The following is a 166,999-nucleotide window of genomic DNA, read 5'->3' as shown; positions in this document are numbered from 1 at the left end:
ACCAGCTATTGACGCGAAATTTGCCTTGAATTAAGAAAAACTATCAAGCTAGAGATATATTATAAAAAATTTTATCGATATTTCAATTTGTTAGCTATCTCTTAAACCGAGTTCAGGTTAAGTAAGTAGAACACAAAAAAGCTACGAATTACTTTTAAAGGTAATGTCATAGCTTTTCAATTTTTAAGCTTTTGCTTTATCGCTTATGATAAGACTTATGCTAAATTCATTTCTTGTACTTTTTCATGCGCAATTTCTGGCGCTGTACTTTGAGGTTTTTCATGTAAGTTGGCTTTCAGTTGCCCTTTTCGATGTTTTAGTGCCGCATCGAGTTTTTTTATACCGCTAGCAATCGCTGGGTACATTACGTCATCCATACCTTTAACTGATACTCGTGCGCCTTCATAATTCGTTACTACTTCAACTTGATATTTGTTGTGTTCTTTGGAGATGATAACGTCTAAGGCTATCAACGTTGGAAAGTGGTTTGCTATTTTTGAGAATTTTTCATCTATATCCTCTTTAACTGAAGGGGTTATTTCAACGTGGTGACCAGAAAGATTAATTTTCATAGGTATTCCTTTTAACATTTACTTTAAACATTTACTTTTAAAAAAGTACGGCTAACTAAAGTTGCGATTTAAAACGTTGCTATATAAATAACGTCCTATTAAATAGCTGAGGGCATAAAAATAAAAAACAAGCGTTAGACGTTTTTATTTATGCTCTATTTAAAAATAGCGCATAAATATAAGAATTACTATAGTGTTATGTAAAGAAATATTTCTTTATTTAGACTGTGTAGTTTAAAAAACCAACTGCATGATAATTAAAGAAAAAATACCAGCTAAAATATCATCTAGCATGATGCCTAAGCCCCCTGATATTTTTTTATCAATAAAAGAAATAGGCCACGGCTTTAAAATATCAAAAATGCGAAATAATACAAAACCCACAACAATACTTTGCCAACTAATTGGCGCCATAATCATGGTAATAAAGTAACCAGCAAACTCATCCCAAACTATCGCGGGGTGGTCGTGAACACCAACATCGTCTGCCGCTTTACCGCAAATATAAATACCAACAATACTTACAATGACAACCGCCAACACGTAAACGATTGGAGTAAGCATTGATAACAACAAAAACAGTGGAATGGCAGCTAACGTGCCAAATGTTCCTGGTGCTTTTGGGGCTAAACCACTACCAAACCCTAATGCTAAAAATTGAATAGGTTGCTTGAGATCAAATTTAACCTTTGCCTGTGTATGTTTCATATTATTTTTTAGACGCTATTTGTCCGTTTTAAACAGACGTTAGGTATTGTTTGGTGATGAGAAGTGCTCAAAACATGAATTTTTAATAGGCACAGGTTTATTATTTAACGTGGTAGAGATGGTTTGTGATGCATTAATTTGGCCGATACAAGTGATAACAACACTTGTATGAGATAAGGCGGTTTCTAAGCCTACTTTCTTATCTTCAGACACTGTAAATAACAATTCATAATCATCGCCACCATTCAATGCAAGGTCGATTGCGTCATCAAATAATAATGATTTTTTCATGGCATCAGACAAAGGAATAGCGTCTAAAACTACATTAGCCCCTACATTAGACGCTTGGCAGAGATGGCCTAAATCAGCAAGTAAGCCATCTGAAATATCAATAGCTGCAGAGGCGTATTCACGTAATGCTTGCCCTGCAAGCACACGAGGTCTGGGAAAATCTAATTTTCGTTGAACATGATCAATTGTATCTTGTTCAGTTAATATATTTTCTTTTAGGTGTTGTAAAGCTAACGCCGCATCACCAAGATCACCCGTAACATAAAGCCAGTCACCCGGTTTTGCACCTGCACGTGATAAATAATCCCCTTCGGGAGTAAATCCTTGTGCTGTAATAGTAATACTTAATGGGCCTTGTGTTGTGTCACCACCAATCAACTGTACATTATAAAATTCACATAATTCAAAAACACCAGCACCAAACTCACTTAACCATTCGTCGTTAACATCAGGTAAGGTAATAGCCAACGAAATCCAACTTGGTTTCGCTCCCATTGCTGCTATGTCAGATAAATTTACGGCAACGGCTTTGTGGCCAATCGCTCTAGGAGAGGTTCCTAAAGGAAAATGTACACCCGCCACTAACGTATCAGTAGTGACGACAAGGTTTTGTTTATCTGCACTTGAAACAACGGCGCAATCATCGCCTATGCCAAGCAATACATCTTTTCGTTTAACGGCTTGCTTGGTAAAAAATTGTTTTATTAGTTCAAATTCTTTCATAGACTTAACGATTTATTCTCTGCTGTTTATTTGTTGCATTAAGTTTGAGGACGAATTAGCTTTACGGCTTTATCTAAAACGCCATTGATAAATTTATGACTGTCGTCTGCAGCAAATATTTTAGCTAATTCAATCGCTTCATTAATAACCACGCGATAAGGAACGTCTTGACAATCACTCAACTCATAAATAGCAACACGTAAAATAGCTTTTTCAACTTGATCAATGTCTTCAAGCGGACGATCAACATGAGGTGTAATAGCAAGGTCAATTTCAGTTACATTTGCTGTGACACCACGCAATAATTGCTGAAAATATTCAATGTCAAAACGACGTTTACTATTATCAGTAATAAAACCAACTTCAACGTCAGTAACTGAATTTTGACTAATTTGCCACGAATAAACAGCTTGCACTGCCAGCTCACGTGCTTTTCTTCTAGGAGAAGGTTTCACTATAATTTTCCTAAATTTGAGAGAGAACGTTAACCATTTCTAATGCACCAAGAGCCGCTTCTGCACCCTTATTACCTGCTTTAGTTCCTGCTCGCTCAATGGCTTGTTCAATAGAGTCTGTGGTGATAACACCAAAAGAAACGGGGATTTCTGATTCTAAACAAACTTGCGCTAAGCCTTTATTGCACTCACCAGCAACAAAATCAAAATGTGGTGTACCACCACGGATAACAGCCCCTATGGCAATAATTGCATCAAAGTCACCTTTGTTAGCAAGTTTTTTAGCTGCTAAAGGTAATTCATATGCGCCTGGTACACGAACAACAGTAATGTCATCATCATTAACACTGCCATGACGTTTAAGTGCATCAATGGCGCCTTCTAATAAGCTGTCAACAATAAAGTGGTTAAAGCGTGATACGACGATAGCAAATTTTTTGCCTTTTGCTTGAAATGAACCTTCAATAATATTCATCTAATTGTTTCCAATAATATTTATATCTAGTTAATAACGCTGTTTTGGAGTAAACAAGCGTTAATCAAATTGATATCAGTAAAAAATTGCCGCAATTCTAACAAATTACGGCTAACTTCGGTATAGGTTTATAGCTTTTAATATGAATATTTAAATGAAGAGGAATTATTCATTCAATTTATGCATTAATTTTCAAGTTGCTCTAATAATGCTTCTATTTCAGCTTCTTTATCTTCATCAATGACAATCGGGGGGTTACCATCATATAAGCGATAGTTCATATTTTGGAAATACGCATTTTTGATAAATTCATAAGAGTCTGTTGATTCTGATATTAATTGCTCTTGATCACGCACTGAGGCACGTCCTTCTAAAGCAAGTATGCTTAAACGTAACACATTTGGCCAAAAGTCTATAACAGCTAACGGCCAATATAACTTATCTACATAGTCCCCTACTTCTTCTCTTACTGAACTAGGGCCAAGCGCAGGTATTACGATATAGGGACCATCACCAACGCCATAACTTCCTAATACTTCACCAAACTCTTCTTGATCGCCAGACCATCCAAAATCACTTGCGGGATCATAAAAGCCAAACAACCCAATGGTTGAATTTAACAGAAAACGCCCTGTACTTTTTGATGCATTAACAAACTTTAACTGTAATAAATTGTTAATGATGTTAGAGGGTTCATTTAAGTTTAAGGCCATATTATGAAGACCTGTTCTTAAAAAAGACGGAGTGTAACTGGTGTAAAACTCTGAAACAGGTTTAGCAACATACTTATCCGCATAGTCCCATGTGAACGTCCAAAAAGGCCTGTTAATTGCCTCAATAGGGTCACGTGGATCACTATAATCATCATGGTTATCTGGAGTGCTTGAGCAACCAGAAAGAATGAAAAGAAATGATATAAATACAAGTCGAAAGTATTGTTTTACAGAATGCTTCACTGAAAATGGTTCCTTGCCATGTTTATACAAAATAATTTAATTGAAAATATGTATGGAATGATAAAATGCATATTCTAACGTGCTTCCCTGATAAAACGCTATATGCCTTTAAGTTTTATTTTGATAAACAGAGATTAGCATTTCAACCTCTGCATAAGGTAATTCGCATTCAGTCACGATTTCTTCAATATCCGCGCCTGTTTTTGCTAACTTAATTGCCCGAGAATAAAATTTGTCTTCACCCTGATCGGTTTGTAATTGAGAGATAAGATCTTGCTGAGACGTTATTTGAGATTGCAGTGTTTTTATTCTATGTTCGAGTTGTTTTGAAATAAGTGCATTTTCATTGATTGTTTGCTCTTGCTTAATGGATAACTCATGCATTGTTTTATTTAGGTTTTCATTGGTTAGTTGTAAATTATTTATAACTAATTCAAGCGCTTGATATTGTGATTCATAAACAGCAAATTTAACCTTATATTTCTTTGCTAGAACAAAGAAGCAAATAAAGCTAAAAATGCTGAATACAAGTGCAAACACAGCAATAATAGGTACTGCTAGCAAGGACATAAATCGGTGAACTTAAGCGTAAGTATAATAAACATAACCATAGTATTAATGGCAAACTATTCTAAACTGATCTCATCAAGGCATCATAAAGCCATTAGAATTGTTTTAACTCATCCCATTCGTCGTCGGATAATAACTTATCTAAATCAACTAAAATCAGTAGTTCGCCTTCTCGGTTAGAAACACCTTGTATAAACTGAGCACTTTCTTCGTTACCAACATTTGGCGCATCATCAATTTCAGACGCTTTTAAATAAACCACTTCAGCGACACTGTCTACCAATATACCAATCACTTGCTTTTCAGACTCAATAACAACCACTCGCGTGTTATCGGTCACTTCACGCGGTGCTAAACCAAATCGAGCACGCGTATCAATAACCGTGACTACATTGCCTCGTAAATTAATAATACCAAGCACATAAACTGGTGCACCAGGCACTGGGGCTATTTCGCTATAACGTAAAACTTCTTGAACTTGCATTACGTTAATACCGTAGACTTCATTTTCTAACTTAAACGTTACCCATTGAAGTACTTCATCCTTTTCGCCTGTCTTACCGTTGGAAATTCGTCTTTCATCAGACATACCACTTGCCCCTCAATTATTTAAGAACTTACAATATTGCAATTATATAAAAATCAGTGTTATTAAAGCTAATACTTTATAGTATTAATCATCTTGATAGATTCCGCTACCATCATTAAGCAATTGCACTAATGAATCTACATCAAGTAAGGCACACATTTTATCTTTCACCAATCCTGCTAACCATGGGCGCTTACTTGGCGAGTCTAACCACTTTACTTCATCTTCGTTCAATACAACCGTATCTACTAGGTTTTCTGCCGTTAATCCCCAACCGCTATCTTTAAGCATAATAACATATTGATAATTTAGCGAACTTTTCATTTCTTCGTTACATTTTTCTGGCATTACCCACATTGCTGTGTCTACTACATTAATTTTTTCATCTCGGTAAAGCATAACGCCTTTAAACCAGCTAGGTTTTCCCATTAACGTTGTTGTTTTGTCAATTTTATGTATGCCACCTAACTCAATTAATGGCACTGCCACAGTTAAACCAGCGACATTAAAAAACAGCGCTTGAAACCCACCCTTTCGATAAGCCTTAGTTTCTTGAAGTGGTAGTGCACCGGTACTTTTACGGGTAACTAAAGGGTCTGGTATATCTTCTGCAATGTTTTCTGCGATATTTTCTGCAACAATAGTGTCAACACGCGTTTTTTGAATCTCATGTTGTTTAGACGAGTTTTTATGCGTGCTAATAACATCTTCTTTAACTTTTAGATCTACACTGACATTTTTTAGTAGGGCTTCTAAACGTTCCGTTTCAGCAAGCTTAGTATTGGTACTATTTTTTGAGGAATCTTGAATATTTTCTTGCATAACGGGATCATCTGTCAATAATTCAGACAGATAATTTGTCATTACTTTTTTACTTGCTGATAATGGTTTTGACATTTAGTTTATGCTCTGTGTGAGATTTTTAGTAAATATTCTAATAAGTTTTTATATGCTAAAACTCCTCGGGTATTTTCTGCAAAATGCGATGGTACTTGTTGTGCTAAACTGGCATTTCTAAAGTTGGTGTCAATAGGTATGACACCTGACCATACCTTTTCCTGATAAGTTTCTTGCAATTGTTTATACGCTAAAAGGGATGCTTTGGTGCGTTTGTCAAACATGGTTGGAATAATGGTATATTCAAATGGTTTATCTTGTTCTAGTTGCATCATATCCATTGTTTTTATCATGCGATATAAACCTTTTAATGCTAAGAATTCTGTTTGCACTGGTACTAATATTCGGTCTGCGGCAGCTAATGCATTTACCATTAATACACCTAAAATGGGGGGACAATCAATTAACACAAAATCATAACATTGTGCTATTTTAAACATGGCTTTTTTTAATACTAAACCCATACCACCTTTTGCTCCTAATGAGCGATCGAGCGTTGCTAGCCCCATGGTTGCAGGCAAAATATCTATATTTTCATATTGTGTTGGGCATAAGCTTTGTAATATTTGTTCTTTTGATGCAACTTGAGTAAATAAATCATAAACACTTAAGTCTAAATCTTCCGATTCGACACCAAAATAATAAGTCAAAGAAGCGTGCGGATCAGTATCAACTAGCAATACTTTTTTGCCAAGCTCTGCTAATACGCCTGCTAAAGCAATTGTAGTCGTGGTTTTACCAACACCACCCTTTTGATTTGCTACCGTCCACACTTCCAATTGTTTTTCCTACCATTCAATTAATTAGTGAAATCATTTTACTGCTTAGATTGTCTTTAACCATTTTTAATTATTATTTTCTGAAATACGCTCATCATCTTTTCTAGTAGAGATTCTAATACCCCCATTAGGTAAACGAATGACTTGAATTTCATTTGCAGTTTCTTCTGGTACAACATCGGTTGTTATCGCTTCAACCTTTTTAATCTCAGTGGTTGGTGTATTAAGTAAATTTGCTTCTTCTAGCCCATATTTTGAAATTGCCACGACAACTTTTCTATTTTTTGCGCGTCCTTGAGCCGTTGTATTGTCTGCCGTAGGATAATATTGCCCATAACCTTCTATCGCCATGCGTGCTGGAGTGACACCTTGTTTTTCTAATACTCTTAAAATAGCGGTAGCTCGGGCAACAGATAATTCCCAGTTAGATGAAAAAATTTCATTGTTGATCATTTGATCATCTGTGTAGCCTCTTACTCGCACAAAGTTGTTTGCTTCACCAATAACATCATAAATAACGCCTAATATATTAACAGCCGAATTAGTTACCGATGCAGAGCCGCTTGGGAATAATAAAGCACTATTTAATTCTATTTCTAACCAATCACCATCAATTTGCAATTGCGCAAAACCAGATTCAATTAATTCATAAAGGGCCGTATGCAGTTCGTTTTCTAAAGACGTTAAATGACTGCCTATTTTAGAATCTGAAATATTAGAAAGTGTTTCTTCTCCTTCAAGTAGTTCAGCGCCTGCGTCTTCAAGAATACCGTTTCCAAATAACCTTTTATCCGTTTTACTGCTATTAACGTTGAGGATATCATCACCATGCCCTCTATTTTTAAGTTTTTCATCGTCAGCCTGAAAAACACGACCAACTGATTCAGTAATTGATTCAAATGGCTTTTCATTAACCATAGCCATAGCATATAACACTACAAACAAAGCGAAAAGAAGTGTCATGTAGTCAGCATAAGACACTAACCAGCGATGTACATTATCATGCTCTACATGATGTCTTCTTTGGCTTTGGCGAAAATTTCTCACGTATTTAACCTAAAAGCCGATAACTTATTCTCAATGGCATGTGGGTTATCTCCACGAGCAATAGCCACTAGGCCTTCCATAATCATTTCTCTGTACATGGTTTGTTGGTGTATGATCTCTTTTATTTTATTTGCTACAGGTAAATATAATAAGTTAGCAAAACCAACCCCATAAATAGTTGCAATAAATGCGGTGGCAATACCTTGTCCAAGAAGTGCGGGTTCAGTTAAGTTATTCATCGCGTGAATTAAACCTAGAACCGCTCCTAAAATACCAATGGTTGGGCTGTATCCTCCCATTGATTCAAAAACGGTAGCCGAACGTAAATGATGTTCTCGATAAACATCTAAATCTAACTCAAGTGATACTTGCAAATTTTCTAATTCAACGCCATCTACGAGTAAATTTAGCCCTTTTTGAGTATAACTATCGTATTCATCCAAGGCTTCGTTTTCAAGCGCTAAATATCCTAATTCTCTTGACTTAACCGCCCAAAGAACAATTTTTTCAATGCCTTTTTCTATGTCATAATTGGGTGGCGTAAAAACCCATTTCAATAATGTCAGGGCATGGTAAAACTGTGCACTTGACGATTGCAACATAACAGCACCTAATGTGCCGCCTACAACAATGATAAAGGCTGGCAATTCAAATAAGGCGAGAATTGAGCCACCATCTAAAATAAAGCCCAAATAAATAGCAAATAAAGCAACAACAAGACCAGTAATACTGAGCTTATCCATGCTTAACTTCCTTAATTATAGCACTAGATATTTCATCTAAGGGTAAGGACAATTGTGAAATACCCGCTACGGCAACGGCTTGCGGCATACCATAAACGACACAACTTTGTTCGTCCTGTGCCCATATTGTGGCACCTTTTGTTTTTAACATGCGTGATCCTTCTCTGCCATCTGATCCCATGCCAGTTAAAATAACGCCAAGAACCTTTCCACCAAATATTTTAGCCGCAGAACCAAAACTAACATCAACACTCGGTTTAAAAGCTATTTTTAATGAATCGTCTTCAATTATTTTAATTTTTGCGGCACTTTCCGAACCTGTAATAATCATTTGTCGCCCGCCAGGAGCAAGGTAGGCACAACCTGGCTTAAGAATATCGCCATTACTCGCTTCTTTCACATTAATTTTACACAAAGAGTTTAATCTTGTAGCAAAAGCATTGGTAAATGTTGCAGGCATATGTTGCACCATAATAATAGGCAATGGGAAATCTTGGGGGAATTCAGTTAATATTTTTTGTAGCGCAACGGGACCGCCTGTTGACGTTCCAATAGCTAACAAAGCATATTTTTTACCTGAAGATGCTTTCTTCATATTCGCAGAAGAGACTTGTTCTCCTGCAGGTTGTCTTGTTCTAATAGTAGGTCTTGAGCTTTGAGCAGGATCTTGAATAGAATGATTAGAAGTTCTATCGCGTGCTATATTAGCCTTACTAACTCTGCTTTTTGTGGCTAGCTGAATGACACGTTGTCGTAACAAACTACCCGCCATTTCACTGTTTTGAGCAATTTCGTTAAATTTTTTAGGTAAAAAATCTAATGCGCCAGCTTCTAAGGCATCCAGTGTCGATTTTGCTCCTTGATGTGTTAACGAAGAAAACATCAGTATAGCCGTTGGCGACTGCGCCATTATTCTTTGTACTGCGACAATGCCATTTAAAACGGGCATTTCAACATCCATGGTGATTACATCAGGCTTTAGCGATAACGCTTTGTCTACTGCTTCTTGTCCATTTACAGCAACATCGATAACTTCAAGCAGTGGATCCCTATTTAAAATATCAGTGACTCGTCGTCTAAAAAAACTCGAATCATCAACAACGAGCACTTTGTAGGTCATTTATTTCCTCTACTGTTTTATATATGCGACTTTTATGAACGCAGTTTTTTATTCACGGGTGATTTTTTCGCATAAAACTTTAACATGTTAGGTATATCTATAATGAGTGCAATACCACCATCACTAGTGATAGTTGCTCCTGCCATACCTGGAGTACCATGTAATAATCTATCAAGTGGCTTAATCACCACTTCTTCTTGACCAATTAATCGGTCAACTACGAAAGCAACTTGCTGATTACCTAATTGCACAATAACCACATGCCCTTTATCACGAGGTTTATCTTCATAGTTTCTGACAAGCCACTGATCTAAGTAAAATAGTGGGATCGCTTTTTCACGAACAATAATGGTTAACTGCCCATCCACACGGTTTGTATTGGTTAAATCTAAATGAAATATTTCATTTACTGCTGCTAGTGGCAAAGCAAAGGTCTGCTCACCAACAACGACCATTAAGGTTGGTAAAATAGCTAATGTTAGAGGCACTTTTATTTCTAAAATAGTACCAACACCCATTTCTGAGTCAATATTAACAGTACCATTGAGTTGGGTAATTTTTGTTTTAACAACATCCATACCAACACCACGGCCTGACACCTCTGATATTTCAGTTTTAGTAGAAAACCCAGGTGCAAAAATCAAACTGAAGGCTTCGGTATCAGACATTCTTGCTGCTGCATCTACATCAAGCACACCACGGTCAATCGCTATTCCTTTCAGTTTTTCAGCATCCATACCTGCACCATCATCTTTAATGGTTAACAGGATATGGTCTCCTTCTTGTGATGCTGATAAAGTAACAGTACCTTGACGAGGTTTGCCTTTTTCTTCACGGATACTCGGTTCTTCAATACCATGGTCAACAGAATTACGTACCAAATGCACTAATGGATCCGCTAATGCTTCAACTAAGTTTTTATCTAAATCTGTGTCTTCTCCCACCAGTACTAGTTGAATATCTTTATTCAGACTACGTGCTAAATCACGTACAACCCGAGGAAAACGACCAAATACTTTTTTAATTGGCTGCATTCGGGTTTTCATTACCGCACCTTGCAGATCGGTAGTGACTGCATCTAAATTTGATACCGCTTTGGTTAAGTCTTCATCGTCAGAAGTTAACCCTAAACTGGTTAGGCGATTTCTAACTAAAACTAATTCGCCAACCATATTCATGATTTTATCTAGCCGTTTAGTATCAACACGTACCGTTGTTTCTCCTTGAGGAGTTGCGGGTTGTGCTGCTTTTTTGGGCGCAGGTGCTGGCGTAGGTTTGTTAGCTTGTGGTGCAGGACTAGAAGATGCAGGCTGTGCAATAGGAGTCGCAGATGACGCTGGCACATCACTAGGTCGAGTACTTGATGCAGCTATTTCTTCAGATGACTTGGCTTCACTGGGTTTTGGTGCATTACCTTTGCCATGTAACTCGTCAAGCAAACTTTCAAATTCGTCATCATTAATTTCATCATCCGAACTAGCTGTAGAGGTTGTAGAATTGTTTATATCTGACGAAAAGGCGCCTTGTCCGTGTAGTTCATCTAATAAAGATTCAAATTCATCATCAGAAATATCACCACTCGTATCAGTACTCGCTGAGTTATCATCCGAAGGTATAGTGTTTGCTGAAGGGCTACCACCACCATGCAATTCATCAAGCAAACGTTCAAACTCGTCTTCACTCATATCATCGCTAGCATCTGATATTTCTTCTTGATGTGTAGCTTCTGGTGGAGCAACAACAGGTTCAGGAATTGGTGTTTCAACCACGGGCGCAGCGTCTTCAGGTTGACTTAAGCGGCGTAATTCTGCAAGTAATGCAGCATCGGCCGTGGTCAATGGTTCTCTGCTTTTGACTAAGTCAAACATATCATTAATCGTGTCAAGTGCAGATAATATAGTATCCATTAAATCAGCATTAACGGTACGTTTTCCTGTTCGCAGTAAATCGAATATATTTTCTGCGCCATGACAAACGTCAACAAGCTCATTTAAAGCCAGAAAGCCTGCGCCACCTTTTACGGTGTGGAAGCCTCGAAAAATAGCATTGAGTAAATCAGCATTATCAACATCATTTTCAAGCTCAACTAATTGCTCAGAGAGCAATTCAAGTATCTCACCTGCTTCGACTAAAAAGTCCTGTAGAATTTCTTCATCTGCTTCAAATGACATTCACTAACTCCTGTTAAAAACCTAAACTTGATAAAAGATCATCAACATCATCTTGATCTTCTACAACATCATCTCTTTCTTCCGCATTAACAATTGGCCCTTCAACTAAGTTTTCACCCACTTTAGGTGCAGACTTTTCTCGTTCACTGTCTGCTGTCATACCAAATGCAGTTAACATATTGATTAAACTTTCTTCAACTTCTCTAACTAAGTCAATAACTTTTCTAATAACTTGTCCCGTTAGATCTTGAAAGTCTTGCGCCATTAATACGTCGGTCATTAAACTATGGATATGCGTGGTTTCTTTGCCTGTTGTCGCTAATAAACAATCAAGATCCACACATAATGCTTTAAACTCTTTAAGCTCAATCTCATTATTCATTAATTTAGTCCATGCGGGGTTAACAGCACGGACTTGATCAGCAATGTTATCAAGCACTGGAAAAATAGATTCTACTGCATCCATTGTTTTGTTTGCGGCTTCTTCGGTGCTGGTAATAACATAATTTAAACGTTCTTTTGCATCAGGAATATCCGCTGTTGCTAAATCACTTAATCGTGAATCAATGTTGAAATTTGTTAAAGAGTCATGCAGTTGACGAGTTAATTTACCGATTTCAGCAAATAAATCAGAATTAATTGGATTTTGAATCTTAGAAATAAGCTCATCGGCTTTTTCTTGCTGATCATTTTCTAAAAATTCAACTAGAGACCTAGCCTGTTCTAATGAAATTCGTCCCACCATTGCCATATTCATGCAATATCCTCAACACTTAATCAAAGCACTAACAAATGTTTTTTGTGGACTGTAAGCAGCCCACCTAAATAAAAACTAACCTAAACGTTCGAAGATTTTATCTAATTTCGTTTTTAAGGTAGCAGCAGTAAATGGTTTAACAATATAACCATTTACACCTGCTTGAGCTGCCATTACTATTTGCTCTTTCTTTGCTTCAGCTGTAATTAATAATACGGGGATGTGAGCTAAATTTGCATCTGCGCGAATAGCTTTTAACAAGTCAATACCTTGCATTCCCGGCATGTTCCAATCAGTGACAACAAAATCAAAATCGCCATTCTGAAGCATAGGTAAAGCTGTACTACCGTCATCCGCTTCTTGAATGTTTGTAAAGCCTAAATCACGTAACAAATTTTTCACTATTCGTCTCATAGTTGAAAAATCATCAACAACAAGCACTTTCATATTTTTATCCAAGACACCCTCCGGCTAAACATTCATATTTCTAAAGGTTAACATAATTATTATTGTACTTAACTTTGCCAAGATTGCATACGAGCTTTTAACCTGTGCATTGCTTGACTATGAATTTGGCTGACGCGCGATTCACTCACATCCAGTATTTGTCCAATTTCACGTAAATTCAATTCTTCATCGTAATATAGAGACAGTACTAGAGCTTCACGTTCTGGTAAAGTACTAATACACTCACTTAAACCTTTTTTAAAGGCTTTGTGCTCAATACTTTGATATGGGTCATCACTTTGGCACGTGCTATCAAGCATCAGTGCATCTTCATTCACGCCTAAGTCATTAATACCAAGTATTTTACCAGTACTCACTTCACTTAATATATGATGATACTCATTTAATGAAATTTCAAGCTTTTCAGCAACTTCTATATCTGTTACATCCCGCCCTAAACTGGCTTCTAGTTGCTTAATAGCTTCCGTAACCATACGGCTATTTTTATGCACTGACCTAGGAGTCCAATCTCCACGGCGCATTTCATCAAGCATCGCTCCGCGAATGCGAATACCTGCAAACGTTTCGAAACTAGCACCTTTGGTGTTGTCGAAATTATTCGCTGCTTCAAATAAGCCGATCATACCCGATTGAATTAAATCATCAACCATGACACTCGCAGGCAAACGTGCTAGCAAGTGATAGGCTATTCGTTTAACCAATACAGTATATTGTTCAAGTAACACTGTTTTGTCAATTGGGTTGATATAGGCATTAGTTTTTACCACTTTTTACTATTCCCACCAAAATTATTTTAAAATGCTTGTTGGGTCTTTAATGTTCAACAAACGAGTGATATTAATTAAAAGTTAGTAATCGAGTAATTGTTCAATAAAAAATTCCAAGTGACCTGATGCTTGATGCGGTACTGGCCAACGACTAAGATTTTTAGCCAAATCCTTAAATGCAATGGCTGCTGGGGAGTCTGGAAAGGCTTCAACAATCACTTGCTGCTTGCGCACTGATTTTCGAATATTTTCATCAAAAGGGATCACGGCAACTAATTCAAGTGCCACATCTAAAAACCTATCCGTAACTTTTGTCAATTTTGCAAATAATTGTTGCCCTTCTTTAGGACTGCGCACCATATTGGCAACCACTTTAAATTTGAAAACATTGTGATCTCGACTAAGTAATTTCATTAGTGCATAGCAATCGGTAATCGAGGTAGGTTCATCACATACAACTAACATGACATCTTGTGCTGCGCGAGTGAAGCTCAATACCATATCAGAGATACCAGCCGCCGTATCAACAATGAGTACATCAAACTGAGTTTTCATTTCGCTAAAAGCACGTATCAACCCTGCATGTTCTGCATGGGTTAGATCAACCATAGATTGAGATCCAGAAGTCGCTGGAATAATTTTTATGTTACTAGGGCCAGTGATAATAATATCATCTAGTTCACATTCACCTGATAACACATGGGAAAGATTACGTTGTACTCGTAAGCCTAACATAACATCAACATTAGCTAACCCCAAATCGGCATCTAAGACTAATACTCGTTTACCTTGTTGACCAAGAGCAACAGCTGTGTTTAATGAGACGTTGGTTTTACCAACCCCTCCCTTGCCACCTGAAACTGCTACTACTTTAACTTTTTTTAAGTCCTGCATTTTTCTTAAGCCACTCGCTTGATCTGACATTTATTACTTCTTATATTTCTCTTATATTATTGCTAGTAGTTAATGCATAGTTCACTAAAATACGTCAATTTAAACGCTGCTATACAGCTACGGCTTGCGTTCTTGGCATCGGCCTAACTGTTCGTTGAGCATAAGTGACATTGTTCTTTGCTGCCATTTTATCGGCAAGCGTAACTAATTTTTCAACATTTGCAACTTTAATATCTTCTGGCACTCTCTGCCCATCCGTAAGATAACCTATTGGCAAGCCATTTTGAATTGAAGTTGTAATTATTTCACCAATACTTACGCTTTCATCAAGTTTAGTATAAATAGAACCCGACAACGGTACTTTTTTAAACCTATCTACATTTTCTTGCATAACCTGTTGCTGGCTGTTAGCTGCAAGCACTAAATAATTTCTTATTCTAACGCGAGTATTAGCTACTAGGTTAGCTAAATTTTCAGCTAAACGAATATCTCTTTGTCCCATACCTGCCGTATCGATTAGAATTAATTTCTTGTTAGAAAACTGTTCAAGTAATAAATCTAATGCTTGGCTGTCTTTTGCCAACTTTACTTGGCAACCAATAATTTTTCCATAGGTTGCAAGTTGTTCAAAACCCGCTATTCGGTATGTATCTGTTGAAATCAGTGCAACATGCTCATGACCATGTACTTGTGCAAAACGTGCGGCAAGTTTAGCAATAGTTGTTGTTTTTCCTACACCTGTAGGACCAACTAACGCAACAACACCACCACGATGAATAATATCGTTTTGAGTTGTATTAAGTTGCTCACCAATTAGCTTAGTTGCTTGCTGCCATGCTTCAGTGTCATTATATTGACTAGGTACATAACCCGCTATTTGATCGGCAATTTGGTCATTTAAACCTAAACCTAAAAGGCGATTAACTAAGACCGCTCTCTGTGGTTCTTTTTGGGCCATCTCTTGCCACATCAAGCCCGATACTTGATGCTCTAATAACTTTCTAATAGAGGCCATTTCTTGCTGCATTTTATCAAAATTTTCTTGGGTAGCATAGCCATTTTGATCTGCCTGTTGCCCCGTAGACTGCTTTGTTTGTATTTTGCTTGCCATATGCTCAGCTTCTAAAGAAATATGATTTTCATCTTGTCCATTACTTTGTGTATTAACGGCTTCTGGCGAAAGAATAGTACCGTCAGGCTTAGAGTGGCGTAATCGCTCGGTAAAGCTACGTAGTTGATCTTCAATATTTTCATCTTGGCTAGGTATTTGAGGTTCTGCCCCTAAATTAATATGTTCGGTGCTGATTGGTAATGTGTTATTAGTATTGTTTACTGCCTCATTTATTTTTGGTTGATGCTGAACCTGTCTATTCAATAATGCAGATAGGCTATCTACAGGCATTTGTGTGTTTGTTGCAGTATTTGATTTGGTCTCTGATGCCCCTACCTCAGTTGATAGTGGTGATGATTGAGTAAGACTAACCGTATCATTTGATACTTCACGACTATTCTGCTCATCTTGACTGTGCGTACTACTTGTATGAGAAGTTTCTTGCGGTGTTGGTTGATTATAATCAACCGCTGCCATTAACTCGACGCCTTCAGGAATTTTTTTATTAGACATAATAACTGCATCTACACCTAATTCTTCTTTTATTTGGGCTAATGCGCTACGCATATCTTTGCCTACAAAACGTCTTATTTTCACAGTGAACTCCTCATTTAGTGCAATTTTCAAGTGTCGACTTGTGAAATAACCGACCGAATTTCGGCAATTTCATTACTCGCACTATTTTTCTCGTTACTTTTATTTATTGTCCAATGGCACTAACAATTTTAATTTGCTTGTCATCAGGTATTTCTTGATAAGAAATAACCCTTAAACTTGGTATAGTGTATTTTACAAATTTAGCCAGCACTGATCGTAGAATTCCAGAAGTTAACAATATTGGTGTATCGCCTGCCAATTCCTGCTGTTGAGCCCCCTCTGTTAAAGATTTCTGCAACCGTTCTGCTAATCCAGGTTCAATACCTGCGCCATCATCTCCTGCCATTTGCATAGACTGGTGCAACATCTGTTCCAACTCAGGCGCCAAGGTTATGACAGGTACTTCATGGGCTGGGCCAACAAGATCTTGGATAATAAATTTTCGTAAGCTAATTCTCACTGCCGCCGTTAGTACTTCGGCATCTTGGCTCTTAGGCCCATACTCAACCAAGGTTTGAATAATCGAACGCATATCACGAACAGCCACACCTTCATTCATTAAACTTTGTAGTACCTTAACAACAGTACCCAACGAAAGTGTATCTGGAATAAAACCTTCAACAAGTTTAGGATACGTTTTCGCTAGCATATCCAACAAGTTTTGTACTTCTTCATGTCCTAACAATTGAGAAGCATTATTCGTTAATATTTGGCTTAAATGGGTTGCTAATACAGTTGCTGAGTCAACCACGGTATAACCTAATGTTTGTGCTTGCTCGCGTTGATTTTGGTTAATCCAAACCGCATCTAAACCAAAAGCCGGATCTTTTGTGACAACCCCTTCAAGTTTACCAAACACTTGTCCTGGGTTAATCGCTAATGCTTGATCATGACGTATTTCTGCTTTACCAATTGTGACACCCATTAAAGATATTTGATAACTATTAGGGTCTAAGTCTAAGTTGTCACGAATGTGTACTGGCGGCACTAAAAAGCCAAACTCTTGCGACAACTTCTTACGTACACCTTTGATTCTGCTAAGTAATTCTCCACCTTGCGCTTTATCAACTAAAGGAATCAAACGATAGCCAATTTCTAAACCAATAACATCTACATGATGCACATCATCCCAATTCAATTCCTTAACTTCTTCTTCTTTTTGCTGCGTTTGCACTTGCTCTTCTTCTGCTATTTTTTCTAGCTCAATTGCCTTGGTAATTTTATGTCTGCTACCTACATAAGCCATGGCACCAATACCGACTGCAAACAGTAAAAAAGCAAAATGAGGCATGCCTGGTATAACACCCATGACAAACATAACCCCAGCTGCAATATAAAGTGATTTTGCTTGCCCTAACTGGCTACTTACTTGATCTCCCATATCTTGAGAGGTATTTTGACGTGTAACAACAATGGCTGTGGCAACAGATAATAATAAACCTGGTATTTGCGCCACTAAACCGTCACCGATAGTAAGTAATGTATAAATTTCAACCGCACTATCAAAGCTAAGTTCGTGCTGTACCATGCCAATAACTAAGCCACCAATGATATTAATGAATAAAATCAAAATACCGGCAATCGCATCACCTTTAACAAATTTACTGGCACCATCCATAGAACCATAAAAATCAGCTTCACTTGTTACTTCAATACGGCGTTCTCTTGCTTGTTCAGCGTTAATAAACCCCGCATTTAAATCAGCATCTATTGCCATTTGTTTGCCAGGCATAGCATCTAGCGTGAAACGTGCTGTTACTTCAGCAATACGCCCTGCCCCTTTAGTAACTACAACAAAATTGATAATAATGAGAATCAAAAAAACCACTAAACCAACAGCATAGTTACCACCAATAACTACTGAGCCAAAAGCTTCAATCACTTTACCTGCCGCATCAGTGCCGTCATGACCTTCAAGTAAAACAACCCGGGTACTCGCTACGTTTAGTGCTAAGCGCAAAATAGTTGCGATAAGAATAACAGAAGGGAATGAACCAAACTCTAGTGGTTTCAGGGTATAAACCGTAATTAATAGCACTACTAATGATAAAGCGATATTGAAAGAAAAAAGTACATCAAGCAGCCACGCTGGCATTGGTAAAATAACCATACCTAAAGCAGCCATAACTAATAGCGGTGTACCAAGCCCCGATATTTGGGATAAGTTTTTCTTATTAATTTGATTAAAATAGGTGGTTAATTGCATTGGATACAGCTTGCTCTTAATGATAAATTTTTGACGCTAATTAAGAATTAGCAAAAGCTATACCAACTAGGAGGATTATTTTAAGGGCTGTGCCGCAGTATCTTTATGGCTATAAATGCTCTTATTGTTTTAACAAATAAAACAATAAGAGCATCATTTGTAATATTCACCTATGATACACAGCATGGCGAAGGTAATCTTTAGTTAAGTGAATCAACTCAATAGTTAAAAAATCAATTTGATATTTTAACTATCTTACAACATCAAAGCTAACTATCTTGTCGCTAACATTGCATTATTGTGTTATTTGAATTGGCTCACTTTCTTTCGCTTTACCTTGATTAATTGAAATCTCAACACGGCGGTTTCGTCGACGATTTAACGCATTAGTATTAGGTACTAGTGGTCGGGTGTCTGCATGTCCAGCCACAATTAAACGTGTTTGGTCAAAACCTGGCACTTTAATCATTTCATGTGCAATAGCAACGGCTCGCTTACTTGATAAATCCCAATTTGAATCAAATAACTCTGAATCAACGCCACGGTTATCTGTATTCCCTGAAATCATCACTTCGCCTGGCATAGTATTGAGTAACTCACCAATTTGTCTGATAATAGGTTTGAACTTAGGTTGTAAAAATGCAGATCCGGAAGGAAATGAACCATTTTCTCGAATTCTAATAATAATTTGCTGTCCTAATGACTCAACTTCAATGGCACCATCTAAAATTTGTTGTTCAAGCTGTTCAGCCACTTTTTTCACTAAATCATTCACTTGCTCTTGTGCTGCTTTTTCCATTTGCTCTTGCGCTTGTCGCAAAGCCTGTGCAGATAATGAGTCTTCGGTATTTTGTGCGTTACCGCCACGTTCTTCCCCACGCTGCTCTTGACGCCCACCAGCAGAAGTTTCTTCACCTGCTTGAAATTCCAACATTTGTTGGGTCATTTCCATGGTTTGTTGCTGTAACAGCTCGATAGGCGTTGGATCAGGTTTTCCGGGCCTAAATTCCTGCGCAATAATACTTGTGCCTTTGGGGATGTCTTTTACTTCTATTTTATTTTGTACACCAAACGCAAACTTCATAGAACCTGCTATTTGTTTAAACTTCATCACGTCCATTTCAGAAAAAGACAATAGCAAAACAAAGAAGCACATCAATAATGACATGAGATCAGCGAAAGTTCCCATCCAAGCAGGTAACCCTGGAGGTGGGCATTTGCATTCTTGTTCAGCCATACAACCTCCCGTAGATTAATTCAGCGCTACTCGTCATCAGCAGTTCCAGCTTTACGCTTACCTTCAGCTAAATAATTTTTCAGTAATCCTTCAATAACACGCGGGTTTTGGCCATCTTGTATGCCTAGTACCGCATCAAGCACTAATTCTTGATTCATTTTTTCTTCAGCCATGCGCAACTTTAATTTAGACGCTAGGGGAATAGCGATAACATTTGCTAAAAAAGCACCATAAAGCGTTGTTAACAAGGCAACTGCCATAGCGGGGCCAATAGATTTAGGATCATCCATGTTAGATAACATGGCAACTAATCCAATTAAGGTGCCTATCATGCCCATTGCAGGAGCAACATCAGCCAAAGCCATCATCATATTAGAGCCTGATTCATGCCGCTCAGTAGTGAGGTTTATATCTTTTTGTAACGTAGCTCGAACGACATCGGCATCATGACCATCAACGAGCATGTCGATACCTTTTTGCATAAAAGGATTAGTTATTTCAGCTTCTTCAAGTGCTAAAAATCCCCCTTTACGTGCTGCATCAGCCATGTCTACTGCTTTCTCAATTAAATCTTCAGGCTTTTCTAACTTAAACATAAATGCTTTAGCGACTATTTTACCAATTCCGAAGAATTGCCCTAAACTGTAATTGGATAAAACAATAAAAATAGACCCCCCAAAAACAATTAAAACGGACTGTGTATCCGCAAACATCATAATGTCGCCTGACAACACCATCGCCATCACGAGTAAACAAATGGCACCAAGGATACCAATTAAGGTTGCTAAATCCACAAAACTCTCCTAAAACTGCAAAACTCATAATGTACTAATAAAATAATAGTACATTATGAGAAAACTATTCGCCATTACTTATCGCGTTATATGTTTATTATCGTCCATATAGTCAATAACTTAATACCTGATTTAGAATAATATTAACTAAAATTAGCACCAAGCTACGTTGACCATTGCACATAGCTAATGGTAAGTTTGCGCCTAGCGTTTAAAGAGTCTAGTGTATAAGCAAGCTGTTGTTTAAAAAGAAGGTCAAAAATGGCGAAAAAGAAATTAGAAAATTTGAGTTTTGAAGAGTCTCTTAATGAGTTAGATAGTATTGTTCAAAGTTTAGAGCATGGCGACCTAGATTTAGAAGAGTCAATGGCATTATTTGAAAAAGGTTTAACCTTAAGTAAATTAAGTCAAAACAAACTTCAATCTGCGGAACAAAAAGTAAAAATACTGCTTGAGAAAAATGGTGAGCAGCAGCTTCAAGAATTCGATTTACCTGAAAATAGTATTTCTTCAGGTGAACGTTCGTGAGTATATTAACTAACCATGAGCTTTTACAGGAACGTATTAACCAATTTTTAGCACAGCAACTTGAGCAACTACCTATCAATGATAAAAGACTCCATCAAGCGATGAGTTACGGACTATTAATTGGTGGTAAACGCATTCGTCCTTATTTAGCCTATATAACAGGCGAAGCACTCGGTGTTAGCTTACATGATATTGACGGTATAGCTGCGGCTATAGAATGTATACATGCCTACTCGCTATTACATGATGACTTACCCGCCATGGACGATGATGATTTAAGACGTGGAAAACCAACTTGTCATAAAGCGTTTGATGAAGCCACTGCAATTCTTGCTGGTGATAGTTTACAAACGCTTGCATTTGATATTCTAGCCAACCATAATTTTTCTGAGGCAATAAAGTCTAAGCAGCTTAAATTAATTCAACAACTCGTTTCTGCCGCTGGTTACCAAGGCATGTGTGGTGGACAAGCGTTAGATTTAGCCGCAACAGATGAACAAATTAATTTAGAACAACTAGAAACCTTGCATTCATTGAAAACAGGCGCATTACTTGAGGCTTCAGTACTAATGGCTACTGAGTGTGCCCCACATATTTCAACACAAGAGAAGCAAGCATTTAAACAGTACGCCCAACTTATTGGATTAGCTTATCAAGTTCAAGATGATATTATTGATATAACATCAACCCAAGAGCAACTCGGAAAGCCCACTGGTTCTGATCTTGCCTCCAATAAAAGTACTTACCCTGCACTGCTTGGTTTACAAGGAGCACAACAAAAAGCTGAAAACTTATTTCAACAAGCACTTCAAGCTTTGGCGAGTTTGCCTTACAATACACAATCCTTAGCTGATTTTGCTACATTCATTGTTAAACGTAGCTATTAAATAAAAGTATTAAAATAATAAATCAGTTAACACATAATTTAACTATAGAAAAACTATGACAAATCTTGCTGACTACCCATTGCTTGCCCAAATTAATTCGCCTAAAGACTTGCGTAACATCCCACAAGATCAGTTGCCGCGAGTCAGTAATGAGTTACGCAGGTTTTTATTAAATTCAGTCAGTAAGAGTAGTGGTCACTTTGCTTCGGGCCTTGGTACTATAGAGCTAACCGTCGCTTTGCATTACGTATATAACACACCTTTTGATCATCTAATATGGGATGTTGGTCATCAAGCTTATCCCCATAAAATTTTAACAGGACGCCGTGATCAACTTCATACGATAAGACAAAAAGATGGTTTACACCCTTTTCCTTGGCGTGAAGAAAGCGAATACGATACGTTAAGTGTAGGTCACTCAAGTACTTCCATTTCTGCTGCGCTTGGTTTATCAGTAGCAGCAGAAAAAGAAGGGCTAAATAGAAGAACAGTCGCCGTTATTGGTGATGGGGCAATGACAGCGGGCATGGCTTTTGAAGCGCTTAATCACGCAGGTGATATTAAAAAAGACATGCTAATTATCCTGAACGATAACGAGATGTCTATATCAGAAAATGTGGGCGCATTAAACAATCACTTTGCCAGAATGCTTTCAGGTAGCCTTTATACGGGAATTAGAGAAAGCGGTAAACGTTTACTGAACAACATTCCTCCTATCAAAGAATTAGCAAGCCGTGCAGAAGAACATTTAAAAGGCATGGTAGTGCCCAGTACATTTTTTGAAGAGCTCGGTTTCAATTATATTGGCCCTATTGATGGTCATGATGTTAATGGGCTCGTTGATACAATAAAGAACATGCGAGGCTTAAAAGGGCCACAGCTTTTGCATATAGCCACCAAAAAAGGTAAGGGTTACCAAGCCGCAGAGCAAGATCCCATTAAATATCATGCTGTACCTAAGTTTAATCCAAGTGATGATAATTTACCTAAAGCAAAAGCTTCTTTACCAACTTACTCACAAATTTTTGGTGATTGGTTATGTAAAACGGCTGAGATTGACAAGAAACTCGTCGCTATTACACCCGCCATGCGTGAGGGCTCTGGTATGGTTGAGTTCAGCCAACGTTTTCCTGACCAATACTACGATGTTGCTATTGCAGAGCAACACGCTGTAACCTATGCCGCTGGATTAGCTATTGGTGGTCAACGCCCTGTTGTTGCAATTTACTCAAGTTTTCTACAACGCGGTTATGACCAATTAATTCATGATGTTGCTATTCAAAACTTACCTGTGATGTTTGCAGTAGACAGAGCTGGCGTTGTCGGTGCTGATGGCGCAACACATCAAGGATTATTCGATTTAAGCTTTTTACGCTGTATTCCAAACCTAACAATTATGGCACCCGCCAATGAGCGTGAATGCCAATTAATGCTTAATACTGGGCACAAAGCAAGCACCCCAACGGTAGTACGTTATCCGCGAGGAAATGGTACGGGTGAAACCTTGCCAACGGTTAATGAGGTTATTGAAATAGGTAAAGGTAGAATAATTAATAAAACTCAAGCTGAGCAGAATAAAATAGCTATTTTAAGCTTTGGCACTATGTTGGCGGAAGCACACAAAGCTGCTATGGCATTTAGTGCAACACTGGTTGACATGCGCTTTGTTAAACCACTTGATGTACAGCTTATTAATGAACTTCATCAAACCCATGACGTTATTGTAACCATTGAAGACAATGCCATCGCAGGCGGTGCTGGCTCTGCTGTCAATGAATATATTCTATCGCAAGGTGAAGCGATTAGAATCCTAAATATAGGCATTCCTGATCACTTTGTTAAACATGGTACGCAAGAAGAGATTCATCAGGAGTTAGGACTAGATAGTGTAGGAATAATCACTAAAATAAATAACTTTATGGCTTAGTATTGTTCTCAATAGCAATTTAATGAATAGTAGTTTATTTAAAATCCTAGCATCACGAAAAAGGATCGTTATTTTACGATCCTTTTTTTAATTAGCTTCTTAAAGATTTTCAACTTCTATTCTATTTTGAAAGTTCTGTTGTTCTTTATTAGTATTTAACTCTGCTATACGCTCGCGCTCTTGTCGTTTTTCACACGGATTATCGCAATTACATTCTTTTTCAATACCAACGCTAGCTAAGCCACCACAGCTTCCTGCTAAGGTTTTCTTTTGAAAGATATAACCAACTGCCATCGCTGCGCCAACGACCAAGAAAAAACCAAAAGTGATTAAAAAAATCATCATAATATATACACGCCTATAAATAATTCGTGAAATTGTTAGATTGAAATTAAGTGACAATTATTTCAAATATTGTTTAAATTTTACCGTAAATTGCTCAGTAAAGCCATTTTCAGATTTAGAAACAAACAATGCCGCTAAATCATTTTTAATGGCAAAGGCTAAACCTTCCTCTGCTCCCATCACCATTAAAGTTGTCGACAAACCATCTGCTGTCATTGACGATGGTGCTATCACAGTAACTGATACTAGGTTATGGTTTATAGGTTTACCTGTGACGGGATCAATAATATGTGAAAAACGCTGCCCATTACTTTCAAAATAATTTCGGTAATCGCCTGATGTAGCAACTGCATTATCTTTAGGAATAATAACCTGTTGAACTGCCCTATGTTCACCTGAAGGATCAAAAATAGGTTTCTCAATAGCGATAGCCCAAAGTTCACCAGTATGCTTAAATCCTCTTAAACGCATCTCACCACCTATTTCTACCAAATAGTTAGTAATACCATTGGCTTCAATCAATTCCGCCACAACATCAACACCATAGCCTTTAGCAGTAGTCGATAAATCAATATACAGGTTAGGAATATCCTTAGACAATTGAGTACCGTTTAAATGAAGTCTTTTTAATCCAACACGAGCGCGAGTACTCGCTATCAATTCATCACTTGGCGCAGTTTCAGGACGTAAATCGGGACCAAACCCCCAAAGATTAACTAACGGTCCAACGGTAATATCTAGTTTACCACCACTTAGTTCACCTAAACGAATAGATTCACTTAAAACACGAGCAAAACCGTCAGACACTTCGACTGGTTCAAGAGACGTAGACTTATTAAAACGTGATATTTCTGAATCAGGTATGTAAGTTGACATGACTTGATTGACTTGTTTTAGTCGAGCATCAATTTGTGAATGCAATTGCAGCGCTTCTACTTCTTCAGGTGTCGAAACCACCTTAATGTTATAAGTAGTCCCCATTGTACGACCTTGCAGGTGTACTTCTGTTTTTCCTGAATTATTACTAGGAAAGCAAGCCGATAAATTGACAGCTAACAGCACTATAAGTATTTGTTTGATTTTATTCATTTGAAATTTCCAAATTTATTATTTAAGTAAACACACTTTCACAATACGTTTATTTAAATAATAAAGACGACCTAAGTCGTCTTTAATTAGCTTAAAAATGCCAGCATCTGTAGCTTTTCAGCTCAAAGCTAGTTCGTTCTAGAGCAAAGAGAAGGCGCGGAGTTGACGATAGTCAATGAGCACCTTCGATGCGGCTATTGAGCGAAATAGCAAAGAGATAAAAGTTACAATATATTAGCCGCCAAAATCATCGAGAAGTATATTCTCTTCTTCTACGCCAAGATCTTTCAACATGTGAATAACCGCAGCATTCATCATTGGTGGCCCACACATGTAGTATTCACAATCTTCTGGCGCTTCATGATCTTTCAAGTAGTTTTCATAAAGAACGTTGTGAATAAAACCAGTCATGCCATCCCAGTTATCTTCTGGTTGAGGATCACTCAACGCTACATGCCATTCAAAGTTATCATTATCAGCCGCTAAGCCGTTATAATCATCTTCGTAGAACATTTCACGTAATGAACGTGCACCGTACCAGAAACTCATTTTACGTTTTGATTTAAGACGTTTAAGTTGGTCAAAAATGTGTGATCGCATTGGTGCCATACCAGCACCACCACCAATAAATACCATTTCTGCATCAGTCTCTTTGGCAAAGAATTCACCAAACGGACCAGAAATAGTTACTTTATCCCCAGGCTTTAAGCTAAAAATAAATGATGACATCTTACCTGCTGGCAAATGTAATTTTCCTGGAGGCGGCGTAGCAATACGCACATTCAGCATAATAATGCCTTCCTCTTCAGGATAGTTTGCCATTGAATAAGCACGTAAAGTTGGCTCATCTACTTTTGACTCTACGTCGAAGAAACCAAAATGTTCCCAGTCACCACGGTATTGTTCATCGATATCAAAATCGCTGTATTTAACATGATAAGCAGGTGCTTCAATTTGGATATAACCACCCGCTTTAAACGGTACTGATTCACCATTAGGAATTTTAAGTTTTAGCTCTTTAATGAACGTTGCTTTGTTATCGTTAGAGATAACTTCACATTCCCATTGTTGAACACCAAAAATTTCGTCTTCTACTTCAATTTCCATGTCTTGCTTAACAGCAACCTGACATGAAAGACGACAACCTTCTTTTGCTTCACGTTTGGTAATATGCCCTTCTTCAGTTGGTAATATATCACCGCCACCTGAATGTACATGTACACGACATTGGCCACAAGTACCACCGCCACCACAAGCTGAAGGTATAAAAATACCTTTATCAGCTAACGCACCTAATAATTTGCCACCCGCAGCAGTTGTTACTGACTTGTCTTTATCGCCATTTATACTAATCGTTACGTCACCGCTTGATACTAACTTAGATTTAGCAAATAAAATTACTAATACTAAGGCAAGCACTATCGCTGTGAACATCGATACGCCGAGAATAATTTCCATCGACCTTCCTTATTTATTTATCTAAATCGTTACAGTGAAATACCACCGAAAGATAGAAACCCGAAGGCCATCAATCCAGCTGTGATAAATGTAATGCCTAAACCTTTAAGGCCATTAGGTACGTCAGAATATTTCATTTTCTCACGAATACCCGCCATCAATACAATCGCTAACATCCAACCTACACCTGAGCCAATGCCGTAAACAACACTTTCACCAAGGTTAAGGTTTTTAGCAACCATAAATGAAACCGCACCAAAAATTGCACAGTTAACCGTAATTAAAGGTAGGAAAATACCAAGTGCTTGGTACAAAGCGGGGAAATATTTATCTAAAATCATTTCCAAAATTTGTACTAAAGCGGCAATCACACCAATAAAGGTAATAAAAGATAAGAAGCTTAAATCAATCGACTCTTTCGGGTCAGTTATACCCATCACTGAATCTAACGCACCTGGCGCCAAAATGGCTTGGTATATAATTTGGTTAGCAGGAACAGCTAAACCTAATACCACCACAACGGCAACACCTAAGCCAATAGCGGTACTAACCTTTTTAGACACAGCTAAAAAGGTACACATACCTAAGAAAAAGCTTAATGCCATATTCTCAATGAAAATGGTTTTAACAAAAATACTTAAATAATGTTCCATGATCAATCCTTCTCAACTTGTTCTGGTTTCCATTGGCGAATTGCCCAGATGGTTAAACCAATAATGAAGAATGAACTAAAAGGTAATACTAATAAGCCGTTACCTTGATACCAACCACCGTTTTGCGTTAATTGTAAAATTTCGATGCCAAAAAGCGTACCAAAACCTAATAACTCACGGAAGAAAGCAACAATCATCAAAACAGCACCATAGCCTAAACCATTACCAATACCATCTAAAAAGCTCACACCAGGCTTTTCTTTCATAGCAAAAGCTTCAGCACGCCCCATAACGATACAGTTGGTAATGATCAAACCAATGTAAACTGATAACTCTTTCGATAATTGATACGAAAAAGCTTTCAAAACTTGGTCAACCACGATTACAAGCGAGGCTATAATTGCCATTTGTACAATAATACGCACACTTGATGGTATTTGATTACGAATAATTGAGATAAACAAGTTTGAAAATGCAGTTACTAACATTACCGCAACAGTCATAACTAAAGCATTTGCCATAGAGCTAGTTACTGCCAATGCAGAACAGACCCCTAATACTTGTAGTGCAATTGGATTGTTATCTACAACAGGTCCAAATAGAACTTTTTTATTATCTGAAGACATTAGTTAAGCCCTCCCTCTTTGAACCTAGTAACGAACGGACCATAGCCTTCGTCACCTAACCAAAATTGTAAAGTTCGAGTAACACCATTACTGGTTAATGTGGCACCTGACAACGCATCAACACCATTAACATCACCTGGTTTAGCGCCGCCTTTAACTAAGTGAATAGCGGCTTCACCTTGTTCGTTATACATTTTTTTACCTGGCCATAAGGCTTTCCACTTAGGATTAAGTACTTCTGCCCCCAATCCAGGAGTTTCCTTAAGATCCGAGTAAACAACACTACGAACGGTATTTAAATCTGGTGCCAAACCAATAAAGCCGTACATTAAATCCCATAAACCTGAGCCTACAATCGGTAATACAATAGTATCTAATTGTTGTTGGTCGTTTTTAACAAGATAAATTACAGCACGATCGGCGCGGCGACTAAGACCCGCTATATCATTTTCAGGTTTAGTACTTTTGCTAACATCACGAGCATCTGAACGCTCGTCAAATATGTCTGTATCACCTTCAATGATTTTACCCGTTTTTAGGTCAATCATTTTCGCTTCAACAAATTTAGCATAAGTGCCAACAATGTCTGAACCCGCTTTTTCAAGCAGACCAGAAGCTTCAAGAATTTTTGTTTGCTTATCAAGCAATTTGTTAGCTTGTTGTAATGGTTTCAAACCAACCGCAGAGATAGATACCAATGCAGCACACACTAAACAAATAATAAATACAAACACTAGCGTTGAGCCAAATGTTTCTTTCTTTTTTGTATCGGAATTAGACATTACGAGCAAGCCTCCGTTTGATATTGCCTTGCACTACAAAGTAGTCAAACAATGGCGCGAACAAGTTAGCAAATAAAATAGCTAACATCATGCCTTCAGGGAATGCAGGGTTTACAACACGAACTAACACAACCATGACACCAACTAAAGCACCAAACCAGTATTTACCTGTATTGGTGAAAGAAGCTGAAACGGGATCCGTTGCCATAAACATCATACCAAAGGCAAAACCACCAACAACTAAATGCCAGTACCATGGCATTGCAAACATGGCATTAGTATCGCTACCAATCGCATTAAAGATAAATGCCGTTGCGACCATACCACCGAACACACCTAACACAATGCGCCATGAAGCGATGCCTTTATAAAGGATATAAGCACCACCTAACAAAATAGCAAATGTTGACACTTCTCCAACAGAACCTGGGATGAAACCCCAGAAAGCATTCCACCAATCAGCATTCAATGAATAATCATTTAAGCCTTGGCTAGCAGTACTGAGTGCCGTAGCACCAGAGAAACCATCAGCAGCAACCCAAACAGCATCACCTGAAATTTGAGCAGGATAAGCAAAGAATAAAAATGCACGGCCTGCTAATGCTGGGTTTAAGAAGTTTTTACCTGTGCCACCAAAGACTTCTTTAGCTATAACGATACCAAAAGTTATACCAATAGCGACTTGCCATAAAGGAATTGTGGCAGGAACAATAAGCGCAAATAAGATTGAAGAAACAAAGAAACCTTCGTTCACTTCATGGCCTCGTACTGCCGCAAATAATATTTCCCAAAAGCCACCAACAATAAAAGTAACGGCATAAATAGGTAAAAAGAACATGGCTCCGTAGAACATCATGCTAAACCAACCAGAGTCGGCATTAAGCGTTCCACCTAGTGCTGCAAATAAAGCAGTTTGCCAAGTATCAGGCAGTGTATAACCAGCAACTAAAGCGTCAACCGCTTGGAAGCCAATGTTATACATACCAAAGAACATAGCTGGGAAAACAGCTAGCCATACTGTGATCATAATGCGTTTTAAATCGATGCTATCACGTACGTGAGTTTTACCTTTGTTTACTTGCCCGGGGGTAAATAAACCAGTAGCAACGGCTTCATATAATGCAAACCACTTCTCATGTTTGCCGCCTTTTTCAAATTGCGGCTCAATATCTTCAATAAACTTTTTCAAGCCCATGACTAACCTTCCTTCTCTATTGTGGTTAGGCAATCACGAAGATATACGCTGTAATCTGTTTTGCCAGGGCAAACAAATGTACAAAGCGCTAAATCTTCTTCGTCTAGCTCCAAAACACCAAGTTTCTGCGCTGTATCAGTATCACCCGCAACTAAATCACGCAACAACATGGTAGGTAAAATATCTAATGGCATAACACGTTCAAAGTTACCAATAGGTACCATGGCACGTTCACTACCATTGGTAGTGGTTGTCATATTGAATAATTTCTTAGGGAAGAAATGAGACATATAAGCGCGCGTTACTGAGAATTTATTAGGACCAGGATACATATACCCCATAAATTCTTTATCACGACCTTCTAGAATCAGACAGATTTGAACATGATAACGCCCTAAATAACCGTGTACGGCTGCTGCAGTTGACCCCATTAACAATGAGCCAGAAACCACACGTAATTCACCGTCAATCGCTTCACCAGCAGTTAACTCAGCGGTACTTGCACCTAAAACAGTGCGTACTAAGCGTGGATTTTTTGCGGCAGGACCAGCAAGAGAAATAACACGCGTGTTATCTAATTCTCCCGAGGTGAAAAATTTACCATAGGCAATAACATCTTGATAACCAATATGCCAAACAAATTTTTCTGCACTAACAGGCTTTAAAAAGTGAATGTGAGTGCCAACTAAACCTGCAGGATGCTTACCTGCAAATTCATTTACTTGCGCAGTACTCGTAACAGGAATATTTGCACCTGGCGCTTTATTCACGAATATTTCACCGTCAGTTAAACGAGATAAAATAGTCAAACCATTTTTAAACGCTTCAGCTTGCTCACCAATAACAACTTCGGGATCAGCAGCAAGCGGATTAGTATCCATTGCGCTAATAAAAATTGCCATTGGTGTTGAGTCTACCGCAGGTATTTTACTAAATGGTCGAGTTCTTAATGCAGTCCACAAACCAGAGTCAATCAAGTTATTTACCACAATTTCACGTGATACCGTTGCTAACTGGTCGGCAGGGAAATGGGAAAATGTGACTTGCTCATTACTGTCTTTATCAACATCAATAACAACAGATTGCAAAACACGCTTTTCACCACGGTTAATTTCTTTAACAACACCGGCAGCTTGAGCTGTGAATTTAACGCCAGGATTCTTTTTATCTTCAAAAATCACCTGACCTTTTTTAACACGATCACCCACTTTAACAAACATGGTTGGTCGCATACCCACAAACTCTTCACCTAATGTTGCAACAGTTTTGATGGAAGGACCATCTTGGATTACCTGCTGTGGTATTCCTTTAACTGGAACATCTAAGCCTTCTTTTATTGTAATCATAAACACTTGCACTACTTTTGATGGGAGTAAAAAACCAATGACTTATCATCTTTAATAATTGGCATAACCCAAATAACAAAAATATTTAAGTAATTGATTTCAGTGTATTTCAGCAAAGAACTTATTTTTTCAAATGAAAAAATAAGACCCACTGATTCTAAGTTAAATTTTCTGGCGCGAATATTACCACAAACAACCATACTGATTCTACGTTGATTAACAAATTTTCATGACAAATTATACTATAGTTGTAGTTCATACCCTAAAATGGTGCAAAAGCTTGTTTTTAATGATTTATCAATTAAAAAAATGACACATTATGTGACAAATATCACCTAAAACACATATAAGCTTTTGTTTATATTAAAAAATAAACTTCAAGTAAGCTTTGCACCTAAAAAGATATTTCCACACATTTTATAAGGTTATTTTCTCTTAATGGAAAATAACTTAACCAATTTGCTACTATTCTCAACCTGTTAAATATAAAAAACCGACATAACATCGGTTTTAATAAGTACATAAGTTTTTAATACGTTAACTTAAGTTATTAATTGCAACTTCAGGACTAACATCAGCATCATAATCAACACCTTCAACGCCAAATCCAAACAATTTTAAAAACTCATTATGGTAGCCAACATAGTCAGTCAATTCGTCAATTGTGTCTGTTTCTACCGTATTCCAAATATCTGTTACACGTTGCTGTACACTATCTTCTAATTCTTTATAGTTTTGACGGAAACGTCCTTGTTCATCTAGACGAGGAGTATCACTATAAATATTTTCTTTAAACAAATTAGCAATTTGCTCAATGCAGCCTTCATAGGTACCATCAGCTTTCATCACTTTAAACATGGCTGAAATATAAAGCGGCATAATAGGAATAGCCGAACTTGCTTGTGTTACTACGGCATTGAGTGAAGTAACGCGTGCTTGACCATTAATGCTAGCAGTTGCACTATTAATAGCAGAGGCTGCTCGGTCTAAATCTTCTTTTGCTTTACCTATAGTCGCTTTTCCATAAATTGGCCATGTTAGTTCTTTACCTATGTAGGTATAAGCAACCGTTTTAACACCTTGCGCTAAAACATCAGCTTCTTTTAGCGCATTTAGCCATAATTCCCAGTCAGCACCACCCATAACATCAATAGTACCTTGAATTTCGGCTTCATTGGCCGCCTCAACAGAAACAGAATCAATTATACGTTTAGAGGTATTCAAATTTCTTGTAGTTACACTTTCACCAATGGGTTTTAACGTAGAAGAATAAACTTCCCCCGTGTCAGGATCCGTTCTACGTGGAGAGGCTAGCGAATAGATAACCAAATCTATTTTTCCCATATCTGTTTTTATAGTTTCAATTGCTTGCGCTTTAATTGCATGTGAAAAAGCATCACCATTGATATTTTTTGAATAAATACCTGCTTCATCTGCCGCTTTTTGAAAAGCGGCCGTATTATACCAACCAGCTGAGGCTGTTTTCTTGTCAGTAGGTGGTTTTTCAAAGAAAATACCTAATGTACTCGCACTATGACCAAAGGCTGCCGTTATACGTGAAGCTAAGCCATAACCAGTAGAAGCACCAATAACTAATACGTTTTTTGGCCCTTTTTTACTGGCCCCTTGTGCTTTTACATAAGCAATTTGTTCATTTACATGGGCTTCACAACCTACAGGATGAGCATTAGTACATATAAAACCACGAATTTTTGGCTTGATTACCATAAGAAAACCTTTTGAATAACTTTATAAATAATATAAATTTTCGCTATTGTACCTTGCTAACAAATTAAAGAGGTACGAGCAGTTAAGAAATAAATGAGCGTGTAGTTTGCGTAACTATTTTCCGCCACCAGCACATTTGGGAGATTCAGGAGTGTTATTTGCGTAAAATTCGTGCCACTCTTTTTCGGTATATGTGTGCATGGCTAAGGCATGAATTTTTCCAGACAACTCTTCTGAAAGTACTGAATTTACTGCGCGATGACGTTTGATCAAACGCTCACCCTCAAAGTTTTTTGATACAATTGTTACTTTAAAATGTGATTCGCTACCTGGCGGCACATTATGATTATTACTTTCGTTAATAACATCCAGATGCAACGGGGAAAAGGCAGCACGTAATTTTTTTTCTATGACAGTAGCTATAGACATTATTTTCTCAGTAATAAGGGTTATTAACAGTTCATTTTAATAACTTTTATGGGGCCGAAGCAATAGTTAAACAAGTATAATTTTGAAGTCACACAGGGATATGGCACAATAACGCATCTTTACCCACTGCCCCTAGACTATTTTTATAATGTTAAGCCCCTTTTTTATAGATGAAAAACAGTTAACCCTTGTTCGCTTCCCTATAGCACAAGTTAACCGAAGTTTGCAGGCTTGGGATGCTGCAGACGAATACTTACTTAATCATATAAAAACTGAACAGTTAGTTTCAAAGCAAACTCGAATCGCTATTTTCAATGATGCCTTTGGTGCACTAACCACCCATTTTTGTCTTCCTGAAGTATTGAACAATGCAGTTGACGCATCAAAAAAGAAACCAACTGTTTATTGCATAAATGATTCATACATTAGCAGCCAGGGTATTGCTTATAATATTACGCATAATCAACTTGCTCATGACAATATCACCCAATTAAATTGCTTAGATAGTTTTCCAGAAAATATTAACCTTATCCTTTATAAAATTCCAAAAAGTAAGTCATTACTTATAGAGCAATTAATACAAATTCAAAAGAATACAAAAGAAAACACTGTTTTTATTGCCGCTGATCGAGCAAAAGAAATTCATAGTTCAACGCTTAAACTATTTGAAAAATATTTAGGCACCACCACCACGTCATTAGCCGTAAAAAAAGCCCGTTTAGTTTTTTGCCGGCTTAATCCTCAACTGTGCCATCAGTCACCTTTTCCTACGGTTTGGTCATTGCCAAATAAAGCATTAAAGCGTGACTTTTCTATAAGTAACCATGCAAATGTTTATTCCCGAGAGAAGCTAGATATTGGCGCTCGGTATTTTATTGATAACTTACCTGATATTAAAGATGATTGCGAAGTAATTGACTTAGGCTGCGGTAATGGCGTTGTCGGTTTAAGTATATTAGCTAAACAACCAACAGCGCACGTACAATTTTTTGATGAATCACATATGGCAATTACCTCAGCACAAATGAATATTAGCGCTAATTTGCCCGATTTAATCGCACAGTGTCAGTTTCATTTAAATGACTGTTTAACGGGTGTAGGAAGTAACAGTGTTGATTTAATCTTATGTAACCCCCCTTTTCATCAACAAACGGCGACAACTGATCATATTGCTTGGCAAATGTTTAAAGATAGTCATAGAGTATTGAAAAAAGGTGGGGAATTGCGCATTATTGGCAACAGGCAATTAGCGTACCACATCAAGTTAAAACGTATTTTTGGCAACGAAAGACTTATTGCCAGCAATGATAAATTTGTTACGCAATCGGCAATTAAATAATAGCCAGTTCACCGTTAATGATAACTAGCAGTATTAACATTTGTTAAAATATACTAAAGCGATTTTACTTATGAAATTCAATTCTTTTTATCTAAAAACCATCGTATTTACTACAGTGTTTATGGCAATGATGACACTAAACGGCTGTGCCAATATACCAAATCATGTCATTATAGCGCCAGACATAGCCACTCCCCGCTCTGTTGCATTCAACAAAGAAACTCAATTCAATGTGGTTGATATGCGCACAGCGCATCATATTGTGCAAATAATGCGTAAAGGTGAAGCAGCAACTCTTATTTCAGCTCAAAACAGGCTAGAAGACACAATAAAAAATAGCTTAAGAAAACACTGGCAAGCACAAGGTTTAGTCATTAACGACAATGCGATTAACGCAATTGATATATCAATAGAAAAAGCAATTATCAGTGTTAATCAAGAAATGATGAAATATACCGCACAAACAGAAATTGTAATAAAAGTTACCGTTTATAACGGCACACAAACACTAGTCAATACTTTTACAAATAGAGGTAATAGTGATGGGCCTTTACAAGCTGATGTTGCTGTATTAGAACGTAACTTTAACCAACGTTTAACCAATTTACTGCAACAAATTTTAGCGAACAAAAAAATAAGTCATGCGCTAAAGTAAGCTTCATTTCATAAAAAATTGTGAGACAAATTCAATGAAAAATTTATTCAACATAATAGTCACTGGCATACTATTGCTAAAACTAACACTTATAAGTGCTTCAGCATTCGCTAACAATATTGCTATTGATCCAACTAATATTTACCCTAAAGTAAAATTAGAAACATCACTCGGTATCATTATTGTTGAACTTGATCGCGTTAAAGCCCCTATTACAGTTGATAATTTTTTAACCTATGTAGTCACAGGTGAATACAACAATACTATTTTTCATCGCATTGTTGAAGATTTTATTGTGCAAGGCGGTGGCTATGATGTCGATTTTGTACCTAAAAAAACCAATGGAGATATTGTAAACGAATCAGGAAATGGATTAAAAAATGAAATAGGCACTATTGCTATGGCCAAAGAAAATCGGCCTCACACAGCAAATAGGCAATTCTTTTTTAATATCAATGACAATACCAATTTAGATCCAGGAAAACGTTGGGGTTATACCGTGTTTGGCTCAATTGTTGAGGGGGATGACGTACTTGAAGCCATCGCAAATATTAAAACAGACTACAATGAAGCGCTAGGGTGGGAAAATGTTCCGCTGGAGCCTGTAATACTAATTAAAGCAACCCTTTTACCAGCACAGTAAGCCATCATGAAACAAAATTTAAACATGAAAAACCAACACATTCTAATGCTTGTGCTAAATATTTTAGTTATAAAATAAAAATGATATATAGTCATTTCTTACAGTTTCATTACAAAATATGTGGTTATTATTTTGACAAAAAGGTATTTATCAACGATACCTATAGTATACGTAGTATGCGTTAATCATTAAGGCTTGTAATTTTTTACATAAATAATAAAGTTGATTAAGCACACAAGTACAAAATCACTCTAAACGTATCAATTTATTTTTCATTACATTATTTAAAGGCAAGGAGGCTGACGGGGAGCCTGCATGGTAGTTGAGCAGTTTATCGATAATAAAGTAGTACAGATGGCAGCTTATGTTAACGCGGTTATTGACGAAACACTTCATTACACTGAATTAGATAGTTTTATTTCAGATACTATGAGCGAATGGACTTTACTGAAAGTGATGGATGAAACCCCCAGTAGTGCCCAAGAACGTGTTTTTTGGCATTTAATTCATGAGGTCAGTTTACATGGTGCTCAAGCATTAAAGAACGATTTGTTTTTTAAAAGTGAGATGACCACATGCCTTGATTTTTTCAACGGTGTTGGAAGTTACCCTATTGATTGTATAGGTTGGCGTCCCATTCCTTAAACTGGCTGGTGCGTTATATTCAAAACTAATAAATAGACTTCTGCTTAGCTCAACTCTCTGATAAGCTTATTAAATCATTTAATACCAACGTAATTCTATTATTGTCCAATTAATGGACAAAATTTGATGAAACAGGTATACGTACCGTAATAATTAATGTCAACACCTTCGTTTAAACAAGCCATTTTGAACAAGCGCATGCTAATTTGTATTTTTACAGGTTTTAGCTCGGGCTTACCCTTATTTGTTCTTTACCAATTGGTGCCTGGTTGGCTGCGTGATCAAGGGGTCAGCTTGGCAGAAATTGGCTTGTTTTCATTAATTGGCATACCTTATGTTTGGAAATTCATATGGTCTCCTTTGATGGACAGATATTCGTTGGGTGGGTTAGGTAGAAGACGTAGCTGGATGCTAGCCACTCAAGTATTACTACTTTTTTCAATTGCGGCTTTTGGCTGGGTTAACCCTGTTGCAAATATTTGGTCTGTTGCTTACTTAGCCGCAGCTGTTGCTTTTTTTAGTGCTAGTCAAGACATTGTATTAGACGCCTATAGGCGTGAATTACTACCTGACAATGAACTTGGGCTTGGTAATTCGATACACGTACAAGCATACCGTTTGTCGGGTTTGGTACCAGGATCGTTAGCTTTTATTCTTGCTGACCACATTAGTTGGCAATCTGTCTTTATGGTAGTAGCTGCCTTTATGATATGTGGGGTTTTATTAACATTGTTTATAAAAGAGCTAGATACTGAGCAGCATGCTCCTAAGTCATTAAGAGAAGCTGTTATACTCCCCTTTAAAGATTTTGTTCAAAGTAATGGCTTAAAATCGGCCTGTTACACTCTTGCTTTTTTAATACTCTATAAGTTGGGAGATAACATGGCTACGGCCCTACAAACTCCCTTTTTTATTGATATGGGGTTTAGTAAAACGGAAATAGGCGTCATTGCAAAAACAGCATCTTTAGTCGCCATGACTATTGGCATTATTGTTGGTGGTATTGTAATGATTAAGCTAAGTATAAACAGGGCGCTATGGCTGTTTGGCTTTGTGCAAATTGCCAGTATTCTTGGTTTTGCTGCGCTTGCTGAAATTGGCCATAATAACGTTGCTTTAGCCATGGCAATGGGGTTTGAATATTTAGGTGTGGGTTTAGGTACGGCTGCTTTTACTGCTTTTATAGCAAGAACAACAAACCCTGCATTTGCCGCAACACAAATAGCACTTTTTACAGCATTAGCGGTATTACCTAGAACATTTGCAAATGCTACTACAGGCTTTATTGTTGAACAAATAGGTTGGACACAATTTTACTTTTTATGCACGGGGTTAGCTATTCCGGGTATGCTAATGTTATTTAAAGTGGCTCCTTGGCATGATGCCACAACAAATACAAACGCGAATACACCTTCGCCTGAAAATGAGCGAGAATAGACTTTCACCTACACAGGACAATACTATGATCAAACTTTTCTTTTTACTTCCCATTCTTATGTGCTCTGTTTGGTGGTGGTACCTTAATAATCATGGCTATAGCGTAAAAGAAGGAATAAAAGGGTTCATTTATATTTTAATATTTAATGCTATCATTATACTTTTTTTCACCGTAATGATTTATGTTACTCGATGATCTCTAACCTAAGTATTCATACGCTGAACAAAAGCCGTTGCAAAACGCCGTGCTGCTTTCTCATCCATATTAAAATATAACGAAGGCTCGATCAGTTCAGCTTCCATTAAAGCAAACGTTTCACGACTGTCTTCAAACATTGCTTCATTATTAAAACGAACAAAATCAAGGCGAGCATACAAAGGCATTTCTCCTGTTAAACGGGTAATAGCAGACAAGGTAGCCTCGGCTTGTGCTAATAAGTCTTTTGCAGGTGTAATCGTTTGTAAACGCCCACCATGCTCTTCTTGTACCCTAAAGTCACCTTGTTTAGGGGTTTTCAAAATTGCATGACTATAGCCACCATCAAAGTAAAACAATGAAAACTCGCCTTCATCAATAACACTGCTTATAAATGGTTGAACCATAAATTCAGTTGTTGAAAATACGGCCTCTAACTGACTAGAAAACTGCTCAGCTGTGTCTTTTCTCAACCAAAAGGTGTTATCAGCATTAGCACTTATTCTTGGCTTAATAACCAATTGTTGGCATTTAAAATAGTCAAAAAATTCATTAATTTTGTTACTTGAAAAATTTTTATGCCATAAGGTAGGTACAATATCTACAGCTTGTTCAGCAAGCGACTTTAAGTATATTTTATCGATGTTCCAACGTACTGATGTCAACGAGTTTTGCAATCTTGCACCTGAATCGTCAATTTCTTTCAGCACAGAAAGAAACGCATTAGCATCGTCTTGATAATCCCAAGGGCTTCGAATAATTACAGCATCAAATTGTTGCCAATTTACCTTTTCACGATGCCACGATACAAGTTGTGTTTTCCAACCTAATTGCGCTAATGGTTCATCAAGTAAATGATCATAACATTCAAAATCAGACAAGTTATTCATGGTTAAAATAGCGCAATTTTTCATTACTAATTATTCTCGTATACAATATAATTAAAATTATTTTAGCAAATAGTTTTAATTATATTAAGTAATTATCATTAAGATGTTTTATGATTTAGCCATTCTGTTTATTAAGTGATACTTTTTATGCTTGTTGTTGATGAAAATGTTTTAAACGATATTAGCAAAGGTTTTGCAGTTCCAGCGCAACCTAAACTGCTGTTAGACCTATTAAAGTTAATGGCTGAGCCATACCCTGATATTAATGCTATTGCCGATTGCATTAGTAAAGATATTGCCGTTAGTGCTGCCATATTAAAAGCAGTCAACTCACCTTTATATGGCTTAGACAGAACCATAACCGACATTAAAATGTCTGTAAATTACATTGGCCTTTATGGTGTAGTGATGTTGGTAACAGGAAGCCTGATCAAAAAAAGTTTTGATCCTAAAACTTGCAGTATTGACCTTGAACTATTTTGGGCTGTAACAACCGATGTGTCAAACGCGGTTATTGCTATTGGTAAACAATTTAAGCAAAATATTGCAATGGATATGCTATCTAGTCTAGGCTTATTTCATGGTTGTGGTATTCCAGTAATGGCAATGAAGTATAGCAATTACCAAGACGTTATTGACCAACTAAGACTAACCCCTGATTTATCATTAATAGAGTTAGAAGAACAACACTACCATGCAAACCATGCTATTGTCGGTTATTATGTTGCAAGTTCATGGCGTTTGCCTAAAGATGTTTGCCAAATAATATTGCAACATCATGAAAGAGATTATTTAAATAAACTTGATGGTTCGCTAGAGCAAGATTTGTTTTCCATATTAAAACTAGCAGAACATATTATTTCATTAAAGTACCTAGAAGCGCCTTCTCCTGATTGGGCATATATTGAAGAACAAGCACTGTCTGTTTTAGCTATAAAAAAAGAAGATCTCAACGACATTATTAATCAAATTACTGCGTCATTATAATTTAAAAAACTATTGATATTAAAGTTTATTATTAATTATTAATAAACCGAGCCCATGAAAGTAGTAATATTCTGAAATCCTCAAGACCACAAGCCGTACATTCATTTTCATCATAATGAATGTGATCTGTTGTTAACATTTCAGACAAAGGCTCAACACTAGTTAAGCTTGCATTGGTTAGTATTTCAACATCATCTCGACTTATAACTACAGAATATTCATGCCCAGGAATAACAACTTCATTTTGCTGACCTTTATCAACACTATCTATCGCAGTTAATAACTCGGTCAATTTAACACTGTTATTACCAAGCTCAACCTCAAGCCATGGCCCCATGACTTCATGTTCAAGAGAAAAACGTGCTTTTGCCTCACCTGTTGTTGCATCATGTATAAATTCGTATTCCATAAGGATACCACTTCAATTAGCCTATCAGTCTCAATACTTAGTGTAGCAAAAATAAAGCCTTTTACTGTGTAAATCAGTGAATAACTTGCAAACTATTCATTCGTCGAAGAATTAATTTTATCTAATATTGAAAAATACAAACGTCTCGTTTTAACCATCAACATTAACAGCCAAGAAAACTCAATAATAAGTAACAAAGAAAGCAACCAATACACACTAGGAAACATAATAGTTATTAGTAACACCACTCCTGTTACAACGTGCAAATAAAAGAGCCACTGCCCATGTTTTTTGTCTAAAAACTCATGCATATGAGGAAGAAATTGCATGGCAGAGAAATTGGTTAGGCATTGCTGCTGTAAGTGGGTATAACTTAAAAAGGGTAATATTTTTAACAGCATCCCTTGAATAACGGCAACAAGATAAAAATAAATAAAAACAACTGCTATCAAAACGACCTTATTCTGAACAACTTTTTCTGGTAAATAGGCTTCAGGAAAAAAATAAAAAAGATTTAAAACGATTAATGAAATTGCAGCCAATTGCCAATAACGAATAGTATTGTCAGATATTTTGCGTTTTCGTTTTGACATAATAAACAATAAACTTATTGAAAATACACCGTGAATCAACATAATAGCGATGAAAATCATTGACGGTTGAAAAACAAATAGAACCAAAAACACAAATAATACAGTTGGTAAATAACCACTAATGAATTTAGGAAAACTAGGAGCAACATGAAACATAGGAATAACCTGAAAGCTGACCGACATTATCATCAAACTCCCCCACCCCACTAATCCTAAAATAGCATGAGTATTGGTAATGGATTTTCCTGCAAAATTTGAACTCAAACTAGACAGTTCTATCGCGGTAGGCAGCGACAAATTAAGCATGAACACGCCCAATAAAGCAACAATCAATAGCGCAATAATAGCGAAACGAAAACCAAGAATAGAGCCACCTTGGCTTAGTTTTTTCAATAAGACTAACGCAACAGAAGTAATATAAACACCTACCCCCAACACCAATAACAATAATGTAACCACCGTTAGTGTTGTGCTTGGCCAGATAAAATTTATGATTAAACACAAAGTACCCAATACTAAAGCAGTATGACAAATCAAGGTGATTTGCCTAGGTTTTGCAATACCAACACCGCCAATAACTGGCAATAATTGTAATAATGCTCCCATCATCACCATAGTGATAAAACCTAGAGTAAATCCATGAGTAAGCGCCAGCATACTTGGCTGCCATCGACTTAAAAATAATGTTTCTCCCGAAACAAGTATTAATAATGCACAAGCAATAACAAACAGTGGTGCAGTGAGAAAAAAACGAAAAGGTAGTTCAATAGGGGGTAATGCGTTAAAGGATAAGCCATGAAGATTCATCAATAGTCATCTTTCTCTAAACAGTTTTGTGCTAACAATTGATTAAATAATGGTTCTGCAATTTGATGATAAATATACAAGGTTATAGCGTCTTGAGTGTGTACTACACAATAATATGAAAAGCCTGCATCAGCTAGCTTTTCATACAGCGGAAAAGGTTGTTTTCTATGTTTAACCAACAAACATTGTTGCACGGTCAATACTGATAACTGTTTCAAAATCACAGTCATTGGTTCAGGTGGTGCTAACTCACTGACATCTACAGTAATAAATTGTAAACTTTGCTTAATCACTTACGTTATATCAACTGGCTTGAAATTGTTCAATAAGTTGCTCTCCATCGGCCAAGTTTTGAGCCATCATAGGATAAAGCATCATTTCTTCTTTCATATTATGCTGTTGCATCATCACCATCAGTGTTTCACTCAATCCTAAATAGTCATCTTTTCCATTGGCAGCCAAAGCATTAGTTAAATCTTCCACTAATGCTCGCATTTGTTGATGTTCCATTCGCATAACTTGAGTTGGACCTGAAGTCATCCCTGTTTCCTGTTCAAATTTAGGAAATAGTACGTCTTCTTCTTGGCTAAAATGTTTGGCTAACTCATCAGTAAAGCATTGCCACTTACTTGAAGCCAATGACCAGTCACCTTTTGCAACCGCAGCTTCTGCTTCAGTAAAAAAATCATCACACTCACGGTGTTTATTAGTCATAAATTCAGGGATTGAGGTCATGGTAAAAATCCTGTTAAAAATTAGCGTACAATCAACTCATTAAGTTGTTTGCTTAGATTCCAACATTTTACCCAATGCACTAATAAATACCTTGACCTGTAATAATAAAATAGAAAACTCTACCGAAACAAGTACCAAGCCACACGTGGTCAATTATATTATACCCTGTTTACTGACTAGGCATTTACTGGCTAGCTTTCACCCCTAACAATTCTCGAATAGACTGTGTTATTTCTTCAATACGATCAGCCGATACGGGCGCAATAAAAATAGTATCATCACCTGCTAATGTACCTAAAATTCCCGCTGAATCCCCCATACTGTCAAGCATTCTAGAAATCAACGGTGCCCCACCAATCCCCGTTTTAAGTATAATTTGCATACCGTTATGTTTAACACTTAATACCACTGACTCTATTGAATGTTTTGACTTTGGTACGGCTAATTCATCTGGCAAAATATAAATCATTTCATTATTAGCGTTGCGAGTTTTAACTGCCCCTAACTTAGATAACAAACGAGATATTTTAGCTTGCGACATATTTTCAAAGCCTTGAGCCGACAGCGCTTGTGCAAGCTGCCCTTGCGAACCATAACACTGCCCTTTTAATAATCGCTTAAAAGCATGCACCAAATTTGATTCATTTTGTTTTCTAAGTGTGGTCATTTTAATGCTGTCTCACAATACAAGTGAAATGTATAAGTACTCAATTTAAGTACAATAATAATGCCGCTATTCTACACTAAAAAAACCTAATTAGCATAGCTTGCTTGACTGTATAAATAGACTAAAGCAAACTGTTGACGTTAACACAAATATAACATGACAATAACAATTGAGATTTCTTATTATGAACAAAGTTGCTTTATCATTAATCGCCATAAGCTTCACTTTAACAGCTAATACTGCATTAGCTGATGAAGGTATGTGGCAACCCAATCAATTGCCAACTATTACTAAACAATTAACCAAAGCAGGTTTAGCATTAAATCCAAATGACTTAACTGATTTAACTGGTTTTCCGATGGGGGCAATCGTTAGTTTAGGTGGTTGTACTGCCTCATTTGTTTCAGATCAGGGGTTAGTAGCCACTAATCACCATTGTGTTTATGGTTCTGTGCAATACAACTCTACTGCAGACAACAATTTACTTAAAAATGGTTTTCTAGCCAAATCATTTAAAGAAGAATTACCTGCAACACCAGGCAGTCGCATTTATGTTACAGAAGAAATAAACGAAGTAACTGACTTAGTGAACACTGGATTAACAGAAAAAATGTCAGGAACTGATCGTTATAAAGTGATTGACAAAAACTCTAAGACTCTCGTCGCTGAGTGTGAAAATGATGATAGGTATCGCTGTAGCGTTGTTAATTTTCATGGTGGCTTAGAGTACTATTTATTCAAACAATTGACGATTCGTGACGTTCGCTTAGTGCATGCGCCAGCAAGTAGTATTGGTAAATACGGCGGAGATATTGATAATTGGATGTGGCCACGACATACAGGTGATTACGGATTTTACCGCGCCTATGTCAATAAAGATGGTCAACCTGCCGATTACAGTGATGATAACGTTCCCTATCAACCTAAACACCATTTAAAGGTCAATAAAAACGGTGTAGATGAAGATGACTACATCATGGTACTAGGCTACCCAGGCAGAACAAATCGCTATAGAACCAACTATGAAGTTGAGAATCAATTTACTTGGGTATATCCTCAAGCAAAAGCTTATAGAGAAGAAATCATTAACCTTATTTATCAACATTCAGAAGAAGGTAGTGAAGCACGCATTAAATATGAAAGTACCCTTGCAGGTTTAGCTAATTACGCTAAAAATTATGGATCTATGATCCATAGCTATAACAAAGGAAGTTTTCAAAGCCGTAAGGAAGTCTTAGAAGCTAATTTAATAACATGGTTAAACAGCGACTCCCAACGTAAAGCCAAATATGGTGACCCATTAACGGGGTTAAACAAATTACTTAAAATGAACAATAGCCAACAGGCACGTGATTTAATTTTAGGTTATCTACGCTATAGTAAAATGTTATCTACTGCCAATCAATTGCACCGATTAGCTGTAGAAAAACAAAAACCAAACCTTGAACGAGAAAGTGGCTATCAAGATCGCGACATCGCTCGTTTTGAGCAAAATATGAAAGCCGTTGACCGTCGCTATGATGCTAATATAGATCAAGAAATCATTGTTGCTATGCTTACTCATTATGTTGCCTTACCTAAAACTGAACGTGTCAATTCAATTGATAAGTTTTTTGGTTTAAGTAAGAGCACGCCTGACAATTTCAGCGAGAAAAAGTTACGTAAACAGTTAAGCAAAATGTACAAAAAAACTAAACTTAATTCACAAGAACAACGTTTAGCTTGGATGGATAAAGACGTTAATGACTTTGAAAAGAGCAACGATCCCTTTATACAATTTGCCGTAAACACCTTCAAAGAACGTAAAGCAATTGAGGATAAATCCAAGGAGTTAGCTGGCAACATTCAAGCTTATCGTCCTAAATATATGCAAGCATTAATTGCTTATTTTAACGACAACAACTTACCTGTATATGCCGATGCCAACAGTACATTGCGTATTACTTATGGTAATGTTAAAGGTTATTCACCTCAAGACGGCTTAACCGCTACACCGTATACAACCTTAGAGGGAATTACCGCTAAGAACACAGGAATTTCGCCATTTAATGCACCTAAAAAGCAATTAGATCTCATTGCTAACAAACATTATGGCAAATATGTCAAAAAATCAATCGGTTCAGTACCTGTTAATTTCCTTGGCACCTTAGATATTACAGGTGGTAATTCAGGTTCGCCAACCCTCAATAATAAAGCTGAATTTGTCGGTTTAGTTTTCGATGGTGTATATGAAAGTATTATAGGTGATTGGGATTACGACCCTAAATTAAACCGCTCTATTCACGTTGATATTCGCTACATGCTTTGGGTAATGGAACATGTTGACGGTGCAACAAACTTAATTGAAGAAATGGATATTGTTGAGTAATTAAAGTTAAGTTAAAAGTATTTTCTGAAAAAAAATCCAGCAATTGCTGGATTTTTATTTTAATAGAAATAATTATTCTGTTAATTTTTGCCACTTAATAACGGCATCAGGCTGCCCATTTTTAGCCTTAATATATAAATTAAGTAATCGCATTTCATTACTTTGTTTTGATTCAACAGGATCAGCAAGCACTTCAATCAAAGAAATACCTGAGCATTGCTGAAATTCTAGAAAGCACGTTTTAAAATCACTCACTGTAAAACACGTTTTTGATTGCCCTTGATAGGCGGAAACCAAATGATGCACATTAAAACCTTCATCATTGCAATGATAAATATTGCCATCACCGCTTTTGCCTAAATGGAAAATATTATTACGCATATAAATTATAGTGACGTCAGACTTGTCTTTTAAAAAGTGAATCAATTCATTCAACTGAAAATGAAACCCACCATCACCAATAATAACCACTGCACGTTCTTGCTTATGTACTTCATTAGCCTGTTGTTCTTGTAATTTCTGTTCTTTTAATCGTTGAGCTACCACACGCGCATAAGGTAATGCGGTGCCCATAGCACCATACCAAGGATTTGTTAACCAAGAACGACCTAAGACAGAGCCTCTAACTTTTAAACTATAACTGGCAAAATATGAATTGCCTACTTCAGGTAAATATATCAAGGGCATTGTTTGTTGTGTTTGAATTTCATTTAACGCACCAGCAAGGTTGTTAAAGTCAATAAGATCATCTGAAGGGATTGGCAGACTGTTTTCCTGTGCAATTTCATAATCGAAGAAACTAATATTGCGAGTTAATAACTGTTCAAATACCTCAATTAAATCTTTTTCAAATCTATCGCCCCCTTTGAGTACGGTTTTATTAGCAAACGTTTCTACTTTGTGTGTACCTGTAGCAAAAGCAATATTACTGTCTTGTGCAATAATACTGGTTGCTACATCAATAATATAGTCAACTTCATTATCAATATACTCACGGCCTGCTGTTTGCGTGAATACCCCATTATATGAACCCAAGCATAATGCTGCATATTCATCAAACAAACCTTTGGCAAACCAAGACGTTGCATAAGGAATATTAAATTTACTTGTAAACTGAATAATCAACTGTTTGAGTTGATCGTTATGTTTAAGGCCATCGCCAATATAAATTAGTGGTTTTTTTGCTTGGTTAAGCTTACTCACAATAGCGTCAACAATCAGCCCACTTCCCATCAACATATTCCCATGTCGACAAATATTCATTCTATCTTTTGGTAGTTGAATTGGTTGGGTTTTGGCAAACACTTGATCACGTGGTACTTCAATAAATACGGGCTGTTTGTTTTTATATGCCTCCGCCACTAACTGATAAAAACGTTGACCCGCAAGGTTTGGATGACCAGCAAGTCGCTGTCCTTGCAACCTCTCTACACGTAAACCCAAGGCAGAAAAAGCTTTCAAGGCATTATCGTATTCTGCTTTCCATGAGGAGTTAGGATGAATAGTATGGTGAAGTGCCATCTGATTCACCTCGCTCTCTGCTGGCGCGCCTGAAATAAACACCACAGGCAAGCTCTCTGTTACTGCCAAAGCGGCAGCACTCGCGCAGGGTAAACTTCCAACCATGTAGGTTGTTAAACAAAAGCCCATACCATCAACTTCTGCTTGAGCACAGGCTGAAAATCCCGCATGCATTTCATTACTTGAAGGGCAAATATCAATTTTATCATCTAGTGCAGCAATAAGGTTCGCAGCAAAATCACCACCAACACCATAAATATGCTTACCACCAAAAAAGCTGATAACCTTTGCCATTGTCTCGCCTATAGTAGGCAGTTGATCATTATAAGCTTTACCAAAGTTCATTTCGTAAGACATTTTTCTCTCTTCAACGTGGTTCTAGTTCGTTACCAATCTAATAACCACAATACTTTAATCGGAGAAAAATTATTAAACGTGATCGAGATCATGTTTTGACATTATCACATCAAGACAACTTTGTTAGGGGTGTTAACCCATGTTTACAGTGATTGTAAAGTTGCTTAACGGTTATTACCTATGGGGAGATAGCTTCATAAAGCATATGAACTTGCATGCATTAATCCCCCTTTTCCATTCAGTGATGAGATGTAATGTAATAGCGGGAAAAGATTTCTTTATATAATTTTTCTCCCTGTATGTGCTCAAAGGCCTCATCATATCTTTTCGCAAAATTTGAATTGATAAATTTTTTATGCTTGGAAAATACAGAATATAATTTCATCGGTTCTTCTGGCAATGACATAATTCTAATTTTATCTAATACGTTAAGCTTAGCAGCAACATACCTCATATTCGTATCAATAGGTGAATAAGCCACATCAATGTGCCCCTTCATGAGCCTTTGAATGTTTCGCTCCCATGTATTGCTACCAAATATATCCGTGAAAACAATACCATCACTTTGCATAAAGGGAGAAGTAATTGCATCCTTTACATAACCAATAGATAAATTAGCAATATCATCAACAAATTCAACTTTAGTTAAAGTATGGTTCTTTAAAACAGCTATCACTGGCTGCATTGATACAAAGCTATTTCTAGGATAAGCAAAGGTTAGGTTTCTCGCTTCGGTAAAGCCAAGTAATGCCGCACCAGCTAGTCGTCCTGTTTTTACACCTTTAAGTACCCTAGCCAAGGGCATATTGACTAAATTAAACTCAAGACCCATTGCAGGACCAATATGTTTCATTAAAAATTCAGGTAAGGGACCAGCAGCATTTCCATTTACGTCATGATAAATATGTGGCCCTAAAACAAAGTAGCCTAGTGTTAAACTTTCAGCCTTTATTGAAGACACTTGTAACATGCAAAACAATATCAAAAACCTTGCCATCTGCCCCCCATAACACAGTAAAATCACCTAGTTTCAGTATGAATGTTTTTATTAATTTAGCAATATTTATTTCTAACACTTTAGTGTTTTCTCATCTAAATCAATAACTTTGAATTACCTATGGTCTTTATGGGTAAAAACTTTAGGCTAACTGATATATAACTAACGTACAGCAAAAAAAAGTTAATGACGTACATAGCGAGAACAAAAAACTTTTACACTTTCTCACAAATATCGACAGTTTTTGCACATTTGAGTTACTGATTTGAACATAAACAATACGCACAATATGGTCACTTTACGATAAACCTTGTTAAAGCAAGCAGATTAATAAAACAATGGAATAATTATGAAAGTTACAAAAGAAACCAATAACAAATTTTGTTTAAAAGCACTCAGCAGTGCAATCATATTCTGTTTATATAACACACCTTACACCGCCTATGCACAAACAGAGCAAGCAAATAAACAAACTGATTCATCGTCTGAAGTTATTCAAGTCTTTGGGAGACGAAACCAACCCAACAGTGAAATGGCAGAAGAAACAGAACAATTATTAAATGTTGCTGGTATAGGTAGCGATCCGCTTAGTGCAGTCTATAGTTTACCTGGCATTGTTTATGCTGGTGGTGACACAGGTTCGCCTGCTGTCAGAGGATCGTCACCTGATGATAATGCTTTTTATATTGATGATATACCGGCGAGTTATATTTTTCACTTGTTTGGTGACAGTGTTTTTAATGAAAACCTTATTCGTGACTTTAGTTTGAACCCCGCGGCATTTGGCAGCGAATATGGTAACGCAACAGGTGGCGTTTTTGACGTTAAACTCCGAGATCCTCGTCACCAAAATATTGAAACGACACTCGATTTAAGTATGCTAAAAAGTGGGGTTATGGTCGAAGGCTCTGCAACGGAAAACTCTGCTTTTTACTTATCTTACCGTCGTAGTCAAATTCACTTATTTTTACCTGAGGGGGAAGAAGATGAAGGTTACACCATTTTTAAAGCGCCTATTAGTGATGATTATCAAGCCAAATATCAATGGCTTATTGGAGATGCACATAAACTAACGTTTAGCGCGTCAGGTGCTAGCGATACAGGTGGTGTTAATATTTCTGAAAGCTCCGAACAAGGCCGAATTGATCCTGACAGCATAGGCGATTTAGCAATTACCACACGTTTTGATCAACAAAACATCTCGTGGCAATATTATGGTGACGACCACAAAATGATGCACTTGGTGGCTGGTCACAATATGGATAAAACCAAAGAGAAATTTGGACAAGGACAATTTGTTGATGTTGATGAAGAAAGCTATAACTTACGCTTTTTCTATCAGTTAGCTTGGTTAACAGACCATAAATTAGGCTTTGGTATTGATTACAGTAAAACCAATATAGAATATAGTTTTGATCTTATTCCTTACTTTTGCACAGACTTTGATAGTGATTGTCGTGAGCATAAAGGTGAACGCATTCAAGACAACACCTCACTTTCCTATCAAAACCTTGCAGTTTATTTAGATGAAACCTGGGACATTAATAACAATTGGCAATTAATTTTAGGTGTTCGCGGTGAGCGTAATGATTATACAGAACAAAGCTTTGTTCACCCAAGATTTACACTAAATTGGATAGCGAATGATAACTTAGTCATTAAAGCTAAAGCTGGCACTTACAGCCGTTTTCCTAATATTGATACCGCCTTGAAAAAGCTAGGTAATCCTAAAATAGCTTCCCCAAAGGCCACCCACTATTCTTTAGGGTTTGAATACAATGTAAATGACTTATGGTTTAGCTCTGTAGACATTTACCATAAATCATTGAGTGACTTGCCACGTTCAACCGATGAACTCACAATTAATGCAATAACAGGTGAAGATTTACATTACACTGCCGACACATCAGGCTCGGCTTACGGTGTTGAGTGGTTAGTACGACGTGAACGTCAAAATGGCTGGTTTGGATGGGCATCATTAAGTTGGTCAAAAAGCGATCGCACAGATGACTTAACCCAAATAACGAGCGATTATTACCTTGATACCCCATTGGTAGCCAATATTATCGCAAACTATGAATTAAACGAACGTTGGAATTTTGGTCTGCGCTTTACTTTACGTAGTGGCGCTAAATATACTCCCATAGTAGGTTTAAGAGACAACCCTGATTATGATGACCACTATGTCGCTAATTATGGTGAAGTCAATTCAAAAACGCTGCCCGTATATCACCGTTTAGATCTAGAAGCCAAATATACAACCACATACTGGGGCTATAATGCACAATGGACATTTGCCGTGATTAATGCTTTGGCGCAAGAAAACATCTCAGGTTACTACTATGAGCCAGAAGATAATGACAGTCCAACTGATTATAAAATTAGCGGTGAAGAAGATATTGGTATATTTCCATATATAGGTTTAAAAATGACATTTTAATTCATTCATGTCAGCTTAGTATAATGAATAAAGAAAAGGCAATCACAAGGTCGTGTCGTAATATTTACCAAGAAACTTTCTTACACTTTTATTGACAAAGGAACTTGCCATCTATGAGGAAAACGATAAGCTAATCGCATGCAAAAAATTATCATTCAATACTTTTTTATTCTGCTGACAATTACGACATTAAGTGCTTGTAGTACTACAGCATTTAATGACTTATTTCAAAACTATAATCAGCAAATGTATCAGGTAAAACAAGCCCAACAACAAGGCAATTTTCAGCAAGCGATTGACGTAATTAAACCTAGAAATAAAAATGATAATAGCTACATTTTATACCTACTAGAAAAAGCGCGTTTGGCTTTTTTGGCGGATGATACCACTCAAAGCCAAAACGATTTCGCAACAGCGTATGAACTCATACAACAAGCTCAACAAGGAGCAAAAATAGAATTAAGTAGAAGTGTCGAAAATGTAACAGCAGCTATTAGCAATGACAATAGCCTGCGTTATGATGTTGAATTATATGAACAAAGTCTATTGCATAGTTATCAAGCACTTAACTATTTAGCTCAAAATAATTTATCAGGCGCATTAGTGGAAGTACGTAGGGCTAACTTAGTGCAAGAGCAAGCCTTGGCCAACAATGTCAACAGTATTCATCAGTATCAAAAAGAAATGATGGATCAAGGTGTCAGCATTGATAATTTCAACAATCAGTTTCCAACAATGAATAATGCAATTGGCAATATTAAAAATGGGTTTCAAAACGCTTTCACCTTTTATTTGTCGGGTTTATTGTATGAAATGGCAGGCCAAAAAAATGATGCGTATATTGATTATAAAAAAGCGCTAGAAATTTACCCTGAGAATAGTTATGTGCAACAAGATGTATGGCGTTTGGCTAACACCTTAAAGATGAGTGATGATATTGCTTTATTGAATTCAAATTTAGCACAGACGATTACAGAAAATAAAAACATTAAAACACAAGCGCAAGGACAAGTGATGTTTATTGTTGAAAATGGCATTGTTGCCTCAAAACAAGAAATAGCTGTTAACCTGCCTATATATACGCGTCAAGGTAACATGCGCTTTTACAGTGTAGCCTTACCAAGTTATCAAAATTACTTAACAGAATACTCACCGTTAAGTTTAAATTTTCAAGGACAACACTATAAATCGGAAGAAATAGTACGTATACAATCATTAGCAGCTAAACAATTGAAAGACAAATTGCCAGAGATAATCACAAGACAAATAGTGCGTTTATTAGCAAAAGAAGAACTAAGGCAACAACTAGCACGCAATAATGGCGAACTAGGCAGTATTTTTGCCAGTATTTACAATATGGCAACCGAAAAAGCAGATACACGTAGCTGGAGTACCTTACCCGACAGTATTCATGTATTACGCTTAACTATGCCAATAGGAGAGCAGCAACTTATGCTGAAAATCAATGGTCAAAACCAACAAGTAAAAGTATCTGTTAAACCCAATAAAGTCACCTTAGTGAAACTAACGGCAATTGGCGCGTATAATCACTATCAAACTTATAACTTATGACCGACTATCTATATTTTATCGGCAACAATAGCTGCTATTTAGGAGATTTATTATGAACAAGAAACACTCGATTCTACTAGTATTATTAATTTCAGGTTTTTTTATTAGCGCGTGTAAAAATATCCCTCCTGTTACTTCAGGCATTGGTAGCAGTCAAATTACACCAGGCCAAAAATATAGCGAACATCTAAAAATAGACAATAAAAAACTCGCTTCAAGGCTTTACATCAGCGATATAAAATCACGAATTGCCAATGATTTTTTACAGTTAAATGCAACCCTTACCAGTCGTTATAAAAAGTCACTGCAACTACAATACCAATTTCAATGGTTTGATAACGCAGGTTTTGCCATTGAAGTAGGAAAAACACCTTGGCAACCACTTGAATTACACGGTATGCAAGCAGCAACTGTGCTTGGTTTAGCACCATCAACCAAAGCAACAACGTTTAGTATTTATGTTCGCGAAGTACCTGAAAAATTTTTTAAGTTTTAACAGACCTTATACATTAACAAGGAAAAAACAATGAAAAAACTCATTTTAGCAACCACTTTAAGTATCGCTATAGTCGCATTAAGCGGCTGTACCAATAAATCGGTAATCCGTTATGGTGATGCTGCCGCAGTAGAAACTACCAATATTAACTTTGGCTCAACTGATTTACAAAAAGTTGCCAATCAAATGACCGACTCTTTGTTATTATCACCCGTTGTTGGTACCTTAACCGCTAATACTCGCCCCATTTTATTTGTTGAGAGTATTAAGAACAAAACCAGCGAGCATATAGACACCGAATCTATTACCGACTCTATTTCAACCAAATTATTGCGGTCAGGTAAATTTCGCTTTGTTGATATGGGACGAGTAGCCGCAGCAAGAGAGCAGCTAGAATTCCAACAAAATAGCGGAATGGTAGATACAAATAAAGCCATAGCTTTTGGCCAACATGTTGGCGCACAATATATGTTGTATGGAAATTTAGCCAGTATTGTAAAGTCTAATAAAGATAAATCTGACGTCTATTACAAATTCACAATGCGCTTACTAGATTTAAAAAATGGCTTAGTTGAATGGGCTGACGAAACAGAAATACGTAAAACTAAAGACAAAGAATTTATTAGCTGGTAGGGCTTAAGAAATTGGAGGTATTATGAGAACGCTAACCCCAAATATATTGACTTTTTTGGCGTCATTGGCTTTATGTGTATTATTTTTTAACACAACAACTGCTTATGCGGACTACGATAGAAATAAAGCCGTGCCAGTTGAAAAAGTCCTATTCGGTGATGTTATTTCTGTACGCAACATTAACCACGAAGAGCTAATACATGATAGTGAAAATGGCTGGCATACCTTTGGCGGCGCTCTAATTGGGGGTGTTATTGGCAATCAATTTGGTGGCGGTAGTGGCAAAGATGTTACCACTATTTTAGGTGCTATTATTGGCAGTTCAATGGCTCAAAACCGTCATCAGCAGCCTAAAAAAATAACGCTTCGCTTAGTTGAATTAATGATTAAAATAGAGACTGGCGAGCAGTTTATGGTAATTCAGGATTTTGATAAAACAATGGTATTTCATCCTACAGATAAAGTCAGAATGATCTACCTTGCCAATAATACCGTGAGGATTGACAAACAACGTTAGCTTTATCTTACATTTTTTAAACACTTTTCAGCGCTATGAAATGAAAAGAATTTTATGAGAGTGTGGTAACATATCAACCTCTTTGTTACTCACTTTCTTGCTAGATTATGTTTCTCAACACTACAAATATGCTCAGTATAAAGCCTTACATCTTTCTTTTAGGGCTTTTTTACTTAACGCTAGCCAACACAAGCAATGCTAGCCAAGAAAATAATACCAGTGCTTCTGGCGCTAACACTCCTATTGTCAAAGACGATTTTCAATGGCAGTTCATGGTTGATCTTTCCCTAGTAGACTCTCAAACAATATTAACTGATGTAAAACAAACCGAACCTTGGGATTATTTTCAATTAGGTCTGTTACTAGACATTTCCTATAAAGGCTTTTTCTTACAAACTAACTCAAGACGCTCTTCTACTATAATAGGTGGTGGTGAATTAGGTTATCAAATTACTGTTCAAAAAGACTGGCAACTTGATGTCATTCTTAAAACTTATATTCAAGGTTATGAGCCTGACAGAATTATCAAAGATCAGAAACAAGACATTCCTCACTTAGCTGGACTAACTGATAGAGAGAGCACTACTGGTATCGCATTACGTTATTCACGCTTTTTTGAAAATTCTGTATTTTATGTCGACCTTGCTACCGTGCGAGCTATTGGCAATGATGAAAGCGATGACGCCAAAGGAATGATTATTGATAGTTTTTATAGCTATCTATTACCGTATCGCAACTGGGACATTTACCTTGGCACAGGGCTTACCTATTACGAGCAAGATATTGTTGATTATTATATTGGGGTAGATAAAAGTGAGGTGACTAGCCACCGCTCATTATACGAAGCTGATGGTGGTTTTAGAGGACAGTTAGAAGTGTACGCACAATATCCCCTATCTCAAAGCTGGTTTTTAAACACGAGCATCACGCAAAGCTTTTACAATAACAAAATAACGAAAAGCCCTTTAGTAGATAAAAGTCGATTAACCCAGTTAATGGTTGGAGTACTTTATGTATTCTAGCGTCAGCAAAGGAATTGTGCTGCTTTTTAATATATCCTTAATGACTTATATTCCCCTATTAACCGCAACAGAAAACCGAACGGTTACCGATGAAAGTCAATTAAGAATGCAACCTCAACAATGCGTAACATTACGTGAAGGACGAAATTGCTTTGCCACTATCAAAATACAATGGCAAAAAACATTGGCGCAGTCAGTGTGTCTTTATCAAGTGAATAAAAAACAGAGTGACCATAAACAACAATTAAAATGCTGGGCGAAAAGTCGCCAAGGACAAGCCAATATCGAGTTTGAATCAAGTGAAACCCTGATTTACCAACTACGTACTCAGCAAGGTGATCGCTTAATTGCACAAACCGAAGTTGTGGTGAGTTGGTTGCATAAAAACACAACAAGAAGACGTCACTGGCGCTTATTTTAATAATGATTGCAAAGGTAACAGTATGAGTACAATATTATTAGTTGAAGACGATATCAGTTTAGCCAATTGGGTTAGTGAATTTCTAACAGAACAAAATTTTACCGTTATTCATCTCGCACGGGGCGATCTTGTACTAGATAAAGTTAAAGTACAGAAGATAGATTTAGTCCTGCTTGATGTCATGTTACCTGGTTTAAATGGGGTTGAGGTGTGTCGTCTGATTCGCCAGCACTGTCAAGTACCTATTATTATGTTAACTGCCAGAGCCGATGAATATGATGAAGTAATAGGGCTTGAAGCAGGCGCAGACGATTATGTAATAAAACCGGTTAGACCAAGAGCTTTATTAGCAAGAATCACTCGGCAATTATCAAATCAACAGCATGAAGCCTCTGTAAGCAATATCATTACTTTTGGTGAACTTACGATTAATCAAGAAGCTAAACGTGTCACTTATTTTGGTCAAGAAATAGAATTGTCTTCAAGTTTATTTTCCTTTCTAACCTTTTTAGCCGAACACGCTGGTTGTGTGGTAGATAGAGACTCTGTTTTTAGAGCATTGAAAAAGCGCGAATATGATGGTTTAGACAGACGCTTCGACGTTATGCTGTCTAGTTTGCGAAAATTATTTAATGATGATCCTCAAAAACCTCAAAAATTTAAAACCGTATGGGGGAAAGGCTATTTATTTGTTGCTGATGCTTGGAATAATAATGATTTACCACGTTCTGACCATACTCAGGATAAAAACAAATAATGCGTGCACTTTATTTGAGTATTATTTTTACCGTACTTAGCTCACTTTTTTTAATCGGGTGGGGGTTAGATAAACTAGCAGAACATGCTGGTTCAGGGCAGCAAAATGAACAAGAAAACAATAATACACACATATACCGCCAATTAGCTCAAGGTTTAGCACAACAATTGAATAAACAAGAAGAGCGCCAACTGCCTGATACAGTAAACAATTTTCAGCATCAATACCAAATAAAAAGTCATTTGATTTTAAGTCAGGATATAGCTCTACCTAAAACCTTGTTAACACAGCTTACAGATAAAGGTGACTTGCTTTTAGCTTCACAGAATGACCGATATATATTGAAAAAACTTGACCAGCATCCAAGTTATTTATTACAGCTTAATTTTCCATTAGAAGTTGATGAAAACGACCCCTTCAACTTTTTATTAACGTTAGCGCTATACTTAAGCATTTGTTGTATCCTTATTTTATGGGTGTTTCCATTAAGTCGCCGATTATTTTTACTGAATAGTGCAGCCGCAAAAATTGGTGAAGGACAACTCAGTGTACGAATAAAACCAAGCCGATTTTCTTATATTAAAATGCTAGAAAACAGCTTTAATAATATGGCGAGTAAAATTGAAAAATTAGTAGCCGATAACAAAATTTTAGCCCGTAGCTTATCGCACGACATACGCACTCCGATTGCTTGCCTTCGTTTTGGCTTAGAGGCTGCTATAGAAAGCGATACTCTTGATAAAAAAAATAATTATCTTGCGCGAATGGATAGTGAATTAACTAATATGGAAGAAATGACCAGTGCATTTCTCGAATATGCTTCAATGGAACGACAAGTACTTCATCTAAAAAAACAAACCACAGACATTAACACACTAATCAACTCAGCCATCACTGACTGTGAAATGTTAGCACGCCAAAAACAAGTATCAGTTAAACTAGGTTCAACAAGTTCAAACATTTATTATTCGCTTGATTATCACTGGTGCTATCGCGCATTAATAAATTTAATTAGTAATGCTATTGGTTTTGCCAACACACAAGTTTTACTGAGCCTAAAATACAACGACAAAGCAGTAACCTTGACCATTGAAGACGACGGAAAAGGTATTGCAGACGATAAGCTTGATATTATTTTTACACCATTTGTAAAGCTTGAGGCAGAACGATCACGTGAACAAGGTCATTTTGGTTTAGGCTTAGCTATTTGTGTAAAAGTAATTGACTGGCATCAAGGCACCATCACTGCAAGCAAGAGTGAAAAATTGTCTGGCGCATGTTTTACCTTAACACTACCTATCAACCCCTAATCTTAGTCTAAACTGTTCACGAAACAATTTTTAACAGCTCGGAAAATGAACTTAATTGGTTCGACTCGAACGGTTCAAACTGCGCCACCGAAGTATATGAAAATGTTACTTGCGCTTCTTCATATACTTGTTTGCCAGTCAAAGTCAGCGCTACCAAACTAACTCTGGCATCACGAGGGTTGTCTTCTTTTACAACTAACCCAATTTTTTCCATAGGGTTTATAAGACGAGTAACGCCTGACGGGCTCAAACCAATTTGCTCAGCAAGATCACTACGCTGCATTTTCTGCGTTGCTGTGTTATATAACTGATTTAAAACAAGGTATTCCGTTAAACCAATACCATGCACAGATAATGCACGGCCCATTCGTTTTTGAATATTATTATGCAAACGAATAACATTGACCACTGACTCACTTTCTAACGCTTTGAACATATTTGACTCTATTGTGTAGTATTTGAGTAATCAAGTATAAATAAATTAGTTGTAATGTCAACTACATTACAAACATATTGCAATCATTAAGCAGCTCGTTATCTAAGTTGATGTGATGGTCTCCTCCCTTTAACAGGTATGATATTAAGTCTTCTGTGATAGTTTCGTGATAATTAAGTAATTAAACCGTGATAAGTTCGTGATTTTGTCACAACAACTCTCCTGCATACTTGCTCTTGAGTTTACAAATTACAATTAAAGAGAAGGTATACACTGTCATGAAAACAACCACTAAAAACATCACTACTCTGCTTAGCGCTAGCGTAATAGTTTTTGCTAGCTCAACCGTTACGGCACAAGATCTGTCCATTACCGTCACTAATTTAACCCAAGGATTACACTTTACCCCAGTGATTACAGCAGCACACGCGAGCGATAATCACATGTTTATGGTTGGCTCCGCCGCAACATCAGAGCTACAAATGATGGCTGAAGGCGGAGATATTTCAGGGTTAGTTAGCATATTATCTAACGCTGATGCCAATATTAGCGAAAATCCAGCAGCAGGTTTATTAGCTCCTGGTATGTCAACAACCTACGATTTAACGAATGACAGTGCCAATACACATTTATCAATGGCAGCAATGATATTACCTTCAAACGATGGCTTTGTGGGTTTAGATAGCTGGAAAATACCAACAGAGGTGGGTACTTACACTATTAATCTAAATGCATATGATGCTGGAACCGAAGCAAATAACGAACTGGTAAATGGCGGTGGTGTATTAGGTGTTTTAGGCATTCCTGCTGCACCTGGTGGTGATGCAGGTACAAATGGCACAGGTGTTACCGATACAGAAAGTAATACCATGATTCACATACACCGTGGCACGCTAGGTGATGATGCTGCGGATGGTGGTAAAAGTGATTTAAACAATAGTATTCACCGTTGGTTAAACCCTGTAGCTAAACTAACCATTACCATTCAATAAGGAGAAGAATATGTTGATCTTTTCTCTCAATAAAAAGCAAACACTTGCTAATACAATTAAAAAAAGTAAAACAGCTATCGCAACTAGCTTATTAGTAGTGTTAACAGCTTGCGGTAGTGACAATGATCCTGTTGTTGAAACACCACCGCCAGAGCCAATTGAATATAATTATTCGGTTACTGTCACTAACTTAACCTACGCCCAACCCCTATCACCACTTGCCGTTGTTTTGCACAATAACACTAAAATGTGGATGATTGGCGAGCCATCCACACCAGCATTAGAAAAATTAGCCGAGGGTGGTGATAATAGTAATTTTATTTCAGCTAGCAATGTGACTGCAGCTAGTTCAGGCGAAGGCGTTGTAATGCCCGGCTTAGCGAGCACAATTGAAATATCAACAACGGATAGAAATGCTACTTTTTTCACTGCTGCAACCATGTTGGTGAATACAAATGACGCTTTTACAGGTCTAACTGGTATAGATATATCAACAATGGCAATTGATGACGTTAAATCATGGAACTTAAATGTTTATGATGCAGGAACTGAAGCTAACAGTGAAGCAATGGGAACTATTCCTGGCCCAGCAGATGGCGGAACTGGCTTTGACGAAACACGCGACGATATCAATTTTGTTGCCATGCATTCTGGCGTTGTTAGCCAAGATGATGGTTTATCTAGCTCAATTTTAACTCAGGCACATCGTTTTGATAACCCTGCGATAAAATTAACTATCATACGAACAAAATAAAATGAACTTGGTCAGCGTTACCAAGTGCAATTACATTTGTTCATTTAGCTGGCCAAAAATATGAAAGATACCGTTTTAATTGTGGAAGATGAATTTGATATTGCTAATCTAATTCAGGTACATTTATCTGAATTAGATATACAAAGCGACATTTGCTGCCACGGACAGCAAGGATTAGAACAAGCACTAAAGCAAAGCTATCAATTGATCATACTGGATGTGATGTTACCAGGCATCAATGGACTAGATATTTGTCGTAAAATTCGTCAAGAAAAACCATTACAAGCTATTTTAATGCTGACATCTAAAACATCTGAAACCGATAGAATTCTTGGCCTTGAACTAGGGGCAGACGATTACATGACGAAACCTTTCAGCATTAGAGAAATGCAAGCAAGAGTTCGTAGTCAATTACGGCGAGTGCAGGCTTTTACTCAAAAAAATGAATCAAATAAAACTGAAGTCAGCCATCAAAATAATGAACAAGAAAAAACCAGTACATGTATAGGCAAATTATTGGTTGATCAACGTTATCATCAGGTAACGTATAAAGATAATGCTATTAATTTAACCTCAACTGAGTTTGAATTACTCGATTATTTATGTAAAAACCCTGATCAAGTATTTTCTCGCGCTCAATTACTTGATGGTGTGTGGGGATACAACCATAGTGGTTATGAGCATACAGTAAACTCTCATATAAACCGCTTACGAAATAAGTTAGAAGAAAACTGTGCAGAACCTCAAATAATTCAAACCGTGTGGGGGGTGGGCTACAAGCTAAATTCTGCTGGAGTATATTAGGACACGAACATTAACAATTCTACATTAATCAAGCATATAATTTAAAAGAGTTTTTCATGAAATTTTCACTTTACCAACGACTCGCATTTTCCGTATGCTTTACATTCATTATTATTGTTTCAATGCTTTTTTATTGGAGTAATTCGTTAGCTGAGCATTCAAAACTACAAGCTGAACAGAAATTACATAGTCAATTAGCCAAGCACTTAGCTCATGACAACCCCTTATTGCAAGATGGTGTATACGATAAAGCTGCTTTAAAAAACTTATTTCATACCTTGATGTTATTAGGCCCTGCTTTTGAGTTTTATTTTTTAGATCCCGCAGGAAATATTATTACTTATTCTGCTGATGCCAATAAAATAAAACGTAAAAAGGTAGAGTTAAGTCCACTCGTCAACTTAATATCGAATCCAGATGCTGTCCCCATTTTTGGTGATGATCCTCGTAACGTAGATAAACAAAAAATTTTTTCTGTAGCCCCTATTTATCGAGGCGATAATTTACAAGGTTACTTGTATGTCATTATTGGTGGCGAGGTTTATGACTCTATTTTTGACCAAGTTAAAAACAACAAACACTTACAACAGTATAGTACTTTATTCATTGGTTCTTTACTGCTTCTTTTACTTATTTTATTAACTGTTTTCCGCTACTTTACCGCACCAATAAAACAACTGGCTAATGAAATGACAGCAATCAATGCCGTAAAGTTTGACCAATCGAAAGTAGCATTAACACAATGGAAAAATCCAGAAAATAACGAAGTACATAAACTGGGTAATACCTTTAATGCCATGATTAAACAAATTAACCAACAGTTTTCTCAACTAACTGAGAATGACCGCATCAGAAGAGAATTACTCACTCACTTATCCCATGATTTACGCACCCCACTAGCCACTATGCAAGGTTATGTAGAAACCATGGTCATTAAAGGTGATAAATTAACAACAAGTGAACTGGCAGATTATATCGCAACAGTTCAACGCAATGGTATGCAGCTCAAGCGCCTAATTGATCAAATATTTGAATTAGCCCATTTAGAAGACGGTCAAGTAACCGTCAATTTAGAAACTTTTGCCATAGGCGAATTACTTCACGACATTATTGCCAAATTTTCAATGAAAGCTAAAGAGAAAAACATTTATCTACACTTAGACCCACAGCAATGTAAATTTATTGTTTATTCAGATATTGCTAAGCTTGAACGTATCATCACCAACTTATTAGAAAATGCGATAAGGCATACGAAAAAAGGCGGTGAGGTAGCCATTATCGTTAAACAACTAATCGATAAAATAAAAGTTTCCGTAACAGATAATGGTTCAGGGATCAGTAAAGAAGATATAGCCTACATTTTTGATGCTAGGTATCGCGCAAGTAATGCCATTGAAGATAAAACAACACATTCGGGCTTAGGCTTAGCCATTAGCCAAAAACTCAGTAAAATATTAAATTCAGAAATTTTTGTAGAGAGTAAGCTAGGACATGGCAGTAGTTTTTCATTATCTTTGCAATTAGTGAATACTTAATGAAAAAGATGAGGCAACCTAAAATGATTAATAACTTAAAAATCGTTATATATTTTAAGTGACTTATGTAAAAAAAGAACATACATATTGAACGTAAGTAAAGTATTGATTTAATATTAATTATACGTAAAATAAGGCGCATAAAAATAAGTCTTTGTAAGGTAAGTCATGGAAGCAACATTTACACAATTAAAGTCGTGCGCGCTATTCATCATTTTTAGTCTGGGTTTTATTATTGCAGGACAAACCTGGGCAAGAACCACCACACTTGATCACGAACAAGCCACATTAGTCAGTAAGTTTGCAAAATATGTTATCTGGCCTACCGAAGCCAGAAAACGTGAGTTTGTTATCGGTATTTACGACAATGTTGAAAAGTACAATTATTTTAGTAACTTTTTTGCTAATAAAGGCATTCGAGGCAAAGACATCATAGTACGTTTAGTCGCAAACACTAAAGAAGCTCAAGATGTCAATATTTTATATGTTCCCTCATTAAATCAAAATAAATTTATAAAGTTAGCAGACAAAATTAGTGGTTCACATGTGTTAATTGTATCTGAAGATAATAAATATAACCTTAATACCATGGTTGATATTTCATACAATAAAGACGACGCTAAAATCATTCTTAAAATTAATGATGAAAAAATTTCAGATGAACAACTAGTCATGCCTGATCTCGCTTACTTTTTAGATGATAAAACAAATGAAGAAATATTAACTATCAGCCCTACTGCTTTAAAAAAACAACGCTCAGAGCAACTTTTAGCCCTTAAAAATAATTTAGAGCAAGAAAAAAAGATACTTGAGAGCCAAGCAATGAAACAAAAAGCTTTACTGGATGAATTAACTAAAAAGCTTGAATTGGGTAAAGAAAATGCAGAAAGAAATAATTTAACATTGCAAAAAAGTGCTATCCGTTTAAAGCTGGCTGAACAAGAAAACAATCAAAAAAACCAAAGAATTGAATCCCAAGAAAAACAACTGCAACAGTTAAGAAAACAATTAGATACCCTACAGTTTCAGTTAGCTAACAACAAAGAAGAACCACAAATTTCTAAGCAAGAAAATACTGAAAAGCAGCCAGAAACAGCAGTTGAAGAACTAACTGAAAAACTTAAAAAACAAGAAGGCATTACAAAAAGCACCTTAATAAAATTATCCCATTTGACAAAAGAAAACAAGCTCCTTACTAGTTTCCAAATGTTATTTTATGTGTTTGTTTTTATCGCTGTTATGGCATTATTTATTGCTGTTAAGATGTGGAATAAGGCTAAAAGCTCCGCTTCACGCTCCTCTTCGCAAGTAGACAATAAAAACGATATTTTACTACCTATCAGAGAGAGCCAATTAATAAAATCAGAAAATCTTGCTGCCTTTGGCTACATCGCAACAGATATTACTTTTGCTGTCAGTGTATCTTTAGATGATTACATCATCGAGCTTGAGTCTAGCGGTGATACGAAAAATATAACTAAAATCAAACCTATTGTCACCTTGCTAGACAATTTTAACCACATTGCAGCAGATCAAGATGATACCGACATTCAAAATTTTGATGTAATCGCTTATATGCAAAAAATGATGATGTTATATGATTTTGAATTTAGCCAAAGTGATGTTGTTTATCACTATTCGGGTGAAAAAACATTAATGATAAAGTCAGTCCCAAGCTTTATTGCATTAGCGCTATTAAATCTTATTAACAACTCTTTAAAACATGGTTTTAATAATAAAGGTCACGGCAAGATAACATTGAAAGTTGAAAATGGTGCCCAAAGTGGCGCTAAAATAACCTATTCAGATGATGGCAAAGGAATGGATAAAACTACTTTGAAACAAGTTTTTACGCCATTTTTTACTACTCGTAAAGATCGTGGTTATGTAGGTGTTGGTATGAGCACAACATATGACTTAATCAAAAATAAATTAGCAGGCGATATTCAAATAGAAAGCCAAGTAGGTAAAGGCACAGCAGTGACTATTACCTTACCTTAACTATCATTTAAGTGAGGGGGAATAAAGCTATCTCTCCGCTTAAATTGATCATTTTTTTGACCTAATACTGATTTTGTGCAGTCAAGGCTAGAATATTCTCTTGTGCGTTAACTAACAGTGGATTAACCACTTTACGATGCTTAACCGCATCTTCTAACCTAATATGACACATTGTACTATGCTGCTCGGCAATCATAATATTTTTCTTACCTGCAATAATAGCTTGCACGGCAGCAACGCCCATTTTTGTTGCCAATAATCTATCTTTAGGTACAGGTGAACCACCACGTTGAGTATGTCCTAGTACACATGCGGTGCAATCAATATTTGCTTTTTGTTTTAACTCACTGGCTAATTTCATTGCGCCACCGGGCCATAAGTTCTCTGCAATCACAATAATATAACTGCTATGACGATTTTCTTGTGCTGTTTTGATTTCATCTGCTAATTGTTGAAGTTTTGCTTGTTTGTTATCGACCGAGAAATTTTCAAAAGAGAGCACTTGCTCCGCACCACAAGCTATTCCAACATTAAAGGTGATATGTCCACTATGTCGACCCATTAATTCTACAATAAAAATACGTTCAAACGCATCTGCCGTATCTCTTATTTTATCAATTGCTTCAATACCAGTATTAACTGCTGTGGCAAAACCGATAGTAAAGTCTGTACCGTCAAGATCATTGTCAATGGTGCCTGGAATACCAATGAGCTGCCCATACCAATAGTTTTTCAAATTAAGTAAACCATTAAAAGAGCCATCCCCGCCAATGACTATTAAAGCTTCAACCTTTTTATCAACTAGCGTTTTTGCTGCTTGCTGCAAGCCTTTTTCGTACAACATATCAGGACAACGAGCACTTTTCAAAATAGTCCCGCCACGTTGAATTATATTATTTACATCAGCTAAAGTTAATAACTTTGCTTGATCGATATGCTCAATACAAACAAGGCCATTAAAACCATGATAAAATCCAAGAACTTCAATATGATAATGATGGGCCGCAAGCACTACAGAGCGAATAGCGGCATTCATTCCTGGTGCATCACCACCACTGGTTAAAATAGCAATACGCCTAATTTCTACCATGTTAGTATTCCATTTATTCGCGTTGGGTTTTCAGGGAAGGTTGACATTATTGAAAAAAAATGACGTTACCACAATCAATTTATAGCATCGGTCTATAATTATATTACTTGATAATAAAATATTGTGATAATCAGTTGATTAAGTAATTTAGGTCTGCCAACTTGCATCAGGCTTCCAGTTATTAATCCATGCAGGAATATCAACTGCTGGCATGGGCCGAGCAATGCCATAACCTTGCGCTAACTCACACCCTAAAGCTAATAATGCGGTGCCGTGTTCAATCGTTTCAACTCCTTCTGCAATAACCTCACGTTTAAAAGATTTGGCTAAGCCAATAACCCCTTCAACAATAGCCAAATCATCTTTATCTATTAACATGTCTCGTACAAAGCTTTGGTCTATTTTTATTAATTTAGCGGGTAATCTTCTGAGGTAAGTTAAAGATGAATAACCAGTACCAAAGTCATCTAAGGCAAATTTCACCCCCAATGCCAAACACGCATTCATAATTTTTGATACATGTTTTACATCATCCAAGGCTGTGGTTTCTAATACTTCTAACTCTAAAGACTGCGTAGGAACATTTGGGTGTGCTGCGAGTAATGCCGTTAACTTTTGTGTAAAGTCAGGTTGCTCTAATTGTACTGCAGCAATATTTACGCTGGTACTAACAGGGAGCTTAAGTCCTGCTTCTTGCCATAGCCTAATTTGCGTCAATACGGTATCAATAACCCACTCACCCAGCTCTATCATCATAATATTATTTTCAATAACAGGCAAAAAATCTACAGGGTTGAGTACCCCTTGTTCTGGATGTTGCCAACGGAGCAACGCTTCTACACCTGTTACCATACCAGTTCTCATATTAACCTTAGGTTGATAATACAGAACAAACTCCTTATTATCCAAAGCATTACGTATAGAAACAAGACTTTCATGTTGCACTTTAATGGCATCATCTTGAACAATATCAAACAAATGATAACGGTTCTTGCCCGACTCTTTCGCTACGTACATTGCTTGGTCAGCATGGCGCATTAGTTGATCAGCATCCACACTGTCTTGTGGGTAAATAGTTACACCAATACTCGCTGACACATTAATAACCACATTACCTAATGTAACAGGCTCAGAAGCTGCCAGTAATAAACGCTCTAATACTGGTTCGCAATCTTCAACTTTGTCTAAGTCTGTCAGCACAGCAACAAGTTCATCACCACCAAATCGAGCAAGGGTATCACCATCACGTAATGCTTTTTTCATACGCACTGATAACGCAATTAACAACTCATCACCAACATCATGTCCATAGGAATCATTGACGTATTTAAATCCATCTAAATCTAAGAATACAACAGCAAGTGAGCATTTATGGCGATTACATTGAACCATGGCTTGGTTTAGTCGATCAGCAAGTAATGTGCGATTAGGTAAACTAGTAAGTGTATCAAAATGGGCTATACTTTCTAGTTTAGCTTGGTGTTCTTTTATTAGCGTAATATCATTACCTAAAGCCACGTAATGTGTAATGACACCGTTCTCATCTAAAACGGCACTAATCGCTTTCATCTCAGCAAATATCTCACCATTTTTTCGTCGATTCCAAATTTCACCATACCAATGACCTTCCTGCAACATAGCCTGCCACATTTCGGCATAAAATTCAGGTGTTTGCTTACCTGATTTAAGAATACGGGGAGTTTGTCCTATTGCTTCTTCGCGCTCATAACCAGTTACCGTGGTAAAAGTATCATTTACATCAATAATAACGCCGCTAGTGTCTGTAATAGTTATACTTTCACGCGCGTGAGTAAAAACACTGGCCGCAAGTTTGAATTTTTCTTCAGCATGCTTTCGATTAGTAATATCGGTATGTGTACCACTCATACGAAGTGGTTTACCATTATTATCACGCTTCATTACGTTAGCTTGATCAAGCACCCATCGATAATTCCCATCCTTAGTCAACATGCGGTATTCCAAACTATGAGATTTTGAACGCCCTTCTAGTACATCATTAATTGATTGCCATGCTTTTTCTCTATCTTCTGGGTGCACAAAATCTGACCACTGACTAGTAGAGTGTTGTATTTCTTCGTAGGTATAGCCAAGTATCGTTGCCCAGCGTTCATTTCTTTCCACCTTACCTGTCACTATATCCCAATCCCAAAAACCTAATTCAGCGCCTGCCAATACTAGTTGCATTTGTTCACGACTTGCCTTTAAGGCTATCGTATCTCGGCTTTTCTCAATGGCAATACTTGCCAAACTAACGGTTTGTTCTATAAAAGCTAAATCGGCTTGGGTTGGATAATTAACCTCTCTATGATAAATAGCAAAAGTGCCTAACACATTTCCCTGAGTTGAGCGAATAGGCTCTGACCAGCATGAACCTAAATTTGCTTTCTTTGCTAACGCTTTATAAGGAGCCCAATAAGGGTGGGTTTGTATATCTTCAACAATAACTCGTTCATTGGTATATGCCGCGGTACCACAAGAGCCAACGCCATCACCAATCTCTATTCCGTTAATTGCATTAATATAAAAAATGGGAAGACTTGGTGCTGCTCCATTCAATAAATATTTACCCGTCTCATCAAGCACTAAAATACTACATAACATGGAAGGGTTTTCTTCTTCAACCCCTTGCACAATAGCTTGAAGAATTACTGGCAACAGTTCATCACTAGCAATAAGTTCTAAAACGTAAGATCGATTATGTTCACGTAATTCAACTTTTTTGCGAGCAGTAATATCTTGAACACACGACCACGTATAAATCTCATTGTCTGAACCTACAACTCGTACGCCATTCAATAGCACAGGAACTAAGTGACCCTCTTTATGAATATATTCCTTTTCATAGGGTCCATAACAACCTTTTTCTATTAATGATTTAAGTTGAATGCTTTCTTGTTCCTTATAATGACGTGGCGTTAGATCCCAAAAAGTAAGGTTATTAGCTTCCTCTTCGTTATAACCGATAATATCTAAATAAGCTTGATTAACTTCTAACAATTTACCGTTTTTATCATTAAGTGCCATGCCAACAAGGGCAGTTTCAAACATGGCACGATACTTATCTTTACTTTCGCGTAACAATGACTTTACTGTATTCTTTTTTCCGTTGACTTCTTTTCTTAAACTGTATACCCAGCAAAAAAGTAGTATCAATATAACTGATAAAACAATGATGTAGTTCATCAAACGTTAATTCTCCCTTATTACTTGAGACGTAAATAAAAGCACTGAGGTTAATAAAATTGAATATTTTTTTGATTCATTGGGAAATTAATGAGTTTCAATAAGGTAAGTTTAGCAGATTTATTAGTTTAAGTTTGATTTTGATCGCCAAAAAACACTGTTACAGCCAGTGTATTTCAGCCTATTTATTGATTTTTAGTGGGAGAAATCACATTAAAATCCATCAATAAAAATATACTAATATGATATATCATATTGATGAACAGTAAAATTTAGACAAATAAAAATATATAAATTAGCTGTATTCACGAGACAAAAACTCATCATTTAACAAAAAATCACACTTTATTAGCGCATGAACTTTTTGAAAAATGACGAATATTTTTATTTACGAATAACTAACCGAAATAGGAATAGTAAGCACTTTGCGCCCTTGATGTTTTAGCCAAAAATATATTCCAGCAAAACACAAAAATACAGCAGCTATTGAAATACTTGCCATTAACGGAGCAACAAAAAAGTTACCTACTTGAAAGCACAAGGTTGCCATTAAATAAGCAAGTAAAAAGCTCCATATAGCAGCGAATCCAGCCCAACGACTACCTACTTCATTTTTTATCGCTCCCATTGCAGCAACACATGGTGTGTACAATAAAATGAAAAGTAAATAACTAAATGCCCCTAACTGACCTACAAATGCAGCTTGCATGACTTGATAGGTACTTAATTCAACATGCTGTTCTTCGGCAACAGTAGCTAAATCACTTAAATCGCCAACATCAATACCAAGGGGATCATCTGGAGCAATACCGAGTAAATTCTCTTTTATACTGGCTGTTGCTTCATGCCAACTATCAACTATTGAAGGCTCACTTTGATCGTCAGTATTTTTAGGTGAGTACAAACTATTGAAAGTGGCAACGAGCACTTCTTTAGCAAAAATACCCGTAATAATACCCACGCCTGCTTGCCAGTTTTCTTCTTTAATACCCATAGGCGCTAAAATTGGCATAACAACTTGTGCGCTTCGGCTCAAAATTGATTTTTCACTGTCTTGATGACCAAAGCTACCATCAGTACCAATTGAGTTTAAGAAGTTAAGTAAACACACCACAATCACAATTGTTTTACCAGCACCTGTTACAAAACCATAAGTACGTTGCCATACACGTTTACTGATTGCTTTTAGGTGCGGTATTTCATATGGCGGCAATTCCATAATATTAAGAGAGCTTGTGCCAGATAACACCGTTTTTTTCAATAAAAAGCCAGTAAAAATAGCAGCAGCAATACCAATTAAATACAAAAGGAATACTAGATTCTGACCACTATCTGGAAAAAATGCAGCAGCAAATAATGCATAAACAGGCAAACGAGCACCACAGGACATAAATGGCGACATCATAATAGTGGTTATACGCTCTCTTTCACTATCAAGTACTCTAGCAGACATAACCGCAGGTACCGTACAACCAAATCCCACAATTAAGGGGACAAATGCCTTGCCAGGCAAACCAATTTTTTGCATGACATTATCAACCACAAAGGCTGCACGCGCTAAATAACCTGAGTTTTCAAGTAAAGATAAACCAATAAATAAACAAGCAATAACAGGTATAAATGTCGCAACGGTTTGTATACCACTGCCGACACCTTCAATGATAGTTAAAATCCACTGGGGTAAGCCCAAAGGTTCAAGAAAATGCAACGGATATGAGACAAATATAGCGCCACTTAAAATATCAAAAAAATCAATAAAGGCACTGCCCACATTTATTGCAAACATAAAGAGTAGATACATCATGCCTAAAAATACGGGTACACCAATAATAGGGTGCAACACAATATTATCTAATGAGTCTGAAAGACGTGCGCCCCCACCAGAGGTACTTACACGGCCAATAATGTCTGCTACATAATTTTGTCTTGCTTGAATGGCTGACAGGCCTTCAGCTTTCTGTTCAATGTTGGTAACATTCGATTGTTTATTCAAATCACACGTTAAAATTGTTTTTTCTATTAAGGCTAATGATTTTTTATCTTGTGCACTGGTCGCAACAACAGGGCATCCCAATTCTTCGCTGAGCTTATTCGTATCAACCCATTGATGTGTTTTTCTATCAACTTTATTCAGCACGATAATCATCGGCACACCCAACTCAAGCAATTGCGTAGTAAGGTAAAGCTGACGGCTTATTTGACTAATATCAATAACGTTAATCAAACAATCTATATTATTATTTTGTATAAATTGCTGAGAAATAGTGAGATCCTGACCTTGTTCCCCGCGCTGGGTTAGTGAACTTAACCCTGGTAAATCCGAAAGAAAGGCATCAACTTGGCCTAACTTAAACGGTGACTTTTTAGCCGACACAGTAACACCAGAGAAATTACCAACATTTTGTTTACGCCCATTTTTTTGACGTGATGTTAATAAATTAAATAAGGTACTTTTGCCCGAGTTAGCAAAACCAACCAACGCATAATGTGAACCTTTAGCGGGGATAACGGCTTCTGTACACACAGGGGAATTTGAACAACAACTCATGAAAAAAACTCATATAAAAAATATTTAAGGTGGCTTCGGTTAGTCTTTATAGATATGTAAGCCATAGGGCAAATTCAAATTAACTAGTAGTAACTTGAATTTGCTCAGCCACAGAGCGCTGTAGACTTATTTTTGTATTATGAAGTCGATAAGCTAACGGACCATTAAAGGGAGCTTTATGAGCTAAAGCCACTTCTGTACGCAAACAAAAGCCTTGCTCTAATAAAAGTGCCGACAAAGTTTCATCAAGTGGTAAGGCACTTATTTTTACAACTTGATTTTTTGCTACATCAACTAAGGTCATTTTTTCACCTTATTTACCTTTACTTTAGTTACCATAGTTTTTTATTTATAAATAAAAAACTATTAAACACCTAATCAAATATTCTCAAAGCCTGTTCTGAGTCGTACCATATATTGGTGTAATTCAATAAATGTATTTTTAAGTACAGTTAATGAAGTATGCTCAAACAACAAACAAAAACCCTTAATGAGAATTACTATTGTTATCATTCTACGCTTAAATGATACAATGCACAATCAAAACAAAGCTTGTTTGTATTATAATTGACATTAATCAAGAAACATTGATGCAACCCATTAAAATACGATTAAGTGCTCACTCTGTTGTTATAAAGAGCCCTCATTAGGCATTACCTCTTCATTTGCTGATAAATCATCCACAGATTTTTCGTCAGAAATTATATTAGGAGCTTCAATTTCAATTTGATCTACACGTTGCAGCCCGCGCGGAAGTTTATTACCTCGACGTCCTCTTTCTCCACGGTAATGATCAATATCCATTGCTTTTAAGGTAAGTTTACGGCGACCTGCATGTAGGGTTATTGAAGCCCCCTCTGGTACAATGGCAAGTAAGGTGACATATTCTTCTCGAGATTTAGCTCTTGCTGAAGGTATATTAATAATTTTGTTACCCTTACCTTTACTCAGTACAGGTAAGTTTTTCACAGGAAAAACTAACATTCGCCCTTCTGTAGTAATAGCAAGACATGCATCAGTATCAATATATTCAATCAATTGCGGTGTTAATATTTTTGCAGATTGCGGTAGAGAAATCAGTGCCTTACCATTTTTATTCCGACTAATCATATCACTAAAAGAAGTAACAAAACCATAACCCGCGTCACTCACAAGTAGGTATTTCATGTCGTCGTTTGCCATGACACAATGAACAAAATTTTCACCTGCGGCTAAATTAAAACGCCCTGTTAACGGCTCGCCTTGACTTCTTGCTGTTGGCAACGTATGAGCATCTGTCGTAAATGCTCGCCCTGATGAATCAATAAAAGCGACAGGACTATTACTTCGTCCTTTGGCTGAACAAAGATAGCTATCACCAGCTTTATAGCTTAATGTTGTTGCATCAATATCATGCCCTTTAGCACACCGTGCCCAACCTTTATCTGATACAACAACTGTAACAGGTTCACTTGGCACAAGATCTTTTTCAGTTAACGCTTTAGATTCACTACGCTCTACTAATTTAGAGCGTCGATCATCACCATATTCTTTAGCTGCGGCGAGGATTTCTTTTTTCATTAGCGTATTCATGCGTGCTTTTGAATTAAGAATTTTTTCTAAATAGTCTTGTTCTTCACGCAATTCATCTTGCTCTGCGCGAATTTTTATTTCTTCTAATTTAGCTAATTGTCTTAACTTAATCTCTAATATGGCATGCGCTTGAATTTCAGATAAATTAAAACGCGACATTAATTCTATTTTAGGATCATCATAATTACGGATAATCTCAATAACTTCATCAATGTTCAAATAAGCTATTAATAAACCGTCTAAAATGTGCAAGCGTGCCAATACTTTATCTAGTCTATATTGCAAGCGTCGACGCACTGTTTCTCTGCGATATTCAAGCCATTCTGATAGAATTTCCTGTAAATTTTTAACTGCAGGTCGATTATCTAAGCCAATCATATTGATATTAACGCGATAACTTTTTTCTAAATCAGTACTAGCAAATAAATGTTGCATCAATTGTTCAGTATCAACACGGTTTGAACGCGGAACAATAACCAAACGTACTGGATTTTCATGATCTGACTCATCACGAAGATCAATAACCATTGGCAATTTTTTAGCAGTCATTTGTCCAGCAATTTGCTCTAATATTTTTCCTCCTGATGCTTGATGAGGTAAAGCAGTAATAACAATTTCACCATGCTCTAGTTCATAAACAGCACGCATCTTTATACTACCACGCCCCGTTTGATATATTTTTTCAATATCACTTTTTGATGTTATAATTTCAGCGTCTGTGGGGTAATCAGGGCCTTTAACATACGTTAGTAAGTCAGCAACTTTCGCTTTAGGCTCTTCAATTAAATGCACACATGCATCAGCAATTTCACGTACATTATGAGGTGGAATGTCAGTAGCCATGCCCACCGCAATCCCCGTAATACCGTTTAGTAAAATATGAGGTAAACGCGCCGGAAGCGTTTTTGGCTCTTTCATTGTGCCATCAAAGTTTGGCACCCAATCAACCGTACCTTGTCCTAATTCGGCAAGTAATATTTCACTAAAACGTGACAGGCGCGATTCAGTATAACGCATGGCTGCAAATGATTTAGGATCGTCTGGTGCGCCCCAGTTACCTTGACCATCAACCAAAGGGTAGCGATAGGAAAAAGGTTGTGCCATTAATACCATTGCTTCATAACAAGCACTGTCACCATGAGGATGAAACTTACCTAATACATCACCAACTGTACGCGCAGACTTTTTGTATTTGGCTGCTGCTGACAAACCAAGCTCAGACATAGCATAAATAATACGACGCTGTACTGGCTTTAAACCGTCACCAATATGTGGCAAGGCTCGATCCATAATTACGTACATAGAGTAATTTAAATAAGCTTCTTCAGTAAAGCGTCTTAGGGGAACCTGCTCTACCCCGTCTGGACTATATTCGAGCACATCAGACATGCAATGGTTTTCCTGTTATCATAAACATTAATATTGCAATTATAACTGCAATCAATTTTTCTTAGTTGAAAGTGATAAATACGACTATAAATAGCTACATAAACACAGCTTATCTGATTTTTATAGCCAAGTGAATGCAAAAAATTAGCGGTGACGCCTTTCTTGATCTTCAACAATACTTTCGTAACTCACTACTTGATTTCGTCCTTGTGCTTTGGCTTGGTACATTGCCAAATCAGCCGCATGTAAAATATCATCAAACGCTGCGTTAGTGTTTTTAATATTGGCGACACCTAAACTTAACGTTATTGTTCTTTTTACACCAAGCTTATTAAAATTATATTGTGCTATTTTTTCTAACACTCGTACTGCTATTGCTTTCGCATGGTCAAGGTCAGAACTGGGTAAAATAGCGACAAATTGCTCCCCGCCTAAACGAGCTAAAACATCACGAGAACGCATTGTTTCACTGACAAGCTCGGCTATTTTCTTTAATACTGCATCACCAACTGAATGACCGAAATCCTCATTTATTAATTTAAAAAAATCAATATCGAAAAGCAAAACACTTAATTCAAGTTGCTCTTCTTTCGCTTTTTTTACTAATTTATTACCTTCTTTAAATAACCCCGTTCGATTTAATAGCGCTGTTAAACTGTCAGTTTTACTGAGTAGTAGTAATTTCTTTCTTACTTTAAACTGGCGTAGAAACAATAAAAAAAACAATAAAATAGTAGAAAAAATTAACATAATTTTTCTCTGTAAATCTTGTTGTTCTTTTTTTACCGCATTAAGGTGTAATGCTTTTAATTTATTTTGGTTAGCAAGCAATTCATTTTCTTGGTTTTTATTTGCCACTTCATATTTATCAGTTAATTTTTCAATAGCATATTCACGTTTTGTATCACTATAATCATTATAATGATCAACAAAAGACTTCTTGTTTTGATATGCATTTTTATAATCTTTTAGTGCGGTATAGCTTGTAGCTAACACCAAATAAGCCTCTGAAAAAATAGGTAAATTTAATTGTTTTTCAGCAATGTACTCTGTTAATGGTTTAGCTTGTTCAATAAGTGTGATAACCATTTCATGCTGATTTTCATCCTGTTTTATTTTTGCTTGTGCTAACACTATTAAGTACTGTTCTGCATAATTATAAATAGAGGTGTCAGACGCTAACTCTTCTACTATATTATGAGCTTTATTGGGTGCAGTTGTTGCAAGTTCTACTAAAGTTATTATTTCTGAACGAAGTGTAAATTCATTCACTTGAGTCAGGGTATTCTTCGCTTCTTTGTCAACAGATGCTGCTACTGAAGCATAACAAATTAAACTCATAAACAAAAAAGCTGGTATCACAAGCAATTTAACCATTAAATACACACCTGATCTCTACCTTGAGCTTTAGCTTGGTGCAATAAATCATCCGCTTTATGAATTAGCATACCTAAATCCCCCCCTCCTTCACTGACAATATCAATACTGTTAGCAACACCAATATTAATATTGATATGAAATAATGCTTGTGATGTATGATTATTGGCCCAGTCATACACTTCAACTGACTTTCTAAACTTTTCAGCGATCATTTTTGCATTAGCAAAAGATGTATGAGGTAAAAAGACTATAATATCTTCTCCGCCAAAACGCCCTAAAACATCGGTTTTTCGCAAACACTCCTTACCCAATTCCACTACTTTTTTCAACACAAGATCTCCTTCTCTGTGTCCAAACTGTTCATTTATTTTTTTTAAAGAATCAATATCAATCATCAAAACACTAAAATCATTATTTTTTGACTTAGCTCGCTCAAATAGTTTCCTTCCCTTTCTCATAACCTCTTTGCGGTTAGCGATACCCGTTAATTCATCCAACTTAGAGGCTTTATATAATTTATGCTGGCCTTGTACTAACTTAACCAATAACCAAGCAAAGAATAAAGCAACTACTGCAATGTACAGTAAATATAATTTTTGCTGTTCTTGCTTTTTTTCCGCTTCTAATAAAGATATTTCTTGTAACATTTGTTTATTTTTTAATACTTTTTTCTGTAAGTCTGCCTCTTTAGCCTCTAGTGCTAAGCGTACTTCAGCAACAGATTGCATATGTTTCTCATCACGTAACACACGGGTTAATGATAATCGCTGATTTTGTAGTTCATATGCTTGTTGATAATACCCTTGCTTAAAATAAATCTCAGACTTTAGATCTATAAGGTTAATATGACCTTGCTTTTTTATATGTCCTAACGGGGGATGTGCAGCTAGAATATTTTCTACTTTAGCAATACTGTCTAAAGCTTCATCAAAACGTTCTAATTCAGACAGAACAAAAGCCTCATCACTATAATATTGACGTTCAATATCATATTGTTCAATATCAGCTAAATATTGCTTAGATAATAGTAAATATTGATAACTGGCTTCTGGGTTAATCTCTTTTTTCTTAAGGTGAGCCCACGACAACCCCGAATAAGTGCTGTACATTATTTGGTTGAGAGCAAATTCATCCGTTTCTTTAGATTCTTCAATAACTGTTTTAAACGCTTTAATCGCATCGTCATATTGTTTTTCAGATAAGTAATTTAGCGCAATATTAACTAATGAAGTTAAAGATAAAACTGTTTTGTTCGCATTTTTATAGTGTTGATAAGACTGTTGGTAATATACCATTGCTTGTTTATTTCTATCCAAATAGGCATATAAAATGCCTAACTCTGAGTTTACTGAACCTTTAAGTTTTTCATCGGTAGTTTGTTTAGCAATATTGTAAGCATCATTTAAAACAATTAATGAGTTTTCATAACGATCTGTTAAATAATAAATAGCCCCTAAATTTATTAACCCTCGGGCAATCAGTACATTATCATGCAACGATTTAGCTAACTCTAACCCGCTTTCATAATCTTTAGTTGCTAGCTCTATTTCACCAATACTTTCATTAGCAAAACCACGGTTATAAAGTAATTCAGAAATCAGTAAACTAGGGCTTGAAAGGTTCAAGGTTAGCGACAATCCTTCTGTCGTCGCTTGCTTCGCCAAATGAAATTGACCTTGCAATATATAAATGTCGGTTAATAAATCTAGATACGTTATTTTTTGCTTTAATGATAAATCATTAAAGCGATCACCATATTGTTTTAATTGAAGTTGCGCTAATGGCGTATCGCTATCTACTAGTTTTTCAATACTTACAATCGCTTCTTCAAAGCCGTCAATACCTTCTTCATTTTGAATTGCAGCAATAACGCTCATTTGAGTGACTAATAAAAAACAAAAGAATATAAGAAAGTTTTTTGCAAACAATTTAACAAGCAATGCTGATTACCTAAAAACATTAAGATAAAACTAGTATAAAGCCATTATCAAAGAAAGCTAGCAAGAACAATTAATTCACTTTTACCGAAGTACTATGTTGAATACACCATATAACGATAAAAACTACTTTGTACTACTACATATTAATTAACTTTAGATATTCACCAGCTTCTCTAATTCCCTCAGACTCTGCTTTTTGAAGCCATATTTTAGCTGCTTCAGGATCAGATTTTGTTCCTTTCCCTTCATAAAGTGCAGTGCCATAGTGATACCGTGCCAAGCTAGAATAACCCGCTTCATCATTTAATAAAGCCCCCTTTTTCATTAAACTCGTAGCATATGAAGAATTTTTATCTACCCCTACACCACCCAATTCATAAAGTTCCGCAAGCCAAATCATTGAATACACATCGTTCCACCGTTCAATACAGTCTTCAAATATTTGAATCGCGGCTTGGTGATCACCAGTTTTAGTGGCTACATAACCATACATGCATTTAATGCGTTTATTAGAGTCGATGTACGCGATATAACTAAGTTCATTGGCTTTTATTGTCACTGATAACAACAAAGTAGCACATAGACATAAGCTGATAATACTTTTCATTCATATCCTACTTATTTTTCATCTATTTAGAAATGACGTTCATTTATCAATAATATTAAATGATCGTTGTTTTCTGATTATTTTGGCTTATTACAATATCACTATACGAACAACGACCAGCGCCACGCATAAATACAGTATTAGCAATTAACCAAATACGCGCAATATTACTAGCAGTTCCCCCAATATATTTGTGATAATCATTGTACACGTTACGAGACTCAAGAACTTGTTGACCAATAAGTTTATTGCCACTACGTTGAACTACATGCGTTTCATATTCTGTCCACCGGGGTAATGGACATTGGAATACAGTGCCCTCTGGCAATTCTGCACTCCACATATACGTGATGTCTTTACCATCATCAAACTCTACAGCAATTGATAGATAGTCATGGGTTAATACTTGATCTTCAGCCACTGGAGACGGTAATTTATCAACTATCCATTTCCAGTCAAGCTTAAGATCCTCTGTTAAAGGTGCATTGATGACGTATTGCAAAATACCAACATTTTTATGAGTATTACATTCTAGTTCACCATTACAGCCTTCACTAAAAATACCACTATCACCAAACATGTACATATAACTCCAACCTGCGGGTAATAATTTTTGATAATGAATACGGTTTAGCTCAGCTAAAATTAAACCATCAACATCACCTACAGTAGATAATTGCACTAACCCGTCTAATGGTTCTTCTTCCCAGATAATAGCAATGCCTTCAATTAATCCTTCTGTTGCTTTATATTGCTCCTCTGTTGGAAAAAGCTCTCCTTTAGGGTTCTTAAATTGTCCTATCGTACGAGCAATTTCGAGTATTCCATCTCGATCCGCTAGCATGGTGCCCGTATTATTCGCTGGATTATACATAGTTCCGCCGGATATACGGGCATAAAAAGCAATACCAGGATCAACCCAATAGTTATGCTCTTTTGATATCCACCAACGGCCTGATAGCAAAAATGTTACAGATTGCCCCGCTTTTATTTGGCCTATTTGTTGAGACCAAGGAAGATCATTTGGTGTAATTTCAAAATTTACCGAGCGTACAATTTTTGCAGATGATTTTTTAACTAAGTCATTTATTCGTTGATGAAAATCATCTGCTTTGTTGTTATTCGATTGAGTTTTTGTTTGTGAAAATGCTACAGCACAAGGTACGCAAGAAGCGATACCAGCCATTGCTCCCATCGCTTTACGACGACTAAGATTTGTATTTGATTCTGACATTTATTTCTCCTTATTGTTTCATTTACAATAACTTGAAAAAAAATACCTTGTGTCAGGTTCATGTAAGAAAATAGTACGAACCATAAAATGGTTATTGTTCGTACCAATAACCAACACCGCGAGCTGTTTTTATAATTCGTGGCTTTTTAGGATCACGTTCTATTTTCGTACGTAAGCAGGAAATATATTGATCAAGAGAGCGGCTATTAGGAAAATAATCTCTTCCCCAACATTCATTGAATAACTCATCGCGATTAACCCTTTTGCCAGCCATATTATAAAGAAGGCGTAAAATAGAAGTTTCTCGTGCCGTTAATACGATACAAGTATCTTCACGTGAAGCGGTCATTTGGGTAGTATCGATGAATAAATCTCCCATTTGAAAACCACTTTCTGTTAATGGCTTTGAAAACAATGGAATTCGTCTACACATAGTACGAACTCTTGCAAGAAGCTCTTTTACGCTAAATGGTTTAGTTATGTAGTCGTCAGCGCCTAACTCTAAGCCTTCAATTTGTTCAGACTCTGCGCCTTTCCCAGATAAAAATAAAATAGGAAGACTTGGCCATTTACCTCGTAACAAAGTACATAATTGCTCTCCTGACATTTTTGGTAATGCACGATCAAGAATACAAATGTCAGGATTTAATTGCTGACACGCTTGCCAAGCTGATTCAGCATCCGGATAACTCTGAACTTTGTAACCTTCTTGGTTAAATAGTTGATGTAAACCAAGCCTTGCAAACTTGTCATCTTCAACAATAATTAATTTAAGCATTGGGCTGTTCATCCTTTAATGGAAAGCATGCAGTGTAACAACGACCATTTTTAGTAATACTGCAATCAAAGCTACCACCTAGGCTTTTCACTATTCTATCACAGCTAATTAAGCCTAAACCTAAGCCCGATGTTTGATTTACATACGTGTCATTCGAATTTAATGTGCTGTCATTTACTACATTGTTTTTAACCCATACTGACAATATATTATCATCACAACGTAGGCCGAGTGTCACCTGTTGTTCAGGAGCATATTTTTTTGCATTATTAAGTAAATTTAGTAAAACATGCTCTGTTGCATGTTTTGGATAAAAGTAATTTTTCGTTTTTTTACAATCTATTGTTAACAAACAACCTGATTCAGCTAATGATAACCGATACTGTTCCGCCAGTTCGTTTAATAAGTTTGATGGACTACCATATTCATATTGTTCTGGCTGTTGACCTCTCATTAAAGCAGTAGCGTTGTCAATAATCCGAGTAATTCTCTGCATTTCATTAGTTATTACGTCACCAAAAACTAGCTGTTCTTTAGTTAAATTTTCATGCAAAATTAAGCCAATATACAAATTTATATTGCTTAATGGTGTTCTTAATTCGTGGGCGATTTCTTGCGTTCCGTAAAGTAGCTTTTTAGCAGTTTTAGTTTCTTTGCTATGATTAATAAAAATAAGCCAAGCAATAGCAATCGCTAGCCCCAGTAAGGGCAATGTCATCGCTAAGATAAGCCAAAGCTCTGAATTTAATTCACTTTGTTCCTTGTCTAAGGATGCAGATAAACTAAGTTGTAAACCATTAATATTAACTATAGAGCTAGAATTTTTATTAACTGAATTATAAACACCAATAGTTTGCATAAAAGAGTCTTGAACATGGATATTTTTATTTGCGTCCAATAAAAGCTGGCTTTGCCATAACCTTTTATATACTTCTTCTGTTGGTAACAAAATACAAAAACCACTATCACTTTTTTGTAACCAACAATATAGGTAAGCATTCCCGATAATTGACCTTACTGGCGACCATATACTATCAACGCGCTTTTCAAGTAAATAATTTTTTGCCCATATTCTTTCCGCTAAAGTATCAACAAGAATTGATTTTTCTACATGACTAACCATTTGCTCGCTGCTTACAAAGGCCACCTCGTCCTTAGAGAATGGTACAATAAGCGAAAATAAGGGATTAGTATTTACTAAACGACGAACGTCAGCAAAGCGACTACTCTCATCCACATTCATATCCACTACTGTTTTTTGTAAAAATTGAGTTAATTTTGATACTTGTAAATAAAGTTGTTGTTCAAAAATTTTAAGCTCAATTTGAGATCTATCAAAACGCTCAATCTCACGCGCAGTGTCCATTATTTTATAATTATGCAAACCTAGCATTGAAACACTGATAAAAGGGATCAGTACTAAAATACCTAGCAATATTGCCCATCTATTTTCTGTATTATAGAGTGAAGATAATTGAAACTTATTTTTCAAAAAGTTGATTATAGAAAAATAAGAGGCTGATAAATTAATAAATTTCATATCACCTCTATATTCATAAGAAAGATAATAAATTAAACATATTTAATTTTCACTAAACAACTATATGAATGAACATCTCACCGAAAAAACACTTTCAATTAAACTTTTAATGGAATTATTTAAGTCAGAATAAACTTTACAGCGTTGGCCAGTTTGAAAGAATATTTTTCGCGTGTGAATCACCTTGATTAGCTGCAAGTTGTAGCCATTGTTTTGCCATTCTGGGATTACTTTTAACGCCTTTGCCTTCGAGAAGAGCAATACCGTAGTATAATTGCCCTCTGCTATCATTAGTCTGTGCAGCACGCTTTAACCATAAAGTAGAGACATCTTCTTGTTGCATTTCACTATTTATTCCTAATTCATACATATTGGCTAGTAATAACATCGATACAACTAAACCTCTGTCAGCGCATATATTTAACAACGGTAAAGTCTCATAATGCCTTCCCTCTTTATGTATCTCATATGACGCCCAACAAACAAGACCTAAACGATCAGGGAAGCGATCAATTTGTTCAAAATAATACCTTAAATCTAAATCGACTGGGTTTAAAAAACCATCATCTTCTACTGCATTCGCTACAGATATTGTACTCATTAAAAATACAGCTGCAAACATCATTTTAAATTGTCTCATACTTTACTCCATCACATATATTAATGAATGTTAAGTATTGCAAACTTAATATAATGGAATGTCAGGATTATGTCAGGATTATGTAAGGAATGTAATTAGCCATGTTACGATAGAGAAATATACGTTAATTGGATCATAGTATCGTACCTACATATAAAATAATCCTAAACGTGATCTAGGTTACTTTCTTTTGAAATGGGAATAAAGTGCTTTGTATAGAGGGCCTTATATCCTTGGCTGTATTTAAAAGAACATTATCCATTCGTCACTGAATCGCATCAAGATTAGCACATTTATTGAACAGCTAGTAAGTATTATCTCTTATACATGTCTAACTGCTCACTGACAAAATGGTTCACTTAATCAAGTAAAAACACTTCTTGATATTTACTCTCTATTTCTTTTACCTCAGCCTCAGTTAGTGCAGAGAACTCTCTAGTTGTAGCCCTTTTCGATAACCTACCATTACTCTGACGCAAAAAATTAAGTAGTAAACTTAAGCTTTTCTGAGGCATATCAAACCGATTATTTACATAGTTCCAAATCTCATCGTATCTTTCTAGATAAAGGACTTCCTCAGGAAGAACAGTGTCTACCGTATCTTTTACGCACTCAAATAAAAACTCCACTTGGCGTGTCATATCTCCATATCGATACAAGTCAGCCGTTTCATTTGTTACATGAACATTGTTATCTTCAGTCGGTTGCCATTCAATATACTTCAAACGTGGTTGTGTAAACTGCTCTAACACGGCTTTGTACTCTTCTATCTTTTCTAAAATCACTGCTGATACGGGGAAAATAACCCCTTTAGGCGTGAAACCACTCTCAGCTAATACATGATGAATTAAGTAGCGATGAACTCGTCCATTACCATCTTCTAACGGATGAATAATAACAAACGAAAAGGCAATGATTGCAGCAGCTAAAACAGGATGAAATCCTGAATCTTTCATTAGTTCATAGGAATTTAGATAGGCATCTAATAATTCTTCTAAGTCTTCTGGCTTTGCTGATATGTGCTCAGGTATTGGTATATTGGTCACACGATCATGCTCACCAACAAAACCGCCAACGCAACGAATTCCTGGCAGGATAAATCGACTATCAGAAATGATTACTTCTTGTAAACGTTCTATCTCCTCTACGGTTAATGGCTGCATGCCTGCTTGACCAATAATTTTCCCCCATCGCTCTATACGATTATGAGGAGGCGCTTCTCCTTCAATGGTATATGAAGCCTTAGAGTCTGAAAGCAGTAAAAAAGCAGCCGCTCTTGCAAGTAAACCACTGTGAACAGCCCCTATATTTTTTGCCGCTTTTTCGTCTAAGTTTTCCCCTATATACTGAACAAGCTTCTCTGTTTTTTTAATTAAAGGACAAAACCCTTTAACACCTGGTAAGTTGTTATTTATTCGTTGGCGTGAAACCTTGGTTTTGGCGCAGCCAAATTGTAGTTCTTCATTTAGCGCGTCAACATAATTACCAGTAATAACATCCTCAATGGGTAGCACATGCGCAGTAAGCCATTCATAGAAAAACCAAATTCTGCGGCTATACGCCCCTGTTATTTCATTTTCAACTGAAGCAGTAATATCTTCGATTGCTAAAGCGCCAAATAAGCTTTTCATAATTGCTAAATCAGCACCTTCATATTTCAACGCAAATGTCAATTGTGCAAACCAATGCGTGTCAGGCTGATAACGGCTTCCCCATATTAACCATTTTCCTTTGCTTCGTTTAGCATTTATAGCTGGAACAATGGCGCATATCGCATTAGGGGCAGGAACGCTTAGTTGGAATTCATTGATAAGCCAAGCATATCCAACCAGCTCAGCTTCAGGCTCTGGATAGACTTCTTCATCGAAGAACTTTGCGCGTTTAGCTAATACCATATTCCCCACCTAAAAATGATGATTTACCATGAAAAACGATTAGCGACCATGAAAAATGATTATATAAAGCACCACTTCATGAATTATAATTACAAACTATATTATGACTGAAAATTTAAATCAACCGCGTGAAAAACAACTACGAGCCATGAAATATAATTATATTTGACAGGTTGATGTGAATTATGATTATTCATTAATGAATATCATAGTAATGAATTACTAATTCAGATTATAAAAAAAGGGTAATGCAAGTACATTCCCCTTTAGGGTTGAGCTAGAGTTAAATTTCCGCTTTAATAAATTAGGTGCAAATTTATGCTCTTTACCAGACTATTAAACCACCGCTAAATCCCCCTTTGCTTGTAGCCATTCTTTACGATCACCACTGCGTTTTTTCGAGAGTAACATATCCATCATTTCAATGGTTTCGCTGTGTTCTTCATCTAGCGCAGTGAGTTGTACTAAACGACGCGTGTTGGCGTCCATGGTAGTTTCTCTAAGCTGAAGAGGATTCATTTCACCCAAGCCTTTAAAGCGCTGTACATTGACTTTACCGCGTTTTTTCTCAGCTTCTATTCGGTCAAGAATGCCGTCTTTTTCTGCCTCATCTAATGCGTAAAATACTTCTTTACCAACATCAATTCTATACAGTGGTGGCATGGCTACATATACGTGCCCTGCTTGTACTAAAGGTAAAAAATGCTGTGTAAATAACGCACATAATAACGTAGCAATATGCAGTCCATCCGAATCGGCATCTGCTAGGATGCAAATTTTACCGTAACGCAACTCTGATAAGTCATCACTGTCAGGGTCTATGCCTAGGGCAACTGAAATATCATGCACTTCTTGTGAGGCGAGTATTTGTCCTGATTCAACCTCCCAAGTGTTAAGAATTTTACCACGCAGTGGCATGATGGCTTGAGTTTCACGGTCTCGCGCTTGTTTAGCACTACCGCCTGCCGAGTCTCCTTCTACTAAAAATAGTTCTGTGCGTGACAGGTCTTGGCTGCCACAATCCGTTAGTTTGCCTGGTAAGGCTGGGCCTTGAGTAATTTTTTTGCGCACAACTTTTTTACTGGCACGCAAACGTTTTTGTGCATTACTGATACAAAATTCAGCTAATTGTTCGGCAATGTCGGTATGTTCATTAAGCCATAAACTAAAGGCGTCTTTTACTACGCCTGTGACAAAAGCGGCACATTGACGTGAAGATAAGCGCTCTTTGGTTTGTCCTGCAAATTGTGGATCTTGCATTTTGATGGACAAAATATAACTACACTTATCCCAAATATCATCGGGGGTTAACTTTAAGCCGCGGGGAATTAAATGCCTAAATTCACAAAATTCACGCATAGATTCTAATAAACCTTGCCGTAAGCCATTCACATGAGTACCGCCTGCAACCGTGGGTATTAGATTTACATAACTTTCACCGACACTTTCGCCACCTTCAGGCAGCCAAGTTACCGCCCAGTTCGCCGCTTCGCTTTGGGCTGTAAATTCGCCAACAAAGGGTTGTTCTGGCAAACTTACATAGCCTTGAACCGATTCTTTTAAGTAGTCTGTTAGCCCGTCTTCATAACACCATTCGTATTTTTTATTTTCAGTTTTATCATGAAACTTAATGGTTAAGCCAGGACATAATACCGCTTTGGCTTTTAATAAGTGGGTGAGCTTTAATACTGAAAATTTAGCTGAGTCAAAATATTTAGGATCAGGCCAAAATTTCACTCTTGTGCCCGTGTTACGTTTACCTACTGTGCCCGTTTCTCTTAATTCTTCTACTTTGTAGCCATTTTCAAACGCCATTTCATAAATTTTGCTATCACGCCTGACTGAAACGTCTACACGGGTTGATAACGCATTAACCACTGAAATACCTACGCCGTGTAAGCCTCCCGAAAATTGATAGTTTTTGTTAGAAAACTTGCCCCCAGCATGCAGTTTACAAAAAATAAGTTCAACCCCAGAAACACCTTCTTCAGGGTGAATATCAATGGGCATTCCTCGACCATCATCAATAATTTCTAATGACTGATCGTTGTCTAAAATCACGCTAATATTTTGAGCATGTCCAGCAAGGGCTTCATCAACCGAGTTGTCGATGACCTCTTGACCTAAATGGTTTGGTCGAGTGGTGTCTGTATACATACCGGGACGATGGCGAACGGGATCTAAGCCACTGAGTACTTCAATAGAGTCTGAATTATATTGGTCTGTCATGATTTGTTTATCTTTATCAACATTATTGTTATGTATGTTTGAAACTTAGCTTAATTGAAAAAATTCAGCCGTTATCGGCAGTTTTTGATCAAAACCAATAAAACTATGATCTCCGCCCTGTTCAACGATTAAACGACAGTGCTGAAATTTGTCTACAGCTTCTTGATAATCTAACACTTCGTCGCCTGTTTGTACCATAATTAGATAATTATTTTTTTGTTCATCGTCAAATGATGGCGCACTTTGTTCTATCGCTTTAAGTTCTAACATGTGTTGTGTAGTCACTTGGTAGGTTATATTAGTGTAAGTATTTGTTTGCTCACCGATGTAGGTTTCTAGTAGTGTAAAGGGTTTAATTGCGGGGTTAATAAGAACTGCACGCAATTGATATTGGTTAGCTAAGTAATGCGCAAAATAGCCCCCCAACGATGAGCCAATTAAGTACCAATCTTCATCACTGGCTGCCTCAATAATTTGCGTTAACTGCGCAATGGCCTCATTAGGTGAATTAGCTAACTGCGGACAAACAAAATTAATTTCAGGAAAGTGTTCTTGAAAATACTGGCGCGACAACTTTGCTTTCAACGATTGCGGAGATGAATTAAAACCATGAATATGAAGAATGTTTTTTTGCATGTTATATCTTTGCTTTTCCTATTATCAATAATCTACCGTGGTATTTATGGTGATATATCTGCCAGTTTATGTGTCTATTTACTAGCACAAACCAGTTCCATCGATAAGAACTCACTCAACATTAACGGCTTAAAAAGAAATGATGTCGCTACTAATTTCACCGTTATTTGCTAGATAAAATAATCGATAACTGGGCTTAATTGAGCCCAATTTTTCTTTCGTATCACCAAATTGTACTGAGGTTGCAGGGCAAGTATACACATCAACATTACAATGAGATAAATGCGTTGCCCTGTGCACATGACCACAAGCAATGGCTTTAATGTTCATCTTGGCATTATTTAACTGAACAATATTTTGCCAAAATACATCTTGTTCTAATAATCCATGTTTATCAATGTAATATCCTACATTAATAGGATGATGATGCATCATCAATAATTGGTATTTATTATCACTCATTTGGTCAGGCAACGCTTGTAAATATTGTTGATTAACTAACCCCGACGGCGTATCACTTTTACTGTCTAATAGCTGTATTTGCCAAACATCATGATTAATAGTGTTATGAGTATCAAAGTTAGGACTTTTTAAGTGTTTAGTCAGTAGTTCTCTATCGTCATGATTACCCGCTAAAAAATGTACTTGAACGGAAATTTTTGCCTGCTCGATGGCCTGAACAAAGTGTTGATAAGAAAGCTCAGAGTGATCTTGAGTAAGATCTCCCGTAAACACAACACAGTCAATATTTTTACGTTGGCTAATATCAGCTAACACCTTAGTTAAATTTTGCCACACATTAGCACCAAAGTGTGTAGCTTGCTTATCAGCAAATAAGTGACAGTCGCTAAATTGGGCAACAACAAAAGTATTGTTTGAGATTATCATAATTTAACCTTATTAATCATAAAGTTACTTTCACTTTACCATGAGCTAAACATAGATGTAACCACTCATTTAAAAATTGATTAATTTGCTGTTTTTCATCTTGTTGATGCATTTTTTTATTCGGGTAGTCGTAGCGTGGTTTCACCTGCGTAATATCCTGACTACTGATGACTTCAGCCATGCGTGCATCGTGGTATAAACGAATACTCATGCGAGGGTGAAATGCATCTGAAAATAATTTTTTTGTATTCGTATTAACCTGCTCAAAGGTGATGAGCGAGGTATAACGTGTCACTTCATTCACGGTTATAACATAAGTTAGGTGATCATTAATAAAGAAATGTCGTTGTTGCCCAAGCCCTGTTTCGTCGGCTTGCACTTTCAATAATAATAAATAATTATTGGCACACAAGTGCATCAAACTAACAAGGTTAGGTTGATATTTTTTTTTACGATTTACTGTACTGTTTGGGAAAAAACTCACTTCGTTCCTTTTCTATTTACTATTATGCAGCTATTTATTCACTCTACAGGGTTTGATAATTCATTGCTAACCATTGCAACCCAATAACGGTAGCAGCATTGGCAATTTTCCCTTCCTCTAGTAATGCTAACGCGTCTACACGTGAGACAATATGTAACAAAATATCTTCATTTTCATCATCTAACCCATAAATACTACCAGGCGATACTAAGGTGCTATCAAAGGGGGCCCAATACAAATAAATACGCTCACTAGTCCCACCTGGGCTTGAAAGGTACTGCATTATAGGTTGTATGGTTGACGGCTCTAATGCAATGTTAGCCTCTTCTTTAGTTTCTCTTACCGCAACATCAATGGGGCTTTCATTTTTATCAAACATACCCGCAACAAATTCAAGCATCCAAGGTGTTTCACCCGTACGAATAGCACCAGTTCTAAATTGCTCTAACAGCAACAAGTTATCTTTTACGGGGTCATAAAGCACAACAACAACCGCGTCTCCCCGTTCAAATACTTCTCGAGTAAATTCATCACTTAACTTACTTGAAAACAGTTTATGTTGAAGGTGATACTCATTTAGCTTAAAAAAACCATGATACTTTGTTTTTACTGCTGTAATCGTTACGTCCTTTTGATCATATTGCAGCATAGGCATAGATTTACATTTATCATCTTGCATAAATACTCTCTTTTCAATAATAATTTGTTACACTACCAAATACTTATTTTATTTAGTTAATTTTGAAACTTCTGTAACATAAGCTGATATAAAAAATGAAACGATACAGTATTGTTATATTATATCGCTATATTATACGGGAATAAATCTCCCCCCAAGGAAAGATAGACTCATGAAAAAAACATTAAGTACATTGATTATAGCTATTGCGAGTGCAATGGTTACAACAAATGCTCAAGCTGATGATTTATTATCAGTTTATCAGCAAGCGTTACTAAACGATACCGTCGTATTAAAAGCGCAAGCACAATTTGACATAGTAAAGGAAGATATCGTTCAGGCGCGTTCAGCATTACTGCCACAACTGAGTGGTTATGCAAATTATACTGATGGTGAAAGAGAGAGCTACGATACGGATACTAGTAATACATTAACCACTGAATTTAATTCATTAGGCTATGGCGCTAACTTAAATATGCAACTTTATCATCATGATACTTGGTTACGTTTAGGTATTGCAGAAAAAACAGCTCATCAAAGTGATTTATCTTACCAAGTAGCAAAACAAGATTTAATTGTGCGTGTTACTCAAGCCTATTTTGCTTTATTAAGCACCAAAGATGATTTAACTTTTGCTAAAGCAGAAAAAGCAGCTATTGCGCGTCAGCTAGAACAAACTAAACAACGTTTCTCTGTGGGTTTAACGGCCATCACTGATGTACATGAAGCACAAGCTCAATATGATAATGCCGTTACTGAAGAAATTCGCGCTGAAAATGCTATTTTTAGTGCTGAAGAAGAATTACGTGTTATTACCAATACGTACCCTAAAAATTTGAATGTGTTAAATACTGAGCGTTTTAGCACTTCAGCACCAACCCCTAATAGTGCTGATGAATGGCAAAAAGCCGCTGAAGCTAAAAATTTAGATCTGATTGCCTCAAAAGTAGGCATTGAAATAGCGAAGCAATCTATTAATTCAGCCAAAGCAGGCCATTATCCTACATTAGATTTTAATGCGAGTTATAACAACTCTGATGATGAAACAGAGACGAATTCTGTAAACATTAATAGCCCAACATTAAATGATTATTCGGTAGGCGTAACATTGAATGTGCCAATTTATTCAGGGGGCGCAATAGAAAGTAGTGTACGTAAGGCACAAAGTAATTTTGTATTAGCCAGTCAAAATTTAATGCAAACACATCGTTCAGTTGTTCGTACCACACGTAATGCCTATAACACTGTTGTTGCAAATATTTCGGCAATTAAAGCGTTTGAACAATCGGTACTAAGTGCCACTAAAGCCTTGGAAGCTACCGAAGCTGGCTTTGAGGTTGGTACCCGTACTATTGTCGATGTATTAGATAGCACGCGTAATTTATATAATGCAAAACGTAACTTATCATCAAATCGTTATGCATATATTCAAAATGTATTATTATTAAAACGTGCTGGTGGTACGATTACCGATGCAGATATTACAGCGATTAATTCAGGTTTAATTGCCGAGTAATGCGTTACAACCTAATCACGTTACAACCTAACCGAAATGCGCATATTGCGTTTTCTAACTAATACCCACCATGTAGCATAAATATCCGCCTACTTATTTTCGATTGTAGGCGGATTACTTTACAAAAAGCATTTATCACTATTTTTTAATTCATTAAACTTCTAAAAAAATCGACTAATTGTTTAGCTTCTCGTTGTACTGAATAATGCTCAAGCACTCGCTCTCGACCATTTATCCCCATTTGAGTTAATTTTTCTTGGTCACTCAATAATACATCCATTTTCTCAACTACGGCGGGTAAGTCGTTCACGGGTACAACATAACCATCAACACCTTCGCGTACAACTTCAGGCCATGCTCCAGCTTCACTAGCCAACACAGCAGCTTGACTACTCATGGCTTCAAGAATTGTTAAACCAAATCCTTCGTTATCACTTAAGGCAACAACCAATGACAATGCACTGAATATTTTTGGAATGTCGGCAAAATTTTGCTCACCAGCAAAAACTATACGCTCTGACAAGCCTGCTTTGTCAATTTCTACCTGCAAACCTTTAACAAAGTTTTCATTGCTTGCGCTAATAGAGCCAACAACCACTGCGGTATAATCTGGATATTTATCAAGCAACTCAATACAGCTTCGAACAAATAAATGTACACCTTTTTGTTCCCGCACTCGGCCTAATATAGCAATGCCCTTTTTACCTTTTTTAATTGATTTAGGTAAAATATTAAGCGCTTGCCACGCTGCTTCTTTATCTTCGGGTGGAATATAAACATCAGTTTTAACACCGTGATAAATAATAGCATCGGGCTTACGATGTAAATAACTCGCAGAGGCTTTGCACATTGCTAACAAAGCATCCATTCTGTCAGTTAACCACAGTGTAAAACCACTACGGTGACGTTGTGCAGCACTACTGAAAACTATTTTTATTTTGGCTCTAAATAGATGTTTTAATAATAACGCTTGTATCATTTCATCAACCCGACGTGCATGAAAAATTCTAACACGGCCTTCAGCCAAAGGCTGTTTACATAATTTTACTACTTGCCAAAAAGTAATATTGAGAGACTCATCAGGCAAATGATGTTTTCCCATCACTCGTAAATTAATGAGTTTTTGTTGCGTAGATAACAGTTGTAACATGGTAGACGTTACACCCGAAAAATTTGAGTTAGAATTACCGATAATTAGCTCAATGTCTTTCTCTGTTCCTTTGTGCTGTACTTGATTATTCATTGACTGTTCTTAACTTGGTTTGTAGTGATGGCTATAACAACGATGAATCTATTCTACTGGAAAATATCACAAGCTTCACTGTACTTTTTAATAAAAACAACAGGTTCTTCTTTCATAAATCTATGGTAAGCCTATATAATCAGCCACAGCAATTTTTACGTACTTAACCAAGAGAATGTACTGTGAGCAGAAATAAAGTATTACAGCCTGATTTTAAATTAACTTTTTTATTACCTAAATATTGGTTAACTTGGGTTGGTGTTTTTATTCTCTATAGCATTTCATGGTTACCTTACAAATGGCAGTTAAGCTTAGGGCGACTGTTGGGGCGCCTACTATTCAAAATAGGCTCAAAAAGAAAACATGTAGCAGACGTTAATTTAAAGCTATGTTTTCCTGAAATGACTGAGCAAGAACGCAATAAAATATTAAAGAAAAATTTTGAAAATACAGGCATTGCTCTTTTTGAAACCGGCATGGGCTGGTGGTGGCCTGATTGGCGAGTAAAACGAAAATTTACCGTAACGGGGTTAGAGCATATAGAAAATGCCAAGCAGGCAGGCTACAACATTTATGTGTTAGCAATGCATTATTTATCAGCTGAAATCATAGGCCGAGGTTTTGGTCTTCATCATCCTTTAGTTATTTTTTATCGCCCGCACAATAACCCACTGATGGAATTTTTTCAATTTAGAGGTCGCGGAAGATCAAATAAATACATGCTAGGAAAACGAGATGTTAAAGGCTTAATAAAGGCGATCAGGGCTGGAGATTCTTGCTTGTATTTACCCGATCAAGATTACGGCAGAAACCGCAGCGTATTTGTTCCTTTTTTTAATGTAAAGGAAACCGCTACTACCACAGGTACCCTTATATTTGCTCGACAGCCTAAAACTAAAACTTTTATGCTAATACCAAAACGGCATGATGATGGCAGTGGTTATAGTATTGAAATTACACCTGCGTTAGATAACTTTCCCACGGATGATGATATTAATGATGCCACACGTGTAAACCAAGAAGTGGAAAAGGCAATTTTACGTAAACCGGACCAGTATATGTGGTTACATAGACGTTTTAAAACTCGTCCTGATCCCAATGCACCTTCAGTATACAAATAGTGTTAAAATTTAATGCTTTGATAAAGTTGGAACTATTTTGTATGGTATAAGCAGGATAGTTAATCATTGGATATTTAATTATTATGGGTTTTTGGATTAGAAATGCGATTATCGCTATTATTTTGATTGGGCTCGGTGTAGCTTTTTTCCTGAACAAAGATCTGCTCCTTTCGTTAACAACAGAAGATAACCAAACAACAACTGTAGACGTTGAAGAACTAAAAGAAGCATCGGCTAACGCTGAAAAAGAAAAGGTAAAAGTAAAATATCAACAAGGTAAAAAGTCTACCAATGCCGCTGCAGAAGGGCTCTCTAAATTTTATGCTAAAATTTATGGTGATGACAGCAAACGAAAGGTAAGAAATAACATTATTTTTTTACCCGACCCTGAAGGTGATTTAGTCAATTTATTACAAGCAAAAGAAATGATGGTTCGCCCTTTTCGCAAAAATTGGAGTGGAACTAAAGTATCTAGAACGTTTAGAAAAGGAGAAACCCTTTATCAAAAAATAACGGAATATGCGGCTGATGAGGGAGTAGAAATAATATGGTGGCTCAATAAAGACTTTATTGTTAAAGATCCTTTTCGTATTAATAAAAATCTTTTAAAAACAGCTAGTCAAATTGGCAGAGGTATATCTGGCCATTTTCCAGAGGGTATAAATACATATTTTTGTTACCGCCAACGAACAATCGTTTTTATTAGTGAGCCTCCAACGTACCTTAACGATGAATGTTTATTTTTAAAATAAGCATTCATCATTCAATATATCCCATTTTTATAATGAATTGACCCTATACAAAACCAAAAGCACTATAAGAACTTAGTCCATAACTGAGTAACATCTTTCTGATTTATTAATAAAGACTTATCTATTAACAGTGCTTCATTTTGTAATGTTGCTTTGTGTCCATAGTCTCTAAGTTGCTGATAAGTATTCACCAGCAACTTTTGTTCTGTTTGACTTAAGATTTCAAGTGCCGCTAATGATTTAAAAATACTCACATTATTGCAATGCTCCATTAAACTATGGTGCTCGTTGCTGTGAGCTAACACTAGGTATTGTGCTAAGAATTCAATATCAACCAAACCTCCTTCGCCTTGTTTAATATCAATAAGATCACCTGCAGATTTATCAAGATGCTTACGCATTTTTTCGCGCATTTCACTTACTTCAGTCTTTAATTTTGTAAGCTCCCTTTTTTTGCTCAATATTTTTTCACGAATCGCTTTAAACTCATTTGCAATGATTTCATTTCCATACACAAGACGCGCTCGAACAAGTGCTTGATGCTCCCATGTCCATGCATCTTGCTGCTGATATTGGCCAAAGGTATTGATGTGAATAACTAGCACACCTGAATTACCCGAAGGGCGCAAACGCATATCTAATTCATATAAAATACCACTATTCATGCGCGTATTAAAAATATGCATGATGCGCTGGGCTAATTTCATATAAAATTGGCTTGCAACTACCACTTTATCACCGTTGACTAAACCTGTTGTTTCATCACCTTCGGGGCTATGGTGAACAAAAACAAGGTCAAGATCAGAGCCGTAACTCAGTTCATTACCTCCTGTTTTACCATAAGCAATAACGGCAAAGCCTTTACTGCCAATATCAAGGGTTGATTTAGGCACACCAAAACGATTAGCAACTTGTTGCCAAGCAATATTAATAACTTCATTAATAATGGCTTCAGCTAAAGCCGTTAAATGTTGACTTACTTTTTTCACATCTAACACTTGAGCAATATCTGCTGCTGCTATGCGTAACTGTTGTGACTGTTTGAAAAGACGTAGGGCATCCATTTGTGCCTCAAGATCTTCTTCTGGAATACGTAACATACTTTCACGTAACTCTAGTCCATATGCCGAAAGTTTTGGCGGGTTGTGTAACAAGGTTGGATCAATTAATTCATCTAATAAAATTGGATATTTGGCAATATAATCAGCTACCCAACTACTGGCTTGGCATAATTGAATAAGCTGTTTAAGTGCGCCTTCATTTTCAAATAACAATTCCAAATAAGCAGTACGAGTGACTATTTTTTTAAACACATGTAACACACGTTCAAGTACAAATTCTGCTTGTTTTGCCTGCTGAATATGGCAAATAAGGGCAGGAATTAATTTGTCTAATACTTGCCTACCTCTGCTGCCAATACTGCGTTTACTCACATCTTCTCTAAAGTCGACTAATAAATGCCAAACGCTATTGCTGCTCCATGTGCAGGTATTTTGCTTTACTAACTCTTGTTCAATCCAAGCGATAGACTCTTCATCATTCCAACGGCTATTCCACAGCACACTCCAGTGTTGATCTTCGGTTTGATTATTTGGGCCTTCAATACCAATTAATTCTTCAAATTTTTCATGCACACTGTCCATATGCCCCTGCAATATTTGAATAAAACCATCCCAACTATCAATGTTAAGTACATACAACAGCCGTTGTTTGTCTAGCGTATGATCGGGCAATGTTTGCGTTTGTTTATCCGCTAACGCTTGTAATATATTTTCCACGCGTCGCAAAAAGCAATACGCATTTTGTAAAACAATTTTGCTTTCTTCTTCTATTTCACCAGAGATCACTAATTCAGGTAACACTGTTAACAGGTTTCGTTGTTGTAGCTCTTTTACCCTACCACCACGAATCAACTGAAAAACTTGAACAATAAATTCAATTTCTCGAATACCACCAGCCCCTAATTTAATGTTGTTAACTAATTGCTTACGCCGTACCTCTTGTGAAATCATGCTTTTCATTTTACGTAAACTGTCAATCACACTAAAATCAATATAACGACGATAAACAAAGGGTTTCAATAATGTTGAGAGTTGTTGATGATAGCTTTGTTCTTCATTGATCGAAGCCTCTTTTAGGGGAGTCTTTACTATAGAAGGGATAACTCTAGCTTTTAGCATAGCATAGCGTTCCCAATCACGACCTTGCTCTTGATAATAATCTTCCATTGCACTGAACGTTAGCACTAAAGGGCCACTTTCACCAAAAGGCCTTAAGCGCATGTCTACGCGGTAAACAAAACCATCAGCCGTTTGTTGATGCAATGAGCTTATTAATTTTTGCGCTAAGCGTGTAAAAAATTGCTGGTTGTCTAAGCTGCGTCGGCATCCTTGTGTTTCTCCGCTATGTGGATAAACAAAAATGAGATCAATATCAGAAGAAAAATTCAATTCTTTCCCTCCCAACTTACCCATACCGTACACCAGCAAAGGTTGAATATCGCCTGATTTACTAGTAGGAACTCCCCACTTATCCTGACAAAACTCTGTTAGCCAATTAAGACTCCCTTGAATTAAAGCATCGGCAAGTTGTGATAATCTTTCCAATGAATACTCTAGCGCGATATTCAAAACCAAATCTGCAATCGCAATATTAACCATTTGCTGTAAACGAAAGCGTCTCAATAAACGGTGTAGCTGCTCTTCGCTTTGACAATTTTCTAATAACGCTTGAAGCAAGCTAGCATAATCAGGTGTTTCTTGTAGGTATACACTTTTACTTACAAATAAATCAATCACTAACTCAGGGGCTTGTAGCGCACTTGTTAAGATAAAATCACTTAACGTAATCGCTAATTTAAAGTGCTCGAGTTGCTGAGATGCTAACGCTTGATAACTGTTGGGGTGCTGTTGACTAAATTGCTGCCAACTTTTTTGTTGCTGCTGCTCAAGTAAGTTATTATCATGATGCGGTGATAAAGTAAGAATAGACAAAAGCGTTCCTTTAATATGTGATATTTTTATTTAAACTTTTATTTAAAATATAACGGTCAAGATAATAGACATAATATGTCAACAATGCTATTACTATGACACTAACTTGAGAATAACATAGCATTTTTATGGAGATGATGGCAGTAATGCAAAGGCTAACAACCCCTTTTCCTCAACAGTATTTAAAGAGTATATGCACTAGATCAATGTTAGTGGTAGTTATTTTTTTATTGGCTGCTTGTGGCGATCCAATTAAAGAACAAGCATTACAACAACTGCCAATTACTGAGCAAAGAGTTACACAGTTAGGTGATGCTTTAAACAATGACCAAGTGCGTAATGCAACCTTAATAAAGCAATATGCGAAAAAAGTGGCGGTGCTAAAGCCCGAATTAACCCCATTAATTAATGAATTCAAAAAAGATGCGACCACACAAGGCCCCATGTATTTGGCATTACTTGATCGCATTAACACGGTAAAAAATCAACCACAAATGTTTGCATCAAGCCAAGCACTTTACGATGAATTACTCAATATTTACCAAGCCGCTGATACAACACTATATTCAGACGCATTAAGTGATCCTCTTAACGTGTTAGCTGACATGTCTGATGGGCAATTACCTCGAATAAATGCCTTATCAAAAGCACAAAGTCAACAAGCCAACAATGCACAAGACTTTGGTACTGGTGAACAACTCATCGGCAATCCAAACTATGGTCACTGGCAAACAGGTAGTAATGGTATGTCATTTTGGGCATGGTATGGCATGTACTCAATGATGGGTGACTTATTTGGCCGCCGCACTTATTACAATGACTGGGGCAGAAGCCGCAATTATAGCTACTACAATGATTATGGTAGAACGCGTTACAGCTCTCCTAGTCAACTCAAGAATCAAACAAAGCTTGATGAACGTACAAAAAAATCTTTTACTAACCAAGGTAAAAAATACGCAAGTCCATACAGCAAAAACAGGACAGGCTCTTCAAGCTTATCCGGTAAAAGTAAAACAGCACAAACCAGTGCAAATCGCTTTCGTAGCAACACAGTTAAGAAAAGTAGTTATGCAAGCAAAAGTAAAAATTCAAGCTTTAGAAACTCAAATACCAACACATCACGTGGCTTTCGACGTGGAAAATAACAGGTAATAGGAAAAGAAAACATGATAAATTCATTAATTGAACTCGTTGGTGTGAATCAAGAACTACTCGTTTTTTTAGCTATAGATATCACCATTGCCATTATACTATTAGGCGCTATGCGCTTTTTATTAGGGCTAACAAGCCAAGTGAATAGCACCGAAGAATTAGCTCATAAAGATAATTTTGCTTTTGGTGTTAGTGTTGCGGGTAGTATTTTGGCTTTAGGAATTGTATTAACTGGCGCAATTACAGGTGAAAATGCCCCCAGTTATCTAATGGAAGTTATTGGTATGCTAGCATACGGAACATATGGCTTAATCTTAATTAAAATAGGCCGTATTATTCAAGATAAAGTAGCGCTTCAACATTTAAACAAAACAGAATTAATAAAAGAAAAAAACCTTAGTATTGGCATTATTGATGCCGCGGGCGCAATTGCTACAGCCATTATTATTCGTGCGGTTCTCCTTTGGGTTGATGGTTTAGATATATCAACCTTTATTGCTATCACCAGTGGTTTTGTTGTTGCGCAAGCCGTGTTAATTTTGGTGACAAGAATCCGTGAGAGTCGCTACGCAAAAAACAATCAAGAAGACTGTTTACAAGAAGCGTTAAGTGAAGGGCAACTCGCATTAGCTATTCGATACAGTGGCCAAGTAATTAGTACTGCCCTAGCCGTTACAGCAGCAAGTCATTTTATTATTTATAGCCCTGCAACCTTAGTGAATAACCTACTTGGTTGGCTGGTATTTGGCATTATCATGACTTTACTGGTTTCAATCTTAACAACATTAGCAAAACGCATTGTATTATGGGGAATAAATTTAGTTGAAGAAGTAGATCAACAACATAATATTGGCGTTGCGAGTATTGAAATGGCAACAAGTATTTCAATTGCACTTATTTTAACTGCGCTAATGGCATAAAACACACTGTTTCAGTTACGAGTAGTGAATAGAATAACACTCGTAACTGAAAATTTACTACCTTGGTAGCCCCTCACATACTCACTTTTTTATATGATTTCAAAAAACTCCCGTTTGCTTGATGACACATTGTTAATCTTAACGATGGCTGTTTTAGCTGGCTGTGGTTTAATCTATGAATACTTACTTTCACATTACGCTGGTAGAGTTTTAGGTGTAATGGAAAGCACCATTTATACCATGATAGGCTTAATGATAGTTTCTATGGGGTTAGGTGCTTTTGCTGCCCGTAAAGTACATTGTGCCTTTAATGGGTTTGTATATTTAGAATTAATTATTGCCTTACTGGGCTCCAGTGCTATTTTGTTTATTGGTGCACTGATTGCGTTTACCCAAACCCTGCCTCATGTTATCGCCGATATGTTATCACTACCCCCAGATATGCTACCCCAAGGTGGTATTTTTAACGCGTTAAGTTTTTTAGCGTTAAAAAGCCCCTACTTTTTTGGTGTTATTTTAGGCTTTTTTATTGGTATGGAAATACCGTTAATTGCCCGTATACGAGAACAAATTCATGGCCAACATTTAGCAAACAATTTAGGAACAATTTATGGCGCTGATTACATTGGCGCGGGGGTAGGTGCTGCTATATGGGTAATATTTTTATTAAGTATTGATATAAGTAAAGCCGCTGCATTAACCGCTAGCCTAAATCTGATAGCTGGTGCTTTTTTTATTATGCGTTATTGGCAAGCATTACACTGGCGAAAAACTTTTGTTGGTGCGCACATACTACTAGCGGCCATTATTGTTTTAATGTTTAATTATGGTAACCAATGGCTTAATCAAATGAATAGTGTGCTGTATTTAGATAAAGTCGTACATAGTCAAAAAACACGCTACCAGCAACTTACCTTTACCGAACGAAACATGGGGGTTAATTCTACCAATACGCAATTTGGCCAAGCACAGAAAAGCATTATTAACTTTTATATTAATGGTCGTTTGCAGTTTTCATCTATTGATGAGCATATATATCACGACTATTTAGTTGCACCTGTTCTCGCTGGCTCCGCACGTCATAACAATATATTAATTGTCGGTGGTGGTGATGGTTTAGCACTTCGAGATGTATTGAAATATTCACCTGACAGCGTTACCTTAATAGATTTAGACAGTGAATTAATTGATATTTTTCAAAACCCAAAAGCGCATGTAAGCCCGAGTTTAGCTAAAAAAATTAGTTATATGAATCAAGGTAGTTTACAGGATGACCGCGTTACTATTTTGCGTAGCGATGCTTTTATAACCATTAATGAATTACTAAAATCAGGGCAAGTATTCGACGCTATTATTGTTGATTTACCTGATCCAAGCCATCCTGATTTGAACAAACTTTACACGGTTAATTTTTATGCTAGATTAAAGCAATTACTCGCTGGCGATGGTTTAATTGCCATTCAATCGACAAGCCCTTATCACGCAAAAGGATCATTTATTTCAATAGGAAAAACATTAAAAGCAGCTAAATTTCCTCATGTACAGCAATACCACGACAATGTACCAAGTTTTGGTGAATGGGGTTGGACTATCGCGGCTAAAATGGGGGCAAGTCCATTAGTAAGGTTGAATAAATTAGAACAACTCCCCATACAACCTACATGGCTGAATTTAGATTTATTAAAAGCTGCTTTTATTTTCCCGAATGATTTCTATAATAATACTGAGAATATTGGCGTAAATACATTAGGAAGTCATACGCTTTATCAATTACATCAACAAGCTTGGCAAAACCAACAAGGGATTCAATAAATCAACGCAAGAAAAGATAAAAATGACACCTTAGTAAAAAACAACAGAAAAAAAACACTTGACATAATATGTCAAGATGATAAATTTAACCTCGTTGACATATTATGTCATCTATAAGTAAATAATTAAGGATAGGAAATACATGAATATTCATACTATAGCCGATCATTTAAATAGTTTGGCCGACAATTCAGAAACAGGGATGAACTTTGACTGCCAACCTATTTCTGGTGAAGTTGATGTACTGCAAGTCACTATTTTAGGAAGAGAAGAATTACCCATTTTTGTTTCTGTAACAGATGACCAAATTTTATGCATCAGCTACCTTTGGGGTATTGAGGAAGTCAAACCTAACAGTGTTGCTGCAATGCACGAGAGCATGTTAGAAATGAACATACCAATGCCATTATCATCTTTTTCTAAAATTGGTGATAAGTATGTTATTTTTGGCGCACTTTCCATTAACTCAAGCTTTAATGATATCGAGCACGAATTGGCTGTATTAAACAATAACGCCTTAGAAGTTATTGATGATATGAGCGACTACCTACTTTAACCATGTGGTTATTTTGTAGGTTATCTTATTAGGAGAATAAAATGAGTATATTTAAAAAAATTATGACGGCAATTCGTGGTGGTGCTTCAGAAGCTGGTGAAGCAATTATAGATGCCAATGCAACCCGCATTTTTGAACAAGAAATTCGTGATGCAGAAAATCATTTAACGAAAGCAAAACGTGACTTAACTGGCGTTATGGCTGAGCAAATGGCCGCACAACGTGAAGTAACTCGTTTAGAAAAAGAAATAAATGAGCATGAAGGTTACGCTGGACAAGCGCTTGAAAAAGGCGATGAAGCATTAGCCCTTGCAGTAGCCGAAAAAATTGCCAACTTAGAAAGTAGCTTAGCAGCACAACAACAAGCTCACGACAGCTTTGCAGGCAATGCTGAAAGATTAAAAGAGTTGGTTAAAAAAAGTGAACGCCAAGTAAGCGAGCATAAACGCCAATTATCTATGGTAAAAACCACAGAAAGCGTACAAAAAGCAACTTCGGCAATTACTGATAACTTTTCATCAAGTAACTCAAAACTGTTAAGTGCTAAAGACTCATTAGAACGAATTAAAGCAAAACAACAAAAATTTGATGATAAAATGAAAGCGGCAGAAGTGCTTGAATCTGAAAACTCGGACACATCATTGGCAGCACAATTGAAAGCCGCAGGTATTGGCTCTCAAGATAGTAGCGCTAACTCAGTACTTGATCGAATTAAAGCGAAACAGAAATAAGCATAACAAGTAGCTGAACAACGAGTAAAATTAAATATTGAGTAGTAAATTGCTGTAATTTACTACTCGTAGCTTTTTACTCGTAACTGTTTTCTAACTAAAGGTATTTTATGAGTTTTTTTAAAAAAATTTTCAATAAAAACAAGCAGGAACAACGTAAGTTAACCCATGTAAACCAACTTTTAGTGGGAGATATTATTGTATTAACTGACAGTTTTGCATTACCTGAAACATTGCGTAACCAACAGCTACAAGTTACGGCAGTAAACAGTTATGAATATGAGCAAGAAACTCAAACAGAATGGACATTACAAGGTAGTAATGACCTTTTATTATTTCTAACATTAGACGTTGACGATACAACAGAGCTTAAATTTGCCTTAAAAATTGAGCATGAAGACGTAGAAACTTTATTTGATTTAGATTCCTTTTCTCAAATTTTTGATGAACCTGGACAAGCATTTTTAGAGAAGCAAGCAGATAACAACTTAACAACGAGTTGGACTAGCGAGCAATATCAACAAAATGTGTTTGCAAAAGTAGGTTATTTTCATCGAAAAGATCATCGCAGCGAAAACCTGAGTGCCTACGAAGGTAAAGACAGCGGGGAACAATTTGAGCTGTATACCTTATATAATGAAGATCAGAGCAAAGGCATTGATATTGAGGTATGGCAAGATGGTGATACTGATGTTTTCCTAACCATTTTCAGACCATTAACCGATATAGTTGACATGTATCCAGCAAGTTAATGATACCCATTCTAATAAACCTGAGCTCGGCTTCATAAATGAAAAGTGACATAATTAGAGACACTCATGACTAAAAAAATGCCTGAAAAATGGCAATCTTCAATCAAAGCAATCAAAGCGGTTCAGGTCGCTTTTGATATGGATGAAAAAATACAACTATCAATTAGAAAACAAGCCCTTGACGCTGGTTTAAGCCCTTCAGATCAAATTCGTGATATTTTAGGGCTTGCTATTAACAAGCGTCCTAAACGCCCTCGCCTTACCGTTAGTTTAGCACCCGATGATTACCAAGTACTCGCTGAAAAATATGGTTTAAAAGCAGAGCAACAACTTGAAATTAAAAGAAAATTAATGGACGAATTAATTGAGCATGTCAATACAACCGAAAGTAAGTAAAAGTTAACGGCTTGAGCTTAATAAGAATATAGGCACGGCCATAACTTAAAAGCAGTTAAACTAAAACTGCGGTATAGAGTTTTCTATAGCTAATTAACTTGCTGTTATTTCATCATAATACAAGCTATAGCCGCGTGCCGCTTTACTCACGTTTGAAGGCTCCATTGAGACAATCTCTTTTAATTGCTTTGCCAGCAAAAATAGCGCTTGTTCATCACCACTGACTAATTCAATTTCTATCTCGTTAATATATAACTTAGGTTCGCCCTTCAACGTACAAATTTCACCTAGATCAAGGGCAAGTTCAATCACATTCTTACCTTGATGAATAAGCCATGTTTGTCTAGTAAAATTAGTGGAAAAGATCACATGCAAACTTCGCTGTAATTGGTCAATATTAGTTCCTGCTGGCCAAATATTAACGGGGAAAAGTGCTAGGTTTAATTGACTATTTAGAATATCAACATTGTATTCAGGTCGTTTATGCAACCCATCAATAACGTTGCCAGCCGTTTTTATTGTTTGTTCAAAGAAATGAGGCTGATTTTTATCTTTTTTATTGAGTATGGTTTTAGCTCGAATGCGCAAACCAAAATCTATTTTTCTTAAATCTAAATCATCATTATCAAAATAATCATTAATTAACTGATATTGATGCATTTCAAAGGAATAATTTTCTGCCATTAGCATATTAGTGATATTTGCAACCACCGAATTATTTTCGTCAACATTTTCTGACAACTGATATTTTAGCTCTATTTCTGTATTCATCTAATTCAAATTTTCATTTTACAAGGGTTATTTACTGCACAGGATACACTTTGTTTGTCAACAGACCAAAGGATTCCTAATCTTAGCTTGATATAAAGTCGCCAAACACATAATATCTCCTTTTCAATGATTTACTTTTACCTAATGGTTGTTCCATGAATATTTTTAGCCTATTTATAAAAAAAGCAATTAAGCAAAATACCGTCAGTTTTTTTATCCTGTTTGTTTCAGTATTTACTGCTCATGCACAAGAAAATCAACAAGGTTACATTTCAGACGATCTGACTATTTTTATGCATGCTGGCCCAGGCACTAATTATCGTATTTTGGGTACTATCAACGCGGGTGCTCAAATACAAACGACTGGCCAAGAATCGAATGATTACAGTGAAATTATTGATGATAAAAACAGAATAACTTGGGTAGAAACGAAATATATTACACGTCAGCCTGGATTACGCTTTGTCGTGGCCGACCTTAACGGCAAACTAGCCAGTGGAAGTGATTATAGTACCAAGCTTGATGGCGAACTTAATGAAGTAAAAAACAGCTTAAATTTACTTACTAAAGAAAAAGAAAAGTTACAAACAGAATTAAAACTAGCTCAACAACAACTTAAAGTAGCCGAAGACAAGGTTAAAGACCAAGACACAAATATTAAAAAGCAATGGTTTTTCAATGGTGCTATTGTCTTAGGTATAGGTCTAATTGTAGGGCTAATTCTACCTAGATTTTTTGCACGTCGTCGCAGCTCTATGGATAGTTGGGGATAACAGTTAAATATAACCTTATCTTTCAACAACCTAAAATTATAAACACATGAAAATATTAGTGATTCCAAATCGTGGACGTTCATTCAATGCTGTGCGTCCTGAAGCTGAGTGTTATATAGATTTAGCAAAGTCTGGTCATGATGTCACCATTTTAACCTGTAAAACTAATGCTTATCTGGAAAAATATAAAAAGGCTGGCTTAAAAATTGTTTTTTTAGCTTCGTTAAAGAAACACAGCTGGGCAGTAATTAAGCAAATTCACCAGTATATCAAACAACACGGTATTAATGTTGTTTACGCCACTGAGTCAAATGGTATCCCTAATGCTGCATTTGGTTGCCTAGGCACTAAAGCAAAAATGATTGCTTATCGAGGCACCTCAGGTGGTATGTATAAAACCGACCCAAGTAATTACCTTTGTATGCTACACCCTAGAATAAACGGAGTTATTTGCGTGTCTGAAGCAGTGACTAAACACGTTAAACCTAAAATGCGTCATAGCATTCAACCTAAAGTAGTAACCATTTATAAAGGGCATGATTTAGCTTGGTATCAAGAGCAAGCCATAGAATTAAATAACTTACACACTCACAGTGATAATTTTAATATTGTTTGTATCGGCAGCCCAAGACCTCAAAAAGGCATGCAATATATGCTTGATGCGATGAAAGAGCTTTCTGATATCGAAAATATCAGGCTAATTCTTATTGGTGATAATTTTGATTGCGAACCCTACAGTACCAATATTAAAGCCACGGGCATGGCAGATAAAATAATACAAACAGGTTTCCGCTCTGATGTACCACAAATAGCTAAGGCTTGTGATGTCTTAGTGTTGCCGTCTGAGCGAGAAGGATTGCCTAGGGTGGTACTTGAGTCATTAGCCGTAGGAACGCCTGTTATCACCTCAGCGAATGAAGGCGCTATGGAAATTATTGAAGATAAAATAAATGGCTATGTTGTGCCTATCGGTAATGGTAAAGCCATCGCTGATCGTCTCCGATTATTAATTCAAGACAGAGGATTACTGAAACAATTAAGTGATAATGCACAAAACACAATTAACACTAAAATGTCTCATACAAAAACAGTGCAAGATATGGAAACATATTTTCAATACATGTTGTAAATGCTGTTTGCAAGTATTGATGCTTAATAGATCTTTATAGGTATCAAAACTTCCAATATTTCAATTTTTTTCGCATTTTAAAACCTCTTAATACGTTTAAAGGTTTAGCTTTTTTCGGCAAGTTTTCCCCGTTTAGTAGTTCATCAGCAGCAGCCAAAACCCTTAATGAAGACTTACCATCAATATAGGGATGAGTATTATCAATAAAAGATTGTATTTTTTCTTGCAACTCCTTGGGATAAGACAAAGCATAATCAATACTTTCTTCAAGCTTATTTTTATCTGTAATATTGATCATATAATCTTTAGGATCAATATTATCAAACGTTACTACAGGTTTGTTTTGCATAAGAAACATCATTAAGACCGAAGATGTATCACAAACCATTACATCAGCTTGTTGTAGTAGTGGAATAACATTATCAGTTTCAATAAATGACAAATGCTCACTTTCAAGACTTTTATATTGTTCAATTATGTTAATAGGCATTTTAGGATGAAATTGAATCAACCATTGCCATTTCCCTGTTGCACTTAACTTTTTGACTGTTTCAAACAAGTGAGGAGCACAAGTTAACGCACGAGAAAAAGTAGAGCACATTAGAATAGTTGGTTTGATATTTTTTTTAATTGCAGATAAATCAAAAAGAGGATCTAAAGCTGGCCAGCCAGTTTGTTTTACTGAAAAGTGCTGATGTTGTTTTGCTAGCTCTTCAAATGGTAACGTTGTATTCGGTCCCTGAGTACAATATAAATCAAAACAGCCTCGAATATTAAAATGGTCTTCAAAACCTCGTCTGTTCCGTTTTCCTGCATTAAAGCCGTGGAAAATGCCAACCTTAATACCAGGAATAAAATCAGGAACTACATTACCAGGTACAAACACAACTTTTGGTTTATATTCTTGTACCTGTGAAATAGTGTTAAGTTGTTGTTCATTGGCCTGCAAATACTCATGATTAACTTCATTTCCCTCTAAAAACCAGGCAACCTGATCACCTCTAGCCAATATAGCCGCTTGTAATGGGCGCAAAATAGCATAAGAATAATTTTGAGAAATATAAAAAAGGTAATGTTTACCAGCCATAACACCGCAACTTATAAAATAACATCATAAAAAGGTTAGCATTTTAAACCTATATAATCATGATGAAAACACGTATACTCTTTTTTCTTCAAATGATTATTTTTCAGCATCAAACATGCAAACGTTACCAATATTCAATGGATCTTTTTCTACATGTTATTTTCATCTTTATTATTAAAAAAGCGAATTGTTTTTAGTCTTTTATTTATCAGTTTGCACCTCTCAGCAGAGCCTTGGATTGACACCTCAGATATTTATTTAAAGGCAAATATTCAATTACTCGCAGACACAGGTTATATTCTTACACCAGTAACAACTTACCCGTTAATGTGGCACGATATATCACGTGATCTAAAAAGAATTGACCAAGATGAATTAACCCCTAACCAAAAAGATGCATACCATTATATAAATCATCAATTAAGGCTAGCAAAAAAAAATCAAACCCGCATCAAGTCTCAAGTGGGATTAAAAGATAAAAGATTTACCAGCTTTGGCGATGCTGCCAGTAATAAAAACAGTATTGCTCTACATTCCAGTATTATGTATGAGCACTTTGCGGCAAAAATAGTATCTAACTATATTAGCAACCCAAACAATGGTGATAAATTACGTTTTGATGAAAGCTATATCGCCGCTTTTATCGGTAATTGGGTTATATCCTATGGTCGCCAAAATCGTTGGTATGGGCCTACATGGGACACCAGTTTAAGCTTAACAAACAATACTAGACCCATCAGTGCATTGAGTATTTCACGTAAATCCGCAATCCCCTTTGTTATTCCGTTTACCGAATTTGATATTCCTTGGACTGTGAGCAGTTTTATGGGGAAAATGGATGACGAGCGCACCATAAAAAATACTTTATTATGGGGCTTTAGGCTCAATTTCAAACCATTTAAAAACCTAGAAATTGGTCTAACCCGCTTAGCGCAATGGGGGGGAGATGGACACTCACAAAGTATGTCTACCTTTAGCGATATTCTCATTGGTAAAACTAACTGTGGCGTTGACGACCTCATTTGTAATGAAAACAACCCTAACCCTGCAAATCAACAAGCAGGTTATGATTTACGCTATAGCTTTAACTTATTTGAAATACCCATGAGCATTTATGGACAAAAATTTGCTGAAGACGGTAAAGAAGGAAAATTAAACTATTTAACCAAAGCCCAACCTCAATTTGGCTTTGATGCACACTTAACTATTTTAGAAAAACCAACTACGGTGTTTTTTGAATTCACTGACAGTTTAGCTGATTGCGGTGAAAGAGATAACATTGGTGATTGTTACTACGAACACTCAACTTATGTAACAGGTATGCGCTATTATAACCGAACACTGGGAAGCACCTATGATAATGATGCAAAAACTTATGTTTTAGGTGCTATTTCACAACTGAATACCAATACAAGATTAACGACTAAATTACGCTATTTAGATCTTAACTATGACAATAGCGACAAAGCACCAGAAACGCCTACTATAGGTAATAGTGTTACGAGTATAGCCGAGCAAGTGTGGATGTTATCAACCAGTATTCAGCATGATTATCAGCATTGGCGTTTTACACTTTCTAGTGATATTAGCCAATCACGTTTTAAAAATGACCTTGATAAAGACACAGAGTTTAATGCATCGCTACAAATAGAATACAACCTTTAACCTACCTTTAATTTGTTTTTATCTGTTTATTACTAACCTATATAACTAAACCATCTAGCATTTTAAAAACTTTCATTTGACAAAAATTGAGTAAATGCGTTATTAATAGGTCTATATTATATAGTTATTTGGTTTTGTTGCTTTTAATTGATTTAAATATCATTAAAAATAACACCACAGGAAAGTAAGTCAGCAAATGATAGTAGTAATGAATAAAGTTCTCCTCAACCTCCTCCTCGTACTTAACGTGCGCGGCTAGGTTTTATTGCTTATTCATTAACATTTTCAGAGACTACTCAAAAAGAGATAACTCTAAGAATACACAAATAAGAATTCACTAAAACCCGCGCTAATCAACGCGGGTTTTTTTACGTCTATGCGTTGGTTAGCTTTTACAATATTAATAAACTAAATTAGACACACAAAGGATACAAATATGAGCACTTCATCTTCAAAAGATTCATTGTCTAAGGATAAGGTCATTATTTTTGACACTACCTTACGTGATGGCGAGCAAGCATTAAATGCTAGCTTATCGGTACATGAAAAACTTCAAATTGCATTATCGCTTGAACGTTTAGGCGTAGACATTATGGAAGTTGGCTTTCCAGTATCATCTCCAGGTGATTTTGAATCAGTTCAACAAATTGCTCGTACCATTAAAAATGCCCGAGTGTGTGGTTTAGCCCGTGCTGTTGAAGCCGATATTGATGCTTGTGCTCAATCATTGAAAGTAGCCGACCAATTCCGTATTCATACTTTTATTTCTACATCCGATGTACATGTTCAGCAAAAATTAAAAAAAGAATTTTCTGACGTACAAGCCATGGCAGTACATGCCGTTAAATACGCCCGAAAGTTTACCGACGACGTTGAGTTTTCTTGTGAAGATGCGGGTAGAACGCCCATTGATAATTTATGCCGTATGGTTGAAGCAGCCATTACCGCTGGCGCCACCACAGTAAACATTCCAGATACCGTAGGCTATACCCTGCCTTTTGAATTTCAAGGCATCATAACCAATTTATTTAATCGTGTGCCTAATATTGATAAAGCCGTCATTTCAGTGCATTGCCACAATGATTTAGGATTAGCGGTTGCTAACTCAATGGCCGCTGTTCAAGCTGGCGCACGCCAAATTGAATGTACAATTAATGGTATTGGTGAACGCGCAGGTAATTGCTCATTAGAAGAAGTTGCCATGATCATGAAAACACGTGAAGCATTATTAGGTGTTCATACTAATATTAAACACCAAGAAATCGCTCGCTCTTCTAAATTAGTAAGCACTTTATGCAACATGCCTGTGCAACTAAACAAAGCCATAGTAGGCGGAAATGCTTTTAGTCATTCTTCAGGTATTCATCAAGATGGTATGTTAAAAGCTAGTAATACTTATGAAATTATGACACCAGAAAGTGTTGGTATTGCTAAAACTAAATTAAACTTAACCTCTCGCAGTGGTCGCCATGTTATTAAGCACCGTATGGAAAGTTTAGGTTATAAAGAAAGCGATTATCAACTTGAACAACTTTATGCTGACTTTTTGGCATTGGCAGATAAAAAAGGCCAAGTATTTGATGATGATTTAGAAGCTATGTTGTTTAATATTCAACAACAAGACACACAGGATTATTACCGTTTAGATACTATCAATGTACAGTGTGGTGATGGTGAATTTGCTACCGCTAGTATAAAACTTTTAGCAGGTGATGACATTAGCAAGGTACATGCGGCCACAGGTAATGGCCCTGTAGATGCACTTTATCAAGCGATCAAACAAGCGGTTGATGTAGAATTTGAAGTCAGTGATTATAAAATATCGAATAAAGGCTCTGGTGAAGATGGTTTAGGTCAAGCCGACTTAGTAATCACTTGGCAAGGAAGAAATTTTCATGGCTACGGTTTAGCTACCGATGTTATAGAGGCCTCTGGACAAGCATTAATTCATGCATTAAATAGTATTAACAGAGCAAAAACTATAGCGGAACTTAAAGCCGCAAAATAAGTAGAGAGCATAGCTTGGTTTAAAATATTTTGAGCCAAGTTAGAATACAGAAAATTATAAGGTATAGAAAACATGTCCAACATAGCAGTATTAGCTGGCGATGGTATCGGCCCAGAAGTCATGGTTGAAGCCAAAAAAGTATTAACCGCCATAGCCAAAAAATTTAATATAGTCATTAACACAAAAGATTATGATATTGGTGGTGCAGCCATTGATAACCACGGTAATGCCCTACCTGATTCAACCATGAAAGGTTGTGAAGAAAGCGACGCCATTTTATTTGGTAGTGTCGGTGGCCCTAAATGGGCAAACTTACCGCCAACAGAACAACCAGAGCGTTGTGCATTATTAGGTTTACGCGGCCGTTTTGATTTATTTTGTAACATGCGACCAGCAACGTTGCAACCTGCTTTATCAAGCCTATCAACCTTACGTGAAGATATCTCAGCACAAGGTTTTGATGTATTAGTTATTCGTGAATTAACGGGTGACATTTATTTTGGTGAACCTAAAGGTCGTAAAGGCGAAGGCGAAGAAGAAACTGGCTTTGATTCTATGTTTTATTCACGTCGAGAAATCAAACGTATTGCTCATCTAGCCTTTCAAGCGGCACAAAAACGCAATAACAAAGTCACTTCTGTGGATAAAGCCAACGTTTTAGCCACAAGCCAATTATGGCGTCAGGTGGTTGAAGAAGTTGCTGTAGACTACCCAGAAGTGACACTAGAACATTTATATGTTGATAATGCAGCCATGCAATTAGTGCGCGATCCAAATCAATTTGACGTAATGTTATGTCCCAATTTATTCGGTGATATTTTATCTGATATTTGTGCCATGATCACCGGTTCCATGGGCTTGCTTCCTTCAGCAAGTTTAAACGAACAAGGTTTTGGTATGTATGAGCCTGCAGGTGGTAGTGCACCCGATATCGCAGGGAAAGGCATTGCCAATCCAATTGCCCAAATTTTATCTGCGGCACTTATGCTACGTTATAGCTTAAACGAAGATGCTGCTGCAAAAGCGATTGAAGACGCAGTAGCAAGTGCTCTAGACAACGGCATATTAACTGCAGATTTATTACCAAGTCATAATAGATCAAACGCAAAAACCACTAGCGAAGTGGGTGATTATATCTGTCAACAAATTGAGGAAGCGTAAACATGACCGCCAATAATACTGCACCAAAAACAATGTACGAAAAGTTATGGCAAACGCATTTAGTGGAAGAAAAAGTCGGTGAAACACCTCTACTTTATGTTGACAGACATTTGATTCATGAAGTGACATCACCTCAAGCTTTTGCAAATTTACGTTTTCATAACCGCCCTGTTCGTCATCCTGAACGTACCATAGCAACGATGGATCACAACATATCTACTCGCTCTATTGAAATTGATGCTGCGGGTGAAGGTGCTGCCAATCAGTTACGCGCATTAGAAAAAAATTGTAAAGAGTTTGGTATTGAACTATTCGGTATGGGCCATAAAAACCAAGGTATCGCCCACGTTATGGGACCAGAGCTTGGTGTAACTTTACCTGGTACTATCATTGTTTGCGGTGACTCTCATACCGCAACTCATGGTGCTTTCGGCGCTTTGGCGTTTGGTATTGGTACTTCAGAAGTTGAGCATGTTTTTGCAACACAAACCTTACGTCAAACAAAAGCAAAAACCATGAAAATTGAAGTAAAAGGACATGTAGGCAAAGGGATCAGCGCAAAAGATATTATTTTAGCCATTATAGGTAAAACAGGTAGCGCAGGTGCCACAGGGTATGTTGTTGAATATTGCGGTGAAGCAATTGAAGCATTAAGCATGGAAGAGCGTATGACCGTTTGCAACATGAGCATTGAATTTGGAGCAAAAGCTGGCTTAATAGCACCAGACCAAACAACATTTAATTATGTAGAAGGCAAAGAATATGCACCTAAAGGCGAAATTTTCCAACAAGCTGTTGCTGATTGGAAAAAGTTGAAATCAGATGAGGGTGCCATTTTTGATGCTGTAATTACACTTGATGCTAAAGATATTAAAGCACAAGTCACTTGGGGAACTAATCCTGGACAAGTGATTAGTGTTGACGGCACCGTTCCTTCTCCCGATGATATTGATGATCCCGTTGAAAAAGAATCATGTATCAATGCATTAAAATACATGGACTTAACAGCAGGAACTAAAATAACTGACATTCACGTTAACAAAGTATTTATCGGCTCTTGTACTAATTCACGCATTGAAGATTTACGTGCTGCGGCTAACGTTGTTAAAGATTTTACGGCTAAGGGTCAACGTGTACAAAGCACTGTAGATGCCATTATTGTGCCTGGATCTTACCGCGTTAAAACACAAGCTGAAAGTGAAGGCTTAGATAAAATATTTAGTGACGCTGGTTTTGAATGGCGTTTACCGGGCTGCTCTATGTGTTTGGGCATGAATGATGATGTACTTGAAGAAGGCGATCGTTGTGCTTCAACTAGTAACCGTAATTTTGAAGGGCGTCAAGGGCGTGGCAGCCGTACTCACTTAGTGAGCCCTGAAATGGCAGCCGCCGCCGCCATTGCAGGCCATTTTGTCGACTTAAACGCATAACTGTCACCAACCTACAGAGGAATTTAATATGGAAAAATTTACCACACACACAGGCTTGGTTGTGCCATTAGATATCGCTAACATCGATACCGATCAAATCATCCCAAAACAATTTTTACAAAAAACTGAACGTATTGGCTTTGGTGTACATTTATTTCACGATAGCCGTTATTTAGACCATAATGGCAAAGAACCAAATCCTGATTTTATTTTAAATAAACCTGAATACAAAAACGCTAGTATTTTATTAACCAGAGAAAATTTTGGTTGTGGTTCAAGCCGAGAACACGCTCCTTGGGCATTAGAAGAATATGGCTTTAAAGTCATTATTGCACCAAGTTTTGCTGACATCTTTTATGGTAATTGTATCAATATTGGTTTATTACCCATTAAATTAGCAGAAGACCAAATTGATCAATTATTTAAACAATCAGGTAACGCTAAACTTAATCTTACCGTCGATTTAGCTAACAATACTGTAAGTAATGGGGGTATTAGTTTTACTTTTGAACTTGGTCAGTTTCACAAATACTGCTTAGAAGAAGGTGTTGACAGCGTAGGTTGGACCTTAAATAAGCTTGATAAAATTAAAGCTTTTGAAGCAAAAATGCCTGCTTGGCAATAGAAAGTATGAACTTGAGAATGCCCTATAGCATTCTCAAGTAAATTCTCGCCAGTTATTCACAGTGCAGATAGGCGAGAATTTACCAGTTAGTTAACGCAGGTAAGCTAAATTTTTCGCCTCGGTAAGTCAAAATGACCTGTTGAGGTAAAATTTTCTCAATATAAACTCCATTGGCAATACTGTCTCCTTCATAACGATCTCGGCCATTTACATTAACCCAACCTTCGCCATCAGAGGCATATATATGTTGTTCAAAATGCAAACTTGGTACACCTTCTTGCACCCAAGCAGGCATTTGCGTTAGTGATTTAACCTTGCTGTCTGCCGTTTGAACTGGTTTAGGCTTAAGTGCATTTTTTGACAACGTTTTAGTGTCATCAATAGCAGCTTGAAAGCGCGCGAGTAAATCTTCAGAAACGCCTTCAACCGCTTCTATTTGGTAGTTTTTTGGGGCTACTTCTGGTTTAGGTTTAGGTTCAATATTTTTTACAGTTTTCGGTTCAACTGTCATATTTTTTTGGGTTAGTTGACCAACAGGTTCAGTGGTTGCATCTTCCACAGTCGCTTTAGCAGGTGTTATTATTTTATCTTCTGAGCGTTTTGGCTTATCACTACTTACAACTAATTGCACTTCTGGTGCTTTTGGCTTTAGCTGCTCCTGTATTATCTTTTCATTGGTTTTTTCTAACGGCTCTTTTACTTGAATCGCGGATTGCTCTTTAACTAACTCATTACTGGCTACAGAAGCAGTGTTCTCTGATACTTGTTGTGGCGACTTTTGCTGACCTAACCAAAACCCTGTTACTAATACAACAAATAACACGCCAGCCGCCAAAGCAATTTGAATATTTTTATTCTGCCACCAAGGTAATAAATCAAAATCATCACCTAACGCATGGCTAGCTGCTTTGAAGACTATTTTTTTATCTACTACCGCGTTATTAGAATTATATGCTTCTATTAAGGCACTATGACACAGTAAATTAATCAACCTTGGAATGCCTTGAGATAATTGATGGATTGCTGCTAAAGCCCCTTTATTGAAAAGCGCTCGATGGCAATTAGCAACTGACAGTCTATGTTTGATATATGCAGCCAATTCTAATTTGTTTAACGGTAGTAAGTGATATCGAGCTGTTATACGCTGTGCTAATTGTCGTAAATCACGACGTTTAAGTAATTGCTGTAATTCAGGTTGTCCAATTAAAATAACTTGCAACAATTTTTTAGTATCAGTTTCTAAATTAGTTAACAACCGCAACTGTTCTAATACTTCAGCCTCTAAATGCTGTGCCTCATCAATAATCAATAAAGTGTTTATATTGTTTGCATGGTTTTTTAATAGTTTCTCAGCAATTTTATCTGTTAAGGTTTTTAATGTAGCTCCTGTTTTACGGTAACGAATTTTTAATTGATCACAAATCGTTGCGAGTAACTCTTGGCTTGATAATGTTGGGTTCAAAATAAAAGCCAATTGTGTGTTTTCAGGTATTTCAGCCATTAAACAACGACTGACTGTTGTTTTACCTGTACCAACTTCACCTGTTAATAAAACAAAGCCACCATTATCACCTGAGCCATTGATCCCTAACCCATGAGTTAAATGGCTCAGCGCTTCTCGATGCCTATCACTCATAAATAAATATTTAGGATTTGGGGCAATAGAAAAAGGTAATTCACTTAAGGAGAAAAAATTTGTGTACATAAAAACGTTGCTGCAATTTAAAAGACAATAATACGTTGATAAAATTAACCTGTTGACAGGGTTATGTCTACGAATATTATGGTAAACTTGTAAACAATCTTATTGAGGTGACCTTTTTGACTACTAAAAACACGAACATTGCAAACATAACTGAACTTGATGTGTACCTTGTTGGTGGAGCCGTTCGAGATGAGTTATTAAACAGACCCTATAAAGACCAAGACTATTTAGTGGTTGGTGCCTCTGTTCAACAAATGTTATCGCTTGGATTTAACCAGGTAGGTAAAGATTTCCCCGTATTTTTACACCCAGAAACTAAACAAGAATATGCTTTAGCGCGCACTGAACGTAAACAAGGTCAGGGCTATACAGGCTTCACGTGTTATGCAGAACCTGACGTAACTATAGAGCAAGATTTATTGCGTCGTGATCTTACTATCAACGCAATGGCCAAAAGTAAAACAGGTAAGATTGTCGACCCATACAATGGTCAGCAAGATCTTGAAAATAGAGTGTTACGCCATGTTAGTTCCGCCTTTGTTGAAGATCCCTTAAGAGTATTACGCGTGGCGCGCTTTGCTGCTCGTTATCACGATTATGGTTTTGTTATTGCAAATGAAACCCTTGAATTAATGACGACTATCAGTACTCGTGGTGAATTATTGACCTTAAGTGCTGAGCGTATATGGCAAGAAGTACAACGCAGTTTGTCTGAAGATCACCCAGAAGTATTCTTCGACGTATTACGTCAATGCCAAGCCCTTAATATTATTTGGCCTGATTTAGAAAAATTATGGGGTGTTCCAAATCCAGCAAAATGGCACCCTGAAATTTGCAGTGGTGTTCATACCATGATGGTATTACACCAAGCTGTATTATTAACGCAAAATAATAAACACAAAGCTGTCATTCGTTTTGCTGCTTTATGCCATGATCTAGGTAAAGGGCTTACCACGAGTGAATATTTACCAAGCCACCCCGGGCACGAAAAAGCAGGTTTACCTTTAGTAGAAAAAATATCAAAACAGCTTAAAGTACCAATATATTATCAACAGCTGGCCTTAAAAGTGTGCGAACATCATTTACATTGCCATAAGGCATTTCAATTGAAACCAAGTACCTTATTGAGAATATTTGATCAACTTGACGTATGGCGAAAGCCGCAAGAATTTGATGACTTTATCATTGCCTGTAAAAGTGACTTTCTTGGTCGTCTAGGTTTTGACAACCGCCCTTACCCACAAGAAAAATATTTAAAAGAAGCCATGCTAGCCGCCTGTAATGTCAATGCTAAAACTTTTGTTGAACAGGGCTTAAAAGGTCTTGCCATAAAAGAAGCCATGGTAAAAGCTCGTTTAAATGCTATAAAAAAAGTCAAAGAACAGCACCAGTTAGGCTAAACGCTTATATCACTTATTTTTAACCGCACTACTCGTTCAACAATGGCTTTAACATACCCTCTAGACCATTTAATTTAACCTCATACATTAACGCCAGTTGTTGTCCTAACTTTCCTTCAGGAAACCCTTTCGCATGAAACCACACTAAATAAGGCTCTGGCAGTTGCAATAATTTTCTACCCGCATATTTGCCAAAAGGCATTGTCATATTAACAGCAGCGACAAGCTGTTCATGATTCATCATATTGTTTAAAGCCATTAATATATTAAAACTGTTTTCTAGAAATTAAAATCCATTCATTGAAAAAATTGCTACTGTGCATTAAGGTTAGTAAATATACCATAAGCAAATAAAAACATGAAAAAAAGTAATGTGTTGTTTAACAGTATAATAATATTAACTATTATATTTAGTGAAGATCTTTACGCCCAAAAAATAACCATTCTCACCGAACATTTAGCGCCATTTCAAGTTGTTAATGAAAAGTCTATTAGTGGTATATCAACTGAAATTGTAGAAGCAACATTAAAAGAAGCAAACTATGAATACGAAATAGCTGCTTACCCTTGGTCTTTATCTTTTAATAGAGCCAAACATGAAAAGAATACCTGCATCTATTCATTAAGCCGAATACCAGAACGTGAACCGCTATTTGAATGGGTAGGCCACATTATTAGTAGTACTATTTCTTTATATTCATTAGCATCAAAACAAATATTTATTAATAATTTAAACGATGCAAAAAAATATAAAACAGCTGTAATCAGAGATGATGTCACACATCATTTTCTTTTATCCAAAGGTTTTATCGAAAATGAAAACCTTTATGTAATGGATAATTACGACTCACTGTTAAAATTACTTGAAATTCCTAACCGTAATATTGATCTAGTTGTTCTTAATGACGACCTTATATACAACCGAGTAAAAAGCACCGAAGCAGCCTCTAAATACAAAAATGTATATAACATGCGTGAACTGACACTCAACTTTCATTTGGCTTGTAGTTTAAGTACTGAGAAAAATATTATTGCTAAATTAACAAAATCCATGAAAAAATTAGAACAAGATGGTGATTTTTCAGTCATTAGAAAAAAATGGCGTTCAACAATGATGAATATGCTTTAACAAAAAAACCCAATCATTACAATTGGGTTTTCTAATGAAATAACACATTATTAAAATTGTTTCTTAAGCCTACGTGACGCTAAGCCAATCATGCCTAATGCAAAAATAGCAAGTGTCGATGGCTCTGGAACATCAACTATGTCTTGTTTTGCCGGTGGATCATGAGCCCAAACACTCATGTGTGACAGGGCATCTCTGTTAACAAAAAGATCTTTATCCCATGTACCTTCAAAATTATATGCGGTATCACCTAGGCTTATACCCAAGCCATTGTCAATCAGATCATAAAAATTAAAATCATAAATAGCCCATGAACCATCAACATTATTTGGTCCCTTCATTACAAAAGCTAAATGATCAAAAACGCTTGGTCGCCCTAGAATCTCGGTAGCAGTAGCTATTGCCGAAGGATCAACGGCTAATAACCAAGTTCCATTATCATAGAAGGATATGTCGATAACTGAATCGAGGTTGAAATCAAGTATAGAGTCGTATTCAAAGTTCCATTCACCGTTCGATTTCGTCTCAGAGCCCCCTAAGCGAATCCATCCAGGATCGGTTTTTTCGCCATCATTATCCAAATCAACCATGGAGTCATTATCATTTGTTAGAAAATAATCTCCAGGAACATAATTATTCTTATCCCGACCTTGTCCCCCTACTTCCTCATTGAGCAATCCATCTCCGAAGCCCCCCATATTGGGAGCTGGATCTTCAGCAAAATCATTATTAGGTGAGGTGACAAATCCCAAGCAAGAAGTCGCTTCAAGTGATGTACCAACAATATTTGATCCTGCAGGAATAACCTGTGTAATACTTGTAATCGTGAAAGTTGAATTTACACACTCACCATTACTTGTTACTTCCTCAATAAGACTTGCAGAACTAAAACCACTAGACAACAAAGATAAAATTGCAGCGGAAAATATTAATTTTTTCATTGTTTCTCCTTAAATTAAAGTCCTTTTAATCAAATTAATCTCTATTGAAAGCAAAAGTCGCACCAACAAATATTTTCTTTATTTATTAATAATTAAGATTAAGTTAAATTTATAACTGTAAAAAAAACTGACATATTATAACAAAAAATAACGAGGTTTTGAAAAGTCAATGTAATGAGTTATGAGTTAATTTTTGCCTTAGACACTGGAAGCTCAATAACCTAGCATAAATTTATAATTAAATTGTGTCTCATAAACAAGCAAAAACACTGTAATAATACCATCATTTCACTAATATTCTATGTTTACACTAAACCCATTATTGACCCATATAAAGCATGACTTCTGAGATAAATAAGCTATCTAACAAACCTAGTTTATTAACTTTTTATAGAATCAGTTTGCGGTTTTTTTTGTAATTTACGCTGTAAAGTTCGTCTATGCATAGATAACTGACGCGCCGTAGCCGAGATATTACCATCGTTTGCTTTTAACACTTGTTGAATATGTTGCCACTGCACTTGCTCTGCTGACAATGTTTCACCGTCAATGTCAGCATTTGTGGCTATGGTAGACGCTTTACTTTCATTAAGCGCTGCTAACAATGTTTGCGTATCTAAGGGTTTAGATAAATAATCATCTGCACCTAACTTTATAGCGTCAACGGCAGTAGCGATACTTGCAAAACCAGTGAGTAAAATAATTCTACTTTCAGGCCTTAGCTTTCTCAATGGTTTAATAATACTTAAGGTAGTTTCTTGTGCTAGTTTCATATCAAGCAACACATAATCTGGCTTGTGTCGATGACAAGCTAATAATGCTTCAGAATTACTGTCTACATGAACACAATGGAAACCGTGTTTGGTTAATCGTCTAGTTAAGGTATTTGCAAAAATAGCATCATCTTCTACAAGTAATAATTCTTTCATTATGTTATTTCATCTGCCAATTAGTGTGGTACAGGTAAACTCAAAGTAACTAATGCCCCACCTTGATGATGGTTTGTTAATGCTAACTTACCACCAAGACGTTCTAAACTGGCATGACTTAAAAAAACAGCCATACCTAAGCCTTGTTCACTGTTAACAGGGTTTACACCGAGTTGTTTTAATTTTTCTAAAGTAAAGCCAATACCATAATCACGAATTATAAATTGCCAGTTTTCCGTTTCTACCTGACTCGTTAATGTAATTTTGGTTGAGTTATTTGCTTTTGTTGCCCTTATTGCATTATTAATTAAATTTAATATAGCAGGCAACAAAGATGCATCCGCCATGATAGTCACATCATCTTGATGTTTTTTTATTAACTCAATGTCAACATCGGGGAAATTTACTCTTATATTTTCTAAAATGTCATCAATTAAATTATTCACAGTAATCGCCGTACTGGTTTGCTCTTTAATAGAAAAAACCATTTCGCGAAATGCATCTAAGCTGTCAGTACAACACTTTAGCTGACTTTTCATATCAATCACAATACTATTTTCTGGAAAGTCTTCATGTAATTCATCAACCAGTAATTGTATTGTTGTAATAGGTGTTGCCAACTGATGAGTCACTTGTGCTGATGCTACACCAAGAGACATAACTTGGTCTTGTTTCAGTAAATTTTCTCTATACGCGGCAATGGCAAGTTCTCGTTGATTAATACTACGCGCCATTTTCCCTACAACTAAGGCAACCACTAGCGCAGAGAATAAAAAGTTAATTCCCATACCAATAAAATGCCCTTCCATATTGCCATGCATAACACTCATGGGTAAAAAGCATAATAAAATGGTATAAGAGCCAATAGCCATTAACGCGACAAAAGCAAGCAATGCAGGAGGTAATGTAACAGCGGCAATGGCAATTGGAATCAATAATAATGAAACAAAAGCATTAGTGGCACCCCCACTAAAAAACAGCAACAACGACAAAAATAAAATATCAGCGCATATTTGTATTAATAAAGCTGACTGACTGACTTGCTGTTTTTTTTGATAAACAAAAAAGCTACCAAAAGTAAATATAACCTCTAACGTAATAACACCAAACAATGGCGTCCAAGGAAGTTGATAATTCAATACTAAGTTAACAAAAAATATCAACAACAATTGGATAACTATAGCAACACTACGTAACACAAGTACCATTTGAACTTGATTAGCTGACTTAAGGTTTACAGAAAAGTTATTTTTTTTAAAGAAAAAAGACATAAATGACGTATAGTTTTTATAACATTAGCAACACGGGTAATGATTGATTTTATCTGTATTTTTTCTCCCTGCAATGAAATAAATCATAAAATGATTAATTATTTTATGATTTATTGCTATTAATCCATTTGCTTTCTTACAAGCTCAAGAAAAAGAGACAATCATTGGCCTTTTAAACACATGTGCTTATTAACTGAGAGAAATAGCGTCAAAGGCGGTTTGTTTTTGTCTGCGGCAAATAAACAAACTACTTCCTGCTTGCTTTTTAGCTTCTGATTTTGCTTTAGAGGCTAAATCAGCAATTTGATGGTATGAGTTATAACACGCTGTATCAGGTTGAATAACGCCAATAGCTAAACTAACAAGAGGGTGAAATATATTATTGCCGCTGCGATCTAAAGCATGATAGCCTTGCTGCTTTTGATGCTCTGTCGTAATAAAAGACAAACTGTGCTTGGTAAAATCAGCTAATATCTGTTGGCAAACCTTTTCAACATCGTTACTTTTAAACATAATTATGAAGTCGTCGCCTCCAATATGCCCGACAAAACAGCATTTATTATTTGTATTGATCATAATACAATTAGCGAGTGTTTTGAGTAATAAATCCCCCTTTGCATAGCCATAAATATCATTAAAAGGTTTAAAATGATTTAAATCTAAATAGGCTAAATTGAATGGTTTTTTATTCTTGAGCATGTAATCTATTTCTTTTTCTATGGCTACATTACCTGGCAAGCCTGTCAATGGATTAGCATATCTAGCCTGCTCTAATTTAGATTCAGTAATACTTTTTAGTAAGTCACGCGGTGAAACAATACCAATATAAAATCCATTTTCTGTAATAATAGAAGGTTGTGTAAACTCTGCATTTGCTCTGGCTGTGAGTAAGGCACTTACCTGCTCTAATGGCATAGAATGTTCAAGTATCAAGTGGTTATTAGATTTTATATCAATCGCTAATTTTTTTGAATAAAGCGCTCTACCATAAATATCAGAATAAGATTCCATCAGTTGGTTTCGAAAAATCATACCTAACGGCTTATTATTACGTAATACTGGAATAGCATGAATATTGAGGTTTTGCGTAAATATATCATAAACATAATTAACGCTTTGATTGTACTCAACTGTTTTTGTAGCTGTTACTAACGAAGCAATAGTTTCTATCGTAGACTTATGTTCTGTCGAGTCGCAAATATCAAGTTTAGGAAATATTCTTATTGGATTGTCGTTGGGCTTGGCTAAGAAAAAACCTTGGCTATATACCATACCAAGCTCACGCAACAATTCAAATTCTTCTTTTGTTTCAATACCTTCAGCAATAATCAGCGCATTGGATATTCGACCTAACTCAAAAAGAATTTTTAAGAATTCTCGTTTCATCACATCTTGATCACATCGATCAATAAAATATCGGTCTATTTTGACAATATCAGGACGTAAGTAACTCCATTGTTTAAGTCCTGAATAACCTACACCTACGTCATCAATGGCTATATCAAAGCCAAATTTTCTATATTTATTTAATGCTCTTAGTAAAATATCACTATTAGGGAAAGGTGATTTTTCACTAATCTCAATAACCACTTGTTGTGGTGACAACCCTGAATTTTCAACTAATTTGATTGTTTCACCATAAGGATGATCTTTATTGAGCATGACATTTAAACAAATATTAATGAATAGTTTTCCTTGTAGTTTCAACGCTACAAAGCATGAAATAGCACTGGCTCGGCAAAGTAACTCAAGTTCAGACAATAGGTTGTGCTGTTGTGCCTTTTCAAATAATACTTCTGGTGAATAAAGCGGTGTATCTTTTGGTCCTCGCGTTAATGCCTCATACCCAACGATACTTTCATTTTCTATATCAAAAATGGGCTGAAAAACCGTTGTGATCATTTTTTTAGCTATAATTGTTTGAATAGTTTTTTGCATTGCCTATCTCTCATTATTCATACCTATATCACGGCAGACTTCCAAAGGGCTTATCACAGTACTAATACCAATCTAACTATGTGATCATTTCTACTTGCTAAAACCACCAATTACATCGTTATTTATTTAATAATTAGAACAACTAGTTATTGAAATAAATGCCTTGTATTTGGCAATTTTTTCTACGTATAAAAAAGATCACCTAATTAATGAAACTAATGGTATAAAAGAATTTATCTCAAGTTAATTAATAACGAAACTGAGTCAACGCCGCCTTTAGTTCACCACTTAAGTTCTCTACCGACTTAGCATTTATTAACACATCATTCGTGTTTTCTTTATTTTTATGCGACAAAGAAGATACGCGGTCCATCATGTTTTTTACTTCTTTCACGGCTTGTAATTGTTCACATTGGTTATGATTTATTTGTTCATTTTTATTGATGATTTCAGTAAAAGATTGCGTAATAACCTGTAAATTAATTTCTGTATTTTTTATCGTTTGTGCGCCTTTGTTTGCAAATGCTTCATTTTGTCTCATTTGCTCAGCAGCCTCATCTGTGGCTTTTCTTATATTGGCAATCACGGTTTCAATTTCTCCCGTTGACTCTTGTGTGCGTTGTGCAAGTGAACGAACCTCATCTGCAACTACAGCAAAACCACGTCCTTTTTCGCCAGCACGTGCAGCTTCTATCGCAGCATTTAACGCTAATAAATTAGTTTGTTCTGCAACCGATTTTATTACTGTTAATACAGAGTTTATTTGCTGTCCGTGTTCACGTAATAAATTCATTTGCTTTGTAGAAAGCCCAATGGCTTCCGCTAGCTGTTTAATTTGTTGTGAAGATTGCTCTACAACGCTAAAATTATCTGTAGCACATAGTTCTGCTTCTTTACTAACGAGGATGGTATTTTCTGTATAAATTTGGGTTTCTTCCACCGCTTTGCTCATTTGCTCAATAGAAACATTTGCATCAGAGAGCTCATTTTGAGTACCATTCACTTGAGTTTTGGCTTCTTGACACGCGATTATTGTACTTTCTGTTGCAGTATCTAACGATGTACCAATATTAGATAAGGTTTCAACGAAACCAACAATTCTATCCATCATTACGTTAAAACTTTGCCCTATTTCTCCCAATTCATCTTGAGTTGTTAGCGCAACTCGTAACGATAAGTTAGATTCCTGTTCAACATTAATCATAGTGCGTTGAAGGTGTTTCAATGGCTTCCTTATCGACTTAAATATTAACCAGCCCAACAATAAAATTAATACCGCAACAACACTCACAGTAATAAAAATAATGTTATTCATTTCTTTCGTTAAAGCACTATTCAATAGACTATCGTCGTGAGCTAATTGCTTTTGTAATAGAACCAGCTGATCTAATTTTAATAAAAATGGCTCTAACGATGCGTACATTTTCAGGTCAACATAATTTCCCATATCGTACGAAGAAGCTTGTTCGATATATCCTGCGATAATATCTATCGAGTTGAGACTTTTTTGGTAAAGAGGCTCCATACTGTCTAATAGCTTTTTTTCTTGAATTGACACATTGCCATTTTGATAGTCTTGCCATTGTTGGGTAATAATAGTTTTCCCATGTTTTATTTTTTCTTGTGCATCTTGCCATAGCTCCATGCCACTACGCGCTTTATGGGCTGTGTCAATAATATTTGAGGTAAATGTTCTGATGATTAGATTAAGCCTTTGGGTTTGGCTTAACCTCGCCTCAAGATTTTGTTGGTTGTTTGAATGACGATCAGTCGATATTTTTATACCAACAAAAATAATAATGCTAAAGAGAAATAAAGGAACTAAAGATAAAATAACAAGTTTACTGCTAACACGATTTAATTGTTTCATTTGAAATCTTTATATTTAAAGGATAAAGCCAAAGACTGGTCGCAGAATAACAAGCCTTTATGACGGTAATGTTACCAAAACATGACGCAAAAATGACAAAGGCATAACACAAATATCACTGTTATATGAAAGAAGAAATTGATACCTCGGTTAATAACATCATCAGAAGAACGAGAGTTTTACTGCACGACTAATTGCTGTAATATATTCATAGCATTACTTTTTTATTTACCTGTAGAATTAAGTAATAACAATCAAACCTACAATAAGCACAAAGACTAAATTATGAACACTCACGATAAACTTGAAGCGACTCATGAACTGGCCACTTTAGCTGGCGGCTGCTTTTGGTGTATAGAAGGTGCTTTTAGCCAAGTTAAAGGCATACACAGTGCAATATCAGGCTATATGGGAGGAACAACAACTGAGCCAACCTACGAGGAGGTTTGTAATGGGGATACAGGCCATGCTGAAGTTGTACAACTATGCTTTGATCCAAGTATTATCAGCTACCAAGAGATACTGGAAATATTCTTCACTTTACATGATCCAACACAGTTAAATCGACAAGGTCATGATATTGGCACCCAATACAGATCAGCAATTTTTTACCATGATCAATCGCAAAAAGAAACATCTGAAAGAATCCTTCAAAAAATGACCCAAGATAAGATGTTTGAAAATGAAATAGTAACGCAAATCAATGCTATTGATACATTTTATTCTGGTGAACAATACCACCAAGACTATGTTAATAATAACCCTGAAAACTCATATTGTCAGGTGGTAGTTTCACCTAAACTAGCTAAATTTAGACAAACTTTTGTGAATAAATTAAAATAAAAACACACTGTAAATGTGGAGGTTAAACAAACTTACACATTCCATGACCTAAAGCAGCATTTGGCCGCGTAATATAACCATAACGAGCATAAAATGCTTCTTTGCCTTTAGCCGCTAACAACCCGATAGTTGACCCCTTTATTGCTGTGCTTGATAAATAATTCTCTATATTTAGCATAATCAACGCACCGATCCCTAATCCTTGATAGTCTGGTAAAACCACGATATCTTGAACATAAAAATACATGATGCCATCACCAACCACACGGCCCATACCAACAAGTTGATCTTCAAAATATACAGCAACATGAAATAGCGAGTTGTCCAAACTGGCTTTAGCATCTTTGGCTGATACATTCTTCCAGCCGATCTTTTCTCGTAAAGATAAAAAATCTTCAACCCTGGGTGCTGTAAAGTCGACTATAAGGCTATCAATGTTAATCATACTAATTTGTATCATTATTTGAAGCGCATTGATAAATCAACCGCTTTCACGTGTTTTGTTAATGCACCGCTAGAGATAAAATCAACGCCTGCTTTAGTATATTCTTGTAATATTTCAATAGTCATATTACCCGACACTTCTAACTTAGCCTTACCGCGGGTTGCAGTTACTGCGGCCTCAATCATTGTTGGTGTAAAGTTATCAAGCATAATAATATCAGCGCCAGCATTCAATGCTTGCTGTAATTCATCCATTGACTCTACCTCAACTTCAACGGTTTTATCACTATGATTTTTCTTTGCAGTTGCCACTGCCTGCGCTATACCACCACAAGCAGCAATATGATTTTCTTTAATTAAAAAGGCATCAAACAACCCAATTCGGTGATTAACACCACCACCACACAGTACGGCATATTTTTGCGCACTTCTAAGCCCTGGTAGTGTTTTTCGGGTATCTAATAATTTGGTATTTGAACCTGATAACTCTTGCACGTATTGACTTGTTAATGTGGCAGTGCCCGATAACGTTTGTAAAAAATTTAGCGCAGTACGTTCACCCGTTAACAAAGTGCGCGCATTACCCTGTAATTCAAACAAGGTAGTATTCGCTTTAACCTGTTCACCATCAGCTACTAACCAAGTAATTTTAGTATTAGGAACTTGTGGTTGAGAATCATCTAATTGAGCAAACACTGCATTTACCCAAGCAATACCTGATACAACACAATCTTCGCGCGTAATAACACAAGCAATTGCTTGTTCATTTTCAGGAATCAACATCGCGGTAATATCTTGGCTCACGCTAGGCACGTTATTATCCACAATCCCTAAATCTTCCTTAAGTGCCCAAGTAACCGTTGTGTTTATGTCGTGCTGTAATTTTATTATCTCATCAGAAAGTACTGAAGTAAGCTGTTTAGAGGTATGCATCTGTCATTCCTATTAAGGGTGTTCACGTAGGGTAAGTTGTTTGCCTGTTTGGCTGAATTCTACTTTTTTTAACGCACTCATACCCAACAAAATTTGATCACTTTTCATTGCAGGATTGATATGTGCGGCCACATTATATAGGAAAATATTACCAATGCTAAGCTGATCTAGTTCAGTTCTGTATACCGTTACCGTACCATTAGCTGTTTGTACAGGGTAACTGCCAAAACTTTGTAATTGTAATTCATCAGCTATATGAGCAGGAATCGACACTTGTGTAGCCCCAGTATCCAGTAAAAAAGTCACAGGCGACTCATTAATAGTACCTAAAGTCACATAATGCCCTTGCTTATTTTGCTTTAAAATAACTTCCGCTTGACCCAAGTTATTTATACCCAGTTGGGGCTGGTTATTAGGGTTATACTGTTTATCAAGCACATCTTGAAAAAAATACATTAATAAAGCTAACGCTATAATCCATGCAAGCCAAACAAATATTTTACCAATTTTGTTTGTCGAGTCATTTTCAGTCATAATATAATTATTCTTACGTGTGTTGTATTTAACAAAAGAGAACCGTTATTGTATGTCGTTAAGCAAACAGAAAAAAGCGATAAAAGGTAATAATTTGCGACCAAGTTTCATTATAACGAATGGCTACCTTGAGGATGTTGAACAGAAAAAATCGAATTTTTTCGCACCTCGTTGTCCTGTTGACCAAGTCAGCTTATTAGTTGTTCATAATATTTCGCTACCTGCTGGTGAATTTGGCGGTGATCATATAACCAATTTGTTTTTAGGCAAAATCAACGCCGATGCACACCCTAGTTTTGCTGATATTGCACAATTACAAGTTTCTGCTCATTGCTTAATTAGGCGTGATGGCAGTATTATTCAATATGTCTCTTTTAATGATAAAGCATGGCATGCGGGAATATCTTGCTTTGATGGTAGAGATAAATGTAATGACTTCTCTATCGGTATTGAGCTTGAGGGTACTGATGATATTCCCTATGAAGATATTCAATATCAACAGTTAGCAAAGTTAGCGAATAGCTTACAAAAAGCTTACCCGTTGATTACTGATGAAAACATTGTCGGCCATTGTGATATTGCTCAAGGAAGAAAAACAGACCCTGGCAAAGCATTCAACTGGCAATACTTTCACCATTGTTTACAAAACCTAAATGAAAGCACGTGTTTTTTTGATATAACATAAAATAAGGTTACTAATGAGTCTACTAAGTTTACTAATTGCTTTAGCTGCAGAAAAATCTCTCGCTTCTTCATACTGGCGTTTCGATTACTATTACCAGCAGTACGTTAATTTTTTTCAAAACTGGTTTAACAACGATACAGCACAAACAAAACTGAAAAAAAGCAATATTAGCTATGCTATTTTCATCTTTTTGCCAGTTGCTTTTGTTTATGGCATTTTACATTTAGTAGACGATGGGCTTTTGCACCTTATTATTTCAACGCTCATTCTGATTGTTAGTTTTGGTTGCATCAAAACCAGAGGAGTTTACAAGCAATATTTACATGCTTCCTTTCAGGGTGAAAAAACCACTGCAGCGCTTTACCATCAACAGTTTTTACAAGATAAAAATTTACCTTATATGGCGTTTGGTCAAGCACTTATTTGGCTAAATTACCGTTATTACATTGCTATTATGCTATTTTTTGTCGTTTTTGGCGCTGCTGGTGTTGTTTTTTATCGGCTATTAACAACCGTTATAGAACAACAAAATAGCAGTTCTATAGAGACAGAAATTACCAACGTTGATGAAAAAGACTTTAAAAATTCACAAATCTCAGCCACAGACACAACACTAAAAAGTGATAACGAACAAACGGCTAATATTAGCGATGAAGAATACACCGAAGAGCAACACAATATAAAGCAACCCCGCGATTGTAAAAATTATCAACAACTCTTGTTCTTCATTGATTGGCTACCAGTACGTATTACATCATTTGGGTATATGTTTGTTGGTCATTTTTCAAAAGCTTTACCTATTTGGCTAGAAAGCTTATTTGATGTGCACAAACCCACTTATAAAATTCTAATTGATGTCGCCCGAAAGTCAGAAGACTTTATGATAGATAAAGACGATTGTAGTGCTGAGCCATGTTTACTTGTTCGTTTAGCTAAACGGAATGTCTTATTATTATTGTCTGTAATATCAATACTCACTTTACTAGGGCTAGTTAACTAACCTAAGTAATTATATGAAGAACCAACAATAGCTGTTTTTAGCACAGCTATTGTTTACACTAAAACACCACTTTAAATTGGTATTACCATTAATTTCAAACAACCAAATTAAACACTTGTTTCAAGCTTTAACTCTAAAATATTTTCAGCTTTTATTTAAAAACTTCCTTGCTTTACTACACCACTTCAACTAAATTACGTTGCAATTATAGTGTTTATTTGCTATTTTTTTGTCTGAAACACAAATGGTAATACCAATTTACCAAGGATTTTCAAGCATCATTTAATGATAAAATAACAATAAAATGAACACTACATAGTGGATTAATTATTAATGACACAATTATTGAATAAACAGCTAAAACCTCAAAAACTTTCTGACATTATCTTAGTACAGTTAGAGAATATGATTATTGAAGGCAGTTTACAGCCAGGCGAAAAATTATTGCCTGAACGTGAGTTAGCCAAAAAATTTGAAGTGTCTAGGCCTTCACTTAGAGAAGCCGTACAAAAACTAGAAGCTAAAGGCTTGGTTACTCGCAAGCAAGGAGGAGGCACCTTTGTAACAAAAGCCATAATGAAATCATTTTCAGATCCTTTATTCGATTTGATGGCGACAAGTAACGAATCGCAATTTGATTTATTAGAGTTCCGCCATGGTATTGAAGGTATGGCTTCATTCTATGCAGCGATGCGCGGAACCACTGCAGATTTTGAACAAATTCAAGCCAAGCATGAACACATTGGTAATTGCCAATTGGAAGATGATTTTCGTTTAGAAGCAAGCGCCGTATATGAATTTTATGTCGCTATTTGTGCAGCGTCACATAACGCGATGATATTACATACGGCTCGTAGCATGGCGGCATTATTGACAGACAATATAGAACAGAACTTAACTATATTAGCAAAACGCCCAGATATCTTTAGTAAGATTACAGATTATAGAAAAAATTTGCTCGACGCTATTCTTAGCGGACAGCCGAAAAAAGCTTGGGGTGCAAGTCATCGCCACTTAGCTTTTATTGAGGAAGTGTTATTAAAACTAACTCAGGAAAATAGCCGTATGGAACGTTCCATGCGAAGAATGTAAAGATTGTAGGTTAAACGAGTTTCGAATTACCAACTATCGATTGTAAGCGCAGAGTTTATAAATTATTTAACTCGCTACTTACAACTAAAGAATATAAACAAATACTATTGGAGACAACACAATATGTCAGATCTACCAAACATTGATATTGATTCATTAGAAACCCAAGAATGGTTAGAATCAATGGAATCAGTACTAGAAAACGAAGGGCCAGAACGCGCTCATTTTCTACTTGAGGCATTAATTGAGCGTGCTCGTCGCGGCGGCACACATTTACCTTTTGAAGCGACAACGTCATACATTAATACAATTCCACCAGGTCAAGAGCCACATATGCCTGCTGACCAAACTATTGAATCACGTATTCGTGCGGCAATTCGTTGGAATGCTTTAGCTTTAGTTTTACGCGCCTCTAAAAAAGATCTAGAACTTGGTGGACATATTGGTAGTTTTGCCTCTTCTTCTACACTTTATGATGTCGGTTTTAATCACTTCTTTAAAGCAGCAACTAACAAAGATGGCGGCGACTTTATTTTCGCCCAAGGTCATATTTCACCTGGTATTTATGCTCGCTCTTTCCTTGAAGGTAGATTAACTGAAGAGCAAATGGCGAACTTCCGTCAAGAATGTGAAGGCAAAGGTTTATCATCTTACCCTCATCCTCATTTAATGAAAGATTATTGGCAGTTCCCAACAGTTTCTATGGGCTTAGGTCCACTTCAAGCTATTTACACAGCGCGTTTCTTAAAATACTTAACTAATCGAGGCATTAAAGACTGTTCAGGACAGCGTGTATACTGTTTCTTAGGTGACGGTGAAACAGATGAGCCTGAATCATTAGGCGCTATTGGTTTAGCTTCGCGTGAAGGCTTAGATAACTTAACCTTTATTATTAACTGTAATTTACAGCGTTTAGATGGCCCTGTTCGTGGTAATGGTAAAATTATTCAAGAGCTTGAAGGCACATTCCGTGGCGCTGGCTGGGAAGTGGTAAAAGTTATTTGGGGCAGCTACTGGGATCAATTACTTGCCCGTGATACCTCAGGCAAATTATTGCAATTAATGAATGAAACGGTCGATGGTGAATATCAAAACTGTAAAGCCAAAGGCGGTAAATACACACGCGAAAAATTCTTCAATAAATACCCTGAAACAGAAGCAATGGTTGCCAATATGTCAGACAAAGATATATGGCGTTTAAACCGTGGTGGTCATGACCCTGTAAAAGTGTATGCTGCCTATCAAAAAGCTATGGACACTAAAGGTCGTCCAACCGTTATTCTCGCAAAAACCGTTAAAGGCTTCGGCTTAGGCGCCTCAGGTGAAGCCTTAAACATCGCCCATAATGTTAAAAAGATGGATATTGAATCAATTAAACATTACCGCGATCGTTTTAATATTCCTATCAGTGATGAAGATATTGGTGATTTGCCGTTTTTCCAATTTCCAAAAGACAGCGAAGAATACAAATACATGATGGCTCGTCGTGAAGCGTTAGGTGGATCTTTACCTGCACGTCGTAAACAACCAGAAGAAACGCTTGAGATACCGCCATTAAAATCTTTTGAAGCAATTACCAAAGGTTCAGGGGATCGAGAAGTATCATCTACAATGACTTTTGTACGTGTATTAAATGCACTGATCAAAGATAAAAAAATTGGCAAGCGCATTGTGCCAATTATTCCTGATGAAGCGCGTACTTTCGGTATGGAAGGCTTATTCCGTCAAGTAGGTATTTATGCCAACGAAGGTCAAAAATATGTCCCTCAAGATGCTGACCAAGTTGCTTATTACCGCGAAGATAAAAAAGGACAAGTACTACAAGAAGGTATTAATGAATTAGGTGCTATGGCTTCATGGGTTGCTGCTGGTACCTCTTATTCTACATGTAATGCAACCACTATCCCATTCTATGTTTATTACTCAATGTTCGGTTTCCAACGTGTAGGTGATTTAGCATGGGCAGCTGGTGATAGCCAAGCCCGTGGGTTCTTGCTAGGTGCAACAGCTGGTAGAACAACGCTTAATGGTGAAGGTCTACAACATCAAGATGGTCATTCTCATATACAAGCAGGCCTTATTCCAAACTGTGTTACTTATGATCCAACCTATGGTTATGAAATTGCCGTTATCGTTCGTGATGGTCTACGTCGCATGTATGAAGAAAATGAAAATGTTTTCTATTACATGACATTAATGAATGAAAATTACCAACACCCTGCAATGCCTGACACTAAAGATATTAGTGATCAAATCATTAAAGGTATTTACCAATTAGAGCAAGTGCCTGCTAAAGCTAAAAAAGCAGTGGCAAACGTGCAGTTAATGGGTTCTGGTACCATTTTGCAAAAAGTACGTCAAGCAGCGCAAATTCTTGCTAATGACTTCAATATTTCAAGTGATGTTTATTCAGTTACTTCATTTAACGAACTAGCGCGTGAAGGGCAAGATGTAACACGTTGGAACATGCTTCATCCTGAAAGCAAACAAAAAACACCATACATCAGTAATGTTATAACGAAAGAAGCTGGCCCTGCTATTGCCGCGACTGATTACATTAAAAATTATTCAGATCAAGTACGCGCGTACATAAACACAGAATACCGTGTATTAGGCACAGACGGTTTTGGTCGCAGTGATAGCCGTGATAATTTACGTCAACATTTTGAGGTTGACCAACATTATATTGTGGTTGCTGCGTTGTTTGAATTAGCTAATCGTGGTGATATTAAACACAGTGTTGTTAGTGAAGCGATTAAACGCTTCAATATTAACAGCGAAAAACTTAACCCACTTTACGCTTAATTTGTGACTAGAGAAGGAAAATAAAATGTCTAATGAAAAAATTCTAGTTCCCGATGTTGGCGGCGAAGAAGTTGAAATCATAGAAATTTGTGTCGCTGTTGGCGACGCTCTTGAAGCTGACGAAGGTATTGTTACGGTTGAAACCGATAAAGCATCTATGGATATACCAGCACCTTTTGCTGGCACTTTACTTAGTTTATCTGTTGCTGTTGGCGATAAAATAAAAGAAGGCGATGTCATTGGTGAAATCAGTGCTGGTGAGTCTACAAGCACTGATGAAGCACCAGCAACTGAAGAAGCAGCTCCTGTAGAAGCACCTGTTGCTGAGCCAACGCCGGCACCTGTTGCTGAAGTGGCTGCTCCTGCCCCAGTAGCAGCGACAACTACGTCTTCGATAATTGAAATTGCCGTACCTGATATTGGTGAAGACGGTGAAGTTGACGTAATCGAAGTGCTCGTTAGTGTAGGTGATACCATTGAAGAAGAAGATGGTTTAATCACACTCGAAACAGATAAAGCCACCATGGACGTACCTTCAACACATGCGGGTACAGTTAAAGAAGTCTTTATTAATGTGGGCGACAAAGTTAAACAAGGCAGTGTTGTTATTAAGCTTGAAACATCAAGTGGCGTAGCTACTGATACTTCACCAACAGCGGCTCCTGCAGCACCAGTTGAAGCACCAGCTAAAGTTGCTCCTACAACAGCCCCAGCTAGTTCACCCGTTCCGCATCATCCACAAGCAGGTACAAGTAAAAAAGGAACTATTTATAGCTCTCCTTCTATTCGCCGTATTGCCCGTGAGTTTGGTGTTGATTTAACCCAAGTAAAAGGCAGTGGTAACAAAGGTCGTATTTTAAAAGAAGATGTACAGTCTTATGTTAAATATGAACTTTCTCGACCTAAAGCCAATGCGGGTAGCTCTGTTGCATCAGGTGAAGGTGGCTTACAAGTTGTCAGTGCCAAAGCGATTGATTTCGCTAAATTTGGTGAGATTGAAACAAAACCATTGTCACGTATTCAGAAAATATCTGGGCCATTCTTACACCGTAACTGGGTGACTATCCCTCATGTTACTCAGTTTGATGAAGCAGATATCACCAATGTTGAAGCATTTCGTAAAGAACAAAATGTAGTTTGTGAAAAACAAAAACTTGGTTTTAAAATCACACCATTAGTCTTTATTTTAAAAGCGGTAGCAGATGCTTTACGTGCTTACCCAACGTTTAACTCTAGCTTAAGTGAGGATGGCGAAAGCTTAATATTGAAAAAATACATTCACATAGGCGTTGCAGTTGATACCCCAAATGGTTTAGTTGTACCAGTTGTGCGTGATGTGGATAAAAAAGGTATTCATGAGCTATCTCGCGAATTACTCGACATAAGCATTAAAGCCCGCGAAGGTAAGTTAAAAGCGGCTGATATGCAAGGTGGTTGTTTTACTATTTCAAGCCTTGGTGGCATTGGTGGAACAGCATTTACCCCAATTGTTAACGCCCCTGAAGTGGCTATTTTAGGTGTATCTAAATCTGAAATAAAACCGAAATGGAATGGTAAAGATTTTGAACCTAAGTTAATGTTACCATTGTCAATGTCTTACGACCATCGTGTTATTGACGGTGCGCTAGCTGCACGTTTTACCGTGCATTTAGCCAGCGTAATGTCCGATATTCGTAAATTAATACTTTAGTCAGAATTTAACAATTATTATTGGCGAAATTCACTGGATCAGCGTAGAATTTCGCCATCAATATTTTCAACCAAATAAATAAGGTTAATAAGGGAAATTATGAGTGATATTCAAACTCAAGTTGTGGTTTTAGGTGCTGGCCCTGGTGGTTATTCAGCAGCATTTCGTGCAGCAGATTTAGGCTTAGATGTCGTATTAGTAGAGAAATATGATTCTTTAGGTGGTGTTTGTTTAAATGTTGGATGTATTCCATCAAAAGCATTACTTCACGTTGCTAAAGTCATTGATGATGCTAAAGATATGGCAGCCCACGGTGTTACTTTTGGTAAGCCTGAAATTGATTTAGAAAAAATTCGTCAATGGAAAGACAAAGATGTTGTTGGCAAATTAACGCAGGGTATTAGCGGTATGGCCAAAATGCGTAAAGTTAAAACAGTCACTGGGTTCGGTAAATTTACATCAGACAAAACAATTGAAGTTGAAGGCACTGATGGTAAAACAACGATCACTTTTGACAATGCAATTATTGCTTGTGGCTCTTCTGTTGTTGACCTACCTTTCATCCCTACTGAAGATCCTCGCGTTATCGACTCTACAGGTGCCCTTGAACTGAAAGATGTTCCTGCCGAAATGTTAGTTTTAGGTGGTGGTATTATTGGTTTAGAAATGGGCACAGTGTATAGCTCATTAGGCTCTAATGTATCAGTGGTTGAATTTGCTGACCAATTAGTACCAGCGGCTGATACAGATATTGTGAAAATATACACTAAATATAATAAACCACGTTTCAAATCAGTGATGCTGTCAACTAAAGTGGTTGCAGTTGATGCTAAAGATGATGGTTTGTATGTAACGTTTGAAGGTAAAAATGCACCTGCAGAACAAGTACGTTATGACAAAATTTTAGTGGCTGTTGGTCGTAAACCCAATGGTCATTTAGTTGCTGCGGATAAAGCCGGCGTAAATGTTGATGAGCGTGGTTTTATCAATGTATCTAAAGAAATGCGTACTAATGTTCCTCATATTTTCGCTATTGGTGATGTTGTAGGACAACCTATGCTTGCACATAAAGCCGTGCATGAAGCACATTGTGCTGCTGAAGTGATTGCAGGTAAAAAGCATGAGTTTGATCCTCGCTGTATTCCTTCTATCGCTTATACTGATCCAGAAATGGCTTGGGTTGGTGTTACTGAACGCGAAGCAAAAGAACAAGGCTTGAACATTGAAGCTGTAAACTTCCCTTGGGCTGCATCAGGTAGAGCAATCGCTTCTGCTCGTACTGAAGGTAAAACAAAGCTTATTTTTGAAAAAGACAGTGGCCGTATCCTTGGTGGTGCCATTGTTGGTATCAATGCAGGTGAATTACTAGGTGAAATCTGTTTAGCTGTTGAAATGGGTGCCGATGCTGAAGATATTGGTTTAACTATTCATGCACACCCAACATTGCATGAATCAGTTGGTTTAGCCGCAGAAATTTTTGAAGGCTCAATTACCGATTTACCTAACGCTAAAGCTGTGAAAAAGAAAAAGTAAACAAAAGATTAAGAACCCAATAATTTAATGCTAAGCCATTAAATATTAATGTTTTAAATACTAAAAAGCCAGCAATTAATCGCTGGCTTTTTTATGAAGCCAAGTTTATTTTTAAAACTTCACTGTACCCCATAACCATATTTTGTCTGTATCAACTTTCCCTGCTGTTAAATCACCTGCAAAGTATGATGCGAATTTAATACCTGCTGAATAATTTTTACTGAAACTTTTAGTATATACTGCATCCACTTCAGAACCTAAATCATCAACCGTAGCCGATGCTTTATCAGCATCAAATTTATGATAAATAACCGACCACTTACCGCCTGCAACTTTACCACCAATACTCGCGTACATATCAGCTAAACCTTCTTTTGGTGTTGCTAAGAATTGATCTGTCCAACCATTAAATTTATGTAATGTTGCTAAGGGTGTAGAAAAACCAAACATACCATCATCTGATCCCAGTAATTCATATCCAGCTTTAATAGTAATACCAGAAAACGATGTACCTAACTCTGCAGCTAAATAATCAGCACTGTAAGAATCAGTGGCACTATCAGAGTCTTGCGTTGCATATTCTAATTTATATGAAATTGTTTGCTCACCAACATCAGCCATACCATTTAAACTTAAACCATAAGTATCAAGCCCATTTTCAACATCATTATCTACTTCTAATAAGTAACTATAAGCAGCTATTTTACCAATAGCTGTTTTATATGACACATTAAGTAAATGATCTTTAGAATCAATATCATTTCCTTGGGCAAAAATTCTATTTCGCTTGGTGATATAGCCATACTCAAGGCTTAGCTCATCAATAGGTTGATACACAAAAGTTATTCCATCAAAAGTTTGCCTATCTTGACGCCAACCTACGTGTCCTACAAATCGGTGATTATCTTTAGTAATCACTTGGCGTCCAGCCTTCATTGTTAATAATTTATTTTTGTACTGTAATACAAACTGATCTAACTCAGTAGTTTCAGGATCTGCTATCACCGAGTAGGCTCCATTTTTCCCTAAAGTATTATTATAATCATCAATACCAAGTACATTACGTGAATCTTCAAATTCTACCAATGAAGAAAAACCCTTAAAGCTGTCTGTAATGTAGGTAACTCTGGTTCGTAATGTCAATGCATCGGCATCTTTAAGAGCATTATCTTGTGAAACATTTTCATAACGTAAATTCAAATTTGCACTCATTTTACCATTAATTAATGCCTCAGTAATTGAATCAGCCATTGCTACTGAAGCACTACTTGTCAATAAAATAGTAGATAGATATAGCGCGTTCTTCGAAGGTTTCATGTATTTATTTCCTCTTATTTTCTTAGTTACGTTTGTTTTAATTTTTTATATTTTCATGTATTAGTTTTACTTTAGACTTAAGTAACAAAGAGTTACGACTCATTAACCGCCTGCTTTACTATTGTTTTTTTTGCCGTAGGTTTTTCAGAGATATTTTCTACTTTTCGTTGTTTTTCGTATAGAAAAGTTAATACTTCAGAGCGTAGGCGGTTATATACAATATCTTTAGCTAGCGATAACCGATTACGCGGTCGTTCTAGGTTTACCTCTAAAATTTCACCCACCGTTGCTTCAGGCCCATTAGTCATCATCACAATACGATCAGAGAGTAAAACTGCTTCATCAACATCATGAGTGATCATAATCACGGTGTTGTTTAATTCATTTTGGATCTCCATTAAGGAGTCTTGCATGTGTGCGCGAGTTAATGCATCGAGGGCACCAAAAGGTTCGTCCATTAATAACACTTCTGGCTGCATTGCTAAAGCACGTGCAATACCTACACGCTGCTTCATGCCTCCTGAAATTTCATCTGGTCGTTTATGCATAGCATGATCCATATGAACCAGTGTTAAGTTATATTCAATCCATTCTTTCATCTCAGCTTTTGACATGGTTTTGTTAAAAACTTGTTTAACTGCAAGTTCGACATTTTGAAAAGACGTTAACCAAGGCAATAAAGAGTGATTCTGGAAAACAACTGCGCGTTCAGGTCCTGGTTTATTCACTTCTTTATTTTTTAGTAATACGCCTCCCTTTGTTGCTTGGTAAAGCCCTGCAACAATATTCAGCACTGTTGATTTACCGCAACCTGAATGACCAATAAGGGATATAAACTCCCCTTTATCTATTTGTAAATCGACTGATTTTAGTGCGGTAAAACTGCCTGTATCAGTAGGGAAAGCCATATCTATTTGACTAATATTTAAAAATGGATTCTCTTTGCTGTCAGTTATTATTGGTGAATTCATAATTTTTCCTTAAGCGTTTACGCTGGTTTTATCCCAAGATACTTTGCGTTGTATAGCTAACATCAACCGATCTAATAAAAAACCTATAAAACCGATAACAATAACTGCGGCCATAATTCTTGCCAGTGAGTCTGAACTACCGTTTTGAAACTCATCCCACACAAACTTACCCAAACCAGGGTTTTGCGCCAACATTTCTGCAGCAATTAACACCATCCAAGCGACACCAAAAGACAAACGCATGCCAGTAAATATCATGGGGATCGATGCTGGCAACACTATTTTTTTAATATGTGTAAAAGTCGGTAAACGTAAAACCTTACTTACATTGAGTAAATCATTGTCTATTGATGAAACACCAATTGAGGTATTAATGACCATCGGCCATAAACTACAAAGACTAACTGTGATCATTGAGGTTAAAAAGGATTTAGACACCATAGGATCATCCGAGACATACATTGCACTAACAATCATGGTAACTAACGGTAACCATGCCAAAGGTGAGACAGGTTTAAAAATTTGCACTATCGGATTAAAGGCTGAATTTAAGCGTTGACTTAACCCCATCCAAATACCTAATGGGATAGCAATGAGAGCAGCAACTAAAAAGCCAGTGGTTACGGTGATCAAACTTGTAAAGATTTGGTCAACAAACGTTTCTTTGCCCGTGTACGCTCTAATTTTTGGGACATAATCAGGATTTTTTTCTATTTTTGCCGCATTGCGTTTAACTTGGCGCTCATAAAATGCACTGGCTTTCTCTCGTTCTGTGATATGTTCATCGTACAAATTAGAGAATTGTTCAACAACAGCCCTAGGACCAGGAAATTCACCTAACGAGGTATTGATATTTTGCGCTGTAATTGACCATAAAAATAAAAATATTGAAATGCCTACAATGGGCAATAACAATGCATCTGAAATTTTACTGACAATTTTCATCTTGGTTTTCATTACTCTCTCAAAAGTTGTTGATTTGTGAATGTGTATTGCTGTTGAACTCATAAATTTATTCCTTTATCGATATGTTAATGTGTATATCCAAACTGGCTATTAATGGGAGTTTTCCGCATCTTCAACAGTATGAATATAAATATCGTTTTAAAGTTTTTGCCCTTGTTTAAGACCAATTTTGAATTTTTCTAAATAAGCATTTGGTTGACTTCCATCGTAAACAATATCGTCAATAAAGTGTTTTTGTGGTGCTTTAAAACCTGTTTCTTTTTCAAAATTAGGAAATTCACTTGCTGAAATTATCTTATCAGCGATAAGCGACTTTGCTGCTTTAGTGTAGATATCAGGACGATATACTTTTGCAGCCAGCTCTTTGTACCATTGGTCACTTTTATCATCAGAGATTTGCCCCCAACGACGCATTTGCGTTAAATACCAAATAGCATCAGAGTAATACGGGTATGTTGCGTTATATCTAAAAAACACATTGAAGTCCGGTACAGCACGTTTATCACCTTTTTCATATTCAAAAGTACCTGTCATTGAATTAGCAATAACATCATAATCTGCACCTACGTAGTTTGATTGCGAAAGAATTTTTACAGCAGCAGGACGGTTTGCATTATTGTTTTCATCTAACCATTTGGCAGCTCGTATTAATGCACGTGTTAAACGAATAGTGGTGTTTGGGTATTTTTCGGCAAACTTCGCGGTTATGCCAAAAACTTTCTCTGGGTTATCTTTCCAAATTTCATAGTCGGTAACTACTGGCACGCCTATATTTTTAAATACCGCTTGTTGGTTCCATGGTTCTCCAACACAGTAACCATGAATTGTTCCTGCCTCCATCGTTGATGGCATTTGTGGTGGAGGGGTTACTGATAACAATGCTTGTGCATCAATTTGTCCTGACGTATCACCTTTGTGAGGCGCATAATAACCAGGATGTATACCGCCTGCTGCCAACCAATACCGTAACTCATAGTTATGAGTGGAAACAGGAAATACCATACCCATTTTAAATGGCTTTCCAGCTGATTTTAATGCTTCAATAACAGGTTTTAACGTATCTGCTTTAATAGGGTGGACAGGCCTGCCATCAGCCATTTTAGGAATACCTGGCTTCATTTTCTCCCAAATATCATTGGATACCGTAATAGCATTCCCATTTAAATCCATGGAAAATGGCGTAATGATATCTGCTTGAGTACCATATCCCAAGGTTGCGGCGATGGGTTGACCAGCAAGCATATGTGCGCCATCTAATGAGCCATCAATAACACCATTTAAGAGGACTTTCCAGTTCGCTTGCGCTTCGATAGTGACATATAACCCCTCATCTTCGAAATATCCATTTTCATAAGCGATGGCAATAGGAGCCATATCAGTTAGTTTAATAAAGCCAAATTTCAGCTCATCTTTTTCAGGTTCTCCTAATTCCTCACTAAACACTGTACTAGCCACCAAAAATGAGATGACAGTACAAAGTGAAACGCTTATCAAAGTAGAGGTTATTAATTTGATCCAATTCATTATATGTTCCTTGCGGTATAAATAAAAATTTAAAGATTAAAATAAAAAACGCTCATCAATACTCAACTTATGTAAGTTGAGTATTGATGAGCGCCATTGCTCAACAGATGAAAAATTTAGTTTCTCATCTTTTACAACGCCATTGTTGTAAGTTCAATTTTCAATTTTTATCGCCATTGATAAAAATGTTTTAAGTAAACTATTACCAGTTTATAACTACAAATAAAGCACAAAACACGCCAAAATATAACCCATTGTTTATTATGATAAAAAACCCACCAACATCTATTTAGCCCCTATTAATTGCACAAAAATAATGAACTGCACCACATATGTTCAAATTGTTTTGGTTATATTAGGTGCAGAAAGCAGAGAGCAAACATCAATAATATTCTTGGCGACCATAGCCAAAGTACTTCCTTGATTCATCGCCATTTTTCGTAACGCTTCATACGACTCTTTCTCAGTTAATTGTTTTTGTTCCATTAATAAACCTTTGGCTCGTTCAATTAATTTTCTACTTTCTAGCTGAGTCTTTGCCTGTTTAAGCTCATTTTTTAATGACTCTACGGCTTTAAAACGTTCGTTAGCAACAGAAATAATACTTTTAATTCGTTGAGGATGTATTTCACTCACAATATAAGCGCTTACTCCCGACTTGATGGCTTTTTTAATCACATTAGGAGAGTCATTTTCTGCGAAAATGATAATAGGCAAAGGTAATAATTGATTTACCTCAGACAAAGATCTCAGTATGGAATTACTGGGTAAATCAGTGGCTAATATTAGAATATTAGGGTTATATAGCTCAATTTGCTCGATAATATTATCATTTTGATAGCTGTGTTGAATGACCTGATAACCAAAGTCAACTAACGACCTAGTTAACAATGACTTTTGGTCAACACCTTTTTCAACAAGTAAGATACTTAATTGCTCGTTCAGCGAGCTATTTAATTGATATTTTGTTGTATTACTCTTTCTAACACTTTTTGTAAATATGCTCATATTTTATCAACTTAACGGTTACTTATTTTCCAAAATTCATTTTTCATAAATCATTAGAATACAAAATTCAAGCCAAAGAATTAAAACAATTAATATCAATAAGTTAGACTTAAAGCTCACTTGTTTATAATTTTTTTGCACCAATATTACTACTTAATAAGCCCCTCTTCTCTCCAAATCAGAGCATTATTGCATTGTGCTTACTTCTTTACGCTCAAGCCTTTAGCATTTAAATGTCAATAGGCGTGCTCTTTTCCCTAAAGGCGTTCTGATTTATAATTCATTAAAATTTACAAAGCTCATATTGAGACTACTCTTGAAAAATTTACGTAAAAACTTAACTCTGCAAATAATTACAATAATAATATCGGTATCATTATTAAGTGGTTGCCAATCATCAATAAATGAAGCAAATAACAGTAATAATCAAACATCTGCACTAACATCAACGCCTTTATCTCCTAGAGTAGAAAACCAATACCTAAGTCAAACGCGAGCATTTAAACGTTCTGAACGTGTGTCTAACGTAAATTATCAATTGAGCTTCAACTTAACAGGCCAAGAAAATTTTACGGCAACATCTACTATTAATTTTAATTTATCAGATAATAAAACACCTTTGACAGTCGATTTAAATAAGGCAGAAATAACAAATTTAATCATTAATGGTAAAACAGTAACTGAACCAAACCTCAACCAAAACTATAACGGCTGGTTTATTACTTTACCTGCTCAGCAGCTAAAGCAAGGTTCTAATAAAGTTTCGGTTAGTTTTACACGTAAACACAACACTAATGGCGAAGGTTTACATCGTTTTAAAGATCCAGTTGATGGCAAAGTGTATCTTTATTCCCATTTTGAACCTGCTGCTGCGCAACAAATGTTTGCCCTATTTGACCAACCTGATCTTAAAGCGACTTATGAGCTAACAGTGTCTGCACCAAAAGATTGGACCGTATTTTCAGCAACCAGAGAAACCAAAACAACACCACAAGGCGAATTTACCCTTTGGCAGTTTCCAAAAACCTTAATCTTGAGTCCTTATAATTTCTCTATGCATGCTGGTCCGTACACAATGTGGCAAGACAATAGCGGCAAATATCCACTGCGTTTATTTGCCCGTCAATCTGTTGCAGATCAAATCACACCAGAACACTGGTTTACCTATACCAAACAAGGCTTTGAGTTTTTTGATGAATATTTTGGAATCAACTATCCCTTTAAGAAATATGATCAAGTATTAGTACCTGATTTTTTATATGGTGCAATGGAGAATTCTGCTGCGGTTACTTTCGCTGAAAAAAGTTTTTTAACCAACGGCGAAATGAGCCAAAGCCGCCGTCAAAGGCTTGCCAGTGTTATAATGCATGAAATGGCACACCAATGGTTTGGTAATTTAGCCACCATGAAGTGGTGGAATGGTTTATGGTTAAATGAAAGTTTTGCAGCATTTATGGCAACCCTTGCCACAAGTGAAGCAACTGAGTTTAACAACGCTTGGCGTAGTTTTTATGCTGGTGGTAAACAAGCCGCCTATAGTGCTGATCAACAAGTCACAACGCATCCAATTGAAGTTCCCGTACCATCAACAGCAAATGCCTTTGATAATATTGATGCAATAACTTATTCCAAAGGCGCTTCGGTACTAAACCAATTGCGTCACTTATTAGGTGAAAAAATCTTCCAGCAAGGTATTCATAACTACTTAAAAGACAACGCCTATAAAAATGCTATTCTCGATGATTTTATCAACAGTTTAGCTAAAACGAGTGGTAAAGATTTAAGCCAATGGCAACAAGACTGGTTATATCAAGCTGGTGTAAATACTATCGAAGCTAACTATCAATGTGAACAAGGTATAATAACTTCATTTGAACTATTACAGTCAGCTGATGACAACCAACCAACATTACGTGAACAAAAAATACAATTAGCACTTTTTAATGCCACTCACCCTGGTTTTAAATTAACCAATAAAATGGCCGTAATCTATAATGGTTCAAACACACCAGTGCATGAGTTAATTGGCGCTGCTTGTCCTGATTTAGTTTACCCTAATTACCAAGATTGGGCGTTTGTTAAAGTTAATTTAGATAAACGATCGTTTGCCACCACCCAAAAAGCGTTAGCACAAATTGAAAACCCTTTACTACGTTCAATGCTTTGGCAAAGCTTATGGGATAGTGTTCTTGATGGAAAACTACCTTTAAATAAATATTTATCCGTAGCATTAGCCAACGTTCCTCTTGAGCAAGATTACACCACCTTAGGGCAAGTGCTTGATCAGTTAACCGCTGCTAACGCTTATTTAAATAAGGGGTTAGGCAGCCAAAATGATTATACAAAAGCTATTGCCTTACAATTAGAAGATATTACGTGGCAAAGTACGTTAGCTAACAGCGACAATAAAAACAAGCAACGTCGTTGGTTTACTAGTTATGTAGCCCTTGCCCACTCGCCTGAGGCATTAGATAACTTATATAAATTACTCACCGCACAACATTCTTTAGAAAACTTATCAATTAACCAAGATGTTCGTTGGGATATTATTGCACAGCTTAGTCGCTTTCAACATGCAAATGCGGTTGAGTTAATCAACCATGAATTAACACTTGATCATTCTGATACGGGTGAAAAAGCAGCTATTTATGCCCGTGTTATTGCCCCTGAATCACAGATAAAATCTGAATGGCTAGCAAAAATTCAACAAAAAAATAGCGAACTTCCTTTTTCTAAATTACGTACTGCAATGACAGCACTTTACCCAAGCGAACAAAATAAACTGAATGAACAAAGCGCCGAACAACGCATAAGCAGTTTAGCAACTATAGATCAAAACAATGGCCCTGTTTTTATGCGCAGCTATAGTAATTTGATTCCTGCAACCTGCAGTGAAGTCAGTGTGGCTAGATTAGAAAAAGCACTCGCTGAATTAACGAGTTTATCCGCTAGCACCCAACGTAACTTACTGATAAAACATCAAGAGGATAAACGCTGTTTGATGATTAAGAATAACTTATCACGCTAACTAGCACGCATAAAGACTAGAACGCGTTATACTTAAAGACTGAACAAGTTACTTGTTCAGTCTTTTTTTATATCAATAGGAATGCTGATGAAAAAAACACCTTTACTTTTCATATTCTTCATAACTTCTCTAAATATTACCGCATGTGCGAGTTCAACAATTAAGCAAACGGATAGTATTGATGTTGCTCGATGGGATTTTGATCACCAAATTCAATTCAGACAAACTGAATTAGCAAAAAACAACTACCAGCTTGAAATAATTCCTAATAACAAAGTAAACTTCACCCGTATGTCAGCTTTCTTATTACGCCAATCCTACCTACTTTGTCGCCAATACCCTTATGAATTAAAGATATTACAAGGTATTGAAGGTTTTGATGATAAACGGGCAATGCCAAACTATATATTTCCTTCTCTCGTGGCTAAAGTTGAATGTAAAGCCATACCAAACGGAAAGACAAGTAAAATTAATTAAACGTAGTTATTCATAAATATAAAAAAGGTTACTTATGTTAAATAAGTAACCTTTTTAGAGTGAAGCTTTCAACCTGCTAAATACAAATTTATTTATGCAAAACAGATACTTTGCTTAACCTATACCACTTTAATTGGTACCGCTTGACCTGCAAACTTAGTACTCATTTCTTGCGTAGGTGGAGTGAATTTAGTTAAGTCAATACCTTCTACTGCACTTTTGTACTCTTCAAGAGTCGGGAAGCGACCAAGTACTGTTGAAAGCACAACTAACGGTGTAGAACCTAGTAGTGACTCACCTTTTTTCTCAGCAGTATCAGCAACAACACGCCCTTGGAATAAACGTGTTGACGTGGCGATAACCGTATCACCAGGTTCAGCTTTTTCTTGGTTACCCATACATAAGTTACAACCTGGACGTTCTAAATACATAATGTTTTCATATTTAGTACGGGCTGCATCTTTTGGATGAGCATCATCAAATTCAAAACCAGAGTACTTCTTAAGAATATCCCAGTCACCTTCTGCTTTAAGTTCATCTACAATATTATAAGTTGGTGGTGCAATGACTAATGGTGCTTTAAATGACACGCTACCATTTTGTTTTTCAATATTACGTAACATTTGTGCGATAATTTGCATATCACCTTTATGAACCATACAAGAGCCAACAAAGCCTAAATCTACTGTTTTACCACCGTAGTATGAAACAGGGCGAATAACGTCATGAGTATAACGCTTAGATACGTCTTCATTATTTACATCAGGATCCGCTATCATTGGTTCATCAATTACATCTAAATCAACAACCACTTCTGCATAGTATTTAGCAGCATCATCAGGTGCTAATGCTGGTTCAGCGCCTGACTTAACTTCTTCGATGCGTTTGTCAGCTAACGCAATTAAACCAGCAAGAGTTTTGGCTTTGTTTTCCATACCCTTATTGATCATAATTTGGATACGGCTTTTCGCAAGCTCAATTGATTTAATTAATGTTTCATCATTAGAAATACAAATAGACGCTTTAGCCTTCATTTCTGCAGACCAATCTGTAAAGGTAAACGCTTGGTCTGCTAATAAAGTACCAATGTGCACTTCAATAACGCGACCTTGGAATACATTCTCTCCGCCAAATTGCTTAAGCATTTGCGCTTGAGTTGCGTGAACAACATCACGAAAATCCATGTGCTCTTGCATGTTACCTTTAAAGGTTACTTTAACTGACTCAGGAATTGGCATGGCAGATTCGCCCGTCGCTAGTGCGATTGCAACTGTACCAGAATCGGCACCAAATGCGACACCTTTAGACATACGCGTATGAGAGTCACCACCAATAATAATAGCACGATCATCCACAGTAATGTCATTCAATACCTTGTGAATAACATCAGTCATTGCAGGATAAACGCCTTTTGGATCACGTGCAGTAATTAAACCAAAAGCATTCATGAAGCTCATTAACTTAGGAATGTTTGCTTTCGCTTTACTATCCCATACTGATGCAGTATGACAGCCTGATTGGTATGCACCATCAACCAATGGAGAAATGGTAGAAGCAGCCATCGCTTCTAATTCCTGACAAGTCATAGGGCCAGTAGTATCTTGAGAACCAACAATGTTTACTTTAACGCGAACATTAGAACCTGCATGTAAAGCAGTTTCAGATGCCACACCAACAGCATTACGGTTGAATATTTTCTCAACTGCTGTTAAACCTTGACCTTCGTGAGATATTTCTTTAGAAGACGCATAAACCTGAGGTGCTTCAACACCTAGCGTTTCTGCTGCAAGCGTTTGTAGTTTCTTACCGAATGTAACAGCGTAAGAACCACCAGCTTTCATAAACTCTACTTTTTGAGGAGTAAAAGCAGACGATACATCAGCGACTTCTTTATCACCATTAAATAATTTCTTCGCTTTGGTATCAATAGTTAATACTGTGCCTGTAGCAACAGAATATGCTTCTTCTAATATTGCATCACCATTCTCATCTACAACGGTATTACCGTTTACATCAATTTTCTTAACCCAATTTTTAAGGTCAAGACCAATACCACCAGTTACATCAACAGTGGTCAAGAAAATGGGAGCAATGCCATTAGTACCTGCAACAACAGGTGCTATATTAATAAATGGAACATACGGGCTTGCTTGTTTACCAGCCCAAAGTGCAACATTATTCACACCAGACATACGTGAAGAACCAACCCCCATAGTACCTTTCTCCGCAATAAGCATTACTTTGGCATTAGGGTTTTTAGCTTTTAATTCTTGGATCTCATCTTGAGCTTCAGGAGATATCATGCATTTACCATGTAACTCACGGTCTGCACGTGAATGTGCTTGATTACCAGGAGAAAGTAAATCAGTAGATATATCACCTTCACCAGCAATGTAGGTTACAACATCAATTTTTTCTTCAATATCAGGTAATTTTGTAAAGAACTCAGCATTAGCGTAGCTTTGCAAAATATCTTTAGCAATAGCGTTACCTGCTTTATAAGCCGCTTCAAGGCGAGCTGTATCTGCATCATATAAGAATACTTGTGTTTTTAGCACATTAGAAGCGGGTGTTGATAACGCAGCATCGTCACTCAGTGCTAAGTCAAGCAAAACTTCAATTGAAGGACCACCTTTCATATGTGAAAGTAGTTCAAAAGCAAATGTTGGTGTGATTTCTGCTACAACTGAATCACCTAATATGATTTCTTTTAAAAAGGCAGCTTTTACACTCGCAGCGCTTGTTGTACCAGGTAGTGTATTATAGATGAAGAAATTAAGAGAATCTTCACGGTGCGCATTACTTTCATCTTTTATCTGCGCGATGATTTCTGATAATAAATCAGCACTATCAATTGGCTTAGCTGCTAAACCAAGCTCATTTTTGCGGGTTTCAATTTCCGCGATATACTCTAAATACAGGCTCATTTGATACTCTCTCTAGCTATTGATGGTAAAAATCTAATTGGAAGGATAAATTTTTGCCCTTATTTTACCTGATTTTCAGCTAACTACTAATCATTTGCTTAAATAAGGACTATTCATAGCACTAATGGTAACTAGAAAATATAGTTATATGACTTATAATAGATTATTGGTTATATTAAAAAAATCTATTTCCGAGTTCTAATTCGGGTTGATTTAATACTAACCTCAACTTACCTCCGCGTAAAAACGCAATCAGAACATAAACTACCAGACAGATATAAAACCTAGTCGCTCAAAGTTACATTATCCCCTATACTATCAATCAAGCCGTTTCCCACGACTTAACAATTAGATCATAGTAAGCAGCTATTTTAGTATGTCTGACTTGCATAATACAACCTTAAGAAAAACAAAACATTTCCGACAATATTGAAATCAATAAAAAATCAACTAGTATTATAGTCGTACAAAGAAACACAATAAAAACAACAAGTCGTTGAAAACAAAGAGATATAGATAATTAATATATTGAGAATAAACACTGTAACTACTACCGAACCACAAAAAGTGTCGACAATATTGTATTATTACGGTGTTTTTTAACCCTGGATACTTAAAAACTTTGTCCTACATTGGCTTTATGTTTTCGAGCCACCTCTAAAGTAACTAGTGTCTCCAAATAAAAAGGTGAATATCGTGCTTCAAGAATATCGCAACCACATAGCAGAACGTGCCGCTGAAGGTATTGTACCTAAAGCTTTAGACGCTGAACAAACAGCAGCATTAGTTGAATTAATAAAAAATCCCCCCGCTGGCGAAGAAGCCTTTTTAGTTGATTTATTAACAAATCGAGTGCCTGCAGGTGTTGATGATGCAGCTTACATTAAAGCTGGTTTTTTAGCTGCCATCACTAAAGGTGAAACAGCATCACCTATACTGACACCTGAAGAAGCCACTGAATTATTAGGTACCATGTTAGGTGGCTATAATATTCAACCAATGATTGACTTATTAGACTCTGATAAATTAGCAAATATTGCAGCTAAAGGTTTATCAAATACGTTATTAATGTTTGATGCATTTCATGATGTACAAGAAAAAGCCGAAGCTGGTAATGCAGCAGCGAAGCAAGTATTACAATCTTGGGCTGATGGTGAATGGTTTACTTCAAAAGAAAAAGTAGCCGAAAAAATTACGGTTAAAGTATTTAAAGTAACAGGTGAAACCAACACAGATGATTTATCACCAGCACCTGACGCTTGGTCTCGTCCTGATATTCCTTTACACGCAAAAGCCATGTTAAAAATTGCCCGTGAAGGTATTACGCCTGATGAAGATGGCGTTGTCGGCCCAATCTCTCAAATTGAAGCATTACAAAAAGACGGCATTCCATTAGCTTATGTTGGTGATGTTGTGGGTACGGGATCTTCTCGTAAATCTGCAACTAACTCTGTTTTATGGTTTATGGGTGATGATATCCCTTGCATTCCTAATAAACGTAGTGGCGGTGTTTGTTTAGGTGGCAAAATAGCCCCCATTTTTTACAACACAATGGAAGACTCAGGCGCATTACCCATTGAACTAGATGTTCAAAAAATGAATATGGGCGATATCATTGACATTTACCCATATGAAGGCCTTGTTAAAAATGCTGCTGGAGAAGTGATTTCTGAATTTAAGCTTAGCCCAGTATTATTAGACGAAGTTCGTGCTGGTGGTCGCATTCCACTGATTATCGGCCGTGGTTTAACCACTCGCGCTTGTGAAGCTTTAGGCTTGCCTGCTCCTCAATTATTTTCTCAGCAAGCAGCAGTAACTTCATCGACAAAAGGTTTTACCTTAGCACAAAAAATGGTAGGTAAAGCCTGTGGTATCGATGGTGTTCGTGCAGGCCAATATTGTGAACCTAAAATGACTACAGTCGGCTCACAAGATACTACTGGACCAATGACACGTGATGAGCTTAAAGATTTAGCTTGTTTAGGTTTTTCTGCTGATTTAACCATGCAGTCATTCTGTCATACTTCAGCTTATCCTAAGCCTGTGGATGTTATTACACATCACACATTACCTGATTTTATGATGAATCGTGGTGGTGTTTCACTTCGCCCAGGTGATGGTGTAATTCACTCATGGTTAAACCGTATGCTATTACCAGATACCGTTGGTACTGGTGGTGATTCACATACCCGTTTCCCACTCGGTATCTCATTTCCTGCTGGCTCAGGTTTAGTTGCCTTTGCTGCTGCAACCGGTGTTATGCCGCTTGACATGCCTGAATCTGTATTAGTACGCTTTAAAGGCGAAATGCAACCAGGTATCACCTTACGTGATCTCGTGCATGCTATTCCTTACTATGGTATTAAAAATGGCTTATTAACCGTTGAAAAAGCAGGGAAAATCAACGAGTTTTCTGGTCGTGTGTTAGAAATAGAAGGACTTAAAGGTTTGTCAGTTGAACAAGCGTTTGAATTATCTGACGCTTCTGCTGAACGTAGTGCTGCGGGTTGTACTATTAAATTAGAAGAAGACGCCGTTGCTGAATATCTAAACTCTAACATTGTTATGCTTAAATGGATGATCAGTGAAGGTTACGGTGATGTTCGTACCATTACTCGTCGTATAAAAAGTATGGAAGCATGGTTAGCTAATCCGTCATTAATGGAAGCTGATGCTGACGCTGAATATGCTCAAGTGATTGAAATAGATTTAAATGAAATCAAAGAGCCTATCGTTTGTTGTCCTAACGACCCTGATGATGCAAAATTATTATCAGAAGTTTCTGGCGTTGATATTGATGAAGTATTCATTGGTTCATGTATGACTAATATTGGTCATTTCCGTGCAGCAGGTAAGCTTATTGAGAAATTCAACGGTACATTACCAACACGTTTATGGGTTGCGCCACCAACCAAGATGGATCGCGATCAATTAACAGATGAAGGTTACTATAGTATATACGGCAAAGCTGGCGCACGTATGGAAACACCAGGCTGTTCACTATGTATGGGTAACCAAGCACGTGTTGCAGAAAAGTCTACTGTACTTTCAACCTCTACACGTAACTTCCCTAACCGTTTAGGTAATGGTGCGAATGTTTACCTAACTTCGGCTGAATTGGCGGGTGTTGGTGCTATTTTAGGTAGATTACCAACGGTAGAAGAATACATGAATTATGCGAAGCAAATTAATGCTACTGCAGCCGATACTTACCGTTACTTAAATTTTGATAAAATGGAAAGCTATACATCAAAAGCAGATAAAGTGATTTTACAAGTAGAAGCTTAAAAAAAACGCTAAAAGCTAATTAACTTTACATAAAACGCCCGTTGATATTTACATTAACGGGCGTTTTTATTGGTTATTTTTAGTGATTATCAAACAAATGTTTAAGTTCGAACATAACAAGTCTTTGAGTTTTCTCTATTGCCAATATAGCCTTCAATTGTAGAATGCGAAATGTCATAATGCTCTATCAGCATTTGCTTAACTTGCTCCACTCCTTTTACCAGACCATCTATTTCTAAAGCGATATGGGCTTCTAGAAATTTTTCGTTATCGTCAAGCTGCCAAACATGAATATGATGCACTCTTTTTACACAAGACAATGATTCAATATCAGTACATAGTTCATCTATATCAATAGTATCAGGTACTGCCTGCATCAAAATATTAATGCTTTGTTTAGCCAATAATAAACCATGATAAATCACGTAAATAGAAATTAGGATAGTTGCTACTATATCAACAACATACCATTGATATAAAATAATTAGCGACCCTGCAACAATAACCACAATAGAAGCAAAAGCATCCGACAAATTATGTATAAATACAGCTTTCAAATTTAAATTATTTTTAGCGCCTGTTTTATAAGTTAACCATGCGGTCACTGCATCTATTACCAAAGCAATAGACGCAACCCAAACGACAATCCAACCATCTATGGGTTCTGGATTAAAATATTTAGATATTGCTTCATATATAAGAAACAAACCCACAATGATCAATGTTGTGCTGTTAATCAAAGCCCCTAAAATTTCAGCACGCTTAAAACCGTATGTCATGCGATTACTTGCGGGTTTACGGGCAATTTTTCTTGCGATGATTGCAATTAAAATGGCCCCTGCATCACTTAAATTATGTAGAGCATCGGCAATAAGTGACAAACTACCAGATACCAAACCCGCTATAATTTGCACTACGGTTAATAAAATATTGATGAACACTGCTAAATTTAACTTGCCGTCATGGGTATGCGTATGAGCATGCTGATGAGAATGGTGATGACCCATAATTATGTCCTTGTATAAAAATGATTATTAGCAGTACCAATGACTCTCGTCTTTTGATACTGCAATATTTTATCAACAATATAGCTCTGCTATTTTTGCTTTAGAAAACCAAGGATAAAGTATTGGTAAAACAAATAATGTCAGTAATGTTGCTGTTACTAATCCCCCTACTATAACACTAGCAAGTGGCCTTTGAATTTCAGCACCAATACCATTTGACATTAACATAGGAATTAATCCCAACGCAGAAGTAAGCGCCGTCATCAGAACGGGTCTTAACCTTGATGTGGCACCTTCAAATATTGCTTTTGAGCTTTCCATGCCAGTTTGAATCCGCTGATTAATACTTTCCACCATCACAACACCATTTAACACCGCAACACCAAACAATGTAATAAACCCGACCGAGCTAGGCACAGATAAATACTGACCTGACAGGTAAAGTGAGAAAACACCGCCGATCACCGCTAGCGGTATATTAACCAATATTAACAGCGCTTGCCCAACCGATCCAAAGGCAAAGTAAAGTAATAAGGCAATTAATACAAGTGATATAGGAACCACAATAGAAAGCCGTTTTTGTGCGCGTTGCTGATTTTCAAATTGCCCCCCAATAGCAATTGAATAACCTGTCGGCAAATCAATTTTTCTAGCGATGCTTGTTCTGATATCAGCCACGACACTACCCATGTCTCGGCCTTGAATATTTGCTTGAATCACTACTCTACGCTGCACATCATCGCGCCTAATTTGTGGTGGACCAGATTCATACAATACGGATGCTACATCGCCTAACCTAACCCATGCACCATTAGGTGATTGTAATCTAATATCTGCAATCGCTTCTTTGTTTTTCCTATACTCCTTATTAATGCGCACATAAATGTCATAGCGCTCATTTCCATTAATAATTTGTCCTGCTGTTGTACCACCAATACCATTTTTAACCACACTCATTACATCATTAACCGACAAACCAAAACGTGATAATTCAAGTCGATTAGGCTTAATCACTAACTGTGACTCACCTACTACTTGCTCTAGTGCAACATCTCGCGTGCCATCAATGGTTTTCATCATGGCTTCAATTTGCTGTCCTTTACTTGCCAATACGCCTAAATCAGAACCAAATAATTTAACGGCTAATTGCGCTTTAACACCAGATAAAAGCTCATCAACTCGTGTCGCTATTGGTTGTGAAAAGTTCAATAACAAACCAGGAAACTGCTCTAATGAACGTGCCATTAAGTTTTGTAATTCAACTCTGTTTGAAGCGCTAGTCCATTCTGCCACGGGTTTCAGCCCAATATATATTTCAATATTATTCACAGGTTCTGGATCACCCCCTATTTCAGGACGACCAACACGACTTAACGCATAAGTCACTTCAGGGAAAGACAATAGTTTTTGCTCAAGTATTGGAGCAACAGATAAAGCGGTTTCTAAACTGGCTGATGGCGCTAATGTAGCCCGTAAATTAATCGTACCCTCTTCTAACTCGGGTACAAATTCAGTTCCTATTTTCATTAATACCACAAAGGCTAAAATTACTAGTACTGTCGAGAAACATACTATTAATTTAGTGTGTTTTAGCGCTACTGTTAAACCGTTTGTATATCCTTTATGTAATGCTTTGAGTATAAAACTTTCCCGTCTTTTTATTTCTGTTTTAAATAAGAAGGTTGCTAAAGCAGGTACAACTAGCAAAGCCACTAAAATAGCCGATATCACGGCTAAAATAATACTAATAGCCATAGGTTGAAATAGCTTAGCCTCAACACCTTCAAAACTGAATAACGGCATGAAAACCACAACAATAATTGAAGCAGCAAAAAATACTGGCCGTGCAACTTCTTTACCCGCCTTTTTTATGAGTAAATCGCTATTATTACGTTCTACGTAAGCTTGGTCTACATCGAGCAAGGATGATTTCCGATTATTGACGCGCGCAATATCAGTGTTTTTGTTGGTATGCGCCAGATGATTAAAAATATTCTCAACCATTACAACAGAGCCATCAACCAACATACCAATAGCCACCACGATCCCTCCTAATGACATTAAGTTTGCGGAAATTCCCCACCAAGCCATCATCATTAATGCAATACCGATAGAGATCGGAATAGAAATGAGCACTAAAAAAGTCGCCCTAAAATTCATTAAAAATAACAACAAAACAATCAAAATAAAAATAAAAGCAAGTGATAGCGCTTCAATTACCGTACTAACTGCCTTTTTAATTAAATCCGCTTGATCATATAAAGCCTCAAACTTAACGCCCTGTGGTAAAGCTTGTTCAATGAGTCGCCTTTTGTTATTTATTCCATCAATGGTCGATTTTGTATTAGAGCCCATGCGTTTTAATACAATACCTGAGACAACTTCACCTAATTGCTCTACATCGCCATTATTCATTCGGCGAGTCATAGATACTGCACCTTGGCGAATTTCGCTACCCAGTTCAACTGTTGCTATATCAGCAACAGTAACAACGGTTCCATTAACACTTTTAACAGGTACTTGCTTAATATTGTCAATACCAGCAACGCCACTTTTAAACCAGCCTGTTCCTCTTATCACTAATTGCTCTTGTCCACGGTTCATATACCAACCGCCTACATTGGTATTATTGTTTTCTAATGCTTTTACAATGTCTGATTGAGATATTTTATATGCAAGTAACCTAGCAGGATCAAAATTAACTTGGTACTGCTTAACCTCTCCACCAAAGGACAACACATCAGTAACACCGTCTACAGGCATCAAGAGCAATTTAACTATCCAATCATTCAAACTTCTTAGTGCCATTACATCATATTCACTATCTTTATCAGCAATGAGTAAATATTGATAAACTTGCCCTAGCCCTGATGTATTTGGCCCCATTTCAGGCATACCAACCCCATCAGGAATTAACGCTTTAGCTGCCTGTAAACGTTCAAATACCAGCTGTCTCGCTAAGTAAATATCCGTATTCTCTTTAAATACCACGGTCACTCCTGACAGGCCTGTTTTTGATATAGAACGCACTTGTTCAACATCAGGCAATGCATACATTACCGCCTCAATAGGATAAGTAATTAGCTGCTCAACTTCTTCTGCTGCCAAACCTGGTGCTTCGGTATTTACAACTACCTGTACATTAGTTACATCAGGAAAAGCATCAAGGTTAAGCGTAGGAATAATGATAATAGCGCTTATTAAGGTTGCCGCTAATGCAATAACAACAACGAGTCTATTATTAACGGACCAATCTATAATTTTATTAAACATGGTGATTGCTCCTAATGGTTATGCGGATCAAATCCGCCTTTCGCGATTTCAGATGCAACAAAAAATGCACCTTTTATAACCACTCTACTTCCACTTGCTAACCCAATCACCTCTCTGTATTCACCAAATGATCGCCCTAATTCAACTTCTACTGGCTCTAATTCACTTACTTCTTCATCAGAATAGTCTTCAACAAAAACAACCCAGTCGCCATCTGCACTACGAATTAAAGCTTCTTCAGGTACAGCCAGTACTTGTGTAATGGTTGAAAGTTTAAAGTTAACGTTAACAAACATACCTGAGTGCAAGCTATCATCACTATTTTTAACTGAAAGTCTGATAATGCGCGTTCTTGTAATAGGATCAATTGTATGTGCTTCTTGAATCACTTTTGCCTCATAACTTCGACCACCAAAAGTAATTGTTACAGGGGTATTGAGTAATAAATTTACCTTTTTACTTGCTGCAATTCTTGCTTCAACCCACAGTTCATCCTCGTCTGCCAACAGCATGATTTCATCACCTGCAGCAACGCGCTGTCCCTGAGAAAAAGCATCACTTAGTACAATGCCAGCTCGTTGAGCTGTTAGCGTATACTGCCCAAACAAAGTCGTATTATTTTTTGAAATTAATTTAATTGCATCATCGGTTAAACCTAATGCAATTAACCGACCGTAAGCCGCATTAAAGGTGGTTTCTGAGTTTAATAATTGACTTTCGCTAATCGTTTTATTGCCTAGCCTTTTAATACGTTGCCATTGTGTGGATGCAATTAAATAATCAGCTTGAGCACTTGCCATGGTTTCACTAAACAAAGTAACTAAATCTTGATTTTTCCTAACATGCTCTCCTAATATAGCGTGCCTTTTTATGATCACAGACTCCGTTCTTGGGGAGACAACATAGCTAGTATAACCATTAACTTGAACTTCACCTGGCGCATAAATGGCGCTGAAATATACATCAGGTGTAATAGATTCAACGGTTATATTAGCTAACGACATTTTCTCAGACGTAAGATTAATGCCGCCATCAGCATGTTCTGTTTTTTCTTGTTTTGTAAAATGTTCAGCTTCGTTATGTTCATCTCTTTGAGTTGTATGACTACTTTGCTCATATACTGCAACATGATTACTACTACCTTGCGAATTTAACCGACTATGAGTTACTTTATTTTCAGCAACTGAGTTAAATGATAGCGCAGCAAGGAATACGCACAGGTAAACACCTGTATTACTTTTAAATATATACATATTGTTTGTCTTAATTTGAAATAAAATTTAGCCGAAAACGGCCCACAAAAGTTAGATCAATTAAGCAATAGGAGGGCGAAACGTGGCGTCTATATAGCTAGAAGGATGACTAATAAGAACAGGTGAATAAGCTGGTGAATTAATTGTCGCTATTTTAGTCGATATTTTTGTGAATACCCAAGTCAAGTGTGAACCGCTACAATGACCACAGTGATGACAATCTTTAATATCGTGGCCTGCTTGGTCAGTTTCCTCAAGGGTATTAATCTCAGCATGTATGTGAACGGTTTGCAAATGCTCAATGCCATCATTATGCGTGTCAATGGACGAAGCAACACTCACGAACGATTGTAAAATAATCGACACAAATAATATGTTAACAAACAGCCTAGCTATCAAACCCTTACACCATGAGTAATAAAATAAACGCTCTCAGTGTGACAAACTCTAACAAGCAAGTCAAAAGCTGTTTTGATTTATGTTTTTCAAACATATAAATTTCACAACGAGTCGCAAATAAATACCACTAATCTAATGTTTTTTTAAAACGAAGTGCTGCTACCATTAACCCCACTACGGTGAAAGCAATAAGCCATACCATGTCAAAAGTCATATCAACCACAGCAACATCACGCAGAACAACACCACGAATTAAACGAATAAAATGCGTTGCAGGCAGAGTTTCAGCTATGTATTGCGCGGCTTCGGGCATACCTTCATAAGGAAACATAAACCCTGACAGTAATATTGATGGTAGTAAAATAAAAATTGTCATTTGCGTTGATTGTAATTGGTTCTTTGCTAAAGTCGAAATAACCAAACCTAAAACTAAGCTAGCACAAATAAAGAGTAAGGTTGCCAGCACTAACTGCCACCCTCCGCCATTAATTGGAACATTAAAACAAAAGTAACCTAAACCTAAAATTATAATCACTTGAATAGCCCCAATAAAAATATAGGGAACAATTTTACCTATCATTAATTCAATTGATGCTAACGGCGTTGTAATAAGTAATTCCATATTGCCACGTTCTCGTTCACGAACAATAGCGCCAGAGGTGAACATAATCATGGTCATAGTTAAAATAATACCAACAAGCCCTGGCACTATATTTACAACACTGCGTTGTTCTGGATTGTATAACAAAGTCACTTCAAAAGTCGGTACATTCCGATTAGTAGGTTTGTCTAATAATTCGGCTAACGGCATATTTCGCAAACTTTTAATACTACCGGCTATAGCTGCATCAGAACCATCAACTAACCATTGCGCTATAGGTCGACTGGTTTCTTCATCACTCGCTGGTGGCAACCCAAACCCCACCGTTGAATGCCTGACTAAACGCTGACTCACATCGTTAGGAATAATTAATACCGCGCGCACTTCACCTCGCTCAATCCCCGCTTGCGCTTTTATTAATGAGTTATATTTTTTGGTAAATTGAACCGTACTGGTTGCTGCAACCGCTTGTTGTAATACACGGCTTAGAGCCGTTTGATTTTGATCAAATACCCCAACAGGAATATGACGAATATTGGTATTAATTGCAAAAGCAAAGAGTAATAACTGCACTAGGGGGATCATAATCACCATGCCAAAGGTCATTCTATCGCGTTTAAGCTGAGTTAACTCTTTGGCTATAATAGCTTGAATTCTTAATAAAGATTTCATGAGACATCACTTACATGATGGCCTGTTGACAGCACAAAAACATCTTCAAGACTCGCTCTAACAATTTGCATATCTGAATTAACAGGAATCATATTAGTTGCACTTAAAAAGGCAACAGGATCTACTACCCTATTATTCACTAGTACACGTAAATGCGCGCCAAGCTGTGATGCTGATACTACCTCAGGAAAAGTAATTAATTGCTTTTTCAACTGCCTAAGGTTAGTTGTTGATATTTCAACAACCTTTGCGGGCATATTTGCCATTAATTTATCAGGGGAGTCATCAGCACATTTAACGCCATGCTCTAAAATAGCTAACCGATGACAACGTTCAGCTTCGTCCATATAATGAGTTGAAACTAAAATGGTAACGCCTTGGTCACATAAATCAAATAACTGTTCCCAAAATTCACGACGATTTTCAGGGTCTACCGCTGAAGTTGGTTCATCTAGAAATAATAATTTAGGTTTGTGCATCACAGCACAAGCCAATGCTAACCGTTGTTTTTGTCCACCACTTAAACTGCCACTAAGCTGCTTATTTAATTTTGTTAATTGATAAATACTCATTAATTCATCAAGTCGCTTTTTTTGCTCTTTCGGCGTTAATCCGTATATTCGAGCAATAAATTGCATATTTTCTTTAATCGTCAAATCATCATATAAAGAAAATTTTTGTGTCATATAGCCTATTTGCTTACGTAACTTTTCTGCATCGTTAGGTAAAGTACATCCTAATACATTAACATTGCCTGCACTTGGTTTTAATAAGCCTGTAAGCAACCGAATGGCGGTTGTTTTTCCTGAACCATTTGGCCCAAGAAACCCATAAATTTGTTGTTTTTTTACTTGCAAATTCAGTGACGATACCGCAGTCATTTCACCAAATTTACGAGTTAAGTTATTTGCATCAATCGCTAACTCAGTCATTGGCGTTACTTTTTATTGTACGTTCTGAAGAATTTATTGAAACATTTAACTTAGGTAGCAAGACTTGAATAGGAATACCGCTAGGCAAGTCTGCAGCACTATCAGGTAAAACGACTTCAGCTAAGTACATTAGATTGGCTCGTTCTGCCTGATTAAGCGCATAATACGGAGTGAATGCAGGCTCAGTTGCTACCCAGCGTACTGTTCCTACTAAACCTTGTGTTAAACCATCGACCTGTACTGTTAATTTATCACCCACCTTTATCTGAACCCGATAAGGTTCAGGAATATAAACACGAGCAAATGGTACTTTACCTGCAAGTACAATAGCCACAGGGCTGCCAGCCGTAACTCTTTCTCCTAAGTTCCATGGCAAGTTGTCCAAAACCCCATCACGTTTTGCCGTTATAGTTAAATCACTGAGTTTTTTCTGTTCAATAGTTAACATAGCCACATTGGTTGCTAGAATAGCCTCAGCAATGGCTAAATCTTCAATTCGAGTGCCATTAACCAATTGTCTAAGTTGTTCTTTTGCACTATTAAGTTGGGATATATTTTCATCACGTGCAGCTAACATGCTATCAAAATTAGCCTGACTGGTTAAATTAGACTTTATTAAACGCTGCTCTCGAGCAAAATTTGCCTTACTCTTAACTAAAGCAGCTTGGGCACCAGCAACTTTTGCTTGTGCTGCGGCCACTTCTTCAGCGCGAGCCCCATTATGTGCTTTATCTAAATTTGCTTGTGCTTGTTGTACTTGCGCTTGCGCTTTAGCAACTAAAGCTTTTTGTAAGTCATCGTTTAATTTTACTAAAACCGTGCCTTTACTGACTTTACTTCCTGCTTTAATCGGTAATTCTGTAATGATCTCACTAACCGTTGCTGTATGAGCTATACGGTCGCGTTCTAGTGTACCTAAAGCAATATTTTCCTTATCATTAGTACAAGCAGTTATCAACAAAAAAACAGCAATTAGAAGCGTTCTATTAAGCATGAGAGACATCTTATAAACAATATAAATTAACTAGTTATCTTTCAGTCTACTCCTACAAAAATGAAGTTCAAGCATTATTACTATTGCTTTAACCACAGAGAAATTAGACTTGCCTATTACAGTCCTGTTAGAATGCGCAGCCCAAAATATGAACTCGTTTATATTTTGGTTTACCTATTTATCTAAAGCTCTGGATTTACGTTTCAGCTAGCTCAATGGAGAACATGATGACAGTAAATAATGCTACAGGCGCAATCACTATTTGTGCACTTTATAAATTTGTTCGTTTAGAACATTACCTCGACTTACGAGAGCCGCTATTGGCAACAATGACTCACCTTAATGTCAAAGGAACTTTGCTATTAGCCGCTGAAGGGATAAACGGCACAATTGCTGGTTCTCAAGCAAATGTCGATGCTGTACTCGATTATCTAAACAAACAAACAGGCCTAGCGAATATTTCACATAAAGAGTCTTATGCTGATGAAAACCCTTTTCATCGCACTAAGGTAAAATTGAAAAAAGAAATTGTTACGATGGGAGTTGAAGGCATCGATCCTAATCAAGTAGTGGGTACTTATGTAAAACCACAAGATTGGAATGCGCTGATCTCTGATCCTAACGTTTTATTGGTTGACACGCGTAACGATTACGAAGTTGAAATAGGAACCTTTAAAGGTGCTTTAAATCCTGACACTGAAACATTTCGCGAATTTCCTGCCTATGTAGAAAAAAATCTGGATAAAGGCAAACATAAAAAAGTGGCCATGTTTTGTACTGGCGGAATTCGTTGCGAAAAGTCCACCGCTTATTTGAAAGAACAAGGCTTTGAAGAAGTTTACCACCTTGAAGGTGGCATTTTAAAATATCTCGAAGAAGTACCTAAAACTAACACCCTGTGGGAAGGAGAGTGTTTTGTTTTTGACGGTCGCGTTGCTGTTAATCACAATTTAGAACAAGGTCAATATGATCAATGCTTTGCTTGCCGTTTTCCATTAACAGAACAAGAAAAGCAACATGAACATTATGTTAAAGGGGTGAGTTGTCACCGTTGTCATGACAAAGTAAGTGAAAAACAACGACACCGCTTTGCTGAACGAGAACGACAAATAGCGTTAGCAGCTGAACGCGGGGAAAATCATATTGGTGGTGACGTAAAAGACGTGATTAATGAACGTCGACAAGAAAAATCAAATAGAAAACAGGCACAATCTAAGAAATAATAACGCGATAAAAATGGGGATTTGTTCGGGTAATTTAGCTGAAAATCATGAACACGAATAAATTCCTATTAGCGATATGTTTAATAACAACGATAAGTTAATTTTAACTATATTCATGGTATAAAGAATAACTTCTCTTGTTAAAAATTACTTCGATAAAGATTCTAGTTTCTTTTCTAACTGTTCTAATTTTTGATGAATTTTTATATTTTGGGCAAAAATCTCTTCATTTTGTTTTCTTAACTCCCTGTTTTTAATACTGGTATCAGCAAATCCAAATATTTTATTGGCAAACACTGCACCTACCCCACCTAAAATGCCAACACCTAAGATAAACATAATAAAAACCGAGGCTCTACCAATGAAGGTTATCGGGTATACATCACCAAAACCTATTGTTGTTGAAGACATCAACATCAGCCACAATGCGTCAACATAGTTTTGCACAGGAGAGTTGGCAACACTTGTTTCTGCCAAAAAGGTAACATAACCTAATGTGATATTTAATATCGCAAAAAGTGCTAAAGATAACAATCCTACCACAGTATAATTATAATTTTTAACGCCAAACTCATCTATTTTATAAAGTTGACTTTTTTCCATAGCATTTTGTAATACAATCATTTTTACTCTACTTTTAATCTTGATGATTAAGGGGTAACTTTATTTAAGCTTTTATTAGGACAGTAACTCGTAATTAAATAATATACGGGTAAAAGAAATACTCAATAATATGTTAGAAACTATAACGAACATATTACTGAAAAAATATAAAAAATCAAAAACAGATTGAATAAATAACTAATTTACCCTAAGTTAAATCGAACGGTGTAATACGTATAAACTAAAAAATAAATAGCATTTTTGTTAACAAGGAATAAATATGTATTTTCGAAATTCAGCCATTATTGGATTATCGTTTACTGCTGTATTTAGTGTGAATATCATAGCAAAAGAAATTACTATATATCGTTGGCTAGATGAAAATAATGTTGTTCATTACAGTCAGCAGCAGCCACAAAGCGGTAATTACACACAATTAACCACCACTTCGTCTTTTCAGTCAAAGGAAAAACAACCACTTGAAAGTGTGAATAAAGCAACAGTGGATGAACAAATATCTCAATACGAAAAAAATAAAGCTGAAGTGCTTGCTAAAAATGCCGAGATTGCTAAAAAGAACTGTCAGGCCGCCAAGCTTAATGAACAAATGTTAAATTCTTTTGATAATGTAATGATAACTGATGCCAATGGCAAAAATAGTGTCATGTCCGACAAAAATAAAAAAGAACAAATTGCTTTAAATAAAAAACATATCAGTATGTACTGCGGCAAAGACAATAAAAAGTAACGAAAAAAATAACGCTCTTTATATGTTAAAATAATATTAAACAAAGAGCGTTACAAATTACCTATTAATTAATAAATAAACGACTTTAAAGCCTGCCTGTTTATTCAAATAACAATTTTCCATCATTCACTGTTACGTTTATTGCTGAACCTTTAGCAAAATTTCCTGCTAAGATTTTTTGTGCTAGTGGGTTTTCAATTTCTTGCTGAATTGCCCGTTTTAATGGTCTAGCCCCAAAAATAGGATCAAACCCTGCTTGAGATATTAAAGATAAGGCCTCTTCACTAATACTTAAGCCTAACTCTTGCTGAACCAAACGGTCTGATAATTCTTGAATTTGAATCTTCGCAATTTTCTCAATTTGTGTCGCCAATAATGGATGGAACACAACAGATTCATCAATTCGGTTGATAAATTCAGGCTTAAAGTGATGACTTACTTCATTCATGACCTGCGCTTTCATCGCTTGATATTGGCTATCATCACCAAATTCCTGAATGATATCTGAGCCAATATTTGAAGTCATAATGATAACCGTATTTTTGAAATCTACCGTTCTGCCCTGACCATCAGTTAAACGTCCATCATCAAGCACTTGTAGCAATATGTTAAATACATCACCATGTGCTTTTTCCACTTCGTCTAATAAAATAACTGAATATGGCTTACGGCGAACAGCTTCTGTTAAGTACCCACCTTCTTCATAACCTACATAACCTGGAGGAGCACCTACCAAACGTGCAACTGAGTGTTTCTCCATGAACTCTGACATATCAATACGAATTAAAGAGTCTTCACTATCAAAAAGAAAATAAGCCAATGCTTTAGTTAATTCAGTTTTACCGACACCTGTTGGTCCTAAAAATAAAAAGGAGCCTATCGGTTGGTTTGGATCCGCTAAACCAGCGCGTGAGCGTCTAATAGCATTTGACACCGAAATTACCGCTTCACTTTGACCAATAACACGTTGATGCAGTGCCTCCTCCATATTGAGCAATTTATCACGTTCTTGCTCTAACATTTTGGCAATAGGGATACCTGTTGCACGACTGAGCACTTCAGCGATTTCAACATCAGTGACTTTATTAGCCAGCAAGCTCATTTCTTGCATTTCAGCTTGGCTAGCTAAATCAAGTTGCTTTTCAAGTTCGGGTAACTTTCCATATTGCAATTCAGACATTCGGTTGAGGTCACCAACTCGTTTAGCCGCTTCCAATTCAATGCGCGCTTGTTCCAATTCTTCTTTAATCGTTTGAGTGCCATACAGTGCCGCTTTCTCCGTTGTCCACAACTCATCAAGCTCATCATATTCCTGCTGCCTATCATTAATTTGTTCTGAAATATCTGCCAAACGTTTTTTGGATGCATCATCAGCATCTTTTTCTAATGCTTTTTGCTCTAATTTAAGCTGAATAAGTCTGCGTTCAAGACGATCTAAATCTTCTGGTTTAGAATCCATTTGCAAACGAATACTTGATGCGGCTTCATCAATTAAATCAATTGCTTTATCTGGTAATTGTCTGTCACTAATATAACGATGAGACAAACTTGCCGCTGCCACTATTGCTGGGTCAGTTATGACTACGTTATGATGAAGTTCATAGCGTTCTTTTAAACCACGTAAAATAGCTATTGTGTCTTCAACACTAGGCTCTTCCACTAATACCTTTTGAAAACGACGCTCTAAAGCGGCATCTTTTTCAATATATTTACGATATTCATCTAAGGTAGTCGCGCCTACACAATGTAAATCACCACGGGCAAGTGCAGGTTTCAACATATTTCCTGCATCCATAGCACCATCTGTTTTTCCTGCACCAACCATAGTATGTAATTCATCGATAAATAAAATGACCTGTCCTTCTTCTTTAGCCAACTCATTTAATACCGCTTTTAAACGCTCTTCAAATTCACCTCGGTATTTAGCACCCGCAATTAAAGCGCCCATATCTAAAGATAAAACTCGTTTGTTTTTAAGCCCCTCGGGTACTTCATGATCAACAATACGTTGTGCTAATCCTTCAACAATGGCCGTTTTACCAACACCTGGTTGCCCGATTAGCACAGGGTTATTTTTTGTTCTGCGTTGTAACACCTGTAAAGTTCGACGAATTTCATCATCACGGCCAATCACAGGATCTAGTTTTCCTTGCTCTGCCCGCTCAGTTAAATCAACCGTGTATTTTTGTAGTGCTTGTCGAACATCTTCAGCATTTTGATCTTCAACATTTTGACCACCGCGCACATGCTCAATGGCTGATTTTATGCGTTGTTCGTTGGCACCCAATTCTTTAAGAATATTTCCTAGAACACCTTTATCTTCCAATGCTGCAAGTATAAACATTTCTGATGAAATAAATTTATCTGACATTTTTTGCGCATGCTTATCACATAAATTAAATAACTTACCTGATGCAGAAGACAATTGAACATCGCCATCACCACCTTGTACTTGTGCTAATGATTGTAGGGCTTGCTCAACTTTTGTTCTTAACGTGTGAACATCAATGCCAGCGCTTTTCAACAAAGGGATAACGGAATTACCATTTTGATTTAACAATGCCAACATTAAATGAACGGGTTCAATAAATTGATGATCACGCCCTAATGCTAATGATTGAGCATCAGAAATAGATTCTTGAAATGATTGAGTAAATCTGTCTAAACGCATAAATATTCTCCTGCCATATTACTGGACTTATGAATTGATGATATCTAAAAGAGTTATACCAAGTTGATTAAGTTATTGCCCACTCAGCGAGAATTAAAAGGCTTAGAGGCAAGGCATTGATTGAAGAGAATGGTCATTCCCTTGTCAAAATCAATAACGCCGCATATAAGCCTTTTAAACTCGCCCTTTGGGA

The 166,999-nt window shown here is 36.6% G+C and carries 143 protein-coding genes; 55 read left to right on the top strand and 88 right to left on the bottom strand.

The genetic code is table 11. The features are described from left to right. Window positions 1-215 precede the first annotated feature (215 nt). The 22 genes from hpf to pomA all read right to left on the bottom strand — a co-directional run bounded on the left by hpf (window position 216) and on the right by pomA (window position 20,927). A complete protein-coding gene (gene hpf / locus ACE1OF_RS04275) occupies window positions 216-572 on the bottom strand; it encodes a ribosome hibernation-promoting factor, HPF/YfiA family (protein WP_448892999.1) in 357 nt (118 codons plus the stop codon). Between the two features lie 234 nt (window positions 573-806). Next, window positions 807-1,280: a phosphatidylglycerophosphatase A family protein gene (locus ACE1OF_RS04270; RefSeq protein WP_448892998.1), complete on the bottom strand. Its 474-nt coding sequence runs from the start codon at window positions 1,278-1,280 to the stop codon at window positions 807-809. Window positions 1,281-1,319: 39 nt separating this feature from the next. After that, entirely contained in the window at window positions 1,320-2,294 is a 975-nt protein-coding gene (gene thiL, locus ACE1OF_RS04265; protein ID WP_448892997.1) for a thiamine-phosphate kinase, read from the bottom strand. Between the two features lie 38 nt (window positions 2,295-2,332). Beyond that, on the bottom strand, window positions 2,333-2,749 hold the full coding sequence (gene nusB, locus ACE1OF_RS04260; RefSeq protein WP_448892996.1) for a transcription antitermination factor NusB: 417 nt from the start codon (window positions 2,747-2,749) through the stop codon (window positions 2,333-2,335). A 10-nt stretch (window positions 2,750-2,759) separates the two neighbouring features. Beyond that, window positions 2,760-3,224, bottom strand: coding sequence for a 6,7-dimethyl-8-ribityllumazine synthase (gene ribH / locus ACE1OF_RS04255; protein ID WP_448892995.1), 465 nt, complete (start codon window positions 3,222-3,224; stop codon window positions 2,760-2,762). A 185-nt stretch (window positions 3,225-3,409) separates the two neighbouring features. Then, window positions 3,410-4,180 (bottom strand): MlaA family lipoprotein, encoded by a 771-nt coding sequence (locus ACE1OF_RS04250; protein ID WP_448892994.1) that lies wholly within the window; start codon window positions 4,178-4,180, stop codon window positions 3,410-3,412. A 108-nt stretch (window positions 4,181-4,288) separates the two neighbouring features. Next, window positions 4,289-4,750 (bottom strand): DUF2802 domain-containing protein, encoded by a 462-nt coding sequence (locus ACE1OF_RS04245; RefSeq protein WP_448892993.1) that lies wholly within the window; start codon window positions 4,748-4,750, stop codon window positions 4,289-4,291. A 94-nt stretch (window positions 4,751-4,844) separates the two neighbouring features. Continuing rightward, a complete protein-coding gene (locus ACE1OF_RS04240) occupies window positions 4,845-5,339 on the bottom strand; it encodes a chemotaxis protein CheW (RefSeq protein WP_448892992.1) in 495 nt (164 codons plus the stop codon). Between the two features lie 84 nt (window positions 5,340-5,423). Then, window positions 5,424-6,236, bottom strand: coding sequence for a chemotaxis protein CheW (locus ACE1OF_RS04235; protein ID WP_448892991.1), 813 nt, complete (start codon window positions 6,234-6,236; stop codon window positions 5,424-5,426). Between the two features lie 5 nt (window positions 6,237-6,241). Further along, on the bottom strand, window positions 6,242-7,015 hold the full coding sequence (locus ACE1OF_RS04230; protein ID WP_448892990.1) for a ParA family protein: 774 nt from the start codon (window positions 7,013-7,015) through the stop codon (window positions 6,242-6,244). Window positions 7,016-7,081: 66 nt separating this feature from the next. Beyond that, on the bottom strand, window positions 7,082-8,062 hold the full coding sequence (locus ACE1OF_RS04225; protein ID WP_448892989.1) for an OmpA family protein: 981 nt from the start codon (window positions 8,060-8,062) through the stop codon (window positions 7,082-7,084). Further along, the gene (locus ACE1OF_RS04220) at window positions 8,059-8,805 is read right to left on the bottom strand and encodes a flagellar motor protein (protein WP_448892988.1); all 747 of its coding nucleotides are present in this window, start codon (window positions 8,803-8,805) and stop codon (window positions 8,059-8,061) included. The genes ACE1OF_RS04225 and ACE1OF_RS04220 overlap by 4 nt, the downstream gene beginning before the upstream one ends. Next, window positions 8,798-9,925 carry a protein-glutamate methylesterase/protein-glutamine glutaminase gene (locus ACE1OF_RS04215; protein WP_448892987.1) on the bottom strand — a complete coding sequence of 376 codons (1,128 nt, stop codon included), beginning with the start codon at window positions 9,923-9,925 and terminating at the stop codon, window positions 8,798-8,800. The genes ACE1OF_RS04220 and ACE1OF_RS04215 overlap by 8 nt, the downstream gene beginning before the upstream one ends. Window positions 9,926-9,957: 32 nt before the next feature. After that, a complete protein-coding gene (locus ACE1OF_RS04210) occupies window positions 9,958-12,096 on the bottom strand; it encodes a chemotaxis protein CheW (protein WP_448892986.1) in 2,139 nt (712 codons plus the stop codon). 13 nt (window positions 12,097-12,109) lie between these two features. Then, window positions 12,110-12,853: a protein phosphatase CheZ gene (locus ACE1OF_RS04205; protein ID WP_448892985.1), complete on the bottom strand. Its 744-nt coding sequence runs from the start codon at window positions 12,851-12,853 to the stop codon at window positions 12,110-12,112. A 75-nt stretch (window positions 12,854-12,928) separates the two neighbouring features. Further along, complete coding sequence (cheY, locus tag ACE1OF_RS04200) at window positions 12,929-13,312, bottom strand: chemotaxis response regulator CheY (protein ID WP_242287081.1); 384 nt, start codon at window positions 13,310-13,312, stop codon at window positions 12,929-12,931. A 56-nt stretch (window positions 13,313-13,368) separates the two neighbouring features. Then, window positions 13,369-14,088: an RNA polymerase sigma factor FliA gene (locus ACE1OF_RS04195; protein ID WP_448892984.1), complete on the bottom strand. Its 720-nt coding sequence runs from the start codon at window positions 14,086-14,088 to the stop codon at window positions 13,369-13,371. A gap of 81 nt (window positions 14,089-14,169) precedes the next feature. Beyond that, window positions 14,170-15,012 (bottom strand): MinD/ParA family ATP-binding protein, encoded by an 843-nt coding sequence (locus ACE1OF_RS04190; RefSeq protein ID WP_448892983.1) that lies wholly within the window; start codon window positions 15,010-15,012, stop codon window positions 14,170-14,172. A gap of 79 nt (window positions 15,013-15,091) precedes the next feature. Beyond that, window positions 15,092-16,690, bottom strand: a complete 1,599-nt coding sequence (flhF, locus tag ACE1OF_RS04185; RefSeq protein WP_448892982.1) for a flagellar biosynthesis protein FlhF — start codon at window positions 16,688-16,690, stop codon at window positions 15,092-15,094. A gap of 103 nt (window positions 16,691-16,793) precedes the next feature. After that, the gene (gene flhA, locus ACE1OF_RS04180) at window positions 16,794-18,896 is read right to left on the bottom strand and encodes a flagellar biosynthesis protein FlhA (RefSeq protein WP_448892981.1); all 2,103 of its coding nucleotides are present in this window, start codon (window positions 18,894-18,896) and stop codon (window positions 16,794-16,796) included. A 295-nt stretch (window positions 18,897-19,191) separates the two neighbouring features. Next, entirely contained in the window at window positions 19,192-20,133 is a 942-nt protein-coding gene (locus tag ACE1OF_RS04175; RefSeq protein ID WP_448892980.1) for a flagellar motor protein MotB, read from the bottom strand. Window positions 20,134-20,159: 26 nt separating this feature from the next. Beyond that, entirely contained in the window at window positions 20,160-20,927 is a 768-nt protein-coding gene (pomA, locus tag ACE1OF_RS04170; protein ID WP_448892979.1) for a flagellar motor protein PomA, read from the bottom strand. A gap of 261 nt (window positions 20,928-21,188) precedes the next feature. Here pomA and xseB point away from each other — a divergent pair, with 261 nt between their 5' ends. The 3 genes from xseB to dxs are packed head-to-tail and all read left to right on the top strand — an operon-like array spanning window position 21,189 to window position 24,269. Continuing rightward, complete coding sequence (gene xseB / locus ACE1OF_RS04165) at window positions 21,189-21,455, top strand: exodeoxyribonuclease VII small subunit (protein WP_448892978.1); 267 nt, start codon at window positions 21,189-21,191, stop codon at window positions 21,453-21,455. Beyond that, window positions 21,452-22,342 carry a (2E,6E)-farnesyl diphosphate synthase gene (gene ispA, locus ACE1OF_RS04160; RefSeq protein WP_448892977.1) on the top strand — a complete coding sequence of 297 codons (891 nt, stop codon included), beginning with the start codon at window positions 21,452-21,454 and terminating at the stop codon, window positions 22,340-22,342. The genes xseB and ispA overlap by 4 nt, the downstream gene beginning before the upstream one ends. Window positions 22,343-22,397: 55 nt before the next feature. Further along, complete coding sequence (gene dxs / locus ACE1OF_RS04155; protein ID WP_448892976.1) at window positions 22,398-24,269, top strand: 1-deoxy-D-xylulose-5-phosphate synthase; 1,872 nt, start codon at window positions 22,398-22,400, stop codon at window positions 24,267-24,269. A gap of 99 nt (window positions 24,270-24,368) precedes the next feature. On the opposite strand, the gene nqrM is transcribed toward dxs, so the two are convergent. The 10 genes from nqrM to bolA all read right to left on the bottom strand — a co-directional run bounded on the left by nqrM (window position 24,369) and on the right by bolA (window position 33,920). Further along, a complete protein-coding gene (gene nqrM / locus ACE1OF_RS04150) occupies window positions 24,369-24,614 on the bottom strand; it encodes a (Na+)-NQR maturation NqrM (RefSeq protein WP_448892975.1) in 246 nt (81 codons plus the stop codon). Between the two features lie 57 nt (window positions 24,615-24,671). Continuing rightward, window positions 24,672-25,703, bottom strand: a complete 1,032-nt coding sequence (locus tag ACE1OF_RS04145; protein ID WP_448892974.1) for an FAD:protein FMN transferase — start codon at window positions 25,701-25,703, stop codon at window positions 24,672-24,674. Between the two features lie 234 nt (window positions 25,704-25,937). Continuing rightward, window positions 25,938-27,161 carry an NADH:ubiquinone reductase (Na(+)-transporting) subunit F gene (gene nqrF, locus ACE1OF_RS04140; RefSeq protein ID WP_448892973.1) on the bottom strand — a complete coding sequence of 408 codons (1,224 nt, stop codon included), beginning with the start codon at window positions 27,159-27,161 and terminating at the stop codon, window positions 25,938-25,940. A 29-nt stretch (window positions 27,162-27,190) separates the two neighbouring features. Continuing rightward, complete coding sequence (gene nqrE, locus ACE1OF_RS04135; RefSeq protein ID WP_448892972.1) at window positions 27,191-27,814, bottom strand: NADH:ubiquinone reductase (Na(+)-transporting) subunit E; 624 nt, start codon at window positions 27,812-27,814, stop codon at window positions 27,191-27,193. A gap of 2 nt (window positions 27,815-27,816) precedes the next feature. After that, a complete protein-coding gene (locus tag ACE1OF_RS04130; protein ID WP_448892971.1) occupies window positions 27,817-28,440 on the bottom strand; it encodes an NADH:ubiquinone reductase (Na(+)-transporting) subunit D in 624 nt (207 codons plus the stop codon). Next, complete coding sequence (locus tag ACE1OF_RS04125) at window positions 28,440-29,222, bottom strand: Na(+)-translocating NADH-quinone reductase subunit C (protein ID WP_448892970.1); 783 nt, start codon at window positions 29,220-29,222, stop codon at window positions 28,440-28,442. Before ACE1OF_RS04125 ends, ACE1OF_RS04130 begins: the two co-directional genes overlap by 1 nt. Then, window positions 29,215-30,417 (bottom strand): NADH:ubiquinone reductase (Na(+)-transporting) subunit B, encoded by a 1,203-nt coding sequence (locus ACE1OF_RS04120; RefSeq protein ID WP_448892969.1) that lies wholly within the window; start codon window positions 30,415-30,417, stop codon window positions 29,215-29,217. The genes ACE1OF_RS04125 and ACE1OF_RS04120 overlap by 8 nt, the downstream gene beginning before the upstream one ends. Window positions 30,418-30,419: 2 nt before the next feature. After that, on the bottom strand, window positions 30,420-31,763 hold the full coding sequence (locus ACE1OF_RS04115) for a Na(+)-translocating NADH-quinone reductase subunit A (protein ID WP_448892968.1): 1,344 nt from the start codon (window positions 31,761-31,763) through the stop codon (window positions 30,420-30,422). A 537-nt stretch (window positions 31,764-32,300) separates the two neighbouring features. After that, window positions 32,301-33,491 (bottom strand): enoyl-ACP reductase FabV, encoded by a 1,191-nt coding sequence (gene fabV / locus ACE1OF_RS04110; protein WP_448892967.1) that lies wholly within the window; start codon window positions 33,489-33,491, stop codon window positions 32,301-32,303. 114 nt (window positions 33,492-33,605) lie between these two features. Beyond that, window positions 33,606-33,920 (bottom strand): transcriptional regulator BolA, encoded by a 315-nt coding sequence (gene bolA, locus ACE1OF_RS04105; protein ID WP_448892966.1) that lies wholly within the window; start codon window positions 33,918-33,920, stop codon window positions 33,606-33,608. A gap of 148 nt (window positions 33,921-34,068) precedes the next feature. Between bolA and ACE1OF_RS04100 the strand changes: the two genes are divergently transcribed. From ACE1OF_RS04100 to ACE1OF_RS04080, 5 genes are all read left to right on the top strand, one after another. Continuing rightward, a complete protein-coding gene (locus ACE1OF_RS04100; RefSeq protein ID WP_448892965.1) occupies window positions 34,069-35,259 on the top strand; it encodes a methyltransferase in 1,191 nt (396 codons plus the stop codon). A gap of 70 nt (window positions 35,260-35,329) precedes the next feature. Next, the gene (locus ACE1OF_RS04095; protein ID WP_448892964.1) at window positions 35,330-35,914 is read left to right on the top strand and encodes a YajG family lipoprotein; all 585 of its coding nucleotides are present in this window, start codon (window positions 35,330-35,332) and stop codon (window positions 35,912-35,914) included. A 34-nt stretch (window positions 35,915-35,948) separates the two neighbouring features. Next, on the top strand, window positions 35,949-36,557 hold the full coding sequence (locus ACE1OF_RS04090; protein WP_448892963.1) for a peptidylprolyl isomerase: 609 nt from the start codon (window positions 35,949-35,951) through the stop codon (window positions 36,555-36,557). Window positions 36,558-36,872: 315 nt separating this feature from the next. Continuing rightward, entirely contained in the window at window positions 36,873-37,202 is a 330-nt protein-coding gene (locus ACE1OF_RS04085) for a hypothetical protein (protein ID WP_448892962.1), read from the top strand. Window positions 37,203-37,358: 156 nt separating this feature from the next. Further along, the gene (locus ACE1OF_RS04080) at window positions 37,359-38,639 is read left to right on the top strand and encodes an AmpG family muropeptide MFS transporter (protein WP_448892961.1); all 1,281 of its coding nucleotides are present in this window, start codon (window positions 37,359-37,361) and stop codon (window positions 38,637-38,639) included. A gap of 204 nt (window positions 38,640-38,843) precedes the next feature. Here ACE1OF_RS04080 and ACE1OF_RS04075 read toward each other — a convergent pair whose 3' ends face one another. Continuing rightward, a complete protein-coding gene (locus tag ACE1OF_RS04075; RefSeq protein ID WP_448892960.1) occupies window positions 38,844-39,749 on the bottom strand; it encodes an ATP-grasp domain-containing protein in 906 nt (301 codons plus the stop codon). 123 nt (window positions 39,750-39,872) lie between these two features. On the opposite strand from ACE1OF_RS04075, the gene ACE1OF_RS04070 reads away from it, so the two are divergent. Further along, on the top strand, window positions 39,873-40,712 hold the full coding sequence (locus ACE1OF_RS04070; RefSeq protein WP_448892959.1) for an HDOD domain-containing protein: 840 nt from the start codon (window positions 39,873-39,875) through the stop codon (window positions 40,710-40,712). Window positions 40,713-40,743: 31 nt separating this feature from the next. Here the strand turns inward: ACE1OF_RS04070 and ACE1OF_RS04065 are convergent, their stop codons facing one another. The 5 genes from ACE1OF_RS04065 to argR all read right to left on the bottom strand — a co-directional run bounded on the left by ACE1OF_RS04065 (window position 40,744) and on the right by argR (window position 43,923). Beyond that, the gene (locus ACE1OF_RS04065) at window positions 40,744-41,121 is read right to left on the bottom strand and encodes a UPF0231 family protein (protein ID WP_448892958.1); all 378 of its coding nucleotides are present in this window, start codon (window positions 41,119-41,121) and stop codon (window positions 40,744-40,746) included. Window positions 41,122-41,213: 92 nt separating this feature from the next. After that, on the bottom strand, window positions 41,214-42,524 hold the full coding sequence (locus tag ACE1OF_RS04060) for a hypothetical protein (RefSeq protein ID WP_448892957.1): 1,311 nt from the start codon (window positions 42,522-42,524) through the stop codon (window positions 41,214-41,216). Beyond that, entirely contained in the window at window positions 42,521-42,814 is a 294-nt protein-coding gene (locus ACE1OF_RS04055) for a DUF2249 domain-containing protein (RefSeq protein ID WP_448892956.1), read from the bottom strand. Before ACE1OF_RS04055 ends, ACE1OF_RS04060 begins: the two co-directional genes overlap by 4 nt. A gap of 10 nt (window positions 42,815-42,824) precedes the next feature. After that, on the bottom strand, window positions 42,825-43,256 hold the full coding sequence (locus tag ACE1OF_RS04050) for a hemerythrin domain-containing protein (protein ID WP_448892955.1): 432 nt from the start codon (window positions 43,254-43,256) through the stop codon (window positions 42,825-42,827). A 184-nt stretch (window positions 43,257-43,440) separates the two neighbouring features. Continuing rightward, on the bottom strand, window positions 43,441-43,923 hold the full coding sequence (gene argR / locus ACE1OF_RS04045) for a transcriptional regulator ArgR (RefSeq protein ID WP_448892954.1): 483 nt from the start codon (window positions 43,921-43,923) through the stop codon (window positions 43,441-43,443). 184 nt (window positions 43,924-44,107) lie between these two features. Here argR and ACE1OF_RS04040 point away from each other — a divergent pair, with 184 nt between their 5' ends. Further along, complete coding sequence (locus tag ACE1OF_RS04040; protein WP_448892953.1) at window positions 44,108-46,291, top strand: S46 family peptidase; 2,184 nt, start codon at window positions 44,108-44,110, stop codon at window positions 46,289-46,291. A gap of 72 nt (window positions 46,292-46,363) precedes the next feature. Here ACE1OF_RS04040 and ACE1OF_RS04035 read toward each other — a convergent pair whose 3' ends face one another. Together ACE1OF_RS04035 and ACE1OF_RS04030 are read right to left on the bottom strand one after the other, a co-directional pair. Further along, on the bottom strand, window positions 46,364-48,169 hold the full coding sequence (locus ACE1OF_RS04035; RefSeq protein WP_448892952.1) for a thiamine pyrophosphate-dependent enzyme: 1,806 nt from the start codon (window positions 48,167-48,169) through the stop codon (window positions 46,364-46,366). 238 nt (window positions 48,170-48,407) lie between these two features. Then, window positions 48,408-49,166: a substrate-binding periplasmic protein gene (locus ACE1OF_RS04030; protein WP_448892951.1), complete on the bottom strand. Its 759-nt coding sequence runs from the start codon at window positions 49,164-49,166 to the stop codon at window positions 48,408-48,410. A gap of 349 nt (window positions 49,167-49,515) precedes the next feature. On the opposite strand from ACE1OF_RS04030, the gene ACE1OF_RS04025 reads away from it, so the two are divergent. From ACE1OF_RS04025 to ACE1OF_RS03985, 9 genes are all read left to right on the top strand, one after another. Continuing rightward, window positions 49,516-51,606: a TonB-dependent receptor gene (locus ACE1OF_RS04025; RefSeq protein ID WP_448892950.1), complete on the top strand. Its 2,091-nt coding sequence runs from the start codon at window positions 49,516-49,518 to the stop codon at window positions 51,604-51,606. Window positions 51,607-51,744: 138 nt separating this feature from the next. Continuing rightward, a complete protein-coding gene (locus tag ACE1OF_RS04020) occupies window positions 51,745-53,178 on the top strand; it encodes a COG3014 family protein (RefSeq protein ID WP_448892949.1) in 1,434 nt (477 codons plus the stop codon). Between the two features lie 52 nt (window positions 53,179-53,230). After that, window positions 53,231-53,674 carry a YcfL family protein gene (locus ACE1OF_RS04015; protein ID WP_448892948.1) on the top strand — a complete coding sequence of 148 codons (444 nt, stop codon included), beginning with the start codon at window positions 53,231-53,233 and terminating at the stop codon, window positions 53,672-53,674. A 30-nt stretch (window positions 53,675-53,704) separates the two neighbouring features. Then, on the top strand, window positions 53,705-54,307 hold the full coding sequence (gene lpoB, locus ACE1OF_RS04010) for a penicillin-binding protein activator LpoB (protein WP_448892947.1): 603 nt from the start codon (window positions 53,705-53,707) through the stop codon (window positions 54,305-54,307). Between the two features lie 22 nt (window positions 54,308-54,329). After that, window positions 54,330-54,824, top strand: coding sequence for a glycine zipper 2TM domain-containing protein (locus ACE1OF_RS04005; protein ID WP_448892946.1), 495 nt, complete (start codon window positions 54,330-54,332; stop codon window positions 54,822-54,824). Window positions 54,825-54,952: 128 nt separating this feature from the next. Continuing rightward, window positions 54,953-55,846, top strand: a complete 894-nt coding sequence (locus tag ACE1OF_RS04000; RefSeq protein WP_448892945.1) for a MipA/OmpV family protein — start codon at window positions 54,953-54,955, stop codon at window positions 55,844-55,846. Beyond that, window positions 55,836-56,267 (top strand): DUF3019 domain-containing protein, encoded by a 432-nt coding sequence (locus ACE1OF_RS03995; RefSeq protein WP_448892944.1) that lies wholly within the window; start codon window positions 55,836-55,838, stop codon window positions 56,265-56,267. The genes ACE1OF_RS04000 and ACE1OF_RS03995 overlap by 11 nt, the downstream gene beginning before the upstream one ends. 22 nt (window positions 56,268-56,289) lie before the next feature. Next, window positions 56,290-57,024 carry a response regulator gene (locus tag ACE1OF_RS03990; protein WP_448892943.1) on the top strand — a complete coding sequence of 245 codons (735 nt, stop codon included), beginning with the start codon at window positions 56,290-56,292 and terminating at the stop codon, window positions 57,022-57,024. Beyond that, on the top strand, window positions 57,024-58,334 hold the full coding sequence (locus tag ACE1OF_RS03985; protein WP_448892942.1) for a sensor histidine kinase: 1,311 nt from the start codon (window positions 57,024-57,026) through the stop codon (window positions 58,332-58,334). Before ACE1OF_RS03990 ends, ACE1OF_RS03985 begins: the two co-directional genes overlap by 1 nt. 16 nt (window positions 58,335-58,350) lie before the next feature. Here the strand turns inward: ACE1OF_RS03985 and ACE1OF_RS03980 are convergent, their stop codons facing one another. Further along, window positions 58,351-58,770 (bottom strand): MarR family winged helix-turn-helix transcriptional regulator, encoded by a 420-nt coding sequence (locus ACE1OF_RS03980; protein ID WP_448892941.1) that lies wholly within the window; start codon window positions 58,768-58,770, stop codon window positions 58,351-58,353. Between the two features lie 278 nt (window positions 58,771-59,048). Between ACE1OF_RS03980 and ACE1OF_RS03975 the strand changes: the two genes are divergently transcribed. From ACE1OF_RS03975 to ACE1OF_RS03955, 5 genes are all read left to right on the top strand, one after another. Then, on the top strand, window positions 59,049-59,762 hold the full coding sequence (locus ACE1OF_RS03975) for a spondin domain-containing protein (RefSeq protein WP_448892940.1): 714 nt from the start codon (window positions 59,049-59,051) through the stop codon (window positions 59,760-59,762). A 10-nt stretch (window positions 59,763-59,772) separates the two neighbouring features. Next, a complete protein-coding gene (locus tag ACE1OF_RS03970; RefSeq protein WP_448892939.1) occupies window positions 59,773-60,516 on the top strand; it encodes a spondin domain-containing protein in 744 nt (247 codons plus the stop codon). 60 nt (window positions 60,517-60,576) lie between these two features. Then, window positions 60,577-61,320 (top strand): response regulator transcription factor, encoded by a 744-nt coding sequence (locus tag ACE1OF_RS03965; protein WP_448892938.1) that lies wholly within the window; start codon window positions 60,577-60,579, stop codon window positions 61,318-61,320. Window positions 61,321-61,376: 56 nt separating this feature from the next. Continuing rightward, on the top strand, window positions 61,377-62,855 hold the full coding sequence (locus ACE1OF_RS03960; protein ID WP_448892937.1) for a sensor histidine kinase: 1,479 nt from the start codon (window positions 61,377-61,379) through the stop codon (window positions 62,853-62,855). A 168-nt stretch (window positions 62,856-63,023) separates the two neighbouring features. Continuing rightward, on the top strand, window positions 63,024-64,856 hold the full coding sequence (locus ACE1OF_RS03955) for a YfiR/HmsC family protein (protein WP_448892936.1): 1,833 nt from the start codon (window positions 63,024-63,026) through the stop codon (window positions 64,854-64,856). A gap of 61 nt (window positions 64,857-64,917) precedes the next feature. Here ACE1OF_RS03955 and ACE1OF_RS03950 read toward each other — a convergent pair whose 3' ends face one another. The 18 genes from ACE1OF_RS03950 to ACE1OF_RS03865 all read right to left on the bottom strand — a co-directional run bounded on the left by ACE1OF_RS03950 (window position 64,918) and on the right by ACE1OF_RS03865 (window position 89,589). Further along, on the bottom strand, window positions 64,918-65,946 hold the full coding sequence (locus ACE1OF_RS03950; RefSeq protein WP_448892935.1) for an ATP-dependent 6-phosphofructokinase: 1,029 nt from the start codon (window positions 65,944-65,946) through the stop codon (window positions 64,918-64,920). Between the two features lie 147 nt (window positions 65,947-66,093). Next, the gene (locus ACE1OF_RS03945; RefSeq protein WP_448893006.1) at window positions 66,094-69,150 is read right to left on the bottom strand and encodes an EAL domain-containing protein; all 3,057 of its coding nucleotides are present in this window, start codon (window positions 69,148-69,150) and stop codon (window positions 66,094-66,096) included. 388 nt (window positions 69,151-69,538) lie between these two features. After that, window positions 69,539-71,698 (bottom strand): ferrous iron transport protein B, encoded by a 2,160-nt coding sequence (gene feoB, locus ACE1OF_RS03940; RefSeq protein ID WP_448892934.1) that lies wholly within the window; start codon window positions 71,696-71,698, stop codon window positions 69,539-69,541. A 79-nt stretch (window positions 71,699-71,777) separates the two neighbouring features. Next, the gene (locus ACE1OF_RS03935) at window positions 71,778-72,002 is read right to left on the bottom strand and encodes a FeoA family protein (protein WP_448892933.1); all 225 of its coding nucleotides are present in this window, start codon (window positions 72,000-72,002) and stop codon (window positions 71,778-71,780) included. Window positions 72,003-72,328: 326 nt separating this feature from the next. Then, the gene (gene parC / locus ACE1OF_RS03930) at window positions 72,329-74,659 is read right to left on the bottom strand and encodes a DNA topoisomerase IV subunit A (protein WP_448892932.1); all 2,331 of its coding nucleotides are present in this window, start codon (window positions 74,657-74,659) and stop codon (window positions 72,329-72,331) included. A 144-nt stretch (window positions 74,660-74,803) separates the two neighbouring features. Continuing rightward, window positions 74,804-76,036 (bottom strand): GGDEF domain-containing protein, encoded by a 1,233-nt coding sequence (locus ACE1OF_RS03925; RefSeq protein ID WP_448892931.1) that lies wholly within the window; start codon window positions 76,034-76,036, stop codon window positions 74,804-74,806. Further along, window positions 76,036-77,916, bottom strand: coding sequence for a tetratricopeptide repeat-containing diguanylate cyclase (locus tag ACE1OF_RS03920; RefSeq protein WP_448892930.1), 1,881 nt, complete (start codon window positions 77,914-77,916; stop codon window positions 76,036-76,038). The genes ACE1OF_RS03925 and ACE1OF_RS03920 overlap by 1 nt, the downstream gene beginning before the upstream one ends. A gap of 199 nt (window positions 77,917-78,115) precedes the next feature. Next, window positions 78,116-78,586, bottom strand: coding sequence for a tetratricopeptide repeat protein (locus tag ACE1OF_RS03915; protein WP_448892929.1), 471 nt, complete (start codon window positions 78,584-78,586; stop codon window positions 78,116-78,118). A 55-nt stretch (window positions 78,587-78,641) separates the two neighbouring features. Further along, window positions 78,642-79,820, bottom strand: coding sequence for a DUF3047 domain-containing protein (locus ACE1OF_RS03910; protein WP_448892928.1), 1,179 nt, complete (start codon window positions 79,818-79,820; stop codon window positions 78,642-78,644). A 91-nt stretch (window positions 79,821-79,911) separates the two neighbouring features. Beyond that, window positions 79,912-80,598 (bottom strand): response regulator transcription factor, encoded by a 687-nt coding sequence (locus ACE1OF_RS03905; protein WP_448892927.1) that lies wholly within the window; start codon window positions 80,596-80,598, stop codon window positions 79,912-79,914. Continuing rightward, the gene (locus tag ACE1OF_RS03900) at window positions 80,591-82,138 is read right to left on the bottom strand and encodes a sensor histidine kinase (protein ID WP_448892926.1); all 1,548 of its coding nucleotides are present in this window, start codon (window positions 82,136-82,138) and stop codon (window positions 80,591-80,593) included. Before ACE1OF_RS03900 ends, ACE1OF_RS03905 begins: the two co-directional genes overlap by 8 nt. Before the next feature lie 136 nt (window positions 82,139-82,274). After that, window positions 82,275-82,778, bottom strand: coding sequence for a tetratricopeptide repeat protein (locus tag ACE1OF_RS03895; protein ID WP_448892925.1), 504 nt, complete (start codon window positions 82,776-82,778; stop codon window positions 82,275-82,277). A 359-nt stretch (window positions 82,779-83,137) separates the two neighbouring features. After that, window positions 83,138-84,673, bottom strand: a complete 1,536-nt coding sequence (locus tag ACE1OF_RS03890) for a Fic family protein (protein ID WP_448892924.1) — start codon at window positions 84,671-84,673, stop codon at window positions 83,138-83,140. 336 nt (window positions 84,674-85,009) lie between these two features. Next, window positions 85,010-86,902: a DNA topoisomerase IV subunit B gene (gene parE, locus ACE1OF_RS03885; RefSeq protein ID WP_448892923.1), complete on the bottom strand. Its 1,893-nt coding sequence runs from the start codon at window positions 86,900-86,902 to the stop codon at window positions 85,010-85,012. 45 nt (window positions 86,903-86,947) lie between these two features. Further along, window positions 86,948-87,538: a YqiA/YcfP family alpha/beta fold hydrolase gene (locus ACE1OF_RS03880; RefSeq protein ID WP_448892922.1), complete on the bottom strand. Its 591-nt coding sequence runs from the start codon at window positions 87,536-87,538 to the stop codon at window positions 86,948-86,950. A 129-nt stretch (window positions 87,539-87,667) separates the two neighbouring features. After that, window positions 87,668-88,426 (bottom strand): metallophosphoesterase, encoded by a 759-nt coding sequence (locus tag ACE1OF_RS03875; protein WP_448892921.1) that lies wholly within the window; start codon window positions 88,424-88,426, stop codon window positions 87,668-87,670. A gap of 16 nt (window positions 88,427-88,442) precedes the next feature. Beyond that, window positions 88,443-88,910, bottom strand: coding sequence for a DUF1249 domain-containing protein (locus tag ACE1OF_RS03870; RefSeq protein WP_448892920.1), 468 nt, complete (start codon window positions 88,908-88,910; stop codon window positions 88,443-88,445). 43 nt (window positions 88,911-88,953) lie between these two features. Next, window positions 88,954-89,589 carry an NUDIX domain-containing protein gene (locus tag ACE1OF_RS03865; RefSeq protein WP_448892919.1) on the bottom strand — a complete coding sequence of 212 codons (636 nt, stop codon included), beginning with the start codon at window positions 89,587-89,589 and terminating at the stop codon, window positions 88,954-88,956. 172 nt (window positions 89,590-89,761) lie between these two features. Between ACE1OF_RS03865 and tolC the strand changes: the two genes are divergently transcribed. Then, window positions 89,762-91,105 (top strand): outer membrane channel protein TolC, encoded by a 1,344-nt coding sequence (tolC, locus tag ACE1OF_RS03860; RefSeq protein WP_448892918.1) that lies wholly within the window; start codon window positions 89,762-89,764, stop codon window positions 91,103-91,105. Between the two features lie 145 nt (window positions 91,106-91,250). Here tolC and ACE1OF_RS03855 read toward each other — a convergent pair whose 3' ends face one another. Next, window positions 91,251-92,348: a glycosyltransferase family 4 protein gene (locus tag ACE1OF_RS03855; RefSeq protein ID WP_448892917.1), complete on the bottom strand. Its 1,098-nt coding sequence runs from the start codon at window positions 92,346-92,348 to the stop codon at window positions 91,251-91,253. Window positions 92,349-92,530: 182 nt separating this feature from the next. Here ACE1OF_RS03855 and lpxL point away from each other — a divergent pair, with 182 nt between their 5' ends. Further along, window positions 92,531-93,469, top strand: coding sequence for an LpxL/LpxP family Kdo(2)-lipid IV(A) lauroyl/palmitoleoyl acyltransferase (gene lpxL, locus ACE1OF_RS03850; protein ID WP_448892916.1), 939 nt, complete (start codon window positions 92,531-92,533; stop codon window positions 93,467-93,469). Between the two features lie 83 nt (window positions 93,470-93,552). Next, window positions 93,553-94,221, top strand: coding sequence for a TcpQ domain-containing protein (locus ACE1OF_RS03845; protein WP_448892915.1), 669 nt, complete (start codon window positions 93,553-93,555; stop codon window positions 94,219-94,221). A 62-nt stretch (window positions 94,222-94,283) separates the two neighbouring features. Here ACE1OF_RS03845 and glnE read toward each other — a convergent pair whose 3' ends face one another. Continuing rightward, window positions 94,284-97,214 carry a bifunctional [glutamate--ammonia ligase]-adenylyl-L-tyrosine phosphorylase/[glutamate--ammonia-ligase] adenylyltransferase gene (gene glnE / locus ACE1OF_RS03840; protein ID WP_448892914.1) on the bottom strand — a complete coding sequence of 977 codons (2,931 nt, stop codon included), beginning with the start codon at window positions 97,212-97,214 and terminating at the stop codon, window positions 94,284-94,286. Window positions 97,215-97,360: 146 nt separating this feature from the next. Between glnE and ACE1OF_RS03835 the strand changes: the two genes are divergently transcribed. The 7 genes from ACE1OF_RS03835 (at window position 97,361) to ACE1OF_RS03805 (ending at window position 103,533) form a co-directional block, all read left to right on the top strand. Beyond that, the gene (locus tag ACE1OF_RS03835) at window positions 97,361-98,359 is read left to right on the top strand and encodes a hypothetical protein (protein ID WP_448892913.1); all 999 of its coding nucleotides are present in this window, start codon (window positions 97,361-97,363) and stop codon (window positions 98,357-98,359) included. 24 nt (window positions 98,360-98,383) lie between these two features. Then, the gene (locus tag ACE1OF_RS03830) at window positions 98,384-99,286 is read left to right on the top strand and encodes a DUF350 domain-containing protein (protein ID WP_448893005.1); all 903 of its coding nucleotides are present in this window, start codon (window positions 98,384-98,386) and stop codon (window positions 99,284-99,286) included. Between the two features lie 93 nt (window positions 99,287-99,379). After that, window positions 99,380-101,098: a polyamine aminopropyltransferase gene (locus ACE1OF_RS03825; RefSeq protein ID WP_448892912.1), complete on the top strand. Its 1,719-nt coding sequence runs from the start codon at window positions 99,380-99,382 to the stop codon at window positions 101,096-101,098. Between the two features lie 142 nt (window positions 101,099-101,240). Further along, entirely contained in the window at window positions 101,241-101,654 is a 414-nt protein-coding gene (locus tag ACE1OF_RS03820) for a YjfI family protein (protein ID WP_448892911.1), read from the top strand. Between the two features lie 41 nt (window positions 101,655-101,695). Then, entirely contained in the window at window positions 101,696-102,385 is a 690-nt protein-coding gene (locus tag ACE1OF_RS03815; RefSeq protein ID WP_448892910.1) for a PspA/IM30 family protein, read from the top strand. 110 nt (window positions 102,386-102,495) lie between these two features. Then, a complete protein-coding gene (locus ACE1OF_RS03810; RefSeq protein WP_448892909.1) occupies window positions 102,496-103,137 on the top strand; it encodes a hypothetical protein in 642 nt (213 codons plus the stop codon). Window positions 103,138-103,203: 66 nt separating this feature from the next. After that, window positions 103,204-103,533, top strand: a complete 330-nt coding sequence (locus tag ACE1OF_RS03805; RefSeq protein ID WP_448892908.1) for a hypothetical protein — start codon at window positions 103,204-103,206, stop codon at window positions 103,531-103,533. A gap of 93 nt (window positions 103,534-103,626) precedes the next feature. Here ACE1OF_RS03805 and ACE1OF_RS03800 read toward each other — a convergent pair whose 3' ends face one another. Continuing rightward, entirely contained in the window at window positions 103,627-104,304 is a 678-nt protein-coding gene (locus tag ACE1OF_RS03800) for a CYTH domain-containing protein (protein ID WP_448892907.1), read from the bottom strand. A gap of 155 nt (window positions 104,305-104,459) precedes the next feature. On the opposite strand from ACE1OF_RS03800, the gene ACE1OF_RS03795 reads away from it, so the two are divergent. Both ACE1OF_RS03795 and ACE1OF_RS03790 read left to right on the top strand, forming a co-directional pair. Then, a complete protein-coding gene (locus ACE1OF_RS03795) occupies window positions 104,460-105,077 on the top strand; it encodes a TIGR04211 family SH3 domain-containing protein (protein WP_448892906.1) in 618 nt (205 codons plus the stop codon). A 46-nt stretch (window positions 105,078-105,123) separates the two neighbouring features. Continuing rightward, window positions 105,124-106,206 carry a glycosyltransferase family 4 protein gene (locus ACE1OF_RS03790; RefSeq protein ID WP_448892905.1) on the top strand — a complete coding sequence of 361 codons (1,083 nt, stop codon included), beginning with the start codon at window positions 105,124-105,126 and terminating at the stop codon, window positions 106,204-106,206. 43 nt (window positions 106,207-106,249) lie between these two features. On the opposite strand, the gene ACE1OF_RS03785 is transcribed toward ACE1OF_RS03790, so the two are convergent. Continuing rightward, window positions 106,250-107,293: a CDP-glycerol glycerophosphotransferase family protein gene (locus tag ACE1OF_RS03785; protein ID WP_448892904.1), complete on the bottom strand. Its 1,044-nt coding sequence runs from the start codon at window positions 107,291-107,293 to the stop codon at window positions 106,250-106,252. Window positions 107,294-107,446: 153 nt separating this feature from the next. Between ACE1OF_RS03785 and ACE1OF_RS03780 the strand changes: the two genes are divergently transcribed. The 5 genes from ACE1OF_RS03780 (at window position 107,447) to leuD (ending at window position 114,182) form a co-directional block, all read left to right on the top strand. Next, the gene (locus ACE1OF_RS03780) at window positions 107,447-108,958 is read left to right on the top strand and encodes a capsule assembly Wzi family protein (protein WP_448892903.1); all 1,512 of its coding nucleotides are present in this window, start codon (window positions 107,447-107,449) and stop codon (window positions 108,956-108,958) included. Window positions 108,959-109,394: 436 nt separating this feature from the next. Further along, window positions 109,395-110,966: a 2-isopropylmalate synthase gene (gene leuA / locus ACE1OF_RS03775; protein ID WP_448892902.1), complete on the top strand. Its 1,572-nt coding sequence runs from the start codon at window positions 109,395-109,397 to the stop codon at window positions 110,964-110,966. A 72-nt stretch (window positions 110,967-111,038) separates the two neighbouring features. After that, entirely contained in the window at window positions 111,039-112,127 is a 1,089-nt protein-coding gene (leuB, locus tag ACE1OF_RS03770) for a 3-isopropylmalate dehydrogenase (protein ID WP_448892901.1), read from the top strand. A gap of 2 nt (window positions 112,128-112,129) precedes the next feature. Further along, window positions 112,130-113,557 (top strand): 3-isopropylmalate dehydratase large subunit, encoded by a 1,428-nt coding sequence (gene leuC / locus ACE1OF_RS03765; protein WP_448892900.1) that lies wholly within the window; start codon window positions 112,130-112,132, stop codon window positions 113,555-113,557. Between the two features lie 28 nt (window positions 113,558-113,585). After that, window positions 113,586-114,182 carry a 3-isopropylmalate dehydratase small subunit gene (gene leuD, locus ACE1OF_RS03760; protein WP_448892899.1) on the top strand — a complete coding sequence of 199 codons (597 nt, stop codon included), beginning with the start codon at window positions 113,586-113,588 and terminating at the stop codon, window positions 114,180-114,182. A 79-nt stretch (window positions 114,183-114,261) separates the two neighbouring features. Here leuD and ACE1OF_RS03755 read toward each other — a convergent pair whose 3' ends face one another. Beyond that, window positions 114,262-115,887 (bottom strand): AAA family ATPase, encoded by a 1,626-nt coding sequence (locus tag ACE1OF_RS03755; protein ID WP_448892898.1) that lies wholly within the window; start codon window positions 115,885-115,887, stop codon window positions 114,262-114,264. A 116-nt stretch (window positions 115,888-116,003) separates the two neighbouring features. Here ACE1OF_RS03755 and ACE1OF_RS03750 point away from each other — a divergent pair, with 116 nt between their 5' ends. Then, window positions 116,004-117,287, top strand: a complete 1,284-nt coding sequence (locus ACE1OF_RS03750; RefSeq protein ID WP_448892897.1) for a multifunctional CCA addition/repair protein — start codon at window positions 116,004-116,006, stop codon at window positions 117,285-117,287. Window positions 117,288-117,315: 28 nt separating this feature from the next. Here ACE1OF_RS03750 and ACE1OF_RS03745 read toward each other — a convergent pair whose 3' ends face one another. Beyond that, window positions 117,316-117,528, bottom strand: coding sequence for a DUF3820 family protein (locus ACE1OF_RS03745; RefSeq protein ID WP_448893004.1), 213 nt, complete (start codon window positions 117,526-117,528; stop codon window positions 117,316-117,318). Between the two features lie 117 nt (window positions 117,529-117,645). Here ACE1OF_RS03745 and ACE1OF_RS03740 point away from each other — a divergent pair, with 117 nt between their 5' ends. Further along, window positions 117,646-118,416, top strand: a complete 771-nt coding sequence (locus ACE1OF_RS03740; protein ID WP_448892896.1) for a substrate-binding periplasmic protein — start codon at window positions 117,646-117,648, stop codon at window positions 118,414-118,416. 50 nt (window positions 118,417-118,466) lie between these two features. Here the strand turns inward: ACE1OF_RS03740 and ACE1OF_RS03735 are convergent, their stop codons facing one another. From ACE1OF_RS03735 to ACE1OF_RS03715, 5 genes are all read right to left on the bottom strand, one after another. Then, window positions 118,467-119,321: a PEP-CTERM sorting domain-containing protein gene (locus tag ACE1OF_RS03735; RefSeq protein WP_448892895.1), complete on the bottom strand. Its 855-nt coding sequence runs from the start codon at window positions 119,319-119,321 to the stop codon at window positions 118,467-118,469. A 416-nt stretch (window positions 119,322-119,737) separates the two neighbouring features. Next, on the bottom strand, window positions 119,738-120,286 hold the full coding sequence (locus ACE1OF_RS03730) for a response regulator transcription factor (RefSeq protein ID WP_448892894.1): 549 nt from the start codon (window positions 120,284-120,286) through the stop codon (window positions 119,738-119,740). 20 nt (window positions 120,287-120,306) lie between these two features. Then, a complete protein-coding gene (locus ACE1OF_RS03725; protein WP_448892893.1) occupies window positions 120,307-121,557 on the bottom strand; it encodes a sensor histidine kinase in 1,251 nt (416 codons plus the stop codon). Between the two features lie 189 nt (window positions 121,558-121,746). Next, window positions 121,747-123,495, bottom strand: coding sequence for an EAL domain-containing protein (locus tag ACE1OF_RS03720; protein ID WP_448892892.1), 1,749 nt, complete (start codon window positions 123,493-123,495; stop codon window positions 121,747-121,749). A gap of 247 nt (window positions 123,496-123,742) precedes the next feature. Next, window positions 123,743-125,365 (bottom strand): methyl-accepting chemotaxis protein, encoded by a 1,623-nt coding sequence (locus tag ACE1OF_RS03715; protein ID WP_448892891.1) that lies wholly within the window; start codon window positions 125,363-125,365, stop codon window positions 123,743-123,745. A gap of 285 nt (window positions 125,366-125,650) precedes the next feature. Here ACE1OF_RS03715 and msrA point away from each other — a divergent pair, with 285 nt between their 5' ends. Continuing rightward, on the top strand, window positions 125,651-126,208 hold the full coding sequence (gene msrA / locus ACE1OF_RS03710; protein WP_448892890.1) for a peptide-methionine (S)-S-oxide reductase MsrA: 558 nt from the start codon (window positions 125,651-125,653) through the stop codon (window positions 126,206-126,208). A 22-nt stretch (window positions 126,209-126,230) separates the two neighbouring features. Here msrA and ACE1OF_RS03705 read toward each other — a convergent pair whose 3' ends face one another. Genes ACE1OF_RS03705 through ACE1OF_RS03695 form a run of 3 tightly spaced genes read right to left on the bottom strand, consistent with a single transcriptional unit; the run spans window position 126,231 to window position 128,119 of the window. Next, window positions 126,231-126,653, bottom strand: a complete 423-nt coding sequence (locus ACE1OF_RS03705; protein WP_448892889.1) for a GNAT family N-acetyltransferase — start codon at window positions 126,651-126,653, stop codon at window positions 126,231-126,233. Window positions 126,654-126,667: 14 nt separating this feature from the next. Further along, window positions 126,668-127,540 carry a carboxylating nicotinate-nucleotide diphosphorylase gene (gene nadC, locus ACE1OF_RS03700; protein WP_448893003.1) on the bottom strand — a complete coding sequence of 291 codons (873 nt, stop codon included), beginning with the start codon at window positions 127,538-127,540 and terminating at the stop codon, window positions 126,668-126,670. 57 nt (window positions 127,541-127,597) lie between these two features. Continuing rightward, on the bottom strand, window positions 127,598-128,119 hold the full coding sequence (locus ACE1OF_RS03695) for a retropepsin-like aspartic protease family protein (protein WP_448892888.1): 522 nt from the start codon (window positions 128,117-128,119) through the stop codon (window positions 127,598-127,600). Window positions 128,120-128,171: 52 nt separating this feature from the next. Between ACE1OF_RS03695 and ampD the strand changes: the two genes are divergently transcribed. From ampD to lpdA, 6 genes are all read left to right on the top strand, one after another. Beyond that, a complete protein-coding gene (gene ampD / locus ACE1OF_RS03690; RefSeq protein WP_448892887.1) occupies window positions 128,172-128,804 on the top strand; it encodes a 1,6-anhydro-N-acetylmuramyl-L-alanine amidase AmpD in 633 nt (210 codons plus the stop codon). A gap of 13 nt (window positions 128,805-128,817) precedes the next feature. Then, window positions 128,818-129,804 carry a beta-lactamase regulator AmpE gene (gene ampE / locus ACE1OF_RS03685; protein ID WP_448892886.1) on the top strand — a complete coding sequence of 329 codons (987 nt, stop codon included), beginning with the start codon at window positions 128,818-128,820 and terminating at the stop codon, window positions 129,802-129,804. Window positions 129,805-130,149: 345 nt separating this feature from the next. Next, window positions 130,150-130,896, top strand: a complete 747-nt coding sequence (pdhR, locus tag ACE1OF_RS03680; RefSeq protein ID WP_448893002.1) for a pyruvate dehydrogenase complex transcriptional repressor PdhR — start codon at window positions 130,150-130,152, stop codon at window positions 130,894-130,896. A gap of 123 nt (window positions 130,897-131,019) precedes the next feature. Continuing rightward, window positions 131,020-133,701, top strand: coding sequence for a pyruvate dehydrogenase (acetyl-transferring), homodimeric type (gene aceE / locus ACE1OF_RS03675; protein WP_448892885.1), 2,682 nt, complete (start codon window positions 131,020-131,022; stop codon window positions 133,699-133,701). A gap of 25 nt (window positions 133,702-133,726) precedes the next feature. Next, window positions 133,727-135,391, top strand: a complete 1,665-nt coding sequence (gene aceF, locus ACE1OF_RS03670) for a dihydrolipoyllysine-residue acetyltransferase (protein WP_448892884.1) — start codon at window positions 133,727-133,729, stop codon at window positions 135,389-135,391. Between the two features lie 99 nt (window positions 135,392-135,490). After that, a complete protein-coding gene (gene lpdA / locus ACE1OF_RS03665; RefSeq protein WP_448892883.1) occupies window positions 135,491-136,924 on the top strand; it encodes a dihydrolipoyl dehydrogenase in 1,434 nt (477 codons plus the stop codon). 111 nt (window positions 136,925-137,035) lie between these two features. Here lpdA and ACE1OF_RS03660 read toward each other — a convergent pair whose 3' ends face one another. The 5 genes from ACE1OF_RS03660 to ACE1OF_RS03640 all read right to left on the bottom strand — a co-directional run bounded on the left by ACE1OF_RS03660 (window position 137,036) and on the right by ACE1OF_RS03640 (window position 142,710). Further along, the gene (locus ACE1OF_RS03660; RefSeq protein WP_448892882.1) at window positions 137,036-138,241 is read right to left on the bottom strand and encodes an alginate export family protein; all 1,206 of its coding nucleotides are present in this window, start codon (window positions 138,239-138,241) and stop codon (window positions 137,036-137,038) included. 92 nt (window positions 138,242-138,333) lie between these two features. Next, on the bottom strand, window positions 138,334-139,149 hold the full coding sequence (locus ACE1OF_RS03655) for an ABC transporter ATP-binding protein (protein ID WP_448893001.1): 816 nt from the start codon (window positions 139,147-139,149) through the stop codon (window positions 138,334-138,336). A 72-nt stretch (window positions 139,150-139,221) separates the two neighbouring features. Further along, on the bottom strand, window positions 139,222-140,169 hold the full coding sequence (locus ACE1OF_RS03650) for an ABC transporter permease (protein ID WP_448893000.1): 948 nt from the start codon (window positions 140,167-140,169) through the stop codon (window positions 139,222-139,224). 147 nt (window positions 140,170-140,316) lie between these two features. Next, entirely contained in the window at window positions 140,317-141,702 is a 1,386-nt protein-coding gene (locus tag ACE1OF_RS03645) for a CmpA/NrtA family ABC transporter substrate-binding protein (RefSeq protein ID WP_448892881.1), read from the bottom strand. A gap of 336 nt (window positions 141,703-142,038) precedes the next feature. Then, window positions 142,039-142,710 carry an ANTAR domain-containing response regulator gene (locus ACE1OF_RS03640; RefSeq protein ID WP_448892880.1) on the bottom strand — a complete coding sequence of 224 codons (672 nt, stop codon included), beginning with the start codon at window positions 142,708-142,710 and terminating at the stop codon, window positions 142,039-142,041. Window positions 142,711-143,026: 316 nt separating this feature from the next. On the opposite strand from ACE1OF_RS03640, the gene pepN reads away from it, so the two are divergent. Continuing rightward, window positions 143,027-145,738, top strand: a complete 2,712-nt coding sequence (pepN, locus tag ACE1OF_RS03635) for an aminopeptidase N (protein ID WP_448892879.1) — start codon at window positions 143,027-143,029, stop codon at window positions 145,736-145,738. Window positions 145,739-145,825: 87 nt separating this feature from the next. After that, window positions 145,826-146,215: a hypothetical protein gene (locus ACE1OF_RS03630; RefSeq protein WP_448892878.1), complete on the top strand. Its 390-nt coding sequence runs from the start codon at window positions 145,826-145,828 to the stop codon at window positions 146,213-146,215. A 119-nt stretch (window positions 146,216-146,334) separates the two neighbouring features. On the opposite strand, the gene ACE1OF_RS03625 is transcribed toward ACE1OF_RS03630, so the two are convergent. Further along, a complete protein-coding gene (locus tag ACE1OF_RS03625) occupies window positions 146,335-149,142 on the bottom strand; it encodes a bifunctional aconitate hydratase 2/2-methylisocitrate dehydratase (RefSeq protein ID WP_448892877.1) in 2,808 nt (935 codons plus the stop codon). 696 nt (window positions 149,143-149,838) lie between these two features. On the opposite strand from ACE1OF_RS03625, the gene acnB reads away from it, so the two are divergent. After that, window positions 149,839-152,430, top strand: coding sequence for a bifunctional aconitate hydratase 2/2-methylisocitrate dehydratase (gene acnB / locus ACE1OF_RS03620; RefSeq protein ID WP_448892876.1), 2,592 nt, complete (start codon window positions 149,839-149,841; stop codon window positions 152,428-152,430). 101 nt (window positions 152,431-152,531) lie between these two features. Here acnB and ACE1OF_RS03615 read toward each other — a convergent pair whose 3' ends face one another. From ACE1OF_RS03615 to ACE1OF_RS03585, 7 genes are all read right to left on the bottom strand, one after another. Beyond that, window positions 152,532-153,437, bottom strand: coding sequence for a cation diffusion facilitator family transporter (locus ACE1OF_RS03615; RefSeq protein ID WP_448892875.1), 906 nt, complete (start codon window positions 153,435-153,437; stop codon window positions 152,532-152,534). 72 nt (window positions 153,438-153,509) lie between these two features. Next, window positions 153,510-156,710, bottom strand: a complete 3,201-nt coding sequence (locus ACE1OF_RS03610) for an efflux RND transporter permease subunit (RefSeq protein ID WP_448892874.1) — start codon at window positions 156,708-156,710, stop codon at window positions 153,510-153,512. A gap of 11 nt (window positions 156,711-156,721) precedes the next feature. Then, window positions 156,722-157,963: an efflux RND transporter periplasmic adaptor subunit gene (locus ACE1OF_RS03605; RefSeq protein ID WP_448892873.1), complete on the bottom strand. Its 1,242-nt coding sequence runs from the start codon at window positions 157,961-157,963 to the stop codon at window positions 156,722-156,724. 60 nt (window positions 157,964-158,023) lie between these two features. Beyond that, entirely contained in the window at window positions 158,024-158,329 is a 306-nt protein-coding gene (locus tag ACE1OF_RS03600; protein WP_448892872.1) for a hypothetical protein, read from the bottom strand. A gap of 160 nt (window positions 158,330-158,489) precedes the next feature. After that, on the bottom strand, window positions 158,490-159,635 hold the full coding sequence (locus ACE1OF_RS03595) for an ABC transporter permease (protein WP_448892871.1): 1,146 nt from the start codon (window positions 159,633-159,635) through the stop codon (window positions 158,490-158,492). Then, complete coding sequence (locus ACE1OF_RS03590) at window positions 159,632-160,567, bottom strand: ABC transporter ATP-binding protein (RefSeq protein WP_448892870.1); 936 nt, start codon at window positions 160,565-160,567, stop codon at window positions 159,632-159,634. The genes ACE1OF_RS03595 and ACE1OF_RS03590 overlap by 4 nt, the downstream gene beginning before the upstream one ends. Next, a complete protein-coding gene (locus ACE1OF_RS03585; RefSeq protein ID WP_448892869.1) occupies window positions 160,560-161,561 on the bottom strand; it encodes an HlyD family secretion protein in 1,002 nt (333 codons plus the stop codon). The genes ACE1OF_RS03590 and ACE1OF_RS03585 overlap by 8 nt, the downstream gene beginning before the upstream one ends. Before the next feature lie 227 nt (window positions 161,562-161,788). Here ACE1OF_RS03585 and trhO point away from each other — a divergent pair, with 227 nt between their 5' ends. Continuing rightward, window positions 161,789-162,784, top strand: coding sequence for an oxygen-dependent tRNA uridine(34) hydroxylase TrhO (trhO, locus tag ACE1OF_RS03580; protein WP_448892868.1), 996 nt, complete (start codon window positions 161,789-161,791; stop codon window positions 162,782-162,784). A 147-nt stretch (window positions 162,785-162,931) separates the two neighbouring features. Here trhO and ACE1OF_RS03575 read toward each other — a convergent pair whose 3' ends face one another. Further along, the gene (locus tag ACE1OF_RS03575) at window positions 162,932-163,408 is read right to left on the bottom strand and encodes an ion channel (protein ID WP_448892867.1); all 477 of its coding nucleotides are present in this window, start codon (window positions 163,406-163,408) and stop codon (window positions 162,932-162,934) included. Window positions 163,409-163,667: 259 nt separating this feature from the next. Between ACE1OF_RS03575 and ACE1OF_RS03570 the strand changes: the two genes are divergently transcribed. After that, window positions 163,668-164,135: a DUF4124 domain-containing protein gene (locus ACE1OF_RS03570; RefSeq protein WP_448892866.1), complete on the top strand. Its 468-nt coding sequence runs from the start codon at window positions 163,668-163,670 to the stop codon at window positions 164,133-164,135. Between the two features lie 100 nt (window positions 164,136-164,235). Here ACE1OF_RS03570 and clpB read toward each other — a convergent pair whose 3' ends face one another. Continuing rightward, complete coding sequence (gene clpB, locus ACE1OF_RS03565) at window positions 164,236-166,806, bottom strand: ATP-dependent chaperone ClpB (protein ID WP_448892865.1); 2,571 nt, start codon at window positions 166,804-166,806, stop codon at window positions 164,236-164,238. Window positions 166,807-166,999: the final 193 nt, after the last annotated feature.

It is taken from the genome of Colwellia sp. E150_009 (assembly GCF_053543955.1).
The sequence above is the reverse complement of the archived record's forward strand: the minus strand, read 5'-3'. Positions and strand labels throughout refer to the sequence as shown.

Coding starts and splice junctions, on each gene's coding strand:
- hpf (WP_448892999.1), bottom strand. CDS start 572: ATGAAAATTAATCTTTCTGGTCACCACGTTGAAATAACCCCTTCAGTT.
- ACE1OF_RS04270 (WP_448892998.1), bottom strand. CDS start 1,280: ATGAAACATACACAGGCAAAGGTTAAATTTGATCTCAAGCAACCTATT.
- thiL (WP_448892997.1), bottom strand. CDS start 2,294: ATGAAAGAATTTGAACTAATAAAACAATTTTTTACCAAGCAAGCCGTT.
- ribH (WP_448892995.1), bottom strand. CDS start 3,224: ATGAATATTATTGAAGGTTCATTTCAAGCAAAAGGCAAAAAATTTGCT.
- ACE1OF_RS04245 (WP_448892993.1), bottom strand. CDS start 4,750: ATGTCCTTGCTAGCAGTACCTATTATTGCTGTGTTTGCACTTGTATTC.
- ACE1OF_RS04240 (WP_448892992.1), bottom strand. CDS start 5,339: ATGTCTGATGAAAGACGAATTTCCAACGGTAAGACAGGCGAAAAGGAT.
- ACE1OF_RS04235 (WP_448892991.1), bottom strand. CDS start 6,236: ATGTCAAAACCATTATCAGCAAGTAAAAAAGTAATGACAAATTATCTG.
- ACE1OF_RS04220 (WP_448892988.1), bottom strand. CDS start 8,805: ATGGATAAGCTCAGTATTACTGGTCTTGTTGTTGCTTTATTTGCTATT.
- ACE1OF_RS04215 (WP_448892987.1), bottom strand. CDS start 9,925: ATGACCTACAAAGTGCTCGTTGTTGATGATTCGAGTTTTTTTAGACGA.
- ACE1OF_RS04210 (WP_448892986.1), bottom strand. CDS start 12,096: ATGTCATTTGAAGCAGATGAAGAAATTCTACAGGACTTTTTAGTCGAA.
- ACE1OF_RS04205 (WP_448892985.1), bottom strand. CDS start 12,853: ATGAATATGGCAATGGTGGGACGAATTTCATTAGAACAGGCTAGGTCT.
- ACE1OF_RS04190 (WP_448892983.1), bottom strand. CDS start 15,012: ATGTCAGATCAAGCGAGTGGCTTAAGAAAAATGCAGGACTTAAAAAAA.
- flhA (WP_448892981.1), bottom strand. CDS start 18,896: ATGCAATTAACCACCTATTTTAATCAAATTAATAAGAAAAACTTATCC.
- ACE1OF_RS04175 (WP_448892980.1), bottom strand. CDS start 20,133: ATGGCTGAACAAGAATGCAAATGCCCACCTCCAGGGTTACCTGCTTGG.
- xseB (WP_448892978.1), top strand. CDS start 21,189: ATGGCGAAAAAGAAATTAGAAAATTTGAGTTTTGAAGAGTCTCTTAAT.
- dxs (WP_448892976.1), top strand. CDS start 22,398: ATGACAAATCTTGCTGACTACCCATTGCTTGCCCAAATTAATTCGCCT.
- nqrM (WP_448892975.1), bottom strand. CDS start 24,614: ATGATGATTTTTTTAATCACTTTTGGTTTTTTCTTGGTCGTTGGCGCA.
- ACE1OF_RS04145 (WP_448892974.1), bottom strand. CDS start 25,703: ATGAATAAAATCAAACAAATACTTATAGTGCTGTTAGCTGTCAATTTA.
- nqrF (WP_448892973.1), bottom strand. CDS start 27,161: ATGGAAATTATTCTCGGCGTATCGATGTTCACAGCGATAGTGCTTGCC.
- nqrE (WP_448892972.1), bottom strand. CDS start 27,814: ATGGAACATTATTTAAGTATTTTTGTTAAAACCATTTTCATTGAGAAT.
- ACE1OF_RS04130 (WP_448892971.1), bottom strand. CDS start 28,440: ATGTCTTCAGATAATAAAAAAGTTCTATTTGGACCTGTTGTAGATAAC.
- ACE1OF_RS04125 (WP_448892970.1), bottom strand. CDS start 29,222: ATGTCTAATTCCGATACAAAAAAGAAAGAAACATTTGGCTCAACGCTA.
- ACE1OF_RS04120 (WP_448892969.1), bottom strand. CDS start 30,417: ATGGGCTTGAAAAAGTTTATTGAAGATATTGAGCCGCAATTTGAAAAA.
- ACE1OF_RS04115 (WP_448892968.1), bottom strand. CDS start 31,763: ATGATTACAATAAAAGAAGGCTTAGATGTTCCAGTTAAAGGAATACCA.
- fabV (WP_448892967.1), bottom strand. CDS start 33,491: ATGGTAATCAAGCCAAAAATTCGTGGTTTTATATGTACTAATGCTCAT.
- bolA (WP_448892966.1), bottom strand. CDS start 33,920: ATGTCTATAGCTACTGTCATAGAAAAAAAATTACGTGCTGCCTTTTCC.
- ACE1OF_RS04100 (WP_448892965.1), top strand. CDS start 34,069: ATGTTAAGCCCCTTTTTTATAGATGAAAAACAGTTAACCCTTGTTCGC.
- ACE1OF_RS04095 (WP_448892964.1), top strand. CDS start 35,330: ATGAAATTCAATTCTTTTTATCTAAAAACCATCGTATTTACTACAGTG.
- ACE1OF_RS04090 (WP_448892963.1), top strand. CDS start 35,949: ATGAAAAATTTATTCAACATAATAGTCACTGGCATACTATTGCTAAAA.
- ACE1OF_RS04085 (WP_448892962.1), top strand. CDS start 36,873: ATGGTAGTTGAGCAGTTTATCGATAATAAAGTAGTACAGATGGCAGCT.
- ACE1OF_RS04080 (WP_448892961.1), top strand. CDS start 37,359: ATGTCAACACCTTCGTTTAAACAAGCCATTTTGAACAAGCGCATGCTA.
- ACE1OF_RS04075 (WP_448892960.1), bottom strand. CDS start 39,749: ATGAAAAATTGCGCTATTTTAACCATGAATAACTTGTCTGATTTTGAA.
- ACE1OF_RS04070 (WP_448892959.1), top strand. CDS start 39,873: ATGCTTGTTGTTGATGAAAATGTTTTAAACGATATTAGCAAAGGTTTT.
- ACE1OF_RS04065 (WP_448892958.1), bottom strand. CDS start 41,121: ATGGAATACGAATTTATACATGATGCAACAACAGGTGAGGCAAAAGCA.
- ACE1OF_RS04050 (WP_448892955.1), bottom strand. CDS start 43,256: ATGACCTCAATCCCTGAATTTATGACTAATAAACACCGTGAGTGTGAT.
- argR (WP_448892954.1), bottom strand. CDS start 43,923: ATGACCACACTTAGAAAACAAAATGAATCAAATTTGGTGCATGCTTTT.
- ACE1OF_RS04040 (WP_448892953.1), top strand. CDS start 44,108: ATGAACAAAGTTGCTTTATCATTAATCGCCATAAGCTTCACTTTAACA.
- ACE1OF_RS04035 (WP_448892952.1), bottom strand. CDS start 48,169: ATGTCTTACGAAATGAACTTTGGTAAAGCTTATAATGATCAACTGCCT.
- ACE1OF_RS04030 (WP_448892951.1), bottom strand. CDS start 49,166: ATGGCAAGGTTTTTGATATTGTTTTGCATGTTACAAGTGTCTTCAATA.
- ACE1OF_RS04025 (WP_448892950.1), top strand. CDS start 49,516: ATGAAAGTTACAAAAGAAACCAATAACAAATTTTGTTTAAAAGCACTC.
- ACE1OF_RS04020 (WP_448892949.1), top strand. CDS start 51,745: ATGCAAAAAATTATCATTCAATACTTTTTTATTCTGCTGACAATTACG.
- ACE1OF_RS04015 (WP_448892948.1), top strand. CDS start 53,231: ATGAACAAGAAACACTCGATTCTACTAGTATTATTAATTTCAGGTTTT.
- lpoB (WP_448892947.1), top strand. CDS start 53,705: ATGAAAAAACTCATTTTAGCAACCACTTTAAGTATCGCTATAGTCGCA.
- ACE1OF_RS04005 (WP_448892946.1), top strand. CDS start 54,330: ATGAGAACGCTAACCCCAAATATATTGACTTTTTTGGCGTCATTGGCT.
- ACE1OF_RS04000 (WP_448892945.1), top strand. CDS start 54,953: ATGCTCAGTATAAAGCCTTACATCTTTCTTTTAGGGCTTTTTTACTTA.
- ACE1OF_RS03995 (WP_448892944.1), top strand. CDS start 55,836: ATGTATTCTAGCGTCAGCAAAGGAATTGTGCTGCTTTTTAATATATCC.
- ACE1OF_RS03990 (WP_448892943.1), top strand. CDS start 56,290: ATGAGTACAATATTATTAGTTGAAGACGATATCAGTTTAGCCAATTGG.
- ACE1OF_RS03985 (WP_448892942.1), top strand. CDS start 57,024: ATGCGTGCACTTTATTTGAGTATTATTTTTACCGTACTTAGCTCACTT.
- ACE1OF_RS03980 (WP_448892941.1), bottom strand. CDS start 58,770: ATGTTCAAAGCGTTAGAAAGTGAGTCAGTGGTCAATGTTATTCGTTTG.
- ACE1OF_RS03975 (WP_448892940.1), top strand. CDS start 59,049: ATGAAAACAACCACTAAAAACATCACTACTCTGCTTAGCGCTAGCGTA.
- ACE1OF_RS03970 (WP_448892939.1), top strand. CDS start 59,773: ATGTTGATCTTTTCTCTCAATAAAAAGCAAACACTTGCTAATACAATT.
- ACE1OF_RS03965 (WP_448892938.1), top strand. CDS start 60,577: ATGAAAGATACCGTTTTAATTGTGGAAGATGAATTTGATATTGCTAAT.
- ACE1OF_RS03960 (WP_448892937.1), top strand. CDS start 61,377: ATGAAATTTTCACTTTACCAACGACTCGCATTTTCCGTATGCTTTACA.
- ACE1OF_RS03955 (WP_448892936.1), top strand. CDS start 63,024: ATGGAAGCAACATTTACACAATTAAAGTCGTGCGCGCTATTCATCATT.
- ACE1OF_RS03950 (WP_448892935.1), bottom strand. CDS start 65,946: ATGGTAGAAATTAGGCGTATTGCTATTTTAACCAGTGGTGGTGATGCA.
- ACE1OF_RS03945 (WP_448893006.1), bottom strand. CDS start 69,150: ATGAACTACATCATTGTTTTATCAGTTATATTGATACTACTTTTTTGC.
- feoB (WP_448892934.1), bottom strand. CDS start 71,698: ATGAGTTGTTGTTCAAATTCCCCTGTGTGTACAGAAGCCGTTATCCCC.
- ACE1OF_RS03935 (WP_448892933.1), bottom strand. CDS start 72,002: ATGACCTTAGTTGATGTAGCAAAAAATCAAGTTGTAAAAATAAGTGCC.
- parC (WP_448892932.1), bottom strand. CDS start 74,659: ATGTCTGATGTGCTCGAATATAGTCCAGACGGGGTAGAGCAGGTTCCC.
- ACE1OF_RS03925 (WP_448892931.1), bottom strand. CDS start 76,036: ATGGTTAAATTGCTTGTGATACCAGCTTTTTTGTTTATGAGTTTAATT.
- ACE1OF_RS03920 (WP_448892930.1), bottom strand. CDS start 77,916: ATGAGCGTTATTGCTGCAATTCAAAATGAAGAAGGTATTGACGGCTTT.
- ACE1OF_RS03915 (WP_448892929.1), bottom strand. CDS start 78,586: ATGAAAAGTATTATCAGCTTATGTCTATGTGCTACTTTGTTGTTATCA.
- ACE1OF_RS03910 (WP_448892928.1), bottom strand. CDS start 79,820: ATGTCAGAATCAAATACAAATCTTAGTCGTCGTAAAGCGATGGGAGCA.
- ACE1OF_RS03905 (WP_448892927.1), bottom strand. CDS start 80,598: ATGCTTAAATTAATTATTGTTGAAGATGACAAGTTTGCAAGGCTTGGT.
- ACE1OF_RS03900 (WP_448892926.1), bottom strand. CDS start 82,138: ATGAAATTTATTAATTTATCAGCCTCTTATTTTTCTATAATCAACTTT.
- ACE1OF_RS03895 (WP_448892925.1), bottom strand. CDS start 82,778: ATGAGACAATTTAAAATGATGTTTGCAGCTGTATTTTTAATGAGTACA.
- ACE1OF_RS03890 (WP_448892924.1), bottom strand. CDS start 84,673: ATGGTATTAGCTAAACGCGCAAAGTTCTTCGATGAAGAAGTCTATCCA.
- parE (WP_448892923.1), bottom strand. CDS start 86,902: ATGACAGACCAATATAATTCAGACTCTATTGAAGTACTCAGTGGCTTA.
- ACE1OF_RS03880 (WP_448892922.1), bottom strand. CDS start 87,538: ATGCAAAAAAACATTCTTCATATTCATGGTTTTAATTCATCTCCGCAA.
- ACE1OF_RS03875 (WP_448892921.1), bottom strand. CDS start 88,426: ATGATAATCTCAAACAATACTTTTGTTGTTGCCCAATTTAGCGACTGT.
- ACE1OF_RS03865 (WP_448892919.1), bottom strand. CDS start 89,589: ATGCAAGATGATAAATGTAAATCTATGCCTATGCTGCAATATGATCAA.
- tolC (WP_448892918.1), top strand. CDS start 89,762: ATGAAAAAAACATTAAGTACATTGATTATAGCTATTGCGAGTGCAATG.
- ACE1OF_RS03855 (WP_448892917.1), bottom strand. CDS start 92,348: ATGAATAATCAAGTACAGCACAAAGGAACAGAGAAAGACATTGAGCTA.
- ACE1OF_RS03845 (WP_448892915.1), top strand. CDS start 93,553: ATGGGTTTTTGGATTAGAAATGCGATTATCGCTATTATTTTGATTGGG.
- ACE1OF_RS03835 (WP_448892913.1), top strand. CDS start 97,361: ATGCAAAGGCTAACAACCCCTTTTCCTCAACAGTATTTAAAGAGTATA.
- ACE1OF_RS03825 (WP_448892912.1), top strand. CDS start 99,380: ATGATTTCAAAAAACTCCCGTTTGCTTGATGACACATTGTTAATCTTA.
- ACE1OF_RS03820 (WP_448892911.1), top strand. CDS start 101,241: ATGAATATTCATACTATAGCCGATCATTTAAATAGTTTGGCCGACAAT.
- ACE1OF_RS03815 (WP_448892910.1), top strand. CDS start 101,696: ATGAGTATATTTAAAAAAATTATGACGGCAATTCGTGGTGGTGCTTCA.
- ACE1OF_RS03810 (WP_448892909.1), top strand. CDS start 102,496: ATGAGTTTTTTTAAAAAAATTTTCAATAAAAACAAGCAGGAACAACGT.
- ACE1OF_RS03805 (WP_448892908.1), top strand. CDS start 103,204: ATGACTAAAAAAATGCCTGAAAAATGGCAATCTTCAATCAAAGCAATC.
- ACE1OF_RS03800 (WP_448892907.1), bottom strand. CDS start 104,304: ATGAATACAGAAATAGAGCTAAAATATCAGTTGTCAGAAAATGTTGAC.
- ACE1OF_RS03795 (WP_448892906.1), top strand. CDS start 104,460: ATGAATATTTTTAGCCTATTTATAAAAAAAGCAATTAAGCAAAATACC.
- ACE1OF_RS03790 (WP_448892905.1), top strand. CDS start 105,124: ATGAAAATATTAGTGATTCCAAATCGTGGACGTTCATTCAATGCTGTG.
- ACE1OF_RS03785 (WP_448892904.1), bottom strand. CDS start 107,293: ATGGCTGGTAAACATTACCTTTTTTATATTTCTCAAAATTATTCTTAT.
- ACE1OF_RS03780 (WP_448892903.1), top strand. CDS start 107,447: ATGTTATTTTCATCTTTATTATTAAAAAAGCGAATTGTTTTTAGTCTT.
- leuA (WP_448892902.1), top strand. CDS start 109,395: ATGAGCACTTCATCTTCAAAAGATTCATTGTCTAAGGATAAGGTCATT.
- leuB (WP_448892901.1), top strand. CDS start 111,039: ATGTCCAACATAGCAGTATTAGCTGGCGATGGTATCGGCCCAGAAGTC.
- leuC (WP_448892900.1), top strand. CDS start 112,130: ATGACCGCCAATAATACTGCACCAAAAACAATGTACGAAAAGTTATGG.
- leuD (WP_448892899.1), top strand. CDS start 113,586: ATGGAAAAATTTACCACACACACAGGCTTGGTTGTGCCATTAGATATC.
- ACE1OF_RS03755 (WP_448892898.1), bottom strand. CDS start 115,887: ATGTACACAAATTTTTTCTCCTTAAGTGAATTACCTTTTTCTATTGCC.
- ACE1OF_RS03745 (WP_448893004.1), bottom strand. CDS start 117,528: ATGAATCATGAACAGCTTGTCGCTGCTGTTAATATGACAATGCCTTTT.
- ACE1OF_RS03740 (WP_448892896.1), top strand. CDS start 117,646: ATGAAAAAAAGTAATGTGTTGTTTAACAGTATAATAATATTAACTATT.
- ACE1OF_RS03730 (WP_448892894.1), bottom strand. CDS start 120,286: ATGAAAGAATTATTACTTGTAGAAGATGATGCTATTTTTGCAAATACC.
- ACE1OF_RS03725 (WP_448892893.1), bottom strand. CDS start 121,557: ATGTCTTTTTTCTTTAAAAAAAATAACTTTTCTGTAAACCTTAAGTCA.
- ACE1OF_RS03720 (WP_448892892.1), bottom strand. CDS start 123,495: ATGCAAAAAACTATTCAAACAATTATAGCTAAAAAAATGATCACAACG.
- ACE1OF_RS03715 (WP_448892891.1), bottom strand. CDS start 125,365: ATGAAACAATTAAATCGTGTTAGCAGTAAACTTGTTATTTTATCTTTA.
- msrA (WP_448892890.1), top strand. CDS start 125,651: ATGAACACTCACGATAAACTTGAAGCGACTCATGAACTGGCCACTTTA.
- ACE1OF_RS03705 (WP_448892889.1), bottom strand. CDS start 126,653: ATGATTAACATTGATAGCCTTATAGTCGACTTTACAGCACCCAGGGTT.
- ACE1OF_RS03695 (WP_448892888.1), bottom strand. CDS start 128,119: ATGACTGAAAATGACTCGACAAACAAAATTGGTAAAATATTTGTTTGG.
- ampD (WP_448892887.1), top strand. CDS start 128,172: ATGTCGTTAAGCAAACAGAAAAAAGCGATAAAAGGTAATAATTTGCGA.
- ampE (WP_448892886.1), top strand. CDS start 128,818: ATGAGTCTACTAAGTTTACTAATTGCTTTAGCTGCAGAAAAATCTCTC.
- aceE (WP_448892885.1), top strand. CDS start 131,020: ATGTCAGATCTACCAAACATTGATATTGATTCATTAGAAACCCAAGAA.
- aceF (WP_448892884.1), top strand. CDS start 133,727: ATGTCTAATGAAAAAATTCTAGTTCCCGATGTTGGCGGCGAAGAAGTT.
- lpdA (WP_448892883.1), top strand. CDS start 135,491: ATGAGTGATATTCAAACTCAAGTTGTGGTTTTAGGTGCTGGCCCTGGT.
- ACE1OF_RS03660 (WP_448892882.1), bottom strand. CDS start 138,241: ATGAAACCTTCGAAGAACGCGCTATATCTATCTACTATTTTATTGACA.
- ACE1OF_RS03655 (WP_448893001.1), bottom strand. CDS start 139,149: ATGGCTTTCCCTACTGATACAGGCAGTTTTACCGCACTAAAATCAGTC.
- ACE1OF_RS03650 (WP_448893000.1), bottom strand. CDS start 140,169: ATGAAAACCAAGATGAAAATTGTCAGTAAAATTTCAGATGCATTGTTA.
- ACE1OF_RS03645 (WP_448892881.1), bottom strand. CDS start 141,702: ATGAATTGGATCAAATTAATAACCTCTACTTTGATAAGCGTTTCACTT.
- ACE1OF_RS03640 (WP_448892880.1), bottom strand. CDS start 142,710: ATGAGCATATTTACAAAAAGTGTTAGAAAGAGTAATACAACAAAATAT.
- ACE1OF_RS03630 (WP_448892878.1), top strand. CDS start 145,826: ATGAAAAAAACACCTTTACTTTTCATATTCTTCATAACTTCTCTAAAT.
- ACE1OF_RS03625 (WP_448892877.1), bottom strand. CDS start 149,142: ATGAGCCTGTATTTAGAGTATATCGCGGAAATTGAAACCCGCAAAAAT.
- ACE1OF_RS03615 (WP_448892875.1), bottom strand. CDS start 153,437: ATGGGTCATCACCATTCTCATCAGCATGCTCATACGCATACCCATGAC.
- ACE1OF_RS03610 (WP_448892874.1), bottom strand. CDS start 156,710: ATGTTTAATAAAATTATAGATTGGTCCGTTAATAATAGACTCGTTGTT.
- ACE1OF_RS03605 (WP_448892873.1), bottom strand. CDS start 157,963: ATGTATATATTTAAAAGTAATACAGGTGTTTACCTGTGCGTATTCCTT.
- ACE1OF_RS03595 (WP_448892871.1), bottom strand. CDS start 159,635: ATGAAATCTTTATTAAGAATTCAAGCTATTATAGCCAAAGAGTTAACT.
- ACE1OF_RS03590 (WP_448892870.1), bottom strand. CDS start 160,567: ATGACTGAGTTAGCGATTGATGCAAATAACTTAACTCGTAAATTTGGT.
- ACE1OF_RS03585 (WP_448892869.1), bottom strand. CDS start 161,561: ATGCTTAATAGAACGCTTCTAATTGCTGTTTTTTTGTTGATAACTGCT.
- trhO (WP_448892868.1), top strand. CDS start 161,789: ATGACAGTAAATAATGCTACAGGCGCAATCACTATTTGTGCACTTTAT.
- ACE1OF_RS03575 (WP_448892867.1), bottom strand. CDS start 163,408: ATGATTGTATTACAAAATGCTATGGAAAAAAGTCAACTTTATAAAATA.
- ACE1OF_RS03570 (WP_448892866.1), top strand. CDS start 163,668: ATGTATTTTCGAAATTCAGCCATTATTGGATTATCGTTTACTGCTGTA.
- clpB (WP_448892865.1), bottom strand. CDS start 166,806: ATGCGTTTAGACAGATTTACTCAATCATTTCAAGAATCTATTTCTGAT.